The 227723-nt window shown below is 67.1% G+C and carries 196 protein-coding genes, 2 pseudogenes and 2 riboswitches (1 of these 200 running past the window's edge); of the genes and pseudogenes, 117 read left to right on the forward strand and 81 right to left on the reverse strand.

Translation table 11 applies throughout. The annotated features are described in order from the left end of the window. The 15 genes from dnaA (at position 1) to ACZ75I_RS00075 (ending at position 16966) form a co-directional block, all read left to right on the forward strand. Positions 1–1332, forward strand: a complete 1332-nt coding sequence (gene dnaA / locus ACZ75I_RS00005) for a chromosomal replication initiator protein DnaA (protein ID WP_061480432.1) — start codon at positions 1–3, stop codon at positions 1330–1332. A 275-nt stretch (positions 1333–1607) separates the two neighbouring features. Continuing rightward, entirely contained in the window at positions 1608–2708 is a 1101-nt protein-coding gene (dnaN, locus tag ACZ75I_RS00010) for a DNA polymerase III subunit beta (RefSeq protein ID WP_005411731.1), read from the forward strand. A gap of 985 nt (positions 2709–3693) precedes the next feature. Continuing rightward, complete coding sequence (gene recF / locus ACZ75I_RS00015) at positions 3694–4788, forward strand: DNA replication/repair protein RecF (RefSeq protein ID WP_346476700.1); 1095 nt, start codon at positions 3694–3696, stop codon at positions 4786–4788. A gap of 112 nt (positions 4789–4900) precedes the next feature. After that, positions 4901–7360, forward strand: coding sequence for a DNA topoisomerase (ATP-hydrolyzing) subunit B (gyrB, locus tag ACZ75I_RS00020; protein WP_061480434.1), 2460 nt, complete (start codon positions 4901–4903; stop codon positions 7358–7360). Between the two features lie 67 nt (positions 7361–7427). Further along, positions 7428–8276, forward strand: a complete 849-nt coding sequence (locus ACZ75I_RS00025) for a CPBP family intramembrane glutamic endopeptidase (RefSeq protein ID WP_049417132.1) — start codon at positions 7428–7430, stop codon at positions 8274–8276. 71 nt (positions 8277–8347) lie between these two features. Next, entirely contained in the window at positions 8348–9154 is an 807-nt protein-coding gene (locus ACZ75I_RS00030) for a M48 family metallopeptidase (RefSeq protein ID WP_242890310.1), read from the forward strand. A 132-nt stretch (positions 9155–9286) separates the two neighbouring features. Next, complete coding sequence (locus tag ACZ75I_RS00035) at positions 9287–10480, forward strand: tetratricopeptide repeat protein (RefSeq protein ID WP_061480436.1); 1194 nt, start codon at positions 9287–9289, stop codon at positions 10478–10480. Between the two features lie 143 nt (positions 10481–10623). Continuing rightward, positions 10624–11292, forward strand: coding sequence for an energy transducer TonB (locus tag ACZ75I_RS00040; protein WP_005421199.1), 669 nt, complete (start codon positions 10624–10626; stop codon positions 11290–11292). Positions 11293–11386: 94 nt separating this feature from the next. After that, positions 11387–12148, forward strand: coding sequence for a TonB-system energizer ExbB (gene exbB, locus ACZ75I_RS00045; RefSeq protein WP_005411738.1), 762 nt, complete (start codon positions 11387–11389; stop codon positions 12146–12148). 61 nt (positions 12149–12209) lie between these two features. Beyond that, complete coding sequence (locus ACZ75I_RS00050) at positions 12210–12635, forward strand: ExbD/TolR family protein (RefSeq protein ID WP_005421196.1); 426 nt, start codon at positions 12210–12212, stop codon at positions 12633–12635. A 3-nt stretch (positions 12636–12638) separates the two neighbouring features. Then, a complete protein-coding gene (locus tag ACZ75I_RS00055) occupies positions 12639–13052 on the forward strand; it encodes an ExbD/TolR family protein (protein ID WP_005411740.1) in 414 nt (137 codons plus the stop codon). Between the two features lie 156 nt (positions 13053–13208). After that, entirely contained in the window at positions 13209–14669 is a 1461-nt protein-coding gene (cls, locus tag ACZ75I_RS00060; protein ID WP_049413411.1) for a cardiolipin synthase, read from the forward strand. Positions 14670–14709: 40 nt separating this feature from the next. After that, positions 14710–14979 carry a hypothetical protein gene (locus ACZ75I_RS00065; protein ID WP_472958542.1) on the forward strand — a complete coding sequence of 90 codons (270 nt, stop codon included), beginning with the start codon at positions 14710–14712 and terminating at the stop codon, positions 14977–14979. A 9-nt stretch (positions 14980–14988) separates the two neighbouring features. Next, on the forward strand, positions 14989–15732 hold the full coding sequence (locus ACZ75I_RS00070) for a pyridoxine 5'-phosphate synthase (RefSeq protein ID WP_180868617.1): 744 nt from the start codon (positions 14989–14991) through the stop codon (positions 15730–15732). A gap of 142 nt (positions 15733–15874) precedes the next feature. After that, positions 15875–16966, forward strand: coding sequence for a PA0069 family radical SAM protein (locus tag ACZ75I_RS00075; protein ID WP_472958543.1), 1092 nt, complete (start codon positions 15875–15877; stop codon positions 16964–16966). A gap of 55 nt (positions 16967–17021) precedes the next feature. On the opposite strand, the gene ACZ75I_RS00080 is transcribed toward ACZ75I_RS00075, so the two are convergent. The 3 genes from ACZ75I_RS00080 to ACZ75I_RS00090 all read right to left on the reverse strand — a co-directional run bounded on the left by ACZ75I_RS00080 (position 17022) and on the right by ACZ75I_RS00090 (position 20314). Beyond that, positions 17022–17729, reverse strand: coding sequence for a 2OG-Fe(II) oxygenase (locus tag ACZ75I_RS00080; protein ID WP_180868613.1), 708 nt, complete (start codon positions 17727–17729; stop codon positions 17022–17024). Positions 17730–17837: 108 nt separating this feature from the next. Continuing rightward, positions 17838–18854 (reverse strand): class 1 fructose-bisphosphatase, encoded by a 1017-nt coding sequence (locus ACZ75I_RS00085; RefSeq protein ID WP_061480468.1) that lies wholly within the window; start codon positions 18852–18854, stop codon positions 17838–17840. Between the two features lie 257 nt (positions 18855–19111). Then, a complete protein-coding gene (locus ACZ75I_RS00090; protein ID WP_472958544.1) occupies positions 19112–20314 on the reverse strand; it encodes an amino acid aminotransferase in 1203 nt (400 codons plus the stop codon). 171 nt (positions 20315–20485) lie between these two features. On the opposite strand from ACZ75I_RS00090, the gene ACZ75I_RS00095 reads away from it, so the two are divergent. Then, a complete protein-coding gene (locus tag ACZ75I_RS00095) occupies positions 20486–22579 on the forward strand; it encodes a TonB-dependent receptor family protein (protein WP_472958545.1) in 2094 nt (697 codons plus the stop codon). A gap of 80 nt (positions 22580–22659) precedes the next feature. Here the strand turns inward: ACZ75I_RS00095 and ACZ75I_RS00100 are convergent, their stop codons facing one another. Further along, complete coding sequence (locus ACZ75I_RS00100; protein WP_472958546.1) at positions 22660–23004, reverse strand: hypothetical protein; 345 nt, start codon at positions 23002–23004, stop codon at positions 22660–22662. Positions 23005–23150: 146 nt separating this feature from the next. On the opposite strand from ACZ75I_RS00100, the gene ACZ75I_RS00105 reads away from it, so the two are divergent. The 3 genes from ACZ75I_RS00105 (at position 23151) to ligD (ending at position 27123) form a co-directional block, all read left to right on the forward strand. After that, positions 23151–23549 carry a hypothetical protein gene (locus ACZ75I_RS00105; RefSeq protein WP_049413394.1) on the forward strand — a complete coding sequence of 133 codons (399 nt, stop codon included), beginning with the start codon at positions 23151–23153 and terminating at the stop codon, positions 23547–23549. A gap of 163 nt (positions 23550–23712) precedes the next feature. Beyond that, positions 23713–24633, forward strand: coding sequence for a non-homologous end joining protein Ku (gene ku, locus ACZ75I_RS00110; RefSeq protein WP_472958547.1), 921 nt, complete (start codon positions 23713–23715; stop codon positions 24631–24633). Between the two features lie 3 nt (positions 24634–24636). Then, a complete protein-coding gene (ligD, locus tag ACZ75I_RS00115; protein ID WP_472958548.1) occupies positions 24637–27123 on the forward strand; it encodes a DNA ligase D in 2487 nt (828 codons plus the stop codon). A 75-nt stretch (positions 27124–27198) separates the two neighbouring features. Here ligD and ACZ75I_RS00120 read toward each other — a convergent pair whose 3' ends face one another. The 4 genes from ACZ75I_RS00120 to ACZ75I_RS00135 form a co-directional block, all read right to left on the reverse strand. Then, positions 27199–27591: a hypothetical protein gene (locus ACZ75I_RS00120; RefSeq protein ID WP_242890326.1), complete on the reverse strand. Its 393-nt coding sequence runs from the start codon at positions 27589–27591 to the stop codon at positions 27199–27201. Positions 27592–27718: 127 nt separating this feature from the next. Next, positions 27719–28747, reverse strand: coding sequence for an alcohol dehydrogenase AdhP (gene adhP, locus ACZ75I_RS00125; RefSeq protein ID WP_472958549.1), 1029 nt, complete (start codon positions 28745–28747; stop codon positions 27719–27721). A 96-nt stretch (positions 28748–28843) separates the two neighbouring features. Beyond that, positions 28844–29482, reverse strand: a complete 639-nt coding sequence (eda, locus tag ACZ75I_RS00130; RefSeq protein ID WP_472958550.1) for a bifunctional 4-hydroxy-2-oxoglutarate aldolase/2-dehydro-3-deoxy-phosphogluconate aldolase — start codon at positions 29480–29482, stop codon at positions 28844–28846. A gap of 111 nt (positions 29483–29593) precedes the next feature. After that, positions 29594–30184 carry a cysteine dioxygenase family protein gene (locus ACZ75I_RS00135; protein ID WP_061480460.1) on the reverse strand — a complete coding sequence of 197 codons (591 nt, stop codon included), beginning with the start codon at positions 30182–30184 and terminating at the stop codon, positions 29594–29596. A gap of 239 nt (positions 30185–30423) precedes the next feature. Here ACZ75I_RS00135 and ACZ75I_RS00140 point away from each other — a divergent pair, with 239 nt between their 5' ends. After that, positions 30424–31479, forward strand: a complete 1056-nt coding sequence (locus ACZ75I_RS00140) for a LacI family DNA-binding transcriptional regulator (protein WP_061480459.1) — start codon at positions 30424–30426, stop codon at positions 31477–31479. A gap of 105 nt (positions 31480–31584) precedes the next feature. On the opposite strand, the gene phhA is transcribed toward ACZ75I_RS00140, so the two are convergent. Continuing rightward, entirely contained in the window at positions 31585–32478 is an 894-nt protein-coding gene (gene phhA / locus ACZ75I_RS00145) for a phenylalanine 4-monooxygenase (RefSeq protein WP_053496712.1), read from the reverse strand. A 125-nt stretch (positions 32479–32603) separates the two neighbouring features. On the opposite strand from phhA, the gene ACZ75I_RS00150 reads away from it, so the two are divergent. Then, positions 32604–33089: an Lrp/AsnC family transcriptional regulator gene (locus ACZ75I_RS00150; RefSeq protein ID WP_005411782.1), complete on the forward strand. Its 486-nt coding sequence runs from the start codon at positions 32604–32606 to the stop codon at positions 33087–33089. A 39-nt stretch (positions 33090–33128) separates the two neighbouring features. Here the strand turns inward: ACZ75I_RS00150 and ACZ75I_RS00155 are convergent, their stop codons facing one another. After that, positions 33129–34121: a patatin-like phospholipase family protein gene (locus ACZ75I_RS00155; protein WP_111201599.1), complete on the reverse strand. Its 993-nt coding sequence runs from the start codon at positions 34119–34121 to the stop codon at positions 33129–33131. Between the two features lie 235 nt (positions 34122–34356). After that, positions 34357–35373 carry a TIGR00266 family protein gene (locus ACZ75I_RS00160; protein WP_061480458.1) on the reverse strand — a complete coding sequence of 339 codons (1017 nt, stop codon included), beginning with the start codon at positions 35371–35373 and terminating at the stop codon, positions 34357–34359. Between the two features lie 160 nt (positions 35374–35533). Between ACZ75I_RS00160 and ACZ75I_RS00165 the strand changes: the two genes are divergently transcribed. Continuing rightward, entirely contained in the window at positions 35534–37804 is a 2271-nt protein-coding gene (locus tag ACZ75I_RS00165) for a TonB-dependent receptor (protein ID WP_346476707.1), read from the forward strand. A 131-nt stretch (positions 37805–37935) separates the two neighbouring features. Here the strand turns inward: ACZ75I_RS00165 and ACZ75I_RS00170 are convergent, their stop codons facing one another. Continuing rightward, positions 37936–38775, reverse strand: coding sequence for an acid phosphatase (locus ACZ75I_RS00170; protein WP_180868599.1), 840 nt, complete (start codon positions 38773–38775; stop codon positions 37936–37938). Positions 38776–39040: 265 nt separating this feature from the next. On the opposite strand from ACZ75I_RS00170, the gene ACZ75I_RS00175 reads away from it, so the two are divergent. Together ACZ75I_RS00175 and ACZ75I_RS00180 are read left to right on the forward strand one after the other, a co-directional pair. Beyond that, the gene (locus ACZ75I_RS00175) at positions 39041–39919 is read left to right on the forward strand and encodes a hypothetical protein (protein WP_049399000.1); all 879 of its coding nucleotides are present in this window, start codon (positions 39041–39043) and stop codon (positions 39917–39919) included. 11 nt (positions 39920–39930) lie between these two features. After that, positions 39931–41133 (forward strand): DUF4785 domain-containing protein, encoded by a 1203-nt coding sequence (locus ACZ75I_RS00180; RefSeq protein ID WP_180868594.1) that lies wholly within the window; start codon positions 39931–39933, stop codon positions 41131–41133. A gap of 130 nt (positions 41134–41263) precedes the next feature. Here ACZ75I_RS00180 and ACZ75I_RS00185 read toward each other — a convergent pair whose 3' ends face one another. Next, positions 41264–42085 carry an ABC transporter ATP-binding protein gene (locus ACZ75I_RS00185; RefSeq protein ID WP_053496707.1) on the reverse strand — a complete coding sequence of 274 codons (822 nt, stop codon included), beginning with the start codon at positions 42083–42085 and terminating at the stop codon, positions 41264–41266. Between the two features lie 151 nt (positions 42086–42236). Between ACZ75I_RS00185 and ACZ75I_RS00190 the strand changes: the two genes are divergently transcribed. The 4 genes from ACZ75I_RS00190 (at position 42237) to ACZ75I_RS00205 (ending at position 46309) form a co-directional block, all read left to right on the forward strand. Next, a complete protein-coding gene (locus ACZ75I_RS00190) occupies positions 42237–43439 on the forward strand; it encodes a DesA family fatty acid desaturase (protein ID WP_072167421.1) in 1203 nt (400 codons plus the stop codon). Next, entirely contained in the window at positions 43436–43768 is a 333-nt protein-coding gene (locus ACZ75I_RS00195) for an EF-hand domain-containing protein (protein ID WP_472958551.1), read from the forward strand. The genes ACZ75I_RS00190 and ACZ75I_RS00195 overlap by 4 nt, the downstream gene beginning before the upstream one ends. Positions 43769–43787: 19 nt before the next feature. Next, positions 43788–44600 (forward strand): bifunctional DNA-formamidopyrimidine glycosylase/DNA-(apurinic or apyrimidinic site) lyase, encoded by an 813-nt coding sequence (gene mutM / locus ACZ75I_RS00200; RefSeq protein WP_061480453.1) that lies wholly within the window; start codon positions 43788–43790, stop codon positions 44598–44600. A 104-nt stretch (positions 44601–44704) separates the two neighbouring features. Then, positions 44705–46309, forward strand: a complete 1605-nt coding sequence (locus ACZ75I_RS00205) for an OpgD/OpgG family glucan biosynthesis protein (RefSeq protein WP_180868592.1) — start codon at positions 44705–44707, stop codon at positions 46307–46309. A 515-nt stretch (positions 46310–46824) separates the two neighbouring features. On the opposite strand, the gene ACZ75I_RS00210 is transcribed toward ACZ75I_RS00205, so the two are convergent. Continuing rightward, the gene (locus ACZ75I_RS00210; RefSeq protein WP_472958552.1) at positions 46825–47445 is read right to left on the reverse strand and encodes a thymidine kinase; all 621 of its coding nucleotides are present in this window, start codon (positions 47443–47445) and stop codon (positions 46825–46827) included. Between the two features lie 124 nt (positions 47446–47569). Continuing rightward, entirely contained in the window at positions 47570–48241 is a 672-nt protein-coding gene (locus tag ACZ75I_RS00215; RefSeq protein ID WP_061479934.1) for an SEL1-like repeat protein, read from the reverse strand. A 99-nt stretch (positions 48242–48340) separates the two neighbouring features. On the opposite strand from ACZ75I_RS00215, the gene ACZ75I_RS00220 reads away from it, so the two are divergent. Next, complete coding sequence (locus tag ACZ75I_RS00220; protein WP_180868587.1) at positions 48341–50317, forward strand: UvrD-helicase domain-containing protein; 1977 nt, start codon at positions 48341–48343, stop codon at positions 50315–50317. 200 nt (positions 50318–50517) lie between these two features. Further along, the gene (locus tag ACZ75I_RS00225) at positions 50518–51042 is read left to right on the forward strand and encodes a GNAT family N-acetyltransferase (RefSeq protein WP_472958553.1); all 525 of its coding nucleotides are present in this window, start codon (positions 50518–50520) and stop codon (positions 51040–51042) included. 78 nt (positions 51043–51120) lie between these two features. Here ACZ75I_RS00225 and ACZ75I_RS00230 read toward each other — a convergent pair whose 3' ends face one another. Beyond that, on the reverse strand, positions 51121–51774 hold the full coding sequence (locus ACZ75I_RS00230; RefSeq protein ID WP_072167414.1) for a YceH family protein: 654 nt from the start codon (positions 51772–51774) through the stop codon (positions 51121–51123). 101 nt (positions 51775–51875) lie between these two features. On the opposite strand from ACZ75I_RS00230, the gene ACZ75I_RS00235 reads away from it, so the two are divergent. The 5 genes from ACZ75I_RS00235 to plsB all read left to right on the forward strand — a co-directional run bounded on the left by ACZ75I_RS00235 (position 51876) and on the right by plsB (position 58467). After that, on the forward strand, positions 51876–52799 hold the full coding sequence (locus tag ACZ75I_RS00235; protein ID WP_346477091.1) for a 5'-nucleotidase, lipoprotein e(P4) family: 924 nt from the start codon (positions 51876–51878) through the stop codon (positions 52797–52799). Further along, positions 52796–53521 (forward strand): orotidine-5'-phosphate decarboxylase, encoded by a 726-nt coding sequence (gene pyrF, locus ACZ75I_RS00240; protein ID WP_346477092.1) that lies wholly within the window; start codon positions 52796–52798, stop codon positions 53519–53521. Before ACZ75I_RS00235 ends, pyrF begins: the two co-directional genes overlap by 4 nt. 218 nt (positions 53522–53739) lie before the next feature. After that, a complete protein-coding gene (locus ACZ75I_RS00245) occupies positions 53740–54561 on the forward strand; it encodes a S1 family peptidase (RefSeq protein WP_061479926.1) in 822 nt (273 codons plus the stop codon). Positions 54562–54877: 316 nt separating this feature from the next. Continuing rightward, complete coding sequence (locus ACZ75I_RS00250; RefSeq protein ID WP_061479925.1) at positions 54878–55831, forward strand: hypothetical protein; 954 nt, start codon at positions 54878–54880, stop codon at positions 55829–55831. Next, the gene (plsB, locus tag ACZ75I_RS00255; protein ID WP_061479924.1) at positions 55831–58467 is read left to right on the forward strand and encodes a glycerol-3-phosphate 1-O-acyltransferase PlsB; all 2637 of its coding nucleotides are present in this window, start codon (positions 55831–55833) and stop codon (positions 58465–58467) included. The genes ACZ75I_RS00250 and plsB overlap by 1 nt, the downstream gene beginning before the upstream one ends. Positions 58468–58555: 88 nt before the next feature. On the opposite strand, the gene ACZ75I_RS00260 is transcribed toward plsB, so the two are convergent. Beyond that, positions 58556–58759, reverse strand: coding sequence for a YdcH family protein (locus tag ACZ75I_RS00260; RefSeq protein ID WP_005421068.1), 204 nt, complete (start codon positions 58757–58759; stop codon positions 58556–58558). 91 nt (positions 58760–58850) lie between these two features. Between ACZ75I_RS00260 and ttcA the strand changes: the two genes are divergently transcribed. Genes ttcA through ACZ75I_RS00275 form a run of 3 tightly spaced genes read left to right on the forward strand, consistent with a single transcriptional unit; the run spans position 58851 to position 61552 of the window. Then, complete coding sequence (ttcA, locus tag ACZ75I_RS00265) at positions 58851–59771, forward strand: tRNA 2-thiocytidine(32) synthetase TtcA (RefSeq protein WP_472958554.1); 921 nt, start codon at positions 58851–58853, stop codon at positions 59769–59771. Between the two features lie 36 nt (positions 59772–59807). Beyond that, positions 59808–60713: a recombination-associated protein RdgC gene (locus ACZ75I_RS00270; RefSeq protein WP_346477093.1), complete on the forward strand. Its 906-nt coding sequence runs from the start codon at positions 59808–59810 to the stop codon at positions 60711–60713. A 59-nt stretch (positions 60714–60772) separates the two neighbouring features. Then, positions 60773–61552 carry a M48 family metallopeptidase gene (locus ACZ75I_RS00275; protein ID WP_061479922.1) on the forward strand — a complete coding sequence of 260 codons (780 nt, stop codon included), beginning with the start codon at positions 60773–60775 and terminating at the stop codon, positions 61550–61552. Between the two features lie 297 nt (positions 61553–61849). Here the strand turns inward: ACZ75I_RS00275 and ACZ75I_RS00280 are convergent, their stop codons facing one another. Next, positions 61850–62716 carry a methylglyoxal synthase gene (locus tag ACZ75I_RS00280; RefSeq protein ID WP_346477094.1) on the reverse strand — a complete coding sequence of 289 codons (867 nt, stop codon included), beginning with the start codon at positions 62714–62716 and terminating at the stop codon, positions 61850–61852. 167 nt (positions 62717–62883) lie between these two features. Here ACZ75I_RS00280 and ACZ75I_RS00285 point away from each other — a divergent pair, with 167 nt between their 5' ends. Next, the gene (locus ACZ75I_RS00285; RefSeq protein WP_472959066.1) at positions 62884–65292 is read left to right on the forward strand and encodes a response regulator; all 2409 of its coding nucleotides are present in this window, start codon (positions 62884–62886) and stop codon (positions 65290–65292) included. Here the strand turns inward: ACZ75I_RS00285 and ACZ75I_RS00290 are convergent. The 3 genes from ACZ75I_RS00290 to ACZ75I_RS00300 all read right to left on the reverse strand — a co-directional run bounded on the left by ACZ75I_RS00290 (position 65278) and on the right by ACZ75I_RS00300 (position 71827). Beyond that, positions 65278–66723 carry an FAD-dependent oxidoreductase gene (locus ACZ75I_RS00290; protein ID WP_061479919.1) on the reverse strand — a complete coding sequence of 482 codons (1446 nt, stop codon included), beginning with the start codon at positions 66721–66723 and terminating at the stop codon, positions 65278–65280. The two genes, ACZ75I_RS00285 and ACZ75I_RS00290, sit on opposite strands and share 15 nt — an antisense overlap. A gap of 85 nt (positions 66724–66808) precedes the next feature. Beyond that, positions 66809–71263 (reverse strand): glutamate synthase large subunit, encoded by a 4455-nt coding sequence (gltB, locus tag ACZ75I_RS00295; protein WP_472958555.1) that lies wholly within the window; start codon positions 71261–71263, stop codon positions 66809–66811. Positions 71264–71437: 174 nt separating this feature from the next. Further along, positions 71438–71827 carry an I78 family peptidase inhibitor gene (locus tag ACZ75I_RS00300; protein ID WP_032954733.1) on the reverse strand — a complete coding sequence of 130 codons (390 nt, stop codon included), beginning with the start codon at positions 71825–71827 and terminating at the stop codon, positions 71438–71440. A gap of 111 nt (positions 71828–71938) precedes the next feature. Between ACZ75I_RS00300 and ACZ75I_RS00305 the strand changes: the two genes are divergently transcribed. Next, positions 71939–72997, forward strand: coding sequence for a DNA topoisomerase IB (locus ACZ75I_RS00305; RefSeq protein ID WP_472958556.1), 1059 nt, complete (start codon positions 71939–71941; stop codon positions 72995–72997). Here the strand turns inward: ACZ75I_RS00305 and ACZ75I_RS00310 are convergent. Then, entirely contained in the window at positions 72985–73293 is a 309-nt protein-coding gene (locus tag ACZ75I_RS00310) for a hypothetical protein (RefSeq protein ID WP_005421049.1), read from the reverse strand. The two genes, ACZ75I_RS00305 and ACZ75I_RS00310, sit on opposite strands and share 13 nt — an antisense overlap. A gap of 196 nt (positions 73294–73489) precedes the next feature. Between ACZ75I_RS00310 and ACZ75I_RS00315 the strand changes: the two genes are divergently transcribed. From ACZ75I_RS00315 to ACZ75I_RS00330, 4 genes are all read left to right on the forward strand, one after another. Then, the gene (locus ACZ75I_RS00315; protein WP_472958557.1) at positions 73490–74596 is read left to right on the forward strand and encodes an SDR family oxidoreductase; all 1107 of its coding nucleotides are present in this window, start codon (positions 73490–73492) and stop codon (positions 74594–74596) included. 235 nt (positions 74597–74831) lie between these two features. Next, positions 74832–74993 carry a hypothetical protein gene (locus ACZ75I_RS00320; RefSeq protein ID WP_155760601.1) on the forward strand — a complete coding sequence of 54 codons (162 nt, stop codon included), beginning with the start codon at positions 74832–74834 and terminating at the stop codon, positions 74991–74993. A gap of 489 nt (positions 74994–75482) precedes the next feature. After that, on the forward strand, positions 75483–77603 hold the full coding sequence (locus tag ACZ75I_RS00325; protein WP_472958558.1) for a peptidase domain-containing ABC transporter: 2121 nt from the start codon (positions 75483–75485) through the stop codon (positions 77601–77603). Beyond that, positions 77600–78844, forward strand: coding sequence for an HlyD family secretion protein (locus ACZ75I_RS00330; RefSeq protein ID WP_065178678.1), 1245 nt, complete (start codon positions 77600–77602; stop codon positions 78842–78844). Before ACZ75I_RS00325 ends, ACZ75I_RS00330 begins: the two co-directional genes overlap by 4 nt. Positions 78845–78921: 77 nt before the next feature. On the opposite strand, the gene ACZ75I_RS00335 is transcribed toward ACZ75I_RS00330, so the two are convergent. Further along, positions 78922–80022: a serine hydrolase domain-containing protein gene (locus tag ACZ75I_RS00335; protein WP_180868565.1), complete on the reverse strand. Its 1101-nt coding sequence runs from the start codon at positions 80020–80022 to the stop codon at positions 78922–78924. Between the two features lie 188 nt (positions 80023–80210). Here ACZ75I_RS00335 and ACZ75I_RS00340 point away from each other — a divergent pair, with 188 nt between their 5' ends. Beyond that, positions 80211–80597 (forward strand): BlaI/MecI/CopY family transcriptional regulator, encoded by a 387-nt coding sequence (locus ACZ75I_RS00340; protein WP_061479914.1) that lies wholly within the window; start codon positions 80211–80213, stop codon positions 80595–80597. A 3-nt stretch (positions 80598–80600) separates the two neighbouring features. Further along, complete coding sequence (locus ACZ75I_RS00345) at positions 80601–82592, forward strand: M56 family metallopeptidase (RefSeq protein WP_346477096.1); 1992 nt, start codon at positions 80601–80603, stop codon at positions 82590–82592. A 67-nt stretch (positions 82593–82659) separates the two neighbouring features. On the opposite strand, the gene ACZ75I_RS00350 is transcribed toward ACZ75I_RS00345, so the two are convergent. Continuing rightward, entirely contained in the window at positions 82660–84063 is a 1404-nt protein-coding gene (locus tag ACZ75I_RS00350; RefSeq protein ID WP_472958559.1) for an SGNH/GDSL hydrolase family protein, read from the reverse strand. Continuing rightward, complete coding sequence (locus tag ACZ75I_RS00355; protein ID WP_346477213.1) at positions 84026–84349, reverse strand: I78 family peptidase inhibitor; 324 nt, start codon at positions 84347–84349, stop codon at positions 84026–84028. Before ACZ75I_RS00355 ends, ACZ75I_RS00350 begins: the two co-directional genes overlap by 38 nt. A 184-nt stretch (positions 84350–84533) precedes the next feature. Between ACZ75I_RS00355 and ACZ75I_RS00360 the strand changes: the two genes are divergently transcribed. After that, the gene (locus ACZ75I_RS00360) at positions 84534–85085 is read left to right on the forward strand and encodes a hypothetical protein (protein WP_472958560.1); all 552 of its coding nucleotides are present in this window, start codon (positions 84534–84536) and stop codon (positions 85083–85085) included. A gap of 27 nt (positions 85086–85112) precedes the next feature. On the opposite strand, the gene ACZ75I_RS00365 is transcribed toward ACZ75I_RS00360, so the two are convergent. Both ACZ75I_RS00365 and ACZ75I_RS00370 read right to left on the reverse strand, forming a co-directional pair. Next, complete coding sequence (locus tag ACZ75I_RS00365) at positions 85113–86150, reverse strand: ribonuclease H-like domain-containing protein (RefSeq protein WP_346477216.1); 1038 nt, start codon at positions 86148–86150, stop codon at positions 85113–85115. After that, positions 86147–88636: a DEAD/DEAH box helicase gene (locus tag ACZ75I_RS00370; RefSeq protein WP_346477217.1), complete on the reverse strand. Its 2490-nt coding sequence runs from the start codon at positions 88634–88636 to the stop codon at positions 86147–86149. Before ACZ75I_RS00370 ends, ACZ75I_RS00365 begins: the two co-directional genes overlap by 4 nt. 212 nt (positions 88637–88848) lie before the next feature. Here ACZ75I_RS00370 and ACZ75I_RS00375 point away from each other — a divergent pair, with 212 nt between their 5' ends. Both ACZ75I_RS00375 and ACZ75I_RS00380 read left to right on the forward strand, forming a co-directional pair. Beyond that, entirely contained in the window at positions 88849–89367 is a 519-nt protein-coding gene (locus tag ACZ75I_RS00375; RefSeq protein WP_154350014.1) for a hypothetical protein, read from the forward strand. Positions 89368–89407: 40 nt separating this feature from the next. Beyond that, positions 89408–90082 (forward strand): hypothetical protein, encoded by a 675-nt coding sequence (locus ACZ75I_RS00380; protein ID WP_180870095.1) that lies wholly within the window; start codon positions 89408–89410, stop codon positions 90080–90082. Positions 90083–90188: 106 nt separating this feature from the next. On the opposite strand, the gene ACZ75I_RS00385 is transcribed toward ACZ75I_RS00380, so the two are convergent. From ACZ75I_RS00385 to ACZ75I_RS00425, 9 genes are read right to left on the reverse strand one after another with little or no spacing between them, the layout of a single operon-like run. Further along, a complete protein-coding gene (locus ACZ75I_RS00385; RefSeq protein WP_472958561.1) occupies positions 90189–91997 on the reverse strand; it encodes a hypothetical protein in 1809 nt (602 codons plus the stop codon). Next, the gene (locus tag ACZ75I_RS00390; RefSeq protein ID WP_472958562.1) at positions 91994–94174 is read right to left on the reverse strand and encodes a hypothetical protein; all 2181 of its coding nucleotides are present in this window, start codon (positions 94172–94174) and stop codon (positions 91994–91996) included. Before ACZ75I_RS00390 ends, ACZ75I_RS00385 begins: the two co-directional genes overlap by 4 nt. After that, positions 94171–95292 (reverse strand): BatA domain-containing protein, encoded by a 1122-nt coding sequence (locus tag ACZ75I_RS00395; RefSeq protein WP_346477220.1) that lies wholly within the window; start codon positions 95290–95292, stop codon positions 94171–94173. The genes ACZ75I_RS00390 and ACZ75I_RS00395 overlap by 4 nt, the downstream gene beginning before the upstream one ends. Beyond that, the gene (locus tag ACZ75I_RS00400; RefSeq protein ID WP_346477221.1) at positions 95289–96185 is read right to left on the reverse strand and encodes a DUF58 domain-containing protein; all 897 of its coding nucleotides are present in this window, start codon (positions 96183–96185) and stop codon (positions 95289–95291) included. The genes ACZ75I_RS00395 and ACZ75I_RS00400 overlap by 4 nt, the downstream gene beginning before the upstream one ends. Before the next feature lie 7 nt (positions 96186–96192). After that, entirely contained in the window at positions 96193–97176 is a 984-nt protein-coding gene (locus ACZ75I_RS00405; RefSeq protein WP_180870082.1) for an AAA family ATPase, read from the reverse strand. 16 nt (positions 97177–97192) lie between these two features. Then, complete coding sequence (locus ACZ75I_RS00410) at positions 97193–97900, reverse strand: DUF4159 domain-containing protein (RefSeq protein WP_061479902.1); 708 nt, start codon at positions 97898–97900, stop codon at positions 97193–97195. Beyond that, positions 97900–99234: a TldD/PmbA family protein gene (locus ACZ75I_RS00415; protein ID WP_180870080.1), complete on the reverse strand. Its 1335-nt coding sequence runs from the start codon at positions 99232–99234 to the stop codon at positions 97900–97902. The genes ACZ75I_RS00410 and ACZ75I_RS00415 overlap by 1 nt, the downstream gene beginning before the upstream one ends. A 20-nt stretch (positions 99235–99254) precedes the next feature. Next, positions 99255–100889 carry a TldD/PmbA family protein gene (locus ACZ75I_RS00420; RefSeq protein ID WP_061479900.1) on the reverse strand — a complete coding sequence of 545 codons (1635 nt, stop codon included), beginning with the start codon at positions 100887–100889 and terminating at the stop codon, positions 99255–99257. A 30-nt stretch (positions 100890–100919) separates the two neighbouring features. Beyond that, positions 100920–102551 (reverse strand): TldD/PmbA family protein, encoded by a 1632-nt coding sequence (locus ACZ75I_RS00425; protein ID WP_061479899.1) that lies wholly within the window; start codon positions 102549–102551, stop codon positions 100920–100922. A 675-nt stretch (positions 102552–103226) separates the two neighbouring features. On the opposite strand from ACZ75I_RS00425, the gene ACZ75I_RS00430 reads away from it, so the two are divergent. Next, the gene (locus ACZ75I_RS00430; RefSeq protein WP_061479391.1) at positions 103227–103841 is read left to right on the forward strand and encodes a DUF938 domain-containing protein; all 615 of its coding nucleotides are present in this window, start codon (positions 103227–103229) and stop codon (positions 103839–103841) included. A gap of 72 nt (positions 103842–103913) precedes the next feature. On the opposite strand, the gene ACZ75I_RS00435 is transcribed toward ACZ75I_RS00430, so the two are convergent. Then, a complete protein-coding gene (locus tag ACZ75I_RS00435) occupies positions 103914–107600 on the reverse strand; it encodes an indolepyruvate ferredoxin oxidoreductase family protein (protein WP_472958563.1) in 3687 nt (1228 codons plus the stop codon). 168 nt (positions 107601–107768) lie between these two features. Between ACZ75I_RS00435 and ACZ75I_RS00440 the strand changes: the two genes are divergently transcribed. After that, positions 107769–108404 (forward strand): tetratricopeptide repeat protein, encoded by a 636-nt coding sequence (locus ACZ75I_RS00440; protein ID WP_061479389.1) that lies wholly within the window; start codon positions 107769–107771, stop codon positions 108402–108404. Positions 108405–108583: 179 nt separating this feature from the next. Here ACZ75I_RS00440 and ACZ75I_RS00445 read toward each other — a convergent pair whose 3' ends face one another. Beyond that, positions 108584–110068 (reverse strand): AAA family ATPase, encoded by a 1485-nt coding sequence (locus tag ACZ75I_RS00445; RefSeq protein ID WP_005420987.1) that lies wholly within the window; start codon positions 110066–110068, stop codon positions 108584–108586. A 123-nt stretch (positions 110069–110191) separates the two neighbouring features. Between ACZ75I_RS00445 and ACZ75I_RS00450 the strand changes: the two genes are divergently transcribed. The 9 genes from ACZ75I_RS00450 to ACZ75I_RS00490 all read left to right on the forward strand — a co-directional run bounded on the left by ACZ75I_RS00450 (position 110192) and on the right by ACZ75I_RS00490 (position 119165). Next, a complete protein-coding gene (locus tag ACZ75I_RS00450) occupies positions 110192–110821 on the forward strand; it encodes a ParA family protein (protein ID WP_005420986.1) in 630 nt (209 codons plus the stop codon). 49 nt (positions 110822–110870) lie between these two features. After that, entirely contained in the window at positions 110871–111347 is a 477-nt protein-coding gene (locus tag ACZ75I_RS00455) for a SixA phosphatase family protein (RefSeq protein ID WP_061479387.1), read from the forward strand. Between the two features lie 4 nt (positions 111348–111351). Continuing rightward, positions 111352–111969, forward strand: coding sequence for a YceI family protein (locus tag ACZ75I_RS00460; protein ID WP_180870067.1), 618 nt, complete (start codon positions 111352–111354; stop codon positions 111967–111969). Continuing rightward, positions 111966–114020 carry a phospholipase D family protein gene (locus ACZ75I_RS00465; protein WP_346477253.1) on the forward strand — a complete coding sequence of 685 codons (2055 nt, stop codon included), beginning with the start codon at positions 111966–111968 and terminating at the stop codon, positions 114018–114020. The genes ACZ75I_RS00460 and ACZ75I_RS00465 overlap by 4 nt, the downstream gene beginning before the upstream one ends. Positions 114021–114030: 10 nt before the next feature. Next, complete coding sequence (locus ACZ75I_RS00470; protein WP_180870065.1) at positions 114031–114465, forward strand: hotdog fold thioesterase; 435 nt, start codon at positions 114031–114033, stop codon at positions 114463–114465. A 118-nt stretch (positions 114466–114583) separates the two neighbouring features. Further along, a complete protein-coding gene (locus ACZ75I_RS00475; RefSeq protein ID WP_061479384.1) occupies positions 114584–115375 on the forward strand; it encodes a lysophospholipid acyltransferase family protein in 792 nt (263 codons plus the stop codon). 52 nt (positions 115376–115427) lie between these two features. Then, on the forward strand, positions 115428–116417 hold the full coding sequence (locus ACZ75I_RS00480; RefSeq protein WP_061479400.1) for a YheT family hydrolase: 990 nt from the start codon (positions 115428–115430) through the stop codon (positions 116415–116417). Positions 116418–116473: 56 nt separating this feature from the next. Beyond that, positions 116474–118543 (forward strand): tetratricopeptide repeat protein, encoded by a 2070-nt coding sequence (locus ACZ75I_RS00485; protein WP_072167383.1) that lies wholly within the window; start codon positions 116474–116476, stop codon positions 118541–118543. 10 nt (positions 118544–118553) lie between these two features. Then, entirely contained in the window at positions 118554–119165 is a 612-nt protein-coding gene (locus ACZ75I_RS00490; RefSeq protein ID WP_180870063.1) for a YbhB/YbcL family Raf kinase inhibitor-like protein, read from the forward strand. Between the two features lie 130 nt (positions 119166–119295). Here the strand turns inward: ACZ75I_RS00490 and ACZ75I_RS00495 are convergent, their stop codons facing one another. Continuing rightward, entirely contained in the window at positions 119296–120123 is an 828-nt protein-coding gene (locus ACZ75I_RS00495) for a DUF4377 domain-containing protein (protein ID WP_472958564.1), read from the reverse strand. A gap of 73 nt (positions 120124–120196) precedes the next feature. Next, positions 120197–120991 carry an undecaprenyl-diphosphate phosphatase gene (locus tag ACZ75I_RS00500; RefSeq protein ID WP_154350024.1) on the reverse strand — a complete coding sequence of 265 codons (795 nt, stop codon included), beginning with the start codon at positions 120989–120991 and terminating at the stop codon, positions 120197–120199. A gap of 223 nt (positions 120992–121214) precedes the next feature. On the opposite strand from ACZ75I_RS00500, the gene glnA reads away from it, so the two are divergent. The 11 genes from glnA to ACZ75I_RS00555 all read left to right on the forward strand — a co-directional run bounded on the left by glnA (position 121215) and on the right by ACZ75I_RS00555 (position 133503). Next, positions 121215–122624 (forward strand): type I glutamate--ammonia ligase, encoded by a 1410-nt coding sequence (glnA, locus tag ACZ75I_RS00505; protein ID WP_005420964.1) that lies wholly within the window; start codon positions 121215–121217, stop codon positions 122622–122624. Between the two features lie 320 nt (positions 122625–122944). After that, the gene (locus ACZ75I_RS00510; RefSeq protein ID WP_004134334.1) at positions 122945–123283 is read left to right on the forward strand and encodes a P-II family nitrogen regulator; all 339 of its coding nucleotides are present in this window, start codon (positions 122945–122947) and stop codon (positions 123281–123283) included. A gap of 22 nt (positions 123284–123305) precedes the next feature. Continuing rightward, positions 123306–124736, forward strand: coding sequence for an ammonium transporter (gene amt, locus ACZ75I_RS00515; RefSeq protein ID WP_134968126.1), 1431 nt, complete (start codon positions 123306–123308; stop codon positions 124734–124736). Positions 124737–124956: 220 nt separating this feature from the next. Next, on the forward strand, positions 124957–125703 hold the full coding sequence (locus tag ACZ75I_RS00520) for an N-acetylmuramoyl-L-alanine amidase (RefSeq protein WP_346476344.1): 747 nt from the start codon (positions 124957–124959) through the stop codon (positions 125701–125703). 67 nt (positions 125704–125770) lie between these two features. Next, positions 125771–126937 carry a murein transglycosylase A gene (gene mltA, locus ACZ75I_RS00525; protein ID WP_346476343.1) on the forward strand — a complete coding sequence of 389 codons (1167 nt, stop codon included), beginning with the start codon at positions 125771–125773 and terminating at the stop codon, positions 126935–126937. A gap of 107 nt (positions 126938–127044) precedes the next feature. Further along, on the forward strand, positions 127045–127359 hold the full coding sequence (locus ACZ75I_RS00530) for a hypothetical protein (RefSeq protein WP_049435786.1): 315 nt from the start codon (positions 127045–127047) through the stop codon (positions 127357–127359). A gap of 103 nt (positions 127360–127462) precedes the next feature. After that, positions 127463–129508 (forward strand): TonB-dependent receptor, encoded by a 2046-nt coding sequence (locus ACZ75I_RS00535; protein ID WP_472958565.1) that lies wholly within the window; start codon positions 127463–127465, stop codon positions 129506–129508. Between the two features lie 170 nt (positions 129509–129678). Beyond that, positions 129679–130740, forward strand: coding sequence for a two-component system sensor histidine kinase NtrB (locus ACZ75I_RS00540; RefSeq protein WP_061479397.1), 1062 nt, complete (start codon positions 129679–129681; stop codon positions 130738–130740). Continuing rightward, entirely contained in the window at positions 130733–132181 is a 1449-nt protein-coding gene (ntrC, locus tag ACZ75I_RS00545; RefSeq protein WP_472958566.1) for a nitrogen regulation protein NR(I), read from the forward strand. The genes ACZ75I_RS00540 and ntrC overlap by 8 nt, the downstream gene beginning before the upstream one ends. 93 nt (positions 132182–132274) lie before the next feature. Continuing rightward, entirely contained in the window at positions 132275–132844 is a 570-nt protein-coding gene (locus ACZ75I_RS00550) for a superoxide dismutase family protein (RefSeq protein ID WP_472958567.1), read from the forward strand. Between the two features lie 32 nt (positions 132845–132876). Then, the gene (locus ACZ75I_RS00555) at positions 132877–133503 is read left to right on the forward strand and encodes a superoxide dismutase family protein (RefSeq protein WP_053497798.1); all 627 of its coding nucleotides are present in this window, start codon (positions 132877–132879) and stop codon (positions 133501–133503) included. A gap of 198 nt (positions 133504–133701) precedes the next feature. Here the strand turns inward: ACZ75I_RS00555 and ACZ75I_RS00560 are convergent, their stop codons facing one another. Further along, positions 133702–134589 carry a hypothetical protein gene (locus tag ACZ75I_RS00560; RefSeq protein ID WP_472958568.1) on the reverse strand — a complete coding sequence of 296 codons (888 nt, stop codon included), beginning with the start codon at positions 134587–134589 and terminating at the stop codon, positions 133702–133704. Between the two features lie 93 nt (positions 134590–134682). Between ACZ75I_RS00560 and ACZ75I_RS00565 the strand changes: the two genes are divergently transcribed. Beyond that, positions 134683–135978 (forward strand): acetyl-CoA C-acetyltransferase, encoded by a 1296-nt coding sequence (locus tag ACZ75I_RS00565; protein ID WP_152908679.1) that lies wholly within the window; start codon positions 134683–134685, stop codon positions 135976–135978. Positions 135979–136086: 108 nt separating this feature from the next. On the opposite strand, the gene ACZ75I_RS00570 is transcribed toward ACZ75I_RS00565, so the two are convergent. The 3 genes from ACZ75I_RS00570 to ACZ75I_RS00580 form a co-directional block, all read right to left on the reverse strand. Beyond that, the gene (locus ACZ75I_RS00570; RefSeq protein WP_188241380.1) at positions 136087–137382 is read right to left on the reverse strand and encodes a heme biosynthesis HemY N-terminal domain-containing protein; all 1296 of its coding nucleotides are present in this window, start codon (positions 137380–137382) and stop codon (positions 136087–136089) included. Between the two features lie 6 nt (positions 137383–137388). Further along, positions 137389–138366 carry a uroporphyrinogen-III C-methyltransferase gene (locus ACZ75I_RS00575; RefSeq protein WP_472958569.1) on the reverse strand — a complete coding sequence of 326 codons (978 nt, stop codon included), beginning with the start codon at positions 138364–138366 and terminating at the stop codon, positions 137389–137391. Between the two features lie 105 nt (positions 138367–138471). Continuing rightward, entirely contained in the window at positions 138472–139281 is an 810-nt protein-coding gene (locus ACZ75I_RS00580) for a uroporphyrinogen-III synthase (RefSeq protein WP_061479370.1), read from the reverse strand. A gap of 35 nt (positions 139282–139316) precedes the next feature. Here ACZ75I_RS00580 and ACZ75I_RS00585 point away from each other — a divergent pair, with 35 nt between their 5' ends. From ACZ75I_RS00585 to ACZ75I_RS00610, 6 genes and pseudogenes are all read left to right on the forward strand, one after another. Then, positions 139317–139784, forward strand: a complete 468-nt coding sequence (locus ACZ75I_RS00585) for a YiiD C-terminal domain-containing protein (RefSeq protein ID WP_061479369.1) — start codon at positions 139317–139319, stop codon at positions 139782–139784. A 32-nt stretch (positions 139785–139816) separates the two neighbouring features. Then, positions 139817–140242 (forward strand): hypothetical protein, encoded by a 426-nt coding sequence (locus ACZ75I_RS00590; protein ID WP_061479368.1) that lies wholly within the window; start codon positions 139817–139819, stop codon positions 140240–140242. A 57-nt stretch (positions 140243–140299) separates the two neighbouring features. Next, on the forward strand, positions 140300–140737 hold the full coding sequence (locus ACZ75I_RS00595) for a rhodanese-like domain-containing protein (RefSeq protein ID WP_049416566.1): 438 nt from the start codon (positions 140300–140302) through the stop codon (positions 140735–140737). A 100-nt stretch (positions 140738–140837) separates the two neighbouring features. Continuing rightward, the gene (secB, locus tag ACZ75I_RS00600; protein WP_005407596.1) at positions 140838–141356 is read left to right on the forward strand and encodes a protein-export chaperone SecB; all 519 of its coding nucleotides are present in this window, start codon (positions 140838–140840) and stop codon (positions 141354–141356) included. A 20-nt stretch (positions 141357–141376) separates the two neighbouring features. Beyond that, positions 141377–142402: an NAD(P)H-dependent glycerol-3-phosphate dehydrogenase gene (locus tag ACZ75I_RS00605; protein WP_065195990.1), complete on the forward strand. Its 1026-nt coding sequence runs from the start codon at positions 141377–141379 to the stop codon at positions 142400–142402. Positions 142403–142573: 171 nt separating this feature from the next. Continuing rightward, positions 142574–142927 (forward strand): annotated as a pseudogene (locus tag ACZ75I_RS00610) (Ivy family c-type lysozyme inhibitor); the annotation flags it as partial. 60 nt (positions 142928–142987) lie between these two features. Here ACZ75I_RS00610 and ACZ75I_RS00615 read toward each other — a convergent pair. The 5 genes and pseudogenes from ACZ75I_RS00615 to ACZ75I_RS00635 form a co-directional block, all read right to left on the reverse strand. Further along, a complete protein-coding gene (locus ACZ75I_RS00615) occupies positions 142988–143362 on the reverse strand; it encodes a hypothetical protein (protein ID WP_472958570.1) in 375 nt (124 codons plus the stop codon). A 480-nt stretch (positions 143363–143842) separates the two neighbouring features. Continuing rightward, positions 143843–144874: an ACR3 family arsenite efflux transporter gene (gene arsB / locus ACZ75I_RS00620; protein ID WP_134972312.1), complete on the reverse strand. Its 1032-nt coding sequence runs from the start codon at positions 144872–144874 to the stop codon at positions 143843–143845. A 13-nt stretch (positions 144875–144887) separates the two neighbouring features. Further along, positions 144888–145391, reverse strand: a complete 504-nt coding sequence (locus tag ACZ75I_RS00625; protein WP_242889848.1) for an arsenate reductase ArsC — start codon at positions 145389–145391, stop codon at positions 144888–144890. An 84-nt stretch (positions 145392–145475) separates the two neighbouring features. Beyond that, a pseudogene (locus ACZ75I_RS00630) lies at positions 145476–145847 on the reverse strand (GNAT family N-acetyltransferase); the annotation flags it as partial. Between the two features lies 1 nt (position 145848). Continuing rightward, positions 145849–146178, reverse strand: coding sequence for an ArsR/SmtB family transcription factor (locus tag ACZ75I_RS00635; protein ID WP_180870109.1), 330 nt, complete (start codon positions 146176–146178; stop codon positions 145849–145851). 17 nt (positions 146179–146195) lie between these two features. Here ACZ75I_RS00635 and arsH point away from each other — a divergent pair, with 17 nt between their 5' ends. Further along, positions 146196–146924 (forward strand): arsenical resistance protein ArsH, encoded by a 729-nt coding sequence (gene arsH / locus ACZ75I_RS00640; RefSeq protein WP_472958571.1) that lies wholly within the window; start codon positions 146196–146198, stop codon positions 146922–146924. 28 nt (positions 146925–146952) lie between these two features. On the opposite strand, the gene ACZ75I_RS00645 is transcribed toward arsH, so the two are convergent. From ACZ75I_RS00645 to ACZ75I_RS00660, 4 genes are all read right to left on the reverse strand, one after another. Continuing rightward, complete coding sequence (locus ACZ75I_RS00645) at positions 146953–147285, reverse strand: hypothetical protein (protein ID WP_229298501.1); 333 nt, start codon at positions 147283–147285, stop codon at positions 146953–146955. A 192-nt stretch (positions 147286–147477) separates the two neighbouring features. Further along, positions 147478–148164, reverse strand: coding sequence for a L,D-transpeptidase family protein (locus ACZ75I_RS00650; protein ID WP_180870033.1), 687 nt, complete (start codon positions 148162–148164; stop codon positions 147478–147480). A 156-nt stretch (positions 148165–148320) separates the two neighbouring features. Further along, positions 148321–148593, reverse strand: a complete 273-nt coding sequence (locus ACZ75I_RS00655) for a hypothetical protein (protein ID WP_005420910.1) — start codon at positions 148591–148593, stop codon at positions 148321–148323. Between the two features lie 212 nt (positions 148594–148805). Continuing rightward, positions 148806–149801 carry a DUF2268 domain-containing putative Zn-dependent protease gene (locus tag ACZ75I_RS00660; protein WP_219626993.1) on the reverse strand — a complete coding sequence of 332 codons (996 nt, stop codon included), beginning with the start codon at positions 149799–149801 and terminating at the stop codon, positions 148806–148808. Between the two features lie 161 nt (positions 149802–149962). Between ACZ75I_RS00660 and ACZ75I_RS00665 the strand changes: the two genes are divergently transcribed. From ACZ75I_RS00665 to ACZ75I_RS00675, 3 genes are all read left to right on the forward strand, one after another. Beyond that, complete coding sequence (locus ACZ75I_RS00665) at positions 149963–150538, forward strand: OmpO family porin (RefSeq protein ID WP_049465985.1); 576 nt, start codon at positions 149963–149965, stop codon at positions 150536–150538. Positions 150539–150804: 266 nt separating this feature from the next. Continuing rightward, positions 150805–151779, forward strand: coding sequence for a Dyp-type peroxidase (locus ACZ75I_RS00670; RefSeq protein ID WP_088496696.1), 975 nt, complete (start codon positions 150805–150807; stop codon positions 151777–151779). An 86-nt stretch (positions 151780–151865) separates the two neighbouring features. Beyond that, on the forward strand, positions 151866–152282 hold the full coding sequence (locus ACZ75I_RS00675) for a hypothetical protein (protein WP_180870028.1): 417 nt from the start codon (positions 151866–151868) through the stop codon (positions 152280–152282). Between the two features lie 96 nt (positions 152283–152378). Here ACZ75I_RS00675 and pnuC read toward each other — a convergent pair whose 3' ends face one another. From pnuC to ACZ75I_RS00700, 5 genes are all read right to left on the reverse strand, one after another. Further along, the gene (gene pnuC, locus ACZ75I_RS00680) at positions 152379–152951 is read right to left on the reverse strand and encodes a nicotinamide riboside transporter PnuC (RefSeq protein WP_072167431.1); all 573 of its coding nucleotides are present in this window, start codon (positions 152949–152951) and stop codon (positions 152379–152381) included. An 8-nt stretch (positions 152952–152959) separates the two neighbouring features. Then, entirely contained in the window at positions 152960–155149 is a 2190-nt protein-coding gene (locus ACZ75I_RS00685; protein WP_472958572.1) for a TonB-dependent receptor, read from the reverse strand. Between the two features lie 70 nt (positions 155150–155219). Beyond that, positions 155220–155315, reverse strand: a riboswitch (TPP riboswitch). A 98-nt stretch (positions 155316–155413) separates the two neighbouring features. Further along, positions 155414–156538 carry a phosphotransferase enzyme family protein gene (locus ACZ75I_RS00690; protein ID WP_346476329.1) on the reverse strand — a complete coding sequence of 375 codons (1125 nt, stop codon included), beginning with the start codon at positions 156536–156538 and terminating at the stop codon, positions 155414–155416. 128 nt (positions 156539–156666) lie between these two features. Continuing rightward, positions 156667–157074: a glycine zipper 2TM domain-containing protein gene (locus tag ACZ75I_RS00695; protein WP_049416597.1), complete on the reverse strand. Its 408-nt coding sequence runs from the start codon at positions 157072–157074 to the stop codon at positions 156667–156669. 467 nt (positions 157075–157541) lie between these two features. After that, positions 157542–158180, reverse strand: a complete 639-nt coding sequence (locus ACZ75I_RS00700; protein WP_005420808.1) for a response regulator — start codon at positions 158178–158180, stop codon at positions 157542–157544. Positions 158181–158255: 75 nt separating this feature from the next. Here ACZ75I_RS00700 and ACZ75I_RS00705 point away from each other — a divergent pair, with 75 nt between their 5' ends. Beyond that, the gene (locus ACZ75I_RS00705; protein WP_472958573.1) at positions 158256–161855 is read left to right on the forward strand and encodes an ATP-binding protein; all 3600 of its coding nucleotides are present in this window, start codon (positions 158256–158258) and stop codon (positions 161853–161855) included. Here the strand turns inward: ACZ75I_RS00705 and ACZ75I_RS00710 are convergent. Together ACZ75I_RS00710 and ACZ75I_RS00715 are read right to left on the reverse strand one after the other, a co-directional pair. Next, the gene (locus tag ACZ75I_RS00710) at positions 161849–162250 is read right to left on the reverse strand and encodes a c-type cytochrome (protein ID WP_053497753.1); all 402 of its coding nucleotides are present in this window, start codon (positions 162248–162250) and stop codon (positions 161849–161851) included. The genes ACZ75I_RS00705 and ACZ75I_RS00710 overlap by 7 nt on opposite strands. Positions 162251–162315: 65 nt before the next feature. Continuing rightward, on the reverse strand, positions 162316–163992 hold the full coding sequence (locus ACZ75I_RS00715; protein ID WP_061479353.1) for an electron transfer flavoprotein-ubiquinone oxidoreductase: 1677 nt from the start codon (positions 163990–163992) through the stop codon (positions 162316–162318). 257 nt (positions 163993–164249) lie between these two features. On the opposite strand from ACZ75I_RS00715, the gene ACZ75I_RS00720 reads away from it, so the two are divergent. After that, complete coding sequence (locus tag ACZ75I_RS00720; protein WP_024956299.1) at positions 164250–165413, forward strand: acyl-CoA dehydrogenase family protein; 1164 nt, start codon at positions 164250–164252, stop codon at positions 165411–165413. A 334-nt stretch (positions 165414–165747) separates the two neighbouring features. On the opposite strand, the gene ACZ75I_RS00725 is transcribed toward ACZ75I_RS00720, so the two are convergent. Both ACZ75I_RS00725 and ACZ75I_RS00730 read right to left on the reverse strand, forming a co-directional pair. Beyond that, positions 165748–166227 (reverse strand): tRNA (cytidine(34)-2'-O)-methyltransferase, encoded by a 480-nt coding sequence (locus ACZ75I_RS00725; RefSeq protein WP_472958574.1) that lies wholly within the window; start codon positions 166225–166227, stop codon positions 165748–165750. 69 nt (positions 166228–166296) lie between these two features. Next, positions 166297–166773 (reverse strand): XAC0231 family protein, encoded by a 477-nt coding sequence (locus ACZ75I_RS00730; RefSeq protein ID WP_005420793.1) that lies wholly within the window; start codon positions 166771–166773, stop codon positions 166297–166299. 416 nt (positions 166774–167189) lie between these two features. Between ACZ75I_RS00730 and ACZ75I_RS00735 the strand changes: the two genes are divergently transcribed. The 4 genes from ACZ75I_RS00735 to ACZ75I_RS00750 all read left to right on the forward strand — a co-directional run bounded on the left by ACZ75I_RS00735 (position 167190) and on the right by ACZ75I_RS00750 (position 172729). Then, positions 167190–170039, forward strand: coding sequence for a M16 family metallopeptidase (locus tag ACZ75I_RS00735; protein WP_180870014.1), 2850 nt, complete (start codon positions 167190–167192; stop codon positions 170037–170039). Between the two features lie 222 nt (positions 170040–170261). Then, positions 170262–170579, forward strand: coding sequence for a DUF4156 domain-containing protein (locus ACZ75I_RS00740; protein ID WP_005407628.1), 318 nt, complete (start codon positions 170262–170264; stop codon positions 170577–170579). 102 nt (positions 170580–170681) lie between these two features. Then, positions 170682–171698: a 3-oxoacyl-ACP synthase III gene (locus ACZ75I_RS00745; RefSeq protein ID WP_005420782.1), complete on the forward strand. Its 1017-nt coding sequence runs from the start codon at positions 170682–170684 to the stop codon at positions 171696–171698. A gap of 140 nt (positions 171699–171838) precedes the next feature. After that, positions 171839–172729, forward strand: coding sequence for an alpha/beta fold hydrolase (locus tag ACZ75I_RS00750; protein WP_346476323.1), 891 nt, complete (start codon positions 171839–171841; stop codon positions 172727–172729). Between the two features lie 76 nt (positions 172730–172805). On the opposite strand, the gene ACZ75I_RS00755 is transcribed toward ACZ75I_RS00750, so the two are convergent. Continuing rightward, complete coding sequence (locus tag ACZ75I_RS00755) at positions 172806–173237, reverse strand: YkgJ family cysteine cluster protein (RefSeq protein WP_005407630.1); 432 nt, start codon at positions 173235–173237, stop codon at positions 172806–172808. Between the two features lie 104 nt (positions 173238–173341). Between ACZ75I_RS00755 and oleC the strand changes: the two genes are divergently transcribed. The 3 genes from oleC (at position 173342) to ACZ75I_RS00770 (ending at position 176226) form a co-directional block, all read left to right on the forward strand. Next, a complete protein-coding gene (oleC, locus tag ACZ75I_RS00760; RefSeq protein ID WP_242894437.1) occupies positions 173342–175000 on the forward strand; it encodes an olefin beta-lactone synthetase in 1659 nt (552 codons plus the stop codon). Beyond that, positions 174997–175989 (forward strand): 2-alkyl-3-oxoalkanoate reductase, encoded by a 993-nt coding sequence (gene oleD, locus ACZ75I_RS00765; RefSeq protein ID WP_180870009.1) that lies wholly within the window; start codon positions 174997–174999, stop codon positions 175987–175989. The genes oleC and oleD overlap by 4 nt, the downstream gene beginning before the upstream one ends. A gap of 81 nt (positions 175990–176070) precedes the next feature. Beyond that, positions 176071–176226 (forward strand): DUF1328 domain-containing protein, encoded by a 156-nt coding sequence (locus ACZ75I_RS00770; RefSeq protein ID WP_005407633.1) that lies wholly within the window; start codon positions 176071–176073, stop codon positions 176224–176226. A 76-nt stretch (positions 176227–176302) separates the two neighbouring features. Here ACZ75I_RS00770 and ddlA read toward each other — a convergent pair whose 3' ends face one another. Beyond that, complete coding sequence (ddlA, locus tag ACZ75I_RS00775; RefSeq protein ID WP_472958575.1) at positions 176303–177397, reverse strand: D-alanine--D-alanine ligase; 1095 nt, start codon at positions 177395–177397, stop codon at positions 176303–176305. A 391-nt stretch (positions 177398–177788) separates the two neighbouring features. Here ddlA and ACZ75I_RS00780 point away from each other — a divergent pair, with 391 nt between their 5' ends. The 4 genes from ACZ75I_RS00780 to ACZ75I_RS00795 all read left to right on the forward strand — a co-directional run bounded on the left by ACZ75I_RS00780 (position 177789) and on the right by ACZ75I_RS00795 (position 181489). Continuing rightward, complete coding sequence (locus tag ACZ75I_RS00780; protein WP_472958576.1) at positions 177789–178424, forward strand: ubiquinone biosynthesis accessory factor UbiJ; 636 nt, start codon at positions 177789–177791, stop codon at positions 178422–178424. Further along, entirely contained in the window at positions 178421–180076 is a 1656-nt protein-coding gene (ubiB, locus tag ACZ75I_RS00785) for a ubiquinone biosynthesis regulatory protein kinase UbiB (RefSeq protein ID WP_061479344.1), read from the forward strand. The genes ACZ75I_RS00780 and ubiB overlap by 4 nt, the downstream gene beginning before the upstream one ends. Positions 180077–180108: 32 nt before the next feature. Then, the gene (locus ACZ75I_RS00790) at positions 180109–180660 is read left to right on the forward strand and encodes an O-methyltransferase (RefSeq protein ID WP_061479392.1); all 552 of its coding nucleotides are present in this window, start codon (positions 180109–180111) and stop codon (positions 180658–180660) included. Positions 180661–180745: 85 nt separating this feature from the next. Further along, positions 180746–181489, forward strand: coding sequence for a pseudouridine synthase (locus tag ACZ75I_RS00795; RefSeq protein ID WP_472958577.1), 744 nt, complete (start codon positions 180746–180748; stop codon positions 181487–181489). 70 nt (positions 181490–181559) lie between these two features. On the opposite strand, the gene ACZ75I_RS00800 is transcribed toward ACZ75I_RS00795, so the two are convergent. Further along, positions 181560–182087, reverse strand: coding sequence for a DUF2059 domain-containing protein (locus ACZ75I_RS00800; RefSeq protein WP_061480255.1), 528 nt, complete (start codon positions 182085–182087; stop codon positions 181560–181562). A 133-nt stretch (positions 182088–182220) separates the two neighbouring features. Here ACZ75I_RS00800 and arfB point away from each other — a divergent pair, with 133 nt between their 5' ends. The 3 genes from arfB (at position 182221) to dcp (ending at position 185527) form a co-directional block, all read left to right on the forward strand. Further along, complete coding sequence (gene arfB / locus ACZ75I_RS00805) at positions 182221–182652, forward strand: alternative ribosome rescue aminoacyl-tRNA hydrolase ArfB (protein WP_005420755.1); 432 nt, start codon at positions 182221–182223, stop codon at positions 182650–182652. Between the two features lie 4 nt (positions 182653–182656). Continuing rightward, complete coding sequence (locus ACZ75I_RS00810; protein WP_049413619.1) at positions 182657–183259, forward strand: lysophospholipid acyltransferase family protein; 603 nt, start codon at positions 182657–182659, stop codon at positions 183257–183259. 111 nt (positions 183260–183370) lie between these two features. Then, positions 183371–185527: a peptidyl-dipeptidase Dcp gene (gene dcp / locus ACZ75I_RS00815; protein WP_472958578.1), complete on the forward strand. Its 2157-nt coding sequence runs from the start codon at positions 183371–183373 to the stop codon at positions 185525–185527. A 117-nt stretch (positions 185528–185644) separates the two neighbouring features. On the opposite strand, the gene ACZ75I_RS00820 is transcribed toward dcp, so the two are convergent. Both ACZ75I_RS00820 and ACZ75I_RS00825 read right to left on the reverse strand, forming a co-directional pair. Then, on the reverse strand, positions 185645–186091 hold the full coding sequence (locus ACZ75I_RS00820) for a 3-dehydroquinate dehydratase (RefSeq protein ID WP_004153636.1): 447 nt from the start codon (positions 186089–186091) through the stop codon (positions 185645–185647). A 3-nt stretch (positions 186092–186094) separates the two neighbouring features. Next, the gene (locus ACZ75I_RS00825) at positions 186095–186496 is read right to left on the reverse strand and encodes a hypothetical protein (RefSeq protein ID WP_019661885.1); all 402 of its coding nucleotides are present in this window, start codon (positions 186494–186496) and stop codon (positions 186095–186097) included. Positions 186497–186772: 276 nt separating this feature from the next. Here ACZ75I_RS00825 and lepB point away from each other — a divergent pair, with 276 nt between their 5' ends. Further along, on the forward strand, positions 186773–187399 hold the full coding sequence (lepB, locus tag ACZ75I_RS00830) for a signal peptidase I (protein WP_005420745.1): 627 nt from the start codon (positions 186773–186775) through the stop codon (positions 187397–187399). A gap of 123 nt (positions 187400–187522) precedes the next feature. Beyond that, entirely contained in the window at positions 187523–188779 is a 1257-nt protein-coding gene (locus ACZ75I_RS00835; RefSeq protein ID WP_472958579.1) for an MFS transporter, read from the forward strand. Positions 188780–188873: 94 nt separating this feature from the next. Here ACZ75I_RS00835 and ACZ75I_RS00840 read toward each other — a convergent pair whose 3' ends face one another. Together ACZ75I_RS00840 and ACZ75I_RS00845 are read right to left on the reverse strand one after the other, a co-directional pair. Next, a complete protein-coding gene (locus tag ACZ75I_RS00840) occupies positions 188874–189782 on the reverse strand; it encodes a LysR family transcriptional regulator (protein ID WP_235647707.1) in 909 nt (302 codons plus the stop codon). A gap of 290 nt (positions 189783–190072) precedes the next feature. After that, positions 190073–191041, reverse strand: a complete 969-nt coding sequence (locus tag ACZ75I_RS00845) for a LysR family transcriptional regulator (RefSeq protein ID WP_061480260.1) — start codon at positions 191039–191041, stop codon at positions 190073–190075. A gap of 110 nt (positions 191042–191151) precedes the next feature. Between ACZ75I_RS00845 and aceB the strand changes: the two genes are divergently transcribed. The 4 genes from aceB (at position 191152) to ACZ75I_RS00865 (ending at position 198103) form a co-directional block, all read left to right on the forward strand. Then, a complete protein-coding gene (gene aceB / locus ACZ75I_RS00850; protein ID WP_346476318.1) occupies positions 191152–192774 on the forward strand; it encodes a malate synthase A in 1623 nt (540 codons plus the stop codon). Between the two features lie 64 nt (positions 192775–192838). Continuing rightward, positions 192839–194140 carry an isocitrate lyase gene (gene aceA / locus ACZ75I_RS00855; protein WP_111201766.1) on the forward strand — a complete coding sequence of 434 codons (1302 nt, stop codon included), beginning with the start codon at positions 192839–192841 and terminating at the stop codon, positions 194138–194140. 416 nt (positions 194141–194556) lie between these two features. Further along, positions 194557–195597 carry a GGDEF domain-containing protein gene (locus tag ACZ75I_RS00860; protein ID WP_061480263.1) on the forward strand — a complete coding sequence of 347 codons (1041 nt, stop codon included), beginning with the start codon at positions 194557–194559 and terminating at the stop codon, positions 195595–195597. Positions 195598–195610: 13 nt separating this feature from the next. Continuing rightward, positions 195611–198103: a putative peptide modification system cyclase gene (locus tag ACZ75I_RS00865; RefSeq protein ID WP_258009411.1), complete on the forward strand. Its 2493-nt coding sequence runs from the start codon at positions 195611–195613 to the stop codon at positions 198101–198103. Positions 198104–198110: 7 nt separating this feature from the next. On the opposite strand, the gene ACZ75I_RS00870 is transcribed toward ACZ75I_RS00865, so the two are convergent. After that, positions 198111–198407: an NHLP-related RiPP peptide gene (locus ACZ75I_RS00870; protein ID WP_005420725.1), complete on the reverse strand. Its 297-nt coding sequence runs from the start codon at positions 198405–198407 to the stop codon at positions 198111–198113. 138 nt (positions 198408–198545) lie between these two features. On the opposite strand from ACZ75I_RS00870, the gene ACZ75I_RS00875 reads away from it, so the two are divergent. Next, positions 198546–199712: a putative peptide maturation dehydrogenase gene (locus tag ACZ75I_RS00875; RefSeq protein WP_005420721.1), complete on the forward strand. Its 1167-nt coding sequence runs from the start codon at positions 198546–198548 to the stop codon at positions 199710–199712. Between the two features lie 19 nt (positions 199713–199731). Here ACZ75I_RS00875 and ACZ75I_RS00880 read toward each other — a convergent pair whose 3' ends face one another. Genes ACZ75I_RS00880 through ACZ75I_RS00890 form a run of 3 tightly spaced genes read right to left on the reverse strand, consistent with a single transcriptional unit; the run spans position 199732 to position 204525 of the window. Beyond that, a complete protein-coding gene (locus ACZ75I_RS00880; RefSeq protein ID WP_180868160.1) occupies positions 199732–201714 on the reverse strand; it encodes an acetyl-CoA carboxylase biotin carboxylase subunit in 1983 nt (660 codons plus the stop codon). A 26-nt stretch (positions 201715–201740) separates the two neighbouring features. After that, a complete protein-coding gene (locus ACZ75I_RS00885) occupies positions 201741–203351 on the reverse strand; it encodes a carboxyl transferase domain-containing protein (protein ID WP_154350053.1) in 1611 nt (536 codons plus the stop codon). 10 nt (positions 203352–203361) lie between these two features. Further along, positions 203362–204525, reverse strand: coding sequence for an isovaleryl-CoA dehydrogenase (locus ACZ75I_RS00890; protein WP_346476317.1), 1164 nt, complete (start codon positions 204523–204525; stop codon positions 203362–203364). A 158-nt stretch (positions 204526–204683) separates the two neighbouring features. On the opposite strand from ACZ75I_RS00890, the gene ACZ75I_RS00895 reads away from it, so the two are divergent. The 3 genes from ACZ75I_RS00895 to ACZ75I_RS00905 all read left to right on the forward strand — a co-directional run bounded on the left by ACZ75I_RS00895 (position 204684) and on the right by ACZ75I_RS00905 (position 207691). Continuing rightward, on the forward strand, positions 204684–205301 hold the full coding sequence (locus tag ACZ75I_RS00895) for a TetR/AcrR family transcriptional regulator (RefSeq protein ID WP_061480267.1): 618 nt from the start codon (positions 204684–204686) through the stop codon (positions 205299–205301). A 219-nt stretch (positions 205302–205520) separates the two neighbouring features. Then, positions 205521–206039 (forward strand): c-type cytochrome, encoded by a 519-nt coding sequence (locus ACZ75I_RS00900; RefSeq protein ID WP_005407662.1) that lies wholly within the window; start codon positions 205521–205523, stop codon positions 206037–206039. A 209-nt stretch (positions 206040–206248) separates the two neighbouring features. Then, positions 206249–207691, forward strand: a complete 1443-nt coding sequence (locus ACZ75I_RS00905) for an ExeM/NucH family extracellular endonuclease (RefSeq protein WP_061480268.1) — start codon at positions 206249–206251, stop codon at positions 207689–207691. A gap of 223 nt (positions 207692–207914) precedes the next feature. On the opposite strand, the gene ACZ75I_RS00910 is transcribed toward ACZ75I_RS00905, so the two are convergent. Further along, complete coding sequence (locus ACZ75I_RS00910) at positions 207915–208772, reverse strand: EamA family transporter (protein WP_088496132.1); 858 nt, start codon at positions 208770–208772, stop codon at positions 207915–207917. A gap of 43 nt (positions 208773–208815) precedes the next feature. On the opposite strand from ACZ75I_RS00910, the gene ACZ75I_RS00915 reads away from it, so the two are divergent. From ACZ75I_RS00915 to ACZ75I_RS00930, 4 genes are all read left to right on the forward strand, one after another. Continuing rightward, complete coding sequence (locus tag ACZ75I_RS00915) at positions 208816–209487, forward strand: alpha/beta hydrolase (protein WP_472958580.1); 672 nt, start codon at positions 208816–208818, stop codon at positions 209485–209487. Then, positions 209484–210584 carry a cell division protein ZapE gene (gene zapE, locus ACZ75I_RS00920; RefSeq protein WP_472958581.1) on the forward strand — a complete coding sequence of 367 codons (1101 nt, stop codon included), beginning with the start codon at positions 209484–209486 and terminating at the stop codon, positions 210582–210584. The genes ACZ75I_RS00915 and zapE overlap by 4 nt, the downstream gene beginning before the upstream one ends. Before the next feature lie 638 nt (positions 210585–211222). Beyond that, on the forward strand, positions 211223–213625 hold the full coding sequence (locus tag ACZ75I_RS00925; RefSeq protein WP_061480272.1) for a ribonucleoside-diphosphate reductase subunit alpha: 2403 nt from the start codon (positions 211223–211225) through the stop codon (positions 213623–213625). 147 nt (positions 213626–213772) lie between these two features. Then, entirely contained in the window at positions 213773–214792 is a 1020-nt protein-coding gene (locus ACZ75I_RS00930) for a ribonucleotide-diphosphate reductase subunit beta (RefSeq protein WP_472958582.1), read from the forward strand. 106 nt (positions 214793–214898) lie between these two features. Here ACZ75I_RS00930 and ACZ75I_RS00935 read toward each other — a convergent pair whose 3' ends face one another. After that, positions 214899–215534 (reverse strand): LysE family translocator, encoded by a 636-nt coding sequence (locus ACZ75I_RS00935; protein ID WP_472958583.1) that lies wholly within the window; start codon positions 215532–215534, stop codon positions 214899–214901. Between the two features lie 90 nt (positions 215535–215624). Between ACZ75I_RS00935 and ACZ75I_RS00940 the strand changes: the two genes are divergently transcribed. The 3 genes from ACZ75I_RS00940 (at position 215625) to ACZ75I_RS00950 (ending at position 218142) form a co-directional block, all read left to right on the forward strand. After that, a complete protein-coding gene (locus ACZ75I_RS00940) occupies positions 215625–216026 on the forward strand; it encodes an acyl-CoA thioesterase (RefSeq protein WP_021203756.1) in 402 nt (133 codons plus the stop codon). Positions 216027–216069: 43 nt separating this feature from the next. Next, a complete protein-coding gene (locus ACZ75I_RS00945; protein ID WP_472958584.1) occupies positions 216070–216876 on the forward strand; it encodes an NAD-dependent protein deacetylase in 807 nt (268 codons plus the stop codon). A 165-nt stretch (positions 216877–217041) separates the two neighbouring features. Further along, the gene (locus tag ACZ75I_RS00950) at positions 217042–218142 is read left to right on the forward strand and encodes an NADH:flavin oxidoreductase/NADH oxidase (RefSeq protein WP_346476312.1); all 1101 of its coding nucleotides are present in this window, start codon (positions 217042–217044) and stop codon (positions 218140–218142) included. Between the two features lie 3 nt (positions 218143–218145). Here the strand turns inward: ACZ75I_RS00950 and ACZ75I_RS00955 are convergent, their stop codons facing one another. After that, a complete protein-coding gene (locus ACZ75I_RS00955; RefSeq protein WP_346476311.1) occupies positions 218146–219057 on the reverse strand; it encodes a LysR family transcriptional regulator in 912 nt (303 codons plus the stop codon). A gap of 114 nt (positions 219058–219171) precedes the next feature. Between ACZ75I_RS00955 and purU the strand changes: the two genes are divergently transcribed. Continuing rightward, positions 219172–220023 carry a formyltetrahydrofolate deformylase gene (purU, locus tag ACZ75I_RS00960; protein ID WP_061480748.1) on the forward strand — a complete coding sequence of 284 codons (852 nt, stop codon included), beginning with the start codon at positions 219172–219174 and terminating at the stop codon, positions 220021–220023. Positions 220024–220230: 207 nt separating this feature from the next. Here the strand turns inward: purU and pncA are convergent, their stop codons facing one another. The 5 genes from pncA to ACZ75I_RS00985 all read right to left on the reverse strand — a co-directional run bounded on the left by pncA (position 220231) and on the right by ACZ75I_RS00985 (position 226792). Continuing rightward, the gene (pncA, locus tag ACZ75I_RS00965; protein WP_180868145.1) at positions 220231–220857 is read right to left on the reverse strand and encodes a bifunctional nicotinamidase/pyrazinamidase; all 627 of its coding nucleotides are present in this window, start codon (positions 220855–220857) and stop codon (positions 220231–220233) included. A 56-nt stretch (positions 220858–220913) separates the two neighbouring features. Continuing rightward, positions 220914–221585 (reverse strand): epoxyqueuosine reductase QueH, encoded by a 672-nt coding sequence (locus ACZ75I_RS00970; protein ID WP_061480745.1) that lies wholly within the window; start codon positions 221583–221585, stop codon positions 220914–220916. A 139-nt stretch (positions 221586–221724) separates the two neighbouring features. Continuing rightward, positions 221725–221953: riboswitch (cobalamin riboswitch) on the reverse strand. Between the two features lie 55 nt (positions 221954–222008). Continuing rightward, the gene (locus tag ACZ75I_RS00975; protein WP_180868143.1) at positions 222009–223997 is read right to left on the reverse strand and encodes an ATP-dependent nuclease; all 1989 of its coding nucleotides are present in this window, start codon (positions 223995–223997) and stop codon (positions 222009–222011) included. Positions 223998–224267: 270 nt separating this feature from the next. Next, a complete protein-coding gene (locus ACZ75I_RS00980; RefSeq protein ID WP_180868141.1) occupies positions 224268–225677 on the reverse strand; it encodes a nicotinate phosphoribosyltransferase in 1410 nt (469 codons plus the stop codon). A 65-nt stretch (positions 225678–225742) separates the two neighbouring features. Continuing rightward, on the reverse strand, positions 225743–226792 hold the full coding sequence (locus tag ACZ75I_RS00985; RefSeq protein ID WP_219626892.1) for a bifunctional nicotinamide-nucleotide adenylyltransferase/Nudix hydroxylase: 1050 nt from the start codon (positions 226790–226792) through the stop codon (positions 225743–225745). A gap of 239 nt (positions 226793–227031) precedes the next feature. Here ACZ75I_RS00985 and ACZ75I_RS00990 point away from each other — a divergent pair, with 239 nt between their 5' ends. Then, positions 227032–227723 carry the start of a patatin-like phospholipase family protein gene (locus tag ACZ75I_RS00990; protein ID WP_180868138.1) on the forward strand. 1156 nt of this gene lie beyond the right edge of the window, so 692 of the gene's 1848 nt are visible here — the first part of the coding sequence; the start codon lies at positions 227032–227034; the stop codon falls past the right edge of the window.

Below are 227723 nucleotides of genomic sequence, written 5' to 3' on the forward strand. Positions count from 1 at the left end.
ATGGATGCCTGGTCCCGTAGTCTCGAGCGCCTCGAAGCGGAGTTCCCGCCGGAAGACGTTCATACCTGGTTGAAGCCGCTGCAGGCCGATCTGCGCGTGGACAGCCTGGTGCTGTATGCACCGAATGCCTTCATCGTCGACCAGGTCCGCGAGCTGTACCTGGCCCGGATCCGCGAACTGCTGGCTCACTTCGCCGGTTTCAGCGACGTTTTTCTTGAAATCGGCTCGCGCCCGCGCCCCGTGGAGGCGCAGAACGCGCCGGTTTCCACGTCGTCGGCGCCTGTGTCCAGCGAACCGCAGGTGCCGTTTGCCGGCAATCTGGACAATCACTACACCTTCGCCAACTTCGTCGAAGGGCGCAGTAACCAGCTGGGCCTGGCCGCTGCCTTCCAGGCAGCGCAGAAGCCGGGCGACCGGGCCCACAACCCGCTGCTGCTGTACGGAGGCACCGGCCTGGGCAAGACCCACCTGATGTTCGCCGCCGGCAACGCGATGCGCCAGGCCAATCCAGTCGCGAAGGTGCTGTACCTGCGTTCGGAACAGTTCTTCAGCGCCATGATCCGGGCCCTGCAGGAAAAGACCATGGATCAGTTCAAGCGCCAGTTCCAGCAGGTGGACGCGCTGTTGATCGATGACATCCAGTTCTTCGCCGGCAAGGACCGCACGCAGGAAGAGTTCTTCCACACCTTCAACGCGTTGTTCGATGGCAAGCAACAGATCATCCTGACCTGTGACCGCTATCCGCGCGAGGTCGAAGGCCTGGAAGCGCGCCTGAAGTCGCGGCTTGCCTGGGGCCTGTCGGTCGCGATCGAACCGCCGGACTTCGAGACCCGCGCCGCGATCGTGCTGGCCAAGGCGCGCGAACGCGGTGCCGAGATTCCCGATGATGTTGCGTTCCTGATCGCCAAGAAGATGCGCTCCAACGTTCGCGACCTCGAGGGCGCGCTCAATACCCTGACCGCCCGCGCCAACTTCACCGGCCGCGCGATCACCACCGAATTCGCTCAGGAAACCCTGCGCGACCTGCTGCGCGCCCAGCAGCAGGCGATCAGCATTCCCAACATCCAGAAAACCGTTGCCGACTACTACGGCCTGCAGATCAAGGATCTGCTGTCGAAGCGTCGGACCCGCTCGCTCGCTCGCCCCCGCCAGGTCGCCATGGCCCTGACCAAGGAACTGACCGAGCACAGCCTGCCCGAGATCGGCGACGCCTTTGCCGGTCGCGATCACACCACGGTGCTGCATGCCTGCCGCCAGATCCGGACCCTGATGGAAACCGACGGCAAGCTCCGCGAAGACTGGGACAAGCTGATCCGGAAGCTGAGCGAATGATGCACGGATGCCGATGAGGCGTCATCGCACAAAACGGTGCAGAATCCGGTAGCAAGCGCGGGACACGTTGTGGATAAAAATGGCGTCTGAAATCCCGTCGAATTTATCCACAGCTTTCCCCACCCCTTGGGGGTCGGTAATACAGAGGGTTTCGATGTCTGAAAATCCTTTATTTACAAAGACTTAGCATTGTTTTCCAGCGATTCTGTCTCTACCAGCACCACCAAGCTTTTGATTTATTCCACATTTTTTAAAGCATAGGGGCACGGAACCACATGCGTTTCACACTGCAGCGCGAAGCCTTTCTCAAGCCGTTGGCACAGGTCGTCAACGTGGTCGAACGCCGCCAGACCCTTCCGGTTCTGGCCAATTTCCTGGTCCAGGTGCAGAACGGCCAGCTGTCGCTGACCGGTACCGACCTGGAAGTGGAGATGGTGTCGCGGATCGCGGTTGAAGATGCCCAGGACGGCGAAACCACCATCCCCGCCCGCAAGCTGTTCGAGATCATCCGCGCCCTGCCCGATGGCAGCCGGATCACCGTGTCGCAGACCGGAGACAAGATCACCGTGCAGGCCGGTCGTAGCCGCTTCACCCTGGCAACCCTGCCCTCCAATGACTTCCCGTCGGTTGACGAAGTGGAAGCCACTGAGCGCGTGGCCATCGGCGAAGCGACCCTGAAGGAGCTCATCGAGCGCACCGCGTTCGCGATGGCGCAGCAGGACGTGCGCTATTACCTCAATGGCCTGCTGTTCGATCTGCGCGGTGACGCCCTGCGTACCGTTGCCACCGACGGCCACCGTCTGGCACTGTGTGAAACCGACCTGGCCAAGCCGAGCGGTTCCAAGCGCCAGATCATCGTGCCGCGCAAGGGCGTGACCGAGCTGCAGCGCCTGCTGGAAAGCGGTGATCGCGAGATCGAGCTGGAAGTCGGCCGCAGCCACGTCCGCGTCAAGCGCGACGATGTCACCTTTACCTCCAAGCTGATCGACGGCCGTTTCCCGGATTACGAAGCGGTGATTCCGATCGGTGCCGACCGTGAGGTGAAGGTTGATCGTGAAGCGCTGCGCGCCTCGCTGCAGCGCGCTGCGATCCTGTCCAACGAGAAGTACCGCGGCATCCGCGTGGAAGTGTCGCCGGGCAACCTGAAGATCAGCGCGCACAACCCGGAGCAGGAGGAAGCCCAGGAAGAGATCGAAGCCGATACCACGGTCAGCGATCTCGCCATCGGCTTCAACGTGAACTACTTGCTGGATGCCCTCTCCGCCCTGCGCGATGAGGAAGTCATCATCCAGCTGCGCGACTCCAACTCCTCGGCGCTGGTGCGTGAGTCCAGCAGCGAGAAGTCGCGCCACGTGGTCATGCCGCTGCGTCTCTGACATCAGCCCGGTTCCACGTGGAACATAACGACGCCCGGGAAGCTCCCGGGCGTTTTATTTTTGCACGTTCCACGTGGATCATCGGGCCGACCCTTTCCAGCGTGTATTTCGGACGGAACGCATCTTCCTTGATGCACCCGGTTGCGTGCGCTTTGCTTCCCAACTACCGACGGGACTTTGAGTCGATGCCAGGGACTGCTTCCGAATCAAGTTTGATCGGGGCCGGTACCTGGAGTCTCAACGCAGTTGCTATGGACCTGGCCTGGTCGGATGCCGAAGCGCATCCACGCTGCGGCGACGGTGCTCGCTGTTTCTGAAATCCTCTCTGTCCACAGGACTCATTCGGGGCAGATCGAGCCAAGCCTAGCTTCTAAATCTGGGTATAAATCTAAAGCATGGTGGTGATGGTAGAGCCAGATTTCGTGGAGAAATGTGTTATCTACATGATTTAAAAGGAATTTATGTGGGTGAAACCCCCTGTATAGAGGCGCCTCAGGCTGGGGGGGAACCTGTGGATAGTTTCCAGACCCAAGCAAAAGGGCTTTTTTATCCACAGATTGCCCATACCTTGTGTATAAGTCATACAGTCCCGCTGTGGACAGCGTGAAACGAATGGGCCGGATTCTTTGAAATCTGTGGAACCTCCCATGGCATCGGATCGCAGATTTGGAGGAACCCGGGCCCCCGCCCGCTCACCTGGCCGGGCAAGCGTTCAGCAAACACCTGCGGCAGTGGTCCTGAAATCCTTGAAATCTGGCGGGCCACGCCCCGCAACCCTGTGCAGAATTAAAGGAATTTCAGCTGCGTCCGGAGCTGGAAACGGGCATGCCGGTGAACCGGCGCCACGTGGAACCCGCGATCAGTTGGTGTGCGGGAGCTTCTGCTACGCATCGATGCGGGTGCAGCGCGTCCGGCTTGACCGATGCAGTAAGCTGATGGATTCCCTGCCCCTCTACCGCCTCGAGCGGATGGTCGTTCGCGCCCCATGCTTATCCGCCGCCTCGCCTTGCACCAACTGCGTCGCTTCAGTGCGGTGGATCTCTTGCCCCAGCCGGGGCTGAACCTGCTCACTGGCGACAACGGTGCCGGCAAGACCAGCGTGCTGGAGGCCCTGCATCTGATGGCCTATGGCCGCAGCTTCCGCGGCCGGGTCCGCGATGGACTGGTACGCCAGGGCCAGGAGGCGCTGGAGATCTTCGTGGAATGGAACGAGCAGCGTGCCGACCACGCGCCGCATCGCCGAAAGGCCGGCCTGCGCCACAGTGGGCAGGACTGGAAGGGACGATTGGACGGTGAAGACGTGGCTCAGCTCGGCAACCTCTGCGCAGCGCTGGCGGTAGTGACGTTCGAGCCCGGCAGCCATGCGCTGGTCAGCGGCGGTGGCGAGCCCCGCCGTCGCTTCCTGGATTGGGGCTTGTTCCACGTGGAACCTGATTTCCTGTCCTTGTGGCGCCGCTATTCAAGGGCGCTGAAGCAGCGCAATGCCCTGCTCAAGCAGGGCGGCCCGTCGCGGATGCTGGACACCTGGGATCACGAGTTGGCTGAGGCCGGGGAGCCCCTTACCAGCCGGCGTCAGCACTACCTTGAGCGGCTGCAGCAGCGTGCCGTGGCGCTGGCTGCCAGTTTGGCGCCGCAACTCGGCATCCAGGCACTGCAACTCAGTCCAGGCTGGCGTCGGCATGAGCTTCCCCTGGCAGATGCTCTGCTTCTGGCCCGGGATCGTGACCGCCAGGCCGGCTACACCTCGGTTGGGCCGCACCGGGCGGACTGGAGCGTGGATTTCCACAGCATTCCTGGTCGCGATGCACTGTCACGCGGTCAGGCCAAGCTCACCGCATTGGCGTGCCTGCTGGCGCAGGCTGAGGACTATGCAGAACAGCGCGGCGAATGGCCGGTGATCGCACTGGACGATCTGGCCTCCGAACTGGATCGTACCCACCAGGCGCGGGTATTGGAGCGCCTGCTCACCGGCCCGGCGCAGATCTTCGTCACCGCTACTGAACCCCCGGCGGCCCTGCAGGGCCTGACCCAGATCGCCCGGTTCCACGTGGAACATGCACAGATCGTGGCTGTGCCATAGTGGGCACATCAGGGCCACTCGACCCCGGCTGGTATAATTCGGGTTGGAATCCTTTCATTCTCGGCACATCGCCCCAAGCGGTGTCCGACCTGCGGAGCCTACGGCAAGCGCAATGAGCGACGAACAGAACACCCCGGCAAACAACGGCAATTACGACGCCAACAGCATTACCGCCCTGGAAGGCCTGGAGGCTGTCCGCAAGCGACCCGGCATGTACATCGGTGACGTGCATGACGGCACCGGTCTGCACCACATGGTGTTCGAGGTTGTCGACAACTCGATCGACGAAGCGCTGGCCGGCCACGCCGACCATGTCGCGGTGACGATCCACGCTGACGGTTCGGTCTCGGTGTCCGACAACGGTCGCGGCATCCCGACCGGCAAGCACGAGCAGATGAGCGCCAAGCTCGGTCGCGAAGTGTCCGCCGCCGAAGTCGTCATGACCGTCCTGCACGCAGGCGGCAAGTTCGACGACAACAGCTACAAGGTTTCCGGCGGCCTGCACGGCGTCGGCGTCAGCGTGGTCAACGCGCTATCGCAGAAGCTGCTGGTAGACGTGTTCCAGAACGGCTCCCATTACCAGCAGGAATTCAGCAACGGCGCGGCCGTGACCCCGCTCGCCAAGCTGGAAGCCACCACCAAGCGTGGCACCACCGTGCGCTTCTGGCCGTCCACCGTCGCTTTCCACGACAACGTGGAATTCCACTACGACATCCTGGCCCGCCGTCTGCGCGAGTTGTCGTTCCTGAACTCCGGCGTCAAGATCGTCCTTGCCGACGAGCGCGGCGACGGCCGTCGCGATGACTTCCACTACGAAGGCGGCATCCGCAGCTTCGTGGAGCATCTGGCCCAGCTGAAGACCCCGCTGCACCCGAATGTCATCTCCGTCACCGGCGAGCACAACGGCATCGTCGTGGAGGTGGCGCTGCAGTGGACCGACTCCTACCAGGAGACGATGTACTGCTTCACCAACAACATCCCGCAGAAGGACGGCGGTACTCACCTCGCCGGTTTCCGCGGTGCGTTGACCCGCGTGCTCAACAACTACATCGAGCAGAACGGCATCGCCAAGCAGGCCAAGATCAACCTGACCGGCGACGACATGCGCGAAGGCATGATCGCGGTGCTGTCGGTGAAGGTGCCGGACCCGAGCTTCTCCAGCCAGACCAAGGAGAAGCTGGTCAGCTCCGACGTGCGTCCGGCGGTGGAAAACGCCTTCGGTGCGCGCCTGGAAGAGTTCCTGCAGGAAAACCCGAACGAAGCCAAGGCGATCGCCGGCAAGATCGTCGATGCCGCGCGTGCGCGTGAAGCTGCGCGCAAGGCCCGCGACCTGACCCGCCGCAAGGGCGCGCTGGACATCGCCGGCCTGCCGGGCAAGCTGGCCGACTGCCAGGAAAAGGACCCGGCGCTGTCCGAACTGTTCATCGTCGAGGGTGACTCGGCAGGTGGCTCGGCCAAGCAGGGCCGCAACCGCAAGAACCAGGCGGTGCTGCCGCTGCGCGGCAAGATTCTCAACGTGGAACGCGCGCGCTTCGACCGCATGCTGTCCTCCGACCAGGTCGGTACGCTGATCACCGCACTGGGTACCGGCATCGGCCGCGACGAGTACAACCCGGACAAGCTGCGCTACCACAAGATCATCATCATGACCGACGCCGACGTCGACGGCGCCCACATCCGCACCCTGCTGCTGACGTTCTTCTACCGTCAGATGCCGGAGCTGATCGAGCGCGGTTACGTCTACATCGGCCTGCCGCCGCTGTACAAGATCAAGCAGGGCAAGCAGGAGCTGTACTTGAAGGATGACCCGGCGCTGGACAGCTACCTGGCCAGCAGCGCAGTGGAAAACGCTTCACTGGTGCCGGCCACCGGCGAGCCCGGCATCGAAGGCCTGGCGCTGGAGAAGCTGCTGCTGGCCTACGCCGCCGCGCTCGATTCCATCGAACGCAACGCGCACCGTTATGACCGCAACCTGCTCGAAGCGCTGGTCGATTTCGTGCCGATGGACATGGACAGCCTGCGCAATGCGGGCGAAGGCGAAGGCCTGGATGCGCTGGCCAAGCGCCTCAACCAAGGCAGCCTGGGCAGCCCGCGTTTCAGCCTGGAACTGCAGGAAGCCAACGACGAGCGCCCGGCCGCCGTGCTGGTGACCCGTCGCCACATGGGCGAGGAGCACATCCAGGTGCTGCCGATGTCGGCGTTCGAGAGTGGCGAACTGCGTGCGATCCACCAGGCCTCCAAGCTGCTGCACGGCCTGGTGCGCGAAGGTGCAACGATTTCCCGCGGCGCCAAGTCGATCGAAGTCGACAGCTTCGCGAAGGCGCAGAACTGGCTGCTCGAGGAGGCCAAGCGCGGCCGCCAGATCCAGCGATTCAAGGGTCTGGGTGAAATGAATCCGGAGCAGTTGTGGGATACCACGGTGAACCCGGAAACCCGTCGCCTGCTGCAGGTGCGCATCGAGGATGCGGTCGCTGCCGACCAGATCTTCAGCACCCTGATGGGCGATGTCGTCGAGCCGCGTCGCGACTTCATCGAAGACAATGCGCTGAAGGTCGCCAACCTGGATATCTGACACAATCGGGACCTGGCTGGTGCGCGGGGAGCTGCACCGGCCTTCGTCCCTTGAACACAGGTACCTGATGTCCGCATCCACCCCGGTCTCCGCCGCCCCGCCCCCGGTTCCGCCGGTGTCTGCCCCACCGCGCGCCGTGGCACCGTTGGCAGGCTTCTTCATCGACCTGGGCATCGCCGCCGTTACCCTGGTCGGCCTGAGCATGGTCACCGGCCTGTTCTGGGGCTTCTACCGTGCAATCGTGGTCAGCCGCGCCAACGCCGAGGCCAATGGCGGTGGACTGACACCTGACGCCGTCGGCGCGGCAGTGGGCCAGCCCGGTGCCCTGGCGCAGATCCTGATGGCCCTGATCGCCACCGGTGGCGCCGCGCTGCTGCTGTACTTCTGGCGACGCCCGGCAAACGCCGGCGAACGCATGGCGTCGCGACAGGCGTTGCTGCGGCCGTCCACCTGGGGCTGGACCCTGCTGGTGGCCACGCTGATCGTGCTCGGCAGCAACGGCATCGCCTTCCTTTCCAAGCAGTTCGGCATCGAGCCGGTGCCCACCAACGTGGAACTGATGCAGAGCGCAATCGCTCGCTTCCCGCTGTTCCTGGTGCTGTTTGCGGTCGTCCTCGCCCCCGCCTACGAAGAGCTGCTGTTCCGCCGCGTCCTGTTCGGGCGCCTGTGGCAGGCCGGCCGCCCCTGGCTGGGCCTGATCCTCAGCAGCCTGGCGTTCGCCCTGGTCCACGAAGTGCCCGGTGTCAGCAAGAACTCGCTGCTGGGCATGGCGCAGCTGTGGCTGGTGTACGGTGGCATGGGCGCCGCCTTCTGCTGGCTGTACCGCCGCACCGGCACCCTGTGGGCGGCGATTGCCGCGCATGCGCTGAACAACGCGGTCGCGCTCGCCGCAATGGTGTTCCTGGGGTCAACGTAACGCCGTGCCCGCTTGACGAAAGATTAAGCAGGTACGCTACACACTGCGCACATGAACACGGGGGCGGACCCATGAAACAACTGCTGCTGGCTCTAGTCATCACCACCGTGGTCAGTGCCTGTGCGACCACCACCTCGCCAACCGGACGACGGCAGATGGTGGGCGGCGTGTCGCAGGCGCAGCTTGACCAGCTCGGTGCGCAGGCGTTTGCCGAGACCAAGCAGAAAGAGAAGATCAGCACCGATGGCCGCCAGAACGGCTACGTGCAGTGCGTGGTCAATGCCCTGGTCGCGCAGTTGCCGCCTCAATACCGTGGCGTACGGTGGGAGACGGCGGTGTTCGTCGACAAGGAGCCCAACGCCTTCGCCCTGCCCGGCGGCAAGGTCGGCGTGAACACTGGCATCTTCACCGTTGCCAGGAACCAGGATCAGCTGGCTGCCGTAATCGGCCATGAAATCGGCCACGTCATCGCCCGCCACCACGAGGAGCGCATCACCCGGCAGATGGGCGCGCAGACCGGGCTGGCCGTGCTCGGTGCGCTGGCCGGCGCGGCCTACGGCGAAGGCGCTGCCAGCACCGTCAACCAGCTTGGTGGCATGGGCGCGCAGACCGCCTTCCTGCTGCCCGGTTCACGCACCCAGGAAAGCGAGGCCGACGTGATCGGCCAGCGACTGATGGCCCAGGCCGGATTCAACCCGGCCCAGGCGGTGGATCTGTGGCAGAACATGATGGCCGCCAGCGGCGGTCGAAGCCCGCAATGGCTGTCCACCCACCCCGATCCGGCCAACCGGATCCAGGAGCTGCGACGTGACGCACCGGGCCTCGCGCCGGTCTATCAGCAGGCGCAGGCGGCCGGGCTGCGGCCAAAGTGCGGATGAGTGCGCAGTTCTATGCTGTATTGCAGCACATAAAACGATTTCTCACGCCATCTGTTTCTGATACGTTTGGCGGCTCAGATTTTTCTGACAGTCCGACTTTGCCGCTATCCGGCGGTTCGATCGAGGTGAACGATGATTTTCCGTAACCACAAAGCTGTGCTTTCCGTCCTCGTCGCGACCGCCCTGACCGGCGCCGTGGTCACCGATGCCTTCGCGCAGTCCTCGCGTTCCTCCGACCGTGGCAGCCGCGGCGGCAGCAGCAAGCAGGCCAAGGCCGAACCGCTGTACCCGAATGCGACCCGCCAGGAGCCGACCGTCAAGGCCTCGGCCAAGATGGGCAGCAAGCTGCAGAAAATGATCGACAGCTACAACAAGGAAAAGTTCCCGGAGACGCGCACGCAGGCTGACGCGATCCTGGCTGACAGCGCCTCCAACGAGTACGACAAGTCGCTGGCCGCGCAGCTGGCCTCGCAGGCCGCCTACCAGACCGACGACACCCCGGCCGCCATCGCCTACCTGAAGCAGGTCATCCAGTTCAACGGCCTGGACAACAACGGCCACTTCCAGTCGATGCTGATGCTGGGCCAGCTGCAGCTGCAGGAAGACCAGACTGCCGAAGGCCTGGCCACCCTGGACAAGTACTTCGCCGAGAGCAAGTCGACCAAGCCGGAAGAGCTGATTGCCAAGGGCCAGGCGCTGTACCAGCTGGAGCGCTACCAGGAAGCGATCCCGGTGCTGAAGCAGGCCATCGCGGGCGCTGCCGAGCCGAAGGACAACTGGAACCAGCTGCTGATGGCGGCCCTTTCCGAAGCCGGCCAGACCGGTGAGGCCGTGCAGGCCGCAGAAGCGCTGGCGGCCAAGAACCCGTCGGACAAGAAGGCCCAGCTGAATCTGGCCAACATGTACATGCAGGCTGACCAGATGCCGAAGGCCGCCGCGGTGATGGACAAGCTGCGCAGCAGCGGCCAGCTCACCGAAGAGCGCGAGTACAAGCAGCTGTACTCGATCTATGCCAACACCGAGAACAAGGAAAAGGACGTCATCGCGGTCATCAACGAAGGGTTGCAGAAGGGCATCCTGAAGCCGGATTACCAGGTCTACCTGGCGCTGGCCCAGTCCTACTACTACTCCGACCAGGTGCCGCAGGCGATCGATGCGTGGCAGAAGGCCGCCCCGCTCTCCAAGGACGGTGAGACCTACCTGAACCTGGCACGCGTCCTGCATGCCGAAGGTCGCGTCCCCGAGGCCAAGCAGGCCGCCCAGCAGGCGCTGGCGAAGGGCGTGAAGAACCAGGCTGATGCCAAAAAAATCATCAACCTGAAGTAAGTAGGAATAACGCCTGAATGCCTGCTCAGTTGATGCGCAGGCGCTCAGGATTGGTATAAGCTTGGAGGTTCCTGCGGTGTCATGCACCGCTGATCAGGGATCCCGCCCCCGGGATTCCGGCCCCACTATTGAGCTCTTGGCGCATGACGGAACAACTAGTCGTTCACCGGTACGAACAACCCGATGACAAGGGGCTGAGCTGGCCTCGCATCGTCGGCATCGCGTTTGTAATTGCCCTGCATCTGGCCGCCTTCATGATGCTCCTGATTCCCGCCGTGGCTCCCAAGGCCGTCGCGGAGAAGGAGCGCAACGTCATGGTGACCATCGTCGACGCGCCGCCGCCGCCCCCACCGCCGCCGCCGCCGCCGCCGCCGCAGGATACTCCGCCACCGCCGGTGAAGAATCTGTCGCCGCCGAAGCCGTCGCCCGTACCGCCGCCGCCGCAGGCGCCGGTTGTCGACGTGCCGGAGCCGCGCCCGAACGATATCGTCACCCCGCCGTCGCCTCCGGCGCCGCCGGCACCGCCGACCTCGATCGAGGCCAGCGTGGACATCTCGTCGAAGGCCATGAATCCGCCGCGCTACCCGCCGGCAGCCTTCCGCGCAGGTATCCAAGGCGAAGTGATCCTGATCATTGATGTCGATGCCAGCGGCAACGTCACCAATGTCACGGTGGAAAAGTCCAGCCGTAACCGCGACCTGGACCGTGCTGCGATGGAAGCGGCTCGCAAGTGGCGCTTCAACGCCGCTGAAGCAGGCGGTAAGAAGACGGCAGGTCGCGTTCGCGTCCCGGTCAACTTTGCGCTGAACTGATGCGCCCGGGTGGCCGCCTGGCCACCCCCGCTCCCGGTTCGATTGTTTAGCTTAGCTACACCCTTTATCACCACACACAACAAAGGTAAGCGTCATGCTGCAGGAAATTTTCATCGCCGCTGCTGCCGGGGGCAATCCGTCCAACGCCCTGTCGCAGATGGGCTTCGAGCACCTGATCCACGAAATGACCACCAAGCCGGGTGATTTCGCGGTTTCCTGGGTCGTGCTGCTGACCCTGATCGCCATGTCGGCCATGTCCTGGTACTGGACCGTCATCAACATCTTCCGTGCCACCCGCCTGAAGAGCGCCGCTGATCGCGTCGTCAGCCTGTTCTGGGACACCCCGAACGCGCAGGACGCCATCCGTGCGATGGAAGAGCAGCCGGCTTCGGAGCCGTTCTCGAAGATCGCCCTGGACGCTGCCCAGGCAGCTGCCCACCACCAGCGCGCTGAAGGCGGTGCTACCGGCGGCGTCGGTGAGAACCTGAGCCGTTCGGAGTTCGTCGACCGCGCTCTGCGTCAGGCCGTCACCCGCGAAAGCAACAAGCTGCAGTCGGGCATGACCCTGCTGGCCACCGTCGGCGCGACCGCTCCGTTCGTCGGTCTGCTGGGTACCGTGTGGGGCATCTACGGCGCGCTGATCAAGATCGGTGCCACCGGCTCCGCTTCGATCGACGCCGTTGCCGGCCCGGTGGGTGAAGCGCTGATCATGACCGCGATCGGTCTGTTCGTCGCAATCCCGGCCGTGTTCGCCTTCAACTTCTTCAGCAAGATCAACAGCGCGACCATCAGCAAGTTCGATACCTTCGCGCACGACCTGCACGACTTCTTCGCCACCGGTTCGCGCGTCCGCTGATTGCGGCGCGCGTCACCCAGCGACGAAGTAAGTAGTCACCAAGATCTAGACGGAGCCCGTTATGGCTTTCAGTAGTGGTAACAGCGGCGGCCCCATGGCCGACATCAACGTTACGCCCCTCGTGGACGTGATGCTGGTGCTGCTGATCATCTTCATCATCACGGCGCCCCTGATGTCCCACAAGGTCAAGGTGGATCTGCCGGAAGCCAACCTGATCCAGAAGCCGGAAGATGCTGAAAAGCGTCCCAACCCGATTACGCTGGCAGTCAAGGAAGACGGCTCGATCTACTGGAACGACGAAGAAATCAACAAGCAGACTCTCGAGTCCCGCTTGGCGACCGCCGCACAGCAGACCCCGCAGCCGCCGCTGAACCTGCGCGGTGACCGCACCACCAAGATGCGCGTCATCAACGACCTGACCAAGGTCGCGCAGGAACAGGGCATGCTGGACGTCGGCTTCGTTGCGACCAAAGAAAAGGGGCAATAAGCCATGGCATTCAGTAGTGGTGGTGGCAAGGGCCCCATGGCAGACATCAACGTCACGCCCCTCGTGGACGTGATGCTGGTTCTGCTGATCATCTTCATCGTGACCGCGCCGATCATGACGTACCCGATCGCCGTGGACCTGCCGCAGCGCGTGCTCAACCCACCGCCGCAGCTGGTCGAACCGCCGCCGCCGATCGAACTGAAGATCGACGCCAGCAACCAGGTCTCGTGGAACAACAGCCCGATCAATACCAGCGAGCTGCAGCAGCGGATGGAGCAGGAGGTCCAGCGTGACCCGACCAACCAGCCGGAACTGCGCATCGACGCCAGCCCGGATTCCGAGTACGACGTGATGGCCAAGGTTCTGGCCGCCGCGAAGAACGCTCAGATGAAGAAGATCGGTTTTGTGCAGCAGTAAACGCGACACCGCAACACAACAGTCATGACGCGACTGCAGACGCCCCTGGAGACAGGGGCGTTTTTTTTTTGTGGGATGCAGTCGGGGTCAGAACCTTATTTGGCAGGAAAAGGGATCTGACCCCATCAGGGAGCACGCGCCCGCTATGATCGGCGCATGCTTGCCCTCTTCGATTCCCTGCGCCATTGGCTCGACGGTATCGCCCACCTCGGCACGATCCTGGCGGTGGCTTACCTGCTGTACCTGTTCGCGCTGGCGGGCTGGATCATGCTGCAGAAGCGCGAGCCGGTGGCCACGCTGAGCTGGATCCTTTCGCTGGCACTGCTCCCCTATCTCGGGCTCTTCATCTACTACCTGCTGGGCCCGCAGAAGGTGAAGCGGCAACGGCTGCGTCGTGGCCGTGCACGCTCGGGCATGGAGCACTACAGCGATGTCTGCCCGCCCGATTCGGACTGCACCGAACTGGCCAAGGTGGCCCAGGCCACGACCGGACTGGCCCCAAGCAGTGCCACCGAAGTGACCTGGCTGGTGGACGGTGCGGCGACCTACGCGGCCTTGCTGGAAGCCGTTGCACAGGCGCACGATCACATCCATCTGGAGTACTACATCTTCAATCCGGATCACGCAGGCACCGCCCTGCGCGATGCCCTGGTCGAGCGCGCACGTGCCGGTGTGCAGGTGCGCCTGCTGCTGGATGCGGTGGGCTCATCCGCCCTGCCCCGCCGTTTCCTGCAGCCCCTGCTCGAGGCCGGCGGTGAAGCGATCTGGTTCCACCCACGGCAGCTGCTGAAACCGTTCAAGCGCCCGTGGCTGAACCTGCGCACGCACCGCAAGCTGGTGATTGTCGATGGCCGCCTGGCCTTCACTGGCGGGATCAACATCACCGACGAGGAAGACGAAAGCCGCAGGCCCGACGCCTATCGCGACCTGCACATGCGCATCCGCGGTCATGTGGTGCGCAGTCTGCAGCTGGTGTTCGCCGAGGACTGGCTCTACGCCAGTGGCCAGGAACCCTCGCGGATGGATATCGCCCGCTTGTGGCCGGCCGATATGCCGCTGCGCGGGGATGGCGCGATCAACGCGCAGGTACTGGTGTCCGGCCCGGATTCGGGCTGGGAGACGATCCACCGGCTGCACGTCGCCGCCATCCAGGAAGCGCACGAGCGGGTGTGGCTGGTGACGCCCTATTTCGTGCCGGGTGAAGCGGCGCGGATGGCGCTGACTTCGGCCGCGCTGGGCGGCCTGGACGTGCGCCTGCTGGTACCGAAAATGAGCGATTCGTGGTTCGTCACCCAGGCCGCGCGCTCGTACTTCGACGAGCTGTTGCATGCCGGCGTGAAGATCTACGAGTACGGCCCGCGCATGCTGCACACCAAGGCGTTCATCGCCGACGACGACGTCTGCATTGTCGGCAGTGCCAACTTCGACCACCGCAGCTTCCGCCTGAACTTCGAGCTGTCGATGATGATCAGCGACCGGGACCGCGTGGCGGCCCTGGCCGAGCTGCTGCAGGGTGAATTCGATCGCGCCACGCGGGTGCATGACCAGGCCGGGCGCTCGCTGTGGCTGCACCGCCTGCCCGAGGCCTTCGCCCGGCTGGCCTCGCCGCTGCTCTGACGCAGCGCTACACTGCGGCGATCATCCGGGGAGCCCGACTATGTACTGGTTGTACCTGCTGCTGGCGCTGGGCTGCTTTGCCTTCGCGCTGAAGACCCCAAGCGCAGGGTTGATGACCCTGTGCCTGCTGGCGGCGCTCGCCTTCCTGCTGGCCTGGGTACGCAGTCGTTACGTGGCCCGTTTCGGCGACCTGCAGCGCGACCCGGCCACCCTGATCGATGCCGAGGAACTGCGCCGCCTGCGCGAGCAGGCCCAGGCGCGCCGCAACGATGACGCCAACGGCAGCGATCCGTCCCCTCATTCCAAGTAGTTCCGTTCCATGACCCAGCTCAGCGTCAACGTCAACAAGATCGCCGTCCTGCGCAATTCGCGCGGCGGTGCCGAACCGGACGTGGTGCGCGCCGCCCAGGCCTGCCTGGATGCCGGCGCGCATGGCATCACCGTGCATCCGCGGCCGGACCGCCGCCACATCACCGCCGAGGACGTGCTTGCGCTGTCCATACTGACCCGCGCACGTGGCGTGGAATTCAACATCGAGGGCAATCCATTTGCGCCGCCGCGCGAGGGGTACCCGGGGCTGCTGCCGCTGTGCGAACAGACCCGTCCGGCGCAGGCCACCCTGGTGCCCGACGGCGATGGCCAGATCACCTCCGACCACGGTTTCGACTTCGAACGCGACGCCGAGCGCTTGCGCCCGTTGATTGCCGAACTGAAGGCGATGGGCTGCCGGGTCAGCCTGTTCGTTGATGCGGGCAACCCGTTGCTGGAGCAGGCCGCCGAGGTCGGTGCCGACCGCATCGAGCTGTACACCGGCCCCTACGCAGAGGCGCATGCGGCGGGCGACGCTGCGGCAATGCTCGAACTGTTCGCCACTGCGGCGCGGCGGGCGCAGGCAGTGGGGCTGGGAGTGAATGCCGGCCATGACCTGTCACAGGACAACCTCCGCGACTTCCTGGCCCACGTGCCGGACGTGCTGGAGGTGTCGATTGGCCACGCGCTGATCGGCGAGGCACTGTATGACGGGCTGGGTGCTACCGTGCGCGGCTACCTGACGCTGCTTTGATGCACTGCAGCCGAGCGTAGGCTCGGCTCTACAAGGTCCCTACATCAATTGTAGAGCCGAGCCCATGCTCGGCTCAGCACAGGGCTGAACCCTTCAGACGGCCGTCGCAGCCATTGAGACAGCCCCGGCGTACGCTGCCGCAATGGGTATTGCGATCAAGGGCCGAGGTTCCACGTCCCACCTTGCTGGGCGCTTCGAAAGCACCGTCAGCGAGGCGGTGGACGACGGCTGGGCGGTCGATGAGAGCGAGGAGTTCCTCGCGCCGCGCCTGCGCACCGAGGTGCGCGCCGAGACCGCGCGCAGCATCATCACCCGCAACACTTCGCCAGACGTCGGCTTCAGCCAGTCGGTGAATCCGTATCGCGGTTGTGAGCATGGGTGTTCCTACTGCTTCGCGCGCCCTTCGCATGCCTATCTGAACCTGTCGCCTGGCCTGGACTTCGAGACCAAGCTGTTCGCCAAGACCAATGCGCCTCAGCTGCTGCGCAAGGAACTGTCGAAACCCGGTTACGTGCCGCAGCCGATCGCGCTGGGCATCAACACAGATGCGTACCAGCCGATCGAGTGCAAGTTCAGGCTGACCCGCCAGCTGATCGAAGTGATGCTGGAAACCAGGCATCCGTTCTCGCTGATCACCAAGAACGCACTGGTCGAGCGCGACATTGATCTGCTCGCGCCGCTGGCGGCGGAGAACCTGGTCAGTGTGCATTTCTCGGTGACCTCGCTGGACCCGCATCTTTCCGCGAAGCTGGAACCGCGCGCATCAGCACCCCATGCACGGTTGCGCGCGATGAAGCGCCTGCATGACGCGGGTATCCCGGTGGGCGTGATGGTGGCGCCGGCGATTCCGTGGATCAACGACAGCGAACTTGAAGCGGTGCTGGAGGCTGCGCACGATGCCGGCGCCAGTACCGCGGGCTACGTGCTGCTGCGCCTGCCGCTGGAAGTGGCGCCGCTGTTCCGCGACTGGCTCGATACCCATCATCCCGATCGTGCCGCGCACGTGATGAGTACCATCCAGCAGCTGCGTGGTGGCAAGGACTACGACAGCCAGTTCGGCACCCGCATGCGCGGCCAGGGTGTGTATGCCGATCTGCTGAACAACCGCTTCAAGCTGGCGCGCAAGCGGTTGGGATTCAATGCGCAGAACAGCCATTGGCCGAAGCTGGATTGCAGCCGGTTCCAGAAGCCGCTGCCGCCGAAGAAGGATTCGCCGCAGGGGTCGTTGTTCTGAGGCCATCAGTCGAGCATGGCTCGACTCTACATCAAGGCCGACGAGCAGCTCGGGATCACCCGCCAAACAACTTCTGCGCACTCTGGAACAGGATCCAGCTGGTGGCGATGAACTTGTCGCCACCCTGTGGCCGATTGCCGCGATGGGTGTGGGTGAACGCCGTCGGCGCAATCAGCAGGCTACCGGTGCGTGGCGCGATCTTCCGCTCCTGGAACAGGAACTCGGTTTCGCCTTCGTCGAAGTCGTCATTGAGGTACAGCGTCCACAGCACGTGCCGGTGCAGGGTCTCGGCCTGCGCATCCTTCGGGTACAGCTCGCAGTGCCAGTACGGGTAGCCACCCTCGCCCGCGGCATACCACTGCAGGTTGATCGCGCCCGGACGCAGGCAGGTGCGGGCCAGGTCGGCCAGCTGCTGTTGCGGCATGTCGGGGAAGTCCTCGGCAGACAGGCGTCGCGGTTGGCCATTGCTGTCCTGGATCTGCAACATCAGCGGGGCAATCAACGCCTGTGGATAACGGCGTAGATAAGTCAGCAGGCCGTTGAACACCGCAATCTGCAGCTGCTGATCAACATCCTGCCAGCCGTCCAGGCCACTGATGCGCAGATCCTTGCTGTGCTTGAGTTCCGGGAACACGCCACTGCCCACCGCACCGGGCAGCAGGCCACGCGTGGCACGCATGCGCTCGACGATGGCCGCGCAGACCTCACTGGGGACGGCGTTGTGGATGACCTCGATGAAATCGACCGGGCCCTGCTCGTGCATGCGTGCATTCCTTCGGCGGCAACGGCTTGATGGTGCCGTTTGCCGCCCGCGGTGTCACCCTGCGGTCATGTCATCGAACTGCCATGACCGCCGTCAGGCGTTGAGCCGTCAGCCCTTCGCTTCGTCGTGCGCGTGGTGGTAACGCACCGCTTCGGCCACTTCCTCGCGCGAACCCAGGAACACCGGCACGCGCTGGTGCAGCTGGTCGGGCTGGATGTCGAGGATGCGCTCGCGGCCGGTCCAGGCGGCGCCGCCGGCCTGTTCGACCAGCAGGCCCATCGGGTTGGCTTCGTACATCAGGCGCAACTTGCCGGCCTTGGACGGATCCTTCTTGTCCCACGGGTAGATGAAGATGCCGCCGCGGGTCAGGATGCGATGCACGTCGGCCACCATGCTGGCGATCCAGCGCATGTTGAAGTTCTTGCCGCGCGCGCCTTCCTTGCCGGCCAGCAGATCACTGACGTAGGCCTGCATCGGCGCTTCCCAGTGACGCTGGTTGGACATGTTGATGGCGAATTCCTGGGTGGCCGCCGGAATCTGCATGTTCTCGGTGGTCAGCACGAACTCGCCCTTCTCGCGGTCCAGAGTGAAGGCGTGCGTGCCGTGGCCGACGGTCAGCACCAGCTGGGTGCTGGGCCCGTAGATGCAGTAGCCAGCGGCGATCTGCTTGCTGCCCGGCTGCAGGAAGGCGTCATCGCCCGGCAGCTCGACGTTGGTCGGGCAGCGCAGCACCGAGAAGATGGTGCCGACGGAGACGTTGACGTCGATGTTGGAGCTGCCATCGAGGGGATCGAACAGCAGCAGGAAATCACCGCGCGGATAGATGTCCGGCACCGGCTGGCTGTGGTCCATTTCCTCCGAGGCGCAGGCGGCAAGGTGGCCGCCCCAGGCATTGGCTTCGAGCAGGATCTCGTTGCTGATGACGTCCAGCTTCTTCTGCGCTTCGCCCTGCACGTTGCCGGTACCGGCGTCGCCGAGCACGCCACCGAGGGCACCCTTGCTGACGGCGATGGAGATGCTGGTGCAGGCGCGGGCGACGACCGCGATCAGCTGGCGCAGGTCGGCATTGATGCGGCCGGCGTGCTGTTCCTGGATCAGGAAGCGGGTCAACGAAGTACGGGACATGGTCGGGCAGGTCTCGGCAGCGGGAAAACGCCTATTGTCGCCCGTCTGGCGGGGGCGTGCGTGAGCGCGGGAAGGCGTAATCGTTTCCAGATGCGTTGCGCTGGTGGCGCCTTCCTTCTGTAGAGCCGAGCCCGCGCTCGGCTGCTCTTCGTCCTTCATGCCGCACAAGCCGAGCGTAGCCCGGCTCCACAGAGACCTGGGCGCAAAAAAACAAAGGCGCCTTTCGGCGCCTTTGTTCAAACCACTGCAGCCTTGCTTCAGCCCTTGGCGACGGTGGCCACGGCCTTGGCGACGTATTCCAGGTTGTTCTGGTTCAGCGCGGCCACGCAGATGCGGCCGGTGCCGACGGCGTAGATGCCGAACTCGTCGCGCAGGCGTTCGACCTGCTCACGGCTCAGGCCGGAATACGAGAACATGCCGGCCTGTTCGTTGATGAAGCCGAACTGCGGCGCACCGGCAGCGGCCAGCTTTTCGACCAGGCCCTGGCGCAGGGCGTGGATGCGCTCGCGCATCTCGGTCAGCTCCTGCTCCCACATCGCGCGCAGTTCCGGATTGGTCAGCACGCCGGCCACCAGCGCAGCACCGTGGGTGGACGGGCTGGAGTAGATGGTGCGGATCACGCGCTTGACCTGCGACTGCACGGCCTTGGCGTCAGCAGCGGTCGGCGCCACCATCGACAGCGCACCCACGCGCTCGCCATACAGCGAGAACGACTTGGAGTACGAGTTGGCGACGATGAAGCTGTCGATGCCGGCTTCGGCGATGATGCGCACGGCGGCGCCATCCTGCTCGATGCCCTTGTCGAAGCCCTGGTAGGCCATGTCGATGAAGGGGAACAGCTGCTTGTCCTTCAGCAGCTGCGCGACCTGCTTCCACTGGGTGACCGTGAGGTCGGCACCGGTGGGGTTGTGGCAGCAGGCGTGCAGCAGCACCACGGTGCCGGCTTCCAGCTTGCCCAGGTCGGCCAGCAGGCCGTCGAAGTTGACGCCGTGGGTGGTCGGGTCGAAGTAGGTGTAATCCACCACCTCGAAGCCGGCCGCGCTGAACACGGCGCGGTGGTTTTCCCAGCTGGGGTTGCTCAGCGCAACGGTGGCGTGCGGCAGCAGCTTCTTCAGCACGTCGGCGCCGACGCGCAGCGCACCGCTGCCACCGACGGTCTGTGCGGTGGTGACGCGGCCGGCGGCCAGCAGCGGCGAGTCCTTGCCGAACACCAGCTCTCGCGTGGCCTGCGTGTATGCCGGCAGGCCATCGATCGGCAGGTAGCCGCGCGGTTTGGCGTCAGCGGCAAGCTGCTGCTCGATCTGCTTGACGGCGCGCAGCAGCGGGATGCGGCCGCTCTCGTCGTAGTAGATGCCCACACCCAGGTTGACCTTGGTCGGGCGGCTGTCGGCGTTGTACGCCTCGGTCAGGCCCAGGATCGGGTCGCCTGGGACCAGTTCCACGTTTGCAAAGAAGGACACGGCGGTACTCGTTCGGTAGACGGAAAGGGGGAGGAAGTGCGCTACGCGGTCTGCGGCCTTGCAGCCGGAAACAGCCCATCGTAACAAAGCCTGCCGGGGCTGGCCGCCGCCATCGTCATCCGTGGCCCCGTACCATGGCGTGCGTTGCCGCCTGATCCATCAACCTGAATCATGAATCCCGCCGCACGCCGCCATTGCCTGCCGCTCGCTGCCCTGCTGTTGTCGCCTTGGGCGGCGCTGGCCGAGTCCGCGCCGACCGCCCTGCCCAGCGTGCAGGTGCAGGCCGCACGCGTGCCCGGCATCGACCCGTTCGCGCTGCCGGCCAGCCAGGACACGGTCTGGATCGACGCCGCGCGTCCCGGCGCCGGCGCACAGCTGTCCGAGGCGCTGGCCGGGGTCCCGGGCCTGGTCGCCCGTGACCGCCAGAACTTCGCGCAGGACACCCAGCTGTCGATCCGTGGCTTTGGTGCGCGCTCGACCTTCGGTGTGCGTGGGGTGCGGGTGTTGATCGACGGGGTGCCGGCCACCATGCCCGATGGCCAGGGCCAGCTGTCACACGCCAGCCTGTTGGGCGCCGAACGCGTCGAGGTGCTGCGCGGGCCGTTCTCGGCGCTGTACGGCAACTCCTCCGGTGGCGTGCTGCAGGTCTGGAGCGCGCAGGGCCAGGCCGGCGACCCGTGGCGGTTGCGGCTCAACGCTGGCGCCGACAACACGCTCAGCGTCGGCGCGCAACTGAAGGGTGCCGGCCGTGTTCTGGATTACAACATCGCCGCCAATCACTTCCGCACCGATGGCTGGCGCGACCACAGCCGTGCCCGCCGCGAATCGCTCACTGCGCGTATCGGTGGCGATCTCGGCGGGGGGCGGCTGGAGCTGCTGCTCAATGCCTTCGATGCGCCCGATGCGCAGGACCCGCTGGGCCTGAGCCGTGCCCAGGTGACGGCCGATCCGCGCCAGGCCACCGCCGTGGCGCACCAGTACAACACCCGTAAATCGGTGCGCCAGCAGCAGGCCGGCCTGCGCTGGACCCGTGAAACCAGGGCGCAGCGTTGGCATCTGATGGGCTATGCCGGCCAGCGCGCGGTACGCCAGTACCTGCCGATCCCGCCGGCAGCTCAGACCAACAGCCCGTTGCATGCCGGCGGGGTGATCGACCTGGAGGGCGGCTATGGCGGGCTGGACGCGCGCTGGGGCTGGCACGGCGACCTCGCCGGCCGGCCGCTGGATCTGGTGGCCGGGCTCAGCGCCGACCGCCAGCGCCAGCATCGCACCGGCTACGAGAACTTCATCGGCAGCGCTCTCGGCGTGCGTGGGCGGCTGCGCAGAGACCAGATCGACACCGTGCAGAACGTCGATCAGTTCGCCCAGGCGTGGTGGCAGTGGAGTCCACGCTGGTCATTGCTGGCTGGCGTGCGTCACAGCGCCGTGCGCTTCGAATCCGACGATCGCTACATCACCGCCCGCAACCCGGACGACAGCGGCCACCGCCGCTACCGGGCCACCACGCCGGTGGCCGGGATCAGCTTCGCGGCCAGCCCGCAGTGGCGGCTGCACGCGGCGGTGGGCCGTGGCTTCGAGACGCCCACCTTCAACGAGCTGGGGTATCGCGCCGACGGGCAGGCGGGACTGGCGCTGGATCTGGCGGCGGCGCGCAGCCGCAGCCTGGAGGTGGGCAGCAAATGGCATGCACAGGACGGAACCCAGCTCGATATCAGCCTGTTCCGCGCAGATACCGACGATGAGTTGGCAGTTGCCAGCAACATCGGCGGACGCAGCACCTATCGCAACATCGGCCGCACCCGCCGCCAGGGCGTGGAACTGCGCTACCGGCAGCCGTTGGCAGAACAGTTGGAACTGCAGGTGGCCTGGACCTGGCTGCAGGCGCAGGTGCGTGCGCCGTACCAGACCTCGAACACCTGGGTCTCCGCCGGCAGCCGCCTGCCCGGGGTACCGCGCCAGCAGGCGTTTGCCCGGCTGCAGTGGACGCCGGCCGACTGGCAGTGGGCGCTGGAGGCCGCCGCGAGCAGCGATACCGTGGTCAACGACGTGGCCACCGAGCGGGCGCCGGGCTACGCGTTGCTGAACCTGGAAGGTGGCCGTCGCTGGACACTGCCAGGTGGCGAGCTGCGCGCCTTCGCCCGGCTGGAGAACGTGCTGGACCAGGCCTACATCGGCTCGGTGATCGTCAATGACGGCAACGGGCGCTTCTACGAACCGGGGCCCAGCCGCCGGGCCAGCGTGGGCCTGCAATGGTCCTGGCGTTGAGTGGGTAGTGCCGGCCGCTGGCCGGCATCGCTCTGTGAAGGGCAGCCCAGACGTTGCCGGCCAGCGGCCGGCACTACCCGTCAGTCGGGGGCCTTGGCCGGTACGAACGGCGAGGTCGGGTCGCTGGCCGGGAAGGTCTCCTCCAGCGCCTCGTCCTGGTTGTCGCTGGCGCGCTGCTTGCGTTCGCGACGCTTGAGCGGGCTTTCCTGGCCGCCGCGATGGCGGTCGCCGCCATCCTTGCGGTCCTGGGCGGCCTGTTCAGCCTCGTGCTTCACCGGCAGATGGTCGCCACCGTGCTCGGCGTCGTAGAAAGGTGCACCGGTGCCGCGGTAGGCGGCATTGTCGGCATCGCGCTTGCCGCGCTGTTCACCGGGAATGGGCGGGTGGTTTTCCCGCAACGGGTCTCGGGAATTCTCTCGGCTCATGGTCTGGCTACCTGCGCTCGGGGCTCCCACTACACCGCGCCACAGGTAAAGCCGCCGCGAACCCGGCGTCATGAACATCTTGCTCACCCCCCGGTAACAGCACCGCGCGTATTCCTGCCCACCCGCCCCCGCTGCAGGAGCCGGCCATGCCCCGTCTTGAACGACCCGCACCGTCCGTGTTCAACGCCCTGCTCGATCCGCTCGGCCAGCGCACCGCACAACGCCGCACGCGCCGCCATGAAGATCCGCAGGCGGTGGCGCAGGACTACCTGCAGTACATGCTCAGCGACTACGAAGAGCGTCGCGGGCAGAACCACCGCAACTGGCGCGATCTATGCCCGGTCTACGCCTTCGCATTGACCACCCACGCTGCCGACTGGCCGCGCGGTGACGCCGCGGATACGTGCGAGGAGCTGGCCGAACACTGGGAGCAGATGCGCGGGCAGTCGCGGTTGAGCTGGTCGCAGGCACGGCCGGTGGTGGAAGACGCCTGGCGCGCGCTGGATCATATTCCGGCGGTGGCGGTGAGGCCGTTGCTGCAGTAGTGCCGGCCGCTGGCCGGCAACCTCAGGAAACTTCAGGCCGCGAGCTCTGCCGGCCAGCGGCCGGCACGACCGTTCTCCGTAGAACCCACGTGCACGGTATCGACACGGGTGGTTTACACCCCCCATCCGAAGCTGGATGCCCTGCCCCGCCAAAGGTACGCCCATGGCCCGCCCGATCTGGACCGGCACGCTGTCGTTTGGCCTGCTCAACGTGCCGGTGTCGCTGATGTCAGGCGAACGCAAGGTCGATCTGCAGTTCCGCATGCTCGACTCCCGCGACCGCAAGCCGATCCGCTTCGAGCGGGTCAACGCCGATACCGGCGAGGAAGTGCCATGGAAGGACATCGTCAAAGCCTACGAGTACGACAAGGGCAGCTATGTCGTGCTGGAGGAAGGCGATATCCGGTCTGCGGCACCGGAAAGCCACGAAGCGGTGGAGGTGGAATCGTTCGTGGATGCCGCGCAGATCGACCCGCGCTACTACGAGAAACCCTACCTGCTGGTGCCCGGCAAGAAGGCCGAAAAGGGCTACGTGCTGCTGCGCGAGACATTGCGCAGCACCGGCAAGGTGGGCATCGCCCGGGTGGTGGTGCGTACCCGCGAATACCTGTGCGCGGTGATGCCGCATGCGGACGCGCTGGTGCTGATGATCCTGCGCTATCCGCAGGAACTGGTGGATCCCGAAGATTACAAGCTGCCCACCGGAAAGCTCGCCGATTACCGCATCAGCAGCAGGGAAACGGCGATGGCCGAGCAGTTGATCGAGTCGATGTCCGGTGATTGGGATCCGTCGCAGTATCACGACGAATTCCGCGAGCGCCTGCAGCAGGTGCTGAACAAGCGCATCAAGTCCAAGGGCGGTACCACCCGGGTGGAGGATGAGCCTGTACCGCGCGAGGATGCCACCACCAACGTGGTCGATTTCATGGCGCTGCTGCAGAAGAGCCTGGACGCGAACAAGCGTACGCCGGCGAAGAAGATGGCAACGGGGAAAGCAGCCACCAAGCCGACGGTAAAGAAGGCCGCAAAGAAGGCAACGAAGAAGGCCGCGAAGAAAACCGCTGCACGTCGCAAGGCAGGTTAAGCCATGTCGTTGCACCAGTACCGGCGAAAGCGCCGACTTGGCGGTGGCTTCGGGCAGACACCGGAACCTGACGACACGCCCGCACACGGCAATCCGAAGCGGCGGCCGATCTTTGTCATACAGTTGCACCATGCCACTTCGCGGCACTATGACTTCCGCCTTGAGATGGACGGTGTGCTGAAAAGCTGGGCGGTGCCGAAGGGTCCTTCGCTTCGCGTTGGTGACAAGCGGCTGGCCGTGGAAGTGGAAGACCATCCGCTGTCCTACGCCGGTTTCGAAGGCGATATTCCCGAAGGCCACTACGGCGCTGGCCACGTGGAGGTCTTCGATCACGGCACATGGGCCTGCGAAGGCGATCCACTGCAGGCACTGGCAGCGGGAAAGATCGACTTCGTGCTGCATGGGCAACGCCTGGCCGGCGGGTGGAAGCTGGTGCGCACAGCGATGAAGGGACGCCAGGTGCAGTGGCTGTTGATCAAACGCGACGACGAGGAAGCGCGCGATGCCGAAGCAGATGATCTGCTCCAATCCCCCATGCCGAAACGCACATCCGCAGTGAGCAAGCGCACGGTGGGCAAGTCAACGCGCGCCGCACCGGCTGCACGATCGGCGACCCGCAAGGCCGATGCGCGTTGGCATGCGCGAGCACTGAACCTGGACGGCGCGCGTGACACGCCCTACCCGCGTGCCTTCAAGCCACAGCTGACCGATCATCGCGACAGTGCACCGGACGGCGAGCGCTGGTTGCATGAGATCAAGTGGGATGGCTATCGCCTGCTGGCCGATCTGCACGAAGGCAAGGTGACGCTGCGCTCCCGCAACGGCCTGGATTGGACCGGTGATTTCCCCGAGGTGGTACAGGCCGTGCAGGCACTGCCGGTGCGGGATGCGCGCCTGGACGGCGAGCTGGTGGTGCTGGACCGGGATGGACGCAGCGACTTCGCCGCGCTGCAGCGCGTGATCGACGGGAGTTCGAAGCAACCGTTGCGCTACATCGTGTTCGATCTGCCGGGTGTGGCCGGCGTGGACATCAGTCGTTCACCGCTGCTGGAGCGCAAGGCGCTGCTGAAGGATCTCATCGGACCCACGCCCGGAACCCTGGCCTTCAGCGAGCACGTGATCGACCATGGCCCGCAGGTATTCGATGCCAGCGGGAAGGCGGGATTCGAAGGCATCGTCAGCAAGCAGGTGGATGCGCCCTACGTGAACACCCGTGCACGCAGCTGGGTGAAGGTGAAGCATGAAGACACCGACGAGTTCGCGATTGTCGGCTACACGGCACCGAAGGGCTCCCGGGTAGGGTTCGGCTCGCTGCTTCTCGCCACGCCGGACAACGGCGGATTGCGCTATGTGGGGCGGGTCGGCACCGGCTTCGACGACGAGAGCCTGCGCGCGCTGCACAAGGCGCTGCAGCCGTTGGCGGTGAAGACGCCTGTGCTGCAGCTGCCGGCGCATGTGCCGTTCCGCGCCGCCAGCGTTCGCTGGGTGAAGCCGGTGACGGTGGCGGAGGTGGCATTCCGTGGCTGGGGCAAGGAAGGCCTGCTGCGCCAGGCCAGTTTCAAGCGGCTGCGCAGCGACAAGCAGAAGGAGGACCTGGAAGTGGCCATATCGAGTGCTGAAGCCGGGGGTGAGGTCCAGATAACCCATCCGGAGCGGGTGGTGTTCCCAAGGCAGAAGCTCAGCAAGGGCGACGTGGCGGACTACTACCAGCGCATGGCGCGCTGGATCCTGCCCGAAATTGCCGGGCGGCCCCTGTCACTGCTGCGCTGCCCGGATGGCGTGGGCAAGGCCTGCTTCTTCCAGAAGCACCATGGCCCCGGCCTCGGGGATGCCGTGCACGCGGTGCCCCTACAGCAGAAGAGCGGCCGCGAGGACTACGTCTACATCGACGATGTGCGGGGCCTGCTGCAACTGGTGCAGATGAACACCCTGGAGCTGCATCCGTGGGGCGCGACCGTGGCCGATCCCGAGCACCCGGATCGCTTGGTGTTCGATCTCGATCCCGGTGAAGGGGTGGGCTGGGCAGAGGTGAAAGCCGCTGCGCGTGATGTCCGTGACCGCCTGCAGGAAGTCGGCCTGAAGAGTTTCGTGCGGCTGTCCGGTGGCAAGGGCGTGCATGTGGTGGTGCCGCTGCGGCCCAAGGCAGGCTGGGACGAGGCGAAGGCGTTCTGCGAGGCATTCGCGCAGGCAATGGCGCTGGAGCAGCCTGATCGCTATGTGGCGACGATGAGCAAGGCCAAGCGCGGCGGGGTGATCTTCATCGACTGGCTGCGCAACACACGGGGCGCTACCAGCGTGTGCTCGTGGTCGCTGCGTGCACGCGACAGCGCTGGCGTGGCAGTGCCGCTGCGCTGGGAAGAGCTTGCACGCGTCAGTGCGGCCGACGCTTTTCCGATGGCCAAGGCACTGGCGCGCGCGAAGCGGCTGAAGGGTGACCCATGGCAGGGCATCGCGCGGTTGAAGCAGACGCTGCCGCGCATGGACCTGTAGAGCCGAGCCCATGCTCGGCTTGCATGCACATCGACACAGGCAGCCGAGCATGGGCTCGGCTCTACAGGGGCGGCGTTACCTTGCGTCGCGCGAGGGACGACGGCCGAACCACCAGCCGGCCAGCAGTTGCAACGGCAGTGACGCCAGCAGTGAAATGACGAACCAGAACGGGAAATCCGCACCCGCCGTCCACATGGCGTAGCCACAGCCCAGTGCGACCAGCGACCAGATCGAGAAGCCGTGCGATCGCGGCCAGCAGGGCGCGTAATAGGTGGCAAAGGAAACCCCGGCGATGCCACCGAGCACGCTGAAGGTGAGATCCCAGCCCAGTTGCACGCTGTTGTTGTCCGGCGACAGGCCCAGCAACGGTGGCAGCCAGCTGGCGACGCTGCTGACCAGCGCAAGCGACAGCACGCCGCCGATCAGGGCAACGAGGGACAGGAACAGGGTCTTGAGCAGGCCGGGCATGCGCGCATTGTACGGCGGCCACAGAGTGCCCGCGTTGCCGGCCAGCGGCCGGCACTACCGATGAATCGGCATGGCCGCCGCGTCCGTGGGAGAGGGGGACGGAGCGACGGCGGCCATGCACAGGGGGTCAGGCGGCGAAGTCGAGCACCACGCGGCCTTCGATGGTGCCCGCACGCATGCGCGCGAACACGTCGTTGATGTTTTCCAGGCGGTCGGTGCTGACCGTGGCCGCGACCTTGCCCTCGGCGGCGAACTGCAGCGATTCCTGCAGGTCCAGGCGGGTACCGACGATCGAGCCGCGCACGGTGATGCCGTTGAGCACCATGCCGAAGATGTCCAGCGGGAAGTTGCCGGGCGGCAGGCCATTGAGCGAGACAGTGCCGCCACGGCGCACCATGCCCAGTGCCTGCTCGAACGCCTTCGGCGACACTGCGGTGACCAGTGCACCGTGGGCGCCGCCGATTTCCTTCCTGAGGAACGCGGCCGGGTCGGTGGTGCGCGCGTTGACGGTGACCTGCGCGCCCAGCTGGCGGGCCAGTGCCAGCTTGGTGTCGTCCACGTCCACCGCGGCCACGTTCAGGCCCATCGCGCGGGCGTACTGCACGGCCATGTGGCCCAGGCCACCGATGCCGGAAATCGCCACCCAGTCACCGGGCTTGGTGTCGGTGACCTTCAGGCCCTTGTAGACGGTCACGCCGGCGCACAGCACCGGCGCGATCTCGACGAAGCCCACGTCCTTCGGAAGCAGGCCGACATAGTTGGCATCGGCCAGTGCGTACTCGGCGAAGCCGCCGTTGACCGAGTAGCCGGTATTGCGCTGCGTCTCGCACAGCGTTTCCCAGCCACCCAGGCAGTGTTCGCAATGACCACACGCCGAGTACAACCAGGGGATGCCGACCCTGTCGCCTTCCTTGACGTGCCCTACCCCGCCTCCCACGGCCACGACGTGCCCCACGCCCTCGTGGCCGGGGATGAACGGCGGGTTCGGTTTCACCGGCCAGTCGCCCTCGGCGGCGTGCAGGTCGGTGTGGCAGACGCCACAAGCCTCGATCTTGACCAGTACCTCGCCCGCCCCCGGGCGCGGTACCGAGACTTCCTCGATCACCAGTGGCTTGCCGAACTCACGCACGACAGCGGCCTTCATGGTGGAATTCATGTTCGGATCTCCGTAGTGCGCTTGCCCACAGAATGACGCCGGCGCGAGGCCGGCGCTTTGATCACGATCAAACCTTTGAAGAGCCGCGAAGCAGGTTCAGCTGGCCAGCACCGAGGCCTCGCGGGCCAGGCGCTCGATGGCGTCCCAGTCGCGGGTCTGCAGCAGCGCCGGGGTGGTCAGCCACGAACCGCCCACGCACAGCACGTTGGGCAGGTGCAGGAACTGCGGCGCGGTCTGCGCGCTGATGCCGCCGGTCGGGCAGAAGCGCACATCGGCGAACGGGCCGTGCCAGGCGGCCAGCAGCGCGGCGCCGCCGGCCTGCACGGCCGGGAAGAACTTGAAGGTGTCCGCGCCGTGCTCCAGGCCCTGGATCAGGTCCGAAGCGGTGGCAGCACCGGGCAGGTACGGCAGGTCGGCATCACGCGCGGCCGCATACAGTGCCGGCGTGGCACCGGGGGAAACGGCAAAACGCGCACCGGCCTGCTTCGCCGCCTGCATCTGCGCGGCGTTGAGTACGGTGCCGGCACCGATCACCGCGTCCGGCACGGCCTCGACCATGGCCTTGATCGCATCCAGCGCCTGCGGCGTGCGCAGGGTCACCTCGATCACCGGCAGCCCGCCACGGAACAGCGCCTGGGCCACTTCGACCGCTTCATTCACATCTTCGGGGGTGTACACCGGCATCACCGGTGCCAGCTTCAACAGCGCGCGCAGGCGCGGATCAGCGCTGGACATCGTCTTGCTCCTTGCCCGCCAGGGCATCGCGGATGCTGCCGGTGCCGGCAGCGCAGCGGCGCATGATGCCATGCGGACCGCGACGGTGCCCTGCTCCGCACCGCGCCGGATTCAGGCCGGGTCGGCCTGCAGCGCCTGGATGCGGCGCTGGTACCAGTCGCCACCGAGCGGATCGAACACCGCCGAGCGCTCCATCTGCGCCTCGTACACGTGTACCGAGATCGCCAGTGCCTCATCGCTGGCATTGCGCAGGGTGTGGTACTCATGCGGGGGGATCAGGCTGCCTGCACTGCCGCAGCCCCCGCGCAGCGCGGCGTGGCGGCGGAAGCGCCAGCGCTCGCCGGCGCACTCCAGCAGCTCGTAGCGGGTGATCTCCAGCTCGCCCAACCACACGCCCTCCACACACCACATGGCATCGTGGTCGTGCAGCGGCGTGCCCTGCCCTGGGCCCCAGCTCATGGCAATCACGCTGTAGCCGTGTTCGCGGCTGTGGTACAGCGGACGTCGCGCGTAATGATCGCTGACCGGCCGATGCACGCATTCGGGCAACTCGATGCGGCTGTCGGTTATGGCTTCCTGCAGCGCCAGCTGCAGGTCGGTCGTGATGCGCTCGGGATCACCGGAGCTCATCGCCGCGTCGACTGCGGCGATCAACCGGTCGCGGCCGCGGAATGGCGGAAACGGAGAAGTCTGCAGGTCCATGCCTCGAATGTAGCGGAGGATGGTTAAGGGAATGTTGGCGTTCGCGCGCGTCGCGTCCACATTCAAGGTGAATACGCGTGGAAGAACGATTCAGATGCAGACGCAGTAGAGCGATCACAATGGAACCTTGCGCAGCAGAATCTGTCGAACACGACACGATTCAGATCCGCTGCGACATTCCGCAACTTCGCGCCCGACGGGCGCAAGGCTAGAATTCTCCGACTTACCTGGTTCTATACATGTCAGTGCGAACTATTAGCGATGCCGCGTTGCCGGCATCGAAGGGCAAGGCTGCCACGATCAACGACATCGCACGACTGTCGGGAGTTTCCAAGAAAACGGTTTCAAGAATCATCAACAACTCGCCGCTGGTGCGCAAGGACACCCGCGACAAGGTCGAGGCGTTGATGCGCGAGGTCGGTTACGTGCCCGATCCTCTCGCGCGCGGGCTGGCATTCCGCCGCTCCTTCCTGATCGGCCTGGTGTATGACGACCCGGGTGCCCAATGCATTGTCGACCTGCAGCACGGCGCGCTGGACGCGCTGCGCGGCACCGGCTATGAGCTGGTGGTGCACCCCTGCGACAGCCAGGATCCGGAATGCCCGCAGGGCGTGCGCCGTTTCGTGCAGCAGCAGAAGCTGCACGGCGTGATCCTGGGGCCGCGTGCGTCCGAATCGGCCGCGCTGGCGCAGACCCTCGATGACATCGACTGTCGCTACGTGCGCATCAACGCGCATGCCTCGGAGGATGAGAACCATGCCGTGGTCACCCATGACCGCGATGGTGCTGCCGCTGCGGCGGGCTACCTGCTTTCGCTTGGCCACCGCGACATTGCGGTGATCACCGGACCGGGTGACCGGCGTGCCGCGCGCGAACGGACGCATGGTTTCCTTGATCGGCTGGCGCAGGTCGGCCTGACCCTGCCCGGCGAGCGCGTGCTGGAAGCGGGCGACACCTTCGAGTCCGGCGTGCATGCCGCCGAACGGCTGCTGATGGGCGAGCAACGCCCCAGTGCGATTTTCGCCGGCAACGACGAAATCGCCGCAGGCGTGTACCAGGTGGCATTGCGTGCAGGCATCGCGGTGCCGCAGCAGCTGTCGATCGTCAGCTACGACGACAGCCCGTTGGCATCGCGGCTGTGGCCGCCGCTGACGTCGGTGCGGCGCCACGTCTCCGATATCGGCCGCACCGCCGCCGCCATGCTGGTCCAGGCCGACGTGCCCGACGCGCCGACCGCCGCCAGCGTGCATCCGCAGTTGATGGTGCGCGGGTCCTGCCGGGCCGTGGACGCCTGAGTGCCCTGCCCTCGCCTGCGCCGCTGCAGTGGCGCAGGCAGGCAACAACGAAAACGGCGCACCCATGTGCGCCGTTTTCAGTGCAAAGCCGTGCACGTTGTGTGCTTACACGTCGCCGCCGTCGGCCCAGCCTTCGCCGGTGCCCTTCTGGAACACGCGGTCGTCGCCCTGCACTTCACCGGCCGGCAGATGCGCCTGGTTGGCCAGTGCCGCGTAGATCGGGGTGAAGTCCGGCGAGGTCGCCTGCATGAGCTGTTCGAAGCTGTCGATGACGAAGTAGGTCTTCTGGAAGGTGTCGATGCGGTACTTGGTGCGCATGATCCGCTGCAGGTCGAAGCCGATGCGGTTGGGCGCGGCCGATTCCAGCGAGTACAGCGACTCGCCCTTCGACGACACAATGCCGGCACCGTAGATGCGCAGGCCCTCGGGCGTGTCGATCAGGCCGAACTCCACGGTGTACCAGTACAGGCGGGTCAGGTTCTGCAGCGCATCCGGACCGATCGCATGCGCTTTGACGCCGCCGCGGCCGTACGCCTCCATGTAGTCGGCGAACACCGGGTTCATCAGCAGCGGCACGTGGCCGAACAGATCGTGGAACAGGTCCGGTTCGGCGATGTAGTCGATCTGGTCCGGGCGGCGGATCCACCAGGTCACCGGAAAACGGCGGTTGGCCAGATGGTCGAAGAAATCCAGTTCCGGCAACAGGCCTTCAACCCCGACCAGGGTCCAGCCGGTGGCGGCGCCGAGCACTTCGTTGAGCTGGTCGAAGCGCGGAATCATGTGTGCGCTCATGCCCATTTCGTCCTGCGCATCCAGGAACTCCTGGCAGGCACGGCCGACCAGCAGCTCGCGCTGGCGCTGGTACAGCGTGCTCCAGGTTGCGTGGTCGTCGGCGCTGTAGGTGTCCCATGGCTGCTCGACGAGCGCGGTGGTATACACCGGCACGTAGCCCTTGTCGGTCTGCTGGTGTTCGACGCGGCGGGGCTGGGCGAGGTCCATGCGGCACTCCTGGATGGGATACCCACGATGCTAGGGCAGGGGACGCGCAACAGGGTTGCAAAAGTTGCGCCGATTGGCCTTGTTGGCGCAATATCCTTGCGTACTCACCATGTTGCGGGGCAACAATGGCCGGAGAAGTCCAGTTCGATCGCACGGATATACGCCTGCTGGCCGAAATCCAGCGGGATGGGCGCGCCACCAACGCCGAACTGGCGGCGCGGGTGAATCTCTCGCCTTCGGCCTGCCTGCGGCGGTTGCAGCGGCTGGAAAGCGAGGGCGTGATCGTCGGCTATGGCGCGCGGCTGGAGCCACGGCAGCTGCGGCTGGGCCTGCAGGCCTTCGTGCGCGTGCAGCTGGAGAAGCACGACCAGGCCGCCATCGGCCACTTCGTGGACAGCGTGCAGGCGTGGGACGAGGTGGTGGCCTGCCACGCGCTGACCGGCGACATGGACTACCTGCTGCACGTCTACGTGCGCGACCTGGAGCACTTCTCGCGCTTCCTGCTGGACCGGCTGCTCAATGCCGGTGGCGTGGCCGATGCCAATTCCAGCTTCGTGCTGCGCACGGTGAAGGGCTTCCAGGCGTTGCCGCTGTCGCAGCTGGAGTCCTGAGCGACCACCGGGCGGGCCCGGTGGCCTGGCTTCAATGGATCAGCACTTGTCCTTGCGGCCCATCAGCTTGCCCAGGCGCGATGCTTCCTCGCACTTCGGCGCGGCCACCGGTGCCGGTGCGGCTGCTGCGGCGCGCGCGCGCTGCAGCTGCTGGATCTTCGCGCGGATCTGCGGCATCGCTGCCATCGCGGCCTTTTCGCCTTCCAGGATCGCGGTGCCACGCTGGCTGAAATCGGCGGCACCGATGTCCAGTACCTTCGGGCGGATGACGATGTCGGCGCGCGCCAGTTCCTGCTCGCCCAGGCGCTGGCCCATGATCGAGATGGACTGGTTGACGATGCCCAGCATGTCGGTCGGCGCTTTGCCGCTGGCCTTGCTGGAGATGTCGACGGCGATTACGAAGTCGGCGCCGAGCTGGCGGGCAGCGTCCACCGGTACCGGGCTGACCACGCCACCGTCGATGTAGTTGCGGCCGCCGATCTTCACCGGCTCGAACACACCGGGGATGCTGCTCGACGCGCGCACGGCCTGGCCGACATTGCCGCGCACGAAGATTGCGCGCTCGCCGGTTTCCAGCTGGGTGGCGACGGCGGCGAACGGCTTTTTCAGGCGCTCGGCAGGACGGTTGGCAACCTGTTCGTTGACGTAGTCCTGCAGCTTCTGGCCCTGCACCAGGCCACCGGAGAACAGGCGCACATCGCGGATGCTGGCTTCATCAAGCGCCACGGCCCTGCTCTGCATCTGGAAGGCATCCATGCCGCTGGCATACAGGGCGCCGACCACGCTGCCGGCGCTGGTGCCGGCGACCACGGCCGGCTCGAAGCCGTTGGCCTCCAGCATCTTGATCACGCCGATATGGGCAAAGCCTTTGGCCGCGCCGCCGCCCAGGGCGATGCCGATCTTCACCGGCTTGGCCTGCGGGACCACGGTCGGCGCAGGCGGTGGCGTGGGGCGGACCGGGTCGCCACCGCAGCCGGCCAGCAGGCCGATCAGGGCGACAGACAGCAGCATGCGGGGGCGGAACAGGCTCATCGGCAGTGCGCGCACGGCGCCGGATTCAGGAAAGGGCGCCAGCATACCGAAGCCGTGGCGGGGCGGGCAGGGTGGGAAATATCGCCCATTCATAAAGGTAGTGCCGGCCGCTGGCCGGCAACCATAGGGAAACCTGGCAACGGTCCATGGGGCTGCCGGCCAGCGGCCGGCACTACCGGGATGCGCGCCAAGGTCCATGAGGTTGCCGGCCAGCGGCCGGCACGACCGGAGGCGGTCAGAAGCGGTTATCGCCATCCAGCATCCGGCCCAGGCCGCCCAGCACCGAGCCTTCGCCGCGGTTCTGGCCGCCGCCCTGCGGTGCGGCCATCCACATGCGGCCGGCCAGGCGTGAGAACGGCAGCGACTGCAGCCAGACCTTGCCGGGGCCGGTCAACGTGGCCAGGAACACGCCTTCGCCGCCGAACAGCATGCTCTTGATGCCGGCTACCCGACGCACGTCCATGTCCACCGTCGGGTGATAGGCCACCACGCAGCCGGTATCCACGTCCAGGCGTTCGCCGGCGGCCAGCTCGCGCTCCACCACGCAGCCGCCGGCGTGGATGAACACCCAGCCGTCGCCCTCCAGTTTCTGCATGATGAAACCCTCGCCCCCGAACAGGCCGGTCATGATCTTGCGCTGGAACTGCACGCCGATCTGCACGCCGCGCGCGCCGGCCAGGAAACTGTCCTTCTGGCAGATCAGGCGGCCGCCGTGCTGGTCCAGCTTCATTGCCAGTACGGTGCCGGGGTAGGGCGCGGCGAAGGCGACCTTGCCCTTGCCATGGCCGCTCTGGGTGTAGACGGTGGCGAACAGGCTTTCGCCGGTCAGTACGCGCTTGCCGGCAGCCATCACCTTGCCCATGAAGCCGCCGCCCTGGTCGCCATTGGCGGCGCCGAACACGGTATCCATCTGCACCGTGGCGTCCTTGAACATCAACGCGCCGGCCTCGGCAATGGCGCTCTCGCCGGGATCAAGCTCGATTTCCACGAACTGCATTTCATGGCCGACGATGCGGAACTCGATGTCGTCGGCGCGGCCGCTGGCGGCGGCGGGGACCGGGGGCGGGGTGTGGGGCATGCCCGGGGCCGCGGATTGCAGTTCGGGCACTTCGGCAATCGAGGTCCATCCGCTCATGCCCTGGCACCAGGCCAGCGCGCGCGGGTTGGCCTGCGCGTAGCGGCGCGCGGCCGGGTCATCGAGCGGTCCGATTCGGTCGGCCTGGGCCGAGGCATGGAAGTACCACTGGGTCATTGCGGCGGCTCCGCGGCGCTGGAAAACCCCGAGTCTAGCGAGCGCCCCGGGGGGCAGGGCGACGGGGCCATGAACGGCCGGCATTTGCGGGGCAGGTGCTGTATTGCAACAATTATCTGGTAGCGCCGTTTTACCACCCCTCCAAACACAGCCTACCGCCATGTCCCCGACCCGCACTTCCCGTGGCCGCCTTCCGGTCGCGCGCCCTCTCGTTGCCGCTCTTTCCGCCCTGCTGCCGTTGGCAGCAGCCGCCCAGGAAACCCCTGCCGCCAAGGATCCGGTTGCCCTCGACACCCTGCAGGTCACCGCGCAGCGCCGTGTCGAGAACGCCAAGGACGTACCGGTCGCAGTCAGCGCGATCCAGGGCGAGAAGCTGGATGTGCTCGGTTCGGCCGGCGATGACATCCGCTTCCTGGCCGCACGCGTGCCCAGCCTCAACATCGAGTCGTCCTACGGCCGTGCCTTCCCGCGCTTCTACATCCGCGGCCTGGGCAACACCGATTTCGATCTCAATGCCTCGCAGCCGGTGTCGCTGGTATACGACGACGTCGTGCAGGAAAGCCCGCTGCTGAAGGGCTTCCCGCTGTTCGACCTGGCCAACGTGGAAGTGCTGCGTGGCCCGCAAGGCACCCTGTTCGGCCGCAACACGCCGGCCGGCGTGGTCAAGTTCGACTCGGCGCGTCCGTCGCAGGATGCCGATGGCTACCTCCGCGTCGGCTATGGCAGCTACAACAGCTGGAACGTGCAGGGCGCCTACGGCGGCCCGCTGACCGACCGCTGGTCGGCACGCGTCTCGGCGATCTACCAGCGCCGCGACGACTGGGTCGACAACACCCGTGTCGGTGCTCCCAACAGTGGCTTCGAAGGCTATGACGAAGCCGCCGGCCGCGTGCAGTTCCTGTACGAAGGCGACGACTTCGAAGCGCTGTTCAACCTGCACAAGCGCAAGCTCAACGGCACCGCCCGCCTGTTCCGCGCCAACATCATCCAGAAGGGTGGCAATTCGCTGGTCGAGAACTTCGACCGCGACAAGGTGGCCAACGACGGCGTCAACTTCTCCGACCTGGAGACCTGGGGGGGCAGCGCGCGCCTGCAGTGGAACCTCGGCTCGGTGACCCTGCACTCGATCACCGGCTACGAGACCGCCGAATCGCTCAACCGCGGTGACATCGACGGTGGCTACGGTGCGGCCTTCCTCGGTGCCGGCAACTACGGCCCGGGCCTGATTCCGTTCTCCTCGGAGTCGGCTGATGGCCTGCCGCACCATCGCCAGTGGACGCAGGAAGTGCGCGTCGAGTCCAACGAGTGGGGCCGCTTCGACTGGCAGGCCGGCGTCTTCTACTTCGATGAAGACGTGACCATCAACAACTTCAACTACGACTCGCTGGCCCCGGGTAATCCGCAGACCGGCCATGTGGTGCAGAACCAGCGCAACAAGGCCTGGGCGGTGTTCGCTTCGGGTGACTTCGACGTCACCGACCGCTTCAAGCTGCGTGCCGGCGTGCGCTACACCCAGGACAAGAAGGACTTCAGCGCCAGCGTGCTGCAGGCGGTTCCGTTCGGCACCCCGGTCAGTGGCCCGTACCTGGCCAACACCGACGTCAACGACGTCAGCTGGGACCTGAGCGGCGTCTACAAGCTGACCGACGACATCAACGCCTACGCCCGCGTGGCCAAGGGTTTCCGCGCGCCGTCGATCCAGGGCCGCCTGGCCTTTGCGCCGGGTCTGTCGCAGGCCGATTCGGAGAAGGTCATCTCGTACGAGGCCGGCATCAAGGCCGATCTGTTCGAGCGCCGCGCGCGCCTGGGCCTGAGCGTGTTCCGCTACGACGTCGATGGCCAGCAGCTGATCGCCGTGGGCGGTTCCAACAACACCGCCACCCTGCTCAACGCCGACAAGACCATCGGCCAGGGCGTCGAGCTGGACCTGGAGGCCTACCTGGCCGACAACGTCCTGCTGACCTTTGGCAGCAGCTACAACGACACCGAGATCAAGGACAAGAACCTGGCGGTGGCGATCTGCGGCGGCGGCTGCACCATCACCGACCCGACCACGGTGATCAACGGCCAGACCTACGCGCTGGTGAACGGCAACCCGCTGCCGCAGGCGCCGAAGTGGATCCACAACGCGACCCTGCGCGTGGGCTTCCCGCTCAGCGGTGGCAGCGAGCTGTACGCCTACACCGACTGGGCCTACCGCAGTGCGGTGAACTTCTTCATCTACGAGTCGCCGGAATTCCGCGGCCGTAGTTCGCTGGAAGGCGGCCTGCGCCTGGGCTACAACTGGGGTTATGGCCAGTACGACGTGGCGGTGTTCGGCCGCAACCTGACCAACCAGACCCGCGTGGTCGGTGCGATCGACTTCAACAACCTGACCGGCTTCCTCAACGAGCCGCGCACCTGGGGCGTGGAGTTCACCGCGAAGTTCTGATGCGGTGGCTGCGGTAGTGCAATGAAGAAGGGCCGGCGCAATGCCGGCCCTTCTGTTTCCTGCTTTCTGTAGAGTCGAGCCATGCTCGACTGCCATGAGCCGAGCATGGCTCGGCTCTACAGAGGCATGGCTTACAGCGCGCTCTGCGGGCGCACCTTCAGCACCGCATTCTCGGTGGCGCAGTCGCGGCTGGAGTGCCGACCGGCCTTGCGCGCCGCCTCGATCTCCTTGCGTGCGGCCAGCAGGTCCTTGTTGAACGCGGCGTTGTCGTGCAGGCGGGCCACGGCGGCGGCACCCATGAAGCGGCCTTCGAGGATGTCGCTCTGCCAGTGCACGTTGCAGACCAGGCGGCTCTCGCCGTAGTTGCGGCCACGGGCCTGGATGGCGTCGGCGCGGTCCGGCGCGATCTCCGACAGGATCAGGGCCCAGGCCCAACCGATCGAAGTGTGGCCGGACGGGTAGGAACCGTTCTTGCGCAGGCCGTCCTCGTCCTTCGGCGAGCAGGTCGGCTCACCGTTGACCATGAACGGGCGCGGGCGCTGGTAGTGGTTCTTGGCCGCCTTGGTGGCGGCGCTGGCGTCGATCCGGCTGCGCTCCAGCAGGCGGTACAGCGCCGGGGTCTTCACCGCATCGACGTCGATGTCGGCGGCGCAGGAGAAGTGGTTGGCGCCCTCGGGGAAACCGAGTTCCGCATCGACGCCGGCCTGGGCGAAGCGCGGGCTGCCACGCAGCGCGCGGGCTTCACGGCTGACCTGTTCGTCCAGGGCGAGGGCGGCCGAACCGGCCACCGGCGGTGCCGGCACCAGATCGAGGCTGGCCGGAACAGCGCTCTTGTCCAGATAGCCCACGGCCTTGGTGGTGATGTTGGCTTCGACGGCGGTCGGTTTGGTGGCCGTGGCAGCACAGCCGGCCAGGGCCACGGCAACGGCGAGGCCGAGCAGCGGGCGGGCGGGGTGGGAAATCAGCGACATGGACGGGCTCCGGAGGAAAAACACCGCGTCATGATCGCAGCCCGTATGCGGCACCGCAGTGGCCATCGGTCATACGGCCAGACCCGGCATGGTCATCACAGGAGATGAAGGAAGAACGTCATCGAAGCGTGCCAGTCTGCTGAATCCGGGCGCAGCGCACGGACTTTCACGCGCCCGCACCGTGAGCATCGGCACATCGGCAGGCACCAGGGGCCGTCCAGTTCCAGCCGGGTCGGGGGGATCCGAAGACAGAGGGAGAGAAGCGATGCGCAGCACCGCAACAGGAAGTACCGTCCTGGCCCTGCTTCTGGGGCTGGCAGCAGCACCGGCGCAGGCCGCCGATGTGGTCGGCGTGGCCTTCGTGCATGGCACCGGCGCGCAGACCAATGCCACCCAGGACTACTGGCAGCCGGCGATCATCGACACCGTGCGCCAGGGCCTGCCCAACAGCAGCAACTACGTCGTCATCAACTGTGACTTCACCCAGTACATGTGGAAACCGGAAGCGGCCGGCTGCCTGGCCAACCAGCTGACCGGCTTCATCGACAGCCGTGGCATCACCCAGCTGGTGGTGATCACCCACTCCAACGGCGGCAACGTGATGCGCTGGATCCTGTCCAATCCGACCTACGACAGCCGCTATCCGAAGATCATCCGCACGGTGCGCAAGGTCAACGCACTGGCACCGTCTTCGGCGGGCACGCCACTGGCCGATGCGGTGCTCAACGGCAATACCTTCGAAACCTCGCTGGGCTGGCTGCTGGGCTACAAGAACGACGCGGTACGCCAGCAGCAGGTGGCCAGCATGGCCACCTACAACGCGCAGAACCTGTACGGCACGGCCGGTCGCCCGGCGCTGCCCAAGCCGTTCCGCGCGGTGGTCGGCAGTGACGTGGAATCGGCGGTGTGGGACAGCAACAGCTACTGCGGTGGCTATGCCGCCAACGTCGGCCTGGAGTTCACCCAGAACTGGTTGTCGTCCTGCTCCGATGGCTTCCTGGAGTGCAGCAGCCAGAAGGCGGCCGGCACCACCTGGTTCACCGACAAAGCGCGCACCCAGGGCGCAGAACCGCTCAGCCACAACCAGAGCCGGCGCGAGTGCTTCGGCCTCGGCACCCTGCTGCGCAACGACCTGACCCAGTGAGGGAGATGACCATGACGACCCATTCCACCCTGCTGGCCAGTGCGGTGCTGGCAGTACTGTCCCTTTCCGCCGCGCAGGCCGCGCAGCCTCTGCAGGCGGCCCGCGCGGGCGATCAGGTGCCTGCCGCATTGGTGGCCGCGCCGCTGCCTGCCGATGAAAGCGAACACGCGCCGTTGTCGTTTGCCTGGGCGCTGGACCCGGCACAGCCGCTGCAGGCGGCCACGCCATATGCCTCGGTCAGCCGCAGTTACTGGCAGCAGGTCGATGGCACGCAGCTGCAGCGCGGCCTGGACCTGCCGTTGACGGCGCCCGATGCGGTGATCCAGCTGAGTCCGGCCGCAGGAGCCCGCGCGCTGCCGGCCAACACCCTGCAGGTGCGCGACCCGGCTGGCCGCAGCAGCCTGGCCCGCAGTGTCGATGCGCGCGCGCTGCAGGATGCCGGCATGCCGGTGAGTGATGGCAGCAGCATGCTGCGCACCGGCGCGACCAGTGCCGCCGGTGCGTACACCCTGCAGAGCACGCAGGCGCAGGGCCGCTATGTGGTGCAGGTGCTGGAGCCGAACAGCCCGCTGCGGTTGGAAGTGCAGGCCAACCAGGCGCAGGTGCTGGCCGGTGGCAGCGTGCAGCTGCAGGCACGCCTGCTGGAAGACGGCGCCACCGCCGCGCAGCTGGCATCGCGTCGTGGCGGCCTGGGGGGTGAAGCCCTGCTGGTCGCACCGGATGGCCGCAGTTGGCCGCAGCGCCTGCTGCGAACCACCGATGGCAGCCTGCGCGCGCAGGTGCGGATTCCGACCGACGTCGGCACCGTGCAGGGGCTGTGGGAGCTGCAGGTGTTCGCCCAGGCCGATGGCGTGCTGCGCGATGGCAAGGTGGCCTTCGCGGTGGCACGGCCGACCGCGCGTTTCAGCGGCCAGGCAGCACCGGACCCGTCCAGCCGCCAGGTGGCGCTGCCGTTGCAGGTGGCTGCGGCAGGCCGCTACGAGGCACGCGGCACGCTGTATGCCACGGCCCGCGATGGCCGGATGAAGCCGGTCGCGCAGGCACATGCAGCCGCGTGGTTTGATGGCCCAGGCGCCGGCCAGCTCGTGCTGCCGTTCGGCGAGGCCGCGTTGCCGGCCGGTTTTGGCGCACCGTACGAGCTGCGCGACCTGCAGCTGCAGGACCAGAGCCGGATGGCACCGATCGAGTCGCGCGCGCTGGCGTTGCGGTTCTGAGCACGACGGTGGCGGGCCGGGATATCCGGCCCGCTGCATTGCATCCTGTAGAGCCGAGCCGATGCTCGGCTGCTGTTTGTCGTGATCAGGAGCAGCCGAGCATCGGCTCGGCTCTACAACGGCATGCCGATCACCCCGCGTATGCGGTCAGCCGGCCTTCCTGCTCGCAGACGGTGATCGCGCCGCCGAACACCGCCGACAGCGGTTCGTTGCGCAGCAGCTCGGCGCGGGTGCCGTCGGCCAGCACGCGGCCATCGCGCAGCAGTACCACGCGCTCGATCTCGGGAATGATCTCTTCGATGTGGTGGGTCACCAGCACCAGGGTGATGCCCTGCTGCGCCAGCACCCGCATGGTCGCCACCAGCTGCTCGCGGGCGACCAGGTCCAGCCCGGTGGAGGGTTCGTCCAGCAGCAGTGCCTGCGGCCGGTTGACCAGCGCGCGGGCGATCAGCACGCGGCGGGTCTCGCCAGCGGACAACTCGGCGTAGGCGCGGTCGCGCAGGGACAGGGCGCCGGTCATCGCCAGTGTTTCGCCCACGCGTGCGCGCATATCGGCGGTCACTTCGCGGAAGGCCGGCACCACGTAGCTGGCGAAGAAGCCGGACAGCACTGCCTGTTCCACGGTCAGGCCCGGCATGTCGGCCAGATTGCTGCTGAGATCGCCGGTGACGATGCCCAGCTGCGATCGCAGCCGGTCCACCTGCCAGCGGTTCTGCCCCAGCACTCTTACCGCCACGGAACCGTCAACCTGCGCCAGCGGGTACAGCTCGCGGGTGATCAGCTTGATGAAGGTCGACTTGCCGCAGCCGTTGGGGCCGAGCAGGGCGGTGTGCTGGCCCTGTGCGATGCGCAGGCTGAGCCCGTGCAGCACCTTCACCTGGCCGCGCACCACGGTGGCGCGGTCCAGTTCGATCAAGGGGGGCAGCTCCGCAACGGGCGGGGCGGCAGTCATGGTGCTGGCGCGTGGATCAAGGCTCGACAACTCAGGTCCCCAACTGTGAACGGTGCCACGGATGGCGATGCGATACATCGCCGCAGGGATGCAGTTTGCAACGCAAGCGCCCATCATGTCTGCCATCCCCGCGTCGATCCGGAGAGCTGCCATGTCTGATGCCCTGATGTCCCTGTTGACCGGTGGTGTGCTCGGCCTGGGAGGGTGGGCCATGCTGGCGGTGTTGCTGGTCTTCACCCAGATCACCATCTTCTCGGTAACCCTGTACCTGCACCGCAGCCAGGCCCATCGCGGGGTCGATTTCCATCCGGCGCTGGCGCACGTGTTCCGCTTCTGGCTGTGGCTGACCACGTCGATGATCACCCGCGAGTGGGTGGCCATCCATCGCAAGCACCACGCCAAGGTGGAGACCGAGGACGATCCGCACAGCCCGGTCACCCGCGGCATCGGCAAGGTGTTCTGGCATGGCGTGGAGCTGTACCGCGAAGCGCGCGGCATGCGCGCGGACATCGAGCAGTACGGGCGCGGCACGCCGGACGACGCGATCGAGCGCCACCTGTATACCCCGCACGCCACGCTGGGGCCGGTAGTGCTGCTGGCGATCAACAGTGTGCTGTTCGGCCTGCCCGGCGTGGCGCTGTGGGCGATCCAGATGGCGTGGATCCCGTTCTGGGCGGCGGGCGTAGTCAATGGCCTGGGCCACTGGTGGGGGTACCGCAACTACGAGTCGGCCGATACCTCCACCAATCTCACGCCGTGGGGGTTCTGGATCGGTGGCGAGGAGCTGCACAACAACCACCATGCCTTCCCCAGTTCGGCACGCTTCGCGATGCGGCGCTGGGAGTTCGACATCGGCTGGAGTGCGATCCGCCTGCTGCAGGCGCTGCGGCTGGCCAGGGTGCTGCGGGTGGCACCGGCCATGGACGTGCGCCCGAACATCGCCGTGCCCGATGCCGAAACGCTGAAGGCGCTGCTGTCGCACCGCTTCCAGGCGATGACCGATTACCAGCGCAACGTGTTCATGCCGGCCCTGCGCGAGGAGGCCGCGCAGGCCGGGGCCAAGCTGCGCCGCCTGCTGCCACGCCGGTTGCGCCGTGGGCTGGTCAACGATGGCCGCTGGCTGAAACCGGACAGCCGCGCCCAGCTCAGCGCATGGGTGGCACAGCGGCCGCGCATCCGCACCCTGGTTGAGTACCGCGGGCGATTGGCTGCGTTGCTGGAAGCCCGTGGCCACGACGCCGCCGAGCGCCTGCATCAGCTGCAGGCGTGGTGCCGCGAGGCCGAGGAAAGCGGTATCGCGGCGTTGCAGGCCTACGCCGCACGGTTGAAGGGCTACAGCCTGGTGGGCGCGTGAGGGCAGGGTACGGGCTTCTGCTGGCGGCGCTGCTGCCGGGTGCGGCGCTGGCCCAGGTCACCGACACCGCCAGCTATCTGCAGCGGATGGACAGCGATGGCGACGGCAGGGTCAGCGAGGCCGAGTTCGTACAGTGGATGCTGTATGCCTTCGATCGCATGGACCGCAACGGTGATGGCGTGCTGAGCGCCGATGAGCTGCCCGGCGGCAAGGGCAGGGCAATCCGCCGCGAGCAGCAGCGGCAGGTGATCGTGCAGCGCTTCCACAAGCAGGATGCCAACGGCGATGGCTTCCTGGATGCCCGCGAGCTGTCCGCGCCGCCGCGTTGAGCGGGCGTAGAATCGCTCCATGCCTGAACTGCCCGAAGTCGAAACCACCCGCCGCGGCCTGGCGCCGCACCTGCAGGGCCGGCGCGTGCATGGCGTGATCCTGCGCCGCGCCGACCTGCGCTGGCCGATTCCACCGGAAGTGGCCGAGCTGCTGCCGGGGCAGCGCATCGAGGACATCCGCCGGCGCGCCAAGTACCTGCTGCTGGATACCGCCATCGGCAGCGCCGTGCTGCACCTGGGCATGTCCGGCAGCCTGCGCGTGCTGCCCGGTGATACCCCGCTGCGGGCGCATGACCACGTCGACATCAGCCTGGACAACGGCCGCCTGCTGCGCTTCAACGACCCGCGCCGCTTCGGCAGCCTGCTCTGGCAGCCGGCTGGGGAGATCCACCCGCTGCTGCAGGGGCTGGGCCCGGAGCCACTGGACGACGCGTTCGACGGCGACTACCTGTTCGACCGCAGCCGGGGCCGCAGCGCGCCGGTGAAGACCTTCCTGATGGACCAGGCGGTGGTGGTGGGCGTGGGCAACATCTACGCCGCCGAGAGCCTGTTCAAGGCCGGCATCAGCCCGTTGCGCGAGGCAGGAAAGATCTCGCGAGAACGCTACCAGCGGCTGGCCGACGCGGTGAAGGAGATCCTGGGCTACGCCATCACCCGCGGCGGCACCACCCTGCGCGATTTCATCAGCCCCGATGGTGCGCCGGGCTACTTCGAGCAGGAGCTGCTGGTGTACGGCCGCGACGGGCTGCCGTGCCCGAACTGCGGGCGCGCGCTGAAGCACGCCACCATCGGCCAGCGCGCCAGCGTCTGGTGCAGCCACTGCCAGCGCTGAGCCGGCGACCAGCGGCAGCTGAACGGGCAGGGCGCGTCTCCGCTGCCCGTTAACGTTTGTCTGCCTATCATGGCCGACCTTCCCTCTGTGCCTGACGCGCCTGCATGCAACGACGCGACTTCATCCGCAATGCCTCCCTCGCCCTGGCTGCATTCGGCCTACCGTCCCTGCCCGCGTGCGCGGCCAGCAGGAGCGGCCAGATGGGCCTGCGCCGCCTCGGCCAACCGCAGCCGTTCGACTTCGCCACCCTGAAGGGCCAGGCGCGCGCGCTGGCACAGGCGCCCTACAAGAGCCACAAGCGGGTGTTGCCGGGCCGCCTGGAAGGCCTCGACTGGGACCAGTACCAGTCGATCGGCTACCGCCAGGACCATGCGCTGTGGGCCGACCAGCCCGGCAAGTTCCAGGCCAAGTTCTTCCACCTGGGCCTGTACTTCCATTCGCCGGTGCGCATGTTCGACGTGGTCGACGGCAAGGCGCAGGAACTGGCGTATGACGGCGCGGCGTTCAACTACGGCAAGAGCGGCATCAAGGATGGCGAGCTGCCGGCCGATCTGGGCTTCGCCGGCTTCCGCCTGAACACCCGCAAGGACACCGACCGCGACTTCGCCGCCTTCCTTGGCGCCAGCTACTTCCGCGCGGTCGGCAAGGAGGGCCAGTACGGGCAGTCCGCGCGTGGCCTGGCGATCGACACCGGCATGGGCAAGCCGGAGGAATTCCCGGATTTCATCGCCTACTACCTGGAACAGCCGTCGGCTGATTCGGACACGATCGTGGTCTACGGCCTGCTGGATTCGCCCAGCGTGGCCGGAGCCTATCGCTTCGCGATCACCAACGGTGACGTGCTGCTGATGGACATCGACAGCGCGCTGTACCCGCGCAAGACGATCGAGCGGTTGGGCATCGCCCCGTGCACCAGCATGTACCAGGTGGGCGAGAACGACCGCCGGATGGGCTGGGACTGGCGCCCGGAGATCCACGATACCGATGGCCTGTCGCTGTGGACCGGTGCCGGCGAGTGGATCTGGCGGCCGCTGCTGAACCCGCGCAACCTGCGTTTCAACATGTTCGTGGACCGCAACCCGCGCGGATTCGGCCTGCTGCAGCGCGACCGCAATTTCGACCATTACCAGGACGACGGTGTGTTCTACGAGAAGCGCCCGTGCCTGTGGGTGGAGCCGAAGGGCGAATGGGGCGAAGGCTCGGTGCAGCTGGTGGAGATTCCCACCGTGGACGAGACCTTCGACAACATCGTGGCGTTCTGGAACCCGAAGGAAAAGCCACAGCCGGGCCAGGAGCTGCTGGTCGGTTACCGCTTGTACTGGGGCGCCGAACCGCCGGCGCGCCCGCCGCTGGCGCACTGCGTGGCCAGCCGCACCGGCCTGGGCGGTGTGGTCGGCAAGAAGCGCGAGTACTTCAGCTGGCGCTTCGCGGTGGACTTCGAAGGTGGCGAACTGGCCAGGCTGATCGACAAGGCCGAGGTCGAAGCGGTGGTGGAAGCCAGCCGTGGCCGGGTCGAGATCGTTTCGGCGCGCCCGCTGCGCGAGATCAACGGCTATCGCGCGATGTTCGACCTGGTGCCGCCGGAAGGCAGTACCGAGCAGATCGACATCCGCCTGTTCCTGCGCAGTGGTGGCAAGACCCTCACCGAGACCTGGCTGTACCAGTACACCCCGCCGCCGGTGGGTGCGCCGGAGCGGACGCTGTACTAAGAGGGGGTTGGGTTTGCAGGGCTTGCAGCCCTGCACCCGCTTCAAGCCAAGGCAACGTCAAATGCGTGCATTCCGTGGGATGGCGGGGTGGGTCCGGTTGCGGGGGACGCTGCAAGTACGTCCCTGTAAGCTCGGTCGCCGCATCCATGCGGCTCACGCCCCCGCAACCGGACCCACCCCGCCTTCGACAGACCTCCGCGATCTGTCGGAACAGCTCATGGGGTCAGATCCGTTTTCCGAAGGAAAACGGATCTGACCCCGGAATTTCATTCGATATCTGACAGATTTCATCCACTCATGGCGTGGATCTACTGGCCGCCGGCCAATTGTCGAAGGCGGGGCACTGTGGGTTTGCGGGGTGTGAGCCGCATGGATGCGGCGACCAAGGCTACATGGACGTACTTGCGCCGTCCCCGCACACCCACAGTGCCCCGCCATCCCACGGAATGCCAGCTTTCGCTGTTGACGTTGCTGTTGCCTCTGCAGGTGCAGGGCGCAGCCCTGCCGAACACCCTTTACAACGGCAGCGGGGCCTGCGCCGGATCGATACGCCCTTCACCGCGAGTGATCTTCTTGAACTCGGCACGGCTGACCGACACGTAGCGCTCGTTGCCACCGATCTCCACCTGCGGGCCGTCCTGCACGGCGTGGCCATGCTCGTCCACGCGCACGGTCATCGTCGCCTTCTTGCCGCTGTGGCAGATGGTCTTGATTTCCTGCATCTCGTCGGCCCAGGCCAGCAGGTACTGGCTGCCTTCGAACAGCTCGCCGCGGAAGTCGGTACGCAGGCCGTAGCACAGCACCGGAATGCGCAGCTGGTCGACGACCTCGCTGAGCTGCCAGACCTGGGTGCGGGTCAGGAACTGCGCCTCGTCCACCAGCACGCAGCCCATCGGGCCGTTGGCTGCCAGATCCTGCTCCACCCAGCGCTGCAGGTCGGTATCGCGGTCGAAGGCCATGCCGTCAGCGCGCAGGCCGATCCGCGAGGCGACCACGCCGGCGCCGGCACGGTCGTCCAGGCGTGGAGTCAGGATCGCCACCCGCATGCCGCGCTCGCGGTAGTTGTGCGCGCTCTGCAGCAGGGTGGTGGTCTTGCCGGCGTTCATCGCCGAGTAGTAGAAGTAGAGCTTGGCCATCGGCCAATTCTAGTCGCCACCCGGCCCGCCGTCGCGGATCGGCCGTGGCCGGGCGATCACGTGCCGGCTGTCGCGTACCCCGGTGCCAGCAGCGCCGAGGCAACGATGGCCTGGCAGGCGTGGCTCATTGCCCCGATCTGGCCAGCTCCTCGTCCTGCCATTGCCGGTAGGCCACCGGGTCCCAGTAGCGCGCCAACTGGTGCTTTTCCGGTTGCAGCACACGGGCCCCCGCATCGCCACGGCCCTGGCTGCGCATGGCGCCGTTCCAGCCGGCGCGGCTGCCGGTCTGCCGCATGCTGCCGGCCCGCAGTTCACGTTCCAGCCGCGGCGTCGCGGCCGGATCGCCGAACTCGGCATACAGCGCGCGGCCCTCGCGCACCGCGCGCTCGCGCTCGTCGGCGGACAGTGCCTCCCAGAAGCGTTCGCGCTGTACCACCAGCCACTCGGTGCCGCGCTCGGCCGCCAGGTCCATCCATGCATAGCCCAGGGCGCGGTCGGCCGGACCGCCTTGCCCGTTCCAGAGCATGTCGGCCAGCGCTGCCTGTGACAGCTTGTCGCCGTAGCGCGCGGCATTGCGGAAGTCGTTGCGGGCTTCTTCGTGGCGGCCCCGTTCGCGGGCCTGCATGCCGAGCCCACGGAAGCGCAGGTCCGGATGGTAGACGAGGAACTCGTGCGACTGCAGCACGATCGCTTCATAGGCATCCGTGCGCGGCGGCGGGCCGGACCCGGCCGCAGGCACGGCCAGCAGGCCCAGCAGGGTAGCCACCAGCGGGCGGGCGATGATGTTCAAGGACATGGACCACGCTCCTGTGTTCCGGTGTCGACTCAATACCTTACGGCCAGGTGTCATGCAAGTCAGGTCGGCCCGCCGGCACCCCGCTACAATCCTGTCCCCATGCACGGTCTCAATCCCCCCCAAGCCGCCGCCGTCCTGCACATCGAAGGCCCCTTGCTGGTGCTCGCCGGCGCCGGCAGCGGCAAGACGCGGGTGATCGTGGAGAAGATCGCCCACCTGATCGGCAGTGGCCGCTATCCGGCGCGCCGCATCGCGGCGATCACCTTCACCAACAAATCGGCCAAGGAAATGCGCGAGCGCGTGGCCAAGCGCCTGCGCGAGCAGGACGCTGACGAGGTGACCATCTGCACCTTCCATGCGCTGGGCCTGAAGTTCCTGCAGATCGAACATGCCGCCGTGGGCCTGAAGCGCGGCTTCTCCATCTTCGATGCCGATGATGCCGCCGCGCAGATCAAGGACCTGATGCACGGCGCCAAGCCCGATGACATCGAGGACATGAAGAACCTGGTGTCGCGCGCGAAGAACGCCGGGCTGTCGCCCGAGCAGGCGATGGCCGCCGCACGCAGCAACCGCGAGAAGGAAGCGGCCAGCGTCTACGAGCGCTACCAGCTGCGGCTGACCGCGTTCAATGCGGTCGATTTCGATGACCTGATCCGCCTGCCGGTGCAGATCCTGGAAGAGAACCCCGAGATCGCCCTGGCCTGGCGCGAGCGCATCGGCTACCTGCTGGTGGACGAATGCCAGGACACCAACGACGCGCAATACCGCCTGCTCAAGCAGCTGGCTGGTGAGAAGGGCAATTTCACCTGCGTGGGTGACGATGACCAGTCGATCTACGCCTGGCGTGGCGCCAACCCGGAGAACCTGCAGCAGATGGGGCGTGATTACCCCACGCTGGAAATCATCAAGCTCGAGCAGAACTACCGCTGCTCCAACCGCGTGCTGCGCGCAGCCAATGCGCTGATCGCCAACAACCCGCACGAGCACCTGAAGAAGCTGTGGAGCGACCAGGCCGACGGTGAGCGCATCCGGGTCTGGGAATGCCGCAACAGCGAACACGAGGCGGAAAAGGTGGCCGCCGAGATCGCCTTCGTGGCGCAGTCGCGCAACGTGCCGTGGAGTGACTTCTGCATCCTGTTCCGCGGCAACTTCCAGTCGCGGCCGCTGGAAAAGGCGATGCAGCTGCTGCGCATCCCCTACCACCTGACCGGCGGCACGATGTTCCTGGAACGCCAGGAAGTGAAGGACACGCTGGCCTGGCTGCGGCTGCTGGTGAACCCGGACGATGACACCGCGTTCATGCGCGCGGTGCAGTCGCCCAAGCGCGACGTGGGTGCCGGTACGCTGGCCAGGCTGGCCGAGCTGGCGCAGGAAAAGGACATCCCGATGGCGCATGCCGCCGAGTCGATCGGTGCGCTGCAGCAGCTGCCACCGCGCGCGGCCAACAGCCTGGCGCGGTTCACCGACATCCTGCGCGACCTGCGCGCGCAGATGCGCCAGGTCAGCTCCGGCGACATGATCCGCAAGGTGGCCAAGGAATCGGGGTTGCTGAGCGAGCTGCGCCAGCAGGCCAAGGAAGAGGCCAGCTACCAGCGTCGCGCAAACAACATCGAGGAACTGGCGCAGTGGTTCGAGGGCGGCCCGCGCGGTGCAACCGCCGCCGACCTGGCCGGCCAGCTGGCGCTGCTGTCGCGCAGCGACAAGGACGAGGGCGGCAATCAAGTGCGCATGATGACCCTGCACGCTTCCAAGGGCCTGGAATTCCCGTACGTGTTCATCGTCGGCTGCGAGGACGGCGTGCTGCCGCACCAGGTCAGCCTGGACGAGGGCAACCTGCAGGAAGAGCGGCGCCTGCTGTACGTGGGCATCACCCGCGCCAAGATCCAGCTGTGGATGAGTTACAGCAAGCTGACGCGCAAGTTCGGCGAGCATGTGCGGCTGAAGCCGAGCCGGTTCTTCGATGAGATCCCGGCCGAGGAGATCCAGCGCGACGGTGCTGACCCGGTGGCCGATGCGGCGCGCAAGAAGGAACGGGCGAGCGCGGGGTTGGCGGCGATCGAGGCGTTGTTCGACTAAGGCGCTCCAACGGCGCCGCCCCTCCTTGGTGGAGCACGCGTTGGTTCGGTGGCTGGCCGGTCGGGGTGGGTTCGCGGGGGACGCCGTGAACCCGTCCCTGAAGTGACCCCCGGGCGTGTCCTTCCACGGCAATGCAAAGAAAATCAAATTCAACAGCCGGGGGGTGAGGCAGAATCAGGGTTTCGGCTGGAGGTCTGCGCGTGCATCCGATTGAAAGTGAACGCCTGCGTCTGCGTGCGATCGAGCCCGACCGCGATGCGGTGCCGATGTTGGCACTGTTGAACGATCCGGGCTTCGTGCGATTCATTGGTGACCGCAATGTGCGCAGTGAGGAGCAGGCGCGGGAGTACATCGCGCTGCGGGTGCTGCACAGCTATGCGTTGAACGGGTTCGGCATGTATGCCATCGAGCGCTTGTCCGATGGCGCGTGGCTGGGCAATGCCGGGCTGGTGCGGCGTGATGGCCTGCCGGGGCCGGATATCGGCTATGCGGTGCTCTCGGAATTTGCCGGGCAAGGCTACGCCGGTGAGGCGGCGCGTGCGGTGTTCGCGCATGCACGCGGAGCGCTGCGCCTGCAGGATCTGTATGGCATTACCGATCTGGACAACGTGGTGTCCGGGAAGATCCTGCTGGGCCTGGGCATGCAGGAGCGCGGAGTGATCCAGCTGCCGGGCGTGGACAGCCCGAGCCGGCTGTATGCCACGCCGGGTGCGGCGCGGGTCTGACCCCTGATGTTGGTAGGTGCCGACCGTTGGTCGGCACGATTCAGATGCAGTGCCGACCAACGGTCGGCACCCACCCCCTCAACCGCGCAGTTCTGCCAGCTGCGCCTGCAGCTCGGCCACGGCCGTTTCCAGCTGGGCCACGCGCTCGGCCAGGCCCGGATCGGCCGCATCGCTGCTGCCACCGCCACTGCTGGCGTACTTGGCCGCCAGCGCGGCACCATCCACTTCACCGCACAGCAGGTGCATGTAGCGGTCTTCGCGCTGGCCGCTGGCGCGCGGCAGCACCACCAGCAGCGCGCGCTGCTGCAGGCGCTCGATGGCGTGGCGGGCTTCGTCGATATCCGCGAACCGGTACAGACGCTCGCTGCGCGACACCAGCTCGCCCAGGGTCTGTGGACCGCGCAGCAACAGCAGCGCCAGCAGCACGGTCTGCTGCCGGGTCAGGTCCAGCGCGGCCTGCAGGCGGTGCTCGTAGCGGTCGGCGCGCGAGGAGAAGTGCTGGCGAGCCAGGCCCAGTGCTTCCAGCTGGCGCAGCGCGTGCTGCACGCTGCCGGCGTCGACGTTCATCACCGGCTCGCGGGCGGTCTTCTGGTTGGCGGCCGACTGGGCCGCATTGACCGTCAGCGGGTAGGTGTCCGGTGTGGTTGCCTCCTTCTCCACCAGGCAGCCCAGCAGGCGGGCCTGCACGGCGTCGAGCAGGGGGACGTCGGGGGTCTGGACGGAATCGGTCATGGCGGCCTCCGGAAGGGCAACGGGTCAACCGCCAAGCATAGCCGTCCCGGGGCCGCCTTTGCCGGTAAAATGCGCCGGTATATCTGATTGCCGGTGAATCCATGCGTCGTCCTGTTTCCCTGTCCCTGACCCTGCTCGCCACTGCGGCGCTGGGCCTGTCCGCCTGCAAGCGCGTGGACGCGCCTGCTGCCGAAGCCGCCGCGCCGGAGGCCCCGGCCGCTGCCGCCAAGGCCGATGGCGCGCGTGATGCCACCGCCAACGACAACCTCAACGCCGTGCTGTGGATGCAGCGTGCGCAGGAGTACAGGGCGATCACCGAGCAGACCTACCGCGCCGCCGCCGACCACCTGGACGTGGCGCTGAAGGAAGCCCATTGGGATGCTCTGGTGCCGGAAGAACGCGGCAACGAGGCCAAGGGCCTGAAGCCGGCCGTGGTGCTGGACGTGGACGAGACCGTGCTGGACAACTCGCCCTACCAGGCGCGCCTGGTGCGCGACGGCAAGGAATACGACGAGCTGAGCTGGGACCAGTGGGTGGCCGAAAAGAAGGCCAAGGCGATCCCGGGCGTGGTTGATTTCGCCAAGGCGGCCAACGCCAAGGGCGTGACCCTGCTGTACATCTCCAACCGTGCCGTGCACCTGAAGGACGCGACCCTGGCCAACCTGCGCGAGCAGGGCCTGCCGGTGGCCGATGACAGCGTGTTCCTGGGCCTGGGCACCGTGGTCGAAGGCTGCGAGCAGGCTGGCAGCGAGAAGAACTGCCGCCGCCGCCTGGCCGGGCAGAAGTACCGCGTGCTGATGCAGTTCGGCGACCAGCTGGGTGACTTCGTGGAAGTGACCGCCAACACCAACGAAGGCCGTGACGCCCTGCTGCAGCAGTACCACGACTGGTTCGGCGAGCGCTGGTGGATGCTGCCGAACCCGACCTACGGCGGCTTCGAGCCGGCGCAGTTCAACAACGATTACAGCCAGTCGCGCCGGGCCCGCCACGACGCCAAGCGCGCCGCCCTGGACTACGCACCATGAGCCGCGCGCCACTGCCGCTGCGCGACGACGAGCGCCTGATCTTCGCGCTGGACGTGCCTGACCGCGCGCAGGCGCTGGCGTGGGTCGACCGCCTTGGTGACAGCGTGGCCTTCTACAAGATCGGCATGGAACTGCTCGCCTCCGGCCAGTACTTCCAGGTGCTCGATGAGCTGGCCCGCCGCGACAAGCGCGTGTTCGTCGACCTGAAGTTCTTCGACATTCCGGCCACCGCTGCGGCGGTGATCAAGCGCCTGTCGCAGTGGCCGGTCAGCTACGCCACCATCCATGGTTGGCACCCGGCCATGATGGAGGCGTGCGCGGCCGCCAACAGCGGCGACATGCGCCTGCTGGCAGTGACCGTGCTGACCTCGATGGGGCGCCCCGACCTCGCACAGATGGGCATCGACCGCGAACCGGTGGACGTGGTGGTCGAGCGCGCGCTGGCTGCCCAGGCCGCCGGCATCGATGGCGTGATCGCTTCGGGCCAGGAAGCCGGCCCGATCCGCGCTGCCACCGGCAGCGGATTCTCGATCGTCTGCCCTGGCATCCGCCCCGGTGGCCCGGTCGGCGATGACCAGAAGCGTACCGTTGGCGTAGCGCAGGCCTTTGCCGATGGCGCCGATGCCATCGTGGTCGGTCGCCCGATCCGCCTGGCCGCCGATCCGCAGGCCGCAGCGCGGGCGATCCAGCAGGAAATCGCGTCGGCTCTGGCTGCACGCTGAGCCCACCACCGACGCCGGTCACGCTGGCACCACGAACGCCATCCCGATCCATGCGGGATGGCGTTCGCATTTGTGGGGCTGCATCTGTCGCACGCAGCGCCAGCCACGAGAACTGTGCGCACGTTCGCGCTGCGGGCCTCTCCACTGCTCCCCAATCGATGCACCGGTACGGACCGCGGCCGCACCGGTTCCAACCATCGACAGAGGAGTACAGGGAAATGTATCGCAGCACCTCTTTGTTCATCGGCCTGCTGTTGGCCGCGTCTGCCGTACCCGCCATCGCTGCGCCGCAGCTGCGCGATGCGCCGCGCATCATCGGCGGCGAAGCGGCGCCGGCCGACGAGTACCCGTTCATGGTCAGCATCCAGGGCATCTTCGACGGCGATTCGGACCACGACCGCCACTTCTGCGGGGGCACCCTCATCTCGCCCTCGTGGGTGCTGACGGCCGCGCACTGCATGCAGGGCGAAGCGCCTGGTGGCATCGCCGTTGTCGGCAAGGTCACGACCCTGTCCACCGACGCCGCGCCACGACCGTCCAACGTCAAGGCGATCCACGTCCATCCGGCATTCAACAGCGGCAATTCGCTGGAGCACGACGTCGCACTGATCCAGCTCAGCGCACCGTTGGACGGTGCACAGCCGGTGGCACTGCAGCTGCGGCCCGACGCCAGCTATCTCAAGCCGGGCCGTGAATTCACGGTGATCGGCTGGGGAGACACCGACATCGGCGATGGCCGGGTCTATCCGACTCAGCTGCAGACCGCGCAGGTGCCGTTCGTTTCCTTCACCGAATGCCAGCAGGCCTACGGCGGTGAACTGTCACGTGGAAAGGTCATCTGCGCCGGCCGCGAGGGCATCGACAGCTGCCAGGGGGATTCCGGAGGCCCCCTGCTGCTGCGCCTGCGTGAAGGCTGGACCCAGTTCGGTGTCGTCAGCTGGGGCGAGGGCTGTGCGCTGGCCGGCTATCCGGGGATTTATGCCCGAATCGCCGAAAAACACGCCGTAGATTTCATCGAAGCGGTTTGGCAACGCGATTGATACAATAAAATCAAATACATACATGGCATTACGTGAAGTGTTGCCTTAACTTGAGCGGCAGCGTAGGATCGCCGCCATCCGGTCCTCGGGCCGGACATGTGCCACAACACTGTCCTCCGGCCCCGCGCCGGCTTGAAGAGCCTGTGATCCCCGTGATCCGGGCTCTTTTTTTATCCCGGTGGCGGCGCTGGGGTCAGATCCCTTCTGCCCGCAGCAGAGGAGATCTGACCCCCTTGGCTGGAAACCGTGACGTCCCGGCTTGCCGCTGTCACGTCGCAGGCCGCAAGATGCGGGCCGGTCCGGGGAGTCCGAGTGCATGAGCGTGGCGGTGCGAGGAAAGTCTGCGCGTGGATGGGGGCTGGCGGCCATGCTGCTGCTGGCCGTGGCGGGGTGCCGCGAGTCTGCCAACGATCCGGCCAGGCCGGCGGCCGAGCCGGTGGCTGCAGTACAGGCGATGGCGTTGCGCCTGGCCGAAGATGATCTGGTCGGCTACGCAAAGCTGTCGGTGCCGCCGGGCCAGTACCAGCGCCTGCAGCAGGCGTGGGTGGAAGGCCACAGCCAGTGGCCGCTGACCGAGCTGCCACTGGGCGACCAGCTGCTGCCGATGCTGGCCGCACTGCGCAAGCCCGATGCCAGCGCCGAACTGCAGCGCAGCTTCGATCGCCAGCTGGCTGGCCAGGCCGGCGCCGTGCGCCAGGCCGCACAGTCGATGGGCAGCTTCGGCGTGCAGTACCTGCGCCACCAGAAGGGCTACACGCCCAGCCAGCAGGCCCACTACATCGCCCTGGTCGAGACCCTGGCGGGGTGGGCGCAGGCTGCCCCGATCAGCGACCGCGCACGTGCCCGCAGCACCATCGCCGCGCTGGTCGGCGCCGCCAGCAAGGTCGGCTTCGAGGATGAAGCCGGCCTGCAGGCGGCCGGCATGGAAGGCAGCCTGCAGCAGCTGGCGCCGTTCATCCACACCCTCAAGGCGGTGCTGGGCAGCTACGGACTCGGCGTGGACGACGCGCTGCGCAGCGTGCGCGGCGAACTGCTGTCGGTGGAAGGTGACAATGCGCTGGTGCGCCTGCACTACGACCTGGCCGGTCGCGAGATGACCCTGCAGCTGCCACTGAGCCGGCGCGAGGGCCACTGGTACCTGACCCGCACCCTGGCCGACACCGACGCGCTGCTGCGCAAGGCCGATGCGGCCCGCGCGGCTGCGTCGCCAGCACCGGCCGAAGCCCCCGCCGAGGGTGGGGAAGCGGCAACACCGCCGGCTAAGCCATAATGGCGCCGATGTCGAAACAGAACCCGCTGCCGTTCCCCGGCGAAGAATCTCAGTCGACGCCCGCCGATACGGTGCCGGCGTCCCCCTCGACCGGTACCGGCCCGAACCCGGTACCGCCGCCCGCGCACGCGCGTCCGGCCGGCCGCCGTCCTCTGTGGGCCCGACTGCTCGGTCGCCTGGTCGAGCCGTGGCTGTCGCTGAAGATCGAACCGGAAGACCCGGGCCAGTACAACGATGGCCGCCCGGTCATGTACGTGCTGGAAGACTACGGCCTGTCCAACGCGCTGATCCTGGACAAGGCCTGCCGCCAGGCCGGCCTGCCGTCGCCGCTGGTGCCGCTGGCCGGTGATCCGACCGGCCGCAAGCGCGCCTATCTGGCGCTGTCGCGGCGCAGCTCCAGCAACTCGCTGATTCCCGAGCAGCGCGGCGCCAAGACCCACTCCGATTCGCTGGCCAAGGTCCTGCAGGCGCACCGCGTGCGCGATGACCTGGATGTGCACCTGGTGCCGGTGTCGATCTTCGTCGGCCGCGCGCCGGACAAGCAGAGCGGCTGGTTCGCGGTGCTGTTCTCGGAAAACTGGGCGCTGGTGGGCCGCTTCCGCCGCCTGCTGGGGTTGCTGCTGAACGGGCGCAATACCATCGTGCGCTTCGCCCCGCCGATCTCGCTGCGCAGCACCGTCGACGAAGGCCTGGAGCCGGAGCGCACGGTCCGCAAGCTGCAGCGCGTGCTGCGCACCCATTTCCGCCGCATCCGTGAATCGGTGATCGGCCCGGACCTGTCGACCCGGCGCCTGCTGGTGGACCAGGTGCTGGCCGCCGAGCCGGTCCGCGAAGCGATAGCCGCACAGGCCAAGCGCGACAACTCGAAGCCGGCCGATGCCTGGAAGAAGGCACACGCCTACGCCTGGGAAATCGCTGCGGACTATTCCAGCCCGGTGGTGCGCTCGGCCAGCTTCATGCTCAGCCATGTGTGGAACCGCATCTATGCGGGCGTGCTGGTGCACCACCTGGACAAGTTCAAGGCCGCCGCGCCGGGCCACGAAGTGGTCTACGTGCCCAGCCACCGCAGCCACATGGACTACCTGCTGCTGTCCTACCTGCTGTACGACCGTGGCATCGTGCCTCCGCACATCGTCGCCGGCATCAACCTGAACCTGCCGGTGGTCGGCACCCTGCTGCGCAAGGGCGGTGCGTTCTTCATCCGCCGTTCGATCCGTGGCAATGCGCTGTACTCTGCAGTGCTCAGTGAGTACGTCGCGCAGCTGGTGGCCGGTGGCTACTCGCTGGAGTACTTCGTCGAAGGCGGCCGCTCGCGTACCGGGCGCCTGCTGCAGCCCAAGGGCGGCATGATTTCGATGACGCTGCGTGCATTCCTGCGCCAGCCGCGCAAGCCGGTCCTGTTCCAGCCCATCTACATCGGCTACGAGAAGCTGATGGAGGGCGGCAGCTACCTGGACGAACTGTCCGGCCGGCCGAAGGAAAAGGAGTCGATCTGGTCGCTGCTGTGGGGCATCCCCAAGGTGCTCAAGCAGAACTACGGCCAGGTGGTGGTGAACTTCGGCGAGCCGATCGCGCTGAACGACGTGCTGGCCGAGAAGGCCCCGGAGTGGAAGGGCGAGGCGGTGTCCGAGGACGAGAAGCCAGCCTGGCTGTCGACCACGGTGGATACGCTGGCCGAACGCATCCAGGTGCGCATCAACGGCGCTGCCGACGTCAACCCCATCAATCTGCTGGCGCTGGCCCTGCTGTCCACGCCGAAGCACGCGATGGGCGAGGCCGACCTGATCGCGCAGATCGAGCTGTGCAAGACGCTGCTGGTCGAGATGCCGTACTCGGACCGGGTGACGGTGACCCCGCACTCGCCGGAGCGGATCATCGCCCATGCCGAGGAGATCAACGTCCTCACCCGCATCAAGCACCCGCTCGGCGATGTGCTCAGCGTCAGCGGGGACACCGCGGTGCTGCTCAGCTACTTCCGCAACAACGTGGTGCACCTGTTCACCGCCTCGTCGTGGGTGGCCTGCTGCTTCCAGAACAACCGCCGCATGAGCCGTACCGGGCTGGTCCAGCTGGGCCGCACGGTATATCCGTTCCTGCAGGCCGAGCTGTTCCTGCCGTGGAGCGAGGACGAGTTCGCGCAGCGCATTGACCGCACCATCGACGTGTTCGTGCGCGAAGGCCTGCTGCAGAACGTCAACGATGACGACGGCGGCATCCTGGCACGCAACACCGGGCAGACCGACGAGGTGTTCCGCCTGCGGGCGATCGGCCATTCGCTGCAGCAGGCGTTCGAGCGCTACTACATCGCCATCTCGGTGCTGGTGAAGAACGGCCCGGGCGTGCTCGGTGCGGCCGAGCTGGAAAGCCTGTGCCAGCAGGCCGCGCAGCGCCTGAGCCTGCTCTATGCGCCGGCCGCTCCCGAGTTCTTCGACAAGGCCCTGTTCCGCGGCTTCATCCAGAAGCTGCGCGAACTGCGCCTGGTGTGGCCGGACGAGAACAGCAAGCTGCTGTTCGATGAACGCCTGGATGCCTGGGCCAAGGACGCCAAGTTCATCCTGGGGCGCGAGCTGCGCCACACCATCGAGCGGGTCAGCCCGGAAGCAGCGCGCCCGGACGAGCCTGCGCCGCAGGATTGAAGGCAGCGCCGGCTCCTGCGGTGGGTGTGGACCTTGGTCCACACCTTCCAGCCGTGCCAACCAAGGTTGGCACCCACCAGGACGGTCTTTAGGCCGGCTCGTCGGGAATCTGCAGGCTTTCCAGCCTGGCGATGCAGTCCTTCAACTGCAGCTTGCGCCGCTTCAGGCGCTTGGCTTCCAGTTCGTCCTCGCCGTTGGCCGCCATGCGGGTGATCTGTTCATCCAGCAGGCGGTGCTCGGCGCGCAGGGCGGCGAGGTGCTCGACGATCTCGGCGGGGCTGTAGGTATCCACAGCCTCCGAGCATACACAGCGTTGATGACTGCCGGGAGAGGGGAAACCCGACCCCCGGCCGGGGCGGCTCCGAGCCGTTAGAATGGAACCCATGAGTGCCGTGATTTCCCTTCCCGATCCCCAGCCGCGCGCCGCCCGCGATCCACGCGTGGCCGAGCGCGAGCAGCACAAGCTGGCCAAGCGCCTGCGCCGCCAGGTCGGCGAGGCGATTGCCGACTTCGGCATGATCGAGGCCGGCGACAAGGTCATGGTCTGCCTGTCCGGCGGCAAGGACAGTTACACCCTGCTGGACGTGCTGCTGCAGCTGCAGAAGAAGGCGCCGGTGCCGTTCGAGCTGGTGGCGGTGAACCTGGACCAGAAGCAGCCGGGCTTCCCCGAGCACATCCTGCCAGAGTACCTGGCCGAGCTGGGCGTGCCGTACCACATCATCGAGCAGGACACCTATTCGGTGGTCAGCCGGGTCATCCCGGAGGGCAAGACGATGTGTTCGCTGTGCTCGCGCCTGCGTCGTGGCGCGCTGTACAACTACGCCGAGACCCATGGTTTCACCAAGATCGCGCTGGGCCACCACCGCGACGACATGGTGGCCACGTTCTTCATGAACCTGTTCCACCACGCCAAGCTGGCGGGCATGCCGCCGAAGCTGCGCAGCGACGACGGCAGGCACGTGGTGATCCGGCCACTGGCCTACGTGCGCGAGCGCGACATCGTCGACTACGCGCAGGCACGCCAGTTCCCGATCATTCCCTGCAACCTGTGCGGCAGCCAGGAGAACCTGCAGCGCCGCCAGGTCGGCCTGATGCTCAAGCAGTGGGAAAAGGACCATCCGGGCCGCATCGAGCAGATCGCGCGCGCCATGGGTGAAGTCCGGCCCTCGCAGCTGGCCGACACCACCCTGTTCGACTTCATGGCGCTGGGCCGTCGCGACGACACGCCGCTGCCCGACGCCCATGCCTGGCTGGCCGGCTCCCCGGCCGACGCCGACGCAGATCCCGAGACGCCCACCGTTTAAGGTCGGTCGCCCTTCCTCTTCGCCATCCGGAATTCCATGTTCTTTCGCAACCTGACGTTCTTCCGTTTCCCGACCACCACCGATTTTTCCGAAGTCGATACCCTGCTGCCGCACGCCGTGCTCAAGCCTGTCGGCGCGCTGGAAATGAATTCGCGCGGCTTCATTTCGCCGTTCGGCCGCGAGGAGAAGGAACTGCTGTCCCACCGCATCGCCGAACACCTGTGGCTAACCGTGGGTGGCGAGGACAAGATCCTGCCGGCGGCGGTGGTCAACGACCTGCTCGAGCGCAAGCTGGAGGAGATCGAGGAGAAGGAAGGGCGCCGCCCGGGTGGCCGCGAGCGCAAGCGCATGAAGGACGACCTGCTGCATGAACTGCTGCCGCGCGCCTTCGTGAAGTCTTCGCGCAACGATGCCTTCATCAACCTGCAGCACGGCTACGTGGCGGTGGATACCTCCAGCCGCAAGACCGGCGAATACTTCATGTCCGACATCCGCGGGCTGCTCGGCAGCTTCCCGGCGATGCCGCTGAACGCCGAAGTCGCGCCGCGCTCGATCCTGACCGGCTGGATCGCCGGCGAGCCGCTGCCGACCGGGCTGAGCCTGGGCGAAGAGTGCGAGATGAAGGATCCGGTCGAAGGCGGCGCGGTGGTCAAGTGCCAGCACCAGGAACTGCGCTGCGACGAGATCGACAAGCACCTGGACGCCGGCAAGCAGGTGACCAAGCTGGCGCTGATCTTCGAGGACAACCTGTCCTTCGTGATCGGCGACGACCTGATCGTGCGCAAGCTGAAGTTCCTCGACGGCGCCCTGGACCAGCTGGAGCATGCTGACGAAGACGGCCGCCGTGCCGAGTTCGATGCCCGCTTCGCCCTGCAGAGCGCCGAGATCCGCCGCCTGTTCCTGTTGCTGGAAGAAGCGTTCAAGCTCAGCAAGGCTGACTGAACAGGCAGCCCGACGGTCGCCGGTCATCCGGCGGCCCGAAGCAGCGCTATGCTGGGCGCATGAGCCGTCTGCTGCGCCGCCTGATCACTCCGACCCCGCCCGCCACCGTACAGCGCGATACCGTTCGCCTGCGCCTGGAGGATGCCGAGATCGAGGTGCTGCGCGTGCGCGATCCGCGCGCGCGGCGCATCAAGCTGAGCGTGGACGAGCGTGGCGCGCGGTTGACGTTACCACCGCGCGCAAGCCTGGTAATGGGCGAGCGCTTCCTGGAACAGCACCGCGACTGGCTGGCGCTGCAACTGCGGCAGTACCAGGGCCAGGGCCTGCCGGCACCGCTGCAGCCCGGCGAAGACGGCGTGCTGCCATTGCGCGGTGAACTGTTGCCGCTGCGCTGGCAGGAAGGCCGCTACGCGCGGCTGGAGATCGACGCGCACGGTGCCTGCGTGCAGTGGCCGACCCGTGGTGGTGACGCCACCCTGCGCCGCCTGCTGCGCGAGTTCTATGAAGCGCAGACCCGCGCCGACGTCGGCCGCTGGCTGCCGAAGTACCTGCCCACCCTGCCGCGCGCGCCCAGCCGCCTGCGCCTGAAGGTGATGTCCTCGCAGTGGGGCTCGCTGGCCCCCGATGGCAGCATGGCCCTGGACCTGGCCCTGGTGCTCGGTCGTCCGGAAGCGTTCGAGTACGTGCTGGTGCACGAACTCTGCCACCTGATCCAGCCGAATCATTCGCCCGCGTTCTGGCATGAAGTCGAACAACGTTTCCCTGCCTGGCGCGAACAGCGCGATTACTTCCAGCTGGAAGGTCGGCGCCTGAAAGCCATGCTACGCCAGCTGCTGTAGAGCCGAGCCCACGCTCGGCTGCCGTTGAATGCAGCCGAGCATGGGCTCGGCTCTACAAAAGCGCGCGCAGCGCGCGACCCGCTCCTGCTCTTCCTTCTTTCTTCCGTGATGGGCACACAGGAAACTGTCCGTGGCCGGGCGGGGTGGGTTGCGCAGGGGCGTGAGCCGCATGGATGCGGCGACCGAGCTTACAAGGACGTACTTGCAGCGACCCCTGCGCAATCCACCCCGCCCGGCCGAGCACGGCTTCTGATTTGAACGGCCCACCACGAGGGGCGCAGCCGTTGGCCGAAACCCTCACCCCGCCCGCAATGCCGCCGCGGTCGCCCACCGCGCCGCCACCCGCGGCGCGGTGATGCACACCGCCTGGTCGGTCACCGTTGTCACCGCGCGCTCCAGCAGCTGGATATCGGCCTCGTGCTGGCGTGCCACATGCGGGTCCTCGAAGAAGATCGCGCGCTGGCAGCGCCCCTCCAGCACACGGTCAGCAATCTGCGCATCGCCGCCCATCGGGCCACTCTGGTAGCGCGTCACCCACGGCGTATCGCTGGGCCAGCCGCGGCTCCAGGCCAGTTCGTTCAAGCGCTGGCCGGTGGTGCCGGTCGCCACGCGCTCGCCGAACCGTGCCAGCACATCGAAGTGCTCGTCAGCGAAGGCCAGCATCGCCGGCTTCATCGCGTCGTGCGCGATCAGCGCCAGCGTCTGGTGCTGGAAGGCATGCAGATCGTCGGCACCGGTATCGGCAGCCAGCCCGGCGTGGATGCGTTCCACCTCGATCCAGTCACGCGCGGTGGCCACGGTTGAAATGAACGGCTTGCCGTGGATCACGCACTGCCGCTTGAGCGCGGTTGCCTCCGGAAACACCGAGGAAGGATCGACCGGGTCGATCAGGTAGATCGCGCCGTCCAGGGTGCGCTCCGGCCCCATGCCAACCACTTCGGCCACCAGTTTCATCAGGCCACCCTCGCGTCCGTAGGGATACCGGTGCAGGCCGCCGTAGCCGGCCAGGAAGCCCTGCCGTTCGATCGCATCGTGGGTGCGCCCGACCGCGTGCAGCGATACCCCCAGTTCACGCAGCCCGGCCTCGCTGGCACGCAGCCAGCGGAACAGCGCGGCGCGCGCATCGTGGTGATGGAGACGGTTGGCGGCCAGGCCGATACGCATCGAGCGCTCCGTAGGGACGGGTAGAAGCGGCAGTGTATGTCGGCATTCGCCGATAGGGATGTTTTTCCAATTTTTCTCATTGTCGCGGAAGCGCGCCTCGCTAGCGTGGCTGGCAGCGGTACCGCTGCGCGGCCGTGGTTCCTGCCCGCGAAATGAGGATGTCTACCGTGAATGTCGCCGGCCGCCGCGCCGTCGCCGCTGTCATGGCATCGCTGTTGCTGCCCGGCATCGCTGCTGCGTCCGGCTGTGCGAGTCCACTGCAGGTGGCATGGCGTTCCGATCGGCCGCCGCTGTCATACAACGCGCAGGGCGACCTTGCGGGGTTGGCTGCGGATTACCTGCCGCTGCTGGGCCCGCAGGCGGTGCAGCATGCGCAGCCATTGCCCGCAGCGGTGCTCACCGATGACCCGCTGCCGGCTGGCACCCAGGTGCTGCTGGGCTGGCCGCGCGCACAGCTGCCGACCGGCTGGGTGACCAGCAGCCCCTACCTGGAAGTGCCACAGGTGATCGTGCGGCGCGAGGGTGCAGCGCCAGTGCTGGGGTTGGAGGGACTGCGTGGCCGCAGCGTGGCCAGCCCGGACCGGCTGCCGCTGGACGCACTGCTGGCCGAACAGGCCCCGGGTGCGCAGCTGCTGGCACCGGCGCCGCTGGACCACGCGCTGTCACTGCTGCGCGCCGGGCTGGTCGATGCCGTGGTGGCCAATCTCGCTGAAGTCGAAGCCGCGCTTCGCGCCGTGCCGGGTGACCCTCTGGTGATCGCAGCACCCGCGGGCTTCGGCGATGCACTGGTGCTGGCCGCCGTACCGGCCTGTGCCGCGGTGGTCGCTGCCTTCGACCGGGAGCTGCAGCGGGAGGGCGATGCACGTCGGGCGTCGGTTCGCAGTGCCTGGCTGCCGGAACTGCCACGTGCGCGGCCCGCAGGTTCGGCACTGCGCTGGCTGGTGCCGGTGTCGCTGATCCTGCTCGCGCTCATACTGCTGCATGCCTTCGGCTACTGGCGCGTGCATCGCGAGAGCGTGCGTCGCAGGGTGCTGGAGCAGCGCTTGCATGAAGTCACCGCGAACCTGCCGGCGGTGGTCTACCAGGCGCGCCGTTCGGCAACCGGCCACTACAGCCTGGCGCAGATCGCCGGCGACGTGCAGGCACTGTTCGGCGTAGCCGTGGAGACTGAGCGGATCGACCATCTGCAGCTGCTGGCGGCCGTGCATGCCGGTGACCGCAGCCGGGTGATGGCGAGCATCGAAGCGGCCGCGCTCGTACGCGGTCCGATCGACGTTACCTTCCGCACCCGGTCGGCGCAGGGCTGGCGCTGGGTCCGATCACAGGGACGACCGTTGCCGTGCGATGACAGCAGCGTGGAGTGGAGCGGCTACTGGATGGACGTCAGCGAAGCCCAGGCGCGCGCAACGGCGTTGGCCGAGGCGCGCCGCGCGGCCGAGCAGGCGGCGCTGGCCAAGGGCCATTTCCTGGCGACCATGAGCCACGAGATCCGCACGCCGATGAGCACCTTGCTGGGCATGCTGGAGCGGCTGGCTGGCACGGACCTGGATGCGGGCCAGCGGCAGGTGCTGACCACCGTCGGTGACGCAGCGCAGATGCTGCGGCAGATCCTCGACGATGTGCTGCACAGCCAGCGCCTGCAGCCGGCGCCCCTGCAGCTGCGTCCGACCGATCTGGCGGCGCTGGTGCACGCGGTGCAGCAGCTGTTGATGCCCGTCGCGGCCAGCCGCGGGCTGCACCTGTGCAGCGAGATCGACCCGGCGTTGCAGCCCTGGTCGCTGGCTGACGGGCTGCGCCTGCGGCAGGTCATGTTCAACCTGGCCAGCAATGCGCTCAAGTTCACCCTGCAGGGAAGCGTGGTGTTGCAGGTCCGCGTGCTGCAGCAGCGCGACGGCGGCCAGCGACTGCGCCTGCAGGTGACCGACACGGGCGTGGGCATCAGCGTGGAGCGCCAGCAGGCGGTGTTCGCCGCCTATGAACAAGCCGAGACCTCGACCAAGCGCCGTTTCGGCGGCAGTGGCCTGGGGCTGTCGATCTGCCGGGAGCTGGCGGCATCGATGGGCGGGCAGCTGCACCTGCGCAGCGTGCAGGGCAAGGGCACCACGGTAGGGCTGGATCTGGATCTGGCGGCCTCTGTGGCAGCCAGGGACGCACCAGTGCCCGCGAGGGCTGCGCCGCGGGCGCTGCCGCCGGCGCGGCTGCTGGTTGTCGAAGACCATCCGACCAACCTGCAGCTGCTGGAGCAGCGCCTGTGCGAGCTGGGGCTGCAGGTCTACACCTGTAGCGACGGGCTGCAGGCATGGGAGGCCTGGCAGGCGCAACCGTTCGACCTGGTGATCACCGATTGCCATATGCCGCACATGGATGGCTTCGCGCTGGCGCGCGCGATCCGTCGCGATACCCGCGCTGCCCGTGCTCCGGTGCCGATCATTGCGTTGACCGCCAGCGTGCTGGAACGCACGCGCGAGGCCTGCCGTGAAGCGGGCATCGACCACTTCCTGGCCAAGCCAGTGGAGGCGCACGAACTGCGCGCGCTGCTGGAAGTGCTGCTGTTGCCGGACTCAGTGCGCCAGTAGGCGGACGATGCTGGCAGCGGCGTCGCGGCCTTCGGCCACCGCGGTTACCACGAGATCGGCACCACGCACCGCGTCGCCACCGGCGAACAGGCGTGGATGCGCGGTCTGGAACGGCAGGCGGTCCTTGCCACCGGCGAGGATGCGGCCATTGGGCTGGCCTTCCACCCCCAGTTCCGCCAGCCACGCCGGCACGCTCGGCGAGAAGCCGAAGGCGATGATCACCACGTCTGCCTCCAGCAGCGACTCACTGCCTTCGATCGGCACCGCGTTCTGGCGGCCATTGGCATCGGGCTCGCCCAGCCGGGTCTCGACCACGGTCACGCCGATCACCTCGTCGTCGGCGCCGGCTTCGATCGACAGCGGCTGCCGGTTGAACAGGAAGCGCACTCCTTCCTCGCGTGCATTGGCGACTTCGCGCGCGCTGCCGGGCATGTTGGCTTCGTCGCGGCGATAGGCGCAGGTGACCTTGGCCGCGCCCAGCCGCACCGCGCTGCGCACGCAGTCCATGCCGGTATCGCCACCGCCCAGAACCACCACACGCTTGCCGTTGAGGTCGGGCAGGGCGATGGTGTCTTCCCAGCCGGCGATCGGCCGGCCCTTCGGATCATCGCCGCCGACGATGCGGCTGTTCTGCACCAGAAACGGCAGCGCCGGCAGCACGCCCTTCAGGTCCTGGCCGACCAGGCCACCGTCGGTGTAGCGGTAGGCGCCGGTGCCGACGAACACCGCATCGTGGGTCTCCAGCAACTGCTGCACGCTGAGGTCACGGCCGATCTCCACGCCGAGGCGGAACTGCACGCCCATGCCCTCCAGCACTTCGCGGCGGCGATGGATCACGTCCTTGTCCAGCTTGAAGCTGGGAATGCCGAACTGCAGCAGGCCACCGATCTGCTCGTAGCGGTCGTAGACCACGGCGGCAATGCCGGCGCGCGCCAGGCGGTCGGCACAGGCCAGCCCGGCCGGGCCGGCACCAATCACCGCCACACTGTGGCCGGTCGGCTGCACCGCGCCCAGGTCCGGGCGCCAGCCACTGGCCAGTGCGGTATCGACGATGTACTTCTCCACCGCGCCGATGGTGACCGCGCCGAATTCCTCCAGCGTGCAGCTGCCTTCGCACAGCCGATCCTGCGGGCAGACCCGGCCGCACACTTCCGGCAGCGGATTGGTGCTGTGGCACAGCGTGGCGGCCTCGTGGATGCGGTTTTCCTGCACCAGCTGCAGCCACTGCGGAATGGCATTGTGCACCGGGCACTTCCAGCTGCAGTACGGATTGCCGCAGTCCAGGCAGCGGCCCGCCTGGTACTGGGCGTCTTCCTTGCCGAACTTGCCGTACAGCTCGCCCCAGTCGCCGGACGTGCGCAGTTCCACCGGGATGCGCTGCGGCATGGTGCGGGGCAGGTCAAGGAACTGGAAGGCGTGCTTGCGGCTCATGGCGGACTCTGTGGTGTTTTCCGGATGCCGGCCAGCGGCCGGCACTACGTGATCCTGGGTTGCCGGCCAGCGGCCGGCACTACCATCAGGCGGCGCGTCGCAGGGTTTCGGTCAGCGACTCGATGCTGGCGGCCTTGGGTTTGACCAGCCAGAACTTGCCGATGTAATCGCGGAACTCGTCCAGGATCTGCTGCGCCCAGATGCTGCCGGTCAGCTCGCGGTGGCGGCCGATCAGGCGGTGCAGGTGCTGGCGGTAGTTCTCGAAGCCTTCGGCGGAGACGCGATGGATGTCGATCAGCTCGTGGTTGTAGCGGTCGACGAAATCGCGGTCCACGTCCAGCACGTAAGCCAGGCCACCGGTGAAGCCGGCGCCGAAGTTCAGCCCGACCTTGCCCAGCACCAGCACCACGCCGTCGGTCATGTACTCGCAGCAGTGGTCACCGGCACCTTCCACCACCGCCAGCGCGCCCGAATTGCGCACCGCGAAGCGTTCGCCGGCACGACCGGCGGCGAACAGCTCGCCACCGGTAGCGCCATACAGGCAGGTGTTGCCGATGATCGCGGTGCTGCGTGCCTCGAAGCGGGCGCCACGCGGCGGACGCACCACCAGCCGGCCGCCGGCCATGCCCTTGCCGACGTAGTCGTTGGCTTCGCCTTCCACTTCCAGGTGCAGGCCACCGACGTTGAAGGCACCGAAGCTCTGCCCGGCGCTGCCGCGGAAGCGCAGTTCAAGCGGTGCTTCGGCCATGCCCTGGTTGCCGTGCGCGCGCGCCACCGCGCCGGCCAGGCGGGTGCCGATGCTGCGGTCGGTGTTGTGGATCAGGAAGCGGTGCTCGCCACCGCGCTTGTGCTCGATGGCCGGGGCCAGCAGCCCATCCATCTGCGTGGCCAGGCTGTCCGGCGATTCGTACAGGCGCTGCGCGGCGCAGTGGCTGCCTTCGTAGCGGCTGTCGGCCAGCAGCCGCGACAGGTCCACGCGCACGCCGTCACGCGGCGCGGCCTCGATCTGCCGCAGCAGGTCGGTGCGGCCGACGATCTCTTCCAGCGAACGCACGCCCAGGTACGACAGCCAGCCGCGCACTTCCTCGGCCAGCAGCCGGAAGAAGTTCTCCACGCGTTCGGGCTGGCCGGTGAAGTGGTTCTCGCGCAGGCGCTCGTCCTGGGTGGCCACGCCGGTGGCGCAGTTGTTGAGGTGGCAGATGCGCAGGTACTTGCAGCCCAGCACGATCATCGGCGCGGTGCCGAAGCCGAAGCTGTCCGCTCCCAGCAGCGCGGCCTTGACCACATCCAGGCCGGTCTTCAGGCCGCCATCGGTCTGCAGCAGGGTGCGCCCGCGCAGGTCGTTGGCCAGCAGCGCCTGATGCGCTTCGGCCACGCCCAGTTCCCACGGCACGCCGGCATAGCGGATCGAGCTGACCGGCGACGCACCGGTGCCGCCGTCATGGCCGGAGATGGTGATCAGGTCCGCACCGGCCTTGACCACGCCTGCGGCAATCGTGCCGACGCCGGCATGGCTGACCAGCTTCACCGACACCAGCGCGGTCGGGTTGACCTGCTTGAGGTCGTAGATCAGCTGCGCCAGGTCTTCGATCGAATAGATGTCGTGGTGCGGTGGCGGCGAGATCAGGCCGATGCCCGGACGCGCATAGCGCAGGCGTGCGATCAGCTCGTTGACCTTGTGCCCCGGAAGCTGGCCGCCCTCGCCGGGCTTGGCGCCCTGCGCGACCTTGATCTGCAGCACTTCGGCATTGACCAGGTATTCGGCGGTGACGCCGAAGCGGCCCGAGGCCACCTGCTTGATCTTGCTGCGCTTCGCGGTGCCATAGCGTGCGGGATCTTCGCCGCCTTCGCCGGAATTGCTGCGGCCGCCGAGGCGGTTCATGGCGATGGCCAGTGCCTCGTGCGCTTCCGGCGACAGGGCGCCGAGGCTGATCGCTGCGGTATCGAAGCGCGGGAACAGGGCGCTGGCCGGGGCGACCTCGTCCAGCGGCACCGGCATTGCGGCCGGCACCAGTTCCAGCAGGTCGCGCAGCGCCGAGGGCGGGCGCGCGTGCACCGCATCGCAGTACTGCTGCCACGCACGCGGGTCACCGCTGCGCGCGGCGCGCTGCAGGGTCGTGACCACGTCGGGGTTGTACATGTGGTACTCGCCGCCGTGCACGTACTTCAGCAGGCCGCCCACGTCCACGCCCTGCTGCGCATCCCAGGCCTGCGCGCACAGCTCGCGCGCGTCGGCATCCAGGCGTGCGAAGCCGGCGCCGCCGATGCGCGAGGCGGTGTCCGGGAAGCACATGTCCACAACCTCGGGTTCCAGGCCGATGATCTCGAACAGCTGCGCGCCGCGATAGCTGGCCACCGTACAGATGCCCATCTTCGAGATGATCTTCGACAGGCCCTTGTAGATGCCCTTGCGGTAGCGGCGGCCGATCTGCGACTGCTCGCCGCCCTTGCTGAGCTTGAGGATGCCGCGTCGGCCCAGGTCGAACAGGGTCTGGTAGGCCAGGTACGGATACACCGCGGTGGCACCGAAGCCGAGCAGGCAGGCCATGTGGTGCGGGTCGCGCGCGGTGCCGGTTTCGACGATCAGATTGACGTCGCAGCGCAGCCCCAGCCGCGAGAGGTGGTGGTGGATGGCGCTGGTGGCCAGCAGCGCATGCACCATCGGCCGACCGGCCACGGGGTAGCGGTCGGACAGCAGCAGCATCACCATGCCCTCGCGCGCGGCCTGCTCGGCCTCGGCACAGATGCGCTCGATGCCGGCACGCAGGCCCTCGTCTTCGCTGTAGGACAGGTCGAGCAGGCGGTTGGCCTGCACGTACTGGTCCATCTTCAGCAGTTGGCGCAGCTTGCGCTGGCTCAGCACCGGCGAGTTGAGGATGACGTGGTTCACCGTCTCCGGGCCGGCATGGAAGATGTTGGTCTCCTTGCCGAGCTGGGTGGACAGGGACATCGCGCAGTCTTCGCGCAGCGGATCGATCGGCGGGTTGGTGACCTGCGCGAAGGCCTGGCGGAAATAGTCGTACAGCGGACGGCTGCGCTGGCTCAGCACGGCCATCGGTGTGTCGTCGCCCATCGAGCCGGTGGCTTCCTGCTCGGTCTCGGCCAGTGGCCGCAGCACCTGTTCCACTTCCTCGCTGCTGAGCTGGTAGAGCTTGTGGTAGCTGCGCAGGGTGGCTTCGTCGAACGGCTCTTCCACCAGCGACGGGTCGATCAGTTCGGTCTGCAGGTAGGTCACGCCCTGCTGCAGCCACTGCTTGTACGGCGCGCGGCCGCGGTTGATGCGGTCCACCGCATCCGAATCGAGCAGGTCGCCGCGCTTGAGGTCGATGGCCACCATTTCGCCGGGGCCGAGCTTGCCCTTGCGCACCACGCGCTCGGTCGGCACTTCCCACACGCCGGCTTCGGAGGCGACCAGGAAGTGGCGGTCGGCGGTCAGCATCCAGCGCGCCGGGCGCAGGCCGTTGCGGTCCAGCGTGCACACCGCGTAGCGGCTGTCGCAGGCGACGATGCCGGCCGGGCCGTCCCACGGCTCGCTGTTCAGGCCGTGGAACTCGTAGAAGGCCGCCAGGTCCGGATCCTTGAACTCCAGCGACTGGGTGGCCGGCGGCACCAGGATGCGCAGCGCCTGGATCAGTTCCATGCCACCGGCGACCATCAGCTCCAGCATGTTGTCCAGGCTCTGCGAGTCCGAACCATGCATGGAGATCACCGGATCGAACTCGGCGATGTCGAAGCGCGGCGTCTTCCACACCTTGCTGCGCGCCTGCGCCCAGCGACGGTTGCCTTCGATGGTGTTGATCTCGCCGTTGTGGGCGAGCATCCGGAACGGGTGCGCCAGCGGCCAGCGCGGCAGCGTGTTGGTGGAGAAGCGCTGGTGGAACACGATCGCGCTGGAGGCCAGTTCGCGGCGCTGCAGGTCGGGGAAGAAGCGGCTGAGCTTGTCCGGCAGCACCATGCCCTTGTAGCTGATCGCATCCGGGGTGAGGGTGGTGACGTAGAAGTCGGCATGGTCGCGCAGCTGCTGTTCGCTGCGGCGACGGGCCAGGAACAGCGCCAGCGCGAAGCCGGCATCATCCTGGCCGACGCCGGCATCGACGAACACCTGCTCGATGCGTGGCAGGGTGTCGCGCGCCAGCTGGCCGCAGACGCTGTCGTCGGTGGGTACCTCGCGCCAGCCGGCGACCTTGCAGCCGACCGCTTCGACCTGCGCCTGCAGCTGCGTGCGGCAGGCGCGTGCAGCCTCGGCATCGTGCGGCAGGAACACCAGGCCGGCAGCGAAGCGTGCGGCGACGGCGATGCCGGCTTCACTGGCCAGCAGTTTCAGGAACGCATCGGGGCGGCGCAGCAGCAGGCCGCAGCCATCGCCGGTCAGGCCATCGGCGGCGACGCCGCCGCGGTGGGTCATGCGCGAAAGCGCGGCGATGGCGGTATCAACCAACAGGCGCGAAGGTTGATCGTCGAGCTGGGCGACCATGCCAAATCCACAGGCATCGCGCTCGGAGCGCGGGTCGTAAAGCCCTTGGCGGTTGCGGGGGGCCATCTCTACCTCGATGCGTATAGGGTTGGCGGCGACACTCGTCCCCGCTCATTCCCTGGAGCGCATCGTGAGGCCACCGGATGCCTCGACTAGATCACAGGTTGCTGCAGCGCCGCAATACACGGTTGCAGGTGCAACAGAACGCGCCGGCAACCCCGTGCCGGCGCGCGGTCGAACTCAGCCGCAGCGCACGCCGCTGACCAGGCCCTTGTCGTCCACTTCGATGTTCAGGCGGTCGCCGAGGAACTCCATGGTGGCGACGTCATTGGGCTTCATGACGCGCAGCTGGTGGGCACCGGCATCTTCCTGCGCCTGCTTGCCCAGCGCGTCGGCGTAGGCCTGGCCGACCAGGCTCTGCACCTGGCTGGCATCGCAGGTGCCGACCGGCGGTGCCTCGGTGGCCTTGCCGGTTTCGTCGGCCGGCGCCTTGGCGGCTTCGGCCGCCTGCTGGGCATGGGCAGTGGCCGAATCCTGTTCATCCAGCGCCGGAGCCTGGCAGGCGGTCAGGGCCAGCACGGCAGGCAGCAGCAGGGCGGAGAGCGAACGGGCGCGAATCGGGAACGACATCATGACTCCGGAAGGGATTGTGAAAGCCCGAGCATAGCGGCGAACCGACCCTCACGTGTTTGTCTTCTGTTATCGACAGGTTCGCGGCATCGCGACGGCGACACTGCGGTCATGCCAACCTCCTCTACCCCCGAACGACAGGCCGCGCGCGCGGCCGGCCTGCGCTATGTCGATGACACCCAGCCAGGCATCAGCCGGCGCCGCGCCGGCAAGGGCTTCAGTTACCGCGATGCCGATGGCCACGCGGTTCGCGATGCCGCCACCCTGCAGCGCATCCGTGCGCTGGCGATTCCACCTGCGTATACCGCTGTGTGGATCTGTGCCCACGCCAATGGCCACCTGCAGGCCACCGGCCGCGACGCGCGTGGACGCAAGCAGTATCGCTACCATGCCGATTGGGCGAAGGAGCGCGATGCCGGCAAGTTCGACCGCATCATCGCCTTTGGCGAGGCGTTGCCCACGCTGCGGCGGCGGCTGTCGCGCGATCTGAAGCAGCCCGGCTTCCCGCGCGACAAGGTGCTTGCGGTGGTGGTGGCCCTGCTGGCCGACACCCTGGTGCGGGTGGGCAACGAAAGCTATGCACAGGAAAACAAATCCTACGGGCTGACAACGCTGCGCAACCGCCACCTGGACCTGCTGCGCGGCGGCCGCGTGCGAATGCGCTTCCGGGGCAAATCCGGGCAGTTGCACGAGGTGGTGGTGGGCGATCGGCGGCTGGGCACGCTGGTACGCGGCATCCAGCAGCTGCCCGGGCAGGCGCTGTTCCAGTACCGCGACGACGAAGGCGCGCTGCAGCCGGTGGATTCCGGCGCGGTGAACGACTACCTGCGCGAGGTGATGGGCGAGGACTTCACCGCCAAGGACTTCCGCACCTGGGGCGGCACGCTGGCGGCGGTACAGGCATTGGCCGCCACCGAACTGCCGGAACCGGCCAGCCAGCGCGCGCTGGTCAGGGCGCAGCGCGAAGTGGTCTGCCAAGTGGCAGCACGGCTGGGCAACACGCCGGCCGTGTGCCGCAAGGCCTACATCGACCCGTGCGTGTTTGCCGGCTGGGAGCGCGGTGAGCTGGCCTCGCTGGCCGGCCTGCGCGGCCCGCGGCAGTGGGAGCAGGCCACGCTGAAAGTGCTGCGCCGGGCGCGGCGGCTCAGTCGCAGTCGTCAGCCGCAGTAGATCGCAACGATGTTGTTGGTCCGGCCCTTCTCGATGGTCAGGCGGTCGCCGCCTTCGCTGGCCGGCGGCACCCGCGGACCGTCATGGCGCAGTACCCGTACGTGCAGGCTGTCGCTGTCCACGCGTGCGCGGGCCACGGTGGCGTCCGAGGCGGCCAGGCCCACCGCGCCGCGCACCCTGTCGCTGTGGCACTGGCCGGAAATCACGCCGTCGATCGGCTGCACCTGGGCCATCGGCGTGCTGCTGCAGGCGGCAAGGGCAAAGCAGGCGGCGGCGGTGGCGATGGCATGTTTCATGGAGGCACTCCTTGTTTGATTGCGTGCAGGGTGCGACGTCAGACGTGGTGGCGGAATGAATGCCGTGCACATCGTGGACACGGCGCGCTCACCGCCGCCAACAGCGTGGGTGGAGACACTGCAGAAGCGGCATGGGCCGCCCCCCGGTAGTGCCGGCCGCTGGCCGGCAGCCCCTTTCCCTCCCGAGGAGACCTGCATGGCCACCACCAGGAAGACCCCCGCCCGCCGTAAGGCATCGCCGAAAGTGCGTAAAGGCAGCACCCCGACCAAGGCGGTCGCCGACCCTGATCGCCCGCGCGTGGTGAAGACCGCAACCCGCAAGGCAGCCGCCAGTGATCCACGGGCGGCACGCGTCGCTGCACGGCAGCGGCGCCTGCAGGACCTGGAGAAGGCCAAGGACGCCCGCGCGGCCAAGAAGGCAACAAAGAAGACCGCGACCCAGGCCGGCGCACGCCGGCAGCCGGAGGCGATGCCGGCGCAGCAGCTGGCCAAGCCCGGGCACGAGCACGAACTGGAGCTGGCGCCCCGTTTCCTTGCGCCCGACTACGCGGGCAGCGGCAAGCTGCAGGGCATGCGTGCGATCGTCACCGGTGGCGACTCCGGCATTGGCCGTGCGGTGGCAGTGTTGTTCGCGCGCGAAGGTGCGGATGTGGCGGTACTGCACCTGGACGAGGCCGAAGACGCGGACATCACCCGCCAGCACGTGGAACGCGAAGGCGGCCGCTGCGTGGTGATCGCTGGCGATGTGCGCGATCCGCGTTTCTGCAACAAGGCCGTCAAGCAGGTGGCCAAGGCGTTCGGCGGCATCGACATCCTGGTCAACAACGCCGCGTTCCAGCTGCACTGCGAGCGCCTGGAAGACCTGGAAGACGCGCACCTGCAGGAAACCCTGCAGACCAACATCGGCGGTTACATCCAGATGGCGCGTGCGGTACTGCCGCATCTGGGCGGAGGCGCCAGCATCATCAACACCGGCTCGGAAACGGGGATCTTCGGCAGCAAGGCGCTGATCGACTATTCCGCCACCAAGGGCGCGATCCATGCGTTCACCAAGGCGCTGGCCAGCCAGCTGCTGCCGCGCGGCATCCGCGTGAACTGCGTGGCGCCGGGGCCGGTATGGACGCCGCTGAACCCCGCCGACAAGAAGGCAGAAGACGTGGCGGAGTTTGGCAAGGACAGCGACATGGGCCGGCCGGCACAGCCTGAAGAGCTGTCACCGGCGTATGTGTTCCTGGCTTCGCCGGTCTGTGCAAGCTACATCAGCGGGGCGATCCTGCCGGTGATGGGTGGGCCACGCGGGTAGGGGGAACCTGTTCGGGTCCACCCAAGACGGGATCGCCAACCCAATATTCTCACGTGAGGCTAGTGTCATTGCCTGCCTACTAAGTGCCAGGCGATTTGCAACTTTCCTCATGGATGTGAATGCAAATTCAAGCACATCGTTGACCTGCGGCGTGAATGCGGAGTCCTGAACTGCCGCCGTGTTGGTTGTATTCGTTAAAGAAGATGGTCCCTTCATCAAGGATAAGGAGCATTCCATGAAAGAGATTTCTGCAGATCAGATCGATAGCATCTCAGGAGGATGGCTGCCTTGGGCCGCTGTGGCCGCGTTTGTCTACTACGAACGAAATGAAATCGCGGACTTTGTAGGCGGCGTCTTGGACGGGTTCAATGGAACCAGCTATATGGAGCCAAAGTAAATGAGGGAATTTCGAGAGCTACATTGCGATGAAATCGGAGAAATTTCAGGTGGAGATTGGCAGACTTGGAACTGGGGAAGGATGGTGGGTTCAGCTCTAGGTAGTGCTTGGGGCGCGATGAAGGAGTACGCGGCCTCTCCCGATTCTTCCACTGACGTCATAGTCTAGTTGCTTCCTATTACCTTGGATGCCGGGTGCTTCTACCCGGCATCTTCCATTTTTCGTCGTGGAGCCATTTGTGCAATCAGATGATTCAAAAGGTGGAGGTGAGCGGGGCAAGTTCTATGTTTTCAGAGTCAAAAGGCGGGACGCTCATGTTCTTGGTGCGATTGCATTGCTGTGGTTCCTTTGGAGTCAAGGTGGCGAAATTTACATCCTATTCTCAAAGTTCTTTGAAAGCATTTTGCAGCGGGCGTCCGCTTAGTCTGGAGATCCACCGCAATTGAGAACGCAATCGATGAAGTATTTTCACGACTAGGAGGGCGACGCATGGACGCCCCTATACAGTCTGAGGTGGCTGAGTGTGGTCTTGCATGCTTGGCCATGGTCGCGGCGCACCATGGCAACAAGGCCGGGCTTCGGGAACTTCGTCGCCGGTATCCGCTCTCGCTCAAAGGCGCTACGCTGGCTCACATCATTGACGTTGGGGCAAAGCTTGGCTTTCGTTGTCGCCCGTTGAGCTTGGACATGGAGCATCTGAGCCAGCTGCAACTGCCCTGCATCGCGCATTGGGACCTTAATCACTTCGTGGTGATTGAGAAGCTCCATCGAAGCAGCGTCACTGTCCTGGACCCGGCATTTGGCAAGCGCAAGCTATCCTTCGAAGAGGTCTCGCGGCACTTTACGGGCATCGCTCTTGAGCTCCATCCAACCGCAGAGTTCCAGGTCACGCCGCCTCCAGCCGCAGTCTCGCTGAAGCAATTGACCGGAAAGATCGAAGGGCTATGGCGATCCCTCGGCTTGCTGCTGATGTTGTCAGTTGCTCTTCAAATATTCGTGCTGATAGCGCCATTCTTCATGCAATGGACAGTTGATCAGGCACTAGTCGCTTCCGATAGAGACCTTCTGACTGTACTTGGCCTCGGCTTTGGTCTGGCACTTGTACTGCAGGTATGCATCGGACAGATTCGCGGCAGAGCGGTGATTTATCTGTCGAATCGGTTGAGCCTGCAGTGGACCGGCAACGTCTTTCGACATCTCATGCACTTGCCCTTGGATTACTTTGAGAAGCGCCATCTGGGTGACGTCACCTCGCGCATGGGGAGTGTTCAGGCCATTCAGCGAACGCTGACGACAAGTTTTGTTGAAGCGCTGATCGACGGTCTCATGATGACAGTGACGCTTGGCATGATGTTGCTGTACAGCTGGAAGCTCGCTCTCGTCACCCTAATCACCGTCGCCCTGTATGCCGTCGCGCGCGCGTTAGCATTTAATCCTCTTCGGCGCGGAACCGAGGCGCAGTTGATCGCGGGGGCAAAACAGCAGAGTCATCTGCTTGAGTCAATCCGCGGAGTTCAGTCAGTGAAGGTCGCGGGCCGCGAGTCGATTCGCCAAGCTGGCTACTTCAACCTTTTGAACGATGCCATCAACCGAGACATTTGGCTTTCGAAGTTTGGCCTGGGTTTCAGTGGCGCAAGCCAATTTGTGTTTGGTCTGGAACGCATCGCGGTCATCTGGATTGGAGCGCTTCTCGCAATGGAGAGCGTGTTCTCAGTGGGTATGCTGATCGCTTACCTTGCCTACAAGGATCAGTTCTCACAGCGCGTGGGCGCCTTGATCGACAAGTGGGTGGAACTCCGCATGCTTCGCTTACATGGTGAGCGGCTTTCTGACATTGTTCTCACGGAGCCGGAGAGCCCTTCTTTAAGGTCAGGTGGTCTGCCCCCTGATGATCTGCGTATCGAGGCCGATGGACTTGGCTTTCGCTATGCTCCTGGTGAGCCGTGGGTACTCAGGAACTGTAGCCTGGTGATTGAGCCCGGCGAATCGGTGGCCATCATCGGTCCCTCGGGTTGCGGAAAGACAACATTACTGAAGATTCTGCTTGGCCTTCTGCAACCCTCCGAAGGCGAGGTTCGAGTCGGGGGCGTGCCGCTTTCCAAGCTCGACATGGATGCCTATCGCCGAGTGATCGGAGCTGTAATGCAGGATGATCAGCTCTTCGCGGGAAGTGTGAGTGAAAATATTGCCTTCGAGGATCAGGACTGGGACGAAGATCGAGTGCGTGAGGCAGCTCGCCTAGCTGCAGTCCACGACGATATCTCTGCGATGCCAATGGGGTATAACAGCCTGATCGGAGACATGGGAACCTCCTTGTCGGGAGGCCAAAGGCAGAGGGTAATCCTTGCTAGAGCCTTGTATCGGAAGCCTCGTTTTCTCTTTCTTGACGAGGCAACCAGCCATCTGGACGTGGATCGAGAGAGGCTTGTCAGCAACGCGGTGCGGAAGCTTGACCTCACCCGAGTGATCATTGCTCATCGTCCCGAGACGATCGCTAGTGCCGACCGAGTCCTCGTTATGCATGCGGGGACGATTGCTCCGGAACTGAAGCGAAGCCCTTCGGGTCCTTTGGCGAACGGAGAACAGCGTGAAAAGGTCACTGTTTCATGAGCGATTTGTTCCGAAAGGAGGCAGTGGACGCACAGCGGCGCAGCTGGCTCGGGGCGATATCTCTCGCGCAACCTGTTCGATTCTGGATTCTGGGGCTCTTCGCAGCGATAGCTGCCTCGACAATTGTCAGCTTCCTGTACCTGGGCGAGTACTCGCGCAGATCGCGGGTACTGGGTGAACTTGTGCCAGATCTCGGGCTGTCCACAGTCGTCGCTCCCTCTGCAGGTGTCGTGTCAAGGTTGAATGTGGAAGAGGGCGACCATGTTCGTGTTCAAGATGGACTGCTGACAGTGAATGTTCCAAGAGTCACGTCCTCCGGTCGCGATTCTGTGTCTACCTTGCTCGATGCCCAGAGGAGCCGAATTGCAAGCGTAAGCGCGATCAGCGAGTTTCAGGACAGACAGTTTGCAGCCCAGCAGGACGGCGCCAAAGCGCAGCGCAGCGCGATGTTGCAAGAGCTAGCCCAGATTGAGTCTGAGATCCAGACACGCGGCGAGCAGGTAAGGATCGGGCGCGAAACCGTAGCTCGCTATAGAAGCGTGGAGGATCAGCGTTATGTGAGTCTCGTTCAGATCAACCAGCAAGAGCAATCGACACTTGAGATGGTGAACGCACAGCAGGCGCTCCAACGCCAAGCGACGTCAATTCGTAGGAGTCTGGCTGAACTGGAGCAGCGCCTTGCGGAGATTCCTCAGCAGAGGCTGTCGACTAAGGCCGCGTCTGAGCGGGACTTGGCGGCACTGAGCCAGGAAACTATTCGGATGGAGGCCGATGGCGAACTCCTTCTTCGGGCTCCCGTAGCCGGACTTGTCGCGAACCGGTTGGTCGAGGCCGGACAGGCCGTACAGCCAGGTCAGGCGATTCTTAGCTTGCTACCCGAAGGGTCCGAGCTAAGAGCGCAGTTGCTTGTCCCGAGTTCCGCGATAGGCTTCGTGAAAGTGGGTGATCGAGTTTTGCTGAGGTACCAAGCATATCCCTACCAAAAGTTCGGTACTCATGAGGGCACCGTAATTCGCATCTCCAGAAGCGCAATGATGAAAAGTAAGGAGAGCAACGATCCAAATCAGTCCCTGTATCGTGTCTTCGTTTCGCTGGACCACCAGGATGTTCTGGCATATGGGAACCGCGAGCCACTGCGTCCAGGTATGCAGCTTGAAGCAGATATTATGGGAGAGCGCCGAAAGCTCTATGAGTGGTTACTCGAGCCGCTCTACTCTGTCACGGGAAAATTTACGAGATAGTTGATGATGCGCACATCGCGGACACGGTGCGCTCATTGCCGCCAACATGGATGGAGATACTCCAGGAGCGGCATGCGCTACCCCTCGCAGTGTTGCCGCTGCCTGCCGCGTCTGAGCGCTGTTTCAGCAGTCGCATAGAAATCGGCAATGCGTGGAATGAACTGCTGTGGATCGGCACCGACAAGATTGGTCAGTACCACCACCGCCACGCCGCGCTCGGGATAGACCACGAAGGCCGAGCGCGCACCGCCGATACCGGCCACCTGAAGGTCGGGCGATGCGTGCAACACCGGCCAGCCACCCGCCCACGGGCCGGCACGGCCATCCGCCAGGCGCTCTACGCTCCACATCCGCCGCAGGGCCGTCTCCGGCAGCAGGCGGCCTTCGGTCAGCGCGACCAGCCAGCGCGCAGTGTCGTCGGCGGTGGTGAGGATGCCGCCGCCAGCCCACAGGCTCGGCGGCATGTCGTAGAACCAGTGCGACAGGCGCGGCGGCATGTCGGCCGCATCGGTGGCGCGCGGCGCCAGGCTGTACATCGTTGCCACATCCGGAATCAGGTCATAGCTGTCGCCAAAGGTGGTGCGGGCCATGCGTGCACCACTGAACTGGCCGGTGGCGAGGAAACGTTCGTAGGGCATGCCGGATTGCTGCGCGATGATCCGCGACAGCAGCACGTAGTTGGTCTGGTTGTAGGCAAAGCGCTGACCGGGTGCCGCTTCGAGCGGTCGCGCGCTGACCGCCGTCCATGCCTGTGCTTCGGAACCTCCGCCCAGCAGCCCGTTCGCATCAAGGATGTCCGGAAGGCCGGAGGTATGCGCCAGCAGCTGGTGTACGCGTACGTCTCTCCACGCTGGCGGAAGATCACCCAGATATCGCGAGGCCGGCGCGTCCAGATCCAGCTGCCCCTGCTGAGCCAGCTGCGCGGCAGCCACGCCGGTAAACGCCTTGGTGGCCGAATTGAGCGGGAAGCGGGTGTCGCGCGAGGCAAGCACGCCGTTCTCGACGTTGGCCAGGCCGTAGGCTTCGGAGAGCACGATCTGCCCGTCCTTGACCACCGCGACCTGCAGCCCGGGGATGCGCTGCTCCAGCATGATCTGGCGGATCAGGCGGCGGGTCTGGTCGTTGGCCTGGTCCTGGCTGGCAGAGACGGCGGCGAAGGGCAGGGCACTGATGAGCATGAGCACGACTCGGAGCGTTGGGCGGAACATGCGGAATTCCAGCGGGCGTTGCGAATCGGATGCAGACAGCGCGTCGAAGGTTTAAGCGCTCGGTGCCCTACCGTTCGTCGGCCCATGACTTCCGGGGGGTTGACTACAGCTGTCGTCAAGCTGACATTGACGACACGTGTAGTCAAGGGAGTGGTGTCATGCGTGGCAAGACGATCGGGGACCAGGAACTGGCCCTGCTGCAGTACATCGATGAACATGCGCCGGCCAGTGTCGGCGAGGTCGCCAGTGGCTACGCCGAGCCCCGTGGCCTGGCCCGTTCCACCGTGCTGACGATGATGGAGCGCCTGCGGGCGAAGGGGTATCTTCAGCGCCAGCAGCAGGACGGCGTCTACCGCTACCAGGCCACCCGTGGCCCGGAGAGCGTGCTGCAGGGCGCGGTGGCGCAGTTCGTCGACAACACCCTGCAGGGCTCGGTGTCGCCGTTCGTGGCCTATCTGTCGCAGCGGCAGAAGGTCAGCGACAACGAGCTGGCCGAACTGGAAGCGCTGGTCGCCCAACTCCAATCGCGTCGCCACGAGGGCTGAGTCATGGACACCACGATGCTGATCCCGATGCTGGAACGCCTGGGCTGGACCAGCCTGCAGACCGTGCTGCTGGTGGCGCTGGTGTACGGCCTGTGCCGCGCGCTGCCGTCGCTGTCGGCGGCGACCCGCTGCCGCCTGTGGTGGCTGGTCTCGCTGCAGGCCGTGCTCGGCCTGTTCTGGAGCCAGCCGTTGCAGTTGGCCTGGCTGCCTGCCCCGCAGGCGGTGGCGACGACCGCGACCGACGTGGCCGCTGACATCGTCTACCCGCTGGCCCCGGAGGCCTCGGCACAGTTGCTGGCCGCGATGCCGATGCCTGCAGCGGACGCACCGGCAGTGGCGTGGTGGGCCGTCGCATTGGCCGCGCTGTGGGCATCTGGCGTGCTGCTGATGGCGCTGCGTACCTTTGGTGAGTGGCGTCGCTGCCGCGCGCTGCTGGCAGCGGCCTATCCCTGCGAGGACCAGGCGTTGGTGCAGGCCCTGCAGCTGGCTTCCGATGCACACGGCGTGCGGCCTGCGCCGCGGTTGTGGATGAGCACGCAGGTGGACGCACCGCAGCTGGTCGGTCCGTTCCGCCCGGTGCTGCTGTTGCCGGCTGGCGACAACGCCCTGCAGGGCGACGCACTGGACCTGGCCCTGACCCATGAACTGCAGCACCTGCAGCGGCGGGACCTGCAGTGGGGCCTGCTGCCTGCGCTGGCCCAGCACCTGTTCTTCTTCCATCCGCTGCTGCGCCTGTCGGTGCGTGAATATGCACAAGCGCGCGAAGAAGCGGTGGACGCAGCGGTGGTGGGCCAGCACGCTGCCAGCCGCCAGGCCTATGGCCGTCTGCTGCTGCAGCTGGGGGTGGCACCGCAGCCGCACCTGGGCGTGGCCAGTGCCGCACCCGATGCCACCAGCCTCAAGCGTCGCCTGCTCTCGCTGCAGCCGCGCCGGGCCTGCCCCCGCATCCTGGCGATGGCGCTGACTGCTGTGGTGGTGGTGGTGGGCGTGGCGCCGATGCGACTGGTCGCAGCGCCGGTGCCGCCGGCACCGCCCGCGCCACCGGCGGCACCCAAGGTCGTGGCGCCAGCACCGCCGAAGGCTCCCAAGGCTCCGGCCGCACCGCCATCCGCCGCGGGCGTGCCGGCGGCACCGGCTGCGCCTGCAGCACCGGCCGCGCCGGCCGAACCCGCTGACGCGACCGGGCCCGACGATGCCGATGTGGCCGATGTCGACGATGCCACGGGCATGGCCGAAGACGATGAAGGCACGACGTCGGCCGCCACCTCCATCACCACCTACGGTCGCCTCGACCTGGGCAGGTCGCCCCGGGAGGCCTTCGTTCTGGTTGATGGTGATTCGACCTTCGCCAACGGCGGCATGGACGACGTGACGGTGGCCCGCAGGCAGCTCGGCAAGGGCCCGGCGTTGTGGTTCCGCCAGGGTGACAAGCGCTACGTGGTGCGTGACCCGATGCTGATCCAGACCCTGCAGCGTGCCTACAGCGGTGCCGTAGAGCTGGGCCGCCAGCAGAGCGAACTGGGCCGGCAGCAAAGCGTGCTGGGTCGCCAGCAGGGTGAACTCGGCAGGCAGATGGGTGAAATGGGCCGCCTGCAGGGCGAGGAATCGCGCCGCATCGCACTGGTCGCCGCCGAGGTAGCGCGTAGCGCGATGGCCGCCCACGACATCAACCGTGAGGCGGCTGCGGAAGCGGCGAAGGCAGCGCGCGGTGCAACCAGCGACGTGGCCGTTGCGCGTGAGGCTGCACGCGAGGCCGCCGCCGAGGCACGCCGTGCGATGCAGGAAGCCCGCAGCGAGGCCGCGCAGTCCGGCCGCACTCGTGACATGCAGCGCCTGGCCAGCCAGCAGTCTGAACTGGCCAGCCGCCAGGCAGCGCTGGGCAGCCAGCAGTCAGCGTTGGGCGAGCTCCAGGCCCGCGTGCATGCCCAGGCGTCGCAGCAGGCGCAGCAGGTGATCGCGCGCGCACTGGCCAGCGGCAAGGCCGAGCGACTCTGATCGGTAGTGCCGGCCGCTGGCCGGCAATGTGGGGTGCCGGCCAGCGGCCGGCACTACCCTGGGGCAATCAGTGCTGCAGCCAGCGTATCGGGAACGCGTCCGCCATCGCTGCATAGCCGGCATCACTGGGATGCAGATGATCCCCGCTGTCATAGCTGGGACGCAGATGGGTCGGGCGCTGTGGATCGCGCATGATGCGATCGAAGTCGATGACACCATCGACGCCCTGTGCTGCCCTGATCCAATCGTTCACGGCTTGCCGCTTGGTTTCTCCGGCGGCGTCGAAGTAGCCTGATCCTCCGTAGGGCAGCAACGTTCCAAGCATCACCCTGATCCCACGTTGCCGGGCTCGCTGCACCGACGTGCGCAGGGCGTCGATCAACTGCGCTGCAGACACCGCCTGCGGCGGATGCAGCTGGCCGATGCCGATATCGTTGATGCCCAGCAGCAGCACGGCATGGCTGGCACCGGACACCGCCAGCACATCGTGCCCGAAGCGCGACACGCCTGCTGGCCCGACTCCATCATGCAGCCAGCGATTGCCGGCAATGCCGCCATTGACCACGCTGACCTTGCGCAGGCCCGCACTGCGGACACGGTCATCGAGCAGGTTGGGCCAGCGGAAATTGCGATCCACTGTAGAGCCGGCACCATCGGTGATCGAGTCACCGAAGGCGACCATGACCACCGGCTTGCCGCCAGCTGCTGGTACCGCCGATGGCTGGTTTCCGGCAACGTCAATGGCGTCCAGCCAATAATAGGCCCGCATGGGGTCGGCGGAGCGCAGCAGGGCCGCGCCGACCTGGTTGCCGGGCGCGCGGTAGTTGGTCTGCAGGCCGACCGAATGCGTGGTGACCACCGGCGTCGGTGCCATGACGTACAGGCTGACGGACAGCTCCGTCTGGTCAGCCACATGCAGGTTGATCCGATCACTCCAGCGCTCTTCGCCGGGGGCGAGCGTCAAGCGTGCTGCACCACTGAAACGCAATGAGCGCTGCTTGTGGAGGACGACACCATCGGCGCCCATGCTTGGCGCAATACGGAGGTCCTCCAATGTGACCGGGGCCTTGCCGAACCGGTTGGAGAAGCGAACGCGCAGTGTTTCTCCGCCGCGCGAAAGACGTACGGTCATGCGTACGGTCTGGTCGGCCAGGGTGACGGGTGGGGGCGGGGGAACGATGTTGTCCGGAAAGGTAACGCCGTAGTCCTGCTGGGCGGCGAACCAGGTGGCGGACCATGGGGGCCGGCCCTCATGTGCCGCCAGCGGGGGGGCGGGGGCCACGCACAGCAGAGTGGCGAACAGACAGCCCAACCACCGTCGATACGGTTTCCTGTTGCGGGACCTCGGCATACAGCACTCCTTGCAGTGTGGCTGGAACCTTATCCCGCTGGCGCGGGTGGATACCCGGTGCCAGCGGGATCGGTAAGGAACATCAACCGCAGCTGGCGCGCTCGATGCGGTTCTGCGCATCCACCTGCACGGTCACGCGGTCCTGGCGGAAGTCCATGGTCACCGCCATGCCGGGTTTGACTACCCGTGCACCGCGCGCGCCGCTGTCAGCCACCAGTTTCTTGATCGTGGCTTCGTCGGCGGTTTTGCCGGTGAACGCTTTCAGCGCCTCGGGGCGGCATTCGTGCGGGCCATCGGAGACTTTGGCCGGCAGGCTGCCGGTATCGGCGGTGCCGTTGGCATCGGCATGGCTGCAGGCCGCGAGCGGCAGGATGCTGGCCAGCAGCAACAGGGTGGTAGGGCGCATGGGCACGGCTCCGGTGAAGGGACAGCGGGCAGTGTCGCCGCTGCGCGTCTCTGTGGTGTCAACGCGGCCTGAATCCGTGCCTGGCAAGCGCCACAGTGTGTGAAGTCGTCGAAGAGCAGCGGATTGATGCCTGTGCGGGCAGCGGTTAGTGTCTTGCACCCAGTCAACTCAAGGCGCATGTCCGATGGTTGAGCGCGTTCAACGCCTGATCAATGCGGTTTCGTCCATTCCAGGCGTGCGCACCGCTTCTGTGACCAAGCAGGATTTGTCGGAGCTGGCCGTAGACGAATTGTCGCTGTTGCCCTACGCGGATCTACCGCTGGCCGTATTGCGGCGTAGCGAAGGTGCTCTGTCGCATGAGGTGCTGATTGGGATCGAGTTTGAACTGGACGGCGGCCCGGCAGGCGTGCTGGCGCTGGAGTTTCTGTCGTGGTGGGTGCGTGACGCTGCGCGCAGTGGAGCGCTGATGCAGTTGCGCAGCCTGGCGTTGCCCCCCCTGGAGCAGCAGTTTGGCCAGACCCTGAAGTTCACCGTCGACTGGTTCCATGCTGACCCACAGCAGGACCTGGAACGGCTGCTGATCGCCGTAGACGAACGGGCCGCAAACCTGGAAGCGACCTTGGATCACTTCGCCATTGCCGAGCGCATCAAGGCCGCCGCTGTCGATTCGTCCAGCAGCGACGTGCCCGCGCCCAGTGGGTTTGCTGGACGACTGCGGAAGTTCTTGACTGCGTGAATCGCGGGGAAAAGCGGGGCGCTGCGGTCAACGCGAGTCGTCCTGCCTGGCGACCAGAGCCAGCGTTTCGCGCTCACGCTGTTCTTCGCGGATCAGCCGCTGCAGCAGCAGGGCCAGGGTCACCACGTCCTGGTGATTGTGGTCGGCCACCCGGCGCAGGTTCACCGCGTCGCCGCCGCGCAGGAAGCGCAACCACGCACCGGGTGCCTCCGAGCCCGGCAGATCGTCCTCGCGCACCACGCGCAGCAGCTGGCGTTCGATGGTGGACAGCTTGCAGTTCTCCCACGTGCCGCGATAGCGGCGGCGGGTGGGGTAGAGCAGGTCGACATGGTCCAGCGCGCTGATCGGGTCGCGTTGCCGGGCAAGCCGGTAACGCGCTTTCAGCAGCGGTGCGTCATAGCTGCGGCCGTTGTAGCTGCAGAACACGGTGGACGGTTGCAGCCAGCCGGCGAAGGTGGCCAGCATCGCGTCCTCGGCGGCCATGGTGGCCATCAGCAACTGGCGGATGCGCAGGCCTTCGCCACGCTGCGGGCACACATGCCAATCGGCCGCGCCGATCATGAAGGCACGGGTGCCGGTGCCGCCGGCCAGGCCGGTGGTCTCGGTATCGAAGAACAGCAGGTCACGCGCAGCCACGTGCTCGCCGTCGCGACGGGCGAAATCAAGCGACAGCGGTTGTGCCGGGATCGCCTGCGGCTGCAGCGATTCGATCAGGAACAGGCCCGGTGCGATCTCCTCACCTGGCAACTGACGGTCCTGTGCGCTGGCGCGAGCAGGAGCGGGGCCGCCGCGCGTGCGCAGGCCGAGCAGGCGATGCAGGCTGCCCACTTCGGGCCGACGCAGCGCGGGCGGCGCCGTGGCAGATGCCGCCGCGCCGGTCGGCTTGTGGCGGATCTCCTGCTCGACCCAGGCGAACACCGAACGCTCGGCCGGTGGTTGTCGCGCATCGTTGGCGGCCACGGGTGCCGGTGGCGCAGGGGGCACGTCCGGCACGGCCGGTGTGCTCGCCTTCGGGTCGCCGGCCTGCCTGCGCAGCAGGCGCAGCTTGTCCAGGCTCAGGCTCACGGGGCCAGCAGCTCCATCGGATCGCGCGTGGTCACCACCACGTCGGGTACGTGCCGGCAGGCCTCGGCGTCGAACAGGTCGAGCACGCGCAATGCCAGCGCACGTGGCGAGGTTTCATCCTCTTCCTGTGCAGCCAGCACCGGGCCGACGCAGGCCGGGCAGCCGGCCTTGCAGTCGCAGCGTTGCACCAGTTCACGCGCGCGCTGCACCAGTTCGGCCTGACGCTGCCACAACGGCTCGCTGAGGCCGACGCCACCGGGGAAGTTGTCATACAGATACACCGTGGGCACGAATTCCTGCAGCAGTTCGACAACCCCAGGATCACCCTCGCTGCCGCGCAACTGGCCACGGCCGCTCTGGTCGGCGATCGCAAACCAGGAACCATCGCCGTTGCCGACCGACTTCTGCAGGTCGCGCGCATCGGCCATCACCGCCACGGTGGCGACGATGTGCAGCGCATACGCCGCACCGAGGAAGCCATCGAGCGCATCCTGCCTGCTGGCGAACGCGCGCAGCAGCAGTGCCTGCGGCAGCTGCCACCACACTGCGGTGGTGTGCAGTTCCTGGTCGGGCAGGTTCACCGGCCCGTAGCCGATGTTTTCGTGGGTGTAGTAGCGGATCTTCTTGTAGCCGGCCACGCGCCGCACCACGTGCACTTCGCCATGGTGCGAATCACCGCGCCCGGCCACGCCACCATCGAAGCGGTCCAGCACCTTGAGCTTGGTGAAATCGATGCTGTCGGTGTAGTAATCCACATGCGTGCGGGTGACGTAGGCCTTGCGGCCGTCCCAGTCCAGCGTCTCCACCTGGTACGGAGTGGACTGCACCATGTGGATGGCGCCTTCGTACAGGGTGAGTGCGGCGGCGGAGTAATCCACTTCGGCGATGATCTGCTGGCGGCCATCGCTGCGGTCGACCACCACGAAATTGCCGTCGGCCACCGCGCGCAGGCTGACCGCGTTGGCGGGATAACTGTCGGCGATCCACTCCCAGCGCTCGCCTTCGCGGTGGATGACTTCGGTTTCGGCCAGCGCTTCCAGGAACACTTCCGGGTCGATCGGGCCGAAGCCATCGCCGACCCGGAACGGCAGTTCAAAGGCCGCGCAGCGAATGTGGTCGAACAGGATCAGCGGCTGGTCCGGCGCAATGCGCGCATGTTCGGGCGAGGCTTCGGCGAAGAAGTCCGGATGCCGCACCACGTACTGGTCCAGCGGCTGCGAACTGGCCACCATCACGCCGAGTGCGGGTTGCTGGCGGCGACCGGCACGGCCGAAACGCTGCCAGGTGGCGGCCACGCTGCCGGGGTAGCCATTGAGGATGACCACGTCCAGGCTGCCGATATCCACGCCCAGTTCCAGCGCCGAGGTGCTGACGATGCCGTCGATGTTGCCGGCACGCATCGCACGCTCGGTCTCGCGGCGTTCGGTGGGCAGATAACCGCCGCGGTAGGCGCGGATGCGCGGCGGCTTGCGCGGGTCGTGGTCGAAGATGTCCTTCAGGTACTTGGTCAGCACCTCGACCATCAACCGGGTCTGCGCGAACACCAGGGTCTTCAGCCCGGACTTGATCGCGATGCGCGCGATGCGGTTGCTCTGCGAGCGCGCCGAGGCACGCAGGCCCAGGTCGGGGTTGATCACCGGCGGGTTCCACAGCAGCACCTGCTTCGGCCCGGTGGGCGCGCCGGATTCGGTGACGGCGGTGACCGGTGCCTCGATCAACGCCTCGGCATGCGCCTGCGGGTTGCCGATGGTGGCCGAGCACAGGATGAACTGCGGTTGCACGCCATAGAACGCGCAGATGCGCTTGAGCCGGCGCAGCACGTTGGTGACGTGGCTGCCGAACACGCCGCGATAGGTGTGCACCTCGTCGATGACGATGTAGCGCAGGTTCTCGAAGAACTGTGCCCACTTGGTGTGATGCGGCAGGATGGCCTGGTGCAGCATGTCCGGGTTGGACACCACGATGTCGCCATGCAGGCGGATCGCCTGGCGCGCATCGCCGGGGGTGTCGCCGTCGAAGGTGAAGGCCTTGACGCCGAGATCGCCGGCACGATTGAGTTCCAGCAGCTCGGCCACCTGGTCCTGGGCCAGTGCCTTGGTCGGGAACAGGTACAGCGCCTTGGCCTTGTCCTGCATGGCCGCGCTGACCACCGGCAGGGTGTAGCACAGCGACTTGCCGCTGGCGGTGGGGGTGACGATGGCCACGTGCTCGCCGCGCTGGCTGGCCTCCCAGGCTTCGGCCTGGTGGCTGTAGAGCTGCTCGATGCCACGTGCCTTCAGTGCTGCGGCCAGCGCCGGTGGTACCGAGTCGGGAACGGGCGCGTAGCGGCCTTCGCGGCCGGGAATGGCGAAGCTGCCGGTGATGCGGTCCTGGTAGCGGCGCTGCAGGCGCGCGCTGAGCAGGGCGCCGTCGCGGGCGGGCAGGCCATCGCGGGTGGCGAGCTTCTGCTCGGCATCGACGGTGCGCTTGGCGAGTTCGTAGGCCATGGAAGAGGAAGCGGGGACGGATTGCGAGGGGTCACATGGCACCACATCCATGTCTCAGGATGTGAGACACCGCACACGGCGGGCGTGAACCGTTCAGTGCTCGCGTCCCGTGGCGTCGCCGCATCTCCCTTGGCTGAACAGCTGCCGGTGCAGCAACGAAATCTGAAGCCGGCATCCGTATCCTTGGGCGCTGGACGCAACCAACAGGGTGGATGGCTGTGGCACGACGTGGAACGCAGGGAGCACTCCTGGCCGGCATGCTGCTGGCCGGCATCGCACAGGCGCAGCAGGCCGCGCCGGTGGCGGTGCCCGATCCTGCACCCGTTGCCCCTGAAGATGCGCCGCCTGCCCCCACCGCACCGATCTCCACCACCTTGCCGCAGGACAACGTCACCACCCTCGGCGAAGTGCGTGCGCTCAAGCCCGATGACGAGCCGCTGGACCTGTACCGCTTCAAGAACCCGGTGAAGTTCGGCGATAACCGCTTCAGCCGCGACTGGAGCGAACCGCCATCGCCGGAGCAGGTCAGCATGGGCGGTGGCTACATCATGATGGGCGTGGTCAAGGGTGTGCTGGCGGCAGCCAAAGGCATCAACAAACTCACCGGCGGTCCCGACCAGATCCAGGCGGCCGTGGCGCGGCCACCCCCAGAGCTCAGTGCCGAACAGCAGCAGCGCGCGCTGCGGTTCTCACAGGAGCAGGATGCCGGCGACACAGCGCCAGTGAAGTAGGCCGGTATATCCTGCGGGCTCCCCCACCGGTAATGCTGTCATGTCCCTGCGTTCGATCTACCTGCTGGCCGCGTTGCTGCCGGCCTCCGCCTTCGCGTCCGATATCGCCGATGGCGGCGCCTGCCGCAATGGCGCGTTCCCCTCCCAACAGAGCCGGTTCGCGCTGGCGCGGGTGGTCGATGCACCGCGCCTGTACCTGCTCGGCGACATGGAGGGCTGCCCCGCCAAGGGCGAACCGGCCTGCCGCCAGCGCAGCTATGTGGTCAACGGCGATACGGTGGTGACCGGTCGCGACCTGGGCCGTTACCGCTGCGCGTTCTTCCCCAACAAGGTGGGCGGCAGCGCCGGCTGGGTCGACCGCAGCAAGCTGCAGCCGTTGCCGGTGGCCGTGCCCACGCTGCAGGACTGGACGGGCCACTGGAAAGATGGCGACAACGGCCTGCGCATCACCGTGCAGGGTGGACAACTGCATGTGGATGGCGACGCCTACTGGCCCTCGGCCAACCCCACGCCGGAACAGCGCCCGTACGGGCCGAACCTGGGCCAGGTGGAAGCGCGTGCCATACCGCAGGGTGCCGATGTCGAGTTCGCCGAGGATACGTGCCGGGTGCGTGTGCACTCGCTGGGTGAGGTGCTGATCGTGGCCGACAACAGCGAATGCGGTGGCATGAACGTGCGCTTCAATGGCGTGTATCGGCGCGCGGGAACGCGTTGAAGGGCGGATGAGCGGCCAGTAGGTCCACGCCACGTGTGGATGCCGCTTGCGATCCAATCGGTGGGGTCAGAGCTCTTTCGCGGGCGAAAGGGATCGGACGCCAAAGTCAGCGCCGCCGCTCCAACCACCAAAGCAGCGATGCGCACAGCACGAACGCCAGCCACCACGGCCAGCGCGATCCCGGCACGGGTGGCATCACCGACGCGGTTGCCGGGGAGCTGCCCGCCAGCGCTCGCGTGGTTGCATCGATCATTGCCTGCCGATGCAGCGCGGGCGCGTCCTTCGGGTCGAATGCATAGCGCCAGACGGTAGCGTCACCGTGCTGTAGGCGCTGCCAGCCCGCCTCGCGCGGCCACCAGCCCGCGCAACGCAGGTCTGACGTCGCGCCATCGACGATCAGCGGCGTGCCTTCGCCGCGTGCGTTGAAGGCTTGCAGCGGCGCCTGCACGCCGCACAGCGCCTGCCGTTCGCCCGCCCAGCTGATCGGCTGTGGCGACCACAGCGCCTCAGCGCTGCCCTGCGCCCGCGCCAGCGTGGCAACCACGCCGCTCCACAGTTCGCCGTGGCGGTCATCGCGGCCGGCCAGCACCCAGCGCCAACTGTCGGTGATGGGCAGCAGGCCGATGCGGCCTTTGCCGGTAGCGCGCCAGCCGCCGACAGCCTTGCCGGTGCGATCGTGCAGCAGCGCGTTGCTGCCAGGTACCTGCAGCGCCAGTGCTTCCAGTGTGGGCAGCGCGGCGTCGTGCGAACTGCGGTCTGCCTCTTCGCCGTAGCCGGTCGGCAGCGTACCCGCGGCGAGCGGGCCACGTCGTGCGGCGAGGACCGCGCTCTCGCCGTCGCCGGGAAGTTCGAGGACCTGGCTGCTGCCATCACCCCGCAGCGGCAGGCCCAGATCGTGCAGGCGTTGGCGCGCGCTGGCCGAAGGGGCGCCCGCACTGCGTACCAGCACGCCCAGTCCTTCGCGCAGCGCCTGCCGCACAGCGGCCAGCTGCGCGGCATTCAATGCCGCCAGGCTGCGCTCGTCCAGCAGCAGCAGATCGCTGCGCGCCAGCGACGTCGCGTCCAGCGGCAAGGCGCCGTCGCCAACGCTCAGGCCGGCACCGGTATCGGCCTGCACCTGCACGCGGATGCCGGCATCGGCTGCCCAGCGGCGCAGGTACTTCAGTTCGGGGCCCGGCGCACTGGCACGCACCTGCAGGCGCAACGGCGCCGCCGGCAGGGTCTGCTGCGGCACCGGTGCGCTGTCCACCACATGGCCGTCGGCATCGAGCAGGCGCAGCTGGAACACGCTGCGGCCTTCGGCGCGGGTGATGCCACTCAACTGAACGTGGCCGTCTTCGGCAACATCCGCGCGATCGACCACGCTGCCGGCCGGGTCGAGCAGTTCCGCCTTTGCCCTGGCAACGCCACGCGCCTGTGCCTGTACCTCGAAGCGTGCGCCGGGCGCGGCGTCGGCCGGTGGCTGCAAGGCGACCCAGCCGCGCGGCGGTGCTGTCGGCTGCCAACGTACGTCGCGTGGCAGTACTGCGTCGCGGTCACGCGCGACCAGGCCGGCACCAACCAGCGTCAGCGTGGAGGCCGGATGCTGCCGCAGCGCGGTGGCCAGGTCGGGTACGCGCTTTGCGCCGGCCACATCGGCAGCTTCCGGCAACAGCCACAGCGGACCTTCGCTGGCCGGGAACGCGCCGGCCCTGCTGGCATCGATGCCGAGCACAACCAGCCCGCCTGCGTGTTGCTGGCGGGTGGGCGGCACCAGGCAGAAATACAGCAGCGTGGCGACGATGACCTGCAGCCCGATCACCCCCCAGCGGCGGCCACGGTGCGTGGTGTTGTTGCGCGACTGGCGAACGCTGGCGATCGCCACGATCACAGCGAGTGCCAGGACGATCCACAGGTTCAGGCCGGAGGGGTTCATGGCTGCGCCTCCAGCGCGTCCAGGTAGCGCTGGCCCATCGCATCGGCGGCACCGCGCCGCATCGCCTGCGGCAGTGGACGCTGCAGCGCCCGCCACAACTGAGCGCGCAGGCGCTGGCGGCAGTCGCGGCAACCGGGCTCGATGCGCAGCTGCTCGATGGCGGCAGCCAGATCCAGCGCATCGGGCAGGTAGGCGGCATTGCGCTGCTGCCAGGCAGCGAGTGCGTCGAGGTCAGGCACACTGGTGTCATCACCGAGGCGCTGCCAGGCTTCAACGATGGCCCGGTCGGGCGGGGTTCGGGCGGCCAACGGCAGTTCACGACTGGCCAGTCCGGTGCGATCGCCGCCGAGGCGACGGCCTTCATCGATCGGCGGCAGCTCCGGTCCCACCCGCGCCAGATAGATGCGTTCGGCCTGCTGCACCTGCTTGATGAACCCCAGTGCCTTGTAGGCGAACGGCAGTGCCTGCTCCGGACGGCCCTGGCGCAGCTCGCCTTCGGCCGACCACATCTGGTCCAGCGCGGCCTTCAGCGTGGCCCGGGTCTGCGGGTCGAGCAGGGTCGCGGCTTCGGCATGGTCATGGGTGTGGCCGTATTCGGAGAGCACATCGGTGGTGCTGCCGAACACCGGTGGCGAATCGGCATTGGACGCCTTGCCGCCGTGATCGTGGCCATGCTCATCGTGTGCCCCGGCCTCGGCGCCATGGTCGTGCTCGTGCTCGTGCTCATGCTCGTCGTCGTGGCTGCCTGCAGCTGGCGCATCGCTGGTGGGCAGGTCGCTGGTCGGCGGCGGCTTCGGTGCGCCTTCGCTTTCCTCACCCAGGAACTGGCCGTAGCGCAGACGCAGGATGCGCTGGTCGACACCGATCGCATCGCTGCGCTTCACGAAGTCCTCGGCGGCGAGGCTGCGTCGCTGCCGGATCAGCGCTTCGGCATCGATGATGATCTGCCGCTGGCTGCGGAAGTAGGCCGGCAGCGTCTTCTTGATGCGGCCTTCCAGTTCGGCACCGAGTGCAACCTCGGCGCTGGGCAGGCGCAGGATCACGCTGCTGCTGCGCCCGGCCTGCGGTGTTGGCGCGTGGTTGTCGCGTACTTCCAGCTGGGCGATGACATCGCTGCCGGGCTGCGCGCCCAGCGCAGCCAGGTCGAGGCTGTGCGCGAAACGCCGTGCAGTCGCTTCGCCGCTGCCGGTGAGGCCGACACTGCGGCGAACGAAGGTGATGTTCTCGCCGCTGCCCTGGGTAATGGTGATCGACAGCGTTGCCTGCGTGGCCACGGCGTAGTCATCGCTGGCTTCGAATCGTAACGACCACTGGCGTTGCCCGGGCGTGCCCAGCACCAGGGTCGCGGCGGGCTCCAGCACGCGCACGCTGGGCGCACGATCAGCGACCACATCCAGGCGATGCAGGCGGGTCTGGGCCAGTGCAGGTTCGCTCACCACGCGGTACAGCACAGGCACGCGCGCCACATCCTGCGCCAGCCACTGCCCATCCTGCTCGCTCAGCGGCAGCCGGCGGCCGTCGTGGAACTGCAGCCATGCCTTGTCCGGCGCGCGATCGAAGCGCAACGACCACGACAGCCGGCTGTCCGCGGCGACCTTGGCATCCAGCGCGTTCTGGGTGCGCGTGGCCTGGCCGGTATAGGCCGGTGCGTCGATCCGCAGGCGGGTGGACTGAAGGTGCAGCGGGCCGGCGGCAGCCGTGCTGACAGGCGCCGATGTGCGGGCCGGCGCGGAGCCGGGGCCGGAACGTGGCCAGCCGAATGCCAGCGCAGTGATCGCCAGGCCTGCGACCCAGCTCAGGGCCAACGCCCTGCGCGGCCAGCGCTGACGCAGGTCCGGTGTCGCGCGCTCCAGCGTGGCCAGCACATGCGCGCGCTGGCGCTGCTGCAGCGGATTGAGCATGGCGGCATCGGCAAACAGCAGGTCGGCACTGTCCTCGCTGGCACCGCTGGCATCGAGCTGGCGCTGCACCCACTGTGGGTCCAGCTGGCGGGCATGTGCCGTGGCGAGCGCTGCGCAGGCGAGCGCGCTGACCGTGCCGACCACGCAGGCGATATCGAAGCCCGCCAGGCGCAGCGCCAGCGTCGTCGCGGCCAGCGCCCACGGCAGGCCCAGCAGCAGGGTAACGAGTGCACGGCGACGCCGTGCGCGTTGCCAGGCGTGCTGCAGGGTGTTCATGCGGCCACCCTGCGCCGGCGACTGCTGGCCATCCAGCGCTCCAGCGCGAACAGCAGCACGATGGCCAGCAGCAACCATGTGGTTGGCTCACGCGCTGGGGGCGCTATGGCGGGCAGCGCGGCCCGGCGTGGTGCCTGGTCCTGTGCATCGCCGAGGCGCGGTGACGCTGGCGGTTGCAGCGCCAGCAGCAGGGCACGCGGCAACTGCGGGTCGCGCAGCGCAGCGTTGCCTGAGGCATCCCAGTCGCCGGGTAGTGACAGCAGGACGCCGTGGCCGATGCGCTGTTGCCACAGCACTGGTGAGCCGTCGGCGTTGCGCAGCAGGATGCCGGCGTCGCCAGCAGGCTTGCCGGCGCTCACTGCACGACCGCCGTGGCGCAGCCATGCCTGCCAGCTCGCCGGCAGTGCATCGCTGCGGCTCCATACGCCGATCTCGCCGCGTTCGGGCAGGGCATCGGCCGACAGAGGAGCGAGCGGCGCCTGCATGCCCCACGCGCGCTGCAGTGCGTTCACCCAGTGCTGGGCGGCTGCCGGCGCATCGCTGTGCACGCGCAGACGCGGCACCGTCGCGGCACTCGGTTGCGGAGTGGCCGGTATCGGTTGCGGCCGCCACGTTACTTCGCGCGACAGCTGCAGGCGGACGCCATCCAGACCGGGCAGGGGATCGGGAACGTGCGCGGTCAACGCGGTGCCCGCAGGCAGCTGTGCGTCCAGCTCGCGCAGCAGGCTGGGCAGCGATGCGCTGGACGCAGGTGGTGGGTGGTCGATAGCGGGGAAGCCGGGTGCCAGCCAGTGCCAGTTGCCCGCTTCGGCGGTGCCGCGCAGTGCGGTCGCGTCCAGTCCGGGAGCCACTACCGTCCAGGCAGTGGGGACCGGGGCAGGGCCGACCAACGCAGGGCGCGCCAGCAGCATGGCCAATGCAGCCAGCAGCAACAGGCGCACCAGCAGCAACGGCCTGTCATCGAAACGGATGCGCTGGCGCGGGCGGATCTGTGCGCGCAGCCAGCGCAGCGCGGCGAAATCCAGCGGCGTGTACGGATGGCGCCGGGCCAAGTGAATCAGCAGCGGCAGCAACCCTGCAGCGAGCGCGGCCAGGCCCAACGGGAACAGCAGGGTCATGCACCGCCCCCACGGCCGAACAGCGCCTGCAGTGCCTGGTCCAGCGGCTGGTCGAGCCAGCCGGTGGCACTGGCGACGCCACTGGCCTGCAGGCGCGACTGCAATGCGTTGCGTGCGTCAGCGAAGCGCTGCAGGTAGTCGGCGCGGATCGCCGCGCCATCGCCCAGTAGTTCCTCGCCGGTCTCCGGATCGCGGAAGCGATGGCCGGCGTCGAACGGGAAATCGCGCTCGTCGGCGGTCAGGATCTGCAGCAGTGCCACTTCACGGCGTGCGCTGGCCAGTTGCTCCAGCAGCACGATGCAGGCCGCGTCGAAGCCATCACCCATCGCCAGCAGCAGGTCGCCCGGGCGCACGCGCTCCCACAGCGGGCGCAGGCGTTCGGCCGCGGGCCAGGTGCCGCGCGCCTGCAGGGCATGCAGCTGCAGATGCACGCGGTCACGCTGGCGTGCGCCGTCCGCTGCGGCCACCAACTGCAGTCCATCGCCATTGATCGCCAACAGGCCGAAACGGTCGCCCTGCTGCAGCGCCAGTTCCACCACGCAGGCGGCCACGCCGCGCATGTGATCCAGGCGCGTGCGCTGCGGTGCCGCGCGATCGGCCTGGCCGGCCGAGGCGGTGGCATCGAGCAACAGCCAGACCGTGATCGGGCTTTCCCGTTCGGATTCGCGCACGAAGAAGCGGTCCGAACGCGCGTACAGCTTCCAGTCGATCTGGCGCAGCTCGTCGCCCGGTTCGTAGGCCCGGTACTGGGCGAACTCGAGGCCGGCACCGCGGCTGCGGCTGGCGTGCTGGCCGATGCCACTGGCACCGCTGGCCAGGCGCGGCCGCAGCCGCAGCAGGCGCAGGCGCGCACGCAGTTCCGGTGGCAAGGTCAGCGGGATACCGGCGTTCACGCGTGGATCAACCCGGGAACGGCACGGCCTGCAGCAGGGCGGCGACCACGTCGTCGGCACGCTTCTGCTCGGCCTCGGCGGCGAACGACAGCAGCAGGCGATGGCGCATCACGGGCGCGGCCAGGGCCTGCACGTCCTCGCGGGTGGCGGCGAAGCGGCCCTGCAGCAAGGCGCGTGCTTTTGCCGCGAGCACCAGCGACTGGCCGGCGCGCGGGCCGGCGCCCCACTTCACCCATTGGTTGATCGCCGCCGGCGCGCCTTCGCCTGGCCGGCTGGCGCGCACCAGGCGGGTGATCCAGGCCAGCACGTCGGGGCTGACATGCACCTGCCGCACGGCCGCCTGCAGGGCGATCACCGCCTCGGCATCCATCACCTTCGGCACCGCGTCGGTGGCACCGCCGGTGGTCTGTTCCAGGATCCGCCGTTCCTCGTCTTCGCTGGGGTAATCCACCAGCACATGCAGCAGGAAGCGGTCCAGCTGCGCTTCGGGTAGCGGGTAGGTGCCGGCCTGCTCGATCGGGTTCTGCGTGGCCAGCACGAAGAACGGCGCGGGCAACGCGTAGGTGGTGCCGGCGTAGCTGACGGTGCGTTCCTGCATTGCCTCCAGCAGTGCGGCCTGGGTCTTGGGCGGGGTGCGGTTGAGTTCGTCGGCCAGCAGCAGGTGGGTGAAGATCGGGCCCTGCTGGAAGCGGAAATGGCGATGGCCGGTGCCATGGTCTTCCTCCAGCAGCTCGGTGCCGAGAATGTCGCTGGGCATCAGGTCGGGGGTGAACTGCACGCGCCGGAACTGCAGTTCCAATGCCTGGCCGAGTGAGCGCACCAGCAGGGTCTTGCCGAGCCCGGGCGCACCTTCCAGCAGGCAGTGGCCACCGGCCAGCAGGCCGATCAACAGCTGCTCGACCACCGTGTGCTGGCCCACCACCGCGCGTGCGAGCGCGGCGCGCAGTTCATCCAGGCGCGGCAGCAGGGATTCGAGGTCGGAGGAGTTCATGGGCGTGCAGGTCCTGTCAATTGTTCAACGCGTACATCACGATGTTGACGCCAAAGCGGGTGTTGTCTTCGGCCAGGAAGCGCTTGTTGCGCCAGTCGTAGTCCCACTCGCAGCCGTAGTCCTTGTTGCTGTAGAGCAGGCCCAGCCGACCCTCGACCTCGATGCCTTTCAGATAGTCGTGCACCAGGTCGTCGCCCCAGCCGTTGAGTTCGAAGCTGGTGGCGGGCGGACCGTCCGGGAAGCGGAAGAAACTGCGGTACAGCGCGTGGCTGTTGGGCAGTTTCTGCAATGCCTTCGGGCCGAACAGCCGGCCCATCTGTGCCTCGAACGAGGTGGCGAACAGGCCGTCAATGTCATGGTTGCAGTCGTCGACGAAGACGAAGCCGCCATTGCGCACGTAGCGCACGAAGTTCTGCCGTTCGGCGGCGTTGAACTCCACCAGCGTGTGCCCAGCCAGGTAGCAGAACGGCGCTTCCAGCATGCGCGGGTCGGCCAGGGCCACCACGTGTTCCTGCGGGTCCACGCGCAGCGATGTGTAGTCGATCAGCGAGGTGATCAGGTTGGATGGCATGCGCGCGTCCACGTCCCAGTCACCGGAGTCGTACTGCAGGCGGGTGAACCAGAAGTCGTAGCGCGAACTGCGCGGGCCTGCCTGTGCCCAGGCCGGCAGCGCCGCCGCCGAAGCGGCAGCGGCCAACCAGCGCAGGCAGGCCCGGCGATCCATCAGACCGCGTCGGACAGCGAGGTGAAGGTGAAATCGCGCAGTTTCATCGGCGGGATCATCATCACGTAGCTGGATTCATCACCGGCCACACGCACCGGCTTGCCCAGCTCTTCGATGTTGTTGAGCATGATCACCGGCGACTCGTTGAAGCGGAAGTTCTTCACCGGGTACTTGATCTGGCCGTTCTCGATGTAGAAGGTGCCGTCGCGGGTCAGGCCAGTCAGCAGCACGGTCTGCGGATCGACCATGCGGATGTACCAGGTACGCGTGACCAGGATGCCCTTCTGGGTGCCGCGCACCAGCTCGGCGGTGCTCTTGTCGCCACCGCTCATCAGCAGGTTGCCCGGCGAGGCCTTGGCGGTCCTGCCCTGCTTCTGCGCCCAGAAGCGCGAGTAGTCCAGATTGGCGATCCTGCCGTTCTCGATGATGGCCATGCGTTCGCGCGGCAGCCCTTCGTTGTCCCACGGCAGCACCGGTGCATCCGGATGCCACGGGTCGGCGATCATGGTCACGCGCGGGTCGTAGACCTGCTCGCCCAGCTTGTTGCCGCCGCCCTTCTTCGACAGGAAGCTGCGGCCTTCATCGGCCGAGCGTGCACTGAAGAAGTTCATCATGAAGCTGATCAGGCCCGCCGCTGCGGCCGGCTCCAGGATGACCGTGTACTTGCCCGGTTCCAGTGCCTTGGCTTCGGCCGATTCGGTGGCCTTGCGCATGGCGATGCGGATGTCCTGGTCAGCCTTGAAGTCCGCCGCGTCCTTCAGGTTGCGGCCGACCCAGCCCGAACCGCGGCCATCTTCGGTTCGCACAGTGCAGGTGTAATCGAAGTTGGTGGTGCGCTGGTAAGCGAAGTTGCCGTTGCTGTTGGCGGTGGCCTGGAAGCCCTGGCCGTCCTCCAGGAAGCCGGCGGCGACCAGGCCGTGGCCGCGGCACGGGGCGATCGAATCGGCAGCGACCTTGGCACGGAAGGCCGGATCGATCGCGGCGGTGGATTCGCTGAAGGTCGGGCTGGCGCGGTAGCTCTGCTTGCCGATGGCCGGCATGAACTCCGGGTTCTCCGGGGCCAGGCGGGCCAGGTCTTCGGCACGGCGTACCACGCGTTCCAGCGCGGCGTCGTCGAACTCGTTGATCGAGGCGGTGCCGACGCGCTTGCCGAAGGCGACGGTGACCGCCAGCTCGGTGTTGTCGACGATGCCGCTGGTGGAGACATTGTTCAGCGCGAAACGGATGTTGCCGCTGATCGCACCGGCCAGCACGGCGGTGCACTCGTCGGCCTTGGACAGGGCGATGACCTTGTCGAGGATGGCCTTGGCCTGGGCTTCGGTGAAGATACTCATGTGTAAGGGCTCCTGACCGGTCAGCCGAGGCTGCGTGCGGTGTTGATGACGTTGATGCCGTTGAAGCGCGCGGTGGACGAGCCGTGCGAGACCGCCGAGACCTGGCCCGGCTGGCCCTTGCCGTCGAAGAACGAACCGCCCAGGCGGTAGTCACGCTCGTCGGCCACGGCGGTACAGGCGTTCCAGAATTCCGGCGTGCGGATCTGGTAGGCCACGTCCTCCAGCATGCGGGTGATCTGGCCGTTCTTGATCTCGTAGAACAGCTGGCCGCCGAACTGCGCGTTGTAGCGCTGCTGGTCGATCGAGAACGAACCGTCACCGATGATGTAGATACCGTTCTCCACGTCCTTGATCAGGTCCGGCACGCTCAGCGGCTTCTTGCCCGGTGCCATCGACACGTTGGCCATGCGCTGGAACTGCACGCTGGACCACGAGTCGGCATAGCAGCAGCCGTCGGACTCGGTCTTGCCGAGGATGTGCGCTTGGTCGCGGATGGTCTGGTAGTCCACCAGCTTGCCGTTGCTGATCAGGTCCCAGCGCTTGCACTTCACGCCTTCATCGTCGTATGCCACGGCGCCGAGGCTGCCCGGCTGGGTCTTGTCGGCGAAGATGTTGACCAGCTCGCTGCCGTACTGGAAACGCTGTTCGCGCTTGTCCAGGGTGGCGAAGCTGGTGCCGGCGTAGTTGGCTTCGTAGCCGAGCACGCGGTCCAGTTCCAGCGGGTGGCCGATCGACTCGTGGATGGTCAGCCAGGTGTGCGACGGGTCGAGCACCAGGTCGTACTTGCCCGGCTTCACCGACGGTGCCTTCAGCTTTTCCTGCGCCTGCCGGGCGGCGGCGATGGCGTCTTCCTTCATGTCGTAGGAAGAACTGTAGTTGACCACGCCATTGGGGCTGACCACCTTGCCCGCGGCGGCGCCGTCCAGGTACTCGTAGCCCAGGCCCATCGGCGAGGACAGGCCCGAACGGGTGCGGAACTTGCCGCTGGCCTTGTCGATGGCGGTGACCGTCATCGGCGCCCAGATGCGATGCACGTCCTGGTCGATGTAGGAACCGTCGGTGGAGGCGAAGTACTTCTGCTCGTTGACCAGGAACAGCATCGAGTTGACGAAGCTGGCACCGGCGCCCATTGCGGCGGCGTTGACGTCCAGCAGCAGGCCGACCTTGTCCTTGATCGGCACCTCCATCGCATTCTTGCGGATCGGCGTGCGCCAGCTCACCTCACCCACGCCCGGCGCCTTGGCCAGCTGCACCGGCGCGGTCTGCACGCCGGCATTGGCCTTGGCGATCGCGGCCGCCTGCTGCGCTGCCTTGGCCACGTCGGCGGTGCCCAGCGCGTTGGTGGCGGCAAAGCCCCACGCACCATTGACGATCACGCGGATGCCGACGCCGGTGGACTCGGTGTTCACCACGTTCTGCACCTTGTCCTCGCGGGTGATCACGAACTGCCGCAGGTAGCGGCCGATGCGCACGTCGCAGTAGGTGGCACCGGCCTGGCGGGCGGCAGCCAGCGCCGCATCGGCCAGGCGCTTCTTCAGCCCCAGGTCCAGCGTGCTCTGCAGCTGCTCGGCGGCGATCACCTTGCCGAAGAAGGAGGGCACGATCAGCCCGCCCGCGGTAAGCCCGGTCAGGGCCAGGAAGTCACGTCTTTGCAAGGCTGCTCTCCATGTCGAAGGATGGGTGGCTCAAGCGCCGAGACTGCGCGCGGTGTTGATGATGTTGATGCCGTTGAAGCGGGTGGTGGATGAACCGTGCGAGACCGCCGACACCTGGCCCGGCTGGCCCTTGCCATCGAAGAACGAACCGCCCAGGCGGAAGTCGCGTTCATCGCAGATGGCGGTGCAGGCATTCCAGAATTCCGGGGTGCGGATCTGGTAGGCCGCATCCTCGACCATGCCGGCGATCTTTCCGTCCTTGATCTGGTAGTACAGCTGGCCGCCGAACTGCGCGTTGTAACGCTGCTGATCGATCGAATACGAACCGCGGCCGTGGATGTAGATGCCGTTCTCCACGTCCTTGATCATGTCCTCGACGCTGAGCGGTTGCTTGCCCGGCGCCAGCGAGACATTGGCCATGCGCTGGAACTGCACGCTGGACCAGGAATCGGCATAGCTGCAGCCATGCGATGCATCGCGGCCGAGGATGTGGGCTTCATCGCGGGTGGCCTGGTAGTCGACCAGGATGCCGTCGCGCACCAGGTCCCAGCGCTGGGTCTTCACGCCCTCGTCGTCGTAGCCGACCGCACCGAGGCTGCCGGGCTGGGTCTTGTCGGCGAAGAAGGTGACGATGTCGCTGCCCCAGCGGAAGCCGGCATCGCGCTTGTCCAGCGTGGCGAAGCTGGTACCAGCGTAGTTGGCCTCGTAGCCGAGCACGCGGTCCAGCTCCAGCGGGTGGCCGACGTTCTCGTGGATGGTCAGGAACAGATTGGACGGGTCCAGCACCAGGTCGTACTTGCCGGGCTTCACCGATGGCGCCTTCAGTTTCTCGCGCGCGTGGCGGGCGGCCGCAATGGCGTCCTCGACCGGGTCGTAGGAATCGCGGTAGGCAGTGATGCCGCCGGGCAGCTGCACCTTGCCGCGCGCATCGCCATCGAGGAACTCATAGCCCATGCCCATCGGCGAGGACAGGCCGGCGCGGGTGCGGAATTTGCCGCTGGCCTTGTCGATGGCGGTGGCGGTGAACGGCAACCAGATGCGGTGGATGTCCTGGTCGATGAACGAGCCGTCGCTGGAGGCGAAGTACTTCTGTTCGTTGACCAGGAACAGGGTGGAATTGATGTAGTCGGCGCCCGCATCCAGCGCAGCGGCATTGAGGGCCAGCAGCAGCTCGACCTTGTCCTGGATCGGCACCGCCATCGCGTTCCTGCGGATGGGCGTCTGCCAGCGCACTTCACCGACGGACGGCGTGGGTGCCAGTTGCACCGGGCGGGTCTGGATGCTGGCGTTGGCGCGGGCGATTGCTGCGGCCTGCTCGACCGCTGCGCGCACGGCGGCCTCGGTCTGCTGATGGGTGGCAGCAAAGCCCCAGGCACCGTTGACGATCACCCGCACACCCACGCCGGACGATTCTCGGTTGGTCACATTGCCGACCTGGTGCTCGCGGGTGATCACCGACTGGTTGAGGTAGCGGCCGATGCGCACATCGCAGTAGCTGGCCTTGGCCGAGCGTGCGGTGGCCAGCGCGACCTCGGCCAAGCGCCGGCGCTGGGCGGTATCGACCGGCGCCAGCAGCTGCTCGGCGGCGATGGCACGGGAATGCGGCAGCAGCAGGCCGGCCAGGCCCAGGCCGGAAAAAGCCAGGAACTCACGTCGTTGCACAGCGTTTCTCTCTCTCGCTTGTGTGCGGTCGGCAACGCGCCACACCGATCACGTCAACTCCTCGACTTTCGCCAGCGCGGCGCAACCGGGCAAGTGACTGCAGTCATGGTTGGGGAGGGTTTCGGCAGGGCTTGCAGCCCTGCACCTGCTCAATGCAACGGCAACGGCCAAAGCCAGAGCCAGAGCGGCATTCCGTGGGTGGGCGGGGCGGTGTCGGATTGCGGGGACGCCGTGAATCCGTCCATGGAGGCTTGGCAGCCGCATCCATGCGGCTGACACCCCGCAATCCGACACCGCCCCACCTCTGACAGATTCCTGCGGCTGTTGGTAGGTGTCGACCTTGGTCGACACATCTGTCAGGTATCGAAATGAATCCGGGGTCAGATCCGTTTTCCACAGGAAAACGGATCTGACCCCAAGAGCACTTCCGACAGATCGCGGAATCTGTCGAAGGCGGGGTGGGTCCGGTTGCGGGGGCGTGAGCCGCATGGATGCGGCGACCGAGCCTACAGGGACGTATTTACGGCGCCCCCGCAACCGGGCCCACCCCGCCAACCCACGGAATGCCAGCTTTTGACGTTGCTCTGGCTCCGGCTCCTGCGGGTGCAGGGCTGCAAGCCCTGCAGACACCCCCTCGTGCACAATGGGGCCGACCCCCGCCTGGACACCGTCCTGATGTCGAGCAAGCCGTATTCAGAAGCCTGCGAGCGCAACCGCGAACCCATCGCCACCGCACTCGACCCGTGGATGGGCGACCGCCATCGGGTGCTGGAGATCGGCAGTGGTACCGGCCAGCACGCAGCCTTCTTCGCCGAGCGCTGGCCGTGGCTGCGCTGGCAGCCCAGCGACCATCCGGACCATCTGCCCGGCATCGAAGCCTGGCGTGCGGAGGCCGCGCTGCTGAACCTGCTGCCGCCGGTGGCGCTGCAGGTGGAGCTGCCACCGGCAACGGGCCTGGACCTTCCAGAAAGCAGCACGTTCGACGCCGCATTCAGCGCCAACACGCTGCACATCATGGGCTGGGAGTACGTGCAGGTGCTGTTCGGCGCGCTGCCGCCGCTGTTGCGTCACGGTGCGTTGCTGGCGGTGTATGGCCCCTTCAACTACGGCGGTCGCTATACCAGCGACAGCAACGCGCAGTTCGATGCCTGGCTGAAGGCGCGCGACCCGCGCAGCGGTATCCGCGATAGCGAAGCGGTGCAGGCGCTGGCGGCGGACAACGGGTTTACCCGGTTGGGTGACGTGGCGATGCCGGCCAATAACCGGCTATTGCTGTGGCGGTTGGGGTGAACCACCGGCAGTGCCGGCCGTTGGCCGGCAACCGATTGCCAGGAAGATGCCGGCCAGCGGCCGGCACCACCTTCAAGCCACCTGCACGATATGCAGCGCCTTCGGATTGCGCCACTGCGCCAGCAGGGCCGCTTCGCGCGCCTTGGCCTGCGCGAAATGCGCTTCCTTGACATGGCCGAAGCCGCGGATGTGCTCGGGAACGCTGGCGATCTCCACCGCCAGCGACAGACGGTCGTCCTCCAGCCCGTCCAGCAGCACCTGCACCGTCGCCTCGTAATCAGCAATCAGCTTGCGCTCCATGCGGCGCTCCTCGGTGCGTCCGAACACGTCGAAGTGGCCGCCACGCAGGAACTTCAACTTCGCCAGCAGGCCGAAGGCCTTGAACATCCACGGGCCGTATTCCTTCTTCAGCAGGCGGCCGTGCTCGTCCTTCTTCGCGAACAGCGGCGGTGCCAGATGGAAGCGCAGCTGGTAGTCGCCCTCGAACTGCTGCTGCAGGCGACGCTGGAAGTCGCCGCTGGTGTACAGGCGCGCCACTTCGTACTCGTCCTTGTAGGCCATCAGCTTGAACAGGTAGCGCGCCACGGTCTCGGTCAGCGCAGTGGAACCGCCGATGCGGTCGGCTTCGGTGGCGCGTACGCGCGCTACCAGGTCACGGTAGCGCTTGGCGTAGGCGGCATCCTGGTACTCGACCAGGAACGCGGCGCGGCGCTCGATCATTTCATCCAGCGAGCGCGACAGGCGTGCGTCGTCCAGCGGCAGGAACGCCACGTCGCCACCGTGCGAGGGCAGGCCACGCAGTTCGCGTTCGTCGCCGGTGTTGCGCGGTGCCGCAGTGGCACCCCATTCATTGCCCTCCCACTCGCCTGGCGGCAGCGGATGCAGCGGGCCCGGGGTGGATTCGGTATCGGTATGGCGGTTGCGCACCAGGCCGGCCGCCTGCTGCACGGCCTGCGGATCGACCACGGCCAGGCGGCCCCAGGCGAACGCCTGCTGGTTCATCGCCACGGCGGCGCCGTTGAGTTCGATGGCGCGCATCAGTGACTCGAACGACAGCGGCACCAGGCCCTGCTGCCAGGCGTAGCCGAGGATGAACAGGTTGGCGGCAATGGCATCGCCCAGCAGCGCGGTGGCCAGCTGGGTGGCATCGAGCAGCAACGGCTCCTGGCCGCCCAGTGCCACGCGCACGCCGGCGATGATGTCGGCGGCGGGGAACTGCATGTCCGGGCGGGTGGTGAAGGTGCCTGGCATCGCTTCGTAGGTGTTCAGCACCACCTGCGAACGGCCGGCACGGACCTTCGACAGCGCCCAGTAATCGTTGACCACCACCATGTCGCAGCCCAGCACCAGGTCGGCCTCGCCAGCGGCGATACGCACGGCATGGATGTCTTCAGGGCGACGGGCAATGCGGATATGCGTGGTCACCGCGCCGCCCTTCTGCGCCAGGCCGGTCTGGTCGAGCACGGTCGCGCCCTTGCCCTCCAGGTGGCCGGCCATGCCCAGCAGCGCACCGATGGTCACCACGCCGGTACCGCCGACGCCGGTGATCAGGATGTTCCAGGGTTGTTCCAGGCTGTCGCGGAGGGTCGGCGCCGGCAGGTTGTCCAGCAGCGTGGACGCATCGCGCTTGCTGCCCTTGCGCGGCTGGCCACCGTGCACGGTGACGAAGCTGGGGCAGAAGCCGTTCACGCAGGAATAGTCCTTGTTGCAGTTGGACTGGTCGATCTCGCGCTTGCGTCCGAACTCGGTTTCCTTCGGCAGCACCGACACGCAGAAGCTCTTCTTGCCGCAGTCGCCGCAGCCTTCGCAGACCAGCGAGTTGATCATCACCCGCTTCTGCGGGTCTTCCAGCTTGCCGCGCTTGCGGCGGCGACGCTTCTCGGTCGCGCAGGTCTGTTCGTAGATCAGGATCGAAACACCCTTCACTTCGCGCAGGCGCTTCTGCACTTCGTCCAGTTCGCTGCGGTCATGGAACTCGACGTCGCTGGGGAAGTGCTCGCGCTGGCCGGTCCACTTGCCGATGTTGTCCGACAGCACCACGATGGTGTGGATGCCTTCGGCGCGCATCTGCTTTGCAATGTCCGGCACGCTCAGTGGGCCGTCCACCGGCTGGCCGCCGGTCATCGCCACCGCATCGTTGTAGAGGATCTTGTAGGTGATGTTGACGCCGGCGGCGACCGCCTGGCGGATCGCCAGCGAGCCGCTGTGGAAGTAGGTGCCGTCGCCGAGGTTCTGGAACACGTGCGGGGTATCGGTGAACGGCGCCTGCCCGGCCCAGGTCACGCCTTCGCCGCCCATGTGGGTGAAGGTGTCGGTGCTGCGGTCCATCCAGGTCACCATGTAATGGCAACCGATGCCGGCCAGCGCACGCGAGCCTTCCGGCACGTTGGTGGAGGTGTTGTGCGGGCAGCCCGAGCAGTAATGCGGTACGCGCGGGAAGCTGGCGCGCGGCAACGCAAGCTCGGCTTCCTTCTCCTGCATCCACTGCAGCCGCTGCTCGATCGATGCGTTGTTGAAGAACTTCTGGATGCGGCGGCCGATCACGCCGGCGATGGTGGCCGGGGTCAGCTCGCCGGTGGACGGCAGGATCCATTCGCCAGTCTCGTCATACTTGCCGACGATGGACGGGCGCTGGCCCCAGCTGGCCGGCCAGTTGAAGAACTGTTCCTTCATCTGGCGCTCGATGAAGGCACGCTTTTCCTCCACCACGATGATGTCTTCCAGGCCCTGCGCGAAACGCGCGATGCCCTGCGGCTCCAGCGGCCAGGTCATGCCGACCTTGTACACGCGGATGCCGATGTCGGCGCAGGCGGCTTCGTCCAGGCCCAGGTATTCCAGCGCCTGCAGCACGTCCAGGTAGCTCTTGCCGGTGGTGACGATGCCCAGCCGCGCGCGCGGCGCGTCCATCACCACCTTGTCGATGCCGTTGGCGCGGGCGAACGCCTGTGCGGCCTTCACCGCATAGCGGTGCAGGCGCATTTCCTGGTCCAGCGGCGGGTCCGGCCAGCGGATGTTGAGCCCGCCGGTCGGCATCTCGAAGTCTTCCGGCAGCACGATGCGGCGCGCCATCGGGTCGACCTCGACCGAGGCCGACGATTCGACCGTCTCGGCGATCGTCTTGAAGCCGACCCAGCGCCCGGTATAGCGGCTCATCGCCCACCCCAGCAGGCCCATGTCGAGGATGTCCTGCACACCGGCCGGATTCAGTACCGGCATCATCGCGCTGACGAACTCGTCCTCGCTGCCATGTGGCAGGGTTGAACTGCGGCAGGCATGGTCATCGGCGGCCAGTGCCAGCACCCCACCGTAGCGCGAGGTGCCGGCGGCATTGGCGTGCTTGAACACGTCGCCGCAGCGGTCCACGCCCGGGCCCTTGCCGTACCACATGCCGAACACGCCCTGCACGTTGGCGCCGGGGAACAGGTTGGTCTGCTGGGTGCCCCACACCATGGTGGCGCCCAGGTCCTCGTTCAGGCCGGGGGTGAACTTCACTTTGGCCGCGTCGAGGTGTTTGCGTGCGCGCCACAGCTCCAGGTCGAAGCCGCCCAGCGGGCTGCCGCGGTAGCCGCTGACGAAGCCGGCGCTGTCGATGCCTTCGTGCGCGTCGCGCAGCCGCTGCATCAGCGGCAGCTTCACCAGCGCCTGCACGCCACTCAGATAGATCCGCCCCTCGTTGCGGGTGTACTTGTGGTCGAGCGTGTAGTCACGGTCGATCAGGTCGGTGGAGGAGGGCGACGTGAGTTGCGCGGTACTGGTCATGGCTGGCCCGGTCAGGATCGGCTGGCACCGGCCGCATGCAGGCACGCGGCGGGAAAGGCGCGAATTGTAGCAGCGAGGCCCGGCCGCCCCGGCACTCGCGCCGGCGGCCATGCTGGGGTTAGGATCGGGGAGAGAGAGGGGGCTGCGGTTGCGGCCTGGGGAGAAGGGATGTCAGTTGCAGGAAAGATCCTGGGCAGCATGCTGCTGGTCTCGGGAACGGCCCCGGTGTGGGCCGCGCCGGCGGTGCCGGCACCACAGGAGTTCTATTTCGACAGCGATGCGGCCGCCGTGCCCATGATCGTGGTCCAGTCCGACGGGGATGAGCTGGTGGCGCAGCTGCTCAAGCAGCGCGAGCGCGGCCGGCGGACCGTGGAGGCCACCGTGCAGCTGGCGTCGGTGGCCATTGCCCAGGGCCGTACCGAACTGGGTGAACAGCTGTATCGCGAAGCGCTGAAGGATGCGCCGGTGCAGGGCAGCCTGGGCCGTGGCGTGCGCTGGAACTACGGCTGGGACCTGCTGCGTCAGGGCCAGCCCGAAGCCGCCCTGGAGCAATGGCAGGCCGCTGCCGGTGGTTCGCTGAGCAAGCCGGGCTGGTTGCCACCGACCTATGCGCTGGCGCTGTGGCGGGCCGGGCGGAAGCAGGAGGCAGTGCAGTGGTATGCCGCCGCAGTGCGTACCGAGCCGACGCAATGGAGCGACAGCAGCCGCTATGCGCAGTTGTTGCCGTTGTGGCGAGACGACGAGCGTGCCTCGCTGGCGGAAGTGCAGCAGGCGTGGGCGGCCGCGCCGCCGGCCTGGCCCTGAGGGTAGGGGGCGGCCGGGTTGCACCCGGCACCCGCAGAGGCAACAGCGGGCTTCCTTGGGATGGCGGGGCACTGTGGATTTGCGGGGCCGCCGTAAACCCCCAGTCCGGCCAAGCGCGGCTTTTGATGTTCACAGCCAACCAGCCGCCACGAGGGGCTGCGCCGTTCGCTGGAAACCCCTCAGTCGTCTGCAGAAACCGTCCGCCCCGACGCCCATGCCCGCAGTGCCTCTACCTGCTCGGCCATCAGCACCGACAGCGGCCGCGTCGCACGGATCTCGTTCATCAGCAGCTCGGTATCCAACGGCCGGCCTTCGGCGTGCGCTGCATACAGTCCGGCCACGATCGCCTGCTCGATCTCCGCGCCGGAGAAACCATTCGCCGCGGCCGCCAACGCCGGCAGCGCGAAGTCGTCACCATTGAGCTGGCGCCGGCCCAGGTGCAGCCGCAGCAGTTCCACGCGCACTTCGGGGGTGGGCAGGTCGACGAAGAAGATCTCGTCGAAACGCCCCTTGCGCAGCAGCTCGGCCGGCAGTTCGTGCACCTGGTTGGCGGTGGCGACGATGAAGACCGGCGCCTTGCGTTCGGCCATCCAGGTCAGCAGGTAGCCGAGCACGCGGCGCGATACGCCACCGTCCTCGCCACCACTGGCCAGGCCCTTCTCGATCTCGTCCATCCACAGCACGCAGGGCGCCAGCTGCTCGGCCGAGGCCAGCGCCTGGCGCAGGTTGGCCTCGGTCTCGCCGTGGTACTTGTTGTACAGCGCACCCACGTCCAGGCGCAGCAGCGGTACACCGAAGCCGGCGGCGGTGGCCTTGGCCAGCATTGATTTGCCGCAGCCCTGCACGCCCAGCAGCAACATGCCGCGCGGCGGGTCCAGGCCGGCCGGTGCCGAGCCGGCGATGAAGGCCACCCGGCGCTGGCTGATCCAGCGCTTGAGCCGGTTGGCGCCGGCCACGTCGCCGAAGCGTGCGCTGTCGTGCTCGAAGAACAGGTGGCCGCTGCGGTTGAGCAGCTCGAACTTCAGCCGTGCCAGCTGCGGCAGGTCGTCGTCGCGCAGCGCGCCATCGGCGTAGATCAGCTGGCGGGCGATGCGGCGGGCATCGACCAGGCTCAGGCCCTGCAGGTTCTTCAGGATCTTCTTCACCGCCTCGCTGTCGACCTCGACACGGCGGCCGCCGTGTTCGCGCGCATAGGCGTCGGCCTCCTCGCGCAGCATCTTCAGCAGGGCGTTGGCATCGGGCAGGCGCGGGTTGAAGCGCACCGCCAGCGCTTCCAGCTCGGCCGGCAGCTCGACCTTGGCGCCGATCAGCACCAGCACGTGCGGTTCGCTGTGGCGGCGCTGGATCAGGTCGCGCAGTGCGCGCTGGTGGCTGGCATAGCCCAGGTAGGGGTGGAAATCGAGCAGCAGGTAGACACCGCGCTGATCAGCCTGGCGGATCATCTGCAGCGCGGCGCTGGCATCGGGCGGGCCGACCGGCGGATCCTCGCGGTCCAGGTCGATGCGGCGCAGGCCCTCGGTGATGGACCAGCGGTGCAGGGCCCGCCACACGTGCATCAGCGTCTGCCGGAACAGTTCGACGATGCGCCCCTCATCCTGGGTTTCGATCACGATCAGGGGGGTATTGGCGCGGATCAGTGCGCTCAGGTCCTGCAGTTCGCTCATGCCGGTTCGATCCTTCGGGGGCGCCACGATAGCAAAGGCGATGGCCACGGGTTCAGCACGGCGCTACCTCCCGTCACCACCGCCGGTGTACGCTCGGGGCACGTACCCGGAAGCGAGGCTGGCATGAAGACGATCCTGGTGGCCGGTTCCAAGGGCGGGGTGGGCAAGACCACCGTCGCCACCCACCTGGCCGCGTACGCGGCATTGCAGGGCAAGGCCACGGTGATCGCCGATGCCGACCCGCAGGGCTCCAGCACCCGCTGGGCACAACGGCGTGCCGGGCTGGAAAGCGCGGTGCTCCCCATCGATGTGTATCGGAAGAAGCAGTGGGCGCAGAAGCTGCCCGACGGTACCGATACCGTCATCATCGATGCACCCGCCGGTGCGCTGGCCGACGATATCCCCCATTTCCTGGACGCGGCCGACGCCGTGGTGGTGCCGGTGCTGCCCTCGGCGCTGGATATCGAAGCCATCGTCGGCTTCCTCAACAGCCTGGCCCAGAACCCGCGCGTGCACAGCCGCAAGCTGCCGGTAGGGCTGGTCCTCAACCGCACCAAACCCTGGACCCAGACCTCGCAGCAGGCATTGCAGATGCTGGCCGAATGGCCGTACCCGGTGGTCGCGCAGCTGCGTGACAGCCAGAGCTACGTGGTCATGACCGGCCTGGGCCGCAGCCTGTTCGACTATCGCTCCGCCCAGGTGCGCGAACACCAGGCCGACTGGGAACCGCTGCTGTCCTGGCTCAAGCTTTGATGCCTGCCTCACTTCTCCTGCTGCATCCTCTTCTCCATGGAAACCCGCGATGCGTGAACTGATCCTGCTGCGCCATGCCCATGCCGAACCCGCCGTTTCCGGCCAGGCCGACCTCGACCGGCCGCTGTCGCCGGTAGGGCTGGCCGAAGCTGAAGCCGCCGGCAAGTGGTTGAAGGAAAACAAGCTGCTGCCGGACTGCGTGCTGTGCTCGCCGTCGCGACGTACCCGTGAGACCCTGGAAGCGGTGATGACGGCCATCGGCTATGTCGAGAAGCGCCTGGAAGACCGGATCTACGAAGCCACCCCGGGCACCCTGGCGGCGCTGGTGGACGAGCGTCGCGACCTGGACCGGGTGCTGATCGTGGGCCACAACCCGGGCCTGGAGCAGCTGGTGGCCCTGATGACCGACGGCACCAGCAGCGACTACCGCGGCATGCCGCCGGGCGGCGTGGCCGTCCTCGGCTTCCCGCGCGAGGTCTCGATCGAGCCGGGCGTGGCCAGCCTGAACGCGTTCTGGTGGCCGTGATCCGATGAGCCAGGCGCGGCGCAGCCGCTTCCTGCTGCCCGCGTTGCTGGCGCTTGGCCCGGCCTGGGCCGCTGTACCCCCACCAACCCCGTTGCCGCCGGTGTCCGTCGAAGCACCGCGGGTACTGCGCCTGGATACCCAGCGCTCGCGGATCGGTTTCGAGGTGCGGACCCGTTTCGGCCAGCGCATCGAAGGCGTATTCCCGCACTTCGAGGGGCGCATCGAGATCCTGTCCGACGGGCGCCACCAGGTGCACCTGAAGATGTTCACCCGTTCGGTGGAGATCCCTGGCAAGGCGCGCTACACCGGCTGGATGCGCGGCGAAGAGTTCTTCGATGCAGGGCGCCATCCGGTAGTCGAGTTCGACTCGCTGCCGTACTGGCCGGAGACGGTGGAACAGGGCGGCGACATCAACGGCCGGCTGACCCTGCGCGGCGTCAGCCACCCCGAGTCGCTGCGGGTCGAGAAGGCGGAGTGCGCCCGACCCGGCTATGATTGCGATGTCGTCAGCCGCGGTACCGTGCAGCGAGGCCGGTATGGAATGGACAGCTGGCAGCTAGCCCTGAGTGACCGAGTGACCTTCGTATTACGTGCGCGCCTGAGCGAGGCGCCGAAACCGTGAACCTCCTGCTGCGTTTACTGGCGCTGGCAACGGTGTTGCTGGGCAGCGGCTGCGCGTCGCTGTCGCATGCCGAGCGCGACCGTGCCGAGGCGATCGCCGTGCAGGCGCGCTCGACCGAGGTCGATTGCCGGCGCGACGACCGCTGCGCGCAGGACTCACCGCTGCGTGCGCTGGCCGGCCGGGCGTTCACCGAATCCACCCCCGGACAGCCGCGCCACTACGCCACCCTGCTCGACGAGGGCGAAGGTGCGCTGGTGGCGCGCCTGAACCTGCTGCGCAGCGCTACCCGCAGCATCGACCTGCAGACCTACATCTTCGACAAGGACGACAGCGCCCGGCTGGTCATCGACGAGCTGCTGGCTGCATCGCGGCGCGGGGTGAAGGTGCGCGTGCTGATCGACCAGCTCTCGGCGATCTCCGACCTGCAGATCCTCGGCGCGCTGTCCGGCGCGCACCAGAACTTCCAGCTGCGGGTCTACAACCCGACCTTCGGCAAGGCCCGGCTGAACTACTTCGACTATGCCGGCAGCGTGCTGTGCTGCTTCCGCCGCTTCAACCAGCGCATGCACAACAAGCTGCTGGTGATCGACGATGCGATCGGCGTGGTCGGTGGCCGCAACTACCAGGACGACTATTACGACTGGGACCGCGAGTACAACTTCCGCGACCGCGACGTGCTGATCGCCGGCCCGGAGGCGCGGGCGATGGCCGCCAACTTCGATGCCTTCTGGCATGCCAGGCGCAGCGTGCCGGCCGAGCGCCTGAACGATGTCGGCCGCACCCTGCTGCGCGAGGGCGTGCCGACCCTGCCGCCGGCCAGCTTCCGCCGCCCCGAGCGGGTGCAGCGGGTCAGTGCCGAAGCCAATGACATGGACTTCGTCAGCCGTTCCTTCGTCGATACCGCCTTGCCGGTGGCCTCGGTGCGCTATGTCGCCGACCTGCCACGCAAGCACCGGCGCGAGAAGGCCGATGCGCCGCTGGCGGGCCAGCACGTGACCGAGCCGCAGCTGGATGCGCTGATCGCCGGCGCGCAGGAGGAAGTGATCCTGCAGACGCCGTACCTGGTGTTGTCCAAGCCGGCGCAGAAGCTGTTCCGCGAGCTGCGCAAGCGCCCGCAGCCGCCGCGGGTGGTGGTGTCCAGCAACAGCCTGGCGGCCACCGACAACCCGATCGTGTATGCGCTGTCGTACAAGTACAAGCGGCGCAACATGCGCGAACTGGGCTTCAACATCTTCGAGTACAAGCCGTTCCCGCTGGATGCACCGGTCGACTACCGCAACCTGCTGCCTGATCCGATCGCCGCGCCCGGGGGTGACGACGACGGCGGGCGCAATCCGCTGATCGGCGGCAGCGCCGCGGGCAGCAATGCCGGCGACAGCCGCGATCGCGATGAGCACCCGGCACCCACCGGCAAGCAGCTGGCGGTGAACCCGCGCACCGGCAGTGCCTACCAGAACGCGCGCGAGCGCCGCCGCGCGGCCGGCAGCGAGGTCGAGACCCGCCTGCTGCGCACCGAGACCCGGCCCTCCTTCCTGGGCAGCAAGGCGGTCAACAAGCCGTTGCCGGTCACCCGCAAGGGCGCGCGCATGGGCCTGCATGCCAAGTCGCTGGTGGTCGATCGCCGCATCGGCGTGGTCGGCACCCACAACTTCGATCCGCGCAGCGAGAACTACAACACCGAAGGTGCGGTGATCATCGATGACCCGGCCTTCGCCGAGCAGCTGGCCGAGAGCATCCTGCGCGATATCCACCCGCAGAACTCGTGGACGGTGGCGCCGCGGGCCAAGCCGCCGGTGCTGTCCGGGCTCAACTACAGCGTCGGCAAGGCCTCCGAGGCACTGCCGATCCTCGACTTCTGGCCGTGGCGCTATGCCACCGACTACGAGTTCAAGCCCGGCCCGGACTGCCCGCGGCCGCTGCCCCGGCAGGACCCGGACTTCCACCGCTGCTATGTCGCCGTGGGCGATTTCCCCGAGGTCAATGTCGGCCCGAAATGGCTGCTGGTCCGTATGCTCACTGCATTCGGCGCCGGCCTCGTTCCCATCCTCTGAAGGTGCCCGCATGACCCTGGTGTTCCGCGAAGCCGTTTCCCTCGAGCAGCTCAACACGCTCAGCCGCAACACCGCGATCGAGTCGCTGGGCATCGTCTTCACCGCGGCCGGCGACGATTGGCTGCAGGCCACCATGCCGGTGGACGAGCGTACCCGCCAGCCCTACGGCATCCTGCATGGCGGCGCGTCGGTGGTGCTGGCCGAGACCCTGGGCAGCAGCGCCGGCAACCTGTGCGTGGATACGGCCAAACAGATCTGCGTAGGGCTGGAGATCAACGCCAACCATGTACGCGCCGTTCGCTCGGGCACCGTGACCGGCACCGCACGTGCACTGCACGTCGGCCGCAGCACCCAGCTGTGGGAGATCCGCATCGAGGACGAGCAGGGCCGCCTGGTGTGCATCTCGCGGCTGACCCTGGCGGTGGTGGCGGCCGGCCACGGCTGAGCCCCGGACGGCCGGTGACGGCAGCGGAACCCAGCGTTCCCCGCCGATTGCCCCGGTCGATGGGTGTTATGGCCTAAATCGGCTGGCAGCGATGACGGCCCTCCGGTATCGTGCGCGGATGACTTCCCCCACTCCGGCCCCCCGCGGCGGCGTGGCGCGTGTGTGCCGTTACCTGTACCGCGTACCGCTGCTGTTGGTCCACATCGTTGTGTTCCTGCCGCTCATCCTGATCGGCATGCTTCGGCCGTGGGGCGAACTGCGCGTGGGCGAGGCGACCCTGGGGGCCAAAGTGGTCAACTGGTGGCAGGGCGGGCTGATGTGGATCTTCGGCTTCCGCCTGGTGCAGATCGGTACGCCGTTGCCCGGCGCCGTGCTGTTCGTCGCCAACCACGTCAGCTGGGTCGACATCTGCATCCTGCACAGCCAGCGCATGATGGGCTTCGTCGCCAAGCGCGAGATCGCCAGCTGGCCGTTGGTCGGTTGGCTGGCCGCGCGTGGCCAGACCATCTTCCACCAGCGCGGCAACACCGAATCGCTCGGTGGCGTGATGCAGGTGATGGCCGATCGCCTGCGCGAAGGCAAGGCGGTGGGCGTGTTCCCGGAAGGGCGCACCCGCGGCGGCCACGAAGTAGGCCCGTTCCATGCCCGCATCTTCCAGGCCGCGGTTGAAACCGGCGTGCCGGTGCAGCCGGTGGCACTGGTGTACGGGCTCAAGGGCGATGCGCAGACCATTGTCGCGTTCGGCCCCGGTGAGAGTTTCTTCGCCAATTTCCTGCGCCTGCTCGGTGAGCCGGCGCGGCGTGCAGAAGTGCACTTCCTGGCACCGATCGGTGCGCAGGACCTGGAAGGCCGTCGGCGCATCGCGGAGACGTCGCGCGCGCGCATCGTGGCGGCCATGAGCTCCGAGTGAGGGTGCGGTGGCCCTGATCCCGCCACCCGTCCTGGACGCCGGCACGCCGACGCTGCACGCGGCTGACTACCAGCCGCCGCGCTGGCTGCGCAATCCGCATCTGCAGTCGATGCTCAGCTCCAGCCGCATGCGCCTGCAGCGCGGCCTGCTGCTGCTGGCCGCGACCGGTGCGATCAGCGAAGAACTGATCCTCGACGGCGGTGATGGCGTGCGCCTGCAGGGCTGGCACAGCCACATCGAAGGCCGCGAACCCAAGGGCATGGCCCTGCTGCTGCACGGCTGGGAAGGCAGCGCCGAATCCAGTTATATGCGCATGGCGGCCGCGCGCATGCTCGAACAGGGCTTCGACGTGGTACGGCTGAATTTCCGCGACCACGGCAATACCCATCATCTCAACCCCGGCATCTTCCACTCCAACCTGATCGACGAAGTGGTGCATGCCGCGGGCGATATCGCCCAGCGCTGGCCGCAGTTGCCGCTGGTGGCCGCCGGTTACTCGCTGGGCGGCAATTTCGTGCTGCGCCTGGCCCAGCGCGCGCCAGCGGCCGGCGTGCCGCTGCTGCGCGTGGCCTCGGTATGCCCGGTGCTGGATCCGGCGCTGACCATGGAGAGCATCGAGAACGGCCCGGCAATGTACGACTGGTACTTCCGCCGCAAGTGGGCCGGTTCGCTGCGGCGCAAGCGCGACCTGTTCCCCGAACTGAGCGACTGCGACGACCGCGTACTGAAACTGGACATCCGCGCGCTGACTGCCTGGCTGGTCGAGCGCCACACCAGTTTCGGTTCGTTGCAGGCCTATTTCGATGGCTACTCGATTGCCGGCGATCGGCTGTCCACGTTGCAGGTGCCGGCCGACATCCTGATGGCGCAGGACGACCCGGTGATCCCCTACGCGACCTTCAGCGACTGGCAGCTGCCGCACCAGGCGCATCTGGAAACCGCCAGCTGGGGCGGACACTGTGGCTTCCTGGAAAACTGGCGCGGTGACGGCTTCTCCGAGCGCTGGGTGGCGCAGCGCCTGCAGCGCGTGCTGCAAGGCTGAACCGGCACGGGCGCGCAGGCCGCTACAATGCGGGTTTGCCCTTGAACCGGACCGCCATGCAAGACCAGATCATCCAAGCGTTGCGCCAGAACGAGGCCGACCAGGCCGTGCAGCTGGCCCAGGCGTGGACCCGTGATGAACCCGGCCAGGCCGAGGCCCACCGCTGGCTGGCGCTTGCGCTGCAGCAGCAGGGCAAGGCCGAGGACGCGATGGAGGCCCTGCAGCAGGCGCTGCAGCTGGCCCCGGACAACGCCCAGCTGCACCTGCAGCACGCTGGCCTGCTGCTGGCCCTGCGCCAGTTCGACGGCGCCGGCGAAGCACTGACGCGCACCACCGGGCTGGACCCGAACGCATTCGCCGCGTACCTGATGCAGGCCCACCTGGCGATCGGTCGCAACGATTTCGATGAAGCGCAGCGCCTGTCCACGCTGGCCTCGCGTGTCGAACCGGACCACCCGGAGCTGCTGACCATCGATGGCATGATCGCGCTGCGCCGCGATGATGCCGATCGCGCGCTGACGCTGCTGTCGGCCGCCAACCAGGCCCTGCCCAACGACATCCGCGTGCTTTACGCACTGGGCTTCGCCTACCTGGGCAAGAACATGCTGGCCTTCGCCGAGCAGGCGTTCCGCCGCGTGCTGGAACTGAACCCGACCATCGCCTCGTTGCATGGCCTGGTGGTGCAGCTGGCCATGCGCCAGGGCAACCTGGAAGCTGCGGCAGAAGCGATGCAGATCGCGCTGCAGCAGGAAGGCCTGGATACGCCGTCGATGCGCCGCCTGGCTGGTGAACTGGCACTGCGCAGCGGCCAGCCGCTGCAGGCGCTGGAACACCTGCTGCCGTTGCTGGAATCGCTGCCTGATGACCGCGACGTGCTGCAGCTGCTGCTGATGTCCTGGCAGCGCCTGGGTCGCGAAGACGAGGCCCGCGCACGCCTGGATGCCGCCCTGGAGCAGCACCCGCAGCTGCACGACCTGTGGCTGGCACGCCTGGCGGTGGAGGAGGTCGGCAGTGCCACCGCCGCCGCCACGGTCGAGCGCTGGATGGACGCGATGCCGGGCCACCTGCCGGCGCTGGAAGCGCGCCTGCGGCTGCACGACATGGTGGGCGAACACGCGCAGGCCGAAGCGATCGCCGAGCGTATCGTCAGCCTCGAACCGGGCCGTGTCAGTGGCGAAACCCGCCTGGTCGAAGGCCTGCTGCAGCGCGATCCGGCCGCTGCCGTCGCCCGCGTGCAGGCGCTGATCGGCATGGCGCCGGAAGGCCACCGTGCCGACCTGCGCACCTGGCTGGGCGAGATCCAGGATCGCGCCGGGCAGCACGAAGACGCGCTGCAGACCTGGCTGGCCCTGCAGGCCGACCAGGCCCCGCAGCGCCTGCCGCTGCCGCCGCAGGCCAAGGCACCGCCGAGCTGGCCGGACAAGGGCGAGATCGACGGTGATGCCACTTCCGCGCCGATCTTCCTGTGGGGTGCGCCCGGGTCGGGCGTGGAGCGCGTGGCGACCGGCCTGGCTGCGGCCAGCCCGGTGCTGCGCAGCGACCGCTATACCTCCAACGCACCCGACGACGCGTTCCAGAACTACCACACGCTGCAGGATCTCGCTTCGGGCGTGCTGACGCCGGAGCGGCTGGTGCAGCGCTGGCGCGAACAGCTGCCGTCGCGCGGCGTGCAGGACGACGCGATCATCGACTGGCTGCTGTGGTGGGACAACGCGCTGCTGTGGGCGCTGCGCCCGCAGTTGCCGCAGGGCCGCCTGCTGGTGGTGCTGCGCGATCCGCGCGACATGCTGCTGGACTGGGTGGCCTACGGTGCCGCCGCACCGCTGGCGATGACCTCGCTGGCCGAAGCCAGCGAATGGCTGGCGCGCGCGTTGGCCCAGGTCGCCGCCCTGCACGAGGACGATCTGTACCCGCAGGTGCTGCTGCGCATCGACCAGATCGGCAACGATCCGCAGGCGATGGCCGAACTGCTGGGCCGACTGTTCGAGCGGCCGATGCCGCCGGCCGCGCAGCTGGGCGCGCCGCGCTTCCCGCCGGGCCACTGGCGCAACTACCGCGACGTGATGAGCGCCGCCTTCGCCAAGCTCACCCCGATCGCGGTGCGCCTGGGTTACCCGGAAGAGTGAGGACACGCCGATGCAACTGAGCAGCCACAGCCTGACCAACGGTGCACCGATCGACCGCGAATTCGCCGCAGGCGATGCCGCGGGCTTCGCACCGGACCGCAATCCGCACCTGGCCTGGAGCGATGTGCCGGAGGGCACCCGTTCGTTCCTGCTGGTATGCGTCGATCCGGACGTGCCGACCGTGCCGGAGACGGTCGGCCGCACCGACATGAGCGTGCCACGCGACCAGCCGCGCTGTGATTTCGTGCACTGGGTGATGGCCGATATTCCGGCTTCGGTGCGCGAGATTGCCGCAGGCAGCTGCAGCGACGGCTTCGTGGTGAAGGGTAAGGCCACGCCGGCCGGGCCGGCCGGCAGCCGCCAGGGCCTGAACGACTTCACCGGCTGGTTCGCCGGCAACCCGGACATGGCCGGTGACTACCTGGGCTACGACGGCCCCTATCCGCCGTTCAACGACGAGCGCGTGCACCGCTACTTCTTCCGTGTGTTCGCGCTGGACGTGGCATCGCTGCAGCTGCCGGCACGTTTCACCGCCGCCGACGCGTACCGGGCCATGCACGGCCACGTGCTGGCCGAAGCGGCACTGCACGGTACCTACACCTTGAACCCCGCATTGGCCTGAGCGGGCAATGTGCTTCTGTAGAGCCGAGCCCATGCTCGGCTGCTTTTCCCGATAGACAGCAGCCGAGCATGGGCTCGGCTCTACAACGCACAATGAAGAAGGGCGGCCTTTCGGCCGCCCTTCTGTCGTTTTACTTCTTCTCGATGGCCGACTCGACCACCATGTCCAGCACATACGCCTGCGACGGCGCATCGGCCGGCGGGTTCTTCACTTCGTAGCGCTTCACGCGCACCACGTTGCGCACGCCGTCTTCGTGGGTGTAGCCCTCGATGTTGCCGTAGAAGTTCTCGAACTTGCCCGGCTCACCCTGCTTCAGGCCCTTGTCGTCGAACTTCACTTCGCGCACCTGCAGGCACTGGTAGTCCGGAATCAGCGGGTGCGAGCACTTCTCGGTCTTCGCGGCCACTTCCAGGAACACGGTTTCGCCGGCGCCGCCGTAGCGGGTTTCAGCGGTCGGTTCCGGGTTGAACACCAGCACGTCGCCCTTGGCGGTGGTCAGGGTCAGCTTGCCATCGGCATCCTGCTCGGCCTTCAGCTCGCCCTGCAGGCGGCTCGACACGGCTTCGTCCAGCGCCATCAGCGCCTTGTCGGTGCAGGCCATCATGGTCGAGGCCATCGCACTGACCGTCAGCTTGCCGTCGGCCAGGGTGTAGCCGCCGCCCATGCGGTTGCAGGTGTTGCTGACCGACAGGCGGCTATCAGCGAAGTCCAGGGTGACCGGCTTGTCTTCGCGGGCGAACAGTGCGTCGATGCGCTTGCCGTCGGCGCCGGTGGCCTGCTGCAGCAGCCAGTGCTGGCTCTGCAGGCGCTGCGCATCCAGATGTGCCAGCGTCTGCTGGTCCGCTGCCTTGGTCGCGGCCGGGGCCACGTCGTCGCCGCCATTGCCGGCCGGGGCCGGGGTCTGGCTGCAGGCGGCCATCAGGGCCAGCGGGAGGAGCAGGGTGAGCTTGCGGTTCATGGTGATTCTCCTTGGGGAACCGTGGGGGAAACGGGGTGGGGCCGGCCATGGGGTTACCGTGCCCCAGTGCTGTTCAGCTGCCGGAGGGCAACCACAGCAGCAGCGCCGCGCCCAGCGCGATGCGGTAGAGGGCGAAGGCGGTGAACCGGTGCGACTTGATGTAGCCCATCAGCCACTTCACTACGACGAAGCCGGTGATGGCCGCGGCAAGGAAGGCCACGCCCACCTCGGTCCAGTTCTCGCTGCCCAGCTGCCCGTCCCTGGCCAGTTCCAGGAAGGTGTAGGCGCTGGCGGCGAACATGGTGGGAATGCCGACCAGGAACACGAACTCGGCGGCAGCGGCGCGGCGGCTCAGGCCCAGCAGCATGGCCAGGAAGATCGCCGAGGCCGAGCGCGAGGTACCGGGGAACACGCCCGCCACCACCTGCGCCAGGCCGACGCCGATCGCCACGGTCCAGGTCACCTGGTCGCGGTCGGGCAGGCGCGCGGTGTAGGCCTCCACCAGCAGCATCCAGACGCCACCGATGATCAGTGCCCAGGCCACCGGGCTGACCGTCTCCGGCAGCGACCAGCCGGCCTTGCGCACCACCAGGCCGACCACGGCGGTGACCAGGAAGGCGGCGCCCAGCTTGAACAGGTACTCACGGTTCTCGCGTTGGTTGAAGCCGGTGGCCAGCTGCAGCAGGCGCTGGCGGAACACCAGCACCACGGCCACGATCGCGCCAGCCTGGATGACGATGTTGAAGAAGTCCGAGCGGGCACCCAGCCAGTGCTGGGCGATGAGCAGGTGGCCGGTGCTGGAGATCGGCAGGAATTCGGTCAAGCCTTCGAGGATGCCCAGCAGCAGGGCGGAGAGCAGGTCGGACATGGACGGTGCGGGCACGCGCGGCGGAAGGAAGAAGGTCGAGAGGATAGACGATCCCTGCTGCACCAAACGGGTGCGTCTGATGGCGGGTGCACCGGTTTGGTGCGCAACGTTCTGCACCAGCGCGGGGCAGCCATATTGAAATCAACAACTTGCGGGTATCAAAAAGTTGGCACGGTCATTGCTGTACCTCAGCAGGCATTCATCCCCATCCGAGGTCGTACCGATGTCCGTGGAAAACGTTGAGAAGCTGATCAAGGACAACCAGATCGAGTTCGTCGATCTGCGTTTCGTGGACATGCGTGGCGTCGAGCAGCACGTCACCTTCCCGGTCAGCATCGTCGAACCGTCGCTGTTCGAAGAAGGCAAGATGTTCGACGGCAGCTCGATCGCCGGCTGGAAGGGCATCAACGAATCGGACATGGTGCTGCTGCCGGACCCGTCCAGCGCGTACGTCGATCCGTTCTACGCCGATCCGACCATCGTGATCAGCTGCGACATCCTCGATCCGGCCACCATGCAGGCCTATGGCCGCTGCCCGCGCGGCATCGCCAAGCGTGCCGAGGCCTACCTGAAGTCCTCCGGCATCGCCGAAACCGCGTTTTTCGGCCCGGAGCCGGAATTCTTCATCTTCGACTCGGTCCGTTTCGCCAACGAAATGGGCAACACCTTCTTCAAGGTCGACTCGGAAGAAGCGGCGTGGAACAGCGGCGCCAAGTATGACGGCGCCAACAGCGGCTACCGTCCGGGCGTGAAGGGCGGCTACTTCCCCGTCCCGCCGACCGACACCCTGCACGACCTGCGCGCGGAAATGTGCAAGACCCTGGAACAGGTCGGCATCGAAGTGGAAGTGCAGCACCACGAAGTGGCCACCGCCGGCCAGTGCGAGATCGGCACCAAGTTCAGCACTCTGGTGCAGAAGGCCGACGAGCTGCTGCGCATGAAGTACGTCATCAAGAACGTCGCGCACCGCAACGGCAAGACCGTCACCTTCATGCCCAAGCCGATCGTCGGCGACAACGGCAGCGGCATGCATGTGCACCAGTCGCTGTCCAAGGGCGGCACCAACCTGTTCTCCGGTGACGGCTACGGTGGCCTGAGCCAGCTGGCGCTGTGGTACATCGGCGGCATCTTCAAGCATGCCAAGGCCATCAATGCCTTCGCCAACTCGGGCACCAACAGCTACAAGCGCCTGGTGCCGGGCTTCGAGGCGCCGGTGATGCTGGCCTATTCGGCCCGCAACCGTTCGGCGTCGTGCCGCATTCCGTGGGTCTCCAACCCGAAGGCGCGCCGCATCGAAATGCGCTTCCCGGATCCGATCCAGTCCGGCTACCTGACCTTCACCGCGCTGATGATGGCCGGCCTGGACGGCATCAAGAACCAGATCGACCCGGGTGCACCGAGCGACAAGGACCTGTACGACCTGCCGCCGGAGGAAGAGAAGCTGATCCCGCAGGTCTGCTCCTCGCTGGACCAGGCGCTGGAAGCGCTGGACAAGGACCGCGAGTTCCTCAAGGCCGGCGGCGTGATGAGCGATGACTTCATCGACGGCTACATCGCGCTGAAGATGCAGGAAGTGACCAAGTTCCGCGCGGCCACCCACCCGCTGGAATACCAGCTGTACTACGCCAGCTGACCGGGCGCGATGGCGGTGGGTTCCCCCTCCCACCCGCCGCCATCGCCTCCGTTCTCGCGGCTGGGGAGCCGCGGTTGTAGGGGGTCAGATCCGTTTCGCGCCGCGAAAGGGCTCTGACTCCACCCAGGGGCAAGAGAGAGACCGGATACGCGACCAGGGCCGCCCTCCCTCCCGCGTCGGTCGTGCAAGGAGAGAGGCACGGCCGTCCCGGCCCTGTACGTGTCCGGTGCAACAGCCACGGTCATCACCCTGATGACCTGTGGTTGCCTGATGCCAACGCGCGCTGGCGCGCTGGCCCCATCCACCATCGGGACATGCGCATGAAACTGATCTCCGCCATCATCCGACCGTTCAAGCTCGACGAGGTCCGCGAGGCCCTGTCCGATGCAGGCGTGTCGGGCATCACCGTGACCGAAGTGAAAGGTTTCGGTCGCCAGAAGGGCCACACCGAGCTGTATCGCGGCGCCGAGTACGTCGTCGATTTCCTGCCCAAGATCAAGATCGAAACGGTGGTCACCGACGAGCGTGCCGACGCGGTGATCGAAGCGATCCAGTCGTCGGCAGGCACCGGCAAGATCGGTGACGGCAAGATCTTCGTCACCGCCGTTGAACAGGTCATCCGCATCCGCACCGGCGAAATCGGTGCCGACGCGCTGTAACCCCCTTCCGGAGATTCCCCCCATGAAGATGCGCCTTCTCACCGGGTGGCAAGCCCGGTTCCACCTGGTGTGCCTGCTGATGCTGCTCAGCGCGCTGGCCGCCGGTGCCTGGCCGGGCAGCGCCCACGCCCAGGCCCAGGTCTCGCCGTTGCCGAGCGAAAGCGTGGCGGTCGAGCCGCTGCACGATCCGGCCGCCAGCGCCGCTGCGCCGGCCGTGGCCGAAGCGGCCGCCGCCTATGATCGTGGCGACGTCGCCTGGATGCTTACCTCTACGTTGCTGGTGCTGCTGATGGTGGTGCCGGGTCTGGCCCTGTTCTACGGCGGACTGGTGCGTTCGAAGAATGTGCTGTCGGTGCTCAGCCAGATCCTGGTGGTGTTCTCGCTGGTGCTGCTGCTGTGGGTGGCCTACGGCTACAGCGCGGTGTTCAGCGCGGGCAATCCATTCTTCGGTTCGTTCACCGAGTTCGCCTTCCTCAAGGGCTTCACCCCGGATTCGGTGGGCAACACGCCGATCAAGGGCCTGCCGGATTACCTGTTCGTCGCCTTCCAGTCGACCTTCGCCGGCATCACCACCGCGCTGATCGTCGGTGCCTTCGCCGAGCGCATCAAGTTCCGTGCGGTACTGCTGTTCTCGGCACTGTGGTTCACCCTCAGCTACATCCCGATGGCACACATCGTCTGGGGCGGCGGCTACCTGGGTGAACTGGGCGCGATCGACTTCGCCGGTGGCACCGTGGTGCACATCAATGCGGGCGTGGCCGGCCTGGTCGGCGCGTGGTTCGTCGGCAAGCGCCTGGGCTACGGCCAGACCGCGCTGAAGCCGCACAACGTACCGTTTACCTACATCGGCGCCATGCTGCTGTGGGTGGGCTGGTTCGGCTTCAATGCCGGTTCCGCCGCCGCCGCCGATACGGTGGCCTCGCTGGCCTTCCTCAACACCGTGCTGGCCACCGCTGCTGCCGTGCTTGGCTGGACCCTGGTGGAGGCGATCGGCAAGGGCAAGCCATCGGCGCTGGGTGCGGCGTCGGGTGCGGTGGCCGGGCTGGTCGGCATCACCCCGGCCTGTGGCACCGTCGGGCCGCTTGGCGCGATCGTGATCGGCTTCGTCGCCGGCGTGGTCTGCGTGTGGGGCGTGACCGGTCTCAAGCGCCTGCTGAAGGTGGACGACACTGCCGACGTGTTCGGTGTGCATGGTGTCGGCGGCATCGTCGGCGCGATCCTCACCGGCGTGTTCAGTGCACAGTCGCTGGGCGGTACCAAGGCCGATCTGGATATCGCCCACCAGGTGTGGGTGCAGGTGGTCAGCGTCGGCCTGACCGTACTGTGGTCGGCGGTGGTGACCGCGGTCATCCTGCTGGTGGTCAAGGTCGTGGTCGGCCTGCGCGTGACCGAGGAAGCAGAGCGCACCGGCCTGGATGTGACTTCGCACGGCGAGTCTGCCTACGAGGCCTGAGGCAGCGGTGCACGGACGGGGTGGGTGCCGGCCATTGGTCGGCACTTCCCCGTCCTGGTTCTGATAGGTGCCAAGCTTGCTTGGCACAGGGTCTGGGTCTGCTCTGGTGAGTGCCGACCGTTGGTCGGCACAGCCCGAGTGGCGCATCCACGCCTGGCGCGGATCAACAGAATCTACCTTGTGGCATGCATCATCGCGCCTGATCACGCACAATCAGGCCATGCACCCGATCCGCACCACTGTGATGCTCTCGGCCTGCCTGCTGCTGGCCGCCTGCGCTTCCACGCCACGAGAGACGCGCAACCCGCTCGCCACCTGGGTGCCATCACCCAACCAGAACGCGCGCACGCCGGTCATCATCGTCATCCACCACACCGAGCAGAAATCGGTGCAGCAGAGCCTGCATACGTTGCGCACCGCCAACAGCGGCGGGCCGGTCAGTGCGCACTACCTGATCGGCGCCGATGGCCATCGTTACCAGCTGGTCGCCGATGAGCGCCGCGCCTGGCACGCCGGCGCCGGGCGCTGGGGCACCATCACCGATCTCAACTCGGCTTCGATCGGTATCGAGCTCGACAACGATGGCCGCAGCCCGTTCAGCGCGGCGCAGATCGAATCGCTGATCCTGCTGCTGCGTGATCTCACCACGCGCCTGAACATCCCGCCGCGCCAGGTGATCGGCCATGCCGACCTGGCGCCGACGCGCAAGCAGGATCCCAGCCGCTTCTTCCCGTGGCAACAGCTGGCCGAGGCCGGTTTCGGCGTCTGGCCGCGCGCGGCCGACGGCGCGGCACCGGAAGGCTTCGACGCGTGGAATGCGCTGGCCCGCTTCGGCTATCCGCTCGACAACCGCGAAGCCACCGTCGCCGCCTTCCACCGCCGCTTCCGTGGCCGCGACGACCTGCCGAAGACGCTGGATGCCGAGGACGCCCGTATCCTGCATTCGTTGCTGCTGCAGATGCCGTGACCCCGCGCATGAACGCTTGACCCCGCGCTGGGTTGCCGCCCAGCGGCCAGCACTCCACCATGGCGGCATGATCGATTCCGCTACCTTCTTCAAGCGCAAGCACTGGACCCTGTTGGCAGCGGCGGTGCTCGCCGGTTGCGCCACCACCGCTCCCCGCACGGGCTCCGAAGCGCCGACGCCGACCTCGTCGCCGGCGGCCACCTACGCCAAGGTCGACTGGAAAGCCCTGCCAGCGGTCTCGGACAGCGATCTGCAGGCCGGCTTCGTGGCTTGGCGCAGCAGCTGCGCCCGCCTGAAAAACGACGCTGCCTGGGCCAAACCCTGCGCCACTGCCGTCGCAGTATCAGACAAGGACCCGGCCGCGATCCGCCAGTTCCTGCAGCGCGACCTCGATGCCTACGCGCTGCGTGCCGGCGGCCACCAGGCCGACGGGTTGATTACTGGCTACTACGAGCCGATCTACCCCGGCAGCCTCACCCGCACCGACAAAGCGACGGTGCCGGTCTACGGCACGCCGGATGATCTGGTGGTGGTGCAACTGGACAGCCTCTACCCGGAACTGAAGGGCAAGCGCCTGCGCGGTCGCGTCGAAGGCAAGGTGCTCAAGCCCTATGACGACGCCGGCACCATCGCGGCCAAGGGCGCCAAGGCGCCGGTGCTGGCCTGGCTGACCGACCCGATGGACCTGCAGCTGCTGCAGATCCAGGGCTCCGGCCGGGTGCGCCTGGGTGACGGCACGCAGATTCGGCTGGCCTATGCAGAGCAGAACGGACACCCCTACCGCGCCATCGGTCGCTGGCTGGTGGACCAGGGTCAGCTGAAGAAGGAAGACGTCACCATGGACGCGATCCGCGCCTGGGCACGGGCCAACCCCGCGCGCGTACCGGAAATGCTGCGCAGCAACCCCAGCTACGTGTTCTTCGTGCGCAACCCGGACAGCCCGGAGGGGCCACGGGGTTCACTGAACGTGCCGCTCACCGCCGGCTACAGCGTGGCGGTGGATCGCACCGTGGTGCCACTGGGCAGCCTGCTGTGGCTGTCCACCACGCGCCCGGACGGCACCCCGGTGGTGCGCCCGGTGGCTGCGCAGGACACCGGCGGCGCCATCGCCGGCGAAGTGCGCGCCGACCTGTACTGGGGCAGCGGCGATGCCGCCGGCAAGCTGGCTGGCGACATGAAGCAGAAGGGCAACATCTGGATGCTGTGGCCGAAGGGCGTGCCCCTGCCGAACTGAACCGGCAAGGGTCGGATCCCTTCCAAAGGAAAGGGCTCTGACCCCGGATGCCTGATAATGGCGCCATTCCGTACTTTCCGGCCGCGCCTGCGGCCAGGGCTCCTGCAATGACCTACGCAAAGCACAACGCAAGATCCGGCGCGAAATCCGCCGCAAAGAAGTACTACAAGCACTGGGCCGAATCGGGCCTGGGCAAGGGCAACGTGCTGATGGAAGCCCGTGGCGAGAAGATCGTGCGGCAGGTGGAAATCTACGGCACCAAGATGGTCTGGGCCGACGAGCATGCCCACAGCGACGACCGCTTCCTGCTGGCCGACCAGCCGGTGTCGTTCCTGGATTTCGACGAGGACGACGAAATCTCCGCGCGTGAATTCGAAGCCGCCTGGAAGAAGGCACGGGAAGCCACTGGCTACCCGGTGTAGTCCCCCTCGCCACCCGTCTTTGTAGAGTCGAGCGTGGCTCGACTCTACAACGGCTACATGTGAAATGTTATATAATTACATTTTATAGTAGCCGCCCCTTCCCATGAAGACTCCCACCCTTGTGGCCGCCCTCGCCGCCGCACCGTTTGCTCCTGAAGCCTTCGCACAGTCGGCCGACGCCGCGCTCACTCTCGGCAAGGTGCAGGTGCACCAGCACGGCGAAGGCCAGCTCAGTGCGCATCAGGTACTGACCTCGGTGGACGTCCTGGGTGCAGACCAGATCGAAAACCGCAACGTCTCGCACAGCTGGGAACTGCTCGGGCAGATGCCCGGCATCCAGCTCACCGAAACCCGGCAGGGCGCCGAATCGGGCAAGGTCAGCTTCCGCGCCTTCAACGGTGAGGGCTACCTCAATGCCATCAAGACGCTGATCGATGGCATCCCCAGCAACGTCAACAGCGGCAACCAGCGCTTCATCGACATGCTGTTCCCGCTGGACATCAGCTACATCGAAGTGGTGCGCGGTACCAACGACCCGCGCTACGGCCTCCACAACATCGGCGGCAACGTGAACTTCGGTACGCGCCAGGGTGGCAGCTACACCGATGCGCGCCTGGCCTACGGCAGCTATAACACCCGCGATGCGCAGCTGGCAGTCGGCCGTGAAGCCAATGGCTTCGCGCAGAACTATTTCGTCGGCACCCAGGCCAGCGACGGCTACCGCGACCACGACACCTCGAAGAAATATTCGCTGGGCGGCAAGTGGTTCCATGGCTCGCTGGACGACGGCCTGCGCGTGGGCCTGACCGCCCGTGCGTACCACCACGAAGCCGACGAACCCGGCTTCATGACCGCCGACGAGCTGCGCACGCACCGCCGTGGCAGCGAGCTGCGCAACGGCAACGATGGTGATGACCGCGACATGCGCCAGCTTGCCGCGCACCTGGACATGAAACTGTCCGACGCACTCACCCTTGGCACGCGGCTGTACTACAACCGCTACGAAGACGACCGCCGCGTGACCTTCAGCGACCTGCCCACCGGCAACCTGCCGCGCCAGCGCCGCGTGTGGGACGAGCGGCAGCATGGCCTGCTCAGCACGCTCACCTGGCAGGCCAGCCCCACGCTCACCGTCGAAGGTGGCCTGAACTACGAGCAGCAGGACAACGGCTACCTCCGCGAGCGCTACGCCTACGCCGAACCCACTGATTTCAGCCAGCCGCCAGCGCGGGTGCAGAACAATGATCGCCACAGCTTCGACAACTGGGGCGCCTACGTGCAGGCCGTCTACCAGCCCGTCGAGGCCTGGAAGATCGTGCCGGCCTATCGTATCGATCGCTTCAGTGGCAGCACCCACCTGATGAACGGCGTCAACGGCCGCCTGCAGGACTACGGCAGCATCGGCCAGCCCAAGCTGAGCGTCATCCACAGCCTGGGCCAGACCACCCATGTCTACGCGAACTGGGGCCGCACCTTCCAGGTGCTGACCGGCTCCACCGCACCGGCCTACCTCACCCCAGGGCAGGCACCGATGCAGCCGTCCACCAACACCGGCATGGAGCTGGGCCTGAAATTCCAGCCGTTTGCCGGCAGCCAGGCACGCCTGGCGGTGTGGCAGCAGGACGCGGAAAACGAGGTGTCCAACATGCCGGCCACCGGCACCACGGTCACCCTGGGCAAGACCCGCCGGCGCGGGGTGGATGCGCAGCTGAGCCTGCAGCTGGGCGACGACTGGACGGTATGGGCGTCGCACGCCTACCAGGAGGCGAAGATCACCCGCGACGACCGCGATGCCAGCATTTCCCTGCAGGGCCGGGAAGTGGCCGCCACCCCGCGCCACATCAGCAACCTGGGCGTGGACTACCGCGCCACGGATGCGCTGCGGCTGGGCCTGCAGGCGCGTACACAGGGCGATTACTACCTGGAAGAGCGCAACGTGGCCGGCAAGTTCGGAGGCTTCGCCGTGCTCGACCTCAGCGCGGCCTACCAACTCACCCCGCGTTTCAGCGTGGACCTGCAGCTGAAGAACGTGACCGGCCGCGAGTACGCCTACGCCTGGTACGACAGCTTCTTCTGGGACAGCGCACGCCCGATGTTCTCGCCGGCCCCGGGCCGCAGCGTGTTCGTCGGCCTCAACATGAAGCTGTAACCGGCCACGCATGTGGTCGTGGTCGAGCCTGCTCGACCTGCGGCAGGGGTCAGAGCCCTTTCCAGGCGGAAAGGGATCCGACCCCGGACCCCGCAGCGCATGCGGTCAGATCCCTTTCCGCGAGGAAAGGCTCCGACCCCGAACCCCGCGTTTTGCACTACATTGGTGCAATGTCCGACCCCTCTCCCCCGCCGTCCCTCGATGCCCTGGGCACGCCGCTGGCCTGGGCCGGGGCCGATGGCCGCATCATCGGCTGCAATCCGGCCTTCGGGCGCTGGCTGGGCGTCAGCGGGCGCCGCCTGCTGGGCCAGCCATTGGCCGCACTGGAAGTGCAGGGTGAGGCACTGGCCCATTTCCTTGCCCGCGATGAGCGCGACAGCCTGCGCCTGAACCGGCTGGCGCTGGCGGTGCCCGGCGAAGCGCCGCGCTTCGCCGAGGGCTGGATGAGTCGCCGCGACGATGGTGGCTGGCTGCTGGAGGCGCATCCGGTCGATGAATTCCCCGGGCTGGACCCGACCCAGGCCCTGCCCAGCGCGCTCAGCGCGGCGCTGAAGGGCTTGGCCCACGAGCTGCGCAACCCGCTGGCCGGGTTGAAGGGTGCGGCCCAGCTGCTGGCCCGCCGCGCGGCCCAGCGCGAGGCCAGCGAACGCGAGCTGATCGAGCTGATCGGCTCGGAGATCGAGCGCCTCAACGGCCTGCTCGACCAGCTGCTGTCGCCGGCCCCGGCCGCACCGCATGCCGAACTGAACATCCATGCCGCGCTCGAGCGCGTGCTGCGCCTGGCCGAGAACGAGGCCGGCTGGGCGGTACGCCTGCAGCGTGACTACGACCCCAGCATTCCCGAATTCCATGGCGATGCCGACCGCCTCACCCAGGCGGTGTGGAACCTGGTGCGCAACGCGATCCAGGCCGGTGCCGGCGGCATCACCCTGCGCACCCGCGTGGAGCATGGCGTGCGCATCGCCGAGCAGCTGCACACGCTGGCGTTGCGCCTGGAGATCGCCGACGACGGCCGTGGCGTGCCGGAGGAACTGGCCGAACACCTGTTCCTGCCCTTGGTGAGTGGCCGCGCCGAAGGCACCGGGCTGGGCCTGGCGCTGGCCCAGCAGGTGGCGCGCGAGCATCGCGGCACGCTGACCTACCGCTCGCGCCCGGGCCATACCGTGTTCACCCTGCTGTTGCCGATCGGCAACGGCGCCGCCCCGGCCGAGGAGGCCCCGCGCGATGTCTGAGTTCCCCACCACCGCGCAGCGCATCTGGGTGGTCGATGACGATCGTGCCGTGCGCTTCGTGCTGTGCACCGCGCTGCGCGAGGCGGGCTACCAGGTTGTCGATTTCGACAGCGCTGCGGCTGCCCTGCAGGCCCTGGGCGAAGGCGCGCCGCCGGCGCTGCTGTTCACCGATGTGCGCATGCCCGGCGACGATGGCCTGGTGCTGCTGGACAAGCTCAAGGCCGCGTTGCCGCAGCTGCCGGTGGTCGTGATGTCGGCCTATACCGATGTGGCCAGCACGGCCGGTGCGTTCCGCGGCGGCGCGCATGAATTCCTGTCCAAGCCGTTCGACCTGGACGATGCGGTGGCATTGGCGCAGCGGGTCCTGCCGGCGGTGGCGCCCGCGCTGGCCGCTCCCAGCCCCGCCGCCGAAACGCCCAGCGACCAGCCGCCGCAACTGGTGGGTGATACGCCGCCGATGCGCGCGCTGTTCCGCGCCATTGGTCGCCTGGCGCAGGCACCGCTGGCGGTGCTGATTACCGGCGAGACCGGCACCGGCAAGGAGCTGGTGGCCAATGCGTTGCATCGCGAATCGCCGCGCGCGCAGGGTCCGTTCGTCGCGCTCAATACCGCTGCAATCCCATCCGAGCTGCTGGAAAGCGAGTTGTTCGGCCACGAGGCCGGTGCCTTCACCGGTGCGCAGCGCCGCCATATCGGCCGCTTCGAGCAGGCCAACGGTGGCACGCTGTTCCTTGACGAGATCGGCGACATGCCGCTGCCGTTGCAGACCCGGTTGCTGCGCGTGCTGGCGCAGGGCGAGTTCTTCCGCGTCGGTGGCCGCGAACTGATCCGCGTCGATGTGCGCGTGGTGGCCGCCACCCACCAGGACCTGGAAGGGCTGGTCGCGCAGGGGAAGTTCCGTGCCGACCTTCTGCATCGCCTGGACGTGGTGCGCCTGCAGCTGCCGCCGCTGCGCGAGCGCCGCGAGGACATCGCACAGCTGGCCAGCACCTTCCTGGCCGCCGCCGCACGCAGGCTGGACACGCCACCGAAGCGCCTCACCGCCGCGGCGCTGCAGGCGCTGCGCGAACACGACTGGCCCGGCAACGTGCGCGAACTGGAAAACGTGTGCTGGCGGATGGCCGCGCTGGCCGCCGCTGACACCATCGGCGTGGCCGACGTCGATACCGCGCTGAACCGTACGCGGGGCCGTCGCGGCAGCATCAGCGGTGCCGATCCAGGCCAGTGGGAAGTGCTGCTGGCCGAATGGGCGCGCCGCCAGCTGGCCGAAGGTGTGGAAGGGCTGCATGCGCAGGTGCGCGAGCGGGTCGACCATGCGCTGCTGGAAGCGGCGCTTCAGATTACCCATGGCCGCCGCGCCGAAGCCGCTGCCCGCCTGGGCCTGGGCCGCAATACCCTTACCCGCAAGCTGGGCGCCGGGCGCCGCCGCGCGGGCCATTGAACGGTCCCTGCACGCGATCCTCGCGCCCGCTTGCCGAACCGTTGATCGTTCATGGACGATGCAATGCTTAGTGTCACCTGCAAGGAGTCTTCGATGCGTCTGTCCTTTGCCATCCTGCCGTTGTCCGCCGCCGTGCTGCTGTCTGCCTGTGGCAGTGCGCCGAAAAAGACCGAACCTACTCCGCCGCCGCCGACCGTGGTCAGCGCAGCGAAGCAGGGCGAGGCCAATCTTGTGCCGGCCTCGGCCAGCATTGTCAGTGGCCGCATCGCACTGATGGTGGAGCCCGGCGGTATCCACATCACCGGCCTGATCGGTGGCCTGCAGCCGATGCAGCAGGCCGGCTTCCACATCCACGAGCGCGGCGACTGCAGTGCGGTGGATGCCAGCAGTGCCGGCAATCACTTCAATCCCGGTGGCGCTGCGCATGGCCGCGCCGGCACCGGCAAGCACCACCTGGGCGACATGGACAATCTGCGTGCCGACGCCCAGGGCCGCGCCAACGTCGATATCCACCTCAAGGGCGTTACCCTTGGCGGAGGCGCCGCCACCGATATCGCCGGACGCGCACTGGTCGTGCATGCCAACGCCGACGACTATCGCAGCCAGCCCGCCGGCAATGCCGGCGTCCGCATCGCCTGTGGCGTGATCCGGGTGGTCCGCTGATCACTGCAGGCATCATCGAGGGAGAGATTCCAATGCGTCTGATCCACACTTCGCTGTTTGCGGCCATCGCCGCGCTGGGCCTGGCGGCCTGCAACCAGCAGCCCGCCGCGCCGCAGACTGAAACCCCGCCGGCCGCGCCGGCTGACGGCGCCACCACCGAGCCGGCTGCAGCCCCGGCACCGGCGGCTGCACCGACGGGCGATGCTTCGGCAACGGCCGAACTGGCACCGACCCAGGGCAACGAGACCAAGGGCAGCGTCACCTTCAAGGTGGTTGATGGCAAGGTCCACGTGACCGGCCAGATCACCGGCCTGAAGCCGGGCAGCGAACATGGCTTCCACATCCACGAGAAGGGCGACTGCAGCGCACCGGACGGCATGAGCGCCGGCGGTCACTTCAACCCGGGCAAGCAGGATCATGGCAACGTCGCCACCGATCCGCACCACGGCGGCGACATGCCCAACATCAAGGCCGACGACAAGGGCGTGGCCACCATCGACGGCCCGGTGTCGAGCAACGTCAACATCGGCAAGGGTGATGATTTCGACATCATCGGCCGCGGCCTGATCGTTCACGCCGATGCGGACGACTACAAGACCCAGCCGACCGGCAACGCCGGCGCGCGCCTGGCCTGTGCGGTGATCCAGAAGGCCCCGTAAGAAACAAAGAACGCCGGCGCAAGCCGGCGTTTTTCTTTGCATCGCTTTCTGTAGAGCCGAGCCCGCGCTCGGCTGCTCTTCCGGCGGCCTGAGCCGAGCATGGGCTCGGCGCTACAGCAATACGCACGGCGGTCGCGCCCCGGCGAAACGCAATTGCACGGTAGCGCCGGGCCATGCCCGGCGGTGCGGATCCGCAGATCAGCGCGCCAGCAGCTCGCGTGCGTCCTGGCCGGCCTCGCAGTGCACGAACAGTACCGGCACGCCATGTGCTTCCAGCACGGCGGCCATCTGCCGCTGGCGCATCAGGAACTGCTCGTAGATGCCCTTCAGGCGATCGCAGTCGTTCTTGCTGTGGCTGTAGTGCGCGCACCAACCGGCTGGGTCGAACAGCGCCATGCGTGCTTCGCCATGCGTATAGCGCAGCAGCGGCTCCGGCGCGGCATTGAGCCACTCGTCCTCGCCCGGCGCCATGATCGCGGTCTCGATCAGCGGCCACAGTGCGGCCAGGCCCTGGTTGTCGTACTGCATCGACATCATCGCGGCCAGATCATTCACGGTGAAATAGCGTGCGTGCTCGATGCGGGCACCAAAGGTGTTCTGCGCCATCAACGCGGTGTCGGCATGGGCCATGCCGTTGGCCAGCAGCGTATCTTCCAGCGCCTCGGCCACCGCATGGGTGGTGGCCACGTCACTGCCGGTCAGCAGGAACGGCACCACACGCAGGCCACCACCCACCAGGCTGGCATCGGCCTGGAACGGCAGCGGCACGTCACCCTGGGCGTCGGTACCGAACGCCAGCAGGCGCGGGCCCTGGTTGCGGCCCGGCGCACGCATCTGCAGTTCTTCCAGCCGGCGATGGATCGGCCAGCCCGGGCGCAGCACTTCGGCCGGGTCGAAATGGGCGGCGGCGAACACCAGGTCCAGCTCGGCCACCTGCGGCACCAGCTTGGACAGGTCGCGGCCGACGCGATCGGCCAGTTCACCGGCCTGTTCGGCGCTGAGTACCGCCTGGCGGGGGATTTCGCCGCCGGCCAGTTCCAGGGCCAGCACGCCAAGGGCATTCATCGCGGGGTCGGGTTTGCTCATGGTTCCACGGTTGGCCCATCACAGGGCGGCAGCTACACTTGGCTCCATTATGCCTGCTCCGTCGTGCAGGCCATGTTGCAGACACCCTCATCCATGCCAGGTATCTCCATGCCCAACGCTCGTCCCGTCGCCATCCTCGGTGGCGTCCGCATTCCGTTCTGCCGCCAGAACACCGCGTATTCGGATGTTGGCAACCTCGGCATGTCGGTCCGTACGCTGGGCGCGCTGGTCGAACGGTTCGGCCTGCACGGCCAGCAGCTGGGTGAAGTGGCGATGGGTGCGGTGATCAAGCACTCCAGCGACTGGAACCTGGGCCGTGAAGCCACGCTGTCGTCCGGCCTGTCGCCGCTGACCCCGGGCATCACCCTGCAGCGCGCCTGTGGCACCTCGCTGGACAGCATCATCACCGTGGCCAACAAGATCGCGCTGGGCCAGATTGAATCGGGCATCGGCGGCGGTTCGGACACCACCTCCGACGTGCCGATCGTCTACGGCAAGAAGCTGCGCGCGCGCCTGCTGGCCGCCAACCGCGCCAAGAGCACTGGCGACAAGATCCGCGCGCTCACTTCCGGCTTCAAGTTCTCCGAGCTCAAGCCCGAGTTCCCGGGCGTGGCCGAGCCGCGCACCGGCAAGAGCATGGGCGACCACTGCGAGGACATGGCCAAGGAATGGAACATCTCGCGCGACTCGCAGGACGAGTGGGCGGTGTCCTCGCACAAGAAGCTGGCCGCTGCCTATGAGCGCGGTTTCTTCAACGATCTGATCGCACCGTTCCGTGGCGTCGAGCGCGACAACATCCTGCGTCCGGATACCTCGCTGGAAAAGCTGGCCACGCTGAAGCCGGCGTTCGACAAGGTTTCCGGGCGTGGCACGCTCACCGCCGCCAACTCCACCCCGCTGACCGACGGTGCCGCTGCGGTACTGCTGGCCAGCGAAGAGTGGGCGCGCGCGCATGGCCATGAGCCGCAGGCCTACCTGCGTGACGCACACGTGGCGGCAGTGGACTTCGTGCATGGCGAAGGCCTGCTGATGGCACCGACCATCGCGGTGCCGGAGATGCTCAAGCGCAACGGCCTGACCCTGCAGGACTTCGACATCTACGAGATCCACGAGGCCTTCGCTGCACAGGTGCTGTGCACCCTGCGTGCGTGGGAGAGCGAGGATTACTGCCGCAACCGCCTGGGCCTGGACGCGCCGCTGGGCCGCATCGACCCGGACAAGATCAACCTGCTGGGCTCGTCGCTGGCCACCGGCCACCCGTTCGCCGCTACCGGCGCACGCGTGATCGCCACGGCAGCCAAGCAGCTGGCCGAACGCGGCGGTGGCCGCGCACTGGTGTCGATCTGCACCGCCGGCGGCATGGGCGTGGTGGCGATCGTCGAACGCTGAGCATCACGGTAGTGCCGGCCGCTGGCCGGCAGCGCTGGTACGAAAACGCCGCCCAATGGGCGGCGTTCTTTTTTGCACCGGTGGGTGCCGACCGTTGGTCGGCACGCTTCACGGCAACCGCGGATTACCGAACTCGTCGCGCTCTTCGTTGGCGTCATACACCGGCGGCTGTGCAACGATGGGCTGCTCCTCCACCGTGGCGCGCAGCGGCGTCTCGGTGCCACGCACCAGTTCCACGCTGTCCTCGCCGCGCTGCAGGCGCAGCGCATTGGCCAGGCACTGCGCGGCCAGCGCGTGTTCGCCACGTTGCGCGAACACTTCACCCAGCGCTTCCCACGCCGGTGCACCGGCGCCCGCGGCAATGGCCTCGTGCAGGAACGCATCGGCGGCATCCCATTGCTGCTGGCCCAGGGCCACGCGGCCCTGGGCCAGGCGCAGGGCGGCCGAGCCGTCATGCACGTTGCGCCAGCGCGCCAGATTGGCCTGGCGGGTGGCCAGGCGCTCGGCGGGCAGGCGGCCATACAGCGCCACCAGATCGTCATTCCAACGCTGGTCCAGTGCCTGTTCCAGCGCCAGCAGCGCCGGCTCATCCCAGTCCAGCGCCACCGCACGGCTGGCATAGGCGCCCACTACGTCCGGGGTGGGGCGCAGTGCCTTCGGCGTGGCCTCCCACTGTGCGGCCAGCGCGTTGACGTCGGCCGCTTCCAGCAGCGCCTGTGCGGCCAGGCGTGCTTCCAGTTCGCTGTTCGCGTCGGCCGGCAGCACCTTGCTCTGGCGCAGCGCACCCAGCTGGCCATACGCTTCGTGGGCGCGGCCGGCCTGTGCCAGCGCTTCGGTACGCAGCCACAGGCCGCGCGGCGGCAGCGGCTGGATCGCCGCTACGTCCAGCGCATTGATCGCATCGACCGGCAGATCGCGCGCCAGCAGCTGTTCGGCGCGCAGCAGCGCCTGCAGGGTGGCGTCGCTTTCACCCAGGCGCTGCAGCAGCGCCTCTCCGGCGGGGCCGTCGGCCCGTGCCTGCGCGCTGCGCACGGCGGTGGCCAGTGCCACCGCGCTCACTTCCGGGTCTTTGGCGGCGCCGTCCAGCAGCTTCTCCGCACGCTGCCACTGGCCATGCTCGTAGGCCTGCAGGCCGTCGATCAGGCGCACCCGACCCTGCTTGCGGCGGTAGCGGCCCCAGGCACGGAACGGTGCAGCGATCAGGCTCCACAGCAGCCACAGCACCAGCACCGTGATCACCGCCAGCAGCGCTACCTTCGGCAGGTTGCTGTGATAGTCGTAGCCGCCGTAGCGCAGGGTCACTTCGCCGAAGCGGTTCAGGTCATCGGCGCCGAGCCATTGCGCGGCGACCACGCCGATGGCCACGGCCAGCAACAGCACGACCAGGGATTGCAGGGGTTTCATGCGGGCTTACCTCCGGTCGGTCTGGGTGCGCAGTTGTTGCAGGGTGCTGCCAAGGACAGCGTCGTTGGCCTGCAGCGGCAGTTCGCGCAAGGCCTTCAGTTCAGCACGCTGCGCGCGCAGGGCCGGTGAATCCGGCCAGCGCCGCTGTGCCCACTGCTCCACGCGGTCCAATGCGGTGTTGCGGCCCGCGCGGTCGCCGCGCTCGATCGCGGCGCGCGCCAAGGTCAGTTCCAGCTGCAGCGCATCGTCGGCGTTGCGCTTTTCGGCGGCAGTCAGTGGGCCGTTCTGGCGGCTCGGGGTGATGTCCACGAACGGTGCCAGCGTGGCCTGCCACCAGGGCTTGGCGGTGCTGCTGCCGGTCGTACCGGTGATCTGCGAGGGCAGGCCCTGCAGCGCCCGGGCCACAGCATCCAGGCGCTGCAGCGACTGCACGCGCGGGCCGCTGCCGAACGCATCCAGTGCCTCGCGCTCCTGCACCAGCGCCTGGCGCAGGTTCAGGCCGTCGGCGTCGGGCAGATCGGCCAGCGCGGTGGCGGCCTGTGCATACAGGCGGCGTGCGCCGTCCACGTCGTCGGCGTAGTTCAGGCGCTGAGCAGCCTGGGTCAGCAACAGCTCGGCCTCATCGCGCTGCACCGCCTGGCGGCCCTGGTTGGCACTGTCGGCCAGCTTGGCCACGTTCTCTTCCAGCAGCGCGCTGCGCTGTGAGAGTCCCAGCATCTCGTCGCGCAGCACGCGGTTGGTGGTCGCCGCATCCTGCAGGCGCTGGCTGGTCGCGCGCTGGTCACGGCGCAGCGCATCCAGCGTGGCCTCCAGGCCCTTCAGCTGTACGGCCGTGGTCTGTGCCTGCGCCTGCTGTTCGCGCTGTTGCTGCTGCCAGACGTACCAGCCGGCATAACCGCCCGCGCCGAGCACGACCACGGCGGCCAGCGGCAGCAGCCAGCGCACGGGTCGATGGGGTGGAGGGGCGGGCGGAGTATCGTTCATCGGGCTTCCTTGTCGGCAACGTCGCCGGTCGGGGTGCCGGCAGGCTGCGTTGTGCACAGCATCACCGTTGCCGACGACAGCGGCAAGCGTGATCCACGTCCCTGTTCAGGTCGCTGCCGGGACGGTGAGCGTGGCGTGTGCGGCCGCCACCAGCTGCGCAGCGGTGGGGCCGGCGCTGCGTGTGATGCGCTGCAGGCCGAGCGCTTGCGCCTGTTCGCCGAGGCGGTCACTGGCAACCACCACGCGGGCAGACGCCCGCAGGCGCTGCTGCCCGGCCGGCGAAAGCTGTTGCCAGAAATGCTGCAGCGCTTCGCCACTGCTCACGGCCAGTACCCACGGCTGTGCTGAATGCGCCAATCGTGCCAGCGTTCGCGGGGGCAGTCGCAGCAGGCGACGCTGGTAGACGTCGGCACGTTCGATCGTGGCGCCCGCCGCCTGCAGCTGCGCGGCAATCAGGCCACGCCCGCCGGGCGCGGTCACCAGTCCGATGCGCAGGCCCTGTACGTCGGCCAGCACCGGCATCGCCAGCAGCCCCTCGCTGTCCATCCGCTGCGGCGCGTGCACCTCGGTGATGCCGTGTGCCCGCAATGCGCGCGCAGTGCCTTCGCCCACGGTCAGCCACGGGCTGCGCTGCACGTCGGCCAGCGGCAGCAGGGACGCGGCTGCGGCAACGGCGGCCGGGCTGGTGAACACCACCCGATCGCAGTTCAGCGCGCGTTGCAGCTGGCGCACCACAGCCGTGCCATGCAGGCGCTGCAGGCGCCAGGGCGCCAGGGCCAGGACATTCCCGCCCAGCCCGGCAACGGCGCGGCGCAGCGCCACGTTCTGGCCCCGCGGGCGCAGCGAGATCAGGGTCCAGCGTGGGCCGGAACGGGTGGCGCCAGTGGGTATCGTATGGTCGACCATTGCCTGCATTATGCGGGCCCTTCGTTGTCGTGGTTGCTGCTCCGATGTCCGTTGATGCCCTGACTTCCTCGTTGGCCGCCCTGCAGGACGTGCTGGACTGCATGCCGGCGGTCCGCGCCATGCAGATCCAGCTCGACGGCTATGCCGATGGCGTGCTGCGCATCACCGCGCCGCTGGCGGCCAACGTCAACGACAAGGGCAACGCCTTCGGCGGCAGCCTGGCCTCGGTGCTGACCCTGTCCGGCTGGGCCCTGGTCAGCCTGCGCCTGCGCCTGGCCGGCCACGATGCCGAGGTCTATGTGGCCGACAGCAACCTGCGCTATCTGGCGCCGGTCTATGAGGACCTGCACGCCCACGCCGAAGCAGCTGAAGCCACCGGCTGGGACGCCTTCCTGAATACCTTCCGGCAGCGCCGCAAGGCCCGCATCAGCATCATCGCCACCCAGCCCGGCGCCGATGGCAGGCCTGCCGCCGAGTTCAGCGGTCGCTTTGTTGCCTTCGCCAAAGGGTAGGATGGCAGGCTGACGTTCTGGGGAAACCACCGATGCGCCGCCTCATCCAGTTCCTGATGTATTCCCTGCTGCTGGCCAGTGCCGTGGCCTCGGCCGACGACCTCAGCCGCAAGCAGCGCAAGCTTCTGGAAGAGACCCAGATCGCCTACGGGGCGACCATCCGCTGGGGCAGCATGGACGATGCCATCGGCTACCTCGACCCCAAGCTGCGCAAGGAAAAGCCGCCGACCGAGTTCGAGCTCAACCGTTACGCGCAGCTGCGCGTGTCGTCCTATCGCGAGCGCAGCAGCGCCTCGCTGGACGGTGGCCTGGTCGAGCGCCGGGTCGAAATCGGGGTGATCAACCAGAACACCCAGGCCGAGCGCACCGTGGTCGTGGTCGAGCGCTGGCGCTGGGACCCGGAGGCCAAGCGCTGGTGGCAGACCGCCGGCCTGCCGGACCTGTGGAAGGGGCAGTGACGGGCCGCGTCCGGCTTGTGCGACAATCGGCGCCCGCTTAATCGACCCGTGACCTGAGTGAATTACGAAGAGTTGCTGGCCTTTGCAGGCCGAAACCCGATGCTGTCCGCGGCCCTGGTCGGCCTGACCGTGGCCATCATCGTCACCGAGATCCGCCGCCTGTTCCGGGGCTTCAAGGGCATCAAGCCCGCCGAACTGACCCAGCTGATCAACGCGGGCGGCACGGTGGTGGTCGACCTGTCGGCCAGCGGTGACTTCGAGAAGGGCCACATTGCCGGCAGCCGCAATGCCCAGGCCAGTGCCTTCGGCCCGGAAAACAAGCTGGTGGCCAATGCCAAGCAGTCGCCGGTGGTGCTGGTGTGCCGCAGCGGCAACGCCTCGGAAACCGCCGCCAAGGCGCTGAAGAAGGCCGGCTTCGAAAAGGTCTACGTGCTCGACGGCGGCATTCCTGCCTGGCAGCAGGCCGAACTGCCGCTGGTCAAGGGCCGCAACTGATTGTCGCAGGTGGCGGATCCGGCCTTGTATGGGCCGGGTCCCGCCCCCATCGCAGTAATTCGACCATCGTTTTCATTGCATTCACCTGGAGTTACTGGAAATGTCCGAAGAGATCACCAACGGCGCCGCTGCGCCGGTCGATGCCGCTACCGGCCCCGCTTTCACCGTCGAGAAGATCTACGTCAAGGACGTCTCCTTCGAGTCGCCGAACGCGCCGACCATCTTCAATGACCAGGTGCAGCCGGAGCTGCAGCTGAACCTGAACCAGCAGGTGCAGCGCCTGGGTGAGAACGCCTTCGAAGTCGTGCTGGCCGTGACCCTGACCTGCCAGGCCGGTGAGCGCACCGCCTACGTGGCCGAAGTGAAGCAGGCCGGCGTGTTCGGCCTGGTCGGCCTGGACCCGCAGTCGATCGACGTGCTGCTCGGCACCCAGTGCCCGAACATCCTGTTCCCCTACGTGCGCCAGCTGATCAGCGACCTGATCCAGGCCGGCGGCTTCCCGCCGTTCTTCCTGCAGCCGATCAACTTCGAAGGCCTGTACGCAGAAACCCTGCGCCAGCGCCAGGAGCAGGGCGACGCACCGTCGCTGGCTGACTCCGAGCCGGCCGGCAACGCCTGATTCCTGCCGCGACGTCACGGATGAGCACTCCCGCTGACAAGATCGCCGTGCTCGGCGCCGGTTCCTGGGGAACCGCGCTGGCCAGCCTGCTCGCACGGCACGGTCACCCGACCGTGCTGTGGGGGCGCGATGCTGCCGTGGTCGAGGCCATCGACCAGCGCCACGAGAACCCGCGTTACCTGCCGGGCATCCCGCTGCCGGACAGCCTGCGTGCCACCACCGACCTGGCGTCGGCGGTGCAGGGCGCGGCCTGGATCCTGGTGGTGACGCCGTCGCACGCGTTTGGCGAGACCGTGCGTGCGCTGGCGCCGCTGCGACCGGCCGGTGCCGGCGTGGCCTGGGCCACCAAGGGCTTCGAACCCGGTTCGGGCCGTTTCCTGCATGAAGTGGCGCGCGAAGTGCTGGGTGAGGATGTGCCGCTGGCCGTCGTCACCGGGCCGTCGTTCGCCAAGGAAGTCACCCAGGGCCTGCCGACCGCGATCACCGTGCACGGCGACGTGCCCGAGTTCGCGCAGACGGTGGCCGAGGCGATGCATGGCCCGGCGTTCCGCGCCTACACCGGCGACGACATGGTCGGTGCCGAGCTGGGCGGTGCGATGAAGAACGTGCTGGCCGTGGCCACCGGCGTGGCCGATGGCATGCAGTTGGGCCTCAACGCCCGTGCCGGCCTGATCACCCGCGGCCTCAACGAAATGCTGCGCCTGGCCGCTGCGATCGGCGCCAAGCCGGAAACGCTGATGGGCCTGGCCGGCCTGGGCGATCTGGTGCTGACCTGCACCGGCGACCTGTCGCGCAACCGCCGCCTGGGCCTGGCCCTGGGCCGCGGCCAGACGCTGCAGGATGCCGTGCGCGAGATCGGCCAGGTGGTCGAGTCGGTGCAGACTGCCGACGAAGTGATGCGACAGGCGCGCCGTCATGGCATCGACCTGCCGATCTCCGACGGTGTGCGTGCCGTGCTGCATGGCGAGCAGACCCCGGAAGAAGGCCTGCGCGCACTGCTGGCGCGGGAACAGAAACCGGAGTATCCGGACACGCTGTTCAAGTGAATCGAAAAACCCCGGCCACGCGCCGGGGTTTTTTTATGCGCGCCCCATCCAGGCATGGCGTAGATCCAGGACGGATCCCGCTTCTGGTAGCTGCCAACCTTGGTTGGCGCCCGGTAGCGCCGGGCCACGCCCGGTGGCATTCATCACCGCGGGCGCGGCCGCGCGTTGGCGGTGCTGGCGGCCTTCAACGCGCTGATGAAGGACACCGCGGCAGCCGAATCGAGCGACAAGGAGATTCCCTCGCTGCGCCAACGCCTGTTGAGCGGACCCAGCGGCCCTGGCGAGCTGCTGGTGCTGCAGGGCGAGCCGTGGTGGTTCTACACCGCCTGCCAGGCCCACGACTGCCCCGGCACCGCGTTGGCGATGCTGTACTCACCCACGCAGGCGAAGATGGTCGGCCGTCTTACTGCGCGCTGCCGTGTGTGGTGGCTGGGCGAGCCGACGGCGGAACAGCGTGTGCAGATCGAACAGCGCCAGCCACTGCAGGATGCCGCGCTGAAGGAAGACAGCGCGCTTTGCGAGTGATGTGGCGCGCGCCGCAGCGCCGGGCCGTGCCCGGCGTTGCAGTGAGCGTTGTTCCCCGTGTCACCCTTCCGGGCGCATGCGTGCGCTGACCTGTGCGGTCAGCGACAGACTGGCCATCATCAGGCCCTCCATCACGCGGTCGCCCACGTACTCCTCGTCGGGACCGTTCTGGCGCACGCGCTCGGCAGCCAGCAGCATTTCCAGCGCCACGCGCAGGCCGGTCAATGCGCAATCCGCGTCGGCCAGCGCCATGCGGCGGCCCGGCATCTGATGACGTTCGGGCCAGGGTTGGCCGTCGGCGGCGGCGTCCTTGCCGATGCGGTCGAGGGTGGCGATGAAACCGAGAGGATCCTGCTGGTGCGGTGCTTCCGAAGGCGCGTCCGCGTTGGCGGGCACGTATTGCGTGCGTAGTCGGGAGGATTCGGGTGTGCTCATGGCAATGCTCCGTGCAGGACAGACGGCAGCCGCCACGCAAAGGTGGCGGGCGGAGACGTGGCTCGAAAACCGGGCGCTTGTTGAAACCGGCAGGCACAGGGCCTCCACGCTCCGCCCGCCATAGCCGGCAGACGGATTGCCCGCCGGCGCCACGAGGGGTGACGCCGGCGGGCAAGCGTTGTCAAACAAGCGCACGGGTTTTCGAAGCCCGGCCATCCTTTTTCGATGGCACGTCATCTGTACGCGTGCTGCTGCGCGGTGCCAATCAGAACAGTTGCATTCAACGCTTGATCAAAGACGCTTTTGGCATTTTTGCACGCTGTTAAGCTGTCGCAGACGCAGGCGCCGCAACGGCCGTAGCGGCATGGGGAATATGCGACATGGGTCGAAGTTGATGACGTGGCGTACGGGCACCCCACCAAGTCGATGACGACAGTGCGGGGCGAAGAACGCAATTCGACTCCCACACACTTTGATCTGTCAGTGCTCTTCGCGTCTCTCGTACCAGGCTTGTGTACGGTTCACGATCCGCACCACGGACAGCATGACCGGCACCTCGATCAGCACGCCCACCACCGTCGCCAGCGCAGCACCCGAATGCACGCCGAACAGTCCCACCGCAGTGGCCACCGCCAGTTCGAAGAAGTTGCTGGCGCCAATCAGTGCTGACGGGCCGGCCACGCAATGTGCCACGCCCAGGCGGCGGTTGAGCAGGTAGGCCAGGCCCGAAGTGAAATAGACCTGGATCAGGATCGGCACGGCAATCAGCGCGATCACCAGCGGTTGCTTCACGATCTGCTGGCCCTGGAACCCGAACAGCAGCACCAGCGTCAGCAGCAGGGCGGACAGCGACAGCGGGCCCAGCCGTCGAAGCGCACGCTGCAGCCCCGCCTCGCCGCTGCGCGAAAGGATCCAGTGCCGCAGCACGGCGGCCACCAGCACGGGCACCACAATGTAGAGACCCACCGACAACAGCAGCGTGTCCCAGGGCACAGTGATCGCCGACAGGCCCAGCAACAGCGCAACCACCGGTGCGTATGCGACCACCATGATCGCGTCGTTCAAGGCCACCTGGCTCAGGGTGAAGTTGGCATCACCGCGGCACAGGTTGCTCCACACGAACACCATGGCGGTGCAGGGCGCGGCCGCCAGCAGGATCAAACCGGCGATGTAGCTGTCGATCTGTGCTGCGGGCAGCCAGTCCGCGAAGGCATGGCGCAGGAACAGCCAGCCCAGCAGCGCCATCGAGAACGGCTTCACGGCCCAGTTGATGAACAGCGTCACGCCGATGCCCTTCCAGTGCTGCTGCAACTGGCGCATCGCAGTGAAGTCGACCTTCAGCAGCATCGGGATGATCATCAGCCAGATCAGCACCGCAACCGGCAGGTTGACTTTGGCCACTTCGGCGGAGGCCAGCACCGCGAAGGCATCGGGCAGGACGTGGCCCAGCAGCGTGCCCATCGCAATGCACAGCACAACCCACAGCGTCAGGTGTCGCTCGAACAGACTCATGGCAGTGGCACCGTCACTGCGCGCCGTCGGTCGGCAGCAGCTGGCCGATCCGGTCCAGCGCGTGCTGCAGCGCTTCGCGTTCAGACCACACCGATTCGGGCAGTGCGAGCAGCGCACGCAGGCGCGTTTTCACGATGGCATGGGCCAGTGCGAAGGCTGCGGCCTTGTCGGCATCGCTGCCTGCCACGGCGGCCGGATCAGGCAGGCCCCAGTGGCTGCGGATGAAGTCACCGAACACCACAGGGCAGGCTTCGGCAGCGGCCGCGTCACACACGGTGATCACCAGATCCATCGGGGCTGCATCCACGAACTCATCCCACGACTTGCTGCGCAGCCCGTCAATGGGCATTCCTTCGGCCTGCAGCTGGGCGAGCGCGAAGGGATTGATCTGGCCAGTGGGCTGGCTGCCCGCACTGAATGCGCTGAAGTGATCGCCGCCCCAGGCGCGCAGGGTGGCTTCAGCCAGCACGCTGCGCGCGCTGTTGCCGGTGCAGAGGAACAAGACATTGCGGGTCATGTGGCTTCCGTGGTCAGGGAGTGGCTTGGACATGCACAGCGCGCTGGCCGGGCAGAGACTAGTGAACTCGGCAGAGCTGCGGATCGCCTCCGCTATCTGCGCGCGATCGCATCCGGCATAGCCGTGCCGCGCGAACCACGGGCCTGCCGACGTTGTCAGCAGCACCAGTTCCCTGACCTGCATGCGGCGGGCCATGTCCTCGGCCGCTGACAGCAACGCGCGCCCAAGGCCGGTATTGCGTCGGTCGTCGGACACCACCAGCGAGCGAAGCAGGGCCGACGCGCCGAAGATCTGCAATCCAACGGCACCCACGGGAATGCCGTCGAGGTCTGCGACGAGAAACGCCACCTCGCTGCTTTCCAGATCGGCCACGGGCAACTGCGCCTGCCGCAGAAGGTCGCGGATGGAGCACAGGTCGTCGCGCGTGCCTGCACGAATCACCGGATCGGGTTTCATCTCAGCACCTGCATGCCGGTTCGCTCACAGCGCACCGCTCATCCGGGGAGCCCGCGCAGCAGTTGTGCGTCAGGTACTGGATCAAGCCGTTCATCGCATCGAAGTTGGCGCGGTAGCAGACGTGGCGGCCTTGGCTTTCGCTCTCCACCAGCCCGGCCTGCACCAGCTCCTTCAGGTGGAAGCTGAGCGTGGCGGGAGGCACCTGCAGGGCCGTGGCGATGTCGCCCGCCATGCGCCCTGCCGGGCCCGCCTCCACCAGCAGCCGGAAGGCAGCCAGGCGGGTGACATGGCCGAGGGCGGTCAGGGCAGCGATTGCATTCGACGTTTCCATATTTCTAGAATAATCGAATGAATAAGCCAATCACAAGTCTGGACCTGCCCAACCTGGCGGAATCGTCATTGCCCCAGCCCAATCATCACCAGCTCGCCGCGGCAGATCTGGGGCCGCCACGCATTCTCCTGCTCTACGGCTCGCTGCGGCCCCAGTCGTTCAGCCGCAAGCTGGCGCTGGAAGCCGAGCGGCTGCTGCGCCACCTGGGGTGCGATACCCGGGTGTTCGATCCGCATGCGCTGCCGATGCTGGACAGCGTGGACAGGAATCACCCCGAAGTGCAGCGACTGCGCGAATGGTCACAGTGGTCGGAAGGGCAGGTCTGGGTCAGCCCCGAGCGGCATGGCACGGTCACCGGCGTGTTCAAGAACCAGATCGACTGGTTGCCGCTGGAAGATGGCAGCGTGCGGCCCACGCAGGGCAGCACGCTGGCGGTGATGCAGGTGAGCGGCGGCTCGCAGTCGTTCAACACCGTCAACACATTGCGCGTGCTCGGCCGCTGGATGCGCATGCTGACCATCCCCAACCAGTCGTCGGTGGCCAAGGCCTGGCAGGAATTCGATGACGACGGCCGGATGAAACCCTCGCCGTACTACGACCGGGTGGTGGACGTGATGGAAGAGCTGGTGAAGTTCACGCTGCTGACGCGGGGCCGGTCGGACTACCTGGTGGACCGCTACAGCGAGCGGAAGGGCGACGCGCACGCCGCGGCATTGGCGCGGGCTGCAGGGGCTACGGCTTCCTGATCCTCATGGGTGCCGATGTGAGGCACGCTCACCCGAGCAGCCTCTTCACCCTTGAAGCTGCAAGGCGGATGATCACCACATAGGCAAGCAACATGCCGGTACCGATGCCCATTACTTCGATTTCCCAGTTGCGGCGGTAGGGAGAAGGGCCCATGAAGGCCCACGCCAGAAGCACCGCCGCAATCAGCAAGGCGCTGCGGTTGGCCTTCGAAATGAGTTCATCTTCTGTCGCGCACCCCATGTTCGGATCCCAGGAACCGAGCAGCCATCCAAGGCCACGCAGGTACTCACGTCCCACGAAGAACAGGAAGACGAATACGCCACCCATCGTGCTCAGCAAAAACTGGAAGAGTGGGTCCACCGGCGGCCTCATGGACGAGGCAGACATTGCCTCGCAGGATCGTCGCAGGATGCCAGCGCGCCGCGCCTCGGGGGGCACCAGGTCTCATAGGCAGGCGGCTTTCCACGAGCAGACCGTGCATCGCGGCCGCCCCGGCGGCCGGGCAAGGCCCAGGCATGTGCCCACAACGCCCAGGGCGGACGCACAAACGCACTACTCGCCAGCGTGCTGTGCGGTCTTCTTTTCGTCGCCATCTGCGGCGGCACGGCTCTGCGCGAATTCCGGGAACGTCTCCGCGATCGAATCCTTGTCCGGCAGGATGTAGAACACGCCGCCCTTCTCGAACGTGGAGTGCACGATCTGCTCGTAAAACGCGGGTGAGACGTTGATGCAGCCGTGGGTGACGCGGTTGTCGTCTGGCGTGGGCGATGCCAGCCGTTCGGCACGCTTTTCCTTCGGGCTGCCCGGCGGCAGTGGATGCATCGACACGGCGGAATCGTAGTCCACCCACAGCACACGCCCGGCATCGTCGGAGGGGCCATAGGCACCAATGAAGCGGCCCGCCGGCGTGGTGCGGTCGTGGCCGGGAATCGCGCTCAGGGCGAGCTTGGCGACGCCGGGTGCAGAATGATCGCCGATGGCCGAACCGAACAGCGCCGGCGCGGCGCCGCGCAGCTTGCCGTCGCCGCCGAAGACCAGAACCTGCGCGGCCGCCTTGTCCATGATCGCGAACGGATAGCCCTGGTTGTCCTTGCTGGCGACCACCCAGCCGGCCAGCGCGATCACTGTTTCGGAGACGCTCTGGTCGGGCGGAAGTTCATCAACGGCGGCCGCCGGTGGTGCGGGTGCGTCCTTGTCCCTGGCGTTGGCTACGCCGCTGCATGCAACGGCCAGTGCCATGGCCAGAGCGGCATGGAGGGCGCGGCGTGCAGGCGAGGAGGAGGTACGAATGGGAAGGCTCCTGGCAATGCAATTCTGGTGGAAGGAGGCCAGTGGCCGGCGAGGGCCACTGGTTCCCGATACAGAGGTGGATCAATTCAAACGGTGAGGGAGCGATCAGCCGCGCGGCTTGCGCCCGACGGGTGCCCTTTCAAGCTGCTGCACGCGGCCTTCGATCTGATCCAGGCGCTGATTGGCCTGCTGTGCCGACTGGTTGGCGGACTCGGCACTCTGTGCAGCGCCCTGCACCTTTACATCGAGCTGATCGAGGCGCGAGTTGATGGTTGCGAACTCGTCCTTGTAGGTGGCACAAGCGCCAAGGCTTACGGTGGCGATGAGCGCCACAGCAAGTGCGCGGGCCGTCTTCATGTGTTGCGGGTTCAGGTTCATTGCACTCCCTCCTTCGTCTGGGGAAGCTGGAATATAGCGGCGTTTGTTCCCCACGCTGACAAGCGCTTTCAGCTGAAGTTGGAAGACGTGGAAGGGTTGTGAAATATGTTCATCAGCAAAGCTTAACGAGTGAGATCAGGCGAGCTGATGTGCACAGAGGCGATGGCCTTGCAGTTGCTTGAATCGCCCAATTCATCAGCCTGAAGACGGCCTCATTCCTGCCCGTTTTCCACTGGCCCACACGCCGGGCGCCATTCACTTGCGGCAAACAGTGCCGGCGCACTTTCCGGACGCACCGCCAGCAGCGTGGCGACGGCACCGGCTTTGTCATCGGCGCGGGCAACGTAGTCAGCGGCAATGCGGTAGCCGATCCAGTAGCCAAGATCGCCGCGGCGCGTTTCGTCGCCGGCGCCGTTGTAGAGCCATTGCGACAGCTCAGTACCGGCGCTGTCCCGGGCGAACTGGCGTTCCAGGGCGCATTCGCGGCCCTGCGTCCAACGACGCAGATGCGCGTTGGCCGGTTGCCCCGAGATCAGTTCGCCCACGTACTCGGCGCCGCCTTCAAGCAACGTCTGATAGAGCAGGGTGGGCTGCGCGACATCGACGCTCGCACCGGGCTGCTGCACGTGCACGTACTCATGGGCGATCAGGTGCACGAAACGGTCGCCCACATCGGGCTGCATCCAGTCGGCGTTGCACAGTGCCTCCAGTCCGATCACCACGCCGTCGGGCGTGGTGACACCCCCGCTGTTGCCCCGACCCACCAGCACGGTGACCGGCGGAAAACGTGCGGAGGGAAGCAGAGTGCCCAACCGATCGAGTGCCTTGGCAACCCGCTCGCGGATCTCCGGCAGCGCCGTCGCACAGGTACGTGCTTTGGCAAACAGCGCAGGTCTGCGCTGGATCGCATCTGCAAGACGATCCATCGAGCCGATACGGCTGTCAGTGAAGCTGCGTAGTGCATCCGTACCCGCATGCAGATAGCCGCGCTGCAGATCGTCGGCATTCGGCTTCCCTCCGCTTGCATCCAGCACGCTGAAGAAGCGCGTGACATCGTCGGTCTGAATCACGATGCGCCCGGAAGGGCGGGTACGCTCGGCTGCGTTGGCTACCTGCAGCATCATCGGCAGGGCGAAGAGCAGCAAAGCCCGCACTGTGCGCCGGGCATGAAGCGGAAACAGCAGTGACGCGACTGATGCGTGCGGCATGAGGAGTTCCCTGAACGCCAGCCTTATTTATACACCAGTCAGTTCAATATTCAGGGTCGATTGGCCCCCCTAACGGATAATTCACACCTGTCGACCGCCTCCTCTCTCTCCCCCTCCCGGGAGGCGGCCGACGAAACCAAAATAATTAAAGGTGTGTCCCGATGAACAAGAATTCGCTGCTCGCCCTGGGTCTTCTGGCTGCCCTGCCGTTCGCTGCATCGGCAACCGATGGCCTGTCGTACAACTACGTTGAAGGCGGCTATGTGAACACCGATGCCAAGGGCGGCGACGCCGATGGCTGGAAGGTGAAGGGTTCCGTGGCGGTGCACCCGAACTTCCACATCTTCGGCGACTACAGCGCGCAGGAGACCGACACGTTCAAGAACGACGTCGACCAGTGGCGCATCGGCGCCGGCTACAACTACGGCATCGCACCGAACACCGACCTGGTCGCCCGCGTCGCGTACCAGAAGTTCGACATGAAGCATGGCCTGGACTTCAACGGCTACTCCACCGAAGTTGGCGTGCGCACCGCGTTCAACCCGTACGTGGAAGGCTACGTGATGGCCGGCTACGAGGACTACACCAAGAAGCACGGCATCAACCCGGACGGCGAGTTCTACGGCCGCGTCGGCGCCACCGCCAAGTTCAACCAGAACTGGGGCCTGAGTGGCGAAGTGAAGCTGGCCAAGGCCGGCGACCGCGAGTGGTTCGTGGGCCCGCGCTTCACCTGGTAACAAACGCCCGTTGTTAGAGCGTGTTGTGCTGGCGTGTGACTCTCTCTCTCTCCCACACGCCAACCGAAGCCCGGCCTCGCGCCGGGCTTCTTCTTTTGTGTGCGTCCGGAGAGTGCAGGGCCGCAGCAGTTCCATGTAGCGCGGGAATGCACGGTGCTGCTCGCAGGACGGAACGAGAACCGCTCCGTTGCCGGTCAGGCGGTTCCGCTATGATCCCGGCACGTCGCCATTGACGATGCACCCGCCTCAAGCCAGCAGGAACTGCCGTGAATTCCCAGCCCGCACCGATCACCGCCCTCAACCACACGCTCGACAACGAGCCGCAGCAGATCACCGCACCGCTTACTCATTCGGCGGCGTTTCTGGTGCTGAAGGTGAAGGATGACGAGGCGTCGATCGCCAAGGCACGCGAGGTGCTGGCGAGCACCGATGACCTGATCAAGAACACCGCCATCCGCGAGATCGAGCGCACCTTCACCTGCAACGTGGCCATCGGCCATCGCGTGTGGCAGCCGCTGGTGGGCTCCACGCCGCCACGCGAGCTGAAGCCGTTCCGCGAGATCAAGGGCGCGACCCACACCGCTGTGGCCACGCCCGGTGACCTGCTGTACCACATCCGCGCACGTACCATGGACCTGATCGTGGCGTTCGAGCGCAACCTGCTGATGGCCTTCGGTGATGCGGTGGAAGCGGTCGATGACGTGGCCGGCTTCCGCTACTTCGATGGCCGCGATCTGCTCGACTTCGTCGACGGCACCGCCAACCCGGAAGGACTGTCGCTGCCGGAAGCCACCATTGTTGGCGATGAAGACCCGGAGCATGCCGGCGGCAGCTACGTGGTGGTGCAGAAGTACCTGCACAACCTCGATGCCTGGCGCGCGCAGAAGACCGAGGCGCAGGAGGCGATCATCGGCCGCACCAAGCACGACAACATCGAGCTGGATGATGCGCCGGCCGATGCGCAGAAATCGCACAAGACGCTGTGCACCATCGAAGACGCCGACGGCGAGCACGAAATCCTGCGCGACAACATGCCGTTCGCCAACCCGGGTCGCGGCGAGTACGGCACCTACTTCATCGGCTACACGCGCCGCCTGTGGGTGATCGAGAAGATGCTCGAGCGCATGTTCATCGGCAATCCTGCGCCGCTGCACGACCGCATCCTCGACTTCTCCACCGCCACCACCGGCGTGACCTTCTTCGCGCCCTCGCGCAAGGTGCTGGCCGACCTGGGCGAGTGATCGCGCCGGGCCATCACGGCCCGCCATCTGCCTGTCATCTATGGCGCCGACCATGGCGCGCTGGAGGGGAGCGCAGGAGGCAGGCGATGGTCATGTCAGCAAACAGGACCGGCATCCGCCGCTGGTGGCGGCCACTGGCCGCGTTGTTCGCCGCGCTGGCGCTGGGCAGTTCGGCGTCGTCCGCACACGAAGCCCCTGCGCACTGGATGGCCTACGCCGCCGCCGTGGGTGGCCAGCTGCAGCAGCGCCTGCAGCAGGAGCAGGACCCGCAGGCGCAGCGCGTGGTGGAGTGGTTGCGTGCACACCCGGATACACCCACGCCGCTGCCTGTGAGCCTGTGGATTGCGGCGGACGGCCGCATCTCGAAGCTGGAGTTCGACAGCCTGGGTGACGCCCAGGTCGATGCCGACCTGCGCGCGACGTTGCAGGCAGCGCCGTTGCAGGCCGCACCGCCGGCCGACATGCGCCAACCGCTGCGATTGGGTCTGGTGCTTGACCGGTAGATCCACGCCATGCGTGGATGGGCCTACCGGTGACCCTTCAGCCACGCATGGCGTGGCTCCACTGTGGATGGCCAGCGCACAGCCCGGCCATCCGCATCAACGAACCGGCGCCACCTGCGGTTCGCGCGCGGCCGCGCTCCATGCGCGCAGGCCGAACACGGCCAGGCCGAGGAAGAACACGTACAGCGCGGCAGTTACGTGCAGCGACTTGAACAGGTACGCACCCACATAGACCACGTCCACGGCGATCCATACCCACCAGCAGGCGACGTGGCGGCGCGCCTGCCACCACTGGCCGACCAGGCTCAGTGCGGTCAGCATCGCGTCCAGCCACGGCAGCGCGGCATCGGTGAAGGTGTGCATGGCCGCACCCAGCGCCACGCCACCGCACAGGCCGAAGGCCAGGTCGCGCAGCAGCTTGCCTCGCGCCAGTGGCACGATGCGGATGCTGCCCTCATCGGCGGCGTGCTGGCGCCAGTTGAGCCAGCCGTAGACCAGGAAGCCACCGAAGGCGACCTGCAGCAGGGTGTCCGAGTACAGCTTGGCCTCGGCGAACACCAGGCCATACAGCGTGACCGACAGCAGGCCCACCGGCCATGCAGACAACCGGCGCCGGGCCATCAGCCAGACGCCGAGCACGCTGCACAGCGCGGCGGTCCACTCGAGCACGACGCCGTTCACAGCGCGAACGTCACCGACAGGCGCGCCTGTCGCGGTGCGCCGGGGAACAGGTAGTAGTCACCGCCGCTGCTGCCGGTGTCACGCCAGTAGAAGCGGTTGAACACGTTGTCCACCGACAGGTTCCAGGTCACGGCACGCTCGTGCAGCCGGTGCTGGAAACGCAGGCCGGCATCGAACACCGAGTAGTCCGGCGCGCGCACGGCGCCGTCGGCGCGTGCCACGTTGGCACCGGCATAGCGCCACCCGCCAGTGACATCCAGGCCCTGCACGAACGGCAGTGCATAGGCCACGTGCACGCTGGCACGCACCTTCGGCACGTTCACCAGCTGATGGCCCTCATAGGCCGGCGTGCCGGTGTCGCGCGCGCGCGCCTGCAGCACGCTGGCACTGGCCACGATCTGCAATGCGTCCGTCAGCTGGCCGTTGGCGGTCAGCTCCAGGCCGGTGTGGGTCTGCGTGCCTTCCTCGACGAAGGTGTAACCCACGTCGCTGTTGTCCGGCTTGGCGTACTGGTACGGCTGCGAAATGCGGAACACGGCTGCGCCCAGCGTCAACGCCTCGACCGGCACGTACTTCACGCCCACTTCCAGCTGGCGCGACTGTACCGACGGCAGGAAGGTGTCAGCGTTGCTGGTCCAGAACGGCGCTTCCTGGCCCAGCGAAATGCCGCGCACGTAACTGGCGTAGGCGTTGAGCTGGTCGGTGGCTTTCCACACCACCGCAGTCTGTGGCAGGAAGCGCGACAGGCGGCTGTGCCGCTGCGGGATGCCGCGCTTGTCGTAGGCGCGCTCGTCCAGGCGCACGAAGCGGCCACCGGCCAGCCACTGCCAGTCGTCACCAAAGCTCATCCGGTCCAGCGCGAAGAACGCGGTCTGGCGACTGTCCAGGCGACGTGCGGACGGGCCCGGCATCTTCGGCGACGGCGCGAACACCGGCACCGGTGCGTCGTGAATGTTGCTGGTGCCGACGTACTCGTTGACGCTCGGGCGCCTGTCCACGGTGCGGCGGAAGTAGTCGGCACCGAGGGTCAGCTGGTGGCCGATACTGCCGGTCTCGAAGCGGCCACGCAGTTCGGCACGGGCCTGCTGGTTTTGGCGGGTGTCGTCCGGGCTGCGGTAGTCGTAGACGTCATAGTCGCCGTTCGGCGCGAAATAATTGCCCGGCACGCTGCCGTCGGCGCACTGCGTGGCGTAGTAGCAGCCGTAGGCGAAGGCGACGTTGTCGTCGATCACCGAACGGCTATGGCCCACCGATACACGTGATTGCCAGGCGTCGTTGAAGTCGTAAGTATGCAGCGCGGTGATGTTGGTGCTGGCGATATCCACCGGGCGCTGCCACGGCTGGTAGCCGAGCAGATGCTCGCGGTCGACACCGCGCGGCAGGTCACGCGCGCCCAGCAGCTGGTAGCCGGACACCGAGCGCTGCGAGCTGGTCTGATAGTTGGCATCCACTTCCAGCTTGCCGCGCTCGCCGATCAGCCAGTCGGCGGCCAGCGAGTAGAAGTTGCGGCGGCCATCGGCATGCTCGACGTAGGAATTGCTGGAATCCCATGCGGCATTCAGGCGCAGGCCGAAGCGCGGGGTGATCCAGTGGCCGACATCGACGGCGACGTAGCGCGAGCCTTCCGAATCGGTGCCGAGCGTGGCGGTGCGCACTTCGGCCGGGCGCTTGCCGATGTAGTTGACGATGCCGCCCGGCGCCATCACCCCTGCCGCCAGCCCGGCTTCACCCTTGAGGATCTCCACCGACTGCACGTTCTCCAGCGCCAGGCGTTGTTCGCCGGCGATGGACAGGCCGTTGAAGCGGTAGCCGGTGGCGGCGTCCAGGGCGAAGCCGCGGATGGCGATGTTCTGGTAGTAGCCCACCGGCGCATAGGCATCACCCAGCGAGGCATCATTGCTGGCCAGCTCGGACAGCGAACGTAGCTGGCGGCGGTCGAGATAGTCGCGCTCGAGCACGTTCACCGAAGCCGGCGTGTCCTTCCACGAACCGCCACCGAAGGCGTTCACGCGCGAGGTATCGGCCTTCGGCTTGCCGGCCTGCACGCGCACCGCCGCCAGTTCGGTCGGCGAGCGCTCGGCGCCGGTGGCAGCCGCATCAGGGGATGCCTCGGCCTCGCTGGCGTGCAGTGGCAGCGCAGCGCAGAGGGCGAGGGAGAGCAGGGTGGGGCGCAGGCAGCGGTTCATTCGGTTCGTCTTCGGACAACAAGGGAGACGAAGCGACGGCGCGCAGGTGCACTGACCCATGACGGGGGTGTGGCTGCGGCTCAAAGCTCCCTACGCCGGTGCAAACCGGATCAGGTTCCAAGGGACTCTCTCAGCCTGGCAGATCCAGGCACCCCCGCTTCAGGTGACCATTTCACTACAAATGGTACGGATTTGCGAGCGCCACCCAGGGTCAGATCCCTTTCCTGCGGAAAGGGATCTGACCCCAACGCTGTGTCAACCGGATCACGCGGCGGCGTGCAGGGCCTGCAGCAGTGCCTGCCCCGGGGCGGTATGGAACCACGCCGGATGGCCAAGCATGAAGGGCTGCCACGCCACGTCGGCATTGGCGGTCGAGCCGGTGACGCCCTCGAAATACTCCACTTCGGACAGTGCGAAGTCGAAATGCACCATCGGCAGCAGGTCGGCCAGCAGGTGCACGCGTGCCGCCGACAGCGGCAGCACCTCGCGGTAGCCATCGAGCAACGCCAGCGCGATATCGACGCGCACGGCCTCCATGCCGCGCGCCAGCTCCAGCCATGCCACGGCGTTGCGCTCGATGGCGGTGGCCAGGTCGAACAGTGCGCTGGTGGGCGAGGCCAGGCCGAAATCCAGCACGGTGCTGACCTGCCCGTCGCGCCAGAGCAGGTTGGAGACATGCCAGTCGTTGTGCGCCCACAGCCGTGGTTCGTCGCGCAGGCGCTCGGCCAGGCCCGTGTGCCACGGCAGCACGTCGTGCTGCAGCTGCGCTTCCCACGGAATGCGCGCGAGATAGCGGGCCAGGCCGGGGCGCGCGTGCAGTCCTGCCTTGATTGCGGCGATCGGATCGTCGGCGCGGATCAGGTCGTCGCGCGCCACCAGCAGATGGGTGCTGCGCTGGGGCGCGTGGTAGCTGGCGGCGGCGCGGTGCAGCTGTGCGAGTGTGCGTCCGGCTTCGCGGGCCTGCGCGACATCGGTCAGCAGCGACCACGACACCGCGTCGCGGTACAGGTCGTCGCCTACGCCGACGTCGTGCAGTTCAAACGTCCATTCGCCGTGTTCGACCGCGGTGTGACCATCGGTCGCTGCCAGCACCTGTGCCACCGGCACGCCAGCAGCGTCGAGATGGGCGATGAAGCGGTGTTCTTCTTCCAGGCAGGCCGCGTTGCGCACGCTGTGGTGATGGCGCTTGATGAACACCGCGCCGCGCGTGCCATCGACGATGGCGGCAGCCGACAGCGGTCGCGGGCTGTGCCAGCGCGGTTGGCTGCCGCTGTGCAGCTGCGGATAGCACTGCCGCAACCACGCGATGTCCGCCGCGCTGATCGGTGGCCAGTCGGCAGCGACCTCGTCGTTGTTGAGGCCCTGCACGCGGTGGGAGGAAGACGTCATGCCGCAGCCCGAGAGGGGAAAGTCACATCCAAGGCTGCGCATTCAACGTCATGCGCGCGGCCAACGCAAACGGGCGGGTCATCGACCCGCCCGTCTCTGCCATCGGCAGGGTAACGCCGCCGTGCCGCTTACCAGCCGCGATGGCGACCGCGGTCGTGGTAGTAGCGGTTGTCGTAGTAACGCTCGCGCTGCCAGCGGCGGTCGTCGCCACGATCGTAGTAACCGCTGCGGTAGTAGCCACGATCGTAGCGGCGGTCGTAGCGGTTGTCGTAGTAGCGATTGTCGTAATAACGACGGTCGCGGCGGTCGGAGGTGGTCAGATTGCCGATCGCGCCGCCGGCCACGGCACCACCGACGGTGGCGGCAGGATCACCGTTGGAGAGCAGGTTGCCGGCCACGCCACCGACCACGGCGCCGACCAGGGTGCGCTTGTCCTTCCTCGACATCGCGCTGGCATCGCTGACCACGGCGACACCGGCAACCAGCGCCAGAGCCATCGCCAGACCACGGAAGCTGAGTGTGGAAGTACTGAGCATGTTCGTTCTCCTGTGAGGTGCATGCCACGCTGGGCAGGGAGGGCGCGGGGCGCCCCGGCTGCCGTGATGTCCACGCTGGCGTTACAACATTGCCGGAACATTGCCTGGTGCACCGAGCGGCTTGCGCATTCATCTAGCGGCAGGCGGCATGAAGCAAGGCTGAAAGCGGCTGCGGCCGCTCAGCTGGCGGAAAGGAAAAGGGCCGCGGAGGTGGCCCCTCCCTTCTCTGCCAAGGCGTTGGCATGTCCGACGCCCATCGCTTTCTGGGCCTGCCGCGCCTGCTCCTGCGGGGTCTCCTGCTGCGGCTGCAGCACGTCAGGCGCGCCCTGCACCGCACCGCGGCGAAGCGCCAGGCTCTGCCCGCTGGCGGCCCGCGTCTCCACGGTGACGCGGCTGGCGGCCGGACATGCGCCGGTCGATTCCTTCGACCTCGCATTGTTGCTGGTGCGATTATTGTGAATCGCGTCTCAAATTTTCCCGTCACGCAGATAGTCGAACAATTCGGCATCGCCCTTCAGCCCAAGCTTGAGCATCGCATCGCCCTTCTGCCGGCTGATGGTGCTGACGCTCTTGTGCAGCAGCAGCGAAATCTCCTTTACCGTCATGCCGGTGCCGAGCAAGCGCAGCACCTCCACCTCGCGCGGGGACAGCGGCTTGCCGTCGCCCTCGCGCATGCGCCAGCTGCCGGCCGCTTCCACCCGCTCGCGCAGGCTGCGGCTGATGTAGGGCTGGCCGCGGTAGACCGACTGGATGGCCTGTGGCAGTTCGTCCATCGACGAACTCTTGTCGACCAGGCCGAGCACGCCGCTGTCGAGCACCATGCGCAGGATCGCCAGGTTGCTGGAGACGCTGAGCATCAGCACCGGCAGGTCGGGATGGCGGCGGCGGATCATGCCGATCATGGCGAAGCCGTCGGCCTGCGGGCTGCCCGGCATGGAGTAGTCGGTGACCAGCAGGTCACAGGGCTGGCTGGCGAGCAGGGTCATCAGCGCCTGCGCGCTGTCGGCCTCGCCGACCACGCGGCCGACGCCGCTCGACTCGATGACGGCGCGGGTACCGATACGGACCACGGGGTGATCGTCTGCGATGATGATGCGCAAGCTCATGCTCTAGTATGGCCATCGGGCACGCCGGACCGCGACCATCGCGGTCCCTGGCAGGATTCTAGGAGATCGACGCAGATGCGTAGGTGGGCTGTTCGCGGGCTGCTCCTGCTGCTGGCGGTGCTGGCGCTGCCCCTGGCCCAGGCACAGCCGGCCCCTGGCCTGCTGCCGCTCAGCCCGTTGCAGCGCGAATACCTGGTGGCGCATCCGACCATCGTTGTCGGGCAGTATGACAGCGGCTGGCCGCCCTTCGAGTCCCTCCGTGATGGCGAGCAGGTCGGGCTGGGACCGGACTACCTGTCGCATCTTGCTCGCCAGCTCGGTGTGAAGGTCGAGGCGCGCCGCTATCCGGACTGGACATCCGTGCTGGATGCGGCATGTCGTGGCGAGATCGACGTGGTGATGAATGTCGGCCTCAGTGCCGACCGCACCCGCTGCATGGTCTATACCGCCGCCTACAGTGAGGCGCCGCTCGCACTGGTGGGCCGGCCCGATGACCTGCGTGCCTCCGACATGCCGGACCTGGATGGGCTGAGGGTGGTGATCGAACAGGACTTCCTGACCGGTCCGCAGGTGCGCGCCCGATTCCCGCGTGCCCGCCAGCTTGTCGCAAATGACACGTTGAGCGCATTGCAGATGGTCAGAGACGACAAAGCGGACGTCTACATCGGCAATGCCTTCGTCGCCACCGAGCTGATTGCCAGCCGGCGCCTGCAGGGCGTGGCGCTGTTGCGGCCGAGCGACCTGCCCCCTGAACGGTTGCACTTCGGCATTCCCAACAGCAAGCAACCCCTGGCCGAAGCCCTGGACCTGGCGCTGGCCGCGACCAGCCAGGCCCAGCGCGATGCCCTCGCACAACGCTGGTTGTCACCGCCGCACTGGTCGGCATCGGCGCAGCTGGCGCTGAGCCAGGCCGAGAAGCGTGTGCTGGAGCAGCCGCTGATGATCGGTTTCGCGCCGAATGCCGCGCCCCTGTCGTTCACCGGCGAGGATGGCCGGCCCAGTGGCCTGGCCAGCGAGTACCTGCAGCGCCTGATGCAGGCCGGCGCCAACCTGAAGGTCGAGAACAGCCACGACTGGTACGAGGTGCGTGAGAAGGCCCGCCGCGGTGAACTGCAGGCGGTGATGGGCATACCCGTTGATTCGCGCTACCTGGGCCCGGACTGGGTGTTCAGCCAGCCCTTCATCAGCGTGCCGAACGTGATTGTGGTCAGGAGCGATGGCGAGTCGCTGCTGGGCCTGGCCGACCTGCAGGGCAAGCGCGTGCTGCTGTCCGACCCGGAGCGCGTGCGTGGCTATGTGCAGCAACAGGCGCCGCAGGCCCGGATCATTGCTGCGCGGAGTGCCGAGCAGGCGCTGCAGCGCCTGCTTGAGGGTGAAGCCGATGCCTATGTCGGCAACCTTGCCGTGGTCGATCACCTGCTGCGCAGTCGTTTCCCGGGGCGGATGCAGGTCGCGGCTCCGGCCGGTTTCAACGACCAGCTGGCGCTGGCAGTGGATCGCCGCCATGCGGCCCTGGCCACGACCTTCGATCGCCTGCTGCTGCAGATGACCCCACGCAAGCGCGAGGCGCTGCGCAGCGCCTGGCTGGCGGTGGAGTACCGCAATGGGGTCGACTGGAGCAATCTGCTGCGGTGGGGCGTGCCCGTGCTGATGGTGCTGCTGACCGCACTGCTGGTGCATGGCGTGGGCCATTGGCGGCTGCGCCGTGAGGTGGCCGGACGCCGCCAGCTGGAGCAGCGCCTGGCCGAGGTGACCGACAACCTGCCGGCGGTGGTCTACCAGGCCCGTCGCGATGCCGATGGCACGCTGAGCTTCCCGTTCATCGCCGGCGACCTGCCTGCGTTGTTCGGCATTACCCGGCAGCAGGCCGAACAGGATGCGAGGGTGTTGCTGGAATGCGTCGAGCAGGAGGACCGCGCGCGCATCCTGCATTCCATCGAGCAGGCCGCGCACCAGTTCGCGCCGTTGATCCTGGAGTTCCGCCTGCGCAGCGACGGGGAAGGCGTGCGCTGGGTGCGCAGCCAGGCCCATCCCTACGCCGCCGAAGAAGGCGCGGTGATCTGGAGTGGGTACTGGGTGGATGTAAGCGAAGCCCGGATGCAGGCCGATGCACTGGCGGCGGCGAAGGCGGACGCCGAGCAGGCCGCTGAGGCCAAATCGCGTTTCCTGGCCACGATGAGCCACGAGATCCGTACGCCGATGAGCGGCGTGCTGGGCATGCTGGAGGTGCTGGCGCACTCACCGCTGGACAGCGAGCAGCAGCGCATCCTCGGCGTGATCGAGGATTCGGCGCAGATGCTGCGGCAGATTCTCGACGACATCCTCGATTACTCGCGGCTGGAAGCGGGTGCACTGCGCCTGGAGCCGGTGCCGCAACCGCTGCGGCCCCTGCTGGAAAGCGTGTGCCGGTTGATGTCGGCGCAGGCCAGTGCACGCGGGCTGGAGCTGCACGTGCAGATCGACCCTCAGCTGGCGGCAGCGCACGAAGTGGATGGCGTGCGCCTGCGCCAGATCGTATTCAACCTGCTCAGCAATGCCATCAAATTCACTGCACGCGGCGAAGTGCGGCTGCAGCTGGAGGTACTGGGCCCGACCGCCGAAGACGGCAGCCAGCCGCTGTGCCTGAGCGTCACCGACACCGGCACCGGGATCGCACCGGAACAGCTGCAGCACCTGTTTGCGCCGTTCACCCAGGCCGGTGCCTACATCCAGCGCGACCATGGTGGTACCGGCCTCGGCCTGAGCATCTGCCAGCGCCTGGTGCAGATGATGGGCGGCGAGCTGGAGTTGCACAGCACGCTGGGCGAGGGCACCCGCGCCGAGGTGCGGCTGGCGCTGGTGCAGGCAGGCAGGGGTGACGTTGAAGCGCTGGTTGCGGAGCAGGAGCAGGCGGCGCTGCTGCCGCCGGCGCTGCGCGAGGCACGCGTGCTGGTGATCGAGGATCACCCGACCAACCAGGCGATGATGGCGTGGCGGCTGCAGCAGCTGGGCGTACCCCATGTGCTGCTGGGCGATGGCCAGCAGGCACTGGACCGCTTGTCATCGGAGGCCTTCGATCTGGTCATTACCGACTGCCGCATGCCGGTACTCGACGGCTTCGGTTTCACCCGCCTGCTGCGCGAGCGCGAGGGCCGTACCGGCCAGCCGCGGCTGACGGTGCTGGCGCTGACCGCCAGCGTGCTGGACGACGATGCGCGCCGCTGCCGCGAGGCCGGCATGGACGAGGTGCTGGCCAAGCCGCTGTCGCTGGCCACGCTGCGCACCGCGCTGCTGCGCTGGCTGCCGCAGGCACAGGGCCAGTCGTTCGATGCGCCCGTGCAGGAGACTGTCGCCGACGACGCTGAAGTGCTGCCTGATCTGGCCACCCTGCAGCAGCGCTATGGCTCGCGCGTCGTGGCCGAGCAGCTGCGCGACAGCCTGCTGCAGGCCAGTGAAAGTGATCTGGCGGCGGTGCAGCGCGCCGTGCGGGCCGGTGACCGCGAGACTGCGGCGCTCCACCTGCATCGCCAGGCGGGCGGTCTGGGGGCGATCGGGGCAAGCGCACTGGCCGGGCAGGCCAACGCGCTGGTCGAGCGCCTGCAGGATGCGACCGAGGCCGATCCGGCACCGGTGTTCGCCGCTGTAACGGCGTTCGTGGAGCGCCTGCAGCACCAGCTGCAGCGACTGGGTCACTGAGCCGACTGCTGTTGCAGGTAGGCGATCACCAGCGCGCGGCGTTCGGCGCTGGGAAAGGCGTTGTACATGCGCGTGCCGGGCACCACGTGGGTGGGCGACTGCAGGAACGCGTCCAGGGTCTGCGCGCTCCAGGTGATGTCGGCGCGGCGCATGCCGTCGGAATAGCCGTAATCGGGCAGGCTGCCGGCGCGACGGCCGATTACGCCGTGCAGGTTGGGGCCGAAACGGTGGATGCCGCCAGGCTGCACGGTGTGGCAGCCGGCGCACAGTTCGAACGCGCGCTGCATGGCCTGCTGCCGGGCCTGTTCAGGCGTGGCCGGCGCCGCAGGCGGGCGCTGGCAGGCCGTGGCAAGCAGGGCCACGGCAACGGTGGTGAGCAGGCGGGAGGCACGCATGGGCGGGCAGGATAGCGGTGCGGTGGAGCGGCCGGGCTGCGACACGCGGTCGCAGCCCGGGGCGATCACATGCCCGAGTAGTTCGGGCCGCCGCCGCCCTGCGGGGTCACCCAGACGATGTTCTGGGTCGGATCCTTGATGTCGCAGGTCTTGCAGTGCACGCAGTTCTGCGCGTTGATCTGCAGGCGCGCGTTGTCGGCGTCGCCGACGAACTCGTACACGCCGGCCGGGCAGTAACGGGCTTCGGGACCGGCGTACTCGGCCAGGTTCACCTTCACCGGAATGCTCGGATCCTTCAGCGTCAGGTGGCTGGGCTGGTTCTCGTCGTGGTTGGTGCTGCTCAGGAACACCGAGCTGAGACGATCGAAGGTCAGCACGCCATCGGGCTTGGGGTAGGCGATGCGGGTGTGCTGCGACGCCGGCTCCAGGCAGGCGTGGTCCGGCTGGGTGCGGTGCAGGGTCCACGGCGGGTTGCGCACCCCCAGCTTCGGCAGCAGCCACTGCTCCACGCCGGTCATCAGCGTGGCAACGGTCTGGCCCTTCTTGAACCACTGCTTGAAGTTCTTGGCCTGCTGCAGTTCGGTGAACAGCCAGCTGGCTTCGAACGCCTTCGGGTAGGCGCTCAGTTCATCGTGCTGGCGATCGGCGGCCAGCGCGTCGAACGCGGCGTCGGCGCACAGCATGCCGGTCTTGATCGCGGCATGGCTGCCCTTGATGCGGCTGGCGTTGAGGTAGCCGGCTTCGCAGCCGACCAGCGCGCCCCCGGGGAACACCGTCTTCGGCAGCGACAGCAGGCCGCCGGCGGTGATCGCACGGGCGCCGTAACCGATGCGGGTGCCGCCCTCCAGGTGCTTGCGGATGGAGGGATGGGTCTTGAAACGCTGGAACTCCTCGAACGGGCTCAGCCACGGGTTCCTGTAGTCCAGGCCGACCACGTAACCAATGGCGACCTTGCCGCCGTCGGCGTGGTACAGGAACGCGCCGCCGTAGGTGTCGCTGTCCAGCGGCCAGCCAGCCGCATGCACCACCAGGCCCGGCTCATGCCTGGCCGGGTCGATCTGCCACAGCTCCTTGATGCCGATGCCGTAGGCCTGCGGGTCCTTGCCTTCGTCCAGTTTGTAGCGGGCGATCAGCTGGCGGCCGAGGTGGCCGCGCGCACCTTCGGCGAAGATCGTGTACTTGGCGTGCAGCGCCATCCCACGCTCGAAGGCCGGACCGATGCTGCCGTCCTTCTCGATGCCCATGTCGCCGGTGGCCACGCCGATGACCTCGCCGTTGTCGCCGTACAGCACTTCTGCAGCGGCGAAGCCAGGGAAGATCGCAACCTCCAGCGCCTCGGCCTGCTGCGCCAGCCAGCGGGTCACTTCGCCCAGGCTGATGATGTAGTTGCCTTCGTTGTGGAAGCACTCCGGCAGCAGCGCGTTGGGGGTGCTGCGCGCGCCGGTCTCGCTGAGGAACAGGAATTCGTCGCGGGTGACCTTCTGCTTCAGCGGTGCGCCGCGCTCGGCCCAGTCCGGGAACAGCTCGGTCAGCGCGCGCGGATCCATCACCGCGCCGGACAGCACGTGCGCGCCCGGTTCGGAACCCTTCTCCAGCACGCACACCGACAGCTCGCGGCCGGCTTCGATCGCGCGCTGGCGCAGCCGGATCGCGGTGGCCAGGCCGGCGGGGCCGGCACCGACGATCACCACGTCGAATTCCATTACTTCACGCGGGGGCAGGGCGTTGGCTTCAGCGCTCATCGATTGCATGACTCGTGGGTAGGGCCGGCATCGGGGCCACCGGCGGTGCCTGGGAATCGCGCGTGCGGCCACGGGCGAAACGGTTGTTTGAATGTGTCAGGGTACCGGGCCGCGCGTGATCGAGCTAGATCGGCCATGTTCACGTCATGATTGCTGCATTGCAGCGTAGCGGTGCATCTCTGGTGGGTGCCGACCTTGGTCGGCACGCTCTGCCCGGATGACCGACAATGGCCGGGTCCTGACTGCGTGTGAGTGCCATGGCTTTGCATCCGTACGATCTGTTCGATGTCCGTTCCCTGCTCAACGAGGAAGAGCGCGCAGTGCAGGAGAGCGTCGCCCGCTTCACCAACGAGCGCGTGCTGCCGATCATCGGCGATGCTTTCGACCAGGCCCGCTTCCCCGACGAACTGGTGCCGGAGATCGCCTCGTTGGGCCTGCTGGGCGCGACCCTGCCGACCGAGTACGGCGGCGGTGGCCTCGGCGCGGTCAGCTATGGCCTGATCTGCCAGGAGCTGGAGCGCGGGGATTCGGGCCTGCGCAGCTTCGTTTCGGTGCAGAGCTCGCTGTGCATGTATCCCATCTACGCGTACGGCAGCGAGGAACAGCGCCAGCAGTGGCTGCCGGCGATGGCACGCGGCGAACTGATCGGCTGCTTCGGCCTGACCGAGGCGCACGGTGGTTCCGACCCGGCCAGCATGAAGACCCGCGCGGTGCGCGACGGCAGTGACTGGCGCATCAGCGGCAGCAAGATGTGGATCACCAGCGGCCCGGTGGCCGACCTGGCCATCGTCTGGGCGCAGACCGAGGATGGCATCCAGGGCTTCGTTCTGGAGAAGGGCATGGCCGGGTTCACGACGCAGGAAATCAAGCACAAGATGAGCCTGCGCGCGTCGCTGACCGGTGCGCTGTTCTTCGATGACGTGCGCGTGCCCGACAGCCATCGCCTGCCGAACGTGAAGGGCCTGAAGGGGCCGCTGGGCTGCCTGACCCAGGCCCGTTACGGCATCAGCTGGGGGCCGATCGGTGCGGCGATTGCCTGCCTGGATGAAGCGCTGGGCTATGCCAAGGAGCGTGTGCTGTTTGGTCGTCCGCTGGCGGCCACGCAGAGCGCGCAGATCAAGCTGGCCGAGATGGCCCGCCGCATCACCACCGCGCAGCTGCTGGCCTTGCAGCTGGGCCGCCTGAAGGAAGCCGGCCAGCTGCAGCCGCAGCAGGTCAGCCTGGCCAAGTGGAACAACTGCCGCATGGCCATCGATATCGCCCGCGAGTGTCGCGATCTGCTCGGTGGGGCTGGGATCACCACCGAGCACGTGGCGATCCGCCACGCGCTGAACCTGGAATCGGTGATCACCTACGAGGGCACCGAGACCGTGCACCAGCTGGTGATCGGCCGCGAACTGACCGGCATCAACGCGTTCTGAGTGCATCGGTAGTGCCGGCCGCTGGCCGGCATTGCCAGGTAGGGTGCACGCGCCCCGGGCAACGCAAGGGCGCCCACTCCTGATTGATCCAGGCGGAAGGCATCCACGCATGGCGTGGATTTACCGCGCGGCTGTTGGGTCCGCCTTGAAGCGAGCCGAGCACCACAGGTCCGGCGGGGGCGAAGAGGCGCGGGTGTCTGAGCGCAGCGAGTTCCGCGCCGTCCCCCGGCGGGCCGAGGAGCGCAGGGTACCGGTGCGCAGCACCGGCTCGCCGATGGCGGCGCGTTTCTTTGGTTACTTTCTTTGCGCGAGCAAAGAAAGTGACGCACGTGAGCTACGCCCCACCGGCAAACCCATGCTGCCGCCACGCCTCGTACATCACCACGGCAACGGTGTTGGAAAGATTGAGGCTGCGGTTGTCCGGCCGCATCGGCAGGCGCAGGCGGCGGCCATCCGGCAGTGCATCGAGCACGTCCTGCGGCAGGCCACGGCTTTCCGGGCCGAACAGGAACGCATCGCGCTCTTCAAAGGCCACGCTGTCGTAGCGCACGCTGGCGCGGGTACTGAGTGCGAACAACCGATTCGGTGCGATCCGCGCCAGCGCGGTGTCCAGGTCGGGGTGCACCTGCAGGCGCGAGTACTCGTGGTAGTCCAGCCCGGCGCGCTTGAGCTGCTTGTCTTCCAGTGCGAAGCCGAGTGGCTCGACCAGGTGCAGCTGCGCGCCGGTGTTGGCGCAGAGCCGGATCACATTGCCCGTGTTGGGCGGGATTTCCGGTTGGAACAGGATCACGTGGAACTGGGGCGCGGCATTCATCGGCGCAGTGTACCTGCGACGACCGCCGCCTTTACGGCGCACGCCCTGCGCGGGGCAGGGCGGCACCGGTTACGGGCGCAGCAGGACCTGGGCGGTTTCGGTGGCCAGGGCCTGCAGGTCGGCAGCGCTCGGACGCACCTGCAGGGCTGGCAGATTGACGATGACCGAGTTGGCGACGTTGGTGGCAGCGGCAGCCAGGGTGGCGGCGTAGCGCTGGGCTTCCAGTTCGGCGGCCAGGGCGACGCGCTGTTCCAGGCTCGGGCGCACTTCCACCGAGGCCAGGGTGGTGATCGGCATCGCGGCGGCGACCGGGGTGGCGACGTAGCCGTTGCGCTCAGCCAGCTGGTCGGCGCTGGGGCGCACTTCCACGGTGGCCAGGGTCGGGATGCCGCTGGCCTGTTCCCAGGCCTGCTGGGCCAGCTGGTCGGCGGCAGGGCGAACCTGCACGGTGGACAGGGTCGTGATCGATTCGGAGGCCTGCACCGACGAAACAACCGCGGTGCCGGCGATCAGGGCGATGGCGATGGCAATGGTCTTGGCGTTCATGACGGGGCCTGTTTAGTGTTGGTGAGTAGTGGTGTGGTAGTAAGGTAGTACACCAATTCTGGGCATGCAAGAGAAATTTTCGATTTCCTGCATTTGTTCATTCTTCAGTCAGCTTTTGTCTGAAGCCCTTCCTGGCGCAGGAAGTACCAAGCAATCCGCGTGCCAACTTTTAGTTATTGATTTGCAAGGGTTTTCGGTGGTCCCGAAAGTGTCCGGTGGGCGGACACCTGTCCATTCGATAAGCCGCGGACACTGTCCGGACGCCTTCAGCCGGCGTCTGTGACGTTTCAAGAACACCCGTGGGCGTCGGGCAGGATGGCCATCTGGGCAAACACCCCCAGTGACTGGCGACCGATTCCGGCCGCCGCGTGCGCAGGCTAGGATCGAGGTTCACCTATGTGACCAAGGATCCGGATATGTCTCTCGCCCTTCGCCCGCGCGCTGCACTGCTGGCTGTCGCCCTCAGCACCGCCCTGGGCACGCTTGTGCCTTCCCATGCGCTGGCGGCCAAGCCGGCCGCACCGGCCAAGGTCGATATCCCGTATGAGCAGTTCACCCTGCCCAACGGCCTGCGCGTGATCGTGCATACCGATCGCAAGGCGCCGATCGTTGCGGTCAACGTCTGGTACCACGTGGGCAGCAAGGACGAGCCGGCTGGCCGTACCGGCTTCGCGCACCTGTTCGAACACCTGATGTTCCAGGGCAGCGAAAACCACGACGGCGAGTTCTTCGAGCCGTTCAAGCAGGTGGGCGCCACCAACCAGAACGGCACCACCAACACCGACCGCACCAATTACTTCGAGAACGTGCCGACCACCGCGCTGGACATGGCACTGTGGATGGAATCGGACCGCATGGGCCATCTGGTCGGTGCGATCGACCAGGCCGCGCTGGACGAGCAGCGTGGCGTGGTGCAGAACGAGAAGCGCCAGGGCGAGAACCAGCCCTACGGCCAGGCCTGGGACCAGCTCAACAAGGCGCTGTACCCGGTGGGCCACCCGTACCACCACGGCGTGATCGGGTCGATGAACGATCTGAACGCGGCGTCGCTGGATGACGTGAAGACCTGGTTCCGTACCTGGTACGGCCCGAACAACGCGGTGCTGGTGCTGGCCGGCGACATCGACCTGGCCACCGCCAAGGAAAAGGTCGCCAGGTACTTCGGCAGCATCCCGGCCGGCCCGACCATGGCGCAGCCGGCGGTGAACGTGGCCAAGCGTAGTGCCGACACGCGCGAGACGATGACCGACAAGGTGCCGCAGGCGCGCATCTACCGCGCCTGGAACGTGCCGCAGGTCGGCACCATCGAGGTCGATCAGCTGCAGTTGTTCGCGCAGGTGCTGGGCGGTGCGAAGTCTTCGCGCCTGAGCCAGCGCCTGCAGCACCAGGACAAGCTGGTGGACAGCATCGCGTCGGGCCTGTCGACCTCGCAGTTGGGCTCGAACTTCGTGATCATGGCGACGGTCAAGCAGGGCCAGGACCCGGCCAAGGTCGAGAAGATCATCGACGAGGAACTGGACCGGCTGATCAAGCAGGGCCCGACCGCGGCCGAACTGGAGCGTGCCAAGACCGGTGCCCGCGCCGGCTTCATCCGCGGCATCGAGCGCATCGGTGGCTTCGGCGGCAAGGCCGACGCCCTTGCAGAATGTGCGGTGTTCACCGGCGACCCGGGCTGCTTCCGTACCTCGCTGGCCAACATCGAGAAGGCCAGTGCTGCTGATCTGAGCCGGCTCGGCGCGCAGTGGCTGGACAAGGGCAGCCACACCCTGGTGATCGCACCGGGTGAGCGCGTGGCGCTGAAGGAAGACCCGAGCCAGGCGCCGAAGCCGTTCACCGTGCCGGCGGTGGACCCGAAGTACAGCACCCTGCCCGAGCAGGTCGACCGCAAGGCCGGCGTGCCGCAGACCCGCGACTTCCCGCAGCTGAAGTTCCCGGCGCTGCAGCGCGCCACGCTGAAGAACGGCACCCAGGTGATCCTGGCCGAGCGCCACGAGATTCCGGTGGTGCAGTTCAGCTACCAGTTCCCGGGCGGCTTCAGTGCCGACCAGGGCCGCAAGCCGGGCACCGCCAACTTCACCATGAGCCTGATGACCGAAGGCGCCGGCAAGCTGGGCTCGCTGGCCTTCGCCGACGCCGCGGATGCGCTGGGCGCCAGCCTGGATGCTTCGGCCGGCCTGGACTCGATGAGCGTGGACCTGTCGGCGCTGAAGGAAAACCTGGTGCCGTCGCTGGCGCTGTACCGCGACCTGCTGCGCGAGCCGCGCTTCGAGCAGGGCGAGATCGACCGGGTCAAGGCGAGCTGGATCGCTGGCATCCAGCAGGAGAAGGTCAACCCGGGTGCGGTGGCGATGCGCGTGCTGCCCCCGCTGCTGTACGGCAAGGGCCACCCGTATGCCATTCCGTTTACCGGTAGCGGTGACGAGGCGGCGATCAACGGCCTGACCCGCGAGGACCTGGTCGACTTCCACCACGACTGGCTGCGCCCGCAGAACGGCACCCTGATCGTGGTCGGCGACACCACCCTGGCCGAGATCGTGCCGCTGCTGGACAAGCAGCTGGGCGACTGGAAGGCCAGTGGCGAGGCCCCGCAGGTGAAGGCGGCCACCGACGTTGCGCTGCCGAAGGGCCCGCGCGTGTTCCTGATCGACCAGCCGGGCGCGGTACAGGCCAACCTGTTTGCCGGCCAGGTGGTGGCACCTTCCAGCGCCACCAGTTCGACCCGCTTCGACATCGCCAACGGCGTGATCGGCGGCGACTTCACCTCGCGCCTGAACATGAACCTGCGCGAGGACAAGCACTGGTCGTACGGTGCGCGCAGCAGCGCGGTCAATTCGGTGGGCCAGCGCCCGTGGATGGCCAGCGCGCCGGTGCAGATCGACAAGACCGGCCCGGCACTGGCGGAAATGCGCAAGGAAATCGCCGCGTTCGCCGATGGCAGCAAGCCGGCCACCGCTGCCGAGGTCAACCGCATCCGCAACATCCAGACCCTGAGCCTGCCCGGTGCCTACGAGACCGCCAGTGCGGTGGCGTCGACCATCGGTTCGATCGTGCAGTTCAAGCGCCCGGACGATTACGTGCTGCGGCGCAAGGCCGAGATCGAGGCGATGACCCCGGCGCAGGTGCAGCAGGCCGCCGCCGAGATCAAGCCGCAGGCCCTGACCTGGGTGGTGGTGGGTGACCTCAAGCAGACCGAAGCGGCCGTGCGCGCGCTGAACCTGGGCGAGGTGACGGTGATCGACGCCGAAGGCAACCCGGTCAAGAAATAAGGGATGTGCCTGCCCGCCCCCGGCGGGCAGGCCTCCCCAGGTAGTGCCGGCCGCTGGCCGGCAACCCCGTCATGCATCCGGGGTCAGAGCCCCCTGCGGGGGATCCGCCCCCTCTGCCGATCTGGGGTCGGATCCCCCACAGGGGGCTCTGACCCCGGCCCCGGCTACCCCCGATTCAGGCTGTTCAGGCAGAATCCCCCCATACCCTTCCAGGATCTGCCCATGCGCGTTCTGCTGCTTTCCTCCCTGCTGCTCACCGTCACCGCCTGTACCTGGGTGCCGATCGAACCGGCCGGCAAGGCAACCCGCGTGCTGCCGGCAGGGCCGGTTCCGGCCGGCTGCATCGCCAAGGGCGAGGTGGTGGTCACCGTTAAGAGCAAGGTCGGCTTCTACAACCGCAACCCGCTGCGGGTGCAGGAAGAGCTGGAAACCCTGGCCCGCAACGAGGCCCCGAGCGCCGGCGCCAATGCCGTCCAGGCCGCTGCGGCCCCCGCCGATGGCAGCCAGCGCTTCGCCGCGTTCCAGTGCCCACCGCGCTGAACGCTTCACCATACGGCCGAGGCTGAATTCGTAAAGATGCGGTGAAAGCCCGGGGGTTATAGAATAGCGCCCCCTTTTGCCTGAGCCTTGGCGCTAACCTCGATGCTCTTCAAGAATGTCTCGATCGCCGGCCTGGCACACGTCGACGCACCGCATACGCTGACGACCAAGGAAATCAACGAACGCCTGCAGCCGACGTTGGATCGCCTGGGTATCCGCACCGATGTGCTCGGCGACATCGCCGGCATCCACGCCCGCCGCCTGTGGGACAACGGCGTGCTGGCGTCGGACGCCGCCACCATGGCCGGCCGCAAGGCACTGGAAGACGCGGGCATCACCGCGACCCAGGTCGGCCTGCTGGTCAACACCTCGGTCAGCCGCGACTACCTGGAGCCGTCCACGGCCTCCATCGTGTCGGGCAACCTCGGTGTCAGCGACGAATGCATGACCTTCGACGTCGCCAACGCCTGCCTGGCCTTCATCAACGGCATGGACATCGCGGCGCGCATGATCGAGCGCGGTGATATCGACTACGCGCTGGTGGTGGACGGCGAGACCGCCAACCTGGTGTACGAGAAGACCCTGGAGCGCATGACCGCCCCGGACGTCACCGCCGACGACTTCCGCAACGAGCTGGCCGCGCTGACCACTGGGTCGGGCGCCGCCGCGATGGTGATGGCGCGCGCGGAGCTGGTGCCGGACGCGCCGCGCTACAAGGGCGGCGTGACCCGCTCGGCCACCGAGTGGAACCAGCTGTGCCTGGGCAACCTGGACCGCATGGTCACCGACACCCGCCTGTTGCTGATCGAAGGCATCAAGCTGGCGCAGAAGACCTTCAGCGCCGCCAAGATCGCACTCGGCTGGGCCGTGGAGGAGCTGGACCAGTTCGTGATCCACCAGGTCAGCCAGCCGCACACCGCCGCGTTCATCAAGAACTTCGGCATCGACCCGAAGAAGGTCATGACCATCTTCGGCGAGCACGGCAACATCGGCCCGGCCTCGGTGCCGATCGTACTGAGCAAACTCAAGCAGCTGGGCAAGCTGAAGAAGGGCGATCGCATCGCGCTTCTGGGTATTGGCTCGGGCCTGAACTGCTCGATGGCTGAAGTGGTCTGGTAAGCAGCCCGTTGCCCGACCTCCTGTAGAGCCGAGCCATGCTCGGCTCACGCGCGCAGCGCGGCTCTTCCGCAGCGGACCGGAGAGCAGCCGAGCAACGGCTCGGCTCTACATTGCGCCGCGACTCTCCTTAGGTGCTCCGCATGCGCGATCTTCCCGGTTACCCCGCCCACCCGCAGCGCTTCGAGGTCCGCCCCGGCCTGTCGATGAACTATCTCGACGAGGGCCCGCGCGATGGCGAGGTGGTGGTGATGGTGCACGGCAACCCGTCGTGGAGCTATTACTGGCGCACGCTGGTGGCCGGCCTGTCGGACAGGTACCGCTGCATCGTGCCGGACCACATCGGCATGGGCCTGTCGGACAAGCCCGATGACAGCCGCTATGAATACACGCTGCAGTCGCGCGTGGACGATCTTGATGCGCTGCTGAAGCACCTGGGCATCACCGGCCCGGTGACCCTGGCCGTGCACGACTGGGGCGGCATGATCGGGTTCGGTTGGGCGCTGTCGCACCACGACCAGGTGAAGCGCCTGGTCGTGCTCAACACCGCTGCCTTCCCGATGCCGGCGGCGAAGAAGATGCCGTGGCAGATCGCGCTGGGTCGCCACTGGAAGATCGGCGAGTGGATCATCCGCAGCTTCAACGCGTTCTCGTCCGGGGCCTCTTGGCTTGGCGTGGAGCGCAGGATGCCGGCCGATGTGCGCCGCGCCTACGTGTCGCCGTACAACAGCTGGGCCAACCGCATCAGCACCATCCGCTTCATGCAGGACATCCCGCTGTCGCCGGCTGACAAGGCCTGGTCGCTGCTGGAGCGTGCCGGCAAGGCACTGCCCTCGTTCGCCGACCGCCCGGCCTTCCTCGGCTGGGGCCTGCGTGACTTCGTGTTCGACCATCATTTCCTGAAGGGTTTCCAGGCCGCACTGCCGCAGGCCCATGTGCATGCCTTCGAGGACGCCGGCCACTATGTGCTGGAAGACAAGCACGAAGTGCTGGTACCGGAGATCCGCGCGTTCCTGGACGCCAACCCGATCTGAGAGGTGTGCCGACCAACGGTCGGCACCCACAAGTGGAAGGTATGGGTGGGTGCCGACCGTTGGTCGGCACACCGGATTATGCGGCGACCGGTGCCTGCGGCGGCGAGGACGGGCTGTTGCCGTTGTCGTCTGGATGATCGTCGTCATTGTCGGCGTCATCGCGCCAACGCCAGTCGGCCGGCGTCAGCGGATCCAGGCCATAGGCAATGCGCGCCTTGTCGCACTGCGGGCTGGCCTTGCCGTATTCCCACGATGCATCCACCTCACGGCACACGCTGGGCCGGTTGGGGTGGATGGTGCAGCGTGAATACACGCCGATCTGCGCATCCAGCGCGACGCAGCGCACCGGCTTGGAATGGGTGCCGCGCATGCACAGGCGGTGCGGATCCAGCACCTCGGTGAGCTGATGCGGCACGCCGCCGGGGGTGACCTCGTCCGATTCCATCCAGTGGAAGGCCACGCGGTACTGGGTGCAGCAGGCGCCGCAGGTCATGCAGGGATGTTGCATGGGCAAGCCGCCTCGGGCGGCAGTCGGAATCAGGAACGAGGGAGCGGATTTTCCACGAAGTGGGCCGCCGCGCAAGAAATTCCGTAAGCGGCGACAATGAACGGATGAACCGACCCTGCAATATCGCCGCACGGCTGCCTGAACTGGCGCGTGAACGCCCCGACCAGATCGCCATCCGCTGCCCCGGCCGCCGCGGCGCCGGCAACGGCATGGCCGCCTACGATGTCACCCTCGATTACCGTCAGCTGGACGCCCGCAGTGATGCCATGGCCGCCGGCCTGGCCGGTTACGGGATCGGCCGTGGCGTGCGCACGGTGGTGATGGTGCGGCCTTCTCCGGAGTTCTTCCTGCTGATGTTCGCGCTGTTCAAGCTGGGCGCAGTGCCGGTGCTGGTCGATCCGGGCATCGACCGGCGCGCGCTGAAGCAGTGCCTGGACGAGGCGCAGCCGCAGGCCTTCATCGGCATTCCGCTGGCGCATGTGGCGAGGCTGGTGCTGCGCTGGGCGCCGTCGGCCACCCGGCTGGTGACGGTCGGCCGCCGCCTCGGCTGGGGCGGCACCACGCTGGCCACGCTGGAGCGCGCTGGCGCCAGCGCTGGGCCGATGCTGGCCGACACCGATGGCGAGGACATGGCGGCGATCCTGTTTACCAGCGGCTCCACCGGCGTGCCCAAGGGCGTGGTCTACCGCCACCGCCACTTCGTCGGCCAGATCCAGTTGCTGGGCAGTGCCTTCGGCATGGAAGCGGGTGGGGTGGACCTGCCGACCTTCCCACCGTTCGCGCTGTTCGACCCGGCGTTGGGCCTGACTTCGGTGATCCCGGACATGGACCCGACGCGGCCGGCGCAGGCCGACCCGGGACGCCTGCACGATGCGATCCAGCGCTTCGGCGTGACCCAGCTGTTCGGCTCGCCAGCGCTGATGCGGGTGCTGGCTCGGCACGGGCGGCCACTGCCGACGGTGACCCGGGTGACCTCGGCCGGGGCACCGGTGCCGCCGGACGTGGTCGCCACCATCCGCAGCCTGCTGCCGGCCGATGCGCAGTTCTGGACCCCCTATGGCGCCACCGAGTGCCTGCCGGTGGCGGTGGTCGAAGGCCGCGAACTGGAGCGCACCCGTGCGGCGACCGAGGCCGGTGCCGGCACCTGCGTGGGCAGCGTGGTGGCCCCCAACGAGGTGCGCATCATCGCCATCGACGACGCACCGCTGCCGGACTGGTCGCAGGCGCGCGTGCTGGCGGTGGGGGAAGTGGGGGAAATCACCGTGGCCGGGCCGACCGCCACCGACAGCTACTTCAACCGCCCGCAGGCCACCGCGGCGGCGAAGATCCGCGAGACGCTGGCCGACGGCAGCACCCGCGTGGTGCATCGCATGGGCGACGTCGGTTATTTCGATGTGCAGGGCCGCCTGTGGTTCTGCGGGCGCAAGACGCAACGCGTGGAAACCGCGCGCGGGCCGCTGTACACCGAGCAGGTCGAGCCGGTGTTCAACACCGTGGCCGGCGTGGCGCGCACGGCACTGGTCGGCGTCGGCGCCGCCGGCGCGCAGGTGCCGGTGCTGTGCGTGGAGCTGCAGCGCGGCCAGTCCGACAGCCCGGCGCTGCAGGAAGCGCTGCGTGCGCACGCCGCCGCCCGCCTGCCGGAGGCCGGCCTGCAGCACTTCCTGGTGCATCCGGCGTTCCCCGTCGATATCCGTCACAACGCCAAGATCGGCCGCGAAAAGCTCGCCGTCTGGGCCAGCGCCGAACTGGAGAAGCGCGCATGAAGATCCTGGTCACCGGTGGCGGTGGTTTCCTTGGGCAGGCGCTGTGCCGCGGGCTGGTCGAGCGTGGCCACCAGGTGCTGGCGTTCAACCGCAGTCATTACCCGGAACTGCAGGCGATGGGCGTGGGCCAGATCCGCGGTGATCTGGCCGATGCGCAGGCGGTGCTGCATGCGGTGGCCGGCGTCGATGCGGTGTTCCACAACGGCGCCAAGGCCGGCGCATGGGGCAGCTATGACAGCTACCACCAGGCCAACGTGGTCGGCACCGACAACGTCCTCGCGGCCTGCCGCGCGCATGGCATCAACCGGCTGGTCTACACCTCCACGCCCAGCGTGACCCATCGTGCCACGCACCCGGTGGAAGGCCTGGGGGCTGACGAGGTGCCGTACGGCGAAGATTTCCAGGCGCCGTATGCGGCCACCAAGGCGATCGCCGAACAGCGCGTGCTGGCCGCCAACGATGCAGCGTTGGCGACGGTGGCGCTGCGTCCGCGCCTGATCTGGGGCCCCGGTGACCAGCAGCTGGTGCCGAGGCTGGCCGAGCGTGCGCGGCAGGGACGCCTGCGCCTGGTGGGCGATGGCAACAACAAGGTCGATACCACCTACATCGACAACGCCGCGCTGGCGCACTTCCTCGCCTTTGACGCCCTGGCACCGGGCGCTGCGTGTGCGGGCAAGGCCTACTTCATCTCCAACGGCGAGCCGTTGCCGATGCGCGAGCTGGTGAACAAGCTGTTGGCTGCGGTGGGTGCGCCATCCGTGGACAAGGCGATCAGCTTCAAGACCGCCTACCGCATCGGCGCCGTCTGCGAGCGGCTGTGGCCGCTGCTGCGCCTGCGCGGCGAGCCGCCGCTGACCCGCTTCCTGGCCGAGCAGCTGTGCACGCCGCATTGGTACAGCATGGAACCGGCGCGCCGTGACTTCGGCTACGTGCCGCAGGTCAGCATCGAAGAAGGGCTGCGCAGGCTGAAGGCTTCATCTGCTGCATAGATCGCCATCACTGGTTGCACACCGCAGGATCGGGAGGATGGACCCACGCCATCCAAGGCTCGACCACCCGCGAGGAGCGCCATGCTGCACTACGCCATCATCTTCTTTGTCATCGCCATCATCGCCGCCGTTCTGGGTTTCTCCGGAATTGCCGGCGCCGCAACGAACATCGCCTGGATCCTGTTCGTAGTGTTCCTGATCCTTGCGGTGATCTCGATGTTCCGCAAGCGAGGCTAGCTGGTAGTGCCGGCCGCTGGCCGGTATCACTTTCCGCAGAGTCGAGCCATGCTCGACTCTGCGGGCGATAACAACGCTATACAGCGCTCTGCAGTTCGCGATCGGCTTCATGGCGCTCCAGCGCCAGCTCGATCAGGCGGGTGATCAGCGTGGTGTAGTCCACGCCGCTGGCACCCCACAGCTTCGGGTACATGCTGATGCGGGTGAAGCCGGGCAGCGTGTTGACCTCGTTGATGATGATGTCGCCGCCCGCGGTGAGGAACACATCCACGCGTGCCATGCCGGCACACTCCAGCGCCTGGTAGGCCCGCAGCGCGATCTGCTGGATGCGTGCCTGGGTTGCAGCATCGATATCCGCGGGTACCACCACTTCGGCACCATCGGTGTTGATGTACTTGGTGTCGTAGGCGTAGAACTCGTCGTGCACCACTACCTCGCCGCACAGGCTGGCCTGCGGATGTTCGTTGCCCAGCACCGCGCACTCGATCTCGCGGCCGATCACCGCCGATTCCACCAGCACTTTGTGGTCGTAGCGCAGCGCCAATGCCAGCGCTCCGGCAAAGCCCGCCGCATCCTTGACCTTGCTCACGCCTACCGACGAGCCTTGGTTGGCCGGCTTCACGAACAGCGGCAGGCCAAGCTGGGCGATCACCGCATCGACATCCACTTCCGCCACCTGCTGGCGGCGGATGCACAGCCACGGCGCCACCTGCAGCCCGGCGTCGCGCAGCAGGCGCTTGGTCACGTCCTTGTCCATCGCTACTGCCGAGCCCAGTACCGGCGAACCGACGAAGGGCAGGTTGGCCATGCGCAGCAGGCCCTGCAGCGCTCCGTCCTCGCCCAGCGGCCCGTGCACGATCGGCAGCACCACATCGATCTGCGCCAAGGCGCTGGCCGCATCGCACGGCTGCAGCTGCCCCTGCTCGGCACCGGGAAGGACCGCCAGCGACTGGCCGGAGCGGTGCAGCGCGATGCACGAGGGATCTTCGGCATTGATCAGGAACGTCTCCGGCTGGCTCAGGTGCCACTGCCCCTGCTTGTCGATGCCGACCAGCACCGGATCGAAGCGCTCGCGATCGAGCGCATCGAGGATGTTCTTCGCCGACTGCAGAGAAACTTCGTGCTCGGAAGACTTGCCCCCGAAGATGATGCCGACCCGGGTCCGTGCCATGGGGAATGCGATGTCCTGTGCGTTGCGTGGCCTCATAGCATGAACCTTCATCGGCCCTCCGCGTGAGGCACAGATGAACCGGATATCCATCCACGCATGGCGTGGATCTGCCGTGTCGACCAAGGTCGACACCCACCAACAGCAACACAGAACGCCGTCCCGACAGATCGCAGCAAGCTGTCGAAGGCGGGGTGGGTCCGGTTGCGGGGGCGTGAGCGCCATGGATGGCGCGACCGAGCTTACATGGACGTACTTGCAGCGTCCCCCGCAACCGGACCCACCCCGCCATCCCACGGATAGCCAGCTTTTGATGTTGCCCTGGCTGTTGCATCTGCGGGTGCCGGGCGGCAGCCCGGCCCAAGCCCCCCACCCACGCAGGTAGAATGCGCCCATGGCTCTTTCCCTGCTCAAGTCCCTCAAGCCGGTCGCTGGCCGCGCCCTGCAGATCGCCCTGAACCGCGCGCTGGCGCTGGATCCGGATACCCGCCATGCCCTGGCCAGCCTCGATGGCCGGCACATCGACCTGACCCTGGAAGCGCCGTCGCTGGCGATGCGCATCAGCGTCGACGGCGACCAGCTGCGGGTCGGCCCGGTGGATGCGCAGGAAGCCGACCTGGCCGTGCGCAGCAGCCTGGCCGGCGTACTGGCGCAGCTGCCGCTGCTGGCCAACGCACGGCGCGGCGGGTCCAACAACAAGGGCCGTGTACGCGTGGCCGGTGACGCCGAACTGGCGCGGCGCCTGCAGCAGCTGGCCAAGGGCTTCGATCCTGACTGGCAGCAGCCGTTCGTCAGCGTATTCGGCGAGGTACTGGGCGTGCAGGTCGCCAACACCCTGCGCAGCGCCCTGCAGCACGCGCGCCAGGGTGCGATCGACCTGGCCCACAGCGCCGCCGAATTCATCACCGAGGAGTCGCGCGACGTGGTGCCGCGTGCCGAGCTGGATGCCTTCCATGATGATGTGGACGTGCTGCGCGATGACGTCGAGCGTCTTGGCGCGCGCGTGCAGCGCCTGCGGGGTGCCGCATGAAGGCCGTGCTGCGGGCGAGCCGCATCGGCCGGGTGATCCTGCGTTACCGCCTTGACGACCTGCTGCAGGGCACGCCGGCCGAGCGTTGGCTGCGCCTGGCCAAGCCGTTCGTGCCGCGTGCCTCGGCCGACATCGCCGCACAGTCGCGCGGTGCGCGCCTGCGCCTGGCGCTGCAGGACCTCGGCCCGATCTTCGTCAAGTTCGGCCAGATCCTGTCCACCCGCCGCGACCTGGTGCCGCCGGACGTGGCCAACGAACTGACCCTGCTGCAGGACCGGGTCAAGCCGTTCGACGGTGACACCGCGCGTCGCATTGTCGAGGAAGCGCTTGGCCTGCCGGTCAGCGAGGCGTTCGCCAGCTTCGATACCGAACCACTGGCGTCGGCTTCGATCGCGCAGGTGCATGCGGCCACGCTGGCCGATGGCCGCCAGGTGGTGGTCAAGGTGCTGCGTCCGGGCATCGAGAAGCAGATCGATGCCGACATCGCCCTGCTCAACTCGCTGGCCGCACTGGTCGAGCGTACCCATCCGCGTGCCGACAAGATCCGACCGCGCGAAGTGGTGGCCGAAGTCGAGAACACCCTGGCCGCCGAGCTGGACCTGCAGCGCGAAGGCGCCAATGCCAGCGTGCTGCGCCGCTTCTGGGAGAACAGCGACGACCTGTACGTGCCGGAAGTGATCTGGAGCCATACCGCCGAACGCGCGCTGACCCTGGAGCGCGTGTGGGGCATCCCGTCCGACGACATCGCCGCGCTCGACAAGGCGGGCATCGACCGCAAGGCACTGGCCGCCAAGGGCGTGCGGGTCTTCTACACCCAGGTGTTCCGCGACAACTTCTTCCATGCCGATGCGCACGCCGGCAACATCTGGGTCGACACCGATCCGGCCCGCCGCGCCAACCCGCGATTCATCGCGCTGGACTTCGGCATCATGGGCCAGCTGTCGCAGGAGGATCAGTACTACCTGGCCGAGAACTTCATGGCCATCTTCAACCGCGACTACCGCCGCATCGCCGAACTGCATGTGCAGGCGCGCTGGATGCCGGACAACGTGCGCATCGATGATCTGGAAGCGGCCGTGCGTTCGGTGTGCGAGCCGTACTTCACCCGTCCGCTGTCGCAGATCTCGCTGGCCGAAGTGCTGATGAAGCTGTTCCGCGTGGCGCAGCGCTACCAGCTGACCCTGCAGCCGCAGCTGATCCTGCTGCAGAAGACCCTGCTGAACATCGAAGGTGTCGGCCGCCAGCTGGATCCGCAGATCGATATCTGGGCGGTGGCCAAGCCGGTGCTGGCGAAGATCCTGCGCGAGCGCTACAGCCCACGCCGGGTCGTGCGCGAGATCGGCAAGCGGTTGCCGGAAATCATGACCCACGCGCCGGACATGCCGCGCCTCGTACACGCCTGGCTGACCCAGCAGGTGGAGGGGCGCCACGAGCTGGCGATGCGCTCGCGCGATCTGGTTGCGCTGGATGCCAGCGTGCAGCGCCTGCAGAAGCGCGCGGTCGGCGCGATCACCGGCGTCGGCCTGCTGGCCATCGCCGCGCTGATGTACGTGCTGCAGCCGCCGGGCTGGTACTGGGGCGACCTGCCGATGTGGAGCTGGGTGTCCGGTGCCGTCGGCGCGCTGGCGCTGGCGCGCGCGTGGTGGAGATAGACCCGGTGCTGCAGACGCTGAAGAACGAACTGATGCACTTCGGTGCTGAAAACGACGCGCATGAAACCGAGCGCGCTCGGCGCATGCTCAACATCACGCCGGATACCGGTGAATTCCTGTCGGTGCTGGTGCGTTTCGGCACCGCACGCCGGGTACTGGAGATCGGCACCTCCAATGGCTACTCCACGCTGTGGCTGGCCGAAGCCGCCGCCGCCATCGACGGCCACGTGACCACGCTGGAAGTCGCCGAGGACAAGGTGGCGATGGCGCGATCCACGTTCGCGCGCAGCGGCTTGGCCGCACACATCACGCTGGTGCATGGCGATGCCGGGCAGTGGTTGGCAGAGGCCGGCGAAGGCTGCATCGACCTGCTGTTCCTGGATTCGGACCGCGGGCAGTACGCCGGCTGGTGGCCGCAGCTGCGCCGCGTGCTGCGGCCAGGGGGCCTGCTGGTGGTGGACAACGCCACGTCGCACGCGGAAGAGATGAAACCCTTGTGCCTGCTGCTGGATGCCGATCCGGACTTCAGCACCAGCGTGGTGCCGGTGGGCAACGGCGAACTGCTGGCCGTGCGCAACGGCTGACCGCCGCGCCACAAACCCGGGGTCAGATCCCTTTTCCGCAGGAAAAGGGATCTGACCCCGATCAGGGCGCCCGTATAATCCCGCGGTGAGTACCGAACCTGACACCCTCGCCGCGGTCGAGACTGAAACCGCGCCCCTGCAGCTGCTGCACCTGGATGAGCGCCTGGCCGTGGTCAACAAGCCTGCCGGGCTGATGGTCCACGACAGCAAGCTGGCCCGTGGCGAAGATGATTTCCTGGCCGACCGCCTGCGTGAGCAGCTGGGGCGGCCGATCTTCCTCGTGCACCGCCTGGACCGGGCCACCAGTGGCTGCCTGCTGCTGGCCTTCGACCGCAAAACCGCCAGTTCGCTGGGCAAGGCACTGATGGGTGGCGAAGTGGCCAAGGACTACCTAACAGTCTGCCGAGGCTGGCCGGCCGAGCTGTCCTGGCGGGTGGACCATGATCTGGACGGCGGGCCGGGCAAGCCGGTGAAGAAGCCGGCGATCACCGATTTCCAGCGCCTGGCCACTGGCGAGCTGTCGGTGCCGGTGGGCGAATTCAGCAGCTCGCGCTACGCGCTGCTGCGCTGCCAGCCGCAGACCGGGCGCTTCCGGCAGATCCGCCGTCACCTCAAGCACCTCTCGCATCACATGATCGGCGATACCAGCCACGGCGATGGGCGCCATAACCGCATCTTCCGCATGCAGGGTGTGCACCGCATGCTGCTGCACGCCGAGCGCCTGCGTTTTCCGCATCCGGAGGGCGGCAACGTGGATGTCAGTGCGCCGCTGGACCGCCAGTTCCAGAAGGCACTGGACCTGTTCGGCTGGCAGGTGGACGACGCCTGATGCTGCTGCGGTAAGCCGAGCGTGGGCTCGGCTCTACAGCCAGCGGCCGGGCATGGCCCGGCGCACCCTGCTATTTCTTTTCCGGCTCGTTGACGATCGCTTCCAGGTCTTTCTGCAGGTCCGCAAACAGCGGCTGCATGCGCGCCTGGATGGCCACCATCACGTTCTGCATCAGTGCCGGGGTCTTGTCCAGCAGGCTCTGGCCTGCCGCGCTCTCGTAGAACTCGGCCATCGCCAGCACGTCTTCCTTGCTGAACGTCTTCTTGTACAGGTCCACGTACATCGGCCGCAGCTGCTGCCACGACATGGCCTGGCGCAGGGTCTGGCTGGTCCGCGCCTGGATCCGCTTCAGCTGTTCCTGCTGCTGGGCGGTGAGCTGGCGCTGTGCGGCCACCTGCTGGAACTGCTGCTGCTGCATGGCTTCGATCTGCGGCACCATGGTGTCGATCATGCTCTGCGCGCGCGAGGCCGACAGCAGGCGGTTGATGTCGCCGTCGGTCGGCGGGGCGGCCAGGGCCGGGACGCTGGCCGTGGCCAGTGCCAGCAGCAGGGCGGCGCGGCGCAGCAGGGACGGCAGGGCGGGTGCGAAGCGGGTCATGCGGGCTTCCTGCGGTACATGGGACCGCCAGCATACCTGCAGCCCAGGCGAAGGCGGCGTGTTCGGCGCCTGATCGGCGGCATACGGGGCGCGATGGCGCACTCCACCACGTGGCTGCCGCTACAATGCGCGGATGGGCAGTGGACCGGTCACCATCAGCGCGCAGCTTGAAATCCCCGACGGCGAGATCGTCGAGCGGTTCGTGCGCGCCAGTGGCGCCGGCGGCCAGAACGTCAACAAGGTGTCCACTGCGGTGGAACTGCGTTTCGACGTGGCCAATTCGCCCTCGTTGCCCGAACCGTTGCGCGCGCGGCTGTTGGCGCGGCGTGACCGGCGCATGACCGGCGAAGGCGTGCTGGTCATCGACGCGCAACGTTTCCGCACCCAGGATCGCAATCGCGAGGATGCGCGCGAGCGGCTGGCGGCCTTCATCCAGGCCGGGCTGAGCGTGCCCAAACCGCGCAAGGCCACCAAGCCGACCCTCGGGTCGAAACTGCGTCGTCTGGACGCCAAACGCGGGCGCGCGCAGATCAAGCGCGGGCGCTCATCACGTGACTGGGAGTGATTGCTTGAACAACCCGACTTCGTTGCTGCCGGCCGTGCCGCCGCAGATGCCGCAGGTCAAACCCAACGCCTTCCTGCGCTGGCTGGCGCGCTGCACCCTGCGCATGGGGGGCTGGAAGGTGACCGGCACCCTGCCTGACATCCCCAGGCTGGTCTTCATCATCGCCCCGCATTCGTCCAACTGGGACGGGCTGTGGGGCATGGCGGCGAAGATCGCGCTGGGCATGAAGGTGAAGGTGCTGGGCAAGGCGTCGCTGTTCTGGTGGCCGCTGGGCCCGTTGCTGCACCGGCTGGGCGTGATTCCGCTCGATCGCAGCTCGCCACAGGGCACGGTGGGCCAGGCGGTGGACCTGCTGCGCAACAACGAGAAGATGTGGTTCGCCATCACCCCCGAGGGCACCCGCAAGGCGGTGAAGGACTGGAAGGCCGGCTTCCTGAAGATCGCCCGGATGGCCGACGTGCCGATCCTGACTGCGTATTTCCACTATCCGGAAAAGACCATCGGCATCGGTCCGTTGTTCACCCCGAGCGGCGACGATGTGGCCGACATGGCTGCCATCCGCGAGTTCTACCGGCCCTGGATCGGCAAGACCCGCGGCACGGTCTGAGCCGGCCGCAGGACGCCGCATAGACGCCACGTCCGGCACATGCCGGGCGAGCGCGACAGGAGTAGGGTGGAGGGCTGGTATCCATACCGTCTGCCCAAGGAGCGTTTTTACATGTCGCGTACCGTAGTCCTGGCCGCCGCCATCAGCTTGGCGCTGGCGGCCTGTTCCGGCAAGGAGTCCACCCCCGTGTCCGATGCCCAGAAGACCCCGGCCCAGCAGCCGGCCGAAGCCTCCACCAATCCGCTGCTGAGTGCCAGCACGCTGCCGTTCCAGGCCCCGCCGTTCGACAAGATCAAGGACAGCGACTACCTGCCGGCGTTCGAAGAAGGCATGCGCCAGCACCTGGCCGACGTGCGCAGGATCGCCGACAGCAGCGAGCCGGCCACCTTCGACAACACCATCGTGGCGATGGAGCGCAGCGGCGAGACCCTGACCCGCGTGTCGCGCATCTTCTTCGGCCTGGTCCAGGCCGACACCAACGATGCGCGCCAGAAGATCCAGGAAGAAGTGGCGCCGAAGCTGGCCGCGCACCAGGATGAGATCAGCCTCGATCCGAAGCTGTTCGCGCGCGTGAAGTCGCTGTACGACCAGCGTGACACGCTGGAGCTGGACCCGGTTCAGAAGCGCCTGGTCGAGCACTATTACGATGGCCTGGTGCGCGCCGGTGCGCAGCTGTCCGACGCTGACAAGGCGACCCTGCGCAAGCTCAACGTGGAAGAGACCACGCTCTCCACCCAGTTCCACACCCGCCTGGTGGCCGCGACCGCCGCTGCGGCTGTTGTCGTTGACGACAAGGCCAAGCTGGCCGGCCTGGACGAGGGCGCGATCAACAATGCTGCGGCCGCCGCCAAGGACCGCAAGCTGGATGGCAAATTCCTGCTGCCGCTGCAGAACACCACCCAGCAGCCGGTGCTCGGCTCGCTGAGCGATCGCGACCAGCGTGCCGCCGTGCTGAAGGCCTCTGAAACCCGCGCCGAGCGCGGTGATGCCAACGACACCCGGCAGACCGTGCAGCGCCTGGCCCAGCTGCGTGCGCAGAAGGCCAAGCTGCTCGGCTTCGACACCTTCGCCGACTACCAGCTGGGCGACCAGATGGCCAAGACTCCGGCGGCCGCGCTCAAGCTGCTGACCGACACCGTGCCGGCCGCCACCGCCAAGGCGCGTGCCGAGGCCGCTGAGATCCAGAAGGTGATCGACGCGCAGAAGGGCGGATTCCAGGTCGCCGCTTCGGACTGGGACTTCTACGCCGAGCAGGTGCGCAAGGCCAAGTACGATCTGGACGAGTCGCAGATCAAGCCGTACTTCGAACTGGACAACGTGCTGCAGAACGGCGTCTTCTACGCCGCCACCCAGCTGTATGGCATCACCTTCAAGCCGCGCACCGACATTCCGACCTACAACCCGGACATGAAGGTGTACGAAGTGTTCGACAAGGACGGCACCTCGCTGGCGCTGTTCTACACCGACTACTTCAAGCGTGACAGCAAGTCCGGTGGCGCCTGGATGGACGTGTTCGTCGAACAGGACGGCCTGACCGGTGCCAAGCCGGTGGTCTACAACGTCTGCAACTTCACCAAGCCAGCTGCCGGCCAGCCGGCGCTGATCAGCTTCGACGACGTCACCACGATGTTCCATGAGTTCGGCCATGCGCTGCACGGCATGTTCTCGAACGTGAAGTACCCGTCGATCGCCGGCACCGCCACCTCGCGTGACTTCGTCGAGTTCCCGTCGCAGTTCAACGAGCACTGGGCACTGGACCCGAAGGTGTTCGCCAACTACGCCAAGCACTACAAGACCGGCGAGGCGATGCCGCAGGAACTGGTTGACAAGATTCTCAAGGCGCGCAGCTTCAACCAGGGCTATGCGACCACCGAGTACCTGTCGGCCGCGCTGCTCGACCTGGCCTGGCACACGCAGAAGGCCGATGCGCCGCTGCAGGATGTCGGTGCCTTTGAAGCCAGCGCGCTGAAGAAGTTCAAGGTCGACCTGCCGCAGGTGCCGCCGCGTTACCGCACCACCTACTTCGACCACATCTGGGGTGGTGGTTACTCGGCCGGTTACTACGCCTACTTCTGGGCCGAAGTGCTGGACCATGACGCCTACCAGTGGTTCACCGAACACGGCGGCCTGACGGCGGCCAACGGCCAGGAGTTCCGCGACAAGATCCTCTCGCGCGGCAACAGCGTGGAGCTGTCGACCCTGTACCGCGATTTCCGCGGCAAGGACCCGTCGGTGGAACCGCTGCTGAAGTTCCGCGGGCTGAAGTAAGAAACAGAAAGCGGCGGGGGCAACCCCGCCGTTTTTCTTTGTGTAGAGCCGAGCCCATGCTCGGCTGGCTTTTTCTGGAGACGCAGCCGAGCATGGGCTCGGCTCTACACAAGCGGATCACGTCCCCACGTGCACCCGGTTGGCCTGCTCGGCCAGGCCCAGGTGATCGAGCGCGATATCCAGCGCCAGCACATAACTCTGCGCGCCATACCCAGCAGCAATGCCCAGGCGCTGGCCGACACCGGCCGGCAGGCACGGTTCGGCCACTGCGCCGTCGTCATGCACCTCTACGTACGCGTTGTGCAGATAGGGCAGCAGCCGCTGCAGGCGCAGACTGTTGGCACACGCACCCGGATCGAGCAGCGTCACCTCGCCACGGCTGTGGTCGGCCACGCGCAGCGCATCGAGCAGTTCCTGTTCCGAACCGCAGGCGCGGATCGCCACGCTGGTGCCGGCGTCGATCGCGCGATGCACCAGCGACTTCAGGACCGGTGCCGGCAGCGGCATCGCGGTGCGGATCAGGGCGCCGGCCGCTTCCGGGCCGCGGATGATGAAGATCGACATGACTCAGCCCTCCTGCGCCAGGCGGCGGCCGACAATGGCCAGCGACAACGGGTAACCGGCCTGCTGGCTGCGCTGGTCGACCACCACGGCGGCGGGGCCGTGCTGCAGGCGCAGGCGTGCATCCAGACCAGGTTCGCTGGGCGCCTGCAACTCAATGTACTGCGCCGGCAGCCGTTCCAGCGCCGCCTGCAGCGCGCCACCTTCGGCCTGCCATTGCGCCTCGTCGGCGGCACCGACATCCAGCAGTACCCAGTCGGCCGAGCGCGCCTGCGGCTGGCACAGGCACTGGCGTACCTCGGACAGGCTGGCACAGTCACTGCAGAGCACGCGATGGCCGGCCAGCTGTGCCGGCAGTTGGGGACGCGGTGCCGACGAAGAGGCGTGGCGGATCACCAGGAGGGTCATACAACACCTTGCGGAATGCGCCGTGTGGCGCGGTGGGCACACGATGCGCGTGCTGCCCGTAAAGGTGCGATGCCCGCGGCCGGACCGGGGCGTAAAACCTGCGTAACCCTTCATGTAGAGCCGAGCCTACGCTCGGCTGCTCTGCGCCCCAGTCGGGCAACCTCGACGCTACAAAGAACAAGCCGAGCGTAGGCTCGGCTCTACAGGAGCGCGAGCGCGGGAACCTCTTGCGCCCGGATGTGGTCTGATGCAGCCACCACCCAACCGGAGCCTGTCATGGATGCTGTTGCCCGTCCCCCCTTTTCCCAACGCGCCGTGGCCTGGCTGAAGAAGGAGGCATTGCCGCTGCTGGTGATGCTCGGCCTGCTCGCCGCCGCCCGCGATACCTTGGCCAACCATTACGTGGTCCCGAGTGGTTCGATGCAGCCGACCCTGCAGCCCGGCGACCGGGTGGTGGTGGACATGCGCGCCTACGGTCTGCGTCTGCCGTTCACCAACACGGAACTGATGGCGACCGGCACCCCGCAGCGTGGCGAGGTGGCGGTCTTCGACTCACCGGCCGACGGCACCCGCCTGATCAAGCGCGTCGCGGCGGTGGCCGGTGACCATGTGCAGATGCGCGAGGGCCATCTGAGCATCAACGGGCAGCCGCTGCAGATGGCCGACCTGCAGGACGTGGAAGCCTTCGGCGAGCGACGTGCCCGCCTTGATCTGGACATGGGCGGCGGTCCGGACATCGCCGACCTGGTGGTGCCGGCCGGCAAGGTGCTGGTGCTGGGTGACCACCGCGGCAACAGCTTTGATGGCCGCTTCTTCGGCTTCGTCGACGCCGACAAGCTCTACGGCCGCGCGGTGGCGGTGTACTACCGCCGGGGCGATGGCTTCGAGTGGCAGCGCCTGTAAGCTGAATTGATACTTCTCGTATATCAATCATGACCTATCAGGTTATGGATCGACTGGATAGACGGGCCTAGTCTGAGGCCCGTTCCCTCCACGCTTGGCCGCCCCCACCGGCCCATCGATCCCATGACTGGCGAAACCGCGGCGGCCGTCGAACGCCGCCCTCCCACTGTCGATCCCAGCGCCGAGACCCGCATCCAGCAGGGCACACCGGCCTTTCGTCGCACCGCGCTGGCGCTGTTCCTGGCCGGCTTTTCCACCTTCGGCCTGCTGTACACGGTGCAGCCGCTGCTGCCTGAGTTCAGCCGTCACTTCGGCGTGTCCGCCGCCGGCAGCGCCATGTCGTTGTCGCTGACCACCGGCACGCTGGCGGTGGCAATGCTGTTGGCCGGCCTGCTGTCCGACGCGGTCGGCCGCCGCCCGTTGATGATCGTCGCGTTGCTGGCCTCGGCCATGCTGTCACTGAGCTCGGCGCTGGTGGATGACTGGACCACGCTGCTGGTATTGCGCACGCTGCTCGGCCTGGCGCTGAGCGGCGTGCCGGCGGTGGCGATGACCTACCTGGTCGAGGAAATGGACAGCCGCGCGCTGGGCCTGGCGATGGGCCTGTACATCGGCGGCAACGCCATCGGTGGCATGAGCGGACGCCTGCTGGCCGGCATCATCGCCGACCACTGGGGCTGGCGCTGGGGTATCGGCGTGGTCTCGATCATCGCCATCGCCAGTACCGTGCTGTTGTGGCTGCAGCTGCCGCCGTCGCGCCACTTCCATCCCCGTCGTGACGGCCTGCGCCAGTTGCCGTCGCGCTGGCGCCTGCTGTTCGCCGACCCGGGCCTGCCGTGGCTGTTCGCCACCTCGTTCGTGCTGATGGGCGTGTTCGTCACCCTCTACAACTACCTGGGCTACCACCTGCTGGCGCCGCCGTACCACCTCAGCCAGACCGTGGTCGGCCTGATCTTCAGCGTCTATCTGGTGGGCACCTTCAGTTCGGCGTGGATGGGCCAGCAGGCAACGCGCTACGGGCGCGGCCGCATCCTGTCGATCTCGTTCGCGTTGATCGGCGCCGGCATCACACTGCTGGCAATGCCGTGGCTGAGTGCGATGGCACTGGGCATCGCGCTGGTCACGTTCGGCTTCTTCGGTGGTCATTCGGTGGCCAGCAGCTGGGTTGGCAGCCGCGCCGGTACGATGCGCGCCGAAGCCTCGGCGATGTACCTGTTCGCCTACTACCTGGGATCCAGCGTGCTGGGCGGGGTCGGTGGCCTGGCCTATGCGGCCTGGGACTGGCGGGGGGTATGCGTGTTCGCTGCGGTGCTGACCCTGATCGGTGGTGGCATCGTCTGGGCGCTGCAGCAGCGCGCGCCGCAGCCGGTGACGGCGTGAACCAATGTGTACGGTAGTGCCGGCCGCTGGCCGGCATGCCGGCCCCTGTTGGGTTGCCGGCCAGCGGCCGGCACGACCCGGGTGGAGTGCACGCCTACCCCTCGGCGAACGCTCCGCGCAGCAGCGTGGCGAAATTGCGGATCAGCGGCGTTACCCGTTCGCGGTGCCAGGCCAGCTGCACTTCCGAATGCGCGCCAGCATCGGCCAGTGCCACGAAGTGTGATCCTTCCACGCGTATGTGATCGCATGACGACGGCAGGATCGCCGCACCCAGGCCCGCAGCGGCCAGGCTGATCAAGGTCGATGCTTCACCGGCTTCCTGCACGATGCGCGGCGTGAAGCCCGCCGCTGCGCACAACGCGATCATGTGGTCGTGGATGCCCGCGCCGGCGCTGCGGCGGAACGCTACGAACGGCTCCTGCGCGAAGTCGCGCAGCGACAGCGTGCCCTGCTTCGACAGCCTGCGCAGGGCAGGGTGGTCGGCGTGCACGATCAGCGCCAGCGGGTCGACGAACAGGCTGTGCGCCACCAGTTCCGGCGGCAGCGCGCGCTTGCGGATGATGCCCACGTCCAGTGAACCGTCGAGCAGCGCGTCGATCTGCTGCAACGTGTTCATCTCGCTCAGCTGCAGCCGCACCTGCGGGTACTGCTGACGGTAGCGCAGGATCGAACGCGGAATCTGCGGTGACAGTGGCGTGGCGCGAGTCAGACCGATATGCAGTTCACCCTGCTCACCGCGCTGTGCACGCTGCACCTCGTCCACGGCCGTTTCGACCTGCTGCACGATGGCGCGCGCACGTTCCTGCAGCAGCTCGCCCGCAGGCGTCAGCTGCACGCGGCGATGGCTGCGCACGAACAGGCGCGCGCCAATCAGTTCCTCCAGCTGGCGGATCTGCTGGCTGAGCGGCGGCTGCGACATGCCCAACCGCTCCGCCGCCTGGCCGAAGTGCAGCGTATCGGCGACGGCGAGGAAGTAGCGCAGGTGACGGAGTTCGATGGACATGGAGGCCAGTTTATTCATCGTCAGCCGGAAATGAATCAGAGATGGGATCCGATCCCGTGCCGACCAACGGTCGGCACCCACCAACAGCAGCGACCAACTGTCGAAGGCGGGGTGGGGCCGGTTGCGGGGCGTGAGCGCCATGGATGGCGCGACCGAGCTTACAGGGACGTACTTGCAGCGTCCCCCGCAACCGGACCCACCTCGCCATCCCGCCGAATGCCGCTCTTGATGTTGACGTTGATCTGGCTTCGGCGGGTGCAGGGCGGCAGCCCTGCAAACCAGAACACCCCTCACCGCTCCGAATGCCCGCTCTGGTCGTAATCGCGCGGACTGAACAACTCCGGCTGGATCAGCTCGATGAACGCCCGCGCCTGCGCCGACAACGCCTTGCCCCGGCGCACGATCACCCCGTAGCTGCGCTCGGGGAACCAGCGCTTCATCGACCGCGCCGCCAGCCGCTCGTGGTCGGCCTCGTTCAGGCACAGCGCCGGCACGATGGAAATGCCCATGCCCATCGCCACGTACTGCTTGATCACTTCCCAGCCCCCCACCTCCAGCGCCACGGTGTAGGCGATACGGTGGCGCTGGAATACCTGGTCGACCAGCCGGTAGGTGATCTGCCGCTTCGGCGGCAGCACCAGCGGATAGCGCGCAATATCCGCCAACTCCAGCTCGCCGCCCTTGGCCAGCGGATGATCGTGCGGTGCGATCAGCACCTGCTCGAAGCGGTAGGCCGGGGCGTAGGTCAGGTCGGCCGGCACATCGGTCATCGAACCGATCGCCAGGTCGGCGGCATCCTCGCGCAGCAGGTCGGTGCCGTCGGCGCTGATCGCGTTGTGCAGGGTCAGGCGCACGTCCGGATGGTGCAGGCGGAAGCGTTCGACGATCTTCGGCAGCAGGTACAGGATGGTCGAACTGTTGGCGGCGATGTTGAGCTCGCCCGCGTCCAGGCCGCGCACCTTGTCGCGGAAGCGCGCCTCCAGCCCGTCCAGGTTCTCCACCAGCGGCTGTGCCATCTCGTACAGCAGCTGGCCCTCGCGGCTGGGCACCAGGCGCCGCCCGCTGCGCTCGAACAATGGCACCCCCAGCTCCCGTTCCAACGCCTGCAACTGCAGGCTGATGGCCGGCTGGCTGACGAAAAGTGCCTCAGCCGCCCGTGAGACCGAGCCCAGGCGCACGGTCTGGCAGAACGCGCGCAGCGGCTTCAGCCGGTCGGATTTGTAGGAAAAACGCGGACTTGGCGCGGTGCGTGTGCTCATCGTGTAACGAGTATTAGCACAACTTATGTAAAACATTGCAAAAACTGTTTTGCCAAATACCGAGGCCCGGCGGCACCGTGGAGACGTTCCCCCACCGCTGGAGTCGCCTCATGTCCGCCGTCGCTTCCGCCGTTCCCACCCCCGCCACCAAGGCCACCCCCGGCATCGCCCTGGCGACCCGCGTGGCCGGCCAGGACACCGTGCTGCCGGCGCCGCTGCTGGCCCTGCTGGTGTCGCTGCACCGCGCGGTGGAACCGGGCCGGCAGGCGAGGCTGCAGGCCCGCCGTGAACGCCAGGCGTTCTTCGACCAGGGCGGCCTGCCGGACTTCCGTGAAGACACCACTGCGATCCGCAGCGGCGACTGGCGCGTTGCGCCGCTGCCGGCCGCGCTGCAGGACCGCCGCGTCGAGATCACCGGCCCGACCGACCCGAAGATGGTCATCAACGCGCTGAACTCCGGCGCCAAGGTGTTCATGGCCGACTTCGAGGATTCGACCTCGCCGACCTGGCGCAACCTGCTGGCCGGACAGCAGTCGCTGGCCGCCGCGGTGCGTGGCGACTTGGAATACACCGCCCCCAATGGCAAGCACTACACGCTGCGCCCGTACGACGAGCAGGCGGTGCTGATCGTGCGCCCGCGTGGCTGGCACCTGGACGAGAAGCACGTGCGCATCGATGGCCAGTTCATTGCCGGTGGCCTGTTCGACGCGGCGGTGTTCGCCTTCCACAACGCCCGCACCCTGCAGGCGAAGGATCGTGGCCCTTACTTCTACCTGCCCAAGCTGCAGAGCATGGAAGAGGCGGCGCTGTGGGAAACCGCGCTGTCGCACATCGAAGGGATGCTCGGCCTGCCGTACGGCCAGATCAAGGTGACCGTGCTGATCGAAACGCTGCCGGCGGTGTTCGAGATGGACGAGATCCTGCACGCACTGCGTGACCGCATCGTCGGCCTGAACTGCGGGCGCTGGGATTACATCTTCTCGTACCTGAAGACCTTCCGCCGCCACGCCGACCGCGTGCTGCCCGAACGCGGTCAGGTGACCATGACCCAGCCATTCCTGAAGGCGTATTCGGAACTGCTGATCCAGACCTGCCACCGTCGCGGTGCGCATGCGATGGGCGGCATGGCCGCGCAGATCCCGATCAACAACGATGCCGCTGCCAACGAGCAGGCGATGGCCCGCGTGCGCGCCGACAAGCTGCGTGAAGTCAGCGCCGGCCACGACGGCACCTGGGTCGCGCACCCGGCGCTGATTCCGGTGGCGATGGCGATCTTCGACGAGCACATGCCCGGTGCGAACCAGCACAGCGTGCTGCGCCAGGATGTGCGCGTCGGCCGCGACGAACTGATCGCGCGGCCGCCGGGCACCATCACCCGCGCCGGTTTCGAAGGCAACGTGGAAGTCTGCGTGCGCTACCTGGCCGCCTGGCTGGATGGCAACGGCTGTGTGCCGATCCATCACCTGATGGAGGACGCGGCCACCGCCGAGATCAGCCGCAGCCAACTGTGGCAGTGGCTGCATACGCCGGGCCAGCAGCTGGACGATGGCACCGCGATCGACCTGGCCCTGCTGGATTCCACTCTCTCGCAGCTGCCGGCACGGCTGGGCGATACCGCCGCGCTGCCCGGTGGCGCGCGCATCAGCGAGGCCATCGCCCTGCTCGGCGAACTGAGCCGCAGCGACGAACTGACCGATTTCCTGACCCTGCCGGCTTACGCGCGCATCGATTGACCGACTGCCCGCAAACCCGCCGTTTCCCTCCCCGCTGCACGCACGAACCGAACTGGAGAAAGACATGAGCAAGCTGCCCACTGCCGAACAGATCCAGCACGACTGGGATACCCACCCGCGTTGGGAAGGCATCCAGCGCAACTACAGCGCCGCCGACGTGGTGCGCCTGCGCGGCACCGTCCACATCGAGCATTCGCTGGCCCGCCTGGGCGCCGAGAAGCTGTGGGCGTCACTGCACGAGCGCGAGTTCGTCAACGCGCTGGGTGCACTGACCGGCAATCAGGCCATGCAGCAGGTCAAGGCCGGCCTGAAGGCGATCTACCTGTCCGGTTGGCAGGTGGCGGCCGACGCCAATCTGGCCGGGCAGATGTATCCGGACCAGTCGCTGTACCCGGCTGATTCGGTGCCGGCGGTGGTCAAGCGCATCAACAACACGCTGCTGCGCGCCGACCAGCTGCATCACGCCGAAGGCAAGGATGACATCGACTTCCTGCAGCCGATCGTGGCCGATGCCGAGGCCGGCTTCGGCGGCGTGCTCAACGCCTTTGAACTGATGAAGGCGATGATCGAGGCCGGCGCCGCCGGCGTGCACTTCGAGGACCAGCTGGCCTCGGTGAAGAAGTGCGGGCACATGGGCGGCAAGGTGCTGGTGCCGACCCGCGAGGCGATCGAGAAGCTCAACGCCGCACGCCTGGCCGCCGACGTGATGGGCGTGCCGACCCTGCTGGTCGCGCGCACCGATGCCGAAGCTGCGGATCTGCTGACCAGTGACATCGACGGCAACGACAAGCCGTTCACCACCGGTGAGCGCACCGTCGAAGGCTTCTACAAGACCCGCAACGGCCTGGACCAGGCGATCAGCCGTGGCCTGGCCTACGCGCCCTACGCCGACCTGGTGTGGTGCGAGACCGGCAAGCCGGACCTGGAATTCGCGCGCAAGTTCGCCGAGGCGATCCATGCGAAGTTCCCGGGCAAGCTGCTGGCCTACAACTGCTCGCCCAGCTTCAACTGGAAGAAGAACCTGGATGACGCCACGATTGCGAAGTTCCAGCGCGAACTGGGCAGCTACGGCTACAAGTTCCAGTTCATCACCCTGGCCGGATTCCATGCGCTGAACTACGGCATGTTCAACCTGGCCCACGGCTACGCACGCCGCCAGATGAGCGCGTTCGTGGAACTGCAGGAAGCCGAGTTCGAAGCGGCCGAGCGCGGTTTCACTGCGGTCAAGCACCAGCGTGAGGTCGGTACCGGCTATTTCGATGCGGTGACCCAGGCGATTCAGCAGGGCCAGTCGTCGACCACCGCGCTGACCGGCTCGACCGAGGAAGAGCAGTTCCATGGCGGGCGCAGCGAACGCGCCGCGTGATCCGGTAGTGCCGGCCGCTGGCCGGCAACCCATCGATGTTTCCGAAGCCCATGCAGTTGCCGGCCAGCGGCTGGCACTACCGGGCACCGGGTGATCAGGGTGGCCAGGGAAGGGCCAGGCAACGCCGGCCGGTCGGGGGACCTGCCGGCGTTGTTGTATCGATGCAAGGGGGCAGCGCGCAGCCAGCGTCAATCAGGCGCACCCCGGGTCCCGGCAACTTGGCCGAAACCCTGTGAAACCCGGCATCGGATTGATCCAGCAGGGGTTTTGCCCGGACACCCGTGACCAGAACGGGCCACCACCGATCTTCACATCAATCAAGATCGGCAGAAGGGTCAAAGTGAGATAGGGCGCACACTTTAAAGCGGTGCTATGCTCCGCGGCTCACCAGGGGACGCTGGCGGCGGGTGCAGGGAATGACCGGCAGGGGTGCGGCCGAGAACAGTGATGTGACGACAGGTATCGCCCGGGTGGCGATGGCCGAGATCGTGCACGCGCTGTTGTCAGATGCTGAGGTGGCATTGTTTGCCAGATTCGCCCGCGCATGCAAGCTCCGTGCCGGACAGTGGCTGTTCCAGCGTGGCCACCGCGGCGAGCGCATGTATGTGATCCTCGAAGGCCAGATCGAACTGGACTTCGGCGAGGACCTGGTGATCAAGACGCTCGGGCAGCACGAGTTCTTCGGAGAACTGGGCCTGCTGGTCGGCGACCACCTGCGCAGCGCGAGCGCGCGCGCGCTGGTCGACTGCGATGTGCTGGAACTGGGGCCGGCTGATTTCCACCGGCTGGTCGAATCCAATCCGGGCCTGGTGGCCTATTTCCTGCGCCGCACGATCATGCGCGTGCTGGCCAACGAACAGGCCCTGATCAGCCAGCTGCGCCGGCGCAACCACGATCTGGAAACCGCGCTGGACAACCTCTACATCACCACCCACCAGCTGACCCACACCCGCGAGCTGGTGCGTACCGATGAACTGACCGGCCTGCACAACCGCCGTGGCCTCACCCTGTACCTGCAGGAGTGCCGCGAGCGTGCCGAGGGGCCGCCACAGGCGCTGCTGCTGATCGACTGCGACCGCTTCAAGCAGATCAACGACCGCCACGGCCACCAGGCCGGCGACCGCGTGCTGCAGAGCATGGGCAACATCCTGCGCTCGATGGCTGGCGAACAGGATCTGGCCTGCCGGCTTGGCGGCGATGAGTTCTGCCTGATGCTGCGCCGTGGCAACCGCGAGATCGTGCAGCATGCTGCCGAGTTCATCCTCAGCGCGGTGCACGGCCTGCTCGAGCGCAGTCACGGCACGCCGCATGTAAGCCTGGTCAGCATCGGAGCCAGCCTGTTGGATGCCGACGCGGGCTGGAGTGAGTGGTATGCCAGCGCCGATCGGGCGCTGTACCGGGCCAAGCGTGATGGCGGCAACTGCCTGCGCTGGGTGGATGATCCGGACGGCCAATAGGGAGATGCAGGCGATGAATGGCGACAACGGAACGTCAGCCCCGCATAGCCCACAGCTACGCGCCCTGCTGTTCACTGATCTGTGTGATTCGCTGCAGCTGGTCGAGCGGATCGGCGACGTGGCGGCGGCGAGCCTGTTCCAGGAACACGACCGCCTGGTGCTGGTGCTGCAGCACCGCTGGAATGGCCAGCTGATCGATCGTTCGGACGGCCTGTTCATGCTGTTCGAGCGCGCCATCGATGCCCTGGGCTTCGCCCTGGACTACCAGCGTGAACTGCATGCGCTGGGCCAGCAGCGTGCGATTGAACTGCGCGCGCGTGCCGGCCTGCATGTGGGCGACGTGCTGACCTGGGAAAACAGTGCCGAGGCGGTCCGCGCCGGCGCCAAGTCGATGGAAGTGGAAGGCCTGGCCAAGCCGATGGCGGCGCGCCTGATGATGCTGGCCCGGCCCGGCCAGATCCTGTTGTCGGCGGTAGCCGAATCGCTGACCCGCCGTGCCACCGATGCGTTGGGCGAGCGCGGCACGCGCCTGTTGTGGAAGTCACACGGGCGCTGGCGCTTCAAGGGCGTGCCGGTGGTACAGGAAGTGATCGAAGTGGGCGAGATCGGCTCCGCACCGCTGCGCATGCCGCGTGCCAATGCCAAGGCCCGCCGCGACCTGCCGTTGTGGCGGCAGCCGCTGGTGCTGGCCGCCGAAGGCCTGGTGCTGGCGGTGGCGGTGCTGGGCGGCTGGCTGCTGCTGCGGCCGGAACCGGCGATCGCGTTCGCCGAGCGCGACTGGGTGGTGCTCGGTGATGTCGACAACCTCACCGGCGACCCGATCTTCGACGACTCGATGCGGCACGCGATCCGGATCGCGCTGGAGCAATCGCGCTACGTGAACGTGCTGTCGGAGGGCAAGATCCGCGAAAGCCTGGAAATGGCGCGGCTCTCGGGCGATACCCGGCTCAGCCGCGATACCGCGGCCAACGTGGCGGTGCGGGAAGGCGCGCGCGCCGTGCTGCTGCCGACGGTGCGGCAGAAGATCGGTGGCTACGAGCTGGCTATCGATGTCGCCGCACCCGGCAGCGGCCAGGTGATCCAGACGTTCACCGCCACCGTGGATCGATCCGACCAGATGGTGTTCGCGGTGGACGACGTGGTCGGGCGCCTGCGTCGCGGACTGGGCGAATCGGTGGCGAGCCTGGAACAGTCGTTGCCGCTGCCGCGGGCATCGACCCAGGACCTGCGCGCACTGCGAGCATTCGCGCTGGCGGAGAGTGCACTGGGCCAGCGTCGCTTCGAGGAGGCGCGCAACCTGTACCAGGCGGCGATCGATATCGATCCCGGTTTCGCCCTGGCCTACATGGGCGTGGCCAAACTGCATGCGCGCGTCGAGGAAGGGCGGCGTGCACGCGAAGCCATGCAGCATGCGCTGGACCTGCAGGATCGGCTGCCGCCACGCGAGCGGCTGTACCTGAAGGCCTGGATGGCCGAGCTGGAGCCGGGTGGTTGGGCGCTGGAGCAATGGCGCACGTTGGCCAAGGTCTATCCGGATTCGTTCGCGGGGCTGTCCAACACGTCCTGGTACCTGCTGCAGGCCAACCAGTTCAGCGAGGCCGAACCCTATGCGCGTGCGGCCGCAGTACCGCAGGATCCGCTGCGGCTGTATCCGCTGGTCCATCTGGTGCGGATACAGATCGCTGCCAACCAACCGCAGCTCGCTGCCGAAACGCTGGCCCAGGCGCAGGTCCTGCGCGGTCGCGATGATGCCGATGAGACCGGCGTGGATGTGCTGGTGGCGCAGGGACAGTACGCGAAGGCCGCGCAGCTGTTGCCGCAGATCCACGCCAGTGATGGCCTGCAGGAGCGGATGAAGCTGCGTGCGCAGTTGTTGCTGGCTGCTGCGCAGCGCGATTGCGCGGCCATGCAGCAGGCGATACGCGAAGATGCAGCGGCGCCGACGCTGATCGACCTGCAGGTGCAGCAGCGCCTGCAGCACGCCAGCGTGGCGGCGCTGTGCCCGAGCGCTGACCGTGCCGGGCTGCAGGCCATTGCGGCGCTGCTGCAGCCGATGCTGCAGGAGCGTGATGATCCCATGCTGCATGCCCGTGGCCTGCAATGGCTGGCACTGGTCCACCTGGCGCAGCGGCAGGGCCAGTTCGAACTGGCCAGGCGCTGGCTGGACGAGCAGCGGCCCCTGCTGCGCAGCCTGCGCAGTCCGGTCGCGGACCGCTGGCTGCGCATCGTCAGCGCCATGGACGAACTGCAGATGCAGCGGCCCGAGGCTGCCCGCACCCTGATCGAGCCGATGCTCGATGGCAGCGAGCCGGTGCAGGCGCACGTCGTGCTGCTGCTCGCGCTGCGAGCGCAGGGCAATGAAGCCGCGGTACGCCGCCAGCAGGCCTGGCTGGCCCAGCATCGCGGCCAGGCCATTGCCGAGGTCACCGCCCTGCAGGTGTGGCAACCGCTGAACGTGCATGACGTGTCCACGTGGGCATCGCCGGTCACGGCCGGCGCGCCCTGATGGCGGGTCAACCGTCGATGCGCTCGCCGACCTTGCCGGCTTCGAAGCAGAACACCACGGTCATGGCCGCCACCGACCCGGACAGGTGGGCCTGCAGCCCGTCACGCACCTGGCTCAGCTCTTCGACCGAGGCCAGGGTGCCGATCTTCATGCAGTCGTTCTCGCCAACGGCACCGTCCAGCCCGATCGAGGCCAGCGCCTTGGCAGGCGACGCGGTGAAGTGGCTGCGGAAGTCGTCATTGCCGATCAGGTGGTCCAGCAGGAGGCTGGCGTCTGCGGCGGAAAGGCGGGGATGGGTGCTCATGGGGATCGTCCGTAGGTGGAGTGTCTCGTATCGGCCGCGACAGCCTGCCATTGAGGGCCGCGCTGTGCACATCGCTAAAGTTGGCCGCGCCGCGGTCGTTGCTGCTATGCCGGTTGTGCGGCAGAAGGAAGGAAACCCATGCGCCTGCGCCGCTGCGCCAGCCTGATGTTCGAGCCCCGCGAGGCGGTCACCCTGGACCTGCGCGCGATGCTGGCCGGCCACGCCGAGATGGACAGCCAGATCAGCTGGGTGGCGCTGGCCGCGCATCTGGACCAGCCACTGCCGGTGGATGCCGAGGAGCGCCAGCTGCTGGGCGAGCTCAGCGCGCACCGCTGGAGCGAACCGCCCGCCGATGCCTCCCCGGCGATGCTGGCCCGCCTGGTCGAGCAGGGCCTGCTGCTGACCGACCCGCCGAGCGAGGTGGGGCACCAGCTGCGCGACGAGGCGCTGCGGCGCAGCCAGTGGTGGCCGCTGGCTGCACTGGCCCATCGCCATGCACGCTGGCAGGCCGTGGACAGCGTGGAGGACATGCGCCGGCAGGGGTTGGACACCGCTGCCGGCCTGCGCCAGCGCCTCGGGCCGCCGCCGCCGGTGGTGCAGCCCATGCAGGGCGACTACCAGCCGCTGCCGCGCAGCGAAGAGGCCGCGTTCGACGCACTGCTGGCGCGCCGCACCACCTGCCGCAATTTCGACCCGCAGCGCGCGCTGCCGCTGCCGTTGCTGGCCCAGGTGCTGCAACGCACGCTGATGGCGCACGCGGTGCAGAAGGTCGAGCGCGATACCGAGTTCCTGAAGAAGAACGTGCCTTCCGGTGGCGGCCTGCATCCCACCGAAGGCTTCCTGCTGGTGCAGAACGTGGAAGGACTGGCACCGGGCCTGTACCACTACCACCCGGTGCAGCACGCCGTGCTGCCGCTGCCCTCGCCACCGCCGCAGGCACTGCCGGCGCTGGCGCGGCGGATGCTGTCCGGGCAGGCGTGGTTCGCCGATGCGCCGGCGCTGCTGGTGCTGGCGCCGCGCTATGACCGCTGCTTCTGGAAGTACCGCAACCACGCCAAGGCGCATCGTGCGGTGACGCTGGATGTCGGCCACATCTCGCAGCTGCTGTACCTGTGCGCGACCGAGCGCGGCCTGGCCGCCTTCGTCACCGCAGCCATCAACGATGCCGATGTCGATCGCGCGTTCGGCTTCGATGGCATCGGCCAGAGCGCGATGGCCATCTGCGGCCTGGGCTGGCGCAGTGCCACATTGGACACGGCCGAATTCGATCCCGCTGGCCGGGTGACGGCGGGCGACGACCGCTGAGCGACCGTCGCCCCGGCGTTCACGCCGCTTCGAAGTCCACCAGCACCGCGCCGTCGTTGACCTGGTCACCGGCCTTGGCGCGGTAGCCCTTCACCGTGCCGTCGGCCGGCGCCTGCAGGGTGTGCTCCATCTTCATTGCTTCCAGCACCACCAGCGGCGTGCCGCGCTTGACCTCGGTACCGGCGGCGACCAGCGTGGCCACGATCTTCCCGGGCATCGGTGCCAGCAGGCTGCCGGCATCGGCCACGGCGTGGTCCGATTCGCTCACCGGATCATGCAGAGTGAAACGGTGCTGGCCGTCGGTGCCGAACAGGTACAGCTGGTCACCCTCGCGCAGCAGCTGCAGTGTCCAGCGGCGCCCGCCCAGCTGTACCGCCAGCCCACGCACATCGGCGGTGCCGATCACCTGCACGGGTGCCGCGTCATCGCACTGCACGCGCCAGCCATCGGCCTGCGCCCACACCTTCAGCGTGTGCCGGCATTCGCCCTGCTGCAGCGGCAGCACGCGCGGCGCGGGCGCGCCAAGGCGCCAGCCGTCCTGCGCCTGCCACGGCGAATGCGGGTCGCGCGGGTCGCTGGCTGCACCTGCAGTAGTGGCCACGGCGGCCACCGCCGCCAGCAGCCACAGCGCATCATCGCTGTCACCCACCCGGCCCAATGCGGCCTGCTCGCGCTCGATCAGCGCGGTATCCAGCTTGGCGTGGGTAAACGAATCGGTGTTCACCAGGCGGCGCAGGAAACCGGCATTGGTGGTCACGCCCACCACCTGGCAGTCGGCCAGGGCCTGGCTCATGCGGCGCAGCGCGGCGTCGCGGTCCACGTCCCAGACGATCAGCTTGGCAATCATGGGATCGTAGTACGGCGTGATGCTGTCGCCTTCCTCGACACCGGTATCCACGCGCACATGAGTCGACGGCGCCGGCAGGCGCAGGCGGCGCAGGAGGCCGGTGGACGGCAGGAAACCACGGTCGGCGTCTTCGGCATACAGCCGCGCCTCGATGGCGTGGCCGTGGATCGCCAGCTGCTCCTGGCGCAGCGGCAGCGGCTGGCCCGAGGCTACGCGCAGCTGCCACTCCACCAGGTCGGTGCCGGTGATGTACTCGGTGACCGGATGCTCGACCTGCAGGCGGGTGTTCATTTCCATGAAGTAGAAATCGCCGTCAGGGCCGGCGATGAACTCCACCGTTCCGGCACCGACGTAGCCCACCGCGCGCGCGGCATCGACCGCGGCCTTGCCCATCGCCGCACGACGTTCGGGGCTCATGCCCGGGGCGGGCGCTTCTTCCAGCACCTTCTGGTGGCGGCGCTGCACCGAGCAGTCGCGCTCGAACAGGTAGACCGCATCACCGTGGCTGTCGCCGAACACCTGGATCTCGATATGGCGCGGGCGCTCGACGTACTTCTCGACCAGCACATGGTCGTTGCCGAATGCCGAGGCGGCCTCGCGCTGGCAGCTGGCCAGTGCATCGACGAAGTCCTCGCTGCGTTCGACCTTGCGCATGCCCTTGCCACCGCCACCGGCGCTGGCCTTGATCAGTACCGGGTAGCCGATGGCATCGGCCTGCGCGCGCAGGAACGCCGGCTCCTGCTGGTCGCCGTGGTAGCCCGGCGTCAGTGGCACACCGGCCTTGGCCATCAACGCCTTGGCCGCGCTCTTGTCACCCATCGCGCGGATCGCGCTGGCCGGCGGCCCGATGAAGGTGACGCCGGCGGCGGCGCAGGCATCGGCGAAGTCGGCATTCTCGGACAGGAAGCCGTAACCGGGGTGGATCGCCTGCGCGCCGGTCAGGCGTGCGGCGTCGAGCAGGGCGTCGCCGCGCAGGTAGCTCTCACGCGCGGCGGCCGGGCCGATGTGGATGGCCTCGTCGGCCAGGCGTACGTGGCGTGCATTGCGGTCGGCATCGGAATACACCGCCACGGTGGCGATGCCGAGGCGGCGGCAGGTGGCGATGACGCGGCAGGCGATTTCGCCGCGGTTGGCGATCAGGACTTTGGTGAACATGGCAACAGGCTCGGTCATGGCACGGGTTACATGCGGAACACGCCGAAGCGCGTCTGCTGCGGGGCGGCGTTGAGGCTGGCCGACAGCGCCAGCGCCAGCACCCGGCGGGTGTCGGCCGGATCGATCACGCCGTCGTCCCACAGGCGCGCGCTGGCGTAGTACGGGTGGCCCTGCTGCTCGAACTGGTCGCGGATCGGCGCCTTGAACGCGTCTTCCTCCGCTGCCGGCCACTGGCCGCCCTTGGCCTCGATGCCATCGCGCTTGACCGTGGCCAGCACGCTGGCGGCCTGTTCGCCACCCATCACGCCGATGCGCGCGTTCGGCCACATCCACAGGAAGTTGGGCGAATAGGCGCGGCCGCACATGCCGTAGTTGCCCGCACCGAACGAGCCACCGATCACCACGGTGAACTTGGGTACCTTGGCGCAGGCCACCGCCATCACCAGCTTGGCCCCGTCCTTGGCGATGCCGCCCTGTTCGTACTTGCGGCCGACCATGAAGCCGGTGATGTTCTGCAGGAACACCAGCGGGATGTTGCGCTGGGTGCACAGCTCGATGAAGTGCGCGCCCTTCAGTGCCGACTCGGAGAACAGGATGCCGTTGTTGGCGATGATGCCGATCGGGTAGCCGTTCAGATGGGCGAAGCCGGTGACCAGCGTTGCGCCGTAGCGCGGCTTGAATTCGTCGAAGCGCGAGCCGTCCACCAGTCGCGCGATCACTTCGCGTACGTCGTAGGGCTTGCGCGTATCGGCCGGGATCACGCCGTACAGTTCGTGCGCTGGCAGCAGCGGCTCTTCGCTGGCCTGCACCGCCATCGCCGGTTCCGGCTTGCGCCAGTTGAGCTGGGCGATGATCGCGCGCACCCGTGCCAGCGCCTGCAGGTCGTTGTCGGCCATGTGGTCGGCCACGCCGGAGATGCGCGTGTGCACATCGGCACCGCCCAGTTCCTCGGCCGTCACCACTTCACCGGTGGCCGCCTTCACCAGCGGCGGGCCGCCGAGGAAGATCGTGCCCTGCTCGCGCACGATCACCGTCTCGTCGCTCATCGCGGGCACATAGGCACCACCAGCGGTGCAGCTGCCCATCACGCAGGCGATCTGCGGAATGCCCTGCGCCGACAGGTTGGCCTGGTTGTAGAAGATGCGGCCGAAATGGTCGCGGTCGGGAAAGACTTCGTCCTGCAGCGGCAGGAACGCGCCACCGGAATCGACCAGGTAGATGCACGGCAGGTGGTTCTGCTCGGCGATCTCCTGCGCGCGCAGGTGCTTCTTCACCGTCATCGGGTAGTAGGTGCCGCCCTTGACCGTGGCATCGTTGGCCACGATCACGCATTCCACGCCGCTCACGCGGCCGATGCCGGCCACTACGCCAGCGGCCGGCACGGCGTCTTCGTACATGCCGTGCGCGGCCAGCGGCGCGATTTCCAGGAACGCGCTGCCGGGGTCGAGCAGGGCGTTGATGCGGTCGCGCACCAGCAGCTTGCCGCGCGCGGTGTGCTTGGCGCGTGCGGCTTCGCTGCCACCCAGCGCGGTGCGGGCGAGGGTGGCATGCAGGTCGTCGACCACGGCCTGCATGGCCGCGCGGTTGCTTTCAAACGTTTCGCTGCCCGGTTGCAGCTGGGTGCTCAATACGGTCATCGCGGTGGCCTTACAGGGTGCGCTGGAACAGTTCGCGGCCGATCAGCATGCGGCGGATCTCGGACGTGCCGGCGCCGATCTCATACAGCTTGGCATCGCGCCACAAGCGGCCGGTCGGGTATTCGTTGATGTAGCCGTTGCCGCCGAGGATCTGGATCGCCTGGCCAGTCAGCCAGGTGGCCTTCTCGGCGGCGTACAGGATGGCACCGGCGGCGTCCTGGCGGGTGGTGCGGCCCTGGTCGCAGGCGCGTGCCACGGCATAGACATACGCGCGGCAGGCACCCAGGCCCACGTACATGTCGGCGATCTTGGCCTGGATCAGCTGGAAGCTGCCGATCGGCTCGCCGAACTGGTGGCGCTCGTGCACATACGGCATCACCACGTCCATGGCCGCGGCCATCAGGCCCAGCGGGCCACCGGACAGCACCACGCGCTCGTAGTCCAGGCCGGACATCAGCACGCGCACGCCACCGCCAACCTGGCCCAGCACGTTCTCTTCAGGAATCTCGCAATCCTGGAACACCAGCTCGCAGGTGGGCGAAGAACGCATGCCCAGCTTGTCCAGCTTCTGCGCGGTGGAAAAGCCCTTCATGCCCTTCTCGACCAGGAAGGCAGTGATGCCCTTGGCGCCGGCCTCCATGTCGGTCTTGGCATAGACCACCAGCACGTCGGCATCCGGGCCGTTGGTGATCCACATCTTGTTGCCGTTGAGCACGTAGCGGTCGCCGCGCTTGTCGGCGCGCAGCTTCATCGACACCACGTCCGAACCGGCGCCCGGCTCGCTCATCGCCAGCGCGCCGACCAGGCTGCCATCGCACAGGCCGGGCAGGAAGCGCTGCTTCTGTTCCTCGTTGCCGTTCTTGCGCAGCTGGTTCACGCACAGGTTGGAGTGCGCACCATAGGACAGGCCGATGCCCCCCGAAGCGCGCGAGATCTCTTCCATCGCCACCACGTGGGCCAGGTAGCCCATGCCGGTGCCACCGTATGCTTCTTCCACGGTGAGGCCGAGCAGGCCCTGTTCGCCCAGCTTCGGCCACAGCGCCAGCGGGAACTGGTTGCTGGCATCGGCCTCGGCGGCCAGCTGCGCGACCTCGGCGGCGGCAAAATGGGCCACGCTCTGGCGCAGCAGGTCGATGTCTTCGCCAAGATCGAAGTTCAGGGATGGCACGTGCATTGTGGTGGCTCCACGGCGGGATGGCAGGAATGGACGCACCCGGCGGGGGAGTGGGCGGCGGTCTGCAGGACCGTCACCCACACGGGCGATGGCCCCAGCGTAGCGGGGTTCGGGTAAGAAGTGAATACGAATTCAAAAATTGAAACTAGAATCAGAACATGGCCTATAAACGCTCTGCATTGATGGAAGAACGCCTGGCGGGCGCCCGTGAACGGATCCTGCTGGCCACCCGCGCGCTGGTCGCCACTGGCGGCTGGCGCAATGCCCCGGTGACTGCGGTGGCAACCCAGGCGGGGGTGTCCACCGGCCTGATCTACCGGCATTTCCCGTCCAAGGCAGAGCTGTTCGTGGAAGTGCTCAATGCCGCCGTGGCCCACGAGGTCGCGATCATGGAGCGGATCGCCAGTGGCCCGGAGGCGGCCAGCGAGCGGCTGCGGCTGGCGATCACTGCCTTCGTCCGCCGTGCCCTGGCCGGGCCGGGGCTCGCGCACGCCTTCATCGTCGAACCGGTCGACCCGGATGTGGAAGCCGAGCGCATGCGCGGTCGTCGCGCCTTCGGCGACGTGTTCCTGCGGCTGGTGGAGGAGGGCGTGGCGGCCGGTGAGCTGCCTGCGCAGGACGCGCATGTGGCCGCCGCCTGCCTGGTGGGTGCCTTCACCGAAGCGATGGTCGGCCCGACCGCACCCAGCCGCGAAGCGCACCGCGACGAAGACGCGCTGGTGGATGCGATCTGCAGCTTCTGCCTGCGCGCGATCGGCGCCCCGGCAATCCGGTAGCGCCGGGCCATGCCCGGCGGCTGTTGCCATCCTCGACCGTTGTTGCCGCGCTTCGCGCTCGCCGGGCACGGCCCGGCGCTACCCGCATGCGGCCACGGCCGCATGCTGCGCCGCATCAGCAGTGACGCCTGTTGTCGCACGCAAAGTGCGTTCTATACTCGGCCCATCACGCAGTCGCTCAGCCGTGGTCCAACGACTATCAGCCAGGGGTAACGAAGAGTGCGGAATTACGATCTGGAGTTCCTGAAACGCTTCTCCATGGTGATCGCGCTGCTGGCGACCATCACCCTCGGCCTCATCCTCCTTGCCGCCTACATCCACACCCGGATTCCGCCCGAGGTGTCGCCGACCGCGGCCAAACGCACCGAACAGCGCATCTCGCCGACCGGTGCAGTCTATGCCGGCAGCACCGGCGCTGCCGCGCAGGCTGCCGCCAAGGCCGCCGCGCTGGCCAAGGCCGCGTCGCAGGTGGCCTACGGCGGCACCAAGGATGGCAAGGTGATCTTCGACAACCTGTGCACCGCCTGCCACACCACCGGCGTGGGCATGGCACCGACGCTGGACCATTCGCACTGGGACAAGCGCATCGCGCAGGGCAAGGACACGCTCTACAAGCACGCCATCGAGGGCTATACCGGCCCCGACGGCGGCATCATGCCGCCCAAGGGCGGCAACCCGGCACTGACCGAAGAACAGATCCATGCCACCGTGGACTGGATGCTGGGCAACCTGAAATAGCCGCCGCAACGCGCCGCTTCCTGTAGAGCCGAGCCCACGCTCGGCTGCTCTGCGCACGGTGTGGCCAAGCGCAGCCGAGCGTGGGCTCGGCTCTACCACCTACTAAGCTTTGCCCACCGAGGCCTGATCGCTCATATGCCCCCGCTGCGCAGGCGGCGTTTCGCATTTCAGGGTTAGTCTGTGCGCCTCTTCCATGGAGTCGCCCGTCGATGCGCCGCCGTTCCCTCGCCCTTGCCCTGTCCCTGCTGCTGCCGGCCAGCGCCTTTGCCCAGGCCCAGCCGCAGGTCGCGCCGGTCGCGGCGCCCGCCGCGCGCAGCAGCGCCACCGTGGTGCTGACCGCCGCGCCGGCCGACTGGCGCGCGCTGGATGGTCAGCGGGTGCGCATCGCCGCACCGCTGACCCTGGCCGGTACCGACGGCCTGGAGCGCTTCGGCCAGCTCACCGTAGCCTTCGATGGTCGCCTCTGGCAGCCGACCGAAGTGGCCGCGCCGGGTACTGCCGGCTATGAGCAGGTGATGGCCGACAACCAGCGCCGCCGCCTGGTGCTGGAAGATGGCAGTGATGCCCGAGACCCCGCCAGCGTGGCGTACCTGCCGGGCAGCCCCGTGCTGCGCACCGGCATGCAGCTGCGCGACGTGCAGGGCATCGTGCGCATGGACGCGCAGGGCCATCCGCGCCTGCAGGTCGAAGGTGTGCTGAAACTGCCGGAACTCAGGCGCCCGGCGGTGCCGACGGTGCCGGGCAGCCTGCATGTGGCCGCCTTCAATCTGGAGAACTTCTTCAACGGTGATGGCCAGGGCGGCGGCTTCCCGACCCTGCGCGGCGCCCGCACGCTGGACGAGCACAAGGCGCAGGTGGCCAAGCTGGTCGCCACGGTCAACGCGCTGGGCGCCGACGTCGCCGCGCTGATGGAGCTGGAGAACGACGGCTACGGCCCGCAGTCGGCCATCGCCGAACTGGTCGATGCGCTCAACCGTGACCGCGGCGCGCAGGGCGACTGGCGCTTCGTCGATGCCGGCAACGGCCCCGGCGACAACCCGATCCGGGTCGGCATCATCTACCGCAGCTCACGCCTGCAGCCGGTCGGCACGCCGGCTACGTTGACCGGCGGCCCATTCGTCGAGCACAGCCGCGTGCCGCTGGCGCAGGCCTTCCAGGGCAAGCAGGGCGCGCCGTTCGTGGTGGTGGCCAATCACTTCAAGTCGAAGGGCTGCCGCGACGCCAGCGGCGCCGACGCCGATCGCAACGACAACCAGGGCTGCTGGAACGCCACCCGCATGACCTCGGCGCAGCAGCTGCATGCCTGGCTGCAGACGGATCCGACCGGTACCGGTACAAAGGACGCGGTGCTGCTCGGCGATTTCAATGCCTACGCGATGGAAGACCCGATCCGCACCCTGCACGACCTGGGCTGGCAGGACGCGTTCAAGGTCGCCAAGGCCGAGCATCCCTACAGCTACGTCTACAACGGCTACACCGGCCGCCTCGACCACGCGCTGCTGAGCCCGGGCATGGCCAGGCGCCTGCGCGGTGCCGCCGAATGGCACAGCAATGCCGATGAGCAGGACGCCAGCGGTTATCAGGGCCGCAACGTGCAGGGCCCGTGGCGCAGTTCCGACCACGACCCGCTGCTGCTGGGTTTCGACAGATAGGGTTCGCCGGGGATCTGCTCTGGGAGCGACCTTGATCGGCACGGATGCTGCTGTTGCTTTTTATCTTCCAGTCCGCCTTCAAGCGAGCCGAGAAGCGCAGGGTACCGGTGCACAGCACCGGCTCGCGGCTGGCGGCGCGTTTCTTTTGGTCACTTTTCTTTTCGCGCGAAAAGAAAAGTGACATCCCTCCGCGGGCGCGGAAATGGCCCGCCGCGACCAATGCTCACCCCCAGGCGATCAGTCCGATCGCCAGCACCGCCAGCGCCAAACCGGCACGGTTCCACTTCGTGGTGGCCTCGCCGAAGGCAAACACGCCCACCAGTGCACCCAGCACCACCACGCCGATGTTCATGCCGGCGAACACGGTGGCCGGGTTGTCCGGCATCGACTGGTGCGCATGCACATAGAACAGGATGTTGCCGCCATTGAGCAGGCCCAGCAGCGCGCCTGCGCCCAGGTTCCGCCAGGCCAGCCGGCTGCGGCCACGCGCATGCCGCCACAGCTGCAGGGCCAGCATCAGCACGAAGGCCACGCTGAAGCTGGCCAGCACCGCCGCCATCGACGGCGTGCCGGACAGCGCCACCTGCTTGAGCAGCACGTCCACCACCGCAAACCCGGCCCATACCCCCAGCAGCCAGCCCCAGCCACCGGGTGAGGATGCCACCGCCGGTCCGCGTGGGCGCAGGCTGATCGCCACCATCGCCAGCAGGCCCAGGCCGAGCCCGGCCAGCTTCCACGGCGTCGCGGTCTGGCCGAAGAACAGGAACGCGGCAGCCAGTGACAGCAGCAGTGACAAGCGCTGTGCCACATCGCTGCGGACGATGCCGGCCACCGCCACCGCGCGGCCCAGCACCAGGAAGATCGAGGGCAGCACCACCGCCAGCGCCAGCAAGGACAGCCACGGGGCATGTGGCGCGCGCAGCGCATCCAGCGGCGGCTGCAGCACCGCGGCGGTGAGCGTTGCCGCCACCAGATAGTTCCAGGTGACCATCTGCGCGACATCCAGCTGGCGGCGTCCAGCCACCTTCAACACCACCGAAACCAGCACGCTGCAGATCACGGCCAAAGACAGGTAGAGCATGGGGCGGGCACAGGGCAGGGGCGGGGGACGGTATCATGGTGCCATGCACAAGCCCTCGTTCCCCGTCGCCCCCGGCGAAACCGCCTGTCTCCAACTGGATGGCCCGGCCGGCCCGCTGGAAGTGGTCGTCGACCTGCCCAAGGCCGACGCGCCGGTGCAGCCGATCGTGGCCATCGTCTGCCATCCGCTGTCCACCGAAGGCGGCACCCTGCACAACAAGGTGGTCACCATGACCGCCACCACCCTGCGCGAGCTGGGCATCGCTACGGTGCGCTTCAACTTCCGCAGTGTTGGCGCGTCGGCCGGTGAGTTCGACCACGGCGTGGGCGAGCAGGATGACCTGAAGGCGGTCGCCGCCTGGGTGCGCAGCCAGCGCCCGCACGACCGGCTGTGGCTGGCCGGTTTCAGCTTCGGTTCGTTCGTGTCGCTGAAGGCCGCTGCCGCGCTGCAGCCGGAAGCGCTGATCTCGATCGCGCCACCGGCCGGCCGCTGGGACTTCGACGGCATCGTACCGCCGGCGCGCTGGCTGGTGATCCAGGGCGAGCAGGACGAGATCGTCGACCCGCAGGCTGTCTACCAGTGGCTGGACGCGCTGGAGTTCCCGCATGAGCTGGTGCGCATGCCCGAGACCAGCCACTTCTTCCACCGCAAGCTGATCGACCTGCGCGGCGCACTGACCCACGGCGTGAAGCATTGGTTGGGCGCGGCGGCATGAGTGCAACCGAGTTGACCCCGTCGCAGCGGTACGCGGAAGGGGTCGCCCGTGGTGACTGGCAGGACGACCCGGCCCAGCATGCAGCGCTGGCCGAGCTGGACCGCATCCACCTGGGCCTGCTGGACAGTGCCGAGGACGGTTGGCTGGACCGCCTGTCCGCGTTCTGGAAGAAGCCCGAGCCGGTGAAGGGCCTGTACTTCTGGGGCGGCGTCGGCCGCGGCAAGACCTTCCTGGTCGACCTGTTCTACGACGGGCTGCCGATCAAGCAGAAGTACCGCACGCATTTCCACCGCTTCATGCGCAGCGTCCACGAGCGCCTGCGCGATCACCAGGGGCAGAGCGACCCGCTGGCGAAGATCGCCCAGGAGTGGCGCAGCAACCTGCGCGTGCTGGTGCTGGACGAGTTCTTCGTCACCGACATCGGTGATGCGATGCTGCTGGCGCGGCTGCTGGAGCGCCTGTTCGCCGAAGGCGTGACCCTGGTCACCACCTCCAACACCGCGGTGGAGAACCTGTACCTCAACGGCCTGCAGCGCGAGAGCTTCCTGCCGGCCATCGGCCTGCTGCAGCGCTTCTGCGTGGAGCTGTACGCCGAAGGTACCGAGGACTACCGCATGCGCGCGCTGACCCGCTCGCCGGTGTACCGCGCACCGTTGGCCGCCGACAGCGACGACTGGCTGGCCACGCGCTGGAGCGAACTGAGCGGCGGCCAACCGGCCAAGCCCGGCAACATCGAGATCGAGGGCCGCAAGATTCCGGTCCGCGGCCGCGGCAAGAGCATCGCCTGGTTCGATTTCGCCGCGCTGTGCGAGGGCCCGCGCGGGCCCTCGGACTACATCGAGATCGCGCACGAGTTCAACACGGTGCTGCTGGGCGGCATTCCCGCCTTCGATCGCCTGAACGAGGATGCCGCGCGCCGCTTCGTCAACCTGATCGACGAGTTGTACGACCGCCACGTCAACCTGGTCTGCACCGCCAGCACCTCGCCGGTCGAGCTGTACACCGGCCAGCGCCTGCAGGGCGCGTTCGAGCGCACCGCCTCGCGCCTGATCGAGATGCAGAGCGCCGAGTACCTGGGCACCCCGCACCGGGCGTGAGGGTAGTGCCGTTTGTAGAGCCGAGCCCACGCTCGGCTGCTTTTCGGCACATCATTCAAAAGCAGCCGAGCGTGGGCTCGGCTCTACAACAGCACGGCGCGGCTATCGGGTGGGCGCAACCGCGCTCCCAACGGCGCCCATCCGGCCCGGCCGACACATGCGGCCTCGCGTCGCTGCCCGGCGGGTGATCCCGACGTCCACCGGATGCCCACCACCTATCCACAGGGTTGTCCCTAGCCAGTTTCATCACTGTCATGTGAAGCTGTCATTGTTCCGTTTCCGCAGCGCGTTGTACCACCGCAATGACGCCTTTCGGGCTTGACTGCGCAGCCCGTTCCGGCAGGTCTGAAGCGTCTGATCAGGGCGCCGATGGCACGATCCTTGCGGCGCAAGGGATTGCCGAATTTCACTACATTTGGCGTTGACGGACCCCACTACCCCCACTATCTTGTGGCCGTCGGTCGCAGCAACCCCAGTTCTGGGGGCTGGCAGCAATACCTCCCGCGATCGTCAACGGCAGTGGCAGGCGCAGGGTCTCATCCCCTGCGACGCCGTCCTGCCATCCTGGGCCGTCATGTCCCGGGCTGCGTCACCCCGATGCATCGAGCACCCCCAATCACGCCAAGAGGACATACGCCGTGAGCACCGAATCCAGCGCCACCATCGAGAAGGAAAGCGAATTCCTGTTGACGTCGCCGCCGACGGCCAACGCGATGAGTGTGACCAAGCGCAACGGGACCACCGAGCTGGTGGACCTGAACAAGATCGTGCGCGCGGTGCAGCGTTCCTCCGAAGGCCTGCACGCCGTCGATCCGATGCGCGTGGCCACCCGCACCATTTCCGGCCTGTACAACGGCGCTACCACCCGCGAGCTGGACGAACTGTCCATCCGCACCGCCGCCCTGCTGATTGGCGAAGAGCCCGAGTACGGCCGCCTCGCTGCGCGCCTGCTGGCCAACTACATTGCCAAGGAAGTCTCGGGCCAGGAAATCTACGCCTTCTCGCAGTCGGTCAGCCGTGGCCATGAAGTCGGCCTGATCAACGACCGCCTGCTGAACTTCGTGCAGACCAATGCGCGCAAGCTCAACGACGCCATCGACATCTCGCTGGATCTGAACTTCGATTACTTCGGCCTGCGTACCCTGTACGACCGTTACCTGCTGCGCCATCCGCACACCCGCAAGGTGATCGAGACCCCGCAGCAGTTCTTCCTGCGCATCGCCAGCGCGCTGAGCGAGGACGTGTCCGAGACCCTGGCGCTGTACAAGCGCATGGGCAACCTGGACTACCTGCCGTCCAGCCCGACCCTGTTCAACTCCGGCACCACCCACGAGCAGCTGTCCTCGTGCTTCCTGCTGGACTCGCCGCAGGACTCGCTGGAGTCGATCTATGCCAAGTACGGCGACATCGCCCAGCTGTCGAAGTTCTCCGGCGGCATCGGCGTCAGCTACACCCGCGTGCGTTCGCGTGGCTCGCTGATCAAGTCGACCAACGGCCACTCCAACGGCATCGTGCCGTGGCTGAAGACCATGGATTCGTCCGTGGCCGCGGTGAACCAGGGCGGCAAGCGCAAGGGCGCAGCCTGCGTGTACCTGGAAACCTGGCACGCCGACATCGAGGACTTCCTCGAACTGCGTGACAACACCGGTGACGAAGCCCGTCGTGCGCACAACCTGAACCTGGCCAACTGGGTGCCGGACCTGTTCATGAAGCGCGTCGAAGCCGACCAGGAATGGTCGCTGTTCGATCCGCGCGTCGTGCCGGAGTTCACCGACCTGTTTGGCGAAGCCTTCGAGGCTGCCTACCTGCAGGCCGAAGCCCAGGGCAAGGCCAACCGCACCATCTCCGCGCGCAAGCTGTACGCCCGCATGATGCGTACGCTGGCCGAGACCGGCAACGGCTGGATGACCTTCAAGGACAAGTGCAACCGCGCCAGCAACCAGACCCTGCGTCCGGGCAACGTGATCCACCTGTCCAACCTGTGCACCGAAATCCTGGAAGTCACTTCCAACGATGAAACCGCAGTGTGCAACCTGGGTTCGATCAACCTGGGCAACCACTTCGACGAGCACAACGAGTTCGACTTCGAGAAGCTGGCCGAGACCGTGCGCCTGGCCGTGCGCCAGCTCGACCGCGTCATCGACCTGAACTTCTACCCGATCGAAACCGCCCGCCGCGCCAACCTGCGCTGGCGTCCGGTCGGCCTGGGCTGCATGGGCCTGCAGGATGTGTTCTTCCGCAAGCGCCTGCCGTTCGACAGCGCCGAAGCCCGCGCGCTGTCGAAGAAGATCGCCGAAGCGATCTACTTCCACGCGCTGGAAACCTCCTGCGAGCTGGCCCAGGAACGCGGCAAGCACCCGTCGTTCAACGACACCCGTGCCGCCAGCGGCGAACTGCAGTTCGACGCCTGGAACGTGGTGCCGGAAGACACTGCGCGCTGGGATGCCCTGCGTGAGCGCATCAAGGAACACGGCCTGCGCAACTCGCTGATGATCGCGATCGCGCCGACCGCGACCATCGCCTCGATCGCCGGTTGCTACGAGTGCGTCGAGCCGCAGGTGTCCAACCTGTTCAAGCGCGAGACCCTGTCCGGTGACTTCCTGCAGGTCAACCGCTACCTGGTCAACGAGCTGAAGAAGCTGGGCCTGTGGACGCCGGAAATGCGCGATGCCATCAAGCTGGCCGAAGGCTCGATCGCCGGCGTGGCGCAGATCCCGGAAACGCTGCGCGAGGTCTACCGCACCGCGTGGGAACTGCCGATGCGTTCGCTGATCGACATGGCCGCCGAGCGTGGCGCCTTCATCGACCAGTCGGCCTCGCTCAACCTGTTCATGGAAAGCCCGAACATCGGCGCGATGTCCTCCATGTACATGTACGCCTGGAAGCAGGGCATCAAGACCACCTACTACCTGCGTTCGCGCCCGGCCACCAAGATCGCCAAGACGACGGTGAGTGCCGCCGCACCGGCCAAGGTGTTCAGCCCGGACGAAGCCATCGCCTGCTCGCTGGAAAACCCGGAAGCCTGCGAGGCCTGCCAGTAACACGCCGCGCGGTGGGTGCCGACCGTTGGTCGGCACTCGAACACCTCGCACCTGCAGAGCCGAGCCATGCTCGGCTGCAGCACGGAAACACCAAGGTAGCGCCGGGCCATGCCCGGCGTTTTGACCCGAGAATTCAAGGAAACACCCATGGCCGACAAGCCCAAGCAGATGCTGCTCGATCCCGGTTTTGAACTGACCCTGCGCCCGATGCGCTACCCGCAGTTCTATGACATGTACCGGAATGCGATCAAGAACACCTGGACGGTGGAAGAGATCAACTTCCAGATCGACATCACCGACCTGCACAGCAAGATGTCGCCGGGCGAGCGCCACCTGATCCACCGCCTGGTCGCGTTCTTCGCCACCGGCGACTCGATCGTGTCCAACAACCTGGTGCTGAACCTGTACCAGCACCTCAATGCGCCGGAAGCGCGCATGTACCTGTCGCGCCAGCTGTATGAAGAAGCACTGCACGTGCAGTTCTACCTGACCCTGCTCGACAACTACCTGCCGGACCCGGAAGAGCGCGCCAAGGCGTTCTCGGCGGTGGAGAACATCGACTCGATCAAGAAGAAGGCCGATTTCTGCTTCAAGTGGATCGACTCGATCCAGGACCTGACCCGCATCGAGACCCGCGAACAGCGCCGCCAGTTCCTGCTCAACCAGATCTGCTTCGCTGCCTGCATCGAAGGCCTGTTCTTCTTCGCTGCCTTCGCCTACGTGTACTACTTCCGTTCGCGCGGCCTGCTGCCGGGCCTGGCTTCGGGCACCAACTGGGTGTTCCGCGACGAAAGCGCGCACATGGATTTCGCCTTCGAGTCGGTGCGCGTGGTGCGTGAGGAAGAGCCGGACCTGTTCGACGACGAGATGAAGCAGCAGGTCTACGACATGTTGGCCGAAGCCATCGAATGCGAAGTGCAGTTCGCCGAGGACGTGCTGTCCGGCGGCGTGGCCGGCATCTCGACCCGTGACATGCGCCAGTACCTGCAGCATTGTGCCGATCAGCACTTCGCCAAACTGGGCATGGAAAAGAAGTACAACGTGCGCAACCCGCTGCCGTTCATGGAACTGCAGGACGTGCAGGAACTGACCAACTTCTTCGAACGCCGCGTCTCGGCCTACCAGGTCGGCGTGCAGGGCGAAGTCGCCTTCGACATGAACTTCTGATCGAACCGGTCAGGCCTGTCGCAACGAAAAACCCCGGCCAATGCCGGGGTTTTTTGTTGCGCGCCTGGCTTTTGTAGAGTCGAGCATGGCTCGACTCTACAAAGCGCTAGCGCCGTCCTTCCACCGCCATGCGCACCGCCAACCCGGCCAGCACCGTGCCCATCAGCCAGCGCTGCACCCTCTGCCAGGTGGGGCGCGCGGCCAGGAAGCCGGCGATGCTGCCGGCGGCCAGCGCGATCAGGCCGTTCACGCTGACGCTGACCAGGATCTGGGTGCAGCCCAGCACGATCGACTGCATCAGCACACTGCCTTCGCCATCGGGATGCAGGAACTGCGGCAGCAGCGACAGGTACATCACCGCCACTTTCGGGTTCAGCAGATTGGTCAGCAAGCCCATCGTGAACAGTCTGCGCGGGCTGTCCTGCGGCAGGTCGCGCACCGCGAACGGTGAACGGCCGCCGGGCTTCAGCGCCTGCCACGCCAGGTACAGCAGGTACAGCGCGCCACCGATGCGCAGCGCCTCATAGGCGAACGGCACGGTCATCAGCAGGGCGGTGATGCCCAGTGCCGCGCACAGCATGTAGAACACGAAGCCCAGCGCCACCCCGCCCAGCGAGATCAGCCCGGCGAGCGGCCCTTGGCAGATCGAGCGCGAGATGACGTAGATCATGTTCGGCCCGGGCGTGAGCACCATGGCCAGCGAAACCAGCGCAAAGGCCAGCAGGTCGGAAAGTGCGGGCATGGGCGGTCCTGGCAGTGGGCGTGGCGCAGTGTAGCGTCGCCTGCACGGGGCCTGGCTTAAAATTGACGGACCCCACACCGAAGCACCCCCATGACCCCGATCCCCGAAACCGTGCCGCCCACCGAAGTGCGCATGGCCGAAATCGTCTTCCCCAACCACACCAACCACCTTGGCACCCTGTTCGGTGGCCAGGCATTGGCGTGGATGGACAAGGCCGCCTTCCTGGCCGCCGCCCGCTATTCGCGCCGCACCGTGGTGACCGCGCGCAGCGACCAGGTCGACTTCAAGCTGCCGATCCGCATCGGCCAGATGGTGGAAACCATCGGCCGCATCGTCGAAGTCGGGCGCAGCTCGATGAAGGTCGAGGTGGAACTGGTCGCCGAGGACCTGCACAGCGGCGAGCGCAAGCTGTGTACCCGCGGCCACTTCGTGATGATCGCGCTGGACGAGGACGGCCACCCGATCGCGGTGCCGCCGCTGCCGGCCGCCTGAGCCGGCGCTTGCACGGGCGCTGCGGCGCCCCCATCTGGCAGCCATGACCTCGCCGCTGACCGACTTCATCGACCACGCCCAGCGCCTGTTCGTGCTGACCGGCGCCGGTTGCAGCACCGCCTCGGGCATTCCCGACTATCGCGATACCGACGGCCAGTGGAAACGCACGCCGCCGGTGACCTACCAGGCGTTCATGGGCGAAGCGGGTACCCGCCAGCGCTACTGGGCGCGCAGCCTGCTGGGCTGGCCGCGCTTCGGCCTGGCCCGGCCCAACGGTACCCACCAGGCCTTGGCCGCACTGGAAAACAGCGGCAAGCTGCAGCTGCTGCTGACCCAGAACGTGGACGGCCTGCACCAGCGCGCCGGCAGCCACAAGGTGATCGACCTGCATGGCCGCCTGGACCGGGTGCGCTGCATGAGCTGTGAGCGCCGCAGTGGCCGCGAGGATTTCCAGCAGCGGCTGCTGGAGGCCAATCCGGGCTGGGATGCGCTGGATGCCGGTATCGCGCCCGATGGCGATGCCGATCTGGAGATCGATTTCTCCACGTTCGTGGTGCCCGATTGTCCGTACTGCGGCGGCCTGCTGAAGCCGGATGTGGTGTTCTTCGGCGAAAACGTGCCGCGTGAACGGGTGGCGGCGGTGCACGATCACCTGCAGCAGGCCGACGCCGTGCTGGTGGTGGGCTCGTCGCTGATGGTCTATTCCGGCTTCCGCTTCGTGCAGGCGGCCGCGAAGGCAGGGTTGCCGGTAGCGGCGCTGAACCGAGGCCGCACCCGAGCCGACGACCTGCTGTTGTTCAAGGATGAGCGGGACTGCGCTGAAGCGCTGGCAGGGCTCGTTACCGGGTAGCGCCGGGCCATGCCCGGCGGAAACGGGGTGCCGCGCCGCACGTTCGCCGGGCATGGCCCGGCGCTACCCATCATGCGTCCCCGCGAAACAGCGATCCATCCAGATGGTTGATCCGCGAGCCGCGCAGCGGTGCAATACGCACCCCCTACGTCGTTCATCACCGTCTTGAGCCAGCTGTTCTCGCCGATCTCGTTCGGCCCCCTGACCCTGTCCAACCGCATCGTCATCGCGCCGATGTGCCAGTACTCCGCCGAGGACGGCCGCGCCAGCGACTGGCACGCCATGCACCTGGGCAACCTGGCGCAGTCCGGTGCCGGTTTGCTGATCCTGGAAGCCACCGCGGTCGAGCCGCGCGGCCGCATCAGCTGGGCCGACCTGGGCCTGTGGGATGACGGCACCGAGGCCGCGTTGGCACAGGTGCTGGCCAGCGTCCGCCGCTGGTCGCCGATGCCGCTGGGCATCCAGCTCGGCCACGCCGGTCGCAAGGCCTCGGTGAAGCGCCCGTGGGACGGCGGCGGCCAGCTACCGGCCGATGATGCGCGTGGCTGGGCCACGGTGGCGCCGTCGCCGCTGCCGTTCCATGCCGCCGATCCGGCACCGCAGGAACTGGACGAGGCCGGCATCGCCGAGGTGATCGCCGCCTTCGCCGCCAGTGCGGTGCGCGCCGAGCGCCTGGGCTTCGAGCTGATCGAGCTGCATGCCGCGCACGGCTATCTGCTGCACCAGTTCCTGTCGCCGCTGAGCAACCGCCGCACCGATGGCTATGGCGGCTCGCTGCCGAACCGCCTGCGCCTGCTGGTGGAGGTGTTCGACGCAGTGCGTGCGGCGGTATCGGACAAGATCGCCGTGGGCGTGCGCATTTCCGCCAGCGACTGGGTCGAGGGTGGCTGGGACCTGGTACAGAGCGAAGCGCTGGCCCAGGTGCTGGATGCGCGCGGCTGCAATTTCCTGCATGTCTCCAGCGGTGGCCTGGACGAGCGCCAGAAGATCACCGTCGGTCCCGGCTACCAGGTGCCGTTCGCCGCCGCGATCAAGGCCAAGGTACGCATGCCGGTGATCGCGGTGGGCATGATCACCGAGCCCGAGCAAGCCGAATCGATCCTGCGCCATCGCCACGCCGATGCGGTAGCGCTGGCACGCGGCATCCTCTACGACCCGCGCTGGCCGTGGCACGCTGCTGCCGCATTGCGCGACAGCGTGGAGCCGGCGCCGCAGTACCTGCGCTGCGAGCCGCGCGAGGCGCGTGGCGTGTTCAAGGCGCGCTGAGGCTCACACCCGCCAGGCCGGCGCCATGCCGGCCTGCAGGTGCTCGAACAGCGCGCGGATCTTGGCGGTGAAATCGCGGCGGTCGCTGACGCAGAAGTAGACCTCCATCGGTTCCGGGTGCCACGCGGTGTCGGCGCCGAACACCGCCTGCAGGCGGCCATCGCGCAGGTACGGCTCGGCCACGAATGCGGCGAGCCGGGTGATGCCGGCACCGGCCGCCGCCAGCGTCGCCAGCGCATCGATGTCATCGCAGACCATGCTCGGTGGCAGCGCGGCGTCCACGCGCTGGCCGTCCTTCAGCAGGCCCCAGCGCAGCGGCCGGCCATCGGTCGGGAAGCGGTGCAGCAGCCCGCGATGGCGACCCAGTTCGGCGGGTTCCTGCGGCGTGCCATGGGCCTGCAGGTAGGCCGGCGCGGCACAGAACACGAACGGCACGCGCGCCAGCTGCCGTGCGACGACGCCGTCTTCCAGCTGCGCGCCGATGCGGATGCTGGCGTCCACCGCTTCAGGGCCATGCTGCACGGCGCGGTCGGTCAGGCGCAGCTCCAGCTGCAGCTGCGGGTAGCGTTGCTGCAGCGAAGGCAGCAACGGTGCCAGCACGTGGCGACCGAACGCGCTGCTGCTGGCGATGCGCAGCGGCCCCGCCGGTTCGATGTCACCGGAGGTGACCATCGCCTGCGCGCGCGCCAGGTCGGCTTCGATGTGGCGCACCTGCGCCAGGTACAGCGCGCCGGCCTCGCTGAGGGCCAGCCGCCGCGTACTTCGGTTCAGCAACCGTACGCCCAGATGGGCCTCCAGACGGTTGATGTTCTGGCCGACAGCGGTGGCGCTGATGCCAAGGGTACGGGCCGCAGCGGCGATGCTGCCGGTCTCTGCGGTGCGGGTGAAGCTGCGGATCAATTGCAACAGGTTCATGACCGGCCAGCTTGCCACGGGATCGGCCAAGTATCGCTTGGGACAGAACCAAGCCCTTCGCTTGCATCGGTGACCATCGCTCCGATCGACACCCTGCTGGCCTACACTGTGGCGATGCGCCCCGACTCCATCCTCACCCTGTCCTGCCCGGACCGTACCGGCATCGTCTACCGTGTGTCCGGCCTGTTGTTCGACCACGGCTGCAACATCCTCGACGCCCAACAGTTCGGCGACGAGGAAAGCGGCCGCTTCTTCCTGCGCGTGCATTTCGACCGCGACGCCGGCCTGCCGCTGGAGACCGTGCATGCCGCGATGGCCAAACTTGCCGAAGGCTTCGGCATGGACTGGCAGCTGCATGACGGCCGCCGCCGGGCACGCCTGCTGGTGCTGGTCAGCAAGCAGGGGCATTGCCTCAACGACCTGCTGTTCCGCGCCCACAGCGGCCAGCTGAAGGTCGACATCGCGGCAGTGGCGTCCAACCACGCCGACTTCGCGCCATTGGCCGCGTCCTACCAGGTACCGTTCCACCACTTGCCGGTGACCGCCGATACGCGTGCGGTGCAGGAGCAGCAGATCATCGACCTGGTCGAGCGTGAGCGCATCGACCTGGTGGTGCTGGCGCGCTACATGCAGATCCTGTCACCCACGCTGTGCCGTGCGCTGGCCGGCCGTGCGATCAACATCCACCACAGCTTCCTGCCCAGCTTCAAGGGCGCGCAGCCCTATCACCAGGCGCACGCGCGCGGGGTCAAGATCATCGGTGCCACCGCGCACTACGTCACCGAGGATCTGGACGAAGGCCCGATCATCGAACAGGACGTGGCCCGCGTTGACCACGCCATGGCGCCGCGCGAGCTGGTGCGGCTGGGCAGCGACACCGAATCGCTGGTGCTGGCACGCGCGGTTCGCCGCCATGTGGAGCACCGCATCCTGCTCAATGGGCATCGCACGGTGGTGTTCCGGTAATCGCCCATCCCGCGTCCGCCGGGCATGGCCCCGCGCTACCGAATCCTGATTTCATCCAATGAAAAGCCCCCGGTTCGGCCGTCCCGCGATCTGTAGGGGGGCGTAGTTAGGGGGCTGGATGAATCGATTGTGTTGTTGTGGGCAGGAGCGCGCAAGCGGCATAAGCGACGTGCGCGGTAGCGCCGGGCCATGCCCGGCGGCCACGCCTCAGACGATCGCGATCCCCGCCTTGCCCAGCGCTTCGCGCACCATCGCGTCGTTGGCTTCGGTCACCGGGCGGGTCAGGTCCCACAGGAACTTCACCCGGAAGCCGGATTTCACCGCGTCCTGCGCGCTCCACAGCACGCAGTAGTCGCGTGCCAGGCCGCACACGTGCACTTCGCGGATGCGGCGCTCATGCAGCCAGCCGGCCAGGCCGGTGGCCGGGCGCTCGCCATCGGGGCCGTGGTTCTCGCGGAAGGCGCTGTACGAATCCACCTGTGGGCGGGTGCCCTTGCGCAGGATCAGGTCGGCCACGGTCCAGTCCACGCCCGGGTGCAGCGCGGCGCCATTGCTGCCCTGCACGCAATGGTCGGGCCACAGGGTCTGTGGCTGCGCGTGCAGCAGGATGGTCTCGAACGGTCGCTTACCGGGGTGCTGGCTGGCGAACGAGGCGTGGTCGGCCGGGTGCCAGTCCTGGGTCACCACCACGGTGCGGTAGCGGCGCTGCGCCAACAGATCGGCAATCGGTGCCACCAGCGCATCGCCCTGGTCGCAGGCCAGCGCACCGCCCGGCATGAAGTCCGGCTGCAGGTCGATCACCAGCAGAGCGACATCGGCGGGCAGGGCGGTCATGGCAGGTCCACTACAACGTAAAGGGGTGACCAGCGTGGCCGCCCCGGCGGCACAGGTCAATCGCCCTGCGGCGCCTCAGCGTCCTGCCCGTAGTACAGCAGGCCGATCCGGATCCGCTCGCGGCCGTTCTCTCGGCGATGGCGGTTGGCATCGCGCAGCGAGTACACGCAGCCGCAGTACTCCTGCTGGTAGAACTGCTCGCGCTTGCTGATCTCGATCATGCGGCTGGCACCGCCGCCCTTGCGCCAGTTGTAGTCCCAGTACTGCAGGCCTTCATAGCGCGACGCCGCACGGATGCCGCAGTCGTTGATCTGCGCCATGTTCTTCCAGCGCGAGATGCCCAGCGACGAACTGATGGTGTCGTAGCCGTGCTCGTGCGCGTACAGCGCGGTGCGTTCGAAACGCATGTCGAAGCACATCGTGCAGCGGATGCCGCGCTCGGGCTCGTTCTCCATGCCACGCGCGCGGCTGAACCAGTTGTCGGTGTCGTAGTCGCAGTCGATGAACGGGATGCCGTGCTGCTCGGCGAAGCGGATGTTCTCCTGCTTGCGCAGCTCGTACTCCTTCACCGGGTGGATGTTGGGGTTGTAGAAGAAGATCGCATAGTCGATCCCGGAAGCGGTGATCGCCTCCATCACTTCGCCCGAGCACGGCGCGCAGCACGAATGCAGCAGCAGGCGCTTGCCATCGGCGGGCAGGGTCAGGGTGGGGCGTTGGAACTCGGTCATCGTGGCGTGCGTCAGGGCGTGGGAGCGGTCTGGCCGGTTACCGTGAACAGGACGCGCGCGGCCACGCCGCCTGCGCATGCAGGCTGGCGATGGCCCCGGCACCCTCCCCGCGGAGAGTCCAGGTCGAATCAGGGGACGGTCGTGTCCCCCGGCCGGGGCCGGTATTCGGGCTGATGGACACGGGCCGCAGCCCACCTACTCCCTGCCGCTTCCCAGGCGCGAGCCCAGTGCTGTTGGCAGGATTCGTTTCCATTCACCGCTGCGGGGCAGCTCCGGAATGGGCGCGCGCGGCGCCTTCACCGGATTCCCGTTTAAATCCCTCCCTGCGCCGGAGCGACGGGAGGGATACCTTCGGCGTGTGCAAGGTGGACCTGTTGGTGGCACCGGTCAAGGGGCGCCACGCTTGACCCTATTGCAACCTTGTCAAATCAGCGGTGCGGGAGTTGCAGGCAACGCAACCTGAACGTGACCAGGCTGCGGTAGGCCCGCATACCGTGGGTCGAGCTGCACCCCTTTTTCCCACACCCATTTCCCAAGCTCAGTTTGAGCGTGTGCCATGTAAGTTGCGATGTCATCAACTTGGCCAAAGGGGCCGTGAACATCCGAGTGCTGCAAGTCTTGGAAAAGCTGTCGAATGGTGGATTTGGCGTCCTCTGAGGCCTTCACCTGCAAGTACACATTCAAAGGCTTGTCCTTCTCAGCTTCGTCACCGTGAAGCAATCGCTCAAAGTCAGGAATGCTCACGCGATGCCTGACTAGCATCCCAGCCTTCTGAGTCTTCCGTACCTCGTTCCAGATCTTCTCGTTCTCTGTCCACATGCCATTCCCATTGCCATTCTTGTTCTTTGGGGAGTCCAAGTCGTGAAGCACCCCGAAGTGAATTTTGAAATGGCGAAGAACTTTAATGATGGGGACGATAAGAGCCTTCCCTCTTGCGCGGATCGGTGTAACTTGGCTAGCAATGGCAGCATTTTCCTCGGTGGCAGCAGCTAGGAAGGCTGCATGCTCGGTATCGCCCTCCACGATAACGGGATATGAGCCGAAGAAGACCTCAGAGAAGCTCGGGTCCATTTGCTGAAGTGCTTGGAGCCTGGATTTTTCATCTGCGTCGAACGCAATTTCATCCGAGCGGTAGGTCTTTGTAGAGAGCGATCCAAGTTCACCCGCAGAGCGCTCCAGCCGCACGATAGTGGTGTGATCCTCAAAAGGATTTACGAAGTATGGAGAGTGCGTTGTAAGCATCACCTGCCAGTCTTGACTCTTGGCAAGCTCATACAGGTACTTTTGGGCAGCTCGCGCTGCCATGGGGTGAAGTGCGTTCTCAGGTTCATCAATCAACAATAGGTATCCGGGGAAGGCGACGTCTTCCTTGTCTTCCGGGAGCGGGGCGCCTTCCCCGTGTGCATCTATCTCAATCGATACCGCAGCAAGCCGGGCTGCCAATTCATCGACAACATCCCCCTTCTTTGGCTTCGCAATCAACTTCTTAAGAGCATCTCGCTCCTTCTCAAGTGCGGAGAGATGCTCGTTTCGAGATCTATTCTGTCTCTCCAGTTCATTATGGACTTGAAGGACTGCCCAAAAGAGTGCCCTCCTGGCACCCGTTCCTTGAAGCGCAGCGCCAGTCTTAGTCTCGCCGTCCAAAACGCTGATCTGGGATCCATTCTTGACCAAGTCGAAGAATTTGATACTTGGAACTGCTGGTTTCAGATCAAGGCTGACGCCTAGATCAGGGAAGATGCCCTTGAATCCAGTGCTGACCCGCTCTGCAATAGAGCCAAAATGCTCCATGTGGCTGCTCGCCATTGCTTCCACTTGCCCTTGGATGCTTTTGACGGCCGCGCTAAGCGGAGATGATGGATCCTTGCTAGCGCGCTCAAGCTCGCGTTCAAGAGGGATCAATGCAAGCTTCAGAAGTTGATCCTGAGCGCCGGTTGCATCATCCAGGGAGCCAATTCGGATTGGCTCTGGCAAGCGTGATCCAAAGACAGTGTCCAAGCCGGAAGCCTTCTCCACTTGATCCCAGTCGCCCTTGCCATTCTCAAGCTCGGGATTCCATGTCTGCCTCTTCGCATCATAGTTAGGTCCGGACCACTGCCAGCGACTTTTTACGACTAAGTGTTCACCTTCTTTTGTCTTCCACTTCGAGTGAACATTTCCAAGTCCGTCGGGAATGTGGACTCTCAGAACAACTTCCGACAACTGATCTGATGATGCGTGCTGGTGCCGGTCGGCATCAACACGAAACTTTCTACCCTTAGCTAGCTCGTACGCATTGAGAACGGTCGACTTGCCGGCGTTATTGCGACCAACAAGGCATACAATATCGTCCAAGTCTACGGTAACCCCATCGTTGCCGATGCAGCCTATGTTTCGGATTTCGATGCTTAGGAGTTTTGAGCGATTTTCCATAACGGCTCCATGTAGTGGATTTAGCTAGTTACTGATTATCTTGGGTGACGTGCAACTGTGGCAGAGGTTTATCTTGTATACCACAGGAGCACGATTGCTTGGCCATCCTAAGTGCTAGACCATCGTTGCAGCCGTCATTGGGAAGGAAGGTACGAAAGCCTCGCGCGCTAAGTGGTGTGATATGTGCTCCAAAGTCGGGCATCTACACTCGACGCATGTTGCTTCGAATGCCCCGCAGCACATCTAGCGCTGGCGGGGTCGGATGCGTCGTCAACGCCCCGCCGCCGCCCGTGCGCGGATCTCATCCAAGCGCTGGTCGTGCAGCAGGCGCCCGTTCTCCCACACGGTCACCATCGCATCCTCGAAGCCGGTCGGCAGCGCCTCGTCACCGCTGGGAGGCAACGCCACCGTGTGCAGGCTGCCGTCATCCAGGCGCCGCAGCAGGCGCATGCGGCCACGCTTGCTGGTCTTGCCGGCATCGGTGACCGGGTCCTTGTAGACGTCGATCCACGCACCCTCGACCCGTGCTGCCGAGCACTTCAGCGCGAACTTCTGCGTGTCGCGGTCCAGCCGCTGCAGCAGGGCGCCGCCCATGCCGAAGGCCACGTTGTCGGCCGAATAGCCGTCGCCGGTGATGCGCTGCAGGATGGCGCGGATCGTATCCGGGGTGATGCCATCGCCCTGGATCACCCGCACGTGGTTGAGTACGCGGTAGCCCTTGCCGTTGAGGGTGTGGCCGAACGCTTCATCCAGCCGGCGCAGGCTTTCGGCCACCACGTCCACCGGGTCACCCGAGTCGGGGCGGATGACCAGGGTGGCGCCCGAAGCGATCACTTCATCACGCAGCGTCGTGCCCCAGTGCTCACTGATCGCGCGGTAGATGTCATAGCTGTCCGACACCACTGCCACGATCGCGCCCGGCTTGCCGAACTGGCGCAGCATGTTGCGGTAGGCGTCCACTTCGCGCTCGCGGCCCCAGCTGGTGATGGTGCTGTGCTCGGCGGCAGGAATCGAATAACCGGCCATTGGCGCGTGATAGTGCGCGCGGGCCAGGCACAGGGCCGATACGGTGTCGGTGCCGAGGAAGTTGACCAGGTGTGCGGCACCACCCAGCGCGGCCGATTCCAGGCTCGATACACCGCGGGCGCCGAAGTCGTGCAGCTTGAACGGCAGCTGCCCCTGCGGATCGTCGCTGGTCTGCTGCAGGAACGCAGCAATGGTCTGCCGTGCATGCCAGCTGATGGTGGCCACGGTGACCGGGTACCACACGCGCAGCAGCAGTGTTTCCAGGTACGACGGCACCCAGAACGCAGCCGGGTCGGTCGACTCGACGGTCATCAGTGCCTGGTGGGTGGGTACCACGCTGCCCTCGGGCACGGCACGGATGCGCACCGGCAGGTGGCCGCCGAGCCGATCGACGATATCGCGCCAGCCGGCTTCGTTGAACGGCTCGCCATGGGCGGCGAATACCGCAGCAGCGTCGTCGATGTCAGCGTGGGTGACCGGCCGTGCCAGGGCGTCCTTGAGGATCGCCTGCAGGCCGAAGAACACCGTGCGATCGTGCAGGCCGCCACGTGATTCCACGTAGAAGAACGTGGCATCGGTACCCGGCGGGTACTGCAGCCAATGGCTGGCCTTATAGCTGTCGGTGTTGAGGAGAAGGTTATCGAGGTAGTGCATGACGGAAGCTCCTTCGCGTCGAGTGACACCAGCGGTCTATCCGCCGGTGGGGAGAGCCGGGCAGGTCAGCCGCGGCCGAGGAAATACTCCAGGATGTGCAGGTGGTCTTCGAACAATTGCGGGCCCATGTCCAACGCCTCACTCACCGGTATCCAGCGCGCCTTGTCGGCGTCGTCGCCACCGCGCACCGGCGGCAGTTCGCCGGCCGGGAATTCGAAGTGGAAACCGTGGGTGATGGTGCGGCCGCGCTGGCTGCGGTCGGGGTGGTCGAAGACCTGCTGGCCCTTCAGCGAACCCTTCAGCACCGGCAGCGGAATCTTAAGGCGGGTTTCCTCGCGCAGTTCGCGCAGGCAACTGTCCAGCAGGCTCTGCTCCTGGCCAACGAAACCGCCGGGCAGCGCCCACAGGCCCTTGCCGGGCTCCGAACGGCGCCGTACCAGCAGCACGTGGCCCGAATGCACCACCACCGCATCGGTGGTGACGAAGGTGGGCGCGTAGGGCGCATCCTTCCAGGCGGCCTTGTACTGTTCGATGAAGCGGTACTCGGCCACCAGCTGGGCATACGCAGGCGCGCTTTTGCGGAACGCTTCGAGCATGTCGTACACCGGCGCCGGCACATTGCCACGCAGCATCAGCAGCGCGCCGTGGAAGTCGACGTCGCCAGCTTCGAACAGGTAGCGCCGCAGCTCGGTGGCCGACAGGGTGGCGGTGTGCTGCACGTCCACCAGGGGCCATTGCGGGAACTCCCGCAGGTAGTAGCTGGAGGCATCCTTGTCCATGCCGATCAGGCCCACCTTTGCATCAGCGGCGGCACCGTCGTTGCGCAGGGCGTCGGCCACCTGGCGCTGCACATTGGCGATCCACTGTGCTTCGTTGTACAGGTGGTCACGCAGCGGGCGGATCAGCAGGCGGTCGGCGTGGCCATCGAGGGCGGCCTGGATCATCACGGCGCGTTCGGCCACGGTCCAGGGATTGCGGAGGCTGCGGGGGGTATCGGCAGAGCCGACCAGGAAGATCAGCTTGCGGGCCCGGCTCAGGGCCAGGCGGGCAACGGCGGCGTGGCCGTTGTGGAAGGGCTCGAATCGCCCGATGAAGACGAGATAGTCGAATTCCATGAGAATCCCTCATGTCGTTGTGGCAGCCGCGGGTCTGTCCCTTGGCTTGCTGCAGATGCTACGCCGATGGTGGAGCCGGTCAAGCCTGCAGGCCTGCCATCGGCTGAACGCCGCAGATTCCTGCCCGGACTGCGGTGGTGTTCTCAGGCCCTGAGAAGCCGCTGCGCCATACTGGCATCCACGCGGCGGACGGTAGGCTCGGGGGCAAGACGGTGGCGGACAAGTACTGCGATCTGGTCATGAAAGGCGGCATCACCAGCGGCATCGTGTACCCCAATGCGGTACTGGCGCTGGCACGCGAGTATCGGTTCAAGAGCATCGGCGGCACCTCTGCCGGCGCCATCGCTGCGGCGGTGGCGGCTGCGGCGGCATACGGTGATCGGCGCCAGCAGGCCGGCGAGCACCTGGCCGGTGATGCCGGTTATGGCGGGCTGTCGGCGGTGTCGGCGCAGTTGTCGCGGCGGGGGTTCATCTACAGCCTGTTCCAACCGGCGCGGGGCGCGCGTGCGGCCTATCGGCTGCTGGTGGTGCTGACCGGCAATGCCAGCCTGCCGCACAAGCTGCTGTGCCTGGCGGTTGCCGTGTTCGAGATCGCGCCGCTGGAAGTGCTGGTGTCGTTGGCGCTGCTGCTCGGCCTGGGCGGGTGGGGCGGTGGTTGGAGCGGCGTGGCGGCCACGCTGCTGCCGTCGCTGCTGTGTGCATATGGTGCCGGCGTAGCCGGTGCCGCGCTGCGGGTCGCGCGCGTGGCCCGGCGCAACCTGCTGGGCCTGTGCAGTGGCCTCGGTCGCGATGCACGTAAACCGGCATTGACCGAGTGGCTGCATGAATGCCTGCAGCAGTTGTCCGGCAAGCCGCTGGATGCACCGCTGACCTTTGCCGACCTGCATGACGCGCCGCGCTATGCCGGCGAGCCGGACAGCCCGCATGCGAT

The sequence above is a fragment of the Stenotrophomonas sp. X genome, from assembly GCF_055721025.1.

Coding starts and splice junctions, on each gene's coding strand:
- dnaA (WP_061480432.1), top strand. CDS start 1: ATGGATGCCTGGTCCCGTAGTCTCGAGCGCCTCGAAGCGGAGTTCCCG.
- dnaN (WP_005411731.1), top strand. CDS start 1,608: ATGCGTTTCACACTGCAGCGCGAAGCCTTTCTCAAGCCGTTGGCACAG.
- recF (WP_346476700.1), top strand. CDS start 3,694: ATGCTTATCCGCCGCCTCGCCTTGCACCAACTGCGTCGCTTCAGTGCG.
- gyrB (WP_061480434.1), top strand. CDS start 4,901: ATGAGCGACGAACAGAACACCCCGGCAAACAACGGCAATTACGACGCC.
- ACZ75I_RS00025 (WP_049417132.1), top strand. CDS start 7,428: ATGTCCGCATCCACCCCGGTCTCCGCCGCCCCGCCCCCGGTTCCGCCG.
- ACZ75I_RS00030 (WP_242890310.1), top strand. CDS start 8,348: ATGAAACAACTGCTGCTGGCTCTAGTCATCACCACCGTGGTCAGTGCC.
- ACZ75I_RS00035 (WP_061480436.1), top strand. CDS start 9,287: ATGATTTTCCGTAACCACAAAGCTGTGCTTTCCGTCCTCGTCGCGACC.
- ACZ75I_RS00040 (WP_005421199.1), top strand. CDS start 10,624: ATGACGGAACAACTAGTCGTTCACCGGTACGAACAACCCGATGACAAG.
- exbB (WP_005411738.1), top strand. CDS start 11,387: ATGCTGCAGGAAATTTTCATCGCCGCTGCTGCCGGGGGCAATCCGTCC.
- ACZ75I_RS00050 (WP_005421196.1), top strand. CDS start 12,210: ATGGCTTTCAGTAGTGGTAACAGCGGCGGCCCCATGGCCGACATCAAC.
- ACZ75I_RS00055 (WP_005411740.1), top strand. CDS start 12,639: ATGGCATTCAGTAGTGGTGGTGGCAAGGGCCCCATGGCAGACATCAAC.
- cls (WP_049413411.1), top strand. CDS start 13,209: ATGCTTGCCCTCTTCGATTCCCTGCGCCATTGGCTCGACGGTATCGCC.
- ACZ75I_RS00065 (WP_472958542.1), top strand. CDS start 14,710: ATGTACTGGTTGTACCTGCTGCTGGCGCTGGGCTGCTTTGCCTTCGCG.
- ACZ75I_RS00070 (WP_180868617.1), top strand. CDS start 14,989: ATGACCCAGCTCAGCGTCAACGTCAACAAGATCGCCGTCCTGCGCAAT.
- ACZ75I_RS00075 (WP_472958543.1), top strand. CDS start 15,875: ATGGGTATTGCGATCAAGGGCCGAGGTTCCACGTCCCACCTTGCTGGG.
- ACZ75I_RS00080 (WP_180868613.1), bottom strand. CDS start 17,729: ATGCACGAGCAGGGCCCGGTCGATTTCATCGAGGTCATCCACAACGCC.
- ACZ75I_RS00085 (WP_061480468.1), bottom strand. CDS start 18,854: ATGTCCCGTACTTCGTTGACCCGCTTCCTGATCCAGGAACAGCACGCC.
- ACZ75I_RS00095 (WP_472958545.1), top strand. CDS start 20,486: ATGAATCCCGCCGCACGCCGCCATTGCCTGCCGCTCGCTGCCCTGCTG.
- ACZ75I_RS00100 (WP_472958546.1), bottom strand. CDS start 23,004: ATGAGCCGAGAGAATTCCCGAGACCCGTTGCGGGAAAACCACCCGCCC.
- ACZ75I_RS00105 (WP_049413394.1), top strand. CDS start 23,151: ATGCCCCGTCTTGAACGACCCGCACCGTCCGTGTTCAACGCCCTGCTC.
- ku (WP_472958547.1), top strand. CDS start 23,713: ATGGCCCGCCCGATCTGGACCGGCACGCTGTCGTTTGGCCTGCTCAAC.
- ligD (WP_472958548.1), top strand. CDS start 24,637: ATGTCGTTGCACCAGTACCGGCGAAAGCGCCGACTTGGCGGTGGCTTC.
- ACZ75I_RS00120 (WP_242890326.1), bottom strand. CDS start 27,591: ATGCCCGGCCTGCTCAAGACCCTGTTCCTGTCCCTCGTTGCCCTGATC.
- adhP (WP_472958549.1), bottom strand. CDS start 28,747: ATGAATTCCACCATGAAGGCCGCTGTCGTGCGTGAGTTCGGCAAGCCA.
- eda (WP_472958550.1), bottom strand. CDS start 29,482: ATGTCCAGCGCTGATCCGCGCCTGCGCGCGCTGTTGAAGCTGGCACCG.
- ACZ75I_RS00135 (WP_061480460.1), bottom strand. CDS start 30,184: ATGGACCTGCAGACTTCTCCGTTTCCGCCATTCCGCGGCCGCGACCGG.
- ACZ75I_RS00140 (WP_061480459.1), top strand. CDS start 30,424: ATGTCAGTGCGAACTATTAGCGATGCCGCGTTGCCGGCATCGAAGGGC.
- phhA (WP_053496712.1), bottom strand. CDS start 32,478: ATGGACCTCGCCCAGCCCCGCCGCGTCGAACACCAGCAGACCGACAAG.
- ACZ75I_RS00150 (WP_005411782.1), top strand. CDS start 32,604: ATGGCCGGAGAAGTCCAGTTCGATCGCACGGATATACGCCTGCTGGCC.
- ACZ75I_RS00155 (WP_111201599.1), bottom strand. CDS start 34,121: ATGAGCCTGTTCCGCCCCCGCATGCTGCTGTCTGTCGCCCTGATCGGC.
- ACZ75I_RS00160 (WP_061480458.1), bottom strand. CDS start 35,373: ATGACCCAGTGGTACTTCCATGCCTCGGCCCAGGCCGACCGAATCGGA.
- ACZ75I_RS00165 (WP_346476707.1), top strand. CDS start 35,534: ATGTCCCCGACCCGCACTTCCCGTGGCCGCCTTCCGGTCGCGCGCCCT.
- ACZ75I_RS00170 (WP_180868599.1), bottom strand. CDS start 38,775: ATGTCGCTGATTTCCCACCCCGCCCGCCCGCTGCTCGGCCTCGCCGTT.
- ACZ75I_RS00175 (WP_049399000.1), top strand. CDS start 39,041: ATGCGCAGCACCGCAACAGGAAGTACCGTCCTGGCCCTGCTTCTGGGG.
- ACZ75I_RS00180 (WP_180868594.1), top strand. CDS start 39,931: ATGACGACCCATTCCACCCTGCTGGCCAGTGCGGTGCTGGCAGTACTG.
- ACZ75I_RS00185 (WP_053496707.1), bottom strand. CDS start 42,085: ATGACTGCCGCCCCGCCCGTTGCGGAGCTGCCCCCCTTGATCGAACTG.
- ACZ75I_RS00190 (WP_072167421.1), top strand. CDS start 42,237: ATGTCTGATGCCCTGATGTCCCTGTTGACCGGTGGTGTGCTCGGCCTG.
- mutM (WP_061480453.1), top strand. CDS start 43,788: ATGCCTGAACTGCCCGAAGTCGAAACCACCCGCCGCGGCCTGGCGCCG.
- ACZ75I_RS00205 (WP_180868592.1), top strand. CDS start 44,705: ATGCAACGACGCGACTTCATCCGCAATGCCTCCCTCGCCCTGGCTGCA.
- ACZ75I_RS00210 (WP_472958552.1), bottom strand. CDS start 47,445: ATGGCCAAGCTCTACTTCTACTACTCGGCGATGAACGCCGGCAAGACC.
- ACZ75I_RS00215 (WP_061479934.1), bottom strand. CDS start 48,241: ATGTCCTTGAACATCATCGCCCGCCCGCTGGTGGCTACCCTGCTGGGC.
- ACZ75I_RS00220 (WP_180868587.1), top strand. CDS start 48,341: ATGCACGGTCTCAATCCCCCCCAAGCCGCCGCCGTCCTGCACATCGAA.
- ACZ75I_RS00230 (WP_072167414.1), bottom strand. CDS start 51,774: ATGACCGATTCCGTCCAGACCCCCGACGTCCCCCTGCTCGACGCCGTG.
- ACZ75I_RS00235 (WP_346477091.1), top strand. CDS start 51,876: ATGCGTCGTCCTGTTTCCCTGTCCCTGACCCTGCTCGCCACTGCGGCG.
- pyrF (WP_346477092.1), top strand. CDS start 52,796: ATGAGCCGCGCGCCACTGCCGCTGCGCGACGACGAGCGCCTGATCTTC.
- ACZ75I_RS00245 (WP_061479926.1), top strand. CDS start 53,740: ATGTATCGCAGCACCTCTTTGTTCATCGGCCTGCTGTTGGCCGCGTCT.
- ACZ75I_RS00250 (WP_061479925.1), top strand. CDS start 54,878: ATGAGCGTGGCGGTGCGAGGAAAGTCTGCGCGTGGATGGGGGCTGGCG.
- plsB (WP_061479924.1), top strand. CDS start 55,831: ATGGCGCCGATGTCGAAACAGAACCCGCTGCCGTTCCCCGGCGAAGAA.
- ttcA (WP_472958554.1), top strand. CDS start 58,851: ATGAGTGCCGTGATTTCCCTTCCCGATCCCCAGCCGCGCGCCGCCCGC.
- ACZ75I_RS00270 (WP_346477093.1), top strand. CDS start 59,808: ATGTTCTTTCGCAACCTGACGTTCTTCCGTTTCCCGACCACCACCGAT.
- ACZ75I_RS00275 (WP_061479922.1), top strand. CDS start 60,773: ATGAGCCGTCTGCTGCGCCGCCTGATCACTCCGACCCCGCCCGCCACC.
- ACZ75I_RS00280 (WP_346477094.1), bottom strand. CDS start 62,716: ATGCGTATCGGCCTGGCCGCCAACCGTCTCCATCACCACGATGCGCGC.
- ACZ75I_RS00290 (WP_061479919.1), bottom strand. CDS start 66,723: ATGAGCCGCAAGCACGCCTTCCAGTTCCTTGACCTGCCCCGCACCATG.
- gltB (WP_472958555.1), bottom strand. CDS start 71,263: ATGGCCCCCCGCAACCGCCAAGGGCTTTACGACCCGCGCTCCGAGCGC.
- ACZ75I_RS00300 (WP_032954733.1), bottom strand. CDS start 71,827: ATGTCGTTCCCGATTCGCGCCCGTTCGCTCTCCGCCCTGCTGCTGCCT.
- ACZ75I_RS00305 (WP_472958556.1), top strand. CDS start 71,939: ATGCCAACCTCCTCTACCCCCGAACGACAGGCCGCGCGCGCGGCCGGC.
- ACZ75I_RS00310 (WP_005421049.1), bottom strand. CDS start 73,293: ATGAAACATGCCATCGCCACCGCCGCCGCCTGCTTTGCCCTTGCCGCC.
- ACZ75I_RS00315 (WP_472958557.1), top strand. CDS start 73,490: ATGGCCACCACCAGGAAGACCCCCGCCCGCCGTAAGGCATCGCCGAAA.
- ACZ75I_RS00320 (WP_155760601.1), top strand. CDS start 74,832: ATGAAAGAGATTTCTGCAGATCAGATCGATAGCATCTCAGGAGGATGG.
- ACZ75I_RS00325 (WP_472958558.1), top strand. CDS start 75,483: ATGGACGCCCCTATACAGTCTGAGGTGGCTGAGTGTGGTCTTGCATGC.
- ACZ75I_RS00330 (WP_065178678.1), top strand. CDS start 77,600: ATGAGCGATTTGTTCCGAAAGGAGGCAGTGGACGCACAGCGGCGCAGC.
- ACZ75I_RS00335 (WP_180868565.1), bottom strand. CDS start 80,022: ATGCTCATCAGTGCCCTGCCCTTCGCCGCCGTCTCTGCCAGCCAGGAC.
- ACZ75I_RS00340 (WP_061479914.1), top strand. CDS start 80,211: ATGCGTGGCAAGACGATCGGGGACCAGGAACTGGCCCTGCTGCAGTAC.
- ACZ75I_RS00345 (WP_346477096.1), top strand. CDS start 80,601: ATGGACACCACGATGCTGATCCCGATGCTGGAACGCCTGGGCTGGACC.
- ACZ75I_RS00350 (WP_472958559.1), bottom strand. CDS start 84,063: ATGCGCAGAACCGCATCGAGCGCGCCAGCTGCGGTTGATGTTCCTTAC.
- ACZ75I_RS00355 (WP_346477213.1), bottom strand. CDS start 84,349: ATGCGCCCTACCACCCTGTTGCTGCTGGCCAGCATCCTGCCGCTCGCG.
- ACZ75I_RS00360 (WP_472958560.1), top strand. CDS start 84,534: ATGGTTGAGCGCGTTCAACGCCTGATCAATGCGGTTTCGTCCATTCCA.
- ACZ75I_RS00370 (WP_346477217.1), bottom strand. CDS start 88,636: ATGGCCTACGAACTCGCCAAGCGCACCGTCGATGCCGAGCAGAAGCTC.
- ACZ75I_RS00375 (WP_154350014.1), top strand. CDS start 88,849: ATGGCTGTGGCACGACGTGGAACGCAGGGAGCACTCCTGGCCGGCATG.
- ACZ75I_RS00380 (WP_180870095.1), top strand. CDS start 89,408: ATGTCCCTGCGTTCGATCTACCTGCTGGCCGCGTTGCTGCCGGCCTCC.
- ACZ75I_RS00385 (WP_472958561.1), bottom strand. CDS start 91,997: ATGAACCCCTCCGGCCTGAACCTGTGGATCGTCCTGGCACTCGCTGTG.
- ACZ75I_RS00390 (WP_472958562.1), bottom strand. CDS start 94,174: ATGAACACCCTGCAGCACGCCTGGCAACGCGCACGGCGTCGCCGTGCA.
- ACZ75I_RS00395 (WP_346477220.1), bottom strand. CDS start 95,292: ATGACCCTGCTGTTCCCGTTGGGCCTGGCCGCGCTCGCTGCAGGGTTG.
- ACZ75I_RS00405 (WP_180870082.1), bottom strand. CDS start 97,176: ATGAACTCCTCCGACCTCGAATCCCTGCTGCCGCGCCTGGATGAACTG.
- ACZ75I_RS00410 (WP_061479902.1), bottom strand. CDS start 97,900: ATGGATCGCCGGGCCTGCCTGCGCTGGTTGGCCGCTGCCGCTTCGGCG.
- ACZ75I_RS00415 (WP_180870080.1), bottom strand. CDS start 99,234: ATGAGTATCTTCACCGAAGCCCAGGCCAAGGCCATCCTCGACAAGGTC.
- ACZ75I_RS00430 (WP_061479391.1), top strand. CDS start 103,227: ATGTCGAGCAAGCCGTATTCAGAAGCCTGCGAGCGCAACCGCGAACCC.
- ACZ75I_RS00435 (WP_472958563.1), bottom strand. CDS start 107,600: ATGACCAGTACCGCGCAACTCACGTCGCCCTCCTCCACCGACCTGATC.
- ACZ75I_RS00440 (WP_061479389.1), top strand. CDS start 107,769: ATGTCAGTTGCAGGAAAGATCCTGGGCAGCATGCTGCTGGTCTCGGGA.
- ACZ75I_RS00445 (WP_005420987.1), bottom strand. CDS start 110,068: ATGAGCGAACTGCAGGACCTGAGCGCACTGATCCGCGCCAATACCCCC.
- ACZ75I_RS00450 (WP_005420986.1), top strand. CDS start 110,192: ATGAAGACGATCCTGGTGGCCGGTTCCAAGGGCGGGGTGGGCAAGACC.
- ACZ75I_RS00455 (WP_061479387.1), top strand. CDS start 110,871: ATGCGTGAACTGATCCTGCTGCGCCATGCCCATGCCGAACCCGCCGTT.
- ACZ75I_RS00460 (WP_180870067.1), top strand. CDS start 111,352: ATGAGCCAGGCGCGGCGCAGCCGCTTCCTGCTGCCCGCGTTGCTGGCG.
- ACZ75I_RS00470 (WP_180870065.1), top strand. CDS start 114,031: ATGACCCTGGTGTTCCGCGAAGCCGTTTCCCTCGAGCAGCTCAACACG.
- ACZ75I_RS00475 (WP_061479384.1), top strand. CDS start 114,584: ATGACTTCCCCCACTCCGGCCCCCCGCGGCGGCGTGGCGCGTGTGTGC.
- ACZ75I_RS00485 (WP_072167383.1), top strand. CDS start 116,474: ATGCAAGACCAGATCATCCAAGCGTTGCGCCAGAACGAGGCCGACCAG.
- ACZ75I_RS00490 (WP_180870063.1), top strand. CDS start 118,554: ATGCAACTGAGCAGCCACAGCCTGACCAACGGTGCACCGATCGACCGC.
- ACZ75I_RS00495 (WP_472958564.1), bottom strand. CDS start 120,123: ATGAACCGCAAGCTCACCCTGCTCCTCCCGCTGGCCCTGATGGCCGCC.
- ACZ75I_RS00500 (WP_154350024.1), bottom strand. CDS start 120,991: ATGTCCGACCTGCTCTCCGCCCTGCTGCTGGGCATCCTCGAAGGCTTG.
- glnA (WP_005420964.1), top strand. CDS start 121,215: ATGTCCGTGGAAAACGTTGAGAAGCTGATCAAGGACAACCAGATCGAG.
- ACZ75I_RS00510 (WP_004134334.1), top strand. CDS start 122,945: ATGAAACTGATCTCCGCCATCATCCGACCGTTCAAGCTCGACGAGGTC.
- amt (WP_134968126.1), top strand. CDS start 123,306: ATGAAGATGCGCCTTCTCACCGGGTGGCAAGCCCGGTTCCACCTGGTG.
- ACZ75I_RS00520 (WP_346476344.1), top strand. CDS start 124,957: ATGCACCCGATCCGCACCACTGTGATGCTCTCGGCCTGCCTGCTGCTG.
- mltA (WP_346476343.1), top strand. CDS start 125,771: ATGATCGATTCCGCTACCTTCTTCAAGCGCAAGCACTGGACCCTGTTG.
- ACZ75I_RS00530 (WP_049435786.1), top strand. CDS start 127,045: ATGACCTACGCAAAGCACAACGCAAGATCCGGCGCGAAATCCGCCGCA.
- ACZ75I_RS00535 (WP_472958565.1), top strand. CDS start 127,463: ATGAAGACTCCCACCCTTGTGGCCGCCCTCGCCGCCGCACCGTTTGCT.
- ACZ75I_RS00540 (WP_061479397.1), top strand. CDS start 129,679: ATGTCCGACCCCTCTCCCCCGCCGTCCCTCGATGCCCTGGGCACGCCG.
- ntrC (WP_472958566.1), top strand. CDS start 130,733: ATGTCTGAGTTCCCCACCACCGCGCAGCGCATCTGGGTGGTCGATGAC.
- ACZ75I_RS00550 (WP_472958567.1), top strand. CDS start 132,275: ATGCGTCTGTCCTTTGCCATCCTGCCGTTGTCCGCCGCCGTGCTGCTG.
- ACZ75I_RS00555 (WP_053497798.1), top strand. CDS start 132,877: ATGCGTCTGATCCACACTTCGCTGTTTGCGGCCATCGCCGCGCTGGGC.
- ACZ75I_RS00560 (WP_472958568.1), bottom strand. CDS start 134,589: ATGAGCAAACCCGACCCCGCGATGAATGCCCTTGGCGTGCTGGCCCTG.
- ACZ75I_RS00565 (WP_152908679.1), top strand. CDS start 134,683: ATGCCAGGTATCTCCATGCCCAACGCTCGTCCCGTCGCCATCCTCGGT.
- ACZ75I_RS00570 (WP_188241380.1), bottom strand. CDS start 137,382: ATGAAACCCCTGCAATCCCTGGTCGTGCTGTTGCTGGCCGTGGCCATC.
- ACZ75I_RS00575 (WP_472958569.1), bottom strand. CDS start 138,366: ATGAACGATACTCCGCCCGCCCCTCCACCCCATCGACCCGTGCGCTGG.
- ACZ75I_RS00580 (WP_061479370.1), bottom strand. CDS start 139,281: ATGCAGGCAATGGTCGACCATACGATACCCACTGGCGCCACCCGTTCC.
- ACZ75I_RS00585 (WP_061479369.1), top strand. CDS start 139,317: ATGTCCGTTGATGCCCTGACTTCCTCGTTGGCCGCCCTGCAGGACGTG.
- ACZ75I_RS00590 (WP_061479368.1), top strand. CDS start 139,817: ATGCGCCGCCTCATCCAGTTCCTGATGTATTCCCTGCTGCTGGCCAGT.
- secB (WP_005407596.1), top strand. CDS start 140,838: ATGTCCGAAGAGATCACCAACGGCGCCGCTGCGCCGGTCGATGCCGCT.
- ACZ75I_RS00605 (WP_065195990.1), top strand. CDS start 141,377: ATGAGCACTCCCGCTGACAAGATCGCCGTGCTCGGCGCCGGTTCCTGG.
- ACZ75I_RS00615 (WP_472958570.1), bottom strand. CDS start 143,362: ATGAGCACACCCGAATCCTCCCGACTACGCACGCAATACGTGCCCGCC.
- arsB (WP_134972312.1), bottom strand. CDS start 144,874: ATGAGTCTGTTCGAGCGACACCTGACGCTGTGGGTTGTGCTGTGCATT.
- ACZ75I_RS00625 (WP_242889848.1), bottom strand. CDS start 145,391: ATGACCCGCAATGTCTTGTTCCTCTGCACCGGCAACAGCGCGCGCAGC.
- ACZ75I_RS00635 (WP_180870109.1), bottom strand. CDS start 146,178: ATGGAAACGTCGAATGCAATCGCTGCCCTGACCGCCCTCGGCCATGTC.
- arsH (WP_472958571.1), top strand. CDS start 146,196: ATGAATAAGCCAATCACAAGTCTGGACCTGCCCAACCTGGCGGAATCG.
- ACZ75I_RS00650 (WP_180870033.1), bottom strand. CDS start 148,164: ATGGCACTGGCCGTTGCATGCAGCGGCGTAGCCAACGCCAGGGACAAG.
- ACZ75I_RS00655 (WP_005420910.1), bottom strand. CDS start 148,593: ATGAACCTGAACCCGCAACACATGAAGACGGCCCGCGCACTTGCTGTG.
- ACZ75I_RS00660 (WP_219626993.1), bottom strand. CDS start 149,801: ATGCCGCACGCATCAGTCGCGTCACTGCTGTTTCCGCTTCATGCCCGG.
- ACZ75I_RS00665 (WP_049465985.1), top strand. CDS start 149,963: ATGAACAAGAATTCGCTGCTCGCCCTGGGTCTTCTGGCTGCCCTGCCG.
- ACZ75I_RS00675 (WP_180870028.1), top strand. CDS start 151,866: ATGGTCATGTCAGCAAACAGGACCGGCATCCGCCGCTGGTGGCGGCCA.
- ACZ75I_RS00685 (WP_472958572.1), bottom strand. CDS start 155,149: ATGAACCGCTGCCTGCGCCCCACCCTGCTCTCCCTCGCCCTCTGCGCT.
- ACZ75I_RS00690 (WP_346476329.1), bottom strand. CDS start 156,538: ATGACGTCTTCCTCCCACCGCGTGCAGGGCCTCAACAACGACGAGGTC.
- ACZ75I_RS00695 (WP_049416597.1), bottom strand. CDS start 157,074: ATGCTCAGTACTTCCACACTCAGCTTCCGTGGTCTGGCGATGGCTCTG.
- ACZ75I_RS00700 (WP_005420808.1), bottom strand. CDS start 158,180: ATGAGCTTGCGCATCATCATCGCAGACGATCACCCCGTGGTCCGTATC.
- ACZ75I_RS00705 (WP_472958573.1), top strand. CDS start 158,256: ATGCGTAGGTGGGCTGTTCGCGGGCTGCTCCTGCTGCTGGCGGTGCTG.
- ACZ75I_RS00710 (WP_053497753.1), bottom strand. CDS start 162,250: ATGCGTGCCTCCCGCCTGCTCACCACCGTTGCCGTGGCCCTGCTTGCC.
- ACZ75I_RS00715 (WP_061479353.1), bottom strand. CDS start 163,992: ATGAGCGCTGAAGCCAACGCCCTGCCCCCGCGTGAAGTAATGGAATTC.
- ACZ75I_RS00720 (WP_024956299.1), top strand. CDS start 164,250: ATGGCTTTGCATCCGTACGATCTGTTCGATGTCCGTTCCCTGCTCAAC.
- ACZ75I_RS00725 (WP_472958574.1), bottom strand. CDS start 166,227: ATGAATGCCGCGCCCCAGTTCCACGTGATCCTGTTCCAACCGGAAATC.
- ACZ75I_RS00730 (WP_005420793.1), bottom strand. CDS start 166,773: ATGAACGCCAAGACCATTGCCATCGCCATCGCCCTGATCGCCGGCACC.
- ACZ75I_RS00735 (WP_180870014.1), top strand. CDS start 167,190: ATGTCTCTCGCCCTTCGCCCGCGCGCTGCACTGCTGGCTGTCGCCCTC.
- ACZ75I_RS00740 (WP_005407628.1), top strand. CDS start 170,262: ATGCGCGTTCTGCTGCTTTCCTCCCTGCTGCTCACCGTCACCGCCTGT.
- ACZ75I_RS00745 (WP_005420782.1), top strand. CDS start 170,682: ATGCTCTTCAAGAATGTCTCGATCGCCGGCCTGGCACACGTCGACGCA.
- ACZ75I_RS00750 (WP_346476323.1), top strand. CDS start 171,839: ATGCGCGATCTTCCCGGTTACCCCGCCCACCCGCAGCGCTTCGAGGTC.
- ACZ75I_RS00755 (WP_005407630.1), bottom strand. CDS start 173,237: ATGCAACATCCCTGCATGACCTGCGGCGCCTGCTGCACCCAGTACCGC.
- oleC (WP_242894437.1), top strand. CDS start 173,342: ATGAACCGACCCTGCAATATCGCCGCACGGCTGCCTGAACTGGCGCGT.
- oleD (WP_180870009.1), top strand. CDS start 174,997: ATGAAGATCCTGGTCACCGGTGGCGGTGGTTTCCTTGGGCAGGCGCTG.
- ACZ75I_RS00770 (WP_005407633.1), top strand. CDS start 176,071: ATGCTGCACTACGCCATCATCTTCTTTGTCATCGCCATCATCGCCGCC.
- ddlA (WP_472958575.1), bottom strand. CDS start 177,397: ATGGCACGGACCCGGGTCGGCATCATCTTCGGGGGCAAGTCTTCCGAG.
- ACZ75I_RS00780 (WP_472958576.1), top strand. CDS start 177,789: ATGGCTCTTTCCCTGCTCAAGTCCCTCAAGCCGGTCGCTGGCCGCGCC.
- ubiB (WP_061479344.1), top strand. CDS start 178,421: ATGAAGGCCGTGCTGCGGGCGAGCCGCATCGGCCGGGTGATCCTGCGT.
- ACZ75I_RS00790 (WP_061479392.1), top strand. CDS start 180,109: ATGCACTTCGGTGCTGAAAACGACGCGCATGAAACCGAGCGCGCTCGG.
- ACZ75I_RS00800 (WP_061480255.1), bottom strand. CDS start 182,087: ATGACCCGCTTCGCACCCGCCCTGCCGTCCCTGCTGCGCCGCGCCGCC.
- arfB (WP_005420755.1), top strand. CDS start 182,221: ATGGGCAGTGGACCGGTCACCATCAGCGCGCAGCTTGAAATCCCCGAC.
- dcp (WP_472958578.1), top strand. CDS start 183,371: ATGTCGCGTACCGTAGTCCTGGCCGCCGCCATCAGCTTGGCGCTGGCG.
- ACZ75I_RS00820 (WP_004153636.1), bottom strand. CDS start 186,091: ATGTCGATCTTCATCATCCGCGGCCCGGAAGCGGCCGGCGCCCTGATC.
- ACZ75I_RS00825 (WP_019661885.1), bottom strand. CDS start 186,496: ATGACCCTCCTGGTGATCCGCCACGCCTCTTCGTCGGCACCGCGTCCC.
- lepB (WP_005420745.1), top strand. CDS start 186,773: ATGGATGCTGTTGCCCGTCCCCCCTTTTCCCAACGCGCCGTGGCCTGG.
- ACZ75I_RS00835 (WP_472958579.1), top strand. CDS start 187,523: ATGACTGGCGAAACCGCGGCGGCCGTCGAACGCCGCCCTCCCACTGTC.
- ACZ75I_RS00840 (WP_235647707.1), bottom strand. CDS start 189,782: ATGTCCATCGAACTCCGTCACCTGCGCTACTTCCTCGCCGTCGCCGAT.
- ACZ75I_RS00845 (WP_061480260.1), bottom strand. CDS start 191,041: ATGAGCACACGCACCGCGCCAAGTCCGCGTTTTTCCTACAAATCCGAC.
- aceB (WP_346476318.1), top strand. CDS start 191,152: ATGTCCGCCGTCGCTTCCGCCGTTCCCACCCCCGCCACCAAGGCCACC.
- aceA (WP_111201766.1), top strand. CDS start 192,839: ATGAGCAAGCTGCCCACTGCCGAACAGATCCAGCACGACTGGGATACC.
- ACZ75I_RS00860 (WP_061480263.1), top strand. CDS start 194,557: ATGACCGGCAGGGGTGCGGCCGAGAACAGTGATGTGACGACAGGTATC.
- ACZ75I_RS00865 (WP_258009411.1), top strand. CDS start 195,611: ATGAATGGCGACAACGGAACGTCAGCCCCGCATAGCCCACAGCTACGC.
- ACZ75I_RS00870 (WP_005420725.1), bottom strand. CDS start 198,407: ATGAGCACCCATCCCCGCCTTTCCGCCGCAGACGCCAGCCTCCTGCTG.
- ACZ75I_RS00875 (WP_005420721.1), top strand. CDS start 198,546: ATGCGCCTGCGCCGCTGCGCCAGCCTGATGTTCGAGCCCCGCGAGGCG.
- ACZ75I_RS00880 (WP_180868160.1), bottom strand. CDS start 201,714: ATGTTCACCAAAGTCCTGATCGCCAACCGCGGCGAAATCGCCTGCCGC.
- ACZ75I_RS00885 (WP_154350053.1), bottom strand. CDS start 203,351: ATGACCGTATTGAGCACCCAGCTGCAACCGGGCAGCGAAACGTTTGAA.
- ACZ75I_RS00890 (WP_346476317.1), bottom strand. CDS start 204,525: ATGCACGTGCCATCCCTGAACTTCGATCTTGGCGAAGACATCGACCTG.
- ACZ75I_RS00895 (WP_061480267.1), top strand. CDS start 204,684: ATGGCCTATAAACGCTCTGCATTGATGGAAGAACGCCTGGCGGGCGCC.
- ACZ75I_RS00905 (WP_061480268.1), top strand. CDS start 206,249: ATGCGCCGCCGTTCCCTCGCCCTTGCCCTGTCCCTGCTGCTGCCGGCC.
- ACZ75I_RS00910 (WP_088496132.1), bottom strand. CDS start 208,772: ATGCTCTACCTGTCTTTGGCCGTGATCTGCAGCGTGCTGGTTTCGGTG.
- ACZ75I_RS00915 (WP_472958580.1), top strand. CDS start 208,816: ATGCACAAGCCCTCGTTCCCCGTCGCCCCCGGCGAAACCGCCTGTCTC.
- zapE (WP_472958581.1), top strand. CDS start 209,484: ATGAGTGCAACCGAGTTGACCCCGTCGCAGCGGTACGCGGAAGGGGTC.
- ACZ75I_RS00930 (WP_472958582.1), top strand. CDS start 213,773: ATGGCCGACAAGCCCAAGCAGATGCTGCTCGATCCCGGTTTTGAACTG.
- ACZ75I_RS00935 (WP_472958583.1), bottom strand. CDS start 215,534: ATGCCCGCACTTTCCGACCTGCTGGCCTTTGCGCTGGTTTCGCTGGCC.
- ACZ75I_RS00940 (WP_021203756.1), top strand. CDS start 215,625: ATGACCCCGATCCCCGAAACCGTGCCGCCCACCGAAGTGCGCATGGCC.
- ACZ75I_RS00945 (WP_472958584.1), top strand. CDS start 216,070: ATGACCTCGCCGCTGACCGACTTCATCGACCACGCCCAGCGCCTGTTC.
- ACZ75I_RS00955 (WP_346476311.1), bottom strand. CDS start 219,057: ATGAACCTGTTGCAATTGATCCGCAGCTTCACCCGCACCGCAGAGACC.
- purU (WP_061480748.1), top strand. CDS start 219,172: ATGCGCCCCGACTCCATCCTCACCCTGTCCTGCCCGGACCGTACCGGC.
- pncA (WP_180868145.1), bottom strand. CDS start 220,857: ATGACCGCCCTGCCCGCCGATGTCGCTCTGCTGGTGATCGACCTGCAG.
- ACZ75I_RS00970 (WP_061480745.1), bottom strand. CDS start 221,585: ATGACCGAGTTCCAACGCCCCACCCTGACCCTGCCCGCCGATGGCAAG.
- ACZ75I_RS00975 (WP_180868143.1), bottom strand. CDS start 223,997: ATGGAAAATCGCTCAAAACTCCTAAGCATCGAAATCCGAAACATAGGC.
- ACZ75I_RS00980 (WP_180868141.1), bottom strand. CDS start 225,677: ATGCACTACCTCGATAACCTTCTCCTCAACACCGACAGCTATAAGGCC.
- ACZ75I_RS00985 (WP_219626892.1), bottom strand. CDS start 226,792: ATGGAATTCGACTATCTCGTCTTCATCGGGCGATTCGAGCCCTTCCAC.